218 protein-coding genes, 3 tRNA genes and 2 pseudogenes (2 of these 223 running past the window's edge) are annotated in these 222,030 nt (G+C 67.9%); 119 read left to right on the forward strand and 104 right to left on the reverse strand.

All coding sequences use genetic code 11. From position 1 onward, the window contains the following. Both BMZ25_RS09730 and BMZ25_RS09735 read right to left on the reverse strand, forming a co-directional pair. A protein-coding gene (locus BMZ25_RS09730; RefSeq protein WP_235859835.1) for an autotransporter assembly complex protein TamA crosses the window boundary here: on the reverse strand, positions 1–877 show its 5' portion. The gene continues 851 nt to the left of window position 1, outside the view; the window shows 877 of its 1,728 coding nt (coding positions 1–877); the start codon lies at positions 875–877; its stop codon lies off the left edge, out of view. A gap of 142 nt (positions 878–1,019) precedes the next feature. After that, positions 1,020–1,928, reverse strand: coding sequence for a formate/nitrite transporter family protein (locus BMZ25_RS09735; RefSeq protein ID WP_092692867.1), 909 nt, complete (start codon positions 1,926–1,928; stop codon positions 1,020–1,022). 115 nt (positions 1,929–2,043) lie between these two features. Here BMZ25_RS09735 and BMZ25_RS09740 point away from each other — a divergent pair, with 115 nt between their 5' ends. Further along, positions 2,044–2,307, forward strand: a complete 264-nt coding sequence (locus BMZ25_RS09740; RefSeq protein WP_092692873.1) for a DUF7218 family protein — start codon at positions 2,044–2,046, stop codon at positions 2,305–2,307. 6 nt (positions 2,308–2,313) lie between these two features. Here the strand turns inward: BMZ25_RS09740 and BMZ25_RS09745 are convergent, their stop codons facing one another. The 3 genes from BMZ25_RS09745 to BMZ25_RS09755 all read right to left on the reverse strand — a co-directional run bounded on the left by BMZ25_RS09745 (position 2,314) and on the right by BMZ25_RS09755 (position 5,035). Continuing rightward, positions 2,314–2,985, reverse strand: coding sequence for a ferredoxin reductase domain-containing protein (locus tag BMZ25_RS09745; RefSeq protein ID WP_092692877.1), 672 nt, complete (start codon positions 2,983–2,985; stop codon positions 2,314–2,316). Between the two features lie 48 nt (positions 2,986–3,033). Further along, complete coding sequence (locus tag BMZ25_RS09750) at positions 3,034–4,362, reverse strand: mechanosensitive ion channel family protein (RefSeq protein ID WP_092692880.1); 1,329 nt, start codon at positions 4,360–4,362, stop codon at positions 3,034–3,036. A gap of 61 nt (positions 4,363–4,423) precedes the next feature. Then, complete coding sequence (locus BMZ25_RS09755; protein ID WP_143071517.1) at positions 4,424–5,035, reverse strand: SOUL family heme-binding protein; 612 nt, start codon at positions 5,033–5,035, stop codon at positions 4,424–4,426. 293 nt (positions 5,036–5,328) lie between these two features. Here BMZ25_RS09755 and leuC point away from each other — a divergent pair, with 293 nt between their 5' ends. From leuC to BMZ25_RS09775, 4 genes are all read left to right on the forward strand, one after another. After that, complete coding sequence (leuC, locus tag BMZ25_RS09760; protein WP_092692886.1) at positions 5,329–6,732, forward strand: 3-isopropylmalate dehydratase large subunit; 1,404 nt, start codon at positions 5,329–5,331, stop codon at positions 6,730–6,732. 108 nt (positions 6,733–6,840) lie between these two features. Next, positions 6,841–7,446 carry a 3-isopropylmalate dehydratase small subunit gene (gene leuD, locus BMZ25_RS09765; RefSeq protein WP_092692891.1) on the forward strand — a complete coding sequence of 202 codons (606 nt, stop codon included), beginning with the start codon at positions 6,841–6,843 and terminating at the stop codon, positions 7,444–7,446. 328 nt (positions 7,447–7,774) lie between these two features. After that, entirely contained in the window at positions 7,775–8,563 is a 789-nt protein-coding gene (locus BMZ25_RS21165) for a hypothetical protein (RefSeq protein ID WP_235859836.1), read from the forward strand. A gap of 8 nt (positions 8,564–8,571) precedes the next feature. Then, a complete protein-coding gene (locus BMZ25_RS09775) occupies positions 8,572–9,639 on the forward strand; it encodes an endonuclease/exonuclease/phosphatase family protein (protein ID WP_408033435.1) in 1,068 nt (355 codons plus the stop codon). Positions 9,640–9,641: 2 nt separating this feature from the next. Here the strand turns inward: BMZ25_RS09775 and BMZ25_RS09780 are convergent, their stop codons facing one another. Further along, complete coding sequence (locus BMZ25_RS09780; RefSeq protein WP_092692897.1) at positions 9,642–10,184, reverse strand: peroxiredoxin-like family protein; 543 nt, start codon at positions 10,182–10,184, stop codon at positions 9,642–9,644. Positions 10,185–10,310: 126 nt separating this feature from the next. Here BMZ25_RS09780 and leuB point away from each other — a divergent pair, with 126 nt between their 5' ends. The 5 genes from leuB (at position 10,311) to BMZ25_RS09805 (ending at position 14,239) form a co-directional block, all read left to right on the forward strand. Continuing rightward, complete coding sequence (gene leuB / locus BMZ25_RS09785; protein WP_092692900.1) at positions 10,311–11,417, forward strand: 3-isopropylmalate dehydrogenase; 1,107 nt, start codon at positions 10,311–10,313, stop codon at positions 11,415–11,417. Positions 11,418–11,456: 39 nt separating this feature from the next. Further along, positions 11,457–12,425 carry a DMT family transporter gene (locus BMZ25_RS09790; protein WP_092692905.1) on the forward strand — a complete coding sequence of 323 codons (969 nt, stop codon included), beginning with the start codon at positions 11,457–11,459 and terminating at the stop codon, positions 12,423–12,425. Between the two features lie 44 nt (positions 12,426–12,469). Next, a tRNA-Pro gene (locus BMZ25_RS09795) sits at positions 12,470–12,546 on the forward strand. 140 nt (positions 12,547–12,686) lie between these two features. Then, positions 12,687–13,352 carry a DUF1007 family protein gene (locus tag BMZ25_RS09800; protein WP_092692910.1) on the forward strand — a complete coding sequence of 222 codons (666 nt, stop codon included), beginning with the start codon at positions 12,687–12,689 and terminating at the stop codon, positions 13,350–13,352. Continuing rightward, the gene (locus tag BMZ25_RS09805; protein ID WP_092692913.1) at positions 13,334–14,239 is read left to right on the forward strand and encodes a nickel/cobalt transporter; all 906 of its coding nucleotides are present in this window, start codon (positions 13,334–13,336) and stop codon (positions 14,237–14,239) included. The genes BMZ25_RS09800 and BMZ25_RS09805 overlap by 19 nt, the downstream gene beginning before the upstream one ends. Positions 14,240–14,257: 18 nt before the next feature. On the opposite strand, the gene BMZ25_RS09810 is transcribed toward BMZ25_RS09805, so the two are convergent. The 5 genes from BMZ25_RS09810 to BMZ25_RS09830 all read right to left on the reverse strand — a co-directional run bounded on the left by BMZ25_RS09810 (position 14,258) and on the right by BMZ25_RS09830 (position 18,920). Beyond that, entirely contained in the window at positions 14,258–15,313 is a 1,056-nt protein-coding gene (locus BMZ25_RS09810; protein WP_092692915.1) for an L-idonate 5-dehydrogenase, read from the reverse strand. 16 nt (positions 15,314–15,329) lie between these two features. Further along, positions 15,330–16,607, reverse strand: coding sequence for a TRAP transporter large permease (locus BMZ25_RS09815; RefSeq protein ID WP_092692918.1), 1,278 nt, complete (start codon positions 16,605–16,607; stop codon positions 15,330–15,332). 4 nt (positions 16,608–16,611) lie between these two features. After that, positions 16,612–17,124 carry a TRAP transporter small permease gene (locus BMZ25_RS09820; protein WP_092692923.1) on the reverse strand — a complete coding sequence of 171 codons (513 nt, stop codon included), beginning with the start codon at positions 17,122–17,124 and terminating at the stop codon, positions 16,612–16,614. Positions 17,125–17,202: 78 nt separating this feature from the next. Beyond that, a complete protein-coding gene (locus BMZ25_RS09825) occupies positions 17,203–18,177 on the reverse strand; it encodes a TRAP transporter substrate-binding protein (protein WP_092692928.1) in 975 nt (324 codons plus the stop codon). Further along, the gene (locus tag BMZ25_RS09830) at positions 18,174–18,920 is read right to left on the reverse strand and encodes a GntR family transcriptional regulator (RefSeq protein WP_092692933.1); all 747 of its coding nucleotides are present in this window, start codon (positions 18,918–18,920) and stop codon (positions 18,174–18,176) included. Before BMZ25_RS09830 ends, BMZ25_RS09825 begins: the two co-directional genes overlap by 4 nt. A 108-nt stretch (positions 18,921–19,028) precedes the next feature. Between BMZ25_RS09830 and uxuA the strand changes: the two genes are divergently transcribed. Next, positions 19,029–20,240: a mannonate dehydratase gene (gene uxuA, locus BMZ25_RS09835; RefSeq protein ID WP_092692939.1), complete on the forward strand. Its 1,212-nt coding sequence runs from the start codon at positions 19,029–19,031 to the stop codon at positions 20,238–20,240. Next, positions 20,237–21,706, forward strand: a complete 1,470-nt coding sequence (locus BMZ25_RS09840; protein WP_092692944.1) for a mannitol dehydrogenase family protein — start codon at positions 20,237–20,239, stop codon at positions 21,704–21,706. Before uxuA ends, BMZ25_RS09840 begins: the two co-directional genes overlap by 4 nt. Before the next feature lie 28 nt (positions 21,707–21,734). On the opposite strand, the gene BMZ25_RS09845 is transcribed toward BMZ25_RS09840, so the two are convergent. Continuing rightward, a complete protein-coding gene (locus BMZ25_RS09845) occupies positions 21,735–22,364 on the reverse strand; it encodes a sulfotransferase family 2 domain-containing protein (RefSeq protein WP_092692946.1) in 630 nt (209 codons plus the stop codon). A 61-nt stretch (positions 22,365–22,425) separates the two neighbouring features. After that, positions 22,426–23,538, reverse strand: coding sequence for a THUMP domain-containing class I SAM-dependent RNA methyltransferase (locus BMZ25_RS09850; RefSeq protein ID WP_092692948.1), 1,113 nt, complete (start codon positions 23,536–23,538; stop codon positions 22,426–22,428). Between the two features lie 133 nt (positions 23,539–23,671). On the opposite strand from BMZ25_RS09850, the gene bktB reads away from it, so the two are divergent. Continuing rightward, the gene (bktB, locus tag BMZ25_RS09855) at positions 23,672–24,847 is read left to right on the forward strand and encodes a beta-ketothiolase BktB (RefSeq protein WP_092692951.1); all 1,176 of its coding nucleotides are present in this window, start codon (positions 23,672–23,674) and stop codon (positions 24,845–24,847) included. Positions 24,848–24,853: 6 nt separating this feature from the next. On the opposite strand, the gene yaaA is transcribed toward bktB, so the two are convergent. From yaaA to BMZ25_RS09870, 3 genes are all read right to left on the reverse strand, one after another. Beyond that, positions 24,854–25,618 carry a peroxide stress protein YaaA gene (yaaA, locus tag BMZ25_RS09860; RefSeq protein ID WP_092692954.1) on the reverse strand — a complete coding sequence of 255 codons (765 nt, stop codon included), beginning with the start codon at positions 25,616–25,618 and terminating at the stop codon, positions 24,854–24,856. 58 nt (positions 25,619–25,676) lie between these two features. Then, complete coding sequence (gene recQ / locus BMZ25_RS09865; RefSeq protein WP_092692957.1) at positions 25,677–27,713, reverse strand: DNA helicase RecQ; 2,037 nt, start codon at positions 27,711–27,713, stop codon at positions 25,677–25,679. A 116-nt stretch (positions 27,714–27,829) separates the two neighbouring features. Then, the gene (locus BMZ25_RS09870; protein ID WP_092692963.1) at positions 27,830–28,117 is read right to left on the reverse strand and encodes a YggT family protein; all 288 of its coding nucleotides are present in this window, start codon (positions 28,115–28,117) and stop codon (positions 27,830–27,832) included. A gap of 141 nt (positions 28,118–28,258) precedes the next feature. Here BMZ25_RS09870 and BMZ25_RS09875 point away from each other — a divergent pair, with 141 nt between their 5' ends. The 5 genes from BMZ25_RS09875 (at position 28,259) to BMZ25_RS09895 (ending at position 32,676) form a co-directional block, all read left to right on the forward strand. Beyond that, positions 28,259–28,792: an acyl-CoA thioesterase gene (locus BMZ25_RS09875; RefSeq protein WP_092692965.1), complete on the forward strand. Its 534-nt coding sequence runs from the start codon at positions 28,259–28,261 to the stop codon at positions 28,790–28,792. A 63-nt stretch (positions 28,793–28,855) separates the two neighbouring features. After that, positions 28,856–30,214: an MFS transporter gene (locus BMZ25_RS09880; RefSeq protein ID WP_092692968.1), complete on the forward strand. Its 1,359-nt coding sequence runs from the start codon at positions 28,856–28,858 to the stop codon at positions 30,212–30,214. After that, on the forward strand, positions 30,187–31,104 hold the full coding sequence (gene mepA / locus BMZ25_RS09885) for a penicillin-insensitive murein endopeptidase (RefSeq protein ID WP_092692969.1): 918 nt from the start codon (positions 30,187–30,189) through the stop codon (positions 31,102–31,104). The genes BMZ25_RS09880 and mepA overlap by 28 nt, the downstream gene beginning before the upstream one ends. After that, the gene (locus tag BMZ25_RS09890; protein WP_177190436.1) at positions 31,077–31,964 is read left to right on the forward strand and encodes an esterase-like activity of phytase family protein; all 888 of its coding nucleotides are present in this window, start codon (positions 31,077–31,079) and stop codon (positions 31,962–31,964) included. The genes mepA and BMZ25_RS09890 overlap by 28 nt, the downstream gene beginning before the upstream one ends. Before the next feature lie 91 nt (positions 31,965–32,055). Then, positions 32,056–32,676 (forward strand): queuosine precursor transporter, encoded by a 621-nt coding sequence (locus tag BMZ25_RS09895; RefSeq protein ID WP_092692974.1) that lies wholly within the window; start codon positions 32,056–32,058, stop codon positions 32,674–32,676. A gap of 250 nt (positions 32,677–32,926) precedes the next feature. Here the strand turns inward: BMZ25_RS09895 and BMZ25_RS09900 are convergent, their stop codons facing one another. Next, the gene (locus BMZ25_RS09900; protein ID WP_092692976.1) at positions 32,927–34,348 is read right to left on the reverse strand and encodes an alkaline phosphatase D family protein; all 1,422 of its coding nucleotides are present in this window, start codon (positions 34,346–34,348) and stop codon (positions 32,927–32,929) included. 143 nt (positions 34,349–34,491) lie between these two features. Between BMZ25_RS09900 and arfB the strand changes: the two genes are divergently transcribed. Next, entirely contained in the window at positions 34,492–34,911 is a 420-nt protein-coding gene (arfB, locus tag BMZ25_RS09905; RefSeq protein WP_092692978.1) for an alternative ribosome rescue aminoacyl-tRNA hydrolase ArfB, read from the forward strand. A 3-nt stretch (positions 34,912–34,914) separates the two neighbouring features. Here the strand turns inward: arfB and BMZ25_RS09910 are convergent, their stop codons facing one another. Continuing rightward, positions 34,915–36,093: an MFS transporter gene (locus BMZ25_RS09910; RefSeq protein WP_092692981.1), complete on the reverse strand. Its 1,179-nt coding sequence runs from the start codon at positions 36,091–36,093 to the stop codon at positions 34,915–34,917. A gap of 114 nt (positions 36,094–36,207) precedes the next feature. On the opposite strand from BMZ25_RS09910, the gene BMZ25_RS09915 reads away from it, so the two are divergent. Beyond that, a complete protein-coding gene (locus BMZ25_RS09915) occupies positions 36,208–37,140 on the forward strand; it encodes an L-lactate dehydrogenase (RefSeq protein ID WP_092692984.1) in 933 nt (310 codons plus the stop codon). A 3-nt stretch (positions 37,141–37,143) separates the two neighbouring features. Here BMZ25_RS09915 and BMZ25_RS09920 read toward each other — a convergent pair whose 3' ends face one another. From BMZ25_RS09920 to pncA, 3 genes are all read right to left on the reverse strand, one after another. Continuing rightward, complete coding sequence (locus BMZ25_RS09920; RefSeq protein WP_092692987.1) at positions 37,144–38,151, reverse strand: serine hydrolase domain-containing protein; 1,008 nt, start codon at positions 38,149–38,151, stop codon at positions 37,144–37,146. 214 nt (positions 38,152–38,365) lie between these two features. Continuing rightward, positions 38,366–39,658, reverse strand: a complete 1,293-nt coding sequence (pncB, locus tag BMZ25_RS09925; RefSeq protein WP_092692992.1) for a nicotinate phosphoribosyltransferase — start codon at positions 39,656–39,658, stop codon at positions 38,366–38,368. 80 nt (positions 39,659–39,738) lie between these two features. Further along, positions 39,739–40,344, reverse strand: coding sequence for a bifunctional nicotinamidase/pyrazinamidase (gene pncA, locus BMZ25_RS09930; protein ID WP_092692995.1), 606 nt, complete (start codon positions 40,342–40,344; stop codon positions 39,739–39,741). Between the two features lie 107 nt (positions 40,345–40,451). Between pncA and trhO the strand changes: the two genes are divergently transcribed. Beyond that, complete coding sequence (gene trhO, locus BMZ25_RS09935) at positions 40,452–41,363, forward strand: oxygen-dependent tRNA uridine(34) hydroxylase TrhO (protein WP_092692997.1); 912 nt, start codon at positions 40,452–40,454, stop codon at positions 41,361–41,363. Between the two features lie 4 nt (positions 41,364–41,367). Here trhO and BMZ25_RS21390 read toward each other — a convergent pair. The 8 genes and pseudogenes from BMZ25_RS21390 to BMZ25_RS20845 form a co-directional block, all read right to left on the reverse strand. Continuing rightward, positions 41,368–41,514, reverse strand: a pseudogene (locus BMZ25_RS21390) (hemin receptor); the annotation flags it as partial. An 18-nt stretch (positions 41,515–41,532) separates the two neighbouring features. Next, the gene (locus BMZ25_RS09940) at positions 41,533–41,784 is read right to left on the reverse strand and encodes a globin family protein (RefSeq protein ID WP_092693000.1); all 252 of its coding nucleotides are present in this window, start codon (positions 41,782–41,784) and stop codon (positions 41,533–41,535) included. A gap of 71 nt (positions 41,785–41,855) precedes the next feature. Then, on the reverse strand, positions 41,856–42,290 hold the full coding sequence (gene aroQ, locus BMZ25_RS09945) for a type II 3-dehydroquinate dehydratase (RefSeq protein WP_092693002.1): 435 nt from the start codon (positions 42,288–42,290) through the stop codon (positions 41,856–41,858). A gap of 85 nt (positions 42,291–42,375) precedes the next feature. After that, on the reverse strand, positions 42,376–43,518 hold the full coding sequence (locus BMZ25_RS09950) for a lytic murein transglycosylase (RefSeq protein WP_092693005.1): 1,143 nt from the start codon (positions 43,516–43,518) through the stop codon (positions 42,376–42,378). Positions 43,519–43,596: 78 nt separating this feature from the next. After that, the gene (locus BMZ25_RS09955; RefSeq protein WP_092693007.1) at positions 43,597–43,851 is read right to left on the reverse strand and encodes a DUF1289 domain-containing protein; all 255 of its coding nucleotides are present in this window, start codon (positions 43,849–43,851) and stop codon (positions 43,597–43,599) included. Positions 43,852–43,927: 76 nt separating this feature from the next. Then, positions 43,928–45,190: an imelysin family protein gene (locus BMZ25_RS09960; RefSeq protein WP_092693013.1), complete on the reverse strand. Its 1,263-nt coding sequence runs from the start codon at positions 45,188–45,190 to the stop codon at positions 43,928–43,930. 16 nt (positions 45,191–45,206) lie between these two features. Next, positions 45,207–45,686, reverse strand: a complete 480-nt coding sequence (locus tag BMZ25_RS09965) for a hypothetical protein (protein WP_092693016.1) — start codon at positions 45,684–45,686, stop codon at positions 45,207–45,209. Beyond that, complete coding sequence (locus BMZ25_RS20845; RefSeq protein ID WP_177190437.1) at positions 45,676–45,837, reverse strand: hypothetical protein; 162 nt, start codon at positions 45,835–45,837, stop codon at positions 45,676–45,678. Before BMZ25_RS20845 ends, BMZ25_RS09965 begins: the two co-directional genes overlap by 11 nt. Before the next feature lie 210 nt (positions 45,838–46,047). On the opposite strand from BMZ25_RS20845, the gene BMZ25_RS09970 reads away from it, so the two are divergent. Genes BMZ25_RS09970 through BMZ25_RS09980 form a run of 3 tightly spaced genes read left to right on the forward strand, consistent with a single transcriptional unit; the run spans position 46,048 to position 47,435 of the window. Next, positions 46,048–46,503, forward strand: a complete 456-nt coding sequence (locus tag BMZ25_RS09970) for a hypothetical protein (protein ID WP_092693019.1) — start codon at positions 46,048–46,050, stop codon at positions 46,501–46,503. Between the two features lie 22 nt (positions 46,504–46,525). Next, a complete protein-coding gene (locus tag BMZ25_RS09975) occupies positions 46,526–46,996 on the forward strand; it encodes a Dps family protein (RefSeq protein ID WP_092693022.1) in 471 nt (156 codons plus the stop codon). A 43-nt stretch (positions 46,997–47,039) separates the two neighbouring features. Then, complete coding sequence (locus BMZ25_RS09980) at positions 47,040–47,435, forward strand: DUF4186 domain-containing protein (RefSeq protein ID WP_092693024.1); 396 nt, start codon at positions 47,040–47,042, stop codon at positions 47,433–47,435. Here BMZ25_RS09980 and BMZ25_RS09985 read toward each other — a convergent pair. From BMZ25_RS09985 to BMZ25_RS10050, 13 genes are all read right to left on the reverse strand, one after another. Then, positions 47,399–48,595: a multidrug effflux MFS transporter gene (locus BMZ25_RS09985; protein WP_092693031.1), complete on the reverse strand. Its 1,197-nt coding sequence runs from the start codon at positions 48,593–48,595 to the stop codon at positions 47,399–47,401. The genes BMZ25_RS09980 and BMZ25_RS09985 overlap by 37 nt on opposite strands. A 180-nt stretch (positions 48,596–48,775) precedes the next feature. Then, positions 48,776–49,558 carry a crotonase/enoyl-CoA hydratase family protein gene (locus tag BMZ25_RS09990; RefSeq protein WP_092693473.1) on the reverse strand — a complete coding sequence of 261 codons (783 nt, stop codon included), beginning with the start codon at positions 49,556–49,558 and terminating at the stop codon, positions 48,776–48,778. After that, positions 49,558–50,415, reverse strand: a complete 858-nt coding sequence (locus tag BMZ25_RS09995) for a hydroxymethylglutaryl-CoA lyase (RefSeq protein ID WP_092693035.1) — start codon at positions 50,413–50,415, stop codon at positions 49,558–49,560. Before BMZ25_RS09995 ends, BMZ25_RS09990 begins: the two co-directional genes overlap by 1 nt. Beyond that, a complete protein-coding gene (locus BMZ25_RS10000) occupies positions 50,408–52,411 on the reverse strand; it encodes an acetyl-CoA carboxylase biotin carboxylase subunit (protein ID WP_092693040.1) in 2,004 nt (667 codons plus the stop codon). Before BMZ25_RS10000 ends, BMZ25_RS09995 begins: the two co-directional genes overlap by 8 nt. A gap of 11 nt (positions 52,412–52,422) precedes the next feature. Next, on the reverse strand, positions 52,423–54,030 hold the full coding sequence (locus BMZ25_RS10005) for a carboxyl transferase domain-containing protein (RefSeq protein WP_092693045.1): 1,608 nt from the start codon (positions 54,028–54,030) through the stop codon (positions 52,423–52,425). Further along, positions 54,030–55,193: an acyl-CoA dehydrogenase family protein gene (locus BMZ25_RS10010; protein WP_092693050.1), complete on the reverse strand. Its 1,164-nt coding sequence runs from the start codon at positions 55,191–55,193 to the stop codon at positions 54,030–54,032. The genes BMZ25_RS10005 and BMZ25_RS10010 overlap by 1 nt, the downstream gene beginning before the upstream one ends. A gap of 137 nt (positions 55,194–55,330) precedes the next feature. Continuing rightward, on the reverse strand, positions 55,331–55,603 hold the full coding sequence (locus BMZ25_RS10015) for a GlsB/YeaQ/YmgE family stress response membrane protein (protein WP_092693053.1): 273 nt from the start codon (positions 55,601–55,603) through the stop codon (positions 55,331–55,333). A 184-nt stretch (positions 55,604–55,787) separates the two neighbouring features. Beyond that, on the reverse strand, positions 55,788–56,546 hold the full coding sequence (locus tag BMZ25_RS10020) for a MauE/DoxX family redox-associated membrane protein (RefSeq protein WP_092693056.1): 759 nt from the start codon (positions 56,544–56,546) through the stop codon (positions 55,788–55,790). A gap of 788 nt (positions 56,547–57,334) precedes the next feature. Then, the gene (locus BMZ25_RS10030) at positions 57,335–59,434 is read right to left on the reverse strand and encodes a hypothetical protein (RefSeq protein ID WP_092693059.1); all 2,100 of its coding nucleotides are present in this window, start codon (positions 59,432–59,434) and stop codon (positions 57,335–57,337) included. Next, a complete protein-coding gene (gene motA / locus BMZ25_RS10035) occupies positions 59,431–60,294 on the reverse strand; it encodes a flagellar motor stator protein MotA (protein ID WP_092693064.1) in 864 nt (287 codons plus the stop codon). Before motA ends, BMZ25_RS10030 begins: the two co-directional genes overlap by 4 nt. Positions 60,295–60,351: 57 nt before the next feature. Further along, complete coding sequence (locus tag BMZ25_RS10040; protein WP_092693067.1) at positions 60,352–60,969, reverse strand: MotE family protein; 618 nt, start codon at positions 60,967–60,969, stop codon at positions 60,352–60,354. Then, positions 60,966–61,448, reverse strand: coding sequence for a hypothetical protein (locus tag BMZ25_RS21355; RefSeq protein WP_328586849.1), 483 nt, complete (start codon positions 61,446–61,448; stop codon positions 60,966–60,968). Before BMZ25_RS21355 ends, BMZ25_RS10040 begins: the two co-directional genes overlap by 4 nt. Positions 61,449–61,457: 9 nt before the next feature. Next, positions 61,458–61,946, reverse strand: coding sequence for a flagellar basal body-associated FliL family protein (locus tag BMZ25_RS10050; RefSeq protein WP_092693070.1), 489 nt, complete (start codon positions 61,944–61,946; stop codon positions 61,458–61,460). A 119-nt stretch (positions 61,947–62,065) separates the two neighbouring features. Here BMZ25_RS10050 and fliF point away from each other — a divergent pair, with 119 nt between their 5' ends. From fliF to fliP, 4 genes are read left to right on the forward strand one after another with little or no spacing between them, the layout of a single operon-like run. Continuing rightward, positions 62,066–63,649 carry a flagellar basal-body MS-ring/collar protein FliF gene (fliF, locus tag BMZ25_RS10055; RefSeq protein ID WP_092693074.1) on the forward strand — a complete coding sequence of 528 codons (1,584 nt, stop codon included), beginning with the start codon at positions 62,066–62,068 and terminating at the stop codon, positions 63,647–63,649. Further along, the gene (locus BMZ25_RS10060) at positions 63,649–64,245 is read left to right on the forward strand and encodes a FliH/SctL family protein (protein ID WP_092693077.1); all 597 of its coding nucleotides are present in this window, start codon (positions 63,649–63,651) and stop codon (positions 64,243–64,245) included. The genes fliF and BMZ25_RS10060 overlap by 1 nt, the downstream gene beginning before the upstream one ends. Beyond that, a complete protein-coding gene (locus BMZ25_RS10065) occupies positions 64,238–64,534 on the forward strand; it encodes a FliM/FliN family flagellar motor switch protein (protein ID WP_092693079.1) in 297 nt (98 codons plus the stop codon). Before BMZ25_RS10060 ends, BMZ25_RS10065 begins: the two co-directional genes overlap by 8 nt. Then, positions 64,531–65,259 carry a flagellar type III secretion system pore protein FliP gene (gene fliP, locus BMZ25_RS10070; RefSeq protein WP_092693082.1) on the forward strand — a complete coding sequence of 243 codons (729 nt, stop codon included), beginning with the start codon at positions 64,531–64,533 and terminating at the stop codon, positions 65,257–65,259. Before BMZ25_RS10065 ends, fliP begins: the two co-directional genes overlap by 4 nt. Before the next feature lie 117 nt (positions 65,260–65,376). Here the strand turns inward: fliP and BMZ25_RS10075 are convergent, their stop codons facing one another. The 6 genes from BMZ25_RS10075 to BMZ25_RS10100 all read right to left on the reverse strand — a co-directional run bounded on the left by BMZ25_RS10075 (position 65,377) and on the right by BMZ25_RS10100 (position 72,825). Next, positions 65,377–66,477, reverse strand: a complete 1,101-nt coding sequence (locus tag BMZ25_RS10075; RefSeq protein WP_177190439.1) for a flagellar basal body P-ring protein FlgI — start codon at positions 66,475–66,477, stop codon at positions 65,377–65,379. Then, on the reverse strand, positions 66,477–67,478 hold the full coding sequence (locus BMZ25_RS10080) for a flagellin (RefSeq protein ID WP_092693086.1): 1,002 nt from the start codon (positions 67,476–67,478) through the stop codon (positions 66,477–66,479). The genes BMZ25_RS10075 and BMZ25_RS10080 overlap by 1 nt, the downstream gene beginning before the upstream one ends. Before the next feature lie 2 nt (positions 67,479–67,480). Further along, positions 67,481–68,929, reverse strand: coding sequence for a flagellar hook-associated protein FlgK (gene flgK, locus BMZ25_RS10085; RefSeq protein WP_092693087.1), 1,449 nt, complete (start codon positions 68,927–68,929; stop codon positions 67,481–67,483). Positions 68,930–68,939: 10 nt separating this feature from the next. Further along, positions 68,940–70,241, reverse strand: coding sequence for a flagellar hook protein FlgE (locus BMZ25_RS10090; protein ID WP_092693089.1), 1,302 nt, complete (start codon positions 70,239–70,241; stop codon positions 68,940–68,942). An 88-nt stretch (positions 70,242–70,329) separates the two neighbouring features. Next, a complete protein-coding gene (locus tag BMZ25_RS10095; RefSeq protein ID WP_092693090.1) occupies positions 70,330–71,157 on the reverse strand; it encodes a flagellar motor protein MotB in 828 nt (275 codons plus the stop codon). Between the two features lie 66 nt (positions 71,158–71,223). Then, positions 71,224–72,825: a GMC family oxidoreductase gene (locus tag BMZ25_RS10100; RefSeq protein WP_092693092.1), complete on the reverse strand. Its 1,602-nt coding sequence runs from the start codon at positions 72,823–72,825 to the stop codon at positions 71,224–71,226. Between the two features lie 151 nt (positions 72,826–72,976). Here BMZ25_RS10100 and ubiG (BMZ25_RS10105) point away from each other — a divergent pair, with 151 nt between their 5' ends. From ubiG (BMZ25_RS10105) to BMZ25_RS10125, 5 genes are all read left to right on the forward strand, one after another. Further along, positions 72,977–73,690, forward strand: a complete 714-nt coding sequence (gene ubiG / locus BMZ25_RS10105) for a bifunctional 2-polyprenyl-6-hydroxyphenol methylase/3-demethylubiquinol 3-O-methyltransferase UbiG (RefSeq protein ID WP_092693094.1) — start codon at positions 72,977–72,979, stop codon at positions 73,688–73,690. Then, entirely contained in the window at positions 73,690–74,079 is a 390-nt protein-coding gene (locus BMZ25_RS10110) for a DUF4149 domain-containing protein (RefSeq protein ID WP_218142532.1), read from the forward strand. Before ubiG (BMZ25_RS10105) ends, BMZ25_RS10110 begins: the two co-directional genes overlap by 1 nt. Positions 74,080–74,138: 59 nt before the next feature. Beyond that, positions 74,139–75,266 carry a transporter substrate-binding domain-containing protein gene (locus tag BMZ25_RS10115; protein WP_092693096.1) on the forward strand — a complete coding sequence of 376 codons (1,128 nt, stop codon included), beginning with the start codon at positions 74,139–74,141 and terminating at the stop codon, positions 75,264–75,266. Positions 75,267–75,329: 63 nt separating this feature from the next. Further along, positions 75,330–75,995, forward strand: coding sequence for a GntR family transcriptional regulator (locus tag BMZ25_RS10120; RefSeq protein ID WP_092693098.1), 666 nt, complete (start codon positions 75,330–75,332; stop codon positions 75,993–75,995). Next, the gene (locus tag BMZ25_RS10125) at positions 75,992–76,834 is read left to right on the forward strand and encodes a fumarylacetoacetate hydrolase family protein (protein WP_092693100.1); all 843 of its coding nucleotides are present in this window, start codon (positions 75,992–75,994) and stop codon (positions 76,832–76,834) included. Before BMZ25_RS10120 ends, BMZ25_RS10125 begins: the two co-directional genes overlap by 4 nt. A gap of 13 nt (positions 76,835–76,847) precedes the next feature. Here BMZ25_RS10125 and BMZ25_RS10130 read toward each other — a convergent pair whose 3' ends face one another. After that, positions 76,848–77,786: a 2-hydroxyacid dehydrogenase gene (locus BMZ25_RS10130; RefSeq protein WP_092693102.1), complete on the reverse strand. Its 939-nt coding sequence runs from the start codon at positions 77,784–77,786 to the stop codon at positions 76,848–76,850. Next, positions 77,783–78,958, reverse strand: coding sequence for a pyridoxal phosphate-dependent aminotransferase (locus tag BMZ25_RS10135; RefSeq protein ID WP_092693104.1), 1,176 nt, complete (start codon positions 78,956–78,958; stop codon positions 77,783–77,785). The genes BMZ25_RS10130 and BMZ25_RS10135 overlap by 4 nt, the downstream gene beginning before the upstream one ends. A 238-nt stretch (positions 78,959–79,196) precedes the next feature. Here BMZ25_RS10135 and BMZ25_RS10140 point away from each other — a divergent pair, with 238 nt between their 5' ends. After that, positions 79,197–80,720, forward strand: coding sequence for an aldehyde dehydrogenase (NADP(+)) (locus BMZ25_RS10140; RefSeq protein WP_092693106.1), 1,524 nt, complete (start codon positions 79,197–79,199; stop codon positions 80,718–80,720). 25 nt (positions 80,721–80,745) lie between these two features. On the opposite strand, the gene BMZ25_RS10145 is transcribed toward BMZ25_RS10140, so the two are convergent. Next, positions 80,746–81,660, reverse strand: coding sequence for a sugar kinase (locus BMZ25_RS10145; RefSeq protein WP_235859837.1), 915 nt, complete (start codon positions 81,658–81,660; stop codon positions 80,746–80,748). Continuing rightward, a complete protein-coding gene (locus tag BMZ25_RS10150; protein ID WP_092693110.1) occupies positions 81,657–82,793 on the reverse strand; it encodes a fumarylacetoacetate hydrolase family protein in 1,137 nt (378 codons plus the stop codon). The genes BMZ25_RS10145 and BMZ25_RS10150 overlap by 4 nt, the downstream gene beginning before the upstream one ends. Before the next feature lie 98 nt (positions 82,794–82,891). Between BMZ25_RS10150 and BMZ25_RS10155 the strand changes: the two genes are divergently transcribed. The 4 genes from BMZ25_RS10155 (at position 82,892) to BMZ25_RS10170 (ending at position 89,127) form a co-directional block, all read left to right on the forward strand. Beyond that, positions 82,892–84,673, forward strand: coding sequence for an IlvD/Edd family dehydratase (locus BMZ25_RS10155; protein WP_092693112.1), 1,782 nt, complete (start codon positions 82,892–82,894; stop codon positions 84,671–84,673). 147 nt (positions 84,674–84,820) lie between these two features. Then, a complete protein-coding gene (locus BMZ25_RS10160) occupies positions 84,821–86,272 on the forward strand; it encodes a mannose-1-phosphate guanylyltransferase/mannose-6-phosphate isomerase (RefSeq protein ID WP_092693114.1) in 1,452 nt (483 codons plus the stop codon). A gap of 13 nt (positions 86,273–86,285) precedes the next feature. Then, positions 86,286–87,677: a phosphomannomutase gene (locus BMZ25_RS10165; RefSeq protein WP_092693116.1), complete on the forward strand. Its 1,392-nt coding sequence runs from the start codon at positions 86,286–86,288 to the stop codon at positions 87,675–87,677. Positions 87,678–87,798: 121 nt separating this feature from the next. Further along, positions 87,799–89,127: a UDP-glucose dehydrogenase family protein gene (locus tag BMZ25_RS10170; RefSeq protein ID WP_092693118.1), complete on the forward strand. Its 1,329-nt coding sequence runs from the start codon at positions 87,799–87,801 to the stop codon at positions 89,125–89,127. Here the strand turns inward: BMZ25_RS10170 and galE are convergent. Next, a complete protein-coding gene (galE, locus tag BMZ25_RS10175) occupies positions 89,124–90,110 on the reverse strand; it encodes a UDP-glucose 4-epimerase GalE (protein ID WP_092693119.1) in 987 nt (328 codons plus the stop codon). The genes BMZ25_RS10170 and galE overlap by 4 nt on opposite strands. 119 nt (positions 90,111–90,229) lie before the next feature. Here galE and BMZ25_RS10180 point away from each other — a divergent pair, with 119 nt between their 5' ends. Further along, the gene (locus BMZ25_RS10180) at positions 90,230–91,234 is read left to right on the forward strand and encodes an NAD-dependent epimerase/dehydratase family protein (RefSeq protein ID WP_092693121.1); all 1,005 of its coding nucleotides are present in this window, start codon (positions 90,230–90,232) and stop codon (positions 91,232–91,234) included. A gap of 289 nt (positions 91,235–91,523) precedes the next feature. Next, positions 91,524–91,844, forward strand: coding sequence for a DUF6522 family protein (locus BMZ25_RS10185; RefSeq protein WP_092693123.1), 321 nt, complete (start codon positions 91,524–91,526; stop codon positions 91,842–91,844). Positions 91,845–92,388: 544 nt separating this feature from the next. Here the strand turns inward: BMZ25_RS10185 and BMZ25_RS10190 are convergent. From BMZ25_RS10190 to BMZ25_RS10205, 4 genes are all read right to left on the reverse strand, one after another. Then, positions 92,389–92,464: transfer RNA gene (locus BMZ25_RS10190), tRNA-Thr, on the reverse strand. Between the two features lie 44 nt (positions 92,465–92,508). After that, entirely contained in the window at positions 92,509–94,068 is a 1,560-nt protein-coding gene (locus BMZ25_RS10195) for a heme biosynthesis protein HemY (protein WP_092693125.1), read from the reverse strand. Positions 94,069–94,079: 11 nt separating this feature from the next. Next, the gene (locus BMZ25_RS10200) at positions 94,080–95,447 is read right to left on the reverse strand and encodes a hypothetical protein (RefSeq protein ID WP_143071520.1); all 1,368 of its coding nucleotides are present in this window, start codon (positions 95,445–95,447) and stop codon (positions 94,080–94,082) included. A 135-nt stretch (positions 95,448–95,582) separates the two neighbouring features. Next, complete coding sequence (locus BMZ25_RS10205) at positions 95,583–96,287, reverse strand: uroporphyrinogen-III synthase (RefSeq protein WP_177190440.1); 705 nt, start codon at positions 96,285–96,287, stop codon at positions 95,583–95,585. 80 nt (positions 96,288–96,367) lie between these two features. Here BMZ25_RS10205 and tsaD point away from each other — a divergent pair, with 80 nt between their 5' ends. The 4 genes from tsaD (at position 96,368) to BMZ25_RS10225 (ending at position 98,886) form a co-directional block, all read left to right on the forward strand. Then, positions 96,368–97,459, forward strand: coding sequence for a tRNA (adenosine(37)-N6)-threonylcarbamoyltransferase complex transferase subunit TsaD (gene tsaD, locus BMZ25_RS10210; protein ID WP_092693130.1), 1,092 nt, complete (start codon positions 96,368–96,370; stop codon positions 97,457–97,459). Positions 97,460–97,525: 66 nt separating this feature from the next. After that, positions 97,526–97,798, forward strand: coding sequence for a YciI family protein (locus BMZ25_RS10215; protein WP_092693132.1), 273 nt, complete (start codon positions 97,526–97,528; stop codon positions 97,796–97,798). Further along, on the forward strand, positions 97,798–98,217 hold the full coding sequence (locus BMZ25_RS10220) for an EVE domain-containing protein (protein WP_092693134.1): 420 nt from the start codon (positions 97,798–97,800) through the stop codon (positions 98,215–98,217). The genes BMZ25_RS10215 and BMZ25_RS10220 overlap by 1 nt, the downstream gene beginning before the upstream one ends. Before the next feature lie 75 nt (positions 98,218–98,292). Next, complete coding sequence (locus tag BMZ25_RS10225; protein WP_092693136.1) at positions 98,293–98,886, forward strand: HD domain-containing protein; 594 nt, start codon at positions 98,293–98,295, stop codon at positions 98,884–98,886. Positions 98,887–98,908: 22 nt separating this feature from the next. On the opposite strand, the gene BMZ25_RS20850 is transcribed toward BMZ25_RS10225, so the two are convergent. Continuing rightward, positions 98,909–99,049 carry a hypothetical protein gene (locus BMZ25_RS20850; RefSeq protein WP_177190441.1) on the reverse strand — a complete coding sequence of 47 codons (141 nt, stop codon included), beginning with the start codon at positions 99,047–99,049 and terminating at the stop codon, positions 98,909–98,911. Between the two features lie 103 nt (positions 99,050–99,152). Here BMZ25_RS20850 and BMZ25_RS10230 point away from each other — a divergent pair, with 103 nt between their 5' ends. After that, positions 99,153–100,031 (forward strand): LysR family transcriptional regulator, encoded by an 879-nt coding sequence (locus tag BMZ25_RS10230; RefSeq protein WP_092693139.1) that lies wholly within the window; start codon positions 99,153–99,155, stop codon positions 100,029–100,031. Here BMZ25_RS10230 and BMZ25_RS10235 read toward each other — a convergent pair. Together BMZ25_RS10235 and BMZ25_RS10240 are read right to left on the reverse strand one after the other, a co-directional pair. Further along, positions 100,028–100,588 (reverse strand): ActR/PrrA/RegA family redox response regulator transcription factor, encoded by a 561-nt coding sequence (locus BMZ25_RS10235; protein ID WP_092693476.1) that lies wholly within the window; start codon positions 100,586–100,588, stop codon positions 100,028–100,030. The two genes, BMZ25_RS10230 and BMZ25_RS10235, sit on opposite strands and share 4 nt — an antisense overlap. A 68-nt stretch (positions 100,589–100,656) precedes the next feature. Continuing rightward, on the reverse strand, positions 100,657–101,286 hold the full coding sequence (locus BMZ25_RS10240; protein ID WP_092693141.1) for an SCO family protein: 630 nt from the start codon (positions 101,284–101,286) through the stop codon (positions 100,657–100,659). A gap of 98 nt (positions 101,287–101,384) precedes the next feature. Here BMZ25_RS10240 and regB point away from each other — a divergent pair, with 98 nt between their 5' ends. The 8 genes from regB to trxA all read left to right on the forward strand — a co-directional run bounded on the left by regB (position 101,385) and on the right by trxA (position 113,267). After that, a complete protein-coding gene (gene regB, locus BMZ25_RS10245) occupies positions 101,385–102,776 on the forward strand; it encodes a sensor histidine kinase RegB (RefSeq protein WP_092693143.1) in 1,392 nt (463 codons plus the stop codon). Positions 102,777–102,973: 197 nt separating this feature from the next. Then, entirely contained in the window at positions 102,974–104,347 is a 1,374-nt protein-coding gene (locus tag BMZ25_RS10250; RefSeq protein ID WP_143071522.1) for a PAS domain-containing protein, read from the forward strand. Between the two features lie 55 nt (positions 104,348–104,402). Then, positions 104,403–104,894 (forward strand): tRNA (adenosine(37)-N6)-threonylcarbamoyltransferase complex ATPase subunit type 1 TsaE, encoded by a 492-nt coding sequence (gene tsaE, locus BMZ25_RS10255; RefSeq protein ID WP_092693149.1) that lies wholly within the window; start codon positions 104,403–104,405, stop codon positions 104,892–104,894. Continuing rightward, positions 104,887–105,906 (forward strand): aminoglycoside phosphotransferase family protein, encoded by a 1,020-nt coding sequence (locus BMZ25_RS10260; RefSeq protein WP_092693151.1) that lies wholly within the window; start codon positions 104,887–104,889, stop codon positions 105,904–105,906. The genes tsaE and BMZ25_RS10260 overlap by 8 nt, the downstream gene beginning before the upstream one ends. Then, positions 105,882–106,577: a nucleotidyltransferase family protein gene (locus BMZ25_RS10265; protein WP_092693153.1), complete on the forward strand. Its 696-nt coding sequence runs from the start codon at positions 105,882–105,884 to the stop codon at positions 106,575–106,577. Before BMZ25_RS10260 ends, BMZ25_RS10265 begins: the two co-directional genes overlap by 25 nt. A gap of 4 nt (positions 106,578–106,581) precedes the next feature. Next, positions 106,582–109,524 carry a double-strand break repair protein AddB gene (gene addB / locus BMZ25_RS10270; RefSeq protein ID WP_408033436.1) on the forward strand — a complete coding sequence of 981 codons (2,943 nt, stop codon included), beginning with the start codon at positions 106,582–106,584 and terminating at the stop codon, positions 109,522–109,524. Then, positions 109,521–112,889, forward strand: a complete 3,369-nt coding sequence (gene addA, locus BMZ25_RS10275; RefSeq protein WP_092693157.1) for a double-strand break repair helicase AddA — start codon at positions 109,521–109,523, stop codon at positions 112,887–112,889. Before addB ends, addA begins: the two co-directional genes overlap by 4 nt. 57 nt (positions 112,890–112,946) lie before the next feature. Beyond that, positions 112,947–113,267 carry a thioredoxin gene (trxA, locus tag BMZ25_RS10280; protein WP_092693160.1) on the forward strand — a complete coding sequence of 107 codons (321 nt, stop codon included), beginning with the start codon at positions 112,947–112,949 and terminating at the stop codon, positions 113,265–113,267. Positions 113,268–113,342: 75 nt separating this feature from the next. Here the strand turns inward: trxA and BMZ25_RS10285 are convergent, their stop codons facing one another. Then, on the reverse strand, positions 113,343–114,257 hold the full coding sequence (locus BMZ25_RS10285) for a hypothetical protein (protein ID WP_092693162.1): 915 nt from the start codon (positions 114,255–114,257) through the stop codon (positions 113,343–113,345). A 101-nt stretch (positions 114,258–114,358) separates the two neighbouring features. On the opposite strand from BMZ25_RS10285, the gene hslV reads away from it, so the two are divergent. The 3 genes from hslV (at position 114,359) to BMZ25_RS10300 (ending at position 117,687) form a co-directional block, all read left to right on the forward strand. Then, complete coding sequence (gene hslV, locus BMZ25_RS10290) at positions 114,359–114,916, forward strand: ATP-dependent protease subunit HslV (RefSeq protein WP_092693164.1); 558 nt, start codon at positions 114,359–114,361, stop codon at positions 114,914–114,916. Between the two features lie 55 nt (positions 114,917–114,971). Next, positions 114,972–116,279, forward strand: coding sequence for an ATP-dependent protease ATPase subunit HslU (gene hslU / locus BMZ25_RS10295; RefSeq protein WP_092693166.1), 1,308 nt, complete (start codon positions 114,972–114,974; stop codon positions 116,277–116,279). Positions 116,280–116,439: 160 nt separating this feature from the next. Next, entirely contained in the window at positions 116,440–117,687 is a 1,248-nt protein-coding gene (locus tag BMZ25_RS10300) for an MFS transporter (RefSeq protein WP_092693169.1), read from the forward strand. Here the strand turns inward: BMZ25_RS10300 and BMZ25_RS10305 are convergent. From BMZ25_RS10305 to BMZ25_RS10315, 3 genes are read right to left on the reverse strand one after another with little or no spacing between them, the layout of a single operon-like run. Next, on the reverse strand, positions 117,649–118,254 hold the full coding sequence (locus tag BMZ25_RS10305; RefSeq protein ID WP_092693170.1) for a Smr/MutS family protein: 606 nt from the start codon (positions 118,252–118,254) through the stop codon (positions 117,649–117,651). The genes BMZ25_RS10300 and BMZ25_RS10305 overlap by 39 nt on opposite strands. A 3-nt stretch (positions 118,255–118,257) precedes the next feature. Continuing rightward, positions 118,258–119,292, reverse strand: a complete 1,035-nt coding sequence (gene mltA, locus BMZ25_RS10310) for a murein transglycosylase A (protein ID WP_092693172.1) — start codon at positions 119,290–119,292, stop codon at positions 118,258–118,260. A gap of 2 nt (positions 119,293–119,294) precedes the next feature. Continuing rightward, on the reverse strand, positions 119,295–119,954 hold the full coding sequence (locus BMZ25_RS10315; protein ID WP_092693174.1) for a Tim44/TimA family putative adaptor protein: 660 nt from the start codon (positions 119,952–119,954) through the stop codon (positions 119,295–119,297). 103 nt (positions 119,955–120,057) lie between these two features. Between BMZ25_RS10315 and BMZ25_RS10320 the strand changes: the two genes are divergently transcribed. Both BMZ25_RS10320 and secB read left to right on the forward strand, forming a co-directional pair. Next, positions 120,058–120,582, forward strand: coding sequence for an FxsA family protein (locus BMZ25_RS10320; protein WP_092693175.1), 525 nt, complete (start codon positions 120,058–120,060; stop codon positions 120,580–120,582). 59 nt (positions 120,583–120,641) lie between these two features. Next, on the forward strand, positions 120,642–121,157 hold the full coding sequence (gene secB / locus BMZ25_RS10325; RefSeq protein WP_092693177.1) for a protein-export chaperone SecB: 516 nt from the start codon (positions 120,642–120,644) through the stop codon (positions 121,155–121,157). A gap of 3 nt (positions 121,158–121,160) precedes the next feature. Here secB and dnaQ read toward each other — a convergent pair whose 3' ends face one another. The 4 genes from dnaQ to BMZ25_RS10345 are packed head-to-tail and all read right to left on the reverse strand — an operon-like array spanning position 121,161 to position 123,886. Next, entirely contained in the window at positions 121,161–121,865 is a 705-nt protein-coding gene (dnaQ, locus tag BMZ25_RS10330) for a DNA polymerase III subunit epsilon (protein ID WP_092693178.1), read from the reverse strand. Beyond that, positions 121,858–122,457, reverse strand: a complete 600-nt coding sequence (coaE, locus tag BMZ25_RS10335; RefSeq protein ID WP_092693181.1) for a dephospho-CoA kinase — start codon at positions 122,455–122,457, stop codon at positions 121,858–121,860. Before coaE ends, dnaQ begins: the two co-directional genes overlap by 8 nt. Continuing rightward, positions 122,454–123,290 (reverse strand): shikimate dehydrogenase, encoded by an 837-nt coding sequence (locus tag BMZ25_RS10340; RefSeq protein ID WP_092693182.1) that lies wholly within the window; start codon positions 123,288–123,290, stop codon positions 122,454–122,456. The genes coaE and BMZ25_RS10340 overlap by 4 nt, the downstream gene beginning before the upstream one ends. Beyond that, positions 123,287–123,886 (reverse strand): Maf family nucleotide pyrophosphatase, encoded by a 600-nt coding sequence (locus BMZ25_RS10345; protein ID WP_092693477.1) that lies wholly within the window; start codon positions 123,884–123,886, stop codon positions 123,287–123,289. The genes BMZ25_RS10340 and BMZ25_RS10345 overlap by 4 nt, the downstream gene beginning before the upstream one ends. A gap of 421 nt (positions 123,887–124,307) precedes the next feature. Here BMZ25_RS10345 and hemJ point away from each other — a divergent pair, with 421 nt between their 5' ends. The 7 genes from hemJ (at position 124,308) to BMZ25_RS10380 (ending at position 131,654) form a co-directional block, all read left to right on the forward strand. Then, a complete protein-coding gene (gene hemJ / locus BMZ25_RS10350) occupies positions 124,308–124,760 on the forward strand; it encodes a protoporphyrinogen oxidase HemJ (protein ID WP_092693478.1) in 453 nt (150 codons plus the stop codon). Positions 124,761–124,880: 120 nt separating this feature from the next. Then, positions 124,881–126,152: a transcription termination factor Rho gene (gene rho, locus BMZ25_RS10355; RefSeq protein ID WP_092693185.1), complete on the forward strand. Its 1,272-nt coding sequence runs from the start codon at positions 124,881–124,883 to the stop codon at positions 126,150–126,152. A gap of 16 nt (positions 126,153–126,168) precedes the next feature. After that, positions 126,169–127,455 (forward strand): tRNA uridine-5-carboxymethylaminomethyl(34) synthesis GTPase MnmE, encoded by a 1,287-nt coding sequence (gene mnmE, locus BMZ25_RS10360; protein ID WP_092693189.1) that lies wholly within the window; start codon positions 126,169–126,171, stop codon positions 127,453–127,455. A gap of 3 nt (positions 127,456–127,458) precedes the next feature. Next, a complete protein-coding gene (gene mnmG / locus BMZ25_RS10365) occupies positions 127,459–129,327 on the forward strand; it encodes a tRNA uridine-5-carboxymethylaminomethyl(34) synthesis enzyme MnmG (protein ID WP_092693191.1) in 1,869 nt (622 codons plus the stop codon). After that, positions 129,324–129,938 carry a 16S rRNA (guanine(527)-N(7))-methyltransferase RsmG gene (gene rsmG, locus BMZ25_RS10370; protein ID WP_092693193.1) on the forward strand — a complete coding sequence of 205 codons (615 nt, stop codon included), beginning with the start codon at positions 129,324–129,326 and terminating at the stop codon, positions 129,936–129,938. Before mnmG ends, rsmG begins: the two co-directional genes overlap by 4 nt. Then, entirely contained in the window at positions 129,931–130,731 is an 801-nt protein-coding gene (locus BMZ25_RS10375) for a ParA family protein (protein WP_092693195.1), read from the forward strand. The genes rsmG and BMZ25_RS10375 overlap by 8 nt, the downstream gene beginning before the upstream one ends. An 11-nt stretch (positions 130,732–130,742) precedes the next feature. Beyond that, positions 130,743–131,654, forward strand: coding sequence for a ParB/RepB/Spo0J family partition protein (locus BMZ25_RS10380; RefSeq protein ID WP_092693197.1), 912 nt, complete (start codon positions 130,743–130,745; stop codon positions 131,652–131,654). On the opposite strand, the gene hemW is transcribed toward BMZ25_RS10380, so the two are convergent. The 3 genes from hemW to rph are packed head-to-tail and all read right to left on the reverse strand — an operon-like array spanning position 131,651 to position 134,116. Further along, positions 131,651–132,805 carry a radical SAM family heme chaperone HemW gene (hemW, locus tag BMZ25_RS10385; protein ID WP_092693199.1) on the reverse strand — a complete coding sequence of 385 codons (1,155 nt, stop codon included), beginning with the start codon at positions 132,803–132,805 and terminating at the stop codon, positions 131,651–131,653. The genes BMZ25_RS10380 and hemW overlap by 4 nt on opposite strands. Beyond that, positions 132,798–133,409 carry an RdgB/HAM1 family non-canonical purine NTP pyrophosphatase gene (rdgB, locus tag BMZ25_RS10390; RefSeq protein ID WP_092693201.1) on the reverse strand — a complete coding sequence of 204 codons (612 nt, stop codon included), beginning with the start codon at positions 133,407–133,409 and terminating at the stop codon, positions 132,798–132,800. Before rdgB ends, hemW begins: the two co-directional genes overlap by 8 nt. Then, on the reverse strand, positions 133,406–134,116 hold the full coding sequence (gene rph / locus BMZ25_RS10395; protein ID WP_092693203.1) for a ribonuclease PH: 711 nt from the start codon (positions 134,114–134,116) through the stop codon (positions 133,406–133,408). The genes rdgB and rph overlap by 4 nt, the downstream gene beginning before the upstream one ends. A gap of 120 nt (positions 134,117–134,236) precedes the next feature. Here rph and hrcA point away from each other — a divergent pair, with 120 nt between their 5' ends. Both hrcA and BMZ25_RS10405 read left to right on the forward strand, forming a co-directional pair. Then, positions 134,237–135,301 carry a heat-inducible transcriptional repressor HrcA gene (gene hrcA / locus BMZ25_RS10400; protein ID WP_092693206.1) on the forward strand — a complete coding sequence of 355 codons (1,065 nt, stop codon included), beginning with the start codon at positions 134,237–134,239 and terminating at the stop codon, positions 135,299–135,301. 57 nt (positions 135,302–135,358) lie between these two features. Continuing rightward, on the forward strand, positions 135,359–135,919 hold the full coding sequence (locus BMZ25_RS10405) for a nucleotide exchange factor GrpE (protein ID WP_408033437.1): 561 nt from the start codon (positions 135,359–135,361) through the stop codon (positions 135,917–135,919). A 39-nt stretch (positions 135,920–135,958) separates the two neighbouring features. Here BMZ25_RS10405 and mutS read toward each other — a convergent pair whose 3' ends face one another. The 3 genes from mutS to BMZ25_RS10420 form a co-directional block, all read right to left on the reverse strand. Next, complete coding sequence (gene mutS / locus BMZ25_RS10410) at positions 135,959–138,571, reverse strand: DNA mismatch repair protein MutS (RefSeq protein WP_092693211.1); 2,613 nt, start codon at positions 138,569–138,571, stop codon at positions 135,959–135,961. Between the two features lie 81 nt (positions 138,572–138,652). Beyond that, entirely contained in the window at positions 138,653–139,180 is a 528-nt protein-coding gene (locus BMZ25_RS10415; RefSeq protein WP_092693213.1) for an inorganic diphosphatase, read from the reverse strand. A gap of 64 nt (positions 139,181–139,244) precedes the next feature. After that, positions 139,245–140,510, reverse strand: coding sequence for a TAXI family TRAP transporter solute-binding subunit (locus BMZ25_RS10420; RefSeq protein ID WP_177190443.1), 1,266 nt, complete (start codon positions 140,508–140,510; stop codon positions 139,245–139,247). A 171-nt stretch (positions 140,511–140,681) separates the two neighbouring features. On the opposite strand from BMZ25_RS10420, the gene BMZ25_RS10425 reads away from it, so the two are divergent. After that, positions 140,682–142,934 (forward strand): NADP-dependent malic enzyme, encoded by a 2,253-nt coding sequence (locus BMZ25_RS10425; protein WP_092693216.1) that lies wholly within the window; start codon positions 140,682–140,684, stop codon positions 142,932–142,934. 4 nt (positions 142,935–142,938) lie between these two features. Then, a complete protein-coding gene (locus BMZ25_RS10430) occupies positions 142,939–143,814 on the forward strand; it encodes a ribokinase (RefSeq protein WP_092693219.1) in 876 nt (291 codons plus the stop codon). A 63-nt stretch (positions 143,815–143,877) separates the two neighbouring features. On the opposite strand, the gene msrA is transcribed toward BMZ25_RS10430, so the two are convergent. Continuing rightward, on the reverse strand, positions 143,878–144,522 hold the full coding sequence (msrA, locus tag BMZ25_RS10435; protein WP_092693221.1) for a peptide-methionine (S)-S-oxide reductase MsrA: 645 nt from the start codon (positions 144,520–144,522) through the stop codon (positions 143,878–143,880). Positions 144,523–144,744: 222 nt separating this feature from the next. Between msrA and amaB the strand changes: the two genes are divergently transcribed. Then, positions 144,745–146,268 (forward strand): L-piperidine-6-carboxylate dehydrogenase, encoded by a 1,524-nt coding sequence (gene amaB, locus BMZ25_RS10440; protein WP_235859838.1) that lies wholly within the window; start codon positions 144,745–144,747, stop codon positions 146,266–146,268. A 6-nt stretch (positions 146,269–146,274) separates the two neighbouring features. Here the strand turns inward: amaB and BMZ25_RS10445 are convergent, their stop codons facing one another. Further along, positions 146,275–147,270, reverse strand: coding sequence for an NAD(P)-dependent oxidoreductase (locus BMZ25_RS10445; protein WP_092693223.1), 996 nt, complete (start codon positions 147,268–147,270; stop codon positions 146,275–146,277). 167 nt (positions 147,271–147,437) lie between these two features. On the opposite strand from BMZ25_RS10445, the pseudogene BMZ25_RS10450 reads away from it, so the two are divergent. The 7 genes and pseudogenes from BMZ25_RS10450 to BMZ25_RS10480 all read left to right on the forward strand — a co-directional run. Then, positions 147,438–148,694: pseudogene (locus BMZ25_RS10450) on the forward strand (NAD(P)/FAD-dependent oxidoreductase); the annotation flags it as partial. A 10-nt stretch (positions 148,695–148,704) separates the two neighbouring features. Further along, positions 148,705–149,706, forward strand: coding sequence for a 4-hydroxyproline epimerase (locus BMZ25_RS10455; protein ID WP_092693226.1), 1,002 nt, complete (start codon positions 148,705–148,707; stop codon positions 149,704–149,706). 80 nt (positions 149,707–149,786) lie between these two features. Further along, complete coding sequence (locus BMZ25_RS10460) at positions 149,787–150,506, forward strand: GntR family transcriptional regulator (RefSeq protein ID WP_092693228.1); 720 nt, start codon at positions 149,787–149,789, stop codon at positions 150,504–150,506. Between the two features lie 328 nt (positions 150,507–150,834). After that, entirely contained in the window at positions 150,835–151,896 is a 1,062-nt protein-coding gene (gene dctP, locus BMZ25_RS10465; protein WP_092693229.1) for a TRAP transporter substrate-binding protein DctP, read from the forward strand. Positions 151,897–151,913: 17 nt separating this feature from the next. Beyond that, entirely contained in the window at positions 151,914–152,429 is a 516-nt protein-coding gene (locus tag BMZ25_RS10470) for a TRAP transporter small permease subunit (protein ID WP_092693232.1), read from the forward strand. A 1-nt stretch (position 152,430) separates the two neighbouring features. After that, positions 152,431–153,744, forward strand: coding sequence for a TRAP transporter large permease (locus BMZ25_RS10475; protein ID WP_092693234.1), 1,314 nt, complete (start codon positions 152,431–152,433; stop codon positions 153,742–153,744). Between the two features lie 117 nt (positions 153,745–153,861). Then, positions 153,862–154,821: a dihydrodipicolinate synthase family protein gene (locus BMZ25_RS10480; RefSeq protein ID WP_092693237.1), complete on the forward strand. Its 960-nt coding sequence runs from the start codon at positions 153,862–153,864 to the stop codon at positions 154,819–154,821. Between the two features lie 76 nt (positions 154,822–154,897). Here the strand turns inward: BMZ25_RS10480 and BMZ25_RS10485 are convergent, their stop codons facing one another. Continuing rightward, positions 154,898–156,118, reverse strand: coding sequence for an argininosuccinate synthase (locus tag BMZ25_RS10485; protein WP_092693239.1), 1,221 nt, complete (start codon positions 156,116–156,118; stop codon positions 154,898–154,900). Positions 156,119–156,225: 107 nt separating this feature from the next. Between BMZ25_RS10485 and ilvA the strand changes: the two genes are divergently transcribed. Both ilvA and BMZ25_RS10495 read left to right on the forward strand, forming a co-directional pair. After that, positions 156,226–157,473: a threonine ammonia-lyase IlvA gene (gene ilvA, locus BMZ25_RS10490; RefSeq protein ID WP_092693242.1), complete on the forward strand. Its 1,248-nt coding sequence runs from the start codon at positions 156,226–156,228 to the stop codon at positions 157,471–157,473. Positions 157,474–157,552: 79 nt separating this feature from the next. Continuing rightward, positions 157,553–158,845, forward strand: coding sequence for a PP2C family protein-serine/threonine phosphatase (locus tag BMZ25_RS10495; RefSeq protein ID WP_092693245.1), 1,293 nt, complete (start codon positions 157,553–157,555; stop codon positions 158,843–158,845). Here BMZ25_RS10495 and BMZ25_RS10500 read toward each other — a convergent pair. Beyond that, entirely contained in the window at positions 158,827–159,270 is a 444-nt protein-coding gene (locus tag BMZ25_RS10500) for an NUDIX domain-containing protein (RefSeq protein ID WP_092693247.1), read from the reverse strand. The two genes, BMZ25_RS10495 and BMZ25_RS10500, sit on opposite strands and share 19 nt — an antisense overlap. Before the next feature lie 89 nt (positions 159,271–159,359). Here BMZ25_RS10500 and hslO point away from each other — a divergent pair, with 89 nt between their 5' ends. Genes hslO through BMZ25_RS10550 form a run of 10 tightly spaced genes read left to right on the forward strand, consistent with a single transcriptional unit; the run spans position 159,360 to position 169,685 of the window. Beyond that, positions 159,360–160,364: an Hsp33 family molecular chaperone HslO gene (gene hslO / locus BMZ25_RS10505; RefSeq protein ID WP_092693248.1), complete on the forward strand. Its 1,005-nt coding sequence runs from the start codon at positions 159,360–159,362 to the stop codon at positions 160,362–160,364. After that, positions 160,351–160,950: an NUDIX hydrolase gene (locus tag BMZ25_RS10510; RefSeq protein WP_092693250.1), complete on the forward strand. Its 600-nt coding sequence runs from the start codon at positions 160,351–160,353 to the stop codon at positions 160,948–160,950. Before hslO ends, BMZ25_RS10510 begins: the two co-directional genes overlap by 14 nt. Continuing rightward, complete coding sequence (locus BMZ25_RS10515) at positions 160,947–162,101, forward strand: CCA tRNA nucleotidyltransferase (protein WP_092693252.1); 1,155 nt, start codon at positions 160,947–160,949, stop codon at positions 162,099–162,101. The genes BMZ25_RS10510 and BMZ25_RS10515 overlap by 4 nt, the downstream gene beginning before the upstream one ends. Positions 162,102–162,152: 51 nt before the next feature. Then, positions 162,153–162,740: a LysE family translocator gene (locus BMZ25_RS10520; RefSeq protein WP_092693255.1), complete on the forward strand. Its 588-nt coding sequence runs from the start codon at positions 162,153–162,155 to the stop codon at positions 162,738–162,740. A gap of 1 nt (position 162,741) precedes the next feature. Beyond that, positions 162,742–163,323: a LysE family translocator gene (locus tag BMZ25_RS10525; RefSeq protein ID WP_092693257.1), complete on the forward strand. Its 582-nt coding sequence runs from the start codon at positions 162,742–162,744 to the stop codon at positions 163,321–163,323. Between the two features lie 45 nt (positions 163,324–163,368). After that, positions 163,369–165,213: an ABC transporter ATP-binding protein gene (locus BMZ25_RS10530; RefSeq protein WP_092693260.1), complete on the forward strand. Its 1,845-nt coding sequence runs from the start codon at positions 163,369–163,371 to the stop codon at positions 165,211–165,213. Continuing rightward, a complete protein-coding gene (locus tag BMZ25_RS10535) occupies positions 165,210–167,051 on the forward strand; it encodes an ABC transporter ATP-binding protein (RefSeq protein ID WP_092693262.1) in 1,842 nt (613 codons plus the stop codon). Before BMZ25_RS10530 ends, BMZ25_RS10535 begins: the two co-directional genes overlap by 4 nt. 45 nt (positions 167,052–167,096) lie before the next feature. Beyond that, positions 167,097–168,329, forward strand: a complete 1,233-nt coding sequence (locus BMZ25_RS10540; protein WP_092693264.1) for a class I SAM-dependent RNA methyltransferase — start codon at positions 167,097–167,099, stop codon at positions 168,327–168,329. A 13-nt stretch (positions 168,330–168,342) separates the two neighbouring features. After that, positions 168,343–169,146, forward strand: a complete 804-nt coding sequence (locus tag BMZ25_RS10545) for an ion transporter (protein ID WP_092693267.1) — start codon at positions 168,343–168,345, stop codon at positions 169,144–169,146. Between the two features lie 35 nt (positions 169,147–169,181). After that, positions 169,182–169,685 (forward strand): L,D-transpeptidase family protein, encoded by a 504-nt coding sequence (locus BMZ25_RS10550; protein ID WP_092693270.1) that lies wholly within the window; start codon positions 169,182–169,184, stop codon positions 169,683–169,685. On the opposite strand, the gene dalA is transcribed toward BMZ25_RS10550, so the two are convergent. After that, entirely contained in the window at positions 169,676–170,278 is a 603-nt protein-coding gene (dalA, locus tag BMZ25_RS10555; RefSeq protein WP_092693271.1) for a divisome-associated lipoprotein DalA, read from the reverse strand. The genes BMZ25_RS10550 and dalA overlap by 10 nt on opposite strands. A 165-nt stretch (positions 170,279–170,443) precedes the next feature. Here dalA and BMZ25_RS10560 point away from each other — a divergent pair, with 165 nt between their 5' ends. Together BMZ25_RS10560 and BMZ25_RS10565 are read left to right on the forward strand one after the other, a co-directional pair. Then, positions 170,444–171,040 carry a L,D-transpeptidase gene (locus tag BMZ25_RS10560; RefSeq protein ID WP_092693273.1) on the forward strand — a complete coding sequence of 199 codons (597 nt, stop codon included), beginning with the start codon at positions 170,444–170,446 and terminating at the stop codon, positions 171,038–171,040. 147 nt (positions 171,041–171,187) lie between these two features. Continuing rightward, a complete protein-coding gene (locus BMZ25_RS10565; RefSeq protein WP_092693275.1) occupies positions 171,188–171,373 on the forward strand; it encodes a hypothetical protein in 186 nt (61 codons plus the stop codon). Positions 171,374–171,459: 86 nt separating this feature from the next. On the opposite strand, the gene hemH is transcribed toward BMZ25_RS10565, so the two are convergent. After that, positions 171,460–172,551 carry a ferrochelatase gene (gene hemH, locus BMZ25_RS10570; RefSeq protein ID WP_092693277.1) on the reverse strand — a complete coding sequence of 364 codons (1,092 nt, stop codon included), beginning with the start codon at positions 172,549–172,551 and terminating at the stop codon, positions 171,460–171,462. Positions 172,552–172,609: 58 nt separating this feature from the next. Beyond that, positions 172,610–173,449 carry a methyltransferase domain-containing protein gene (locus BMZ25_RS10575; RefSeq protein ID WP_092693279.1) on the reverse strand — a complete coding sequence of 280 codons (840 nt, stop codon included), beginning with the start codon at positions 173,447–173,449 and terminating at the stop codon, positions 172,610–172,612. A gap of 43 nt (positions 173,450–173,492) precedes the next feature. On the opposite strand from BMZ25_RS10575, the gene BMZ25_RS10580 reads away from it, so the two are divergent. From BMZ25_RS10580 to BMZ25_RS10590, 3 genes are read left to right on the forward strand one after another with little or no spacing between them, the layout of a single operon-like run. After that, positions 173,493–174,209, forward strand: coding sequence for a double zinc ribbon domain-containing protein (locus BMZ25_RS10580; protein ID WP_092693283.1), 717 nt, complete (start codon positions 173,493–173,495; stop codon positions 174,207–174,209). Between the two features lie 29 nt (positions 174,210–174,238). Further along, the gene (grxC, locus tag BMZ25_RS10585; protein WP_092693286.1) at positions 174,239–174,496 is read left to right on the forward strand and encodes a glutaredoxin 3; all 258 of its coding nucleotides are present in this window, start codon (positions 174,239–174,241) and stop codon (positions 174,494–174,496) included. Between the two features lie 4 nt (positions 174,497–174,500). After that, entirely contained in the window at positions 174,501–175,334 is an 834-nt protein-coding gene (locus BMZ25_RS10590) for a carbon-nitrogen hydrolase family protein (RefSeq protein ID WP_092693289.1), read from the forward strand. Here BMZ25_RS10590 and ubiG (BMZ25_RS10595) read toward each other — a convergent pair. Next, positions 175,318–176,061 (reverse strand): bifunctional 2-polyprenyl-6-hydroxyphenol methylase/3-demethylubiquinol 3-O-methyltransferase UbiG, encoded by a 744-nt coding sequence (gene ubiG / locus BMZ25_RS10595; RefSeq protein WP_092693292.1) that lies wholly within the window; start codon positions 176,059–176,061, stop codon positions 175,318–175,320. The genes BMZ25_RS10590 and ubiG (BMZ25_RS10595) overlap by 17 nt on opposite strands. Before the next feature lie 65 nt (positions 176,062–176,126). On the opposite strand from ubiG (BMZ25_RS10595), the gene pip reads away from it, so the two are divergent. The 8 genes from pip to infB all read left to right on the forward strand — a co-directional run bounded on the left by pip (position 176,127) and on the right by infB (position 185,421). Continuing rightward, positions 176,127–177,101: a prolyl aminopeptidase gene (gene pip / locus BMZ25_RS10600; RefSeq protein ID WP_092693294.1), complete on the forward strand. Its 975-nt coding sequence runs from the start codon at positions 176,127–176,129 to the stop codon at positions 177,099–177,101. A 125-nt stretch (positions 177,102–177,226) separates the two neighbouring features. Next, positions 177,227–178,771, forward strand: coding sequence for an ABC transporter substrate-binding protein (locus BMZ25_RS10605; RefSeq protein ID WP_092693296.1), 1,545 nt, complete (start codon positions 177,227–177,229; stop codon positions 178,769–178,771). A gap of 179 nt (positions 178,772–178,950) precedes the next feature. Continuing rightward, positions 178,951–179,301, forward strand: coding sequence for a hypothetical protein (locus tag BMZ25_RS10610; protein ID WP_092693298.1), 351 nt, complete (start codon positions 178,951–178,953; stop codon positions 179,299–179,301). After that, positions 179,298–179,909, forward strand: a complete 612-nt coding sequence (locus BMZ25_RS10615) for a DedA family protein (protein WP_092693301.1) — start codon at positions 179,298–179,300, stop codon at positions 179,907–179,909. The genes BMZ25_RS10610 and BMZ25_RS10615 overlap by 4 nt, the downstream gene beginning before the upstream one ends. A 130-nt stretch (positions 179,910–180,039) precedes the next feature. Beyond that, positions 180,040–180,630, forward strand: a complete 591-nt coding sequence (gene rimP, locus BMZ25_RS10620) for a ribosome maturation factor RimP (protein WP_092693303.1) — start codon at positions 180,040–180,042, stop codon at positions 180,628–180,630. 5 nt (positions 180,631–180,635) lie between these two features. Next, positions 180,636–182,267 (forward strand): transcription termination factor NusA, encoded by a 1,632-nt coding sequence (nusA, locus tag BMZ25_RS10625; protein ID WP_092693306.1) that lies wholly within the window; start codon positions 180,636–180,638, stop codon positions 182,265–182,267. A 26-nt stretch (positions 182,268–182,293) separates the two neighbouring features. Next, a complete protein-coding gene (locus BMZ25_RS10630) occupies positions 182,294–182,926 on the forward strand; it encodes an RNA-binding protein (protein ID WP_092693308.1) in 633 nt (210 codons plus the stop codon). Continuing rightward, on the forward strand, positions 182,923–185,421 hold the full coding sequence (gene infB / locus BMZ25_RS10635) for a translation initiation factor IF-2 (RefSeq protein WP_092693310.1): 2,499 nt from the start codon (positions 182,923–182,925) through the stop codon (positions 185,419–185,421). Before BMZ25_RS10630 ends, infB begins: the two co-directional genes overlap by 4 nt. A gap of 79 nt (positions 185,422–185,500) precedes the next feature. Here the strand turns inward: infB and BMZ25_RS10640 are convergent, their stop codons facing one another. The 4 genes from BMZ25_RS10640 to BMZ25_RS10655 all read right to left on the reverse strand — a co-directional run bounded on the left by BMZ25_RS10640 (position 185,501) and on the right by BMZ25_RS10655 (position 188,324). Further along, positions 185,501–185,656 carry a hypothetical protein gene (locus tag BMZ25_RS10640; protein WP_092693313.1) on the reverse strand — a complete coding sequence of 52 codons (156 nt, stop codon included), beginning with the start codon at positions 185,654–185,656 and terminating at the stop codon, positions 185,501–185,503. A 153-nt stretch (positions 185,657–185,809) separates the two neighbouring features. Beyond that, a complete protein-coding gene (gene mutT, locus BMZ25_RS10645) occupies positions 185,810–186,208 on the reverse strand; it encodes an 8-oxo-dGTP diphosphatase MutT (protein ID WP_092693316.1) in 399 nt (132 codons plus the stop codon). After that, positions 186,205–187,446, reverse strand: coding sequence for a bifunctional glutamate N-acetyltransferase/amino-acid acetyltransferase ArgJ (gene argJ / locus BMZ25_RS10650; protein WP_092693319.1), 1,242 nt, complete (start codon positions 187,444–187,446; stop codon positions 186,205–186,207). The genes mutT and argJ overlap by 4 nt, the downstream gene beginning before the upstream one ends. 41 nt (positions 187,447–187,487) lie before the next feature. Next, positions 187,488–188,324 carry a peptidylprolyl isomerase gene (locus BMZ25_RS10655; RefSeq protein WP_092693322.1) on the reverse strand — a complete coding sequence of 279 codons (837 nt, stop codon included), beginning with the start codon at positions 188,322–188,324 and terminating at the stop codon, positions 187,488–187,490. A gap of 160 nt (positions 188,325–188,484) precedes the next feature. Here BMZ25_RS10655 and secA point away from each other — a divergent pair, with 160 nt between their 5' ends. Beyond that, positions 188,485–191,187 carry a preprotein translocase subunit SecA gene (secA, locus tag BMZ25_RS10660; RefSeq protein ID WP_092693323.1) on the forward strand — a complete coding sequence of 901 codons (2,703 nt, stop codon included), beginning with the start codon at positions 188,485–188,487 and terminating at the stop codon, positions 191,185–191,187. Positions 191,188–191,328: 141 nt separating this feature from the next. Then, on the forward strand, positions 191,329–192,885 hold the full coding sequence (locus tag BMZ25_RS10665; RefSeq protein ID WP_092693327.1) for a phosphate ABC transporter substrate-binding/OmpA family protein: 1,557 nt from the start codon (positions 191,329–191,331) through the stop codon (positions 192,883–192,885). A gap of 3 nt (positions 192,886–192,888) precedes the next feature. On the opposite strand, the gene radC is transcribed toward BMZ25_RS10665, so the two are convergent. From radC to dnaK, 3 genes are all read right to left on the reverse strand, one after another. Continuing rightward, the gene (gene radC, locus BMZ25_RS10670) at positions 192,889–193,590 is read right to left on the reverse strand and encodes a RadC family protein (protein WP_235859845.1); all 702 of its coding nucleotides are present in this window, start codon (positions 193,588–193,590) and stop codon (positions 192,889–192,891) included. Positions 193,591–193,747: 157 nt separating this feature from the next. Continuing rightward, positions 193,748–194,905 (reverse strand): molecular chaperone DnaJ, encoded by a 1,158-nt coding sequence (gene dnaJ, locus BMZ25_RS10675; RefSeq protein WP_092693333.1) that lies wholly within the window; start codon positions 194,903–194,905, stop codon positions 193,748–193,750. An 81-nt stretch (positions 194,906–194,986) separates the two neighbouring features. After that, positions 194,987–196,912 (reverse strand): molecular chaperone DnaK, encoded by a 1,926-nt coding sequence (gene dnaK / locus BMZ25_RS10680; RefSeq protein ID WP_092693336.1) that lies wholly within the window; start codon positions 196,910–196,912, stop codon positions 194,987–194,989. A 194-nt stretch (positions 196,913–197,106) separates the two neighbouring features. On the opposite strand from dnaK, the gene BMZ25_RS10685 reads away from it, so the two are divergent. Next, the gene (locus tag BMZ25_RS10685; RefSeq protein WP_092693339.1) at positions 197,107–197,748 is read left to right on the forward strand and encodes an alpha-ketoglutarate-dependent dioxygenase AlkB family protein; all 642 of its coding nucleotides are present in this window, start codon (positions 197,107–197,109) and stop codon (positions 197,746–197,748) included. Here BMZ25_RS10685 and BMZ25_RS10690 read toward each other — a convergent pair. Together BMZ25_RS10690 and BMZ25_RS10695 are read right to left on the reverse strand one after the other, a co-directional pair. Further along, complete coding sequence (locus BMZ25_RS10690; protein WP_092693342.1) at positions 197,715–198,311, reverse strand: SH3 domain-containing protein; 597 nt, start codon at positions 198,309–198,311, stop codon at positions 197,715–197,717. The two genes, BMZ25_RS10685 and BMZ25_RS10690, sit on opposite strands and share 34 nt — an antisense overlap. Then, a complete protein-coding gene (locus BMZ25_RS10695; protein ID WP_092693344.1) occupies positions 198,308–199,129 on the reverse strand; it encodes an ABC transporter permease in 822 nt (273 codons plus the stop codon). Before BMZ25_RS10695 ends, BMZ25_RS10690 begins: the two co-directional genes overlap by 4 nt. A gap of 158 nt (positions 199,130–199,287) precedes the next feature. On the opposite strand from BMZ25_RS10695, the gene cysQ reads away from it, so the two are divergent. The 7 genes from cysQ to BMZ25_RS10730 are packed head-to-tail and all read left to right on the forward strand — an operon-like array spanning position 199,288 to position 207,742. Further along, positions 199,288–200,085 (forward strand): 3'(2'),5'-bisphosphate nucleotidase CysQ, encoded by a 798-nt coding sequence (gene cysQ, locus BMZ25_RS10700; RefSeq protein WP_092693345.1) that lies wholly within the window; start codon positions 199,288–199,290, stop codon positions 200,083–200,085. A gap of 40 nt (positions 200,086–200,125) precedes the next feature. Next, entirely contained in the window at positions 200,126–201,388 is a 1,263-nt protein-coding gene (locus BMZ25_RS10705) for a glycosyltransferase family 2 protein (protein ID WP_268874209.1), read from the forward strand. A 58-nt stretch (positions 201,389–201,446) separates the two neighbouring features. Continuing rightward, positions 201,447–202,343, forward strand: a complete 897-nt coding sequence (gene galU / locus BMZ25_RS10710; protein ID WP_092693348.1) for a UTP--glucose-1-phosphate uridylyltransferase GalU — start codon at positions 201,447–201,449, stop codon at positions 202,341–202,343. Between the two features lie 21 nt (positions 202,344–202,364). Next, positions 202,365–203,606 carry a glycosyltransferase family 4 protein gene (locus tag BMZ25_RS10715; RefSeq protein ID WP_092693351.1) on the forward strand — a complete coding sequence of 414 codons (1,242 nt, stop codon included), beginning with the start codon at positions 202,365–202,367 and terminating at the stop codon, positions 203,604–203,606. Between the two features lie 9 nt (positions 203,607–203,615). Further along, positions 203,616–204,626: a glycosyltransferase family 2 protein gene (locus tag BMZ25_RS10720; RefSeq protein ID WP_092693353.1), complete on the forward strand. Its 1,011-nt coding sequence runs from the start codon at positions 203,616–203,618 to the stop codon at positions 204,624–204,626. Continuing rightward, entirely contained in the window at positions 204,623–206,323 is a 1,701-nt protein-coding gene (locus BMZ25_RS10725; RefSeq protein WP_092693355.1) for a DUF5927 domain-containing protein, read from the forward strand. Before BMZ25_RS10720 ends, BMZ25_RS10725 begins: the two co-directional genes overlap by 4 nt. Positions 206,324–206,326: 3 nt before the next feature. Next, positions 206,327–207,742, forward strand: coding sequence for a nodulation protein NodH (locus BMZ25_RS10730; RefSeq protein WP_092693357.1), 1,416 nt, complete (start codon positions 206,327–206,329; stop codon positions 207,740–207,742). Positions 207,743–207,760: 18 nt separating this feature from the next. On the opposite strand, the gene BMZ25_RS10735 is transcribed toward BMZ25_RS10730, so the two are convergent. The 6 genes from BMZ25_RS10735 to BMZ25_RS10760 form a co-directional block, all read right to left on the reverse strand. Further along, a complete protein-coding gene (locus BMZ25_RS10735; RefSeq protein WP_092693360.1) occupies positions 207,761–208,225 on the reverse strand; it encodes a PTS sugar transporter subunit IIA in 465 nt (154 codons plus the stop codon). 46 nt (positions 208,226–208,271) lie between these two features. Next, positions 208,272–208,850, reverse strand: a complete 579-nt coding sequence (gene hpf, locus BMZ25_RS10740) for a ribosome hibernation-promoting factor, HPF/YfiA family (protein ID WP_092693363.1) — start codon at positions 208,848–208,850, stop codon at positions 208,272–208,274. A gap of 234 nt (positions 208,851–209,084) precedes the next feature. Next, entirely contained in the window at positions 209,085–209,843 is a 759-nt protein-coding gene (lptB, locus tag BMZ25_RS10745; RefSeq protein WP_092693365.1) for an LPS export ABC transporter ATP-binding protein, read from the reverse strand. Position 209,844: 1 nt separating this feature from the next. Continuing rightward, complete coding sequence (locus BMZ25_RS10750) at positions 209,845–210,333, reverse strand: LptA/OstA family protein (RefSeq protein ID WP_092693368.1); 489 nt, start codon at positions 210,331–210,333, stop codon at positions 209,845–209,847. Between the two features lie 9 nt (positions 210,334–210,342). Continuing rightward, positions 210,343–210,954: a hypothetical protein gene (locus BMZ25_RS10755; protein WP_092693370.1), complete on the reverse strand. Its 612-nt coding sequence runs from the start codon at positions 210,952–210,954 to the stop codon at positions 210,343–210,345. Positions 210,955–211,028: 74 nt separating this feature from the next. Then, entirely contained in the window at positions 211,029–211,640 is a 612-nt protein-coding gene (locus BMZ25_RS10760) for a ribonuclease D (protein ID WP_092693374.1), read from the reverse strand. A 123-nt stretch (positions 211,641–211,763) separates the two neighbouring features. On the opposite strand from BMZ25_RS10760, the gene BMZ25_RS10765 reads away from it, so the two are divergent. Beyond that, on the forward strand, positions 211,764–212,747 hold the full coding sequence (locus tag BMZ25_RS10765) for an aminoglycoside phosphotransferase family protein (protein ID WP_092693378.1): 984 nt from the start codon (positions 211,764–211,766) through the stop codon (positions 212,745–212,747). Between the two features lie 49 nt (positions 212,748–212,796). Continuing rightward, entirely contained in the window at positions 212,797–213,249 is a 453-nt protein-coding gene (locus BMZ25_RS10770; RefSeq protein ID WP_092693381.1) for a DUF4174 domain-containing protein, read from the forward strand. Positions 213,250–213,262: 13 nt separating this feature from the next. Here the strand turns inward: BMZ25_RS10770 and BMZ25_RS10775 are convergent, their stop codons facing one another. Next, positions 213,263–214,216, reverse strand: a complete 954-nt coding sequence (locus BMZ25_RS10775; RefSeq protein WP_092693383.1) for a zinc ABC transporter substrate-binding protein — start codon at positions 214,214–214,216, stop codon at positions 213,263–213,265. Between the two features lie 86 nt (positions 214,217–214,302). Between BMZ25_RS10775 and BMZ25_RS10780 the strand changes: the two genes are divergently transcribed. The 4 genes from BMZ25_RS10780 to BMZ25_RS10795 all read left to right on the forward strand — a co-directional run bounded on the left by BMZ25_RS10780 (position 214,303) and on the right by BMZ25_RS10795 (position 218,004). After that, the gene (locus BMZ25_RS10780; RefSeq protein ID WP_092693386.1) at positions 214,303–214,788 is read left to right on the forward strand and encodes a transcriptional repressor; all 486 of its coding nucleotides are present in this window, start codon (positions 214,303–214,305) and stop codon (positions 214,786–214,788) included. Next, on the forward strand, positions 214,785–215,528 hold the full coding sequence (locus tag BMZ25_RS10785; protein WP_092693388.1) for a metal ABC transporter ATP-binding protein: 744 nt from the start codon (positions 214,785–214,787) through the stop codon (positions 215,526–215,528). The genes BMZ25_RS10780 and BMZ25_RS10785 overlap by 4 nt, the downstream gene beginning before the upstream one ends. Then, a complete protein-coding gene (locus tag BMZ25_RS10790) occupies positions 215,528–216,325 on the forward strand; it encodes a metal ABC transporter permease (RefSeq protein ID WP_092693483.1) in 798 nt (265 codons plus the stop codon). The genes BMZ25_RS10785 and BMZ25_RS10790 overlap by 1 nt, the downstream gene beginning before the upstream one ends. Before the next feature lie 140 nt (positions 216,326–216,465). Then, a complete protein-coding gene (locus BMZ25_RS10795; RefSeq protein ID WP_177190447.1) occupies positions 216,466–218,004 on the forward strand; it encodes a bifunctional aminoglycoside phosphotransferase/ATP-binding protein in 1,539 nt (512 codons plus the stop codon). On the opposite strand, the gene BMZ25_RS10800 is transcribed toward BMZ25_RS10795, so the two are convergent. From BMZ25_RS10800 to BMZ25_RS10825, 6 genes are all read right to left on the reverse strand, one after another. Continuing rightward, a complete protein-coding gene (locus tag BMZ25_RS10800; RefSeq protein WP_092693392.1) occupies positions 217,980–218,855 on the reverse strand; it encodes an NAD(P)-dependent oxidoreductase in 876 nt (291 codons plus the stop codon). The genes BMZ25_RS10795 and BMZ25_RS10800 overlap by 25 nt on opposite strands. Before the next feature lie 62 nt (positions 218,856–218,917). After that, entirely contained in the window at positions 218,918–219,844 is a 927-nt protein-coding gene (gene htpX / locus BMZ25_RS10805; RefSeq protein ID WP_092693394.1) for a zinc metalloprotease HtpX, read from the reverse strand. 128 nt (positions 219,845–219,972) lie between these two features. Continuing rightward, positions 219,973–220,236, reverse strand: coding sequence for a recombinase family protein (locus BMZ25_RS10810; RefSeq protein WP_092693397.1), 264 nt, complete (start codon positions 220,234–220,236; stop codon positions 219,973–219,975). Positions 220,237–220,544: 308 nt separating this feature from the next. Further along, complete coding sequence (locus tag BMZ25_RS10815; protein ID WP_092693400.1) at positions 220,545–220,775, reverse strand: hypothetical protein; 231 nt, start codon at positions 220,773–220,775, stop codon at positions 220,545–220,547. A 122-nt stretch (positions 220,776–220,897) separates the two neighbouring features. Beyond that, positions 220,898–221,104 (reverse strand): cold-shock protein, encoded by a 207-nt coding sequence (locus BMZ25_RS10820; RefSeq protein WP_092693403.1) that lies wholly within the window; start codon positions 221,102–221,104, stop codon positions 220,898–220,900. Positions 221,105–221,408: 304 nt separating this feature from the next. Further along, positions 221,409–221,495 (reverse strand) — tRNA-Leu (locus BMZ25_RS10825). A 116-nt stretch (positions 221,496–221,611) separates the two neighbouring features. On the opposite strand from BMZ25_RS10825, the gene BMZ25_RS10830 reads away from it, so the two are divergent. Beyond that, positions 221,612–222,030, forward strand: the start of a protein-coding gene (locus BMZ25_RS10830) for a complex I NDUFA9 subunit family protein (RefSeq protein WP_092693406.1). Its footprint extends 571 nt past the window's final position; only the first 419 of its 990 coding nucleotides appear in the window; its start codon is at positions 221,612–221,614; its stop codon lies beyond the right edge, outside the window.

A 222,030-nucleotide genomic window follows, 5' to 3' on the forward strand; every position in this document is an offset into this window, starting at 1 on the left:
CGACTTCGCCCTCGACGCGCAGCCGCTCGGCGCCGCCGAACAGGTTCCGGTGCAGCCAGAACGAGCTCAGCGTCAGGCCGTCGATCGAGCTGATCTCGGCGCCGAAGCCGAAGCGGCGCGGCTTCTCCTCGTCGATGGTGGCCAGGATGTCGAGCGAGCCGTCGGGGTTCAGCGCGTCCGCATCCGCCAGCGACACCGCGCGGAAGGCGCCGGTCCGGCGCAGGTTCTCGGCCGCGTTCTCGACCTCGTCGGGAGAGTAGACCTCGCCCACCGGAAGGCCGGCGATCTCGAGGATCCGCTCGGTCCGCACCCGGTCGTTGCCGCGCGGCACGAGGTCTCCGAAACGCACGACGGGGCCGGGCTCGAGGATGATTCGCGCCGACAGGCGGTCCTCGGCGTGCTTGGCGGTGATCTCCTGGTCGCCGACCTCGGCCAGCGCGCGGCCCTGGTCGCGCCACCCGGTCACGCCGCTCTCGGCGGCATCGCGGATCACCGGCGTGCGGGCCGGCTCGCCCACGGCGAAGCCCTCGGGCAGCTCGGTCTCGGGCGCCAGCGGATCGACCTCGGCCCGGTCGAACAGGTAGGTCGGCCCCGGCTCCACGCGCACGCTGATGCGGCTGATCGAGGACGGCGCCGAAAGCGGTGGAATTTCCGCGGCTTCGCGTCCGTCGACCAGGATGTTGACGACACCGCCGAACCGCCCCTCGGAATAGAGCGCGCCCACGATGCGGCCGTAATCGGCCCGCGCGGATGCCAGCAGCTCCTGCGGATCGGTCACATCCTCGCCATCATTCTCGACCAGAAGCGAGGCATTGCGCAGGTCGCTTTCCAGATCCTCGTCATCGCCCTCGACGACGAAATCCAGTTCCTGCCCCACGGCGGACCCCGCCAGAACGGCGGCACTCGTAACCCAAACGGCGGCCCAACGACCGCGAGAAATGAAGACCTTCACCGGGGCTGCCCTCCTCGTTGAATAATATCCGTAGCGCGGAAGAGGGCAGTCTTGCTACGGGGGGGATTCAGGTTTTTTGCGACCGTGGCCCAACGCGCTCAACCGGCTGGCCCATCGGGCTGCGCACGAGCTCTCCGCGCGTCGCCTTCACCTCGTCCCGGACCTGGCCCCAGGTGATCAGCGTGAACACCACGGTGCCACCCACCACATTCCCTGCAAGAACGGGCAGGAAGAACCCGAAGACCGCATCCCAGGTCCCCATCGCGTCGGTCAGGATCAGGTACGCCATCTCGACCGAGCCGGCGATGATGTGGGTGAAGTCGCCTGCGGCGATAAGCCACGTGAAGGTGAGGATTATGAAGAACGGATTGTGCGGCGCCGTCGGCATCATCCACACGATCGCGGCCACCAGAACACCCGCGGGAATCGCCTTCACGAACGCCTTCCATCCCTCGTGCGATAGCGCAGCCTCCGAGATCTCGGCGAAATTGGTCAGGAGATCGCCGTCGAACGCCCCGGAATGGGCGATGAAGCCGGCGGCGATGAACGCCCCCACCACGTTCGACGTCAGCACGATCGCCCAGAGCCGCAGCATCAGGAACAGGTGATCCTTGCACGGTTTCGCCATCAGCGGCAGCACCGTGGTAATCGTGTTCTCGGTGAACAGCTGCATCCGCCCCAGCACGACCAGCAGGAAGCCCAGCGAATAACCCAGGCTCTCGATCAGGGGCCGGGCCTGCATGTCGGTGATGTGCTTGCGGAGCACTGCCTCGCCGAGGATCGAGAAAGAGATCAGGATCCCGGCCGCGAGACCCGACCAGATCAGCGAGTTCGGAGACCGCGTCAGCTCGTCCTGACCGTCGCGGCGCACAACCTCGTAGATCAGGCGCGCGTTCAGGCGCGTCGCACGATCAACGTTCTGCTGCTCGACCTCTTCCTCGTGTTCGGATTCAGCTTCGAACGACGCGGTAACCACGGGCGTCTTGCCTCCTAATGAAAAACAGTCAACTGACCCCGGTCGCCACGGGTTCCCCGGAACCCTGCGGCGGGATGCCGCTTTGCCACCGCAGGACACTGCGAGGAGCGCACCGATGACGAAGGATCATGGCAAGTCCATCAAGGACGACGAGACATACGAGGAACTGCGCAAGCAGGGCCATTCCGAGGAAAAGGCCGCGCGGATCGCGAATGCGCAGGCGAATGACACCCAGAGCCCGTCCCACAAGGGCGGCAAGCGCCCGCCCTACGAGGAATGGAGCGTCGACGAACTTTACGAACAGGCCCAGAAGGTCGGCATCGAGGGCCGCTCGGAGATGACGAAGGACGACCTTATCGCCGCCCTTCGCAAGCATTGATGCCGGTCAGGCTTCCTCGGTGACGATCTTGTCATCGGGGACGCCGATCTCCTTCAGCGCCTTCACCACGTCCTCGACCATCTTGTCGGGGCCGCAGACATAGGCCATCTTGTTGGTGTCAGCGACCTTCTCGCGCAGGAAGTCGGCATCGATCTGACGGTTGTGCAGGCCCGGCACCTCTTCCTCGGTGACGACCCACGTGGTGTAGAGCCCGGCGGCCTCTTCCCACTCGTCGCGCAGGATGATGTCCTTCTCCGTCGCGTTCGAGAAGATCAGGTGGCAGCCGGCGACGCCCTGCCCGGTCTTGATGCGCTTGCGCAGGATCGGGATGAACGGCGTGATCCCCGCGCCCCCGGCGATGAAGGTGCCGGGACCCTTGTCCTCGATCGCGCCCCAGGCATCGCCGATCAGCACGGTATCGCCCGGTTTCAGCATGCCGATCTGCTCGGTCACGCCGTCATGCTCGGGGTAGGACTTGATCGTGAACTCCAGAAAGTCGTCCTCGGGAAACGAGGTGAAGGTGAAGGGCCGCCCCTCTTCGCGCCAGCCGTCGCGGTCGAGCGACAGCTCGGTCGCCTGGCCGGGCGTGAAGGTAAAGCCCTTGGGCTTGTCGAAGACCAGGCGGTTCACGTCGTGGGTGACCGGCGTGGTCTCTTTCAGCGTCAGGCGGTAACTCATGGATGTCTCCTTTCCGCCCGAGAACCCGCCCCGCGCCGCACCGGTTCCTCAATCCTCGACGGCCCGTGTGCCCAGCTCGGATCCGCCCAGCACCTTCACCTCGCGTTGGGGGAACGGGATGGTCACGCCGTTCGCCTGAAAGGCATCCCATAGCGCCAGATAGACGTTGCCCCGGATGTTGGTCAGCCCCCCGGTCGGATCGGTGATCCAGAACCGCAGGATATAGTCGACCGAGGAATCGCCGAAGCCGACGATGTGGCAGACGGGATTGGGGTCGGCCAGCACGCGCCGGACCCCCGACGCCGCCTCGATGGCGATCCGCCGGACCATGTGCGGATCGTCGTGATAGGCGGTGCCGAAGTAGATATCGAGCCGGACGAACTTGTCCGAATGGGACCAGTTGACCACCTGCCCGGTGATCAGGTCCTCGTTCGGGATCAGGTATTCCTTGCCGTCCCGCGTGGTGATCGAGGCATAGCGCGCCCCCAGCGTGTTGATCCAGCCGAACGTCTCGCCGAGCGAGATCACGTCCCCCGGCTTGATCGACTTGTCCAGCAGGATGATCACCCCCGAGACGAGGTTCGACACCACCTTCTGCAGGCCGAAGCCCAGCCCGACGCCGATCGCACCCGACAGCACCGCCAGCCCGGTCAGGTCCACGCCCACCGCCTTGAGCCCGATGAACAGCGCCAGGCCGTACAGGGCGATCTGCAGGATCTTGACTGCCAGCACTCGCATCGAGGGGCTGATCTCCTCGTTGCGGCGGATGTTCTCGGCGCCGACGCGGGCGACCATGCGCGCCCCGGTGAACAGCACACCCGTCACGATCAGCGCCTGCATAAGGGTCAGCGCGCTCAGCCGGAACTCGCCCATCTGGAAGGCCAGGCTGTCGAGCGCACGCGCGGCCTCGTCCACGACGCCGGTATAGTAGACCACGACAAAGCCCCAAAGGCCCCAGCGCACCACCTTTCGCAGGATCGGGTTGCGCACCAGCCGCGAGGCAAAGGCCACCGCCACAAGCGCCGTCGCGATCGTCGCCACCAGCTCCAGCAGGTAGCTGCGCGACGGGAACACCGTCACCGCCTGCATCGCCCAGGTGGCCATCCACGCCAGCGTCACGAAGATCATCAGCGGCAGCCGCCGCTGGACGACCACCCCCGCGCGGATGCGCCACATCGGCCAGCCCTCGCGCCGGCGCAGCCAGGCGCGCAGCGCGGGCACCGCCCAGCGCTGGATCAGCCAGGTCGCCAGCAGCAGCACGACCAGGATCGCCAGCTGCGTCAACCGGGACGGCAGCAGCATGTTGCGCGCCCCCATCTCGAGCGAGGCGAGGAACGCGGCAAGCTGTTCGGAAAGGCTTTCGAGCTCTGGTGTCATCGCGTGGGTCCGGACATCCGCCGGATGCTGTCACGCGGCCCGCGGGCGGGCAAGCGGCGCATCACCGCAGCGGCAGCGCCACCTCGTTCAGCCGGTGCCACGGCAGGGTGAAGGGATCGTCGTAGAGCATCGCCCGCGCCGGCCCCGACACCTTCAGCCCCGGCCCCGCAAGCGTGCGCTCGAGCACGCCGATCTTCCGGTTCACGCGGCGCGCGTGGTTCCGCCCGGAAAAGGTCAGCACCGCCAGCCGCTCGGCCGGGACGTCGCGGAAGTGGATGTTCTCGTCCTCGGGCTCGGGCAGCGAGGCACGGTCGCGGCCCCGCGGCATCACGAACGAGGTCGTCCACAGCTCGTCGCGGCCGGCATGTTCAACCGGGGCGGCGTTGCCGATCCGGGCGGGCTGGTGAATCACGGGCACCGTCATCTCGGGGGCGCCCTCCTGCTGCAGGTAGGCCGCCAGCGCCTTGAAGCCCTTCCGCATGGTCGAATCCCGGCTGCCCCGCACGGTGATCTCGGCCAGGAGGCAGGATTGATACAGCCGCAGCTCGACATCGCCGATCTGCCGCTCGACGTCGTAGACCGGCGCCTCGTATCCCTTGTAGCCGGCCCGAGCCGGGGACGTGCCGGACCCGCCGTCGGTCGTGCCGCTCCGGGTATCGAGGATTTGCGCCATGTCGCGTCTCCTTGGTGTCTCGGGTCGATACGCGCGACGGGGGCTCCTGGGTCCATCGCGGGGTCGTCGAGGTCGGCCATATCCTGTCGTGCCACCGGGGGCGGCTGCAACCGGCTCTTGCGGGAAACACCGCGTAGGCGTAAATCCGCAGCATGGATATGATCTTCGACATGGACGACCGCGCGCGCCTGCCCTGGCGCTTCTTCGGTGCCGCACGCACCGTTCTTGCCCGCCTATAACGCGCGCCGCCACCCGCGATTCCATCCGAAAAGATCACGAACGGGAGAGGACCGATGTCCCCCAAGACACTCTACGACAAGATCTGGGACGAACACGTCGTCCACGAGGCCGAGGACGGCACCTGCCTGCTGTATATCGACCGCCACCTGGTGCACGAGGTGACCAGCCCGCAGGCCTTCGAGGGTCTGCGCATGGCCGGCCGCACGCCCCGCGCGCCGGAAAAGACGATCGCCGTGCCCGACCACAACGTGCCCACCGACCCGACCCGGGTGGACGGCATCAAGGACGAGCAGTCGCGCATCCAGGTCGAGGCGCTGCGGGCCAACGCCAAGGAGTTCGGCATCGAGATGTACGATGTCGACGACAACCGTCAGGGCATCGTACACATCATCGGCCCCGAGCAGGGCTGGACGCAGCCGGGCATGACCATCGTCTGCGGTGACAGCCACACCGCGACCCACGGCGCGTTCGGCGCGCTCGCCCACGGCATCGGCACCTCCGAGGTCGAGCACGTGCTCGCCACGCAGACCCTGATCCAGCAGAAATCCAAGAACATGCTGGTCAAGGTCGAGGGCACGCTGCCGCCGGGCGTCACCGCCAAGGACATCACGCTGACGATCATCGGCCGCACCGGCACCGCCGGCGGCACCGGCCACGTCATCGAATACGCCGGCTCCGCCATCCGCGAGCTGTCGATGGAAGGCCGGATGACCGTCTGCAACATGGCGATCGAGGGTGGCGCCCGCGCCGGTCTCATCGCGCCCGACGAAAAGACCTTCGAATACGTCAAGGGCCGCCCCCACGCGCCGAAGGGCGCCCAGTGGGAGATGGCGGTCGAATACTGGAAGTCGATGCGCTCGGACGAGGGCGCGCATTACGACAAGGTGGTCGAGATCGACGCCTCCGAGATCACGCCGGTCGTCACCTGGGGCACCTCGCCCGAGGACGTCCTGCCGATCGACGGCAGCGTCCCCTCGCCCGAGGATTTCCAGGGCGGCAAGGTCGACGCCGCCCGCCGCGCGCTGGAATACATGGGGCTCGAGCCGGGCACCCGCCTGTCCGACATCGAGATCGACACCGTGTTCATCGGCTCTTGCACCAACGGCCGGATCGAGGACCTGCGCGAGGTCGCCCGGATCATGGAAGGCAAGAAGGTCAAGGACGGCCTCCGCGCCATGATCGTGCCGGGCTCGGGCATGGTCCGCCTCCAGGCCGAGGAAGAGGGCATCGCCCAGAAGCTGCAGGACGCCGGATTCGAATGGCGGATGGCCGGCTGTTCCATGTGCCTCGGCATGAACCCCGACCAGCTCGCCCCCGGCGAACGCTGCGCCTCGACCTCGAACCGCAACTTCGAGGGCCGGCAGGGCTACAAGGGCCGCACCCACCTGATGTCGCCGGCGATGGCCGCGGCGGCCGCGATCACCGGGCGTCTGACCGACGTGCGCGATCTCGCGTGAGGCGGAAGATGTATGCCGGGTTGTGCACGGGTTGTGCACGCCCGGTGTACGCTCCGTGACAGTTAACGGGCGCCCCGATTTCGCGCCCCTCCGTTAAGGATCGTTGACATGGAAAAGTTCGAAACGCTCACCGGGATCGCGGCGCCCCTGCCGCTGGTCAACGTCGACACCGACATGATCATCCCCAAGCAGTTCCTGAAGACCATCAAGCGCTCGGGCCTCGGCGTGAACCTCTTCGACGAGATGCGCTACGACCGCGAGGGCAACGAGAACCCCGATTTCGTCCTCAACCAGCCCGCCTACCGCGACGCCGACATCCTGATTTCGGGCGAGAATTTCGGCTGCGGCTCGTCGCGCGAACACGCCCCCTGGGCGATCAAGGATTTCGGCATCCGCTGCGTCATCGCACCGTCCTTCGCCGACATCTTCTTCAACAATTGCTTCAAGAACGGCATCCTCCCCATCGCCCTCCCGCAAGAGCAGGTGGACCTGCTGATGAAGGAGGCCGAAAAGGGCCAGAACGCCCGCATGACCGTGGATCTGGAGAACCAGACCATCACCACGCCCGACGGCACCCAGGTCACCTTCGACGTGGACCCGTTCCGCAAGCGCTGCCTGATGGAAGGCCTCGACGACATCGGCCTCACGCTCGAAAAGGGCGCGGCGATCGACACGTTCGAGAGCGGCGCGCAGGCCACACGTCCGTGGATGTGACGCCGCGGCAACGTTGACTCGCGCCTTACACGAGTCACAACCTGAACGTGAAAGGGCCGCCCCCTGGGCGGCCTTTTTCACGTTAACGAAATGATGCAAAGCGGCACCAGTCTCTCCACAAAACCGCCGCAGAATTTCGTCAGGGTAAACAGGGCGTTGAGGGATAGTAGGGAAGTGGGCCAGAGTTGGGCATCAATAAGGCAGGCCGCGGCGTGTTTCGCCAAGCGGTCGGCATAAGGCCACGGCACCGAATCGTGGCCGACCGGTACGAGGGCTCGGGGCAGTGATCTCAAGGCTGGCAGGTGCGCTTGCGCGCGGGTTTCTGGTGATGCTGATGATCGCCACGCCGTCGCTTCTGACACCCTGGATGGGCGAGGATTCGGCGCAGGTCGTGGCGCTCGTCGGTATCGCGGCGGCGATCCTCACCGTGTCCGAGTACGCGTCCAGCTATCCCTGTCTTTACGAATTCCGCGACGCGCCGCCGTTCAACCGGATCCGGTTCACCTCCCTGTTCGTCACGGTGTTCCTGATCTCGGTCATGTGCCGCGGCATGGTCTCGCCAAGCTCGCTGACACAATTCGTGCAGGCCATCGGCGGCCTCGTCGGCGCGGGGATCGACTTCCCCTATTCCCCCGTACGGCTCGTGATCCTGATGCTCCCGCCCGATGCCGACGTCTCGTACCTGCTGCTGGTCCGCGCATCCGCGGGAATCGCCTACCTCATCTCGCTGATCTCGATGATCGTCTTCTTCATCGCGATCCGTGTCGGCGCATGGCCCCTGCGCGGTGGCAGCTTTAACGTTTGGGTTAACCTGCCCACCTTCGACCCCACCGCCGGCGGCGACATCGTCGACCGCCTCCACCGCGACGGCCGCATTAACATCGCCTTAGGGTTCCTGTTGCCATTCTTGATGCCGGCGGCGATCCGCGGCGCATCGGCCATGTTCGGCGAGATGTCGTTCGAGACGCCGCAAACGATGGTCTGGACGGTCGCGGCATGGGCGTTTCTTCCTACTTCCCTCTTCATGCGTGGCATCGCCATGACCCGCATCGCGCGAATGATCGCTACCCTGCGCAAGCGCTCGGAAACCGAAAGCGCGGGACTCGTCACCGCCTGATCCTGTTCCTGCTCGGCGTTCTCCTTCCGGCCGCCGCGCACGCCGGACAGGCCCGCATCGCCTATTTCGACACCGAACTGTCGCGCGACGGCCCCGGCCTGCTGCTGCGCGACATCCGGGCGGGTGACGATCCGCAGGTGACCGCCGTGGCGGGCGTCATCGCCGCCGCCGAGCCCGACATTCTCGTCCTGTCGGGGATCGATCATGACGCCGACCTTTGCACCCTGTCCGCGCTCGCCGATGCGGTGGCCGAGGCCGGGCACGAGATGCCGCACCACTTCGCCCTCGCATCGAATGCGGGCCTTACCACCGGGCTCGATCTCGACGGTGACAACCGCCTCGGCACGCCGAGGGACGCCCAGGGATACGGGCGCTTCGCGGGGGCCGGCGGTCTGGCGGTACTGTCGCGCTGGCCGGCCGACCGGACCGGCGTGGTGGATTTCAGCACCCTGCTCTGGTCCGACCTTCCGGGCGCGGACCCACCGCCCTGGCCCGATCCGGCGGTTGAACGGGTACAGCGCCTGTCGAGCACCGCGCACTGGGTCGTGCCAGTCGCGCTGCCCGCTGGGCCGCGCCTGCACTTGCTGACCTTCCGCGCGACACCGCCCGTGTTCGACGGCCCCGAAGACAGGAACGGCCGCCGCAACCACGACGAGATCGCGCTGTGGCTGCGGTACTTGGACGGCGCGCTGGAGGCTCCGCCGCCCGACAGCCCGTTCGTCATCCTGGGCGGCGCGAATCTCGACCCGCGCGATGGCGAGGGGCGGCGCGGCGCCTTGGCCGCCCTGCTTGCCGATCCGCGTGTGCAGGACACCGAACCCGCGTCGCAGGGCGGTGCGGTCGCCGCCCTGCGGGACGGCGGCGTCAATTCCGGACACCGCTCGCCACCGCGCCTCGACACGGTCGACTGGAGCGACGAGGGCGGCCCCGGCAACCTGCGGGTCGACTACGTTCTGCCCTCGGTGGACCTCGCCGTGGCCGACTCGGGCGTGCTGTGGCCAAAGAGTGGAGGGCTCGCGCGCCTCAGCGCCCGCGCCTCCCGCCACCGGCTCGTCTGGGTCGACGTCGGATACTGATGTCAGGCGGCGTCCTGATCCAGCGGCCCGTCATACTGCCCGCGCGCCGGATATCCCTTCTCGAGATGGAAGGCGATCGCACCCGCCACGTCTTCGAGTTGCGGCCGCGCGAAGGGCGAGGTCTGGACCCAGCCGAAGACCAGCGTGCGATCCGGAGAGACGAAGAACATCCCGGGCTCGGAAAACACCTCGGGCTCGTCGCTGTCCGGACGGGCCGACGACATCCACAGCCCCCAGTCGAACCGTGCGGCGGACTGGCTGAGCGAGTGAAGGAACGTCACCTTCTCGGCCTCGGCCTTTTCACGGGTCTGGGCCGCGCGGTCCTCGGGATCGGTACTGACCGCGGCGGTGGCGATGCCGAGGTCGTCGAAGCGCGACTGCATCCTCGACAGCTCCGAGAGCTGGCCGATGCAGATCGGGCAATGCAGGCCGCGATAGAACACCAGGAGTGTGCCGTTCTTGCCGTGGTGATTGTCCAGATCGAACGTGCCGCCGCCGATGGTCGGCAGCGAAAGGGCCGGTGTCTTCTGCGCGGGAGTGAGCATCCTGTCTTCCTTTCGTCAAAAGGCGTTCGACCTGAAACCACGCGGCCGCCCGGCCTGTTCCCCGCCGCTTGACCACGTCCGGTCCGCGGGCTACCCCGCCTCGACCGTTTCACAAGGAGCCAAGCGATGAGCACCCCTTCCCTTCTGATCCTACCCGGCGACGGAATCGGCCCCGAGGTCATGGCAGAGGTGCGCAAGGTCATCGACTGGTTCGGCACGGCACGCGGCATGCAGTTCGACGTCTCCGAGGGTCTTGTCGGCGGCGCCGCCTACGACGCCCACGGGGCGCCGCTCTCGGACGAGACGATGGAGCGTGCCCAGCAGGCGGACGCCGTTCTGCTCGGCGCCGTCGGCGGCCCGAAATACGACCAGCTCGACTTCAGCGTGAAGCCCGAGCGCGGGCTGCTACGCCTTCGCAAGGAGATGGACCTGTTCGCCAACCTGCGTCCCGCGCAGTGCTTCGACGCGCTCGCCGACTTCTCGTCGCTTAAACGTGACGTGGTCTCGGGCCTCGACATCATGATCGTGCGCGAGCTGACCAGCGGCGTCTATTTCGGCGAGCCGCGCGGCATTCACACCGAGGGCAACGAGCGCGTCGGCATCAACACCCAGCGCTACACCGAGGGCGAGATCGCCCGCGTCGCACGCTCGGCCTTCGAGCTGGCCCGCAAGCGCGGCAACAAGGTCTGCTCGATGGAGAAGGCCAACGTGATGGAATCGGGCATCCTGTGGCGCGACGTCGTGACCGAGGTGCACGCCGCCGAGTATCCCGATGTCGAGCTGAGCCACATGTACGCCGACGCGGGCGCGATGCAGCTCTGCCGCTGGCCCAAGCAGTTCGACGTGATCGTGACCGACAACCTGTTCGGCGACCTGCTGTCGGACGCTGCCGCGATGCTGACCGGCTCGCTCGGGATGCTGCCCTCGGCCTCGCTCGGGGCGCCGATGGCGAACGGCCGGCCCAAGGCACTGTACGAGCCCGTCCACGGCTCGGCCCCCGACATCGCCGACCAGGGCAAGGCGAACCCGATCGCCTGCATCCTCAGCTTCGCGATGGCCATGCGCTATTCGTTCGATGCCGGCGACGAGGCGACCCGCCTGGAAAAGGCGGTCGAGACGGTCCTGGCCGACGGCCTGCGCACCGCCGATCTTCTGGGCGAGGAAGGACGCACGCCGGTCAGCACCTCTCAGATGGGCGACGCGATCGTCGCCGCGCTAGACGCCAGTGCCTGACGCCGGCCACATATCGGCACCGCGCGGGGGACCGCTGCGGTGACCGACCCGGCGCGCCCCGGCCCGCGCGGCGCGCTTCTGGCGCTTTGCGCCTTCGCCCTGTTCGCCAGCCACGACGCGGTGATCAAGGCCCTCGGCGGCTACTATGCGCCGTTTCAGATCATGTTCTTCAGCGTGCTGTTCAGCTTTCCGCTGGCCACACTTCTGCTGATGCGCGACCCCACGCCGGGCCATCTGCGCCCGGTCCATCCATGGTGGACCGCCCTGCGGACGCTGGCGGCAGTGGTGACCGGTATCTCGGCCTTCACCGCCTTCTCTCTGCTGCCGCTGGCGCAGGTCTATGCCTTCCTCTTCGCCACGCCGCTGCTGATCACGCTGCTGTCGATCCCCCTTCTAGGGGAGCGGGTGGGCCTGCACCGGGGCGGCGCCGTTCTGGCGGGGCTCGTCGGCGTCCTCGTCGTGCTCCGTCCCGGCAGCGAGGCCCTGAGCCTTGGTCATATCGCGGCGATGACTTCGGCGGTCGGGTCCGCCACCGCCTCGACCATCGTGCGCAAGATCGGCCGGGACGAGCGGCCGCTCGTGCTGATGCTCTATCCGATGGTCACCAACGTCGTGGTGATGGGCGCCCTGCTGCCGTTCGTCTACCGCCCGATGCCGATCGAGCATATCGGCCTGCTCGGCCTCGTCTCCGTGTTCGGCTTCTGTGCGGGCCTTCTGGTGATCGCCGCCTACCGGGCCGCGCCGGCGGCGCTCGTCGCGCCCATGCAGTACTCGCAGATCCTCTGGGCCGCGCTCTTCGGCGCGCTGTTCTTCGGCGAACGGCCGGACTGGCCCACCTGGATCGGGGTAACGATCATCGTCGCCAGCGGGCTCTATATCCTTCTACGGGAAAGCGGCGCGGGACGGTCCCTGCACCGGCCCGTCCTGGGCACCCGCACCCGGTTCGAACTGGGCCTGATGCCCCGGATCGGCGTTCTTGTAGATCGCCGCAGAAGATCACGCGATTGACCCTTGTCAAAGCCCGCGCCACGCGATAATCGGCGCGGCACGGTCGGAGTGTAGCTCAGCCTGGTAGAGCACTGTCTTCGGGAGGCAGGGGTCGTAGGTTCGAATCCTGCCACTCCGACCAGATTTCAACGGAATGGCAAACCCGTTCAAGGCGCCGGTTTTCCCTGTGAGCGGCGTGCAGACTCGCGTCGTTGCGTGAGACTCCGCCTGCGCGTATCTGGCCCATTGCCGTTTGCGCAGCTTGCGGATAGCGAGCATGTCATGCGCCCGCACCGCTCGCTTCTTCCGTTCGCTCTCTGGGTGGCCCTGTCCGGCGCCGCCATCGCGCATCCGCATGTCTTCATCGACACCGATTTCGATCTTGTCATCGAGGATGGGCGGCTGACCGCGGTCCGCATCGACTGGTCCTACGATGAATTCTACTCGATGCTGATGATCGAGGAGAGCGGGCTCGACGCGGACGGGGACGGCGTGCCCGAACAGGCGCGGCTCGATGCCTTCGCGGGGCAGGACGTGGATTGGGCGGCGGGCTTTCCCGGCGATTTCAGCGTCACGCGGGACGGCGCCGAGGTCGCGCTGGCGCGCCCCGTGGATCATCGCGCCCGGTTCGAGGCGGACCGGATCATCACCTCCCATGTCCGGCCGCTCGAGACACCCGTCTCGATCACTGACGCGACCATCGTGGCCCGGTCCTACGATCCCACCTATTTCGTTGCCTACGACGTGCCGGGGACGCCAGGTGTGATCGGGCGCGACGCGTGCCGTCTCGTGCGGGACAAGGCCGATACCGAGGCCGCGCAAGAGGAATACGGCGATGCGCTCGCCGCCGTCGACATGGGCGGCGATCCCTTCGAGGAGGTCGATCTGCCAGATATCGGCATCCTCTTCGCGGACAGTTTCACCCTGCGATGCGACGCCTCTTCCTGATCGTGCCCGCCCTGCTGGTCGGGGCGCTGGCCTGGGCGCTCGTGACCGGCGCGGAGATGCGCGTGGCCGCCTGGGCCGCCGGCTGGCAGCGCGAGTTCCAGACCGGCCTGGCCGGCAGTCTCCGCGCCCTGCGGGCCGGAGAGCCCGGCGCCGTCACGGTCTTTCTCGGGGTCTGCTTCGCCTATGGATTCTTCCACGCGGTCGGGCCGGGGCATGGCAAGATCCTCATCGGTGGCTACGGGATAGCGCGGCGGGTGACGCTGCTGCGGCTCGCGGCGATCGCGCTGCTGTCGTCGCTCGGGCAGGCGGTGACGGCGATCGTTCTGGTGCTGGGCGGGCTCCTCGTGGCGGGGTGGACCCGGCAGCAGCTGACCGCGACCGCCGAGACGCTGATGCTTCCGGCCAGCACGGTGGCGATCGGCCTGGTGGGGCTCTGGCTGGCCCTGCGCGGGGCGCGGACGCTCTGGCGGCTCTCGGAACGGCGGGCAGGCGCGGGGCACGACCATGGCCACGATCATGACCACGCGGGCTGCGGTCATCGACATGCGCCAGGCCTGGACGAGGTCGAGCGGGCCGGCGGGACGCGCGACACGCTGATGCTGATGGCGGGCGTGGCGATCCGGCCCTGTTCCGGGGCGATCCTTCTGCTCGTCCTCACCGCCTACATGGACATGCTGCCGACCGGCATCGCCGGAACGGTCGCCATGGCCGTGGGCACGGGGGCACTGACGGTCGCGGTCGCCGTGGCGAGCGTGTTCACCCGCGAGAGCACGCTTCTGTCCCTCGGACAGGACGGCGTCGCGATGCGACTCCTGCCCGTGATCGAGGTGCTGGCGGGGATCGCGATCTGCCTGATCTCGACCGAGATGCTCGCCCGAGTCATCTGACCGCTCGGAGGATGCGGTTCAGTCCGCCCCGGCGAAGGTCAGGTGCACCTTGACCGAGCGGCGCCGGTCGGTGGCCGCCTCGAAGGCCGCGGCGGCCTCTTCGACGGGCCAGGCGCCGGTGATGGCGGGGCGCACGTCGATGTCGCGCCTGCCGATGGCCGCGACGGCCTCGGCGAACTCGCGGTCGAAGCGGAAGGTGCCGCGCAGCACGATCTCCTTGCCGACGAGGACGTTCAGCGGCACCTCGGTCGGGCCGGCGGACCCGACCTGCACCAGCGTGCCACACGGGCGGAGACACTGGGCGGCCTGGGAAATTGCCGGCGCCGCGGCCGAGCACTCGAAGGCGACGTCGAAACGCCCCCGGTCCGCGCGCCATGGGTCCAGCGCGTCAGGGGTCGTCGCCACGTTGACCATGTGATGCGCCCCAAGCCTGCGCGCCACGTCGAGCGGCGCATCGTGCAGATCCGTTGTCACGATCTCGGCCGCGCCCTGCGCCGCGGCGACGGCGGTACAGAGCGCCCCGATCGGCCCGGCCCCGGTCACGAGGACGCGCTTGCCGGCCAGGTCTCCGGCGACCCGCGCGGCGTGCAGGCAGACCGCCAGGGGCTCGGCGCAGGCCGCCTCGGCGACCGAAACGTCGCCCGGCACCTTGTGGCACTGCGCCGCGCCCACGGTCACGCGGTCGCGGAACAGGCCCTGCGCATGGGGCAGGTACATCGCCGAGCCGAGGAAGCGCATGTTGGCGCACTGGTTCGGCAGCCCCTCGCGGCAGAAGAGGCAGTCACCGCAGGGATGGCTGGGATTCACCGCCACGAGGTCCCCGACGGCAAGTCCTTCGACCCCTTCACCCACAGCTATGACATGGCCGGCGGCCTCGTGCCCCAGGATGATGGGTTCCCGCACGCGGATCGTGCCGATTCCGCCGTCGTGCCAATAGTGCAGGTCCGACCCGCAGATGCCCCCCGCCCCGATGGCGACGGCGACCTCGTGCCGGGCCGGGGGCACCGGGGCCTCTGTCTCGATGCGCAGGTCGCCCTTGGCATGTAGGCGGCAGATGCGGATGGGGTCGGTCATGGCGTCTCCGGTCGGATCAGTTGGCCACCAGGCGCGGCAGCCAGGTCGACAGCGCGGGGATGTAGCTGACGGCGAGCAGCACGAGGATGTTGGTGGCGAGGAACGGCAGCACCGCGCGGACCACCGGCGCCAGCGGCAACCGGGCGATGCCGGCACAGACGAAGAGGCAGACACCCACCGGCGGCGTCGTCAGGCCGATCATCAGGTTCAGCACCGCGAAGGTCGCGAAGTGGATCGGGTCGATTCCGACGGAAAAGGCCAGCTGCTGCAGCGGCACGAACAGGATGATCAGCGCGGCGATCGTCTCCATGAACATGCCGACGAACAGCAGCAGCAGATTGATGATCAGGATGACGAAAATCGGGTTCTCCGAGATCGAGAGCACGCCGTCTGCGATCATCTGCGGAATCCGCTCGGACACGAGGATCCAGCCGAACACGTTGGCGAACCCCACCAGCGCGAGGATCCCCGCCGAGGCGACGGCGCTGTCGATGACGATCTTCGGCACCTGGCGCCAGGGCAGCTCGCGGTAGATCAGGCCGCCGACGAGCAGGGCATAGACGCTGGCGATGATCGCCGTCTCGGTCGGCGTGGCCAGACCCGAGAGCAGGCCGTAGATGATGAGGCCGGTCATCGCCAGCGCCCACGACGCCGAGCCGAACGCGCGGACCACCTCGCCCCAGCCCTGCCATTCCTGCCGGGGGAAGTTGCGGCGCTTGGAGATCACATAGGCGGTCACCATCATGGCGAGGCCCATCAGCACGCCGGGGATCGCGCCGGCAACGAACATCTGCCCCACCGAGATCCCGGCGAGCGAGCCGACGATGATCATCGGCACCGAGGGCGGAATGATCGGCCCCACGGTCGACGAGGCGGCGGTCACCGCGGCCGCGAAGTCGGCCGGATAGCCGGCCTTCTTCATGCCGGGGATCATCACGCCCCCGATCGAGGCGGCATCGGCCACCGCCGTCCCCGTGACGCCGCCGAACAGCATCGAGGCCGCGATGTTGGTCAGGCCCAGGCCGCCGCGCACCCAGCCCACGATGGCGGACGCGAACCGGATGATCCGCGTGGTGATGCCCCCGCGGTTCATCAGGTTGCCCGCCAGGATGAAGCCGGGGATCGACAGCAGGACGAACACGTCCATGCCGGCGTACATCTTCTGCGGAATGGCCACCGGGTTGAGCCCGGCGAACAGGATGTAGGCCAGCGACGAGAGGCCCAGTGTCACGGCGACGGGCACACCGATGATGAGTCCGGCGATGAAGACGCCGAATAGGATGGTCACGTCCATGCGGTCACTCTTCCGGATCGATGTTCAGGTGGGCGGGCCGGCCGTTGTCGGTCCCGGTGAGCATGCCGACGACGCGCAGGATGGCGAAGAACGCGAGAAGCGCGAGCATCAGGAACACGGTGAAGTGCACGTAGCTCATCTTCAGCCCCAGCGCCGGCGAGGTCTGGAAATTTCCGATCGTGGTAAAGCGCCACGCCATCGGCAGCAGGTAGAGTCCAAGCCCCGCGACCAGCAGCGCCGAGACGAGGCGGAGCGTCCAGGCGATCCTCTCGGGGAAGGCCTCGCAGACGACGTCGACGTTCACGAGCTCGCCGGACTTAAGCGAGAGCCCCGCGCCGACCGCAGCGAGATAGAGCAGCGCGAAGCGCGTCAGCTCTTCGGTCCAGACCGGAGAGGCGCCGCTCAGGCGGCCCACCACCTGCACAAGGACCGCCGCGATCAGGACGAGAAAGGCGATCCCCACCACAGCGCGGAACAGCAGTGTCACGGCCGTCTCTAGCATCCGAAGCGTCTTCATGGGGCGGACCTTTTCGTGCCTGGTGAAACTGAAGACCGCCGGCCCTGACGGGCCGACGGTCCTCACGGTATCAGCCGATCACTCGGCCTGGCTTGCGAACAGCTGCTCGACCGTCGGGCGGATCTCGTCGGAGACGTTCGACAGGACCGCATCCCGCGCCTTTTCGGCGAAGGCCGCGTTGTCGACGTCGACGAAGGTCATGCCCTGCTCTTCGAGATAGGCACGGTCGTTTTCGAGGCTCTCGAGGAACAGCTCGCGCTCGTGCTCCTGGGCGATCTGCGCCGCTTCCTCGATCGCCGCGCGATCCTCTTCCGACAGATCGTTCCAGGTCTGCTCGGCGATGGTGAGGTAGATCCACGAGCGGACGTGATCGGTCATGTTCACGTGGCTCTGCACCTCGTCGAAGCTGGCCGAGCGGATCAGGGCGAGCGGGTTCTCCTGCGCGCCGATCGTGCCATTCTGCAGCGAGGTGAACACCTCGGAGAACGCCATCGGCGTCGGCTGGGCGCCAAGCGACGACCACACGTCCACGAAGAGCGGCACGTTCGGCACGCGCATCTTCAGGCCGTCCAGGTCTTCGGGCGTCTCGATCGCGCGGTTCGCCGTCAGCTCACGCGGGCCGCGGGCAAAGTAGGCGATGGGCCGGATCTGCGCCTGCTCGATGATCTGCTGCTCGATCTCGTCACCGATCTCGCCCGAGGCGACCTCGTCCATCTGCTCGAGCGAGTCGTAGGCATAGGGCACGGCCAGCAGCGCCGCCTTGGGCGCCCAGTTCTGCAGGCTCTCGCCCGTGATCGTCATGTCCACGGTGCCAAGCTGCATGCCGTTGATCAGGTCGATCTCCTTGCCGAGCGACTCGTTTGGGAACACCTCGACGGCGATGCGGCCGTCGGTCAGGCGCTCGACCTCTTCGGCGAACTTGACCGACGCCTGGTGCCACGAGTTCTCCTCGTTGGCGAGGTGACCGAGCTGCAGCGTACGCTCCTGCGCGGCGAGCGGCCCCGATACGGCGGCCAGCGCCGCGGCGGTCACGATGGTCTTGAAGAACGTCATACGGTTTCTCCTCCCTTGAGTTTGACAATCTGGTCCTCGGCGCCGTCTGTCGCGGCGTCGAAGAAGTCCGGGTTGGTGCGGACGATGTGCGGCAGGTCGCTCAGGACCTCCCGCAGGTGATGGCGCAGCGCCACCTCGGCGCCGTCGGCATCGCCCGCGGCGATGCCGTCCACGATGGCGGCATGCTGATCGATGAGCTTGCGCACCGGGAACTGACCCAGCGCGAGGAAGCGCACGCGATCCATCTGCGACTTGAGGCTCTGGACCTTGCGCCAGAGACCGCCCTTGCCGACGGCGTCCGCCATGGCACGGTGAAAGGCTTCGTCGGCGCGGATGAATTCGACCGGATCGGTGTCCGCGGCGCGGCGCTGCGCGTCGATCAGACCGCGGAACTCGTCCACGTGATCGGCCCCCTGCCCGTCCGCAAGCAGCCGCGTGATGTCGGCCTCGATCGACTCGCGGATGAACCGGGCGTCGCGCACGGCGGCCAGCCCGATGCGGCAGACCCGCGTGCCCCGCTGGGGCAGGATCGTCACGAGCCCCTCGTCGGAGAGGCGGATGAACGCCTCGCGCACCGGCTGACGGCTGACGCCGTATTGCGCGGCGATCTCGGATTCGGAGATTTTCTGATCGGGTTTCAGGTCGTTGCGGATGATGCGCTCACGCAGCGCCCGACGGACCTGTGGCCCGATGGGTGCGGTCTGGTCGACCTCGTGAATCGCAGTGTCCCGCTTTACGAGCATGATTCGATCCTCCTCCTGCAGGGTTGCTACCATACTGCCATACAAGTAGACAAGGTGGTGCATCCGACCAGATCGAGTCGGACCGGCGAAAGCGAAGGGAGGACCGGAATGCGCGAAACGTGGAGATGGTTTGGACCGAACGATCTCGTCGGGATCGACGACGTCTGCGAGGCGGGCGCAAAGGGCATCGTGACCGCCCTTCACCACGTGCCCACCGGCACCGTCTGGAGCCGTGACGAGATCGCCCGGCGCAAGGCCGAGATCGCGACGCGGCGGAACGGACGCCCCTCGGGCCTGGCATGGGACGTGGTCGAAAGCCTGCCCGTCTCCGAGGACATCAAGACCGGCGGCGCGAACTGGCGCAGCCATGTCGACTCCTATGTCGACAGCCTGCGCAACATAGCCGCCGAAGGGATTCGGGTCGTCTGCTACAACTTCATGCCGGTCCTCGACTGGACCCGCACCGACCTCGCCTACGAGGTCGCGACCGGCGCGACCTGCATGCGGTTCGACCTTGCCGATTTCGCCGCGTTCGACCTCTACATTCTGGAACGCGCGGGCGCGGCCGACGAGTTCGACGCCGCCCTCCAGGCCGAGGCCCGCCGCCGCTTCGACGCCATGTCCGCCGACGACCGCGCGGCGTTGGCCCGCAACGTCGTCTTCGGCCTGCCGGGCGCGGCCGAGTCCTTCTCTCTCGAGGACGTGCGCGCCTGCCTGCGGGACTATGCCCAAGTCGGCGAGGATACGCTGCGCGCCAACCTCGTGGCCTTCCTCAAAGAGGTCGCGCCGGTCGCCGAGGAGCTCGGCATCCGCCTCTGCTGCCACCCGGACGACCCGCCGTTCCCGCTGCTGGGCCTGCCGCGGATCATGTCGACGCAGAACGACTACGCCCGGATCATGGACGCTGTGCCCAGCAAGGCGTCGGGGATCACGCTCTGCACCGGCTCGCTCGGGGCGCGGGGGGACAACGACCTGCCGGGGATGATCGACGCGCTCGGCGACCGCATCCATTTCCTGCACCTGCGCAACGTCAAGCGCGAGGATGGCACCGTCCCCGGCTCGTTCCACGAGGCCGAGCACCTGGGCGGCGACACCGACATGGTCGCCGTGGTCGCCGCAATCCTGCGCGAAGAGGCCCGCCGCCGCGGCGCCGGCCGCGCGGACGCCTCGATCCCGTTCCGCCCCGATCACGGGCAGGACATCCTCGACGACAAGTCGCGCAAGGCCCAGCCGGGATACCCCGCGATCGGCCGCCTCAGGGGTCTGGCCGAACTGCGCGGCGTGATCGCGGCGCTGTCCCACCGGGAGGCCGCCGAATGACCCGACTGTCTCGTATCGACCACCTGCCCGGTGATGTCCGCGTCCCGGCCTACGATCCCGCCGCGCATGGCGAGGGGATCGTGCACCTGGGCCTCGGCGCGTTCCACAAGGCCCACCAGGCGGTCTATTCCGACGACGCCCTCGCCGCCTCGGGTGGCGACTGGCGGATCGTCGGGGTGAGCCTGCGGTCAAGCGGTGCGGTGGACGAGCTGACGCCGCAGAACGGGCTCTACACCGTGATCGCGGCCGGCGCCGACTCGCACGAGGTTCGGGTGATCGGCGCCCTGTCCCGCGCGCTGGCCCATGCCCACGGCGATGCCCCGGCCGTCAACGCGGCCCTCGCCGCGCCACAGACGCGGACCGTCACGGTCACCGTCACCGAAAAGGGCTATGGCCTGGACCGGGCCAGCGGCGGCGTCGACACCGCCCATCCCGCCATCGCGCACGACCTCGAACACCCGGATGCGCCGGTCGGGGTCGCCGGGCTGATCCTGCGCGGGCTGAAACAGCGGCACGCGGCCGGCATCGCGCCCTTCACCGTGCTCTGCTGCGACAACCTGCCCGGCAACGGCAAGCTGCTGCGCGGCCTGATCCTCGACCTCGCGGCCCGCACCGCGCCCGAGCTGCGCGACTGGATCGCCGCCGAGGTCGCCTTTCCCTCGTCGATGGTCGACCGCATCACCCCCGCGCCGGGCCCCGACGTCCGCGAGGCGGCAGAGCGGGCGCTGGGGGCCGAGGACCACGCCGCGGTGCAGACCGAGGCCTTCAGCCAGTGGGTGATCGAGGACCGCTTTACCGGCGGGCGTCCCGAATGGGAGGCCGGCGGCGCGCTGTTCGTCACCGACGTCGCCCCTTACGAACGCATGAAGCTGCGGATGCTGAACGGCACCCATTCCATGCTGGCCTATGCCGGCTTCCACTCGGGCAAGCGGTATGTCCGCGACGTGATGCGCGACGCGGACCTCGCCGCGCTGGTGCGGCGCCACCTCTCCGCCGCTGCTGCCACGCTCGACCCGCTGCCGGGGATCGACTTCGAGGCTTACGCCGCCGAGCTGGCCGCGCGGTTCGAGAACCCGAACCTTGCGCACCAGACCTACCAGATCGCCATGGACGGAACCGAGAAGGTGCCCCAGCGCCTCTTCGCCCCGGCGCTGGACGCGCTCGAGCGGGGCCAGCCGACGCGCCCCTTCGCCTTCGCCGTCGCGGCATGGCTTCGGCACTGCCTGGCCCGGAAGGATGACGGCGAGGTCTACGAGCTGCAGGATCCCCGCGCCGGCGAGATCGCCACGCGGCTCTCGGCGCAGGAGGACGCGCCCGCGATCGTCGCCGCCATGTTCGACCTGCCGGGCCTGGTACCCGACGTCCTGCGCCAATCGGACCGGTTCCGGGACGAGGTTACGACCGTTCTGGACGCGATGCTGCAAGGGTCGGTGGCCGGGGCCGTCGCCCGCGAGGCCGCACTCTGACCGCCCGGCCGCCTCGTGGGGCGGCGCCTTACAGCAGGTGGCCGAAGGCGGCGTAGTCGTCGGCGTAGAACGCGCGCGCACGCTCGATCTGACGCTCGTTGAGATCCGCGCGGCTCATCTTCGGGCCGCCGGATTGCCGGTGCTGCAGGCTCAGCGTCCGGCCCGTGCGCTCTTCGAGCAGCGCCACGAGCCCCTCCAGCTGGTCGATGCGGAAGATATGGTCGTAGAACGACGCGTCGTGGCCGAGGAAATGCACCATCGGCTCGGAATGATGGCGCACGCTGCCGCTGGCCTCGCGGTAAAGCGACAGGTGATTGACGAAATGCCCAAGCGTCGGCCGCTTCTGCGCGCCGCGCTTGATGAATTGCGGCCCGATCCGCTCGAGCTCGCCATGATACAGCACCCGGTTGGTATAGCACGAGATCAGCCGCTCCACCGGGTCGCGGATCACCGCCACGCAGAGGTTGTCGCGGGCATGCGCCGGCTTGAACGCCGAGGCCGGATAGACCTTGTGGATGTGCTGGCGCACGCCGCTGACGATGTGGCCGCGATAGGGTTCACCGTTCTCGATGTCGAAGAAGAGATGCTTGATCGACGTGCAGGCGCATTTCGGCACCGGGAAGTAGCTGACACCGATCTTGTCTACGATGATGGTCATGCGGGCCTCTGGCGTTGTGCCGCGGATGCGTCAGGGCGGGCGGCGGGACAGGCGTTGAGGGTCAGGGCAGCGGTTCGGTGCGGTGGACGCGCACCTTCAGCCCGCCATGCGCCACCGGGGGCCCCGGCGGCAGGAAGGGCAGGCCGGTGGCCTTGGCAAGGCCCGCCTCGCTGGTGACGAGGCCGACGCGCCAGCCGGAAAAACCCTGCGCCAGCACCTCTCCCAGCGCGGCATAGAGCGGATAGAGCGCCTTCTTGTCGCCGATGCGCCCGCCATAGGGCGGGTTCACCATGACCAGCCCGGCGGGCCCCTCGGGTCGCGTCAGCGCGCTGACCGGCTGGCAGGCAAAGCGGGTCGCGTCCGCCACGCCCGCGCGCTCGGCATTGGCCTGCGCAGACCGGATCGCACCGGCGTCGCGGTCGTAGCCATAAAGCGTCACGCCGTTATCCACGGCCGAACCGCGGTTCCGCATCGCCTGCCACGCACCGGCGTCGAAGGTCGCGAGATCCTCGAAGGCAAAGCGCCGCGACCGGCCCGGCGCCAGCCCCGCGGCATGCTCGGCCGCCTCGATCACGAAGGTGCCCGAGCCGCACATCGGGTCCAGCACCGGTTCGCGCCCGTCGAAACCGCAGTGCCGCAGGAACAGCGCGGCCATCGTCTCGCGCAGGGGGGCCTTTCCGACGGCCTCCTTGTGGCCGCGCCGGTGCAGCGACTCGCCCGAGGTGTCGAGGCTCACCGTCACCCGGTTGTCGTCGATCCGCACCTTCACGCAGACACGCGCTTCGGCGCTGATCGTCACGCCCGCCTCTTCCGCAATCGCCCGCTCGATCCGCTGGGTGGCCGCACCGGCGTGATAGACCTTGGATTTGCGGCTGGTGACCTCGACCCGCGCCGGCACGTCCGACCGCAGGACATCGGCCCAGGGGAACTTGCGCGCCCGCTTGTCCAGCTGCGCCAGGTGGAACGCCATGAACCCGCCGATCCGCGCCAGGACCCGCGTTGCGCCGCGCAGCTCGAGGTTCGCGCGCCACACGTCGGGCCAGCCGCCCTGCACCGTGACGCCGCCGGCGACGGGCTCAGGCGCGGCAAAGCCGAGCGCGCGCGCCTCGTCGGCAAGGACGGCCTCCATGCCGGGCGGCGCGACCAGGAAGATCTCGAAGCTCTCGGATGTCATGTCAGGTTCCTAGCGGCTCGGCGCGGACAGTTCGACGGCTTTCTTTCGTGTCCTGACGCAGCGTTGACGCTGGCCACGGGGCCGCGCAGGGCACTACGCTCGGCCCCGAGACATGCCAGCGGGAGGGGCAGACATGACCGGAATCGTGATCCTCAACGGTGCGCGCACCGCCATCGGCACCTTCGGCGGGGCGCTGGCCGGCACGCCGCCCATCGCGCTCGGCGCGGCGGCCTCGACCGCGGCGCTGGAGAGGTCCGGCGTCGAGGGCGGCCAGATCGGCCATGTCGCCTTCGGCCACGTCATCAACACCGAGCCGCGCGACATGTATCTCAGCCGCGTGGCCGCGATGGAGGCGGGCGTTCCGGAGACGACGCCTGCGATGAACGTGAACCGGCTCTGCGGCTCGGGCGCGCAGGCCGTCGTCTCGGTGGTGCAGGCACTGGCGCTGGGGGATGCCGAGTTCGGGCTCGCCGGCGGCGCCGAATGCATGAGTCGCTCGCCCTTCATCCTGCCCCAGGCCCGCTGGGGCGCCAAGATGGGCGACGCGCCCGCGAACGACATGATGCTGGGCGCGCTGAACTGCCCCTTCGGCACCGGCCACATGGGCGTCACGGCCGAGAACGTCTCGGAAGAGCACGCCATCGACCGCGCGGCGCAGGACGCCTTCGCCCTGCAAAGCCAGGAGCGCGCGATGGCCGCGATCGACGCCGGCCGCTTTGCCGACCAGATCACGCCGGTCGAGGTGCGCGTCAAGCGCGACACCGTCCGCTTCGAAACGGACGAGCACCCCAAGCCGACCACCGCCGAGGGACTGGCCGGGCTGAAACCGGTGTTCCGCAAGGACGGCACCGTCACCGCGGGCAATGCCAGCGGCATCAACGACGGCGCGGCGGCCCTGGTGCTGGCCCGCGCCGAGGCGGCCGAGCGGGCAGGTCTGAAAGCCGGGTTCGAGATCCTCGGCTATGCCCATGCCGGCGTGCGCCCCGAAGTCATGGGCATCGGCCCGGTCCCGGCGGTGCGGGCGCTGATGGCCAAGACCGGGCTCGGCGTCGAAGATTTCGACGTGATCGAGTCGAACGAGGCCTTCGCCGCCCAGGCCCTCGCCGTGAACAAGGAGCTGGGGCTCGACCCCGCGAAGGTGAATCCGAATGGCGGCGCCATCGCGCTTGGTCATCCGGTCGGCGCGACCGGGGCGATCCTGACGATCAAGGCGATGTACGAGCTGCGGCGGATCGGCGGCGGCACCGCCCTGGTCACCATGTGCATCGGCGGCGGCCAGGGCATTGCCCTGGCGATCCGCTCGGTCTGAGGCGCGTCAGGCGGCCCGCAGGAAGGCGGGCTTGCCCGGCTCGGACAGGTCGGGCGCGTGGCGATACCCCATGTAATCGAAGTCGGTCAGCGCCTCGGGGTCCGTCAGCCGGTTCTCGACGATGAACCGCGCCATCGCGCCGCGGGCGGTCTTGGCGTAGAAGCTGACGATCTTCGGGCCGTCCTCCTTGTCCTCGAGGAACACGGGCGTCACCACGTCCAGCCCCAGCGCGTCGGCATCAACCGCGCCGAAATACTCCTGGCTCGCGCAGTTCACCAGCGTCCCGGCGCCGATCTCGCGCGCCTGTTCGGTCAGCTCGCGCGCCAGCGTGTCGCCCCAGAAGTCATACAGGTTGCGTCCGCGCCGCGTCTTGAGCTTGCTGCCCATCTCCAACCGGTAGGGCTGGATGCCGTCGCGGGGCCGCAGCAGGCCGTAGAGACCCGACAGGATGCGCAGGTGATCCTGCGCCCAGGTCACGGCGTCGGTGTCGAGGCTCGCCGCGTCGAGGCCCTGGTAGGTGTCGCCGGCGAATGCCAGCGCGGCGGGGCGGGTGTCGCCCATCTCAGGCTCGGCCTCGAACGCGCGGAACCTATCGCGGTTCAGCTTGGCCAGGTCGTCCGAGAGCCCCATCAGCGACTTGAGGTCGGACAGCGACAGCTGCCGCATGTGACCCGCCAGGATATTGGCCTCTTTCAGGTGATCGGGTTTGCTCTGGGGGCTCGCGGGCACTTCCCAGTTCAGCCTCTTGGCGGGCGAGATCACCACCAGCATCCTGCGCTCCTTGTCCTGCGGCTATCGTCGGCTGGACTTAGCAGGTTGACGCGGTGCCTCAACCCTCGGCCAGCACCTCGAGAAAGGCCGACCCGAAGCGCTCGGCGCGCCGCTCTCCGACCAGCCGGGCAAGCGCGTCGGGATCGGCGGGCCGCGCCTCGGCCACGCGGGCGAGTTGCGCACTGGAACAGCTCAGCGGTTTCTCTGTGCCGTCGTCGCCGCGGGCGAGCCGGCTCTGCGCCTCCATCAGCCGGTCATAGAGCGCGCCGGACCCGCGCCCGGCCAGCTTGCGGCGTTTGGGATGCAGCTCTTCGGGGGCATCGCCGGTGATGACCGCCAGGAACTCGGCGCCGTAGCGTTCCAGCTTCTTGGCGCCGACACCGCCGATCCCCGCCATCTCGTCCAGGCTGGAGGGCCGCCGCTCGGCCATCTCGATCAGCGTGCGGTCGGGAAAGATGACATAGGCCGGCACGCGCTGCGCCTCGGCCAGCGCGCGCCGCTTGGCCTTCAGCGCGGACATCAGCGGCGCGTCCTCCTCGGCGACCATGGTCTTGACCACGGGCCGGTCGGGCGCCTTCAGCGCATCGCGGCGCAGGGTCAGCCCCTCTTCCCCGCGCAGGATCGGGCGGGCGGCCTCGGTCATCCGCAGCGCGCCGTGCCGCTCGGGGTCCGGCCGAACCAGGTCGCGGCCCATCATCTGCCGGAAGATCGCCTGCCACTGGCGCTTGTCGAAGTCGCGCCCCACGCCGAAGGTCGGCAGGCGGTCGTGGCCGCGGGCGCGGATGCGGTCGGTCTCGGTCCCCAGCAGGATGTCGATCAGGTGGCCGGTGCCGAACCTCTCCTCGGTGCGCAGGATCGCAGACAGCGCCTTGCGGACCGCCTCGGTCCCGTCGAATGTGTCGGGCGGCGCGTTGCAGAGGTCGCAGTTGCCGCAGGGCTCGGCCGTCTCGCCGAAATAGGCCAGCAGCCGCTGCCGCCGGCAGCCCAGGGCCTCGGCCAGCCCCAGAAGCGTGTTGAGCCTGCCGTGATCGGCCGCCTTCCGCTCGACCGGGGCGAGACCCTCGTCGATCTGCGCCCGGCGCAGGCGGATGTCGTCGGCGCCGTAGAGCGTCAGCGTCTCGGCGGGCGCCCCGTCGCGCCCCGCGCGGCCGATCTCCTGGTAATAGGCCTCGATCGACTTGGGCAGGTCGGCATGGGCGACCCAGCGGATGTCGGGCTTGTCCACGCCCATCCCGAAGGCCACCGTCGCGGCGACGATCAGCCCGTCCTCCTGCTGGAACCGCTCCTCGACCGAACGGCGGGACTCGGCCTCCATCCCGCCGTGATAGTGACAGGCCGCATGGCCGGCTTCGCGCAACGCGGCGGCGAGGCTTTCGGTCTTGGCGCGGGTGGCGCAGTAGACGATGCCCGACTGCCCCTTGCGCGCGGCGGCAAAGCCCAGGACCTGACGGCGCGGATTGTTCTTGGGCTGAAAGGCGAGGTGGATGTTCGGCCGGTCGAAGCCGCGCAGGAACACCCGCGGCGCCGCGTCGCCGAACAGACGGGTGACGATCTCGGCCCGCGTTTCCTCGTCGGCGGTGGCGGTGAAGGCGGCGAGCGGCACGTCCAGCGCCGCGCGCAGGGCGCCGATCCGCAGGTAGTCGGGGCGGAAATCGTGGCCCCACTGGCTGACGCAATGCGCCTCGTCCACGGCGATCAGGCGGACGTCGGCGCGGCGCAACAGCCGGTCCGTCCCGCCCGAGGCCAGCCGCTCCGGCGCCATGTAGAGAAGTTTCAGCCGCCCCTCGTCGATGGCGCTGAACACCGCGTCGGTCTCGGCCTCGGTGTTGCCCGAGGTCAGCGCCCCGGCTTCGACCCCGGCCTGCTTCAGCGCGCGCACCTGGTCCCGCATCAGCGCGATCAGCGGCGAGATCACGACCGTCACGCCATCGCGGCACAGCGCGGGAAGCTGGTAGCACAGCGACTTGCCCCCGCCAGTGGGCATGATGGCAAGCGTGTTCTCTCCCGCGACCACGGTCCGCACGATCTCTTCCTGACCGGGACGGAAGGCGTCGAATCCGAAGACGGACGACAGAAGGGCGTCGGCGGAGGGCATGGCCTGTAGGTTCTTGTTGTGCTGCTCTTGAGCCGAACAATCGCAGATGAAGATCCGGCAAACAAGTCCGCCGGCCCCGTCACGTGGCGGGCCGGCGCGACATCAGGCGCGGTGCCTCAGTAGAAGGCGGGGGCGTTGTTGATGATGATGATCCGGATCGCGTAGACGAGGATCAGTGCCACAAGCGGCGCCAGGTCCAGCCCGCCGGTATTCGGCAGCACCCGCCGGATCGGCTCGTACAGCGGTTCGAGCAGGCGGTTCAGCCCGTACCAGAGCTGCGCGACGAACTGCTGCCCCAGGTTCAGCACCTGGAAATTGATCAGCCAGCTCATCACGATATGCGCGATCATGATGAACCAGATGACGTCGAGGATCAGAAGCATGATTTGGATAAGGGACGTCATCGGCGGGCCTGATCCTCTGCAGGTTTCGGTCTGCCGACACCTAACCACACGGAACGGGAGAGACAAGCGCCCGACGCGGCGTCCGCTTTGACCCCGGCGGCGGGCTGCGCCATCTACCCAGCGTCAGCCCGAGGAGCCGCCATGTACCCCGTCGCCCGCCTCGCGAAAGAGGCCTTCGTCCACCGCAAGGCGCCCACTTTGGGGCTCTTCGAGACCCACGTGTCGCACCACCTCTGCTGGCCGCACGACATCGACGTCTGGATGGAGCTGAACAACGGCCGCACCCTGACGCTCTACGATCTCGGCCGGCTTGTGCTGTTTCGCCGCATCGGGCTGGTGGACCTGATGCGCCGGGAACGCTGGGCGGGGACCGTCGCGGGGGCGTCGGTGCGCTATCGCCGCCGGGTGCGGATGTTCGACCGGATCGAGATGCGCAGCCGGCTGATCGGCTGGGACGAGCGGTTCTTCTATCTTGAACAGGGGATGTGGGTGCGCGGTATCTGCACCAGCCACGTCCTGCTGCGCACCGCCGTCACCGACCGCACCGGCATGCTGCCCACCGCTCGCGTCGCCGAGGTGGCCGGGATGCCGCCCGACAGTCCGGCCCTGCCCGAATGGGTGCACGCTTGGGGCGCCGCCGACGCCACCCGTCCCTGGCCGCCCGAGATCGACTGACCGTCGCCGTTGCATCCGCCGTGCAATCCGGGTCTTGATACCGCAGGTCACGAGGGACGGTGGATGGCGGATGCGGCGCGCAAGCGGATCTGGGGGTGGATGGCCTTCGACTGGGCCTCGCAACCCTACAACACGCTGCTCCTGACCTTCATCTTCGCCCCCTACTTCGCCACCGTCGTGGGCGACGGGGCACAGGCGCAGGTGCTGTGGGGCACTGCGCTGACCGTCTCGGGACTGACCATCGCGGTGCTCGCCCCGATCCTCGGCGCGCTGGCCGATACCGCGGGGCGGCGGATGCCGTGGATCGTGCTGTTCTCGGCGCTCTACGTCGTCGGCGCGTCGGGGCTCTGGTGGGCGGTACCCGAGGCGCAGAACGTGACGCTCGTCCTCGCGGCCTTCGGCATCGGGCTGATCGGGATGGAGTTCGCCACGATCTTCACCAACGCGCTGCTGCCCACGCTCGGACCGCGCTCGGCGCTCGGCGGGATATCCGGCACCGGCTGGGCGGTCGGCTATTCGGGCGGCGTCGTGTCGCTGGTGATCATGCTGCTGTTCCTGGCCGAGAACTATGCCGGGCTCACCTTCCTAGGCCGCCCGCCGGCCTTCGGGCTGGACCCCGACGCCCGCGAGGGCACCCGCGCCGTCGGCCCGCTGGTTGCGCTGTGGTATCTCGTTTTCATGGTCCCGTTCTTCATCTGGGTGCGCGAGGACGCGACACGCGCCCTGCCCCGCGTGCCGGTGCGCCAGAGCCTGCGCGCCCTCGGCACGACGATCCGGCGCCTGCCCGAGGATCCCAGCCTCGCCGCCTATCTCGGCTCGTCGATGCTTTACCGCGACGCGCTGAACGGGATGTATACCTTCGGCGGCATCTACGCCTTCGGCGTGCTGGGCTGGTCGGTGGTGGACATCGGCGTGTTCGGCATCATTGCCGCCGTCAGCGGGGCGATCTTCGCCTGGCTCGGTGGCAAGGCCGACGACCGCTTCGGCCCGAAACCGGTGATCGCCGCCTCCATCTGGATGCTCACCGGTGTCGGCGTGGTCATCGTCACACTCAGCGAAACCGCGGTGCTGGGCATCCCCGTCGCGCCCGGTTCGCCGGTCCCCGACATCGCTTTCTACATCTGCGGCGGCGTGATCGGCGGCGCGGGCGGCGCGCTGCAATCGGCGAGCCGCACGATGATGGTCCGGCAGGCCAACCCCGCCCGCATGACCGAGGGGTTCGGGCTCTACGCGCTGGCGGGCAAGGCCACCTCGTTCCTCGCCCCGGCGCTGATCGCGCTGGCGACGGACCTGACCGGAAGCCAGCGCCTCGGCGTCAGCCCCCTGATTATCCTTTTCGCCGCGGGTCTGGTGCTGCTACGCTGGGTAAAACCCAACGGAGGCCGAGCAGCCCAATGGTCACACGCATCCTCGTCTGCCTGACCGCAGCCCTGGTCCTTGCATCCTGCGGTTCGCGCGACGTGCGTCAGGTCTACGCGACCGAACCGCTTCAGATGCCCGAGGTCACGCGCAGCGGCGTCGCAAAGAACTTCTTCGGCCAGGAGGCCTCCGCCTCACAGCAGAGCCCGGCCCCCTACGGCTTCTATTCCAAGGGCTGCCTCGCCGGCGGCGTCCAGCTGCCCGAGACCGGGCCGACCTGGCAGGCGATGCGCCTGTCGCGCAACCGCAACTGGGGCCACCCCGAAACGATCCGCTTCCTCCAGCGCCTGTCGCAAAAGGTCGCGGGGATGAACGGCACGCAGGGGCTCTATGTCGGCGACATCTCGCAGCCGCGCGGCGGGCCGATGACGTCGGGCCATTCCAGCCACCAGATCGGCCTCGACGCCGACATCTGGCTGCGCCCGGTGCCCCGGCTCGACCTCACACGGTCCGAGCGTGAGGGCTTTCCGCCGATCTCCATGCGCCGCGCCAAGGGCGCCTACACCAACAGCAACTGGTCGCCGCTCCAGCACGAGATGGTGAAGGCCGCCGCCCAGGATCCCGCGGTCGCGCGGATCTTCATCTTCCCGGGCGCCAAGGTTTCCATGTGCAACACCGAGACGGGCGACCGGTCGTGGCTGCGCAAGGTGCGGCCGTGGGGGGGGCACCATTATCACTTCCATGTCCGTCTGGCCTGCCCGCGGGGCGCCACCGACTGCACGCCGCAGGATCCGCCGCCGCCGGGCGACGGCTGCGCCGCCGCGCAGGAGTGGGTGAACAACATCATCGACCCGCCGCCGCCGGACCCGAACGCCCCTGCGCCCAAGCCGAAATCCGCGATCACGATGGCCGACCTGCCGCAGCAGTGTCAGGCCGTGCTCTCGCCGCTCTGAAGGCGCCGCTCCGCCTTCTCGCCCCGGCGCTGCTGCTTGCGGCAGCCGCCGGGTGCAACTCGGCCGATCGCGCACCGGCCGAACAGGTGGCCCGCGTCGTGTGGTCGGGCGCCGAGGCCGCTCATGGCGGCTTTTCCGGCATCGAGGTCGGCCCCGAGGGCCGCAGCTTTACCGCCATCTCAGACCGCGGGCGCATCGTGACCGGCACGCTCCTGCGGGACGCGGGCGGCACCCTCACCGGCGTCCGGTCCGGGCCGTTGCGCCCCCTGCGCGGCGCCCCCGACGCGACGCCCGACGCCGAGGGGCTGGCCATCGCGTCCGACGGCACGCTCTTTGTCTCGGCCGAGGGGCGGCACCGCATCCTGCACTACGACGGCGCCGGCGGCCCGGCCCGGCCCACGCGCCCCGCGCCCGCCTTCGCCGGGCTCGAGCGGAACCGCGGGTTCGAGGCGCTGGCCATCGACGCCGACGGCACGCTCTGGACCCTGCCCGAACATGGCGGCGACACGATCCCCCTCTACCGCCGCGACGCCGACGGCTGGCAACAGGTCGGCACCATCCCCTCCGCCAACGGCTTCGTCCCCGTGGGCGCCGATTTCGGGCCCGACGGCGCGCTCTACCTGCTGGAACGCAAGTTCTTCGGTCCCCTCGGGTTCGCCTCTCAGGTGCGCCGCGTCACCCTGGACGGCCCGCCCCGCGTCCGGACGCTGCTGACAACCGGCCCCGGCACCCACGACAACCTCGAAGGGCTGGCCGTCTGGCGCGATCCGTCGGGCGCGCTGCGGCTGACGATGGTGTCCGACGACAACTTCCTGTTCCTGCAGACCACCGAGATCGTCGAGTACCGCCTGCGCGACTGAGCTTGCATCGAAGCTCCAGCGGCGCTACAGGCCCCTGTCCCGCAGCACCGGGACCAAGTCTCCGACCACCTTGTGAAAACGGAAAACATCGATGTCCCGTCTCATTCCCGGCGTTCTCGCCATGGCCGCGATCGTCGTGGCCTCCAACATCCTCGTGCAGGTGCTCCTGGGCCAGTGGCTCACCTGGGGCGCGCTCACCTATCCCTTCGCCTTCCTCGTCACCGACCTGATGAACCGCCTCTACGGCCCCGCCACGGCGCGCAAGGTCGTGCTCGCCGGGTTCGTGACCGGCATCCTCTGCTCGCTGATCGGCACCCAGATCCAGGGTGAGTTCGGCCCCCTCGTCACCTGGCGCGTCGCGCTCGGCTCGGGGCTGGCCTTCCTCGCCGCACAGCTCACCGACATCGTGGTGTTCGACCGGCTGCGCGGCGGGCGCTGGTGGCGGGCGCCGCTGGCGTCCAGCGTCGTGGGCTCGGCGCTCGACACCGCGCTGTTCTTCTCGATCGCCTTCGCCGCCTCGCTCAGCTTCATCGAGCCGGGCAACGACGTGTCCTGGGCGAACGAGGCGCTGCCGCTGCTGGGCCTCGGGCCGACCGTCCCGCTGTGGGTGTCGCTGGCCGTCGCCGATTGGGGTGTCAAGCTTGCCCTCGTCGTGATCGCGCTGGTGCCATTCCGCCTTATCGTTGGGCATTTGAGACCAAGGCTAGCGTAATTTCTTTTGACAAACACAAAATCCGTGCCAACCTCCAAGTATCGGAAACGCGTAGAAAGGAGGTGGTCCAGTGTCGAGAATGATGTTGGAGAAAGAGGTTGGAACAGTCGGAGGACAGGTCGCCTGAGGGCAGCCCCGCGGGTTTGACCCGCTCCGATTGGGCCCCCGGACGCATCGTCCGGCCCTAACTGGCCCATCTCCTAACCATTCGAAGGGCCGCCGAGATCCGGCGGCCCTTTTCGTGCGCGGCTCACAGATGCAGCGCCGGCGTGGGCCCCGCGCCCTCGACCTCCCACGCGGCCGACCAGCCGCCGCCCGACCGCGTCAGCGTGAGGTAATTCCGCTTTGCCGTGTACTTCGCCCACCGCCCCGGCAGCGACCGGATGCGGATCGGGTGCTTGGCCAGCGGCGCCTCGCCCAGATTGGCCAGCGCCCCAAGCGTCAGCGCCCAGGCCTTCGGCGGCGCCGGATGCGTCACCCCCGACGACACCAGCTGGTGCAGCGGCCCGTGGTCGGTATCCATCGTCGCCCGCGTCGCCAGGTGGATCTCGCCCGACAGGACGGTGACCGGCGCGCGGCCGTGCACCTCCAGCAGCGCGCGCAGGAACTCCTGCCATTCGGCCCGGTGCGCGCGGCTCTGCCACTGGTCACGCAGGTCGTCCTCGTATTTCTCCATCCGGCGGGTCAGCAGCATCAGGCTCTCGATCAGCGACAGGCGCGGCCCCAGCGCCGGAACCGACGACATCAGCATCACCCGCCCCTCGCGCGCCTCCGACAGCGCGTCGGTCAGCACCGTCCAGCCCGCGGGGCCCATCACCCGGTCGGGCCGCCGCTCGGATCGCAGGTCGGGGCCGATCAGGGTCAGGCCGGGCAGCGTCACCCGCCAGCCCAGGCTCCGGCCCGTCGCATCGGGACAGATCGGCGGCACCTCGTCCGCGGCGCAGGCGAACTGAAACACCAGGAACGCCTCGCGCGCGGCGTCGAACAGCGTGCGCCCGGCGTCGCAATCCAGAAGCCGCTCGGGCAACGAGCCCCAGCCATCGCAGATGTCGTGGTCGTCCCACATCGCCAGAGACGGGATCCTGGCCGACACATGGGCGATGTCGGCCTGCGCGAACTGCTGCGCGTAGCGGCGGAAAAAGGCCTCGGCCAGGGTCTCGCGCAGGGCCTGCCGCCGGTGCGCGTCCAAGAGCCGCGGCGTCATGTCGGGCCAGTCCTCGGTGATCGGGTCCGCCTTGGTGACCTCGTCGGCATAGACCTGGTCGCCACCCTGCAACAGCAGAGAGAACGGCGCCGCGGCATGATCCTCGCCCAGACGGCGCCACATCGCGTTGCGCTCGTCCTCGGGGCGCTCGAGGTCGCCCTCCTCCTGCCCGTTGCACGAGGCATAGGCGATCCGCATGTCACCCTCGATCACGGCATGCACCGGATAGCGCGTGCCCTCGAAATCGTACCAGGCGTCCGCACCGGCGGGCACGACGATGTCGTGCCGCCACGCCACCGCCCCGGCCCGCGCGCAGATCCGCGTGGGCTCGGCCGTGCCGAGGGGCGTCGTCACCGCGCCGGGCATCACGTCGTCGTGCCGGATCGTCAGGACGGCCAGCGTCACGCGGGCGCCCTCGGCCCCGCGAAAGTAGAGGATCGGTCCGGCCTCGGCCGCAGGCCGTGTCATGTCATCCACGTCGATCCCCTTTGGTCTGTGTCCGTCATCGTTACGACCCCACGCAACAGACCGGCAAGCGGTTCCGCCGCCGGGGGGTCGTCATCGGCGCAACGTGATGTATCTAGGATGGAAAGACCGACAAGGAGGCAGCCTTGCTGCGCGTCACCGACCGCATAGAAATCGAGGACTGGGAGATCGTCGAGCAGTTCGTCCATGCCGGCGGACCCGGCGGCCAGAACGTCAACAAGGTCGCCACGGCGGTCGAGTTGCGGTTCGAGGCCGCGCGCTCGCCCAACCTCCCCGAACCGGTCAAACGCCGCCTGCGCAACGTGGCGGGCCGGAAATGGACGCGCGAGGGCGCCATCGTCCTGCAGGTGAGCGAGACGCGCAGCCAGGCCCGCAACCGCGAGATCGCGCGCGAGCGGCTGGCCGAGATGATCCGAAAGGCGACGGAAACGCCCAAGCGTCGCATTCCCACGCGCCCCAGCCTCGGCGCCAAGCGCCGCCGCATCGAATCGAAGAAGCAGCGCGCCGAGGTCAAGGCGCTGCGCGGCAAGATCCGCGACGACTGAGACTCAGCGCCCCGACATCCGCCGCGACAGGGCAAGGTGCCCCAGCGCCACCAGCGCGCCGATCCCACCGGTGACGCCCAGCGCCGCCGGCCCGAAAGCATCCAGCACGCCGCCGCCAATCGCCGAGCCCACCGCCGCGCCGACATAGATCGCCGCCGCGTTCAGCGCGAGCACGACGCTGGCGCTGTCGGGGGCGAGCGAGATCAGCCGCACCTGCTGCGCCGCGCCGAACGACCAGCCCACCAGCGACCAGAACACCACCAGCGCCACCAGCGCCGCGTTGGCCAGCGGCAGCAACGCGAACAGCGGCATCGTCAGCGCCTGGATGCCCGTCAGCATCAGCAGCGTCGCCATCGGCCCGATCCGGTCCGCGACCCAGCCGCCGGCAAGGTTCCCCGCCACCGCGCCGACGCCGTAGACCACCAGGACCGCCGAGATGCCGTTGCGGCCATAGCCCATCTGCGTCTCCAGCAGCGGGCCGAGATACGAGTAGACCACGAAGATCGCGCCGAGGAAGGTCGTGGTGAACATCACCGCCAGCATCGTCCGGGCCGAACCCAGCACGCGGCCCAGGTCGCGCGGCGACACGGGGGTAAAGCTCAGCCCCGCGGGCACGATGACCCAGATCGCCACCGCAGCCGGCACCGACAGCGCGGCCACGATCCAGACCGCCGCCCGCCAGCCGAAGGTATAGGCGATCCAGCTGCCCGCCGGCACGCCCGCCACTTGCGCCAGCGTGATCCCGAACAGCACCGCCGCCAGCGCCTGTGCCCGCCGCTCGGGCGGCGCCAGACGGGCGGCCACGGCCGAGGTGACCGGCGTGAAACATCCCGCCCCGGCGGCGGCCACGATCCGCGACAGGTGCAGCGGCAGCTCCGACGGCGCCAGCGCGCAGGCCGCGTTGGCCACCGCGAACACCGCCAGCGCGCCGGCCATAACCCGCCGCCGCCCGACCCGGCCCGTGGCCGAGACCAGAAGCGGCGAGAAGATCGCGTAAGACACCGCGTAAGACGTGATGAGCCACCCCGCCCGGCCGGACGACAGGCTCAGATCGTCGGCCAGCGGGCCGAGCACGCCGATGATCACGAAGGCGCCCATGCCGATGACGAAGTTGCCCGCCGACAGGACGACGAGAACGGGGGCGAGCGACGCCCCGGCGGCGGGTTGGGTCGTGGCGGTCACGGGAGCTCCGATGTCGGGACCGGGCGGAGTGTAGTGCGGATCGCCGCGCGGGACAGGGATGATCGTATGACGGTTTGTGCATACTCTGTGCACGCATAGTGCACGGAGGGTGACATGAAGATCGGCATCGTCGGAACCGGAATGGTGGGCAGCGCGGCGGGCTTCGCCCTCGCGCTCGAAGGGGTGATCGAGCGCCTTGTCCTGGTCGACCAGAACACCGCCCTCGCCCGCGCCCAGGCCGAGGACATCGCCCACGCGGTGCCCTTCGCCTCGTCCGTCATGGTGGATCACGGCGACTACGACGCCCTGTCCGGCGCCGGCGCCGTCATCATCGCCGCCGGCGTCAGCCAGAAGCCCGGAGAGACGCGGATGCAGCTTCTTGACCGCAACGCAGCGGTGTTCCGCGAGGTCGTCGGAGAGATCCGCCGCGTCTGCCCCGACGCGATCCTGCTGGTCGCCTCGAACCCCGTGGACATCATGACCGATGTCACCCTGCGCCTCAGCGGCCTCCCCCGCGAGAGGGTCATCGGCTCGGGCACCATCCTCGACACGGCCAGGTTTCGCTGGCTTCTCGCGCGTCACCTGGGCGTCGCGCCCCGCTCGGTCCATGCCTACGTGCTGGGCGAACACGGCGACACCGAGGTGCTCGCCTGGTCCAGCGCCCGCGTCGGAACGGTGGACCTCTCACGCGCAGCCGCGCAGGTCGGCGCCCCGGTGACGGCCGAGCTGCGCGAGCGCATCGACACCGGCGTCCGCCGCGCCGCCTACACCATCATCGAGGGCAAGGGCGCCACGTGGTACGGCATCGGCGCCGGCCTCTCGCGCATCGTCGCCGCCATCGCCCGCGACGAGCAGTCTGTGCTTTCGGTCTCGGGCCGCACGCCAAACCTCTCGGCGATCGCCGACGTCACCCTTTCGGTGCCCCGCGTCGTCGGCGCGAACGGCATCGTGGCCGACCTCATGCCCGATCTCGCGCCGGAGGAATCCGAGGCGCTCGAGGCCTCCGCCACGATGCTCGCGGCCACGGCAGCAGGAGTCACCGTCTGAGCGTCACGCGGCGCGCGGCAGGATGTCGTTCTCGATCATCGCCTGGAGATCGCCGAAATACCCCGCCGAGCGCGCCGGCCGGTCCGGATCGGACGTGATCGCCACGGTCATGCCGCGGGCGGGGCAGACGCAGATGATCTGGCCGCCATAGCCCCGCGCCAGCGCATAATCGTCGCCGCCCACCTGCCCGAGAAACCAGCCGTAGCCATAGCCCAGGCCCGACCAGCGCGACCGCGTGACCTGCCGGAACGACCGCGACACCCACTCCGCCGACAAGACGCGCGTGCCCCCGATCTCGCCGTCGCGGCGGTACAACTCGCCGAACTGGGCCATGCCGCGCGGCGACAGGGCCATCTGGTTGCCGCCGAGATAGAAGCCCTGCGGGTCCTGCGTCCACGGCGGCACCTGGATGTCGAGTGGCGTGCCGATCCAGTCGCGCACCATCTGCAAGAGCGACCGGCCGCTCGCCCGCGCCAGCGCCGCGCCGAGGACGTGGAAGGACCCAGTGGAATAGAGCATCCGTCCGCCGGGCTCGGCCACGAAGGGCCGCCCCAGGGCATCCGCCACCCAATTCGCGCTGGCCACCCAGGCGCCGTAGTTCGGCCCGGAGGTCCGCTCGAGCCCGGCGCGCATGGTGACCAGGTCCTCGAGCGTGATGGCGCCGACACCCTCCGCTGCGCCCGCCGGGATCAGGTCGGGCGCGACGGCGTCTAGGCGCGCGGTGACCGACGGCACCACCTCGCGGTCGATCGCGGCGCCGAGCACCGCGGCGACGATGGTCTTGGAGACGGACTTCACGTTGACCGGCGTATCCAGCCCCGGTCCGCGCAGGGCGACGGCCAGCCGCTCTTCCCCGTCCTGCATAACGAGGATCGACCGCAACTGGTCGAGACCGGCCGCCCGCGCGCGCACCCGATCCCACGGATCGGTCTGTGCCCGCAGCAGCGCCGGGGCGGCACAGCTGGCGGCCGTCAGTGTCAGGGCGTGACGGCGGGACAGGCGGATCGGCATCGGCAGGTTCCTCTTCGGCTCACCCGCGATATGGACGGGCCGGGCCCTCGGTCCAATCAGCGAAACGTGAGGCGGCCGATCCGGTGGTGCGCCTGCGGCGCATGCGATGTCCTGTCCCGCCTCCGGCGGGACGCGCGTGGGGGCGCCGCCCCCACACCCCCGGGATATTTCCGGGCAGAAGACGCGAAGGTTTCCCGTGAAACAATTCCGCGGGTCAGACCTCGACCTGCATCGGCATCTGCTGGCCGAGGCCGAAGACGCGCTTGTAGCGCTCGACCTCAAGCCCCGGTCCCATCGCCTTGTTCGGATTGTCCGACAGCTTGACGGTCGGGCGACCCTCGGCCGCGACGGCCTTGCAGACGAGGCTGAAGGGGGACAGGGCATCGCCGGGCACGAGGCCGCGGAAATCGTTCGTCAGCAGCGTGCCCCAGCCGAAGGAGACCTTCACGCGGCCGGCGAACTGCGCCTGCAGCGCCTTGATCTTCTCGACGTCGAGACCGTCGGAGAAGATCACCAGCTTGTCGCGGGGATCTTCACCGCGGGCCTTCCACCATTCGATCGCCTTCTCGGCCCCGACCGCGGGATCGCCGGAATCGATGCGGATGCCGGTCCAGCCGGCGAGCCAGTCGGGGGCGCCCTCGAGGAAGGCGGTGGTGCCGAACGTGTCGGGCAGGATGATCCGCAGGTTGCCCTCGTGCTCTTCGTGCCAATCGGCGAGCACCTTGTAGGGGGCGTTGCGCAGCTCGTCGTCGGTATCGGCCAGGGCGGCGTAGACCATCGGCAGCTCATGGGCGTTGGTGCCGATCGCCTCGACCTCGCGCCGCATGGCGATGAGGCAGTTCGAGGTGCCGGTGAAATTGTCGCCCAACCCCTCGATCATCGCCTGCACGCACCAGTCCTGCCATAGATAGGAGTGGCGCCTGCGGGTGCCGAAATCGGCGATCTTGAGGCCCGGCAGGTCGCGCAGCCGCTCGACCTTTTCCCACAGCTTGGTCATCGCGCGGGCATAGAGCACCTGCAGTTCGAACCGGCCCATGCCCTCGAGCACCTTGCGGGACCGGAGTTCCATCAGCACCGAGAGCGCCGGGATCTCCCACAGCATCACCTCGGGCCACTTGCCCTCAAAGGTGAGCTCGTACTGACCGTGGCGCCGCTCGAGGTGATAGGGCGGCAGACGCAGGTTTTCGAACCAGTCCATGAAGTCGGGGCGGAACATCTGGCGCTTGCCGTAGAAGGTGTTGCCGCGCATCCACGTGGATTCGCCGCGGCTGAGCGAGAGCGAGCGGATATGGTCGAGCTGCTCGCGCAGCTCGCCCTCGTCGATCAGCTCGGCCATCCGGATCGAGGTGGTGCGGTTGATCAGGCTGAACGTGACATGGGTGTCGGGGCTGTTGCGGAACACCGACTGGCACATCAGGAGCTTGTAGAAGTCGGTATCGATCAGCGACCGCACGATCGGATCGATCTTCCACTTGTGGTTCCAGACGCGGCTGGCGATGTCGACCATGGGCGGGCTCCGGTTGCTGGCCAACGGTTAAAGCAGCCGCCGGACGGGGTGGCAAGTTGCGGACAGGGCGTTCCCGCGTGCTAGTCCAGCGCGACGCCGGCCTCGTACAGGCCGCCACGGGCGGCCTCGAGCGAGCCGTCCAGGTCGATGCCGCGGCACAGGCTTTCGATCACGCTGGTGCGGAAGCCAAGCCGGGCGGCATCGAGGGCGGAGAAGTTGACGCAGAAATCCGTGGCGAGGCCGACGCAGACCACCGACTCGACATCGCGGCTGCGGAGATAGCCTTCGAGTCCGGTGGGCGTCTGGTGATCGTTCTCGAAGAAGGCGGAATAGCTGTCGATGTCGCGCCGGAACCCCTTGCGGATGACGACATCGGCGGGGTCTGTCCGCAGGTCGGGGTGAAAGGCGGCGCCGTGGCTGCCCTGGACGCAATGGTTGGGCCAGAGCACCTGGGGACCGTAGGGAAACTCCATCACCTCGAGCGGGGCGCGGCCGTCGTGCTGGCTGGCGAAGGAGGCGTGGCCCGCCGGGTGCCAGTCCTGCGTGAAGACGCGCACTGCGAAGGAATCGAGAAGGTCGTTGATGCCGGGTACGACGGCATCGCCTTCGGGCACGGCGAGCGCGCCTCCGGCGCAGAAGTCGTTCTGAACGTCGATGACGAGGAGGGCTTCGGTCGCGGGGCGCATGGCGGTCGGCCTTTGTCGTGCGTGGTCGGTCAGACCCTACGTCGGCACCGCGGCGCGTCAACCGGGGGCTTGCCGGCGCCGCGGGCCAGGGGCTATGGCGTCGGGCCATGGTGACTGTCGCCGCCCTCTATCGTTTCACCCGGTTCGCGGATCCGGATGCGCTGCGCGGACCGCTGCGCGAGGTCTGCGTGGCCGGCGGCGTGCGCGGCAGCCTGTTGCTGGCGCCCGAGGGCGTGAACGGGACGATCGCCGGGCCGCGTGCCGGGATCGACGCGGTGTTGCGCCATATCCGCGGTCTTCCGGGCTGTGCCGACCTGGAGTGGAAGGAGAGCCATGCTGACGAGATGCCGTTCGGCCGGCTCAAGGTGCGGCTGAAACGCGAGATCGTGACGATGGGCCAGCCGGACGTCGACCCGGTCCGCGACACCGGCACCTATGTCGCGCCCGAGGACTGGAACGCGCTAATCTCGGAACCGGACGTGACGGTCATCGACACGCGCAACGCCTACGAGGTGGCGATCGGCAGCTTCGACGGGGCGGTCGATCCCGGCACCGACGCGTTCGGGGATTTCCCCGGCTGGTGGGCCGAGAACGCGCACCGGTTCGAGGGGCAGCGCATCGCGATGTTCTGCACCGGCGGCATCCGCTGCGAGAAATCCACGAACTGGCTGAAATCGCAGGGCGTCGCCGATGTGTACCACCTGAAGGGCGGCATCCTCGACTACCTTGAGCGCGTGCCCGAGCAGGAGAGCCTGTGGCGGGGAGAGTGCTTCGTGTTCGACGACAGGGTGTCGGTGGGCCACGGGCTGCGGGTCGGGGCGGCCAGCCTGTGCCATGCGTGTCGGCGGCCGCTGCTGCCGGAGGACACCCTGCGCCCGGACTTCGAGCCCGGCGTGCAGTGCCGCCACTGCGCTGCCGAGCGCACCGAGGGCGAGCGCGCGCGCTTTCGCGAGCGGCAGCGGCAGATCGCCCTGGCGAAGGCGCGCGGGGCGCGGCATCTGGGCCCCGAGGCCGGGTGAGGGATCACGCCGGCGCGGCGTAGCCCGCGTCGATCATCGCCTCTGACAGAAGGTCGTAGGCGCGGGCCCAGGCATCGTGGATGCGCGGCGTCAGGTCGGGCCCCAGCGTATCATCGAGCGTGGAGAGGAGTGCGACGCCAACGTCGGCGTAGTGGTCCGGCCGCGCGCCCTAGCCGACATCCCGCTGCGCCAGGGCGGCGGCGGTCGGAAGCGCGGTGCCGAGGTCTTGCAGGCTGCGGACGATCGCGCCCAGGGCGCTGGCGTGCTTTTCCCGCTGGAGGGCGGGATCGTTGCGGAATAACGGCCGCATCTCGGGCGCGATGCGGAACAGGTGAGCGTAGAAGCGTTGCGTCAGCCTAGCCTTGTGGGGAAAGACCTGCGCGAAGCTGGTCTGGACGAGACGGACATCCTCGGGCGTCATCGGCGGCCTCATTCTGTGGCACTCGGGACGGTGCCACCGGACCGCCAACAATCCGTGAAACGCCCCCGGCCTCAGCCGGTCAGCGCGCAGATGCGCCGCACCGCCGCGGCGTAGCCCTCGACCCCGAGGCCCGCGATCATCCCGTCCGCCCGCGAGGCGACGTAGGAATGGTGGCGAAACGGCTCGCGCTTGTGGATGTTCGAGATATGCACCTCGATCACCGGCCCCTCGAAAGTGTTGAGCGCATCGAGGATCGCGACCGAGGTGTGGGTGTAGGCGGCGGCGTTGATGACGATGCCGCAGGCCGCGCCGCGCGCCTCGTGGATCCAGTCGACGATCTGCCCCTCGTGGTTCGACTGCTCCAGCCGGATGTCGACACCGGGGGTGCAGGCGCCGCGGCACAGCTCGGCCACGTCGTCGAGCGTGTCGCGGCCATAGATCTCGGGCTGCCGCTTGCCGAGCAGGTTCAGGTTCGGCCCGTTCAGGACGTAGATCGTGCGGGTCATGCGGGGGCGCCTTCCCGGAAAGTGGACATCCGACAGATGTGTTAGCGCGGTTCGGCGCCGAGCGACAGGCCCGGCGCCGGCGGGCTCAGCGCAGGCGAGCCAGCAGTTGCGGCGAAGGATCGCCCGTAGGCGACAGCCCGGCGCTGCGCTGATAGGCTGAGATCGCGGCGCGCGTGTCGGGGCCGACGACGCCGTCGGTACCCTGAGTGTCGAAGCCGGCGCGGGTCAGCCGCTGCTGCAGCGCAACGCGATCCTCCTTGGTCAGGCCGTAGCGGTCGGGCGGAAAGCTGCCGCGGATCGGCCCGGCCCCGGCGATGCGGTTGGCCAGGTGGCCCACGCCGATCGCGTAGTTGTCGGAGTTGTTGTAGCGCTTGATGACCGAGAAGTTCCGGCCCACGACGAAGGTCGGGCCGCCGGGCTGCGGTGTCAGCCGGCTGCCGCCACCGGGCGCCGCGGCTGTGCCCGCCTCGCCGACCCAGCGCTGGCCGCTGCGCCAGCCCGAGCGCGAGAGATACGCCGCGGCCGAGGCCAGCGCGTCGGTCGGATCCTCGGACCAGATGTCGCGGCGGCCGTCTCCGGTGAAGTCGACGGCGTAGGCCTGGTAGGACGTGGGGATGAACTGCGTGTGCCCCATGGCCCCGGCCCAGCTTCCGGTCATGCGGTCGGCGGAGATGTCGCCGTTCTGCAGGATCCTCAGCGCGGCGATCAACTGCTGTTCGAAGAACTGGCCACGGCGGCCGTCATAGGCCAGCGTCGACAGCGCCGAGACGACCGGGATGTCGCCGCGCCGGGCGCCGTAGCGGCTCTCGACGCCCCAGATGGCGGTCACGATTTCGGCCGGGACTCCATAGCGCTGCTCGATGGACGACAGCGTGCTGCCGTACTGGCGGAACATCTGCCGACCCGTCGCGACCCGCTCTTCAGAGGCGGCGATAGAGAGGTAGTCCTCGAGCGTGCGGGTGAACTCGGTCTGGTTGCGATCGCGCTCGATCACGCCGGGAAGATAGCCCGCGCCGCCAAGCGCCCGGTCGACCACCGACGAGTCGATCCCCGCCGACAGCGCGCGCCCGCGAAAGCCCGAGAGCCACGCATCGTAGCCCGCGTTCGGCACCGGGCGCAGCGTCGGATCCTCGGCCGGGGCGAGCGGCGCCTCGGCCCGGAACCCGCCGCCGCATGCGCCCAGCGTCGCGGCCATCCCCATCGTCACGAAACGTCTGCTCACCTGCATCGCGTGTCCCCGCCATTATCGTTGCCTCGCGCGCATCCTTGCCGGGAGTGCGCCGTCAGGCAAGCAATCGGCGCCGGGTCAGGGGCCGACCGGCGGGGTGACGCCCTTTTTGGCGCATTTTTTCAGGTAGGCCTGGGTCCAGTGGGAATACTTGCCCATGTCGGACTGCTGGTGGGCGAGCATCTCGACGAAGGCGTGCTGGTGCTGCGGCTTTTTGAGCGACTTGAACATCTTCTTCTGCGCCTTGGTCATCGAGCAGCCGATGCAATGTCCCTCGCGGCGGAACTTGCAGACGTCGATGCAGGGGCTGGGAAGCTTCTTCGCTTTGGCCATGGCGGGTCTTTCGGAACGGCGGACGGGCAGCCCCGGAATGGGACCGCCCGCCTGTGCCCGTGAGTGGGTTTGCAGGTTACTGGAAAACGGCGTTCGGGTTGTCGAGGCTGTCCGAACCCTCGAACCCGATCTGGTCGACACCGAGAGCAGAGACCGCCCGTTCGATCGAGCGCGTCTGTTCGACCAGCGCGTCGACCGCGTCCATGATCAGCGCCTCGCCATCTTCGTTGCCGCGCGCCAGCATCATGTCATAGCTGTAGCCGGCCTCGGCCGCGGTCTTGATGTGCGCCAGCTCGATCATCGTCTGGTTCAGATCCTGGCGCAGGGCCGCGTCGACCTCGGCGTCCGCCTCGGCCACCAGCGACGACAGCGACGGGCCCGACACGACCGAGCCGTCGGTGCGCACGTATTCTCCGAAATAGACGTTGTGGATGCCCATGCCGTCGTAGAAGTGACTGTTGTGGGTGTTGTCCGAGAAGCAGTCATGCTCTTCCTCGGGGTCGTTCAGCATCACGCCGAGCTTCATCCGCTCGCCCGCCTGTTCCCCGTACGACAGCGAGCCCATGCCGGTCAGCATCATCACGAGGCCCTGGTCGGCATTCTCGGTGACTGCGCCGCGCGCCTCGCCGCCGTCGGCCCACTGCCCGGCCATCCATTCCAGGTCGCTCACCAGAAGGTCGGTCGCGGCCTTGAGATACGCGCCCCGCCGGTCGCAGTTGCCGTTGGTGCAGTCGTCGCCCGAGGCGTAATCGGTCCACGAGCGGTTGCCGTTGCCGGCCTCGGTGCCGTTCAGGTCCTGCCCCCAGAGCAGGAACTCGATCGCGTGGTAGCCCGTCGCGACGTTCGCCTCGACGCCGTCGGCCTCGTGCAGCGTGTTTTCCAGCAGGTCGGCGTCGATCTCGCTCGCGTCGACCTCTTCGCCGGCCAGCGTGAACGTCTCGTTGGCGACCACGTTCAGCGCCGCGGCCTGGTTTGCATCGGTGGGACCGCCATAGGACGCGTCGACATAGTCGATCAGGCCCTCGTCCAGCGGCCAGGCGTTCACCTTGCCCTCCCAGTCGTCGACGATCGGGTTGCCGAAGCGGAAGGCCTCGGTCTGCTGATAGGGCACCCGCGCCTGAAGCCAGGCCGTCCTGGCCGCCTGCAGAGTCTCGGCCGAGGGGTCTTCCAGCAGCGCATCGACGGCGGCTTGCAGGTCCGTCGCCGTGGTGTGGCTGTCGGAATAGGCTGCCTCGGCAATGTCGGCGTAGGTCTCGAGCACGGCGGCCTTGTCCTGCGCGAGGGCCGGAGCGGCCAGGCCGGCGAAAAGCGCCGCAAGCGAGGTGACGGTACGGGTCATGGGAATCCTTTCAGGGTCAATGCAACGTGCGGCCGCGCGGCGGCGCACTGGCGATATCGGCCGAGACGGTGCGGCCGCGATGAAGGGCGAGCCCGAAGCTCTGCGCGAGCGAGGTGACAAGGGGCGAGACGTCGGCGCGCACCAGGAGCGTCGCGATCAGCATCGCGTCCTCGCGCTCGCCGGATGTGGCAAGCGTGACGAGATGGGCCAGCACGGCCTCGTCGGCGCCGACGCAGGAACAGGTCAGGCCGTGCAGCATGATCGGGCGACGTGCGTGACGCAGAACCAGCCCGACGAGATCCTCGAAGGTCGACAGCGCCTGGCGTCCCCGCGCCGGTCCCAGCCGGGCTGCGATATCGTTCCAGACCTCGGATTGCTCGTCCGGGCCTGCGCACCACAGGCGCAGGTAGCGGATGAACATCGCCTCGTCTTTGGGGAGCGAGTCGAAGGACGCGACGGACCGTGCACCGCGGGCGTCTCCGCCCTCAACGGACATGGTGCGCCTCGTCGCGCCGCAGCCAGTCCAGGACCGGTTCGAGCGGGCCGGAAAAGTCGGCATCAGCGGCGAAGAGATCGCCGAGCAACTCGTGCTGTTCGCGCGGTTGCCAGTCACGGCGCTGCCTAGTTGCATCGTCGCGGACGTTCATATCGCCGTGCCTCCTGTCGGGTTCTGCTATTTCCTGACAAAAATACTTGGTCGTGTCAAACCCCACATCCGGCGCCCCGCAGGCCCCTCGGAAACAGGGTCTTTCCGGGGCGAATGGACGGCAGACTTCACAGCGGCGCAAAATCTGATAATTAAAGTCGGGAAAGAGTCGCCGCCCGAGCGGGTGGCGCCGACGCGAGAAAGACAGACGATGACAGCTTCGACCGGCCCCCGCGATGTGCCCTCGCCCGCTCCGGCGCAGACCGGAGAGGACAGGACCCTCCTGGCGCATCTGCGGCTCGAGGCGTTGCAGTGCCGGGCGGCGGCGCGGCTCGACCTGACGGATGCCTGCCTGCACCTGTCCGCCACCCGCGAGGTGAGCGGCACCGAGGCGGTGCGCGCGCTGGTGCGCACGCTGGACCAGGCCCTGGGACGGGCGCCGCGTTTCTTCCGGCCGGGCAGCATCGACCGTTCGTTCGACGAGGCCTGGCTGATGGCGCTCGTGCACGCGGTACAGCGTGGGGACGAGGCCAGCGCCACGTTCCTTCTGCGCAGCCGTGTCGCCCCGTCGGCCCTGCGCTCGACGATTTTCCTGCTCAGCCGGGTCGCCACGAGCGACGCGCGCGCGGCAGCCCCCGAGGCCCCAGCCACCCGGCGGGCCGGATAACCGTCAGCGAAAGGAAAGATCGATGACCCAGACCGCGACCCAACTGACCCCCTCTGCCCAGGAGGAAATCACGACCGCGCTGAACCAGTGCCTGTCCGAAACCGTGGTCACCACCATGCTGGCCCAGAACTTTCACTGGAACGTCAAGGGCATGGCCTTCGGTCCCCTGCACGCTCTGTTCCAGGAGATCTACGAAGACCACTTCGCCGGGCAGGACGACCTCGCCGAGCGGGTGCGCGCGCTGGACATGCATGCCGAGGGGCAGCTTGCCAAGATGCTCGACCGCTCGAAAGTGGCCGAAGCGGACGGCCTCCAGACCGACCGCGAAATGATCGAACTGCTGGCAACCGCGCAGGAAACCGTGTCCAAGACGCTTGCGGGGCTCGGTGAACTGGCCGCGGGCCACGGCGACACGCTGACCGAGGACCTCGCGATCGAGCGAGGCCGGACGCACGACAAGTTCGCCTGGATGCTGCGCTCGCACCTGCAATAGGCGCCGACTGGACACGTGCCGGGGGGTGGGCGAGAGTGCGGCGATGGACGGCCAAGACGATCTGTTCGCCCGCCTCGCCCGGTCCCGGTTCCGCAGCCGGTTCCGGCTGAACGGGCGCGATCGCGCCTATGCCGATTCCAAGGGCCGCGACACGATCCTCTCCCACGCGCGCGATTTCGTCCGGCAGCGGCTCGCCCCCGCCGCGCCTCCGAACGATGGCCGGCAGACGCCGATGCGGGGGCATCCCGTCTTCGTCGCGCAGCACGCCACCGCGACGTGCTGCCGCGAATGTCTCTGGAAATGGCATGGCTACAAGCCGGGCCGCACACTGGAGCCGGACGAGCAGGAGCAGGTCGTCGGCGTGCTCATCCACTGGATCGACCGTGAGATGGGCCTTGTCCCTCAGGCGGCGCCGGACACCGGCGTGCGCCGGAAATAGAGCGACGCGACAAGCGCTGCGCCCACCGTCGTCACCGCCATGATGACCGCCAGCGGGCCGGCGCTGCTGTCCGCCATCATCCCGAGGCTGCTGCTGAGCAACGCGCCGAAGCCGAAACCCAGCCCGCCCAGCAGGGCCGAGGCGGTGCCCGCCGCACGCCCCTGCGCCGCCAGCGACAACGTCGTCATCGTCGGCATCGCGAAGCCCAGGCTCGCCACCAGCAGGAACAGCAGCGGCAGCAGCACCGCAAGCGGCAGCCACCCTGACAGGTCGAAGGCCAGGAGGATACAGGCCACCACGGCCCGGAACCCCAGCACGAGCCGCGCGAACAGGTTGGCGCCCAGCCGCCCCGACAGGCGCGGCCCCACTTGCGACGCGATCACCAGCCCCACCGCGTTCAGAGAGAAGGCCGTCCCGAATTGCAGCGGCGACAGGCCGTAGCCGGTGATCAGGATCGGAGAGGCCGCCGCGATATAAGTGTAAAGGCTCCCGCGGGTGAGGGTCAGGGCCGTGGCGTAGGGTATGAACTCGGCATCGCGGAACAGATTGCCATATGCGCGCACAACCTCGGCAGGCCGCCGCGCCGCGCGCCGCTCGGGCGGCAGCGTCTCGGGCATGAACAGTGCCAGGAGCCCCAGAACGCTCGCGGTGAAAACGCCCAGGACCAGGAAGATGGCCTCCCACGGGAAGGATTGCAGGATCAGGCTTCCGATCAGCGGCGCGATCACCGGAGCGACGCCGATGATCGACACCACCACGCCCATCATCCTGTCGGCATCGTTGCCGGTGAACCGGTCGCGGACCGACGACATCGCGATCACCATGCCCACGGATCCGCCCAGCCCCTGCAGGACGCGCCACGCCAGAAGCTCGGGCAGGCTGCCCGAGAAGGTGCAGCCGACGCAGGCGAAGGCGAAGGTGCCGAGCCCCGCCAGCGCCACGGGTCTGCGCCCCACACGGTCGGACACCGGGCCCAGCACCAGCTGCCCCGCGCAGAATCCGACGAAGAATGCCGAGATCGTCAGCTCGATCCGGCCGTGGCCGACGCCGAACGCCTCGGCCATGGCGGGCATCGCCGCAAGGTACATGTCCATCGACAGCGGACCCATGGCGGCGAGGCAGCCCAGGCAAAGGGCAAGAAGGCGGTCGGCGGCGGTCATAGAGACTCCGGTGCAGGGACGGACGGGGTTCGGAAGCGCCTCGGAGAGATGCCCCACGTTCCCGGACCTGCCACCGCAATCCGCGCACACCGGCTGTGCACGCGCCTCCCCGACGGCCGCGGCGGGCTCTGAACGCCACGGCGAGCATAGCGCTCCGGGCCCGCGGTCAAGGGGCGGCGGTCACTCGGTCCAGCGGGGGGCGGTCTTGTCGAGGAAGCAGTCGATCCCGTGCGCCGCCTCTTCCGTTTCCCACGAATCGGCAAGCCGGCGGATGCTGTCGTCGATCACCTCGGCGTCGATCCGCGGCCCGAGCGCCCGCGCCAGCGCCTTGGCCCGTCCCACCGCGCCGGGCGCGGTGGAGAGATAGGGCGCGACCTCGTCCTCGACCGCGTCGTCCAGCGCGGCCTCTTCGACCACTCGCGCCACGATGCCCAGCCGCACCGCCTCGTCGGCGTCGAAACGGCGAGCGGACATGAAGACACGCCGCGCGTTGCCCTCGCCCATCCGCGCGACGACGTAGGGGCCGATCGTCGCCGGGATCAGCCCCAGCCGCGTCTCCGTCAGGCCGAACCGCGTGGTGTCGGCGGCGATGGCGGTGTCGCAGACGCAGGCCAGCCCCACGCCGCCGCCGAACGCCCCGCCGTGGATCCGTCCGATCAGCGGGGTCGGCATCTCGTTCAGGGCGCCCAGCATCTCGGCCAGCTTGCGCGCCTCGCGCATCCGCTCGGGCCGGTCGGCCGCGATCTGCGCCTTCATCCACTCCAGGTCGCCCCCTGCGCAAAACACGCTTCCGCGGCCGGACAGCACGATGGCACGGGTGCTTTCCTCGGCGCCCAGGGTCCGGGCCATGTCCGTCAGCTCCGCGATCATCGCCGCTGCAAGGGCGTTGCGGCGATCCGGCAGATCGAGCGTCACGTACGCCACGCCGCGCGCATCGAAGTGGATATCGAGCGTCTCATAGATCATTGCGAACTCCTCAGACCGCGGGCGAACGCGGTGACCTCGGCCAGACGATCGTGGTTGATCCCAGTGGCGAATCCCCGTTCCTCGACAAGCCGTGCGACTGCTTCGGTGGCGACGTTGCCCTTGGCGCCGGGCGCGTAAGGGCATCCGCCCAGCCCGCCGATCGCGGCGTCGAAGGTCCGCAGCCCGTGTTCCAGGCTCACCGCGATATTGGCGAGCGCGGTGCCGTTCGTGTCGTGGTAGTGACCGGCCAGGCGCGCGGCCGGCAACTCGTGCAGCACGGCCTCCAGCATCGCGGCCACGGTCTCGGGCGTGCCCGTGCCGATCGTGTCGCCCAGCGAGATCTCGTAGCAGCCAAGCCCGGCCAGCGCCCCGGCGACCCGCGCGACATCGGCGGGTGGTGTCGGGCCGTCATAGGGGCAGTCGCACACGCACGAGACATAGCCCCGCACCGGCAGGCCGGCCGCGCGTGCAGCTTCGGCCACCGGGGCGAACCGATCGAGGCTTTCGGCGATGGTGCAGTTGATGTTCGCCTTGCTGAACCCTTCCGAGGCCGAGGCGAAGATGGCGACCTCGTCGACGCCCGCCTCGACCGCGCGCTCGAAGCCGTGCAGGTTCGGCGTCAGCGCGGAATAGACGACGCCCGGCCGCCGCGCGATCCCGGCCATCACCTCGGCCGCGTCGGCCATCTGCGGCACCCATTTCGGGCTGACGAAGCTTGTGACCTCGATCTTCGGCAGGCCGCAGCCGGACAGGGCATCCACCAGCCGGACCTTGTCCGGCGTGGCGATCAGCGCCTTTTCGTTCTGCAGCCCGTCGCGCGGGCCCATCTCGAAGAGCGTGACCCGCTCAGTCATCCTCGGGCTCCAGGCGCAGCAGGATCGTGCCGTCGGCCACCTGCTCTTTCTCGGTCACGAGCGTTTCGGCCACCACCCCGTCGCGCGGGGCCGGCAGGGCGTATTCCATCTTCATCGCCTCCAGCACGATCAGAGTCGCGCCAGCCTCGACGCTCTGCCCGGCCTGCGCGTTGACCATGCGGACCGTTCCGGGCATCGGCGCGGTCACCACGTCGCCCCCTTCCTGATCGACGGCCGCATCGTTCAGCGGATCGGGCAGGCCGTACGAGACGCTGCGCCCCTCGGCAAAGACCGTGATCCGCGCCCGGTCCCGCACGATGTCGATCCGTCGGCGCAGCCCGTCGACATCCACCGCGAAGGCCGTCCCGCCCAGCGGCTCGACCCGAAGGGACACCGACGCGCCCGGACCCTCGGCCTCGAAAAGGCCGCTGCGGCGCTGCGTGACGCGCCATTCGGCGGTGCCCTCGGCGGTCTCGAGCGTGGCGTGGTGCGCGTCTTCGGCCCAGTGACGCCAGCCCGCCAGCACCTCCCACGGGTCATCGCCCGACCGAGGCGTCAGCAGCCCGAGCGCGGCGATGGCGGCCACGGCGGGCACATGCGCCTGCGGAGCGCCCGGATCGGTCAGCGCGTCGATGTCCCGCGCGATCAGGCCGGTATCGACCGCGCCGCTGCGGACGCCCTCGTGCCGCGCGAGTGCGCCCAGAAAGTCGAGGTTCGTGACGGTGCCGGTGACCCTGCACTCGGCCAGCGCGGTTTCGAGCCGGTTCAATGCGGCGTCCCGTGTCGGGGCATGCAAGATCACCTTGGCGATCATCGGGTCGTAGAACGGGCTGACCTCGTCGCCCATCCGCACGCCGCTGTCGACGCGGGCCGGCGCGCGGACGAACTCGGCCGCGTCCGGCATCGCCAGGTGTTCGAGCGTGCCGGTAGACGGCAGGAACCCCTTCGCCACGTCCTCGGCATAGAGCCGCGCCTCGAACGCCCAGCCGTCGATCCGCAGATCGGCCTGGCGCATCGGCAGCGGCTCTCCCGCCGCGACGCGCAATTGCAGCTCCACCAGGTCGAGCCCGGTGATCGCCTCGGTGACGGGATGCTCGACCTGAAGACGGGTGTTCATCTCCATGAACCAGAACCCGTCGGTCCGCAGCGGGCCGGAGCCGTCGACGATAAACTCGACCGTCCCCGCGCCGCGATAGCCGATGGCCCGCGCCGCGTTGACCGCGGCCTCGCCCATCGCCGCGCGGACCTCTTCGGGCATGTGCGGTGCCGGCGCCTCTTCGATGACCTTCTGGTGCCGCCGCTGCAGCGAGCAATCCCGCTCGAACAGGTGGACGGCGTTGCCGTGGCCGTCGGCGAAGACCTGGATCTCGATGTGCCGCGGGTGGGTGACGAACTTTTCGATCAGGCAGGCCGGATCGCCAAAGCTCGACGCCGCCTCGCGCTGCGCGGAGGCAAGCGCATCAGCAAACGCGCCCGGCGTCTCGACCAGCCGCATCCCCTTGCCGCCACCGCCCGCACGGGCCTTTATCAGAACCGGATAACCGATCCGCTCGGCCTCGGCCGCGAGGCTTTCGGTGTCCTGCCGGTCGCCGTGATAGCCGGGCACGACCTGCACGCCCGCCTCGGTCATCAGCGTCTTGGCCGCGTCCTTGAGGCCCATCGCCCGGATCGCGTCCGCCGGCGGGCCGACGAACACCAGCCCCGCGCGCTCGACCGCGTCGACGAAATCCGGGTTTTCGCTCAGAAAGCCATAGCCGGGATGGATCGCCTCTGCCCCGGTCGCCAGCGCCGCGGCGACGATGCGGTCGCCCTGCAGGTAGCTTTCGCTCGCGGCGGCTGGGCCGACATGCACCGCCTCGTCGGCCATCGCGACATGCTTGGCGCCCCGGTCGGCTTCGGAATGGACGGCAACGGTCCGCACGCCCAGCCGCCGGGCCGTCGCGATCACGCGGCAGGCAATCTCTCCGCGGTTGGCGATGAGTATCTTCTTGAACATCGTCGCCCCCCTCACATCCGGAACAAGCCGAAGCGCGTGTCGTCGATCGGCGCGTTCAGGGCGGCGGCCAGGCTCAGCGCCAGCACCTCGCGGGTCCGGCGCGGGTCGACGATGCCGTCGTCCCACAGCCGCGCCGAGGCGTAGAGGGGATGCGACTGCTCGCGGAAGCGGGCGATCGTGGGCTCCTTGAAGGCCTCTTCCTCTTCGGCGCTCCAGGTGCCGCCCTTGCGCTCGACCGCGTCCCGCTTGACCGTGGCGAGCACGTCGGCGGCCTGTTCTCCGCCCATCACCGAGATCCGGCTGTTGGGCCAGGTCCAAAGGAAGCGCGGCGAATAGGCCCGCCCGGCCATGCCGTAATTCCCCGCGCCGAAGGATCCGCCGACCAGCATCGTGATCTTCGGCACCTCGGTTGTCGCCACCGCCGTCACCAGCTTGGCCCCATCCTTGGCGATGCCCGCCGTCTCGTAGGCACGGCCGACCATGAAGCCGGTGATGTTCTGAAGAAAGACGAGCGGAATCTTCCGCTGGCTGCATAGCTCGACGAAATGGGCGCCTTTCAGCGCCGCCTCGGAAAACAGCACGCCGTTGTTCGCCACGATCCCGACGGGCATGCCCATCACATGCGCGAAGCCGCAGACGAGCGTGGGGCCGTAGCGCGCCTTGAACTCGTCGAAGCGCGAGCCGTCGACGACCCGCGCGATCACCTCGCGGATGTCGTAGGGCGTTCTCAGATCGGCCGGCACGACTCCGAGGATCTCGTCGGGATCGTAGGCCGGCGGTTCGGACGGCTGCCGGTCGAGCTGCGCGGGGGGCGTTCCGTTCAGATGCGCGAGGGCCTGCCGGGCCAGCGCCAGCGCGTGCGCGTCGTCCCGTGCAAGGTAATCCGCCACCCCGGACAGCCGGGTGTGCACGTCGCCACCGCCCAGGTCCTCGGCGCTGACGACCTCGCCCGTGGCGGCCTTGACCAGGGGCGGGCCGGCCAGGAAGATCGTGCCCTGCTCCTTCACGATGATGGTCACGTCCGACATCGCGGGCACGTAGGCGCCGCCCGCCGTGCACGAGCCCATGACGACGGCGATCTGCGGGATGCCCTTCGCGGACATCTGCGCCTGATTGTAGAATATGCGGCCGAAATGATCGCGGTCGGGAAAGACCTCGTCCTGGTTGGGCAGGTTCGCCCCGCCGGAATCCACGAGGTAAATGCAGGGCAGCCTGTTGGTCTCGGCGATCTCCTGGGCGCGGAGGTGCTTCTTGACCGTCATCGGGAAATAGGTCCCGCCCTTCACGGTCGCGTCGTTGCAGACGATCATCACCTCACGCCCCGAGACACGCCCGATCCCGGCGACGACGCCCGCGGCGGGGCTGGCCCCGTCGTACATCTCGTACGCAGCGAACATACCGACTTCGAGAAACGGCGAGCCGGGGTCGAGCAGCCGGGCCACGCGTTCCCGCGGGAGGATCTTGCCGCGCCCCTCGTGCCGCTCTCGCGCTGCCGGGCCGCCGCCGCCCACGGCGCGCTCGGCGGCCTCGCGTACGGGGGCCATCGCCTCAAGATGGGCGTCGCGGTTTGCGGTGAAACCTTCGGAACGGGTCGAGATCGTCGAGGACAGGACCGCCATCAGGACATCGCTCCGACCAGTTCGCGGCCGATCAGCATGCGCCGGATCTCCGACGTGCCGGCGCCGATCTCCATCAGCTTGGCATCGCGGAAGAGACGGCTGACAGTCGTTTCGTTCATGTAGCCCGCGCCGCCCATCGCCTGCACCGCCTGGTGGGCGACGGTCATCCCCTCTTCCGAGGCATAGAGCACGCAGGCCGCCGCGTCCTGGCGGGTGACCGTGCCGCGGTCGCAGGCGCGCGCCACCTCGTAGACATAGGCCCGCGCCGAGTTCAGCTTGGTGTACATGTCGGCGATCTTGCCCTGCATCAGCTGGAACGATCCAACCGGCTGCCCGAACTGCTTGCGTTCGGCCATGTAGGGCATGATCTCGTCCAGGCAGGCCGCCATGATGCCAAGCCCGATCCCCGACAGCACGACCCGCTCGTAGTCGAGCCCGGACATCAGCACCCGCGCGCCCTTGCCCTCGTCGCCCAGCACGTTCGCGGCGGGCACCTCGACATCCTCGAAGATCAGCTCGACCGTGTTCGAGCCGCGCATCCCGAGCTTGTCGAAATGCGGCGACTGGGAAAAGCCCGGCATCGACTTTTCGACCAGGAAGGCGGTGATGCCCTTGGCCCCCGCCGCCGGATCGGTCTTGGCATAGACCACGAGCGTCTGAGCCTCGCCCCCGTTCGTGATCCAGTACTTGTTGCCGTTCAGGACATAGGCGTCACCGCGGCGCTCGGCGCGTAGCGACATGCTCACGACATCCGACCCCGCGCCCGCCTCGGACATCGCCAGCGCGCCCACGGCCCGGCCCGAGATCAGGTCCGGCAGGTACCGCGCCTTCTGCTCTTCCGTCCCGTTGAGACTGATCTGGTTCACGCAAAGGTTGGAATGGGCCCCGTAGGACAGAGAGACGCTGGCCGAGGCCCGCGCGATCTCTTCCACCGCGACGACATGGGCGAGATACCCCATGCCTGCGCCGCCGTCCTCTTCGGGGACCGTGATACCCAGCAGGCCGAGCGCGCCCATCTCTTCCCACAGGTCCGCCGGAAAGTCGTTATCCAGGTCGATCCGGGCCGCGATCGGCGCGACCCGCTCCTGTGCCCAGCGGTGCACCATGTCGCGAAGCGCGTTGACGTCCTCGCCCAGGTCGAACGCCATGGATGCGTTGAACATGCTCTCCTCCCTATGCGCGGCGGGCGCTTTAGCATCGATTGCGGAGATCCACCCGCAGGACAATAGCCCGCGGTCACATCGACGCGCATCGACCGATCAGCAAACGGCGCACCGAGAGGGCACGAAACCACCCATCGCTACCGGCCCATGAGCGCGCGGACGATCAGCAGCACCACGATCGCACCCACCGCCGCGACGGCCATCAGCAGCAGCACACCACCCGCCGCAAGCACGCCGATACCCAGCGCGGCCAGCAGAAAGGGTGTCACCACGGCGGCAATCGCGCCGACGAGCATGTAGAGGCCCATGTTGCGCCCGGCGATCTTGCCCGCGATGTATCCCGCCGCAAGGCCGGTCACGACAAGCAGCACCAGCGCAACCGTACCGATCGCGTCCAGAAATCCTTCCATCCCTCTACCCTCATTCTTGCGGCCTCCGCTCCGGCCCGACGATATCCGGAACGGCGCGGCGGCCGACAGCTGACATGTTCCCCGAGCCTAGCGCGCCGGGCCGGCGGCGGCCATGCCGCTCTCCGCTCCGGACAACGCCCGAAAGTCACGTGAGTTCAGCGGTCTACGGCGCGGCCGCCGGACCCTACATCAGCAGCGCCTTGGCCGGCATCCAAAGGCCCATCAGGATCATCATCAGGTTCTCGGTCAGCGAGATGAACCCGAGCGGCACGTTGCTTCCGCCGCCGACGCAGGCGCATTTCAGTTCGCGCTTTTCGATGTAGACGGCCTTGAACACCGACACCGCGCCCACGAGCCCGATGAACAGCGCGATCGGAGACGAGATCCACACAAGGGCCCCGGAAATCATCAGCACCCCCGCCAGCGTTTCGCCGAACGGATAGACCTTGCCGTAGCGGACCCAGCGCTGCGCCAGCAGATCATAGTTCAGGAACATCGTCGAAAAGCTCTCGACGTCCTGCAGCTTCTGCAGGCCGAGCAGCGTCATCGAGATCGCGATGAACCATTCCACGGTTCGCAGGGTGAAAACGGTATCGAAGGCCGCCCAGCTGACGGCCAGCGCCATCAGGAACCCGACGGCGAAAATCGCGAGCACCGGCTGGTAGGTCGTCTCGTCGTCGCGCTTCACGGATTTGCCGAGATGGGCGCGAACCTCTTCGTATCCGCCGATCCGCTCGGCGCCGATCCAGACCTGCGGCGTCGTCTTGACCCCGTGCCGTTCCATGAAGGAGTCCTTGTCCTCCTTCGTCTCCAGCCAGTTGTCGTCGACCTGGTAGCCCTCGCGTTCGAGCAGCGCCCGCGTCTTGAGCCCGAACGGGCACAGATGGTCGGGCATCACCATCCGGTAGAGCGTGGCGGTGCGGTTGTCGGTATCGCGCGACATGAAAGACCTCCTCTCCGAGGCAAGTGATCCGCGTTCAACCATCCTCCAGCGCCGGAAGGTTCCGCGGAGTCGATTCATTTTCCGAGCCTAGGACTGTAGGTCGCCGGCACTGGTTCAGGCAGTTGCGTGCACGTTTTCAAAGAAGCCCCGATTTCGCGGACTGGCTTTGGCTTCACTACCCGGGTGGGGGTACGCGCATGGCCTTGGCATGCTGTTCGGCCCCGTCCTGAGGCTGATCGTGCCCGGTCCGGTCATCGCCGGTGGGATTCGGTGCGCCCGCCAGCGCGAGGGGCGGCGCCGCGCATTGCTAAGGGATCGGCGCGGACCGAACTCGACATGCGGCACGACGATGGCGGCGATGGGCGCACGTCGCGAAAGACGCTCCTGGAGGGCTGACCGTCGCACTGCACCACGTGCCGTCAGCCGCCTGTCCGGCCTGCGCCTCGCGTATGCGCACCGGCCAAGTCGACTTCATGTCGTCGAGGATCGCGCCGATCTCGTCATCGGTCAGGACATCCCCGAATCCCGGCATGTCGCTCTGGTTGCCATTGCCGACCACCGTCGCTTCCGCGTGCCGGACGCCGTCGCCGGTATGCATGGCGAGAGTGAGAGCCTCCCAGGAATGAAGCAAGACCGACCGTGCGCGCCACTGCGATCCTCACAACCCTGAATGCAAACAAGCGGCGTTCACGCGGCGACCGCGGAGAGAACTCCAGAGTCCGGCACGCAGGTTGGACACGCAAGAGGATCAGACCTTGACCGAGGCGAATAGAGAACGCCCCGTGACACTATCCGCCAGTCTCGGCCAATAGCGCGTCGAGGCGCTCCCGCGCCGCCCGGCTCTGGTCCAGCAGGTCGCGGTTTCGGGCAAGGACACCGGTCGGCGCGGTCTCGGTGCCTTCCGTCTCGGCTTGCGCGTTCGTTGCTTGAACCCTGTCACGGCGCGCCTCGAGTTCCGCTGTCAGGTCTCGCGCTTCCGGCATGTCCAGGCCGACGAGGTAGCTCTCGGCAATCTCGCCCTTTCCCTCGCGGAGCGCGACCTCGGCGAGGATCAGGCGTTCAGCCGGTGTCGGCACGACGACGCCGATGTCCAGCGCGCGCCGCGCCTGCCCGGGCAGGTCCAGTGATAGGAACCGGCGGGCAAGATCGCGCCGCGCCGTTCGCGGAAGGTCCGTATCCAGCAAGGGAAGGGACATCCGCAGGAACTCGGCGTCGTCGGTTTCTTCGAGCAGCGCCGTGAGGGCGTCGGTCTGCAATGCTTCGAGCGTTTCGGGCGCGAGCGCCTCCCCGTCTCCGAGTTGTTCGATCTTGTCGAGCGCGTCCTGGATGCGGCCGTCATGAATCAGCGCGCGCGCGCCCGCCGCCGTCAGTCGCGCGGCCTCCGGCGTTCCTGCCAGGTCGAAGGCCAGCGCCTCGGCGCTTTCGATCAGGTCAGGGCCGACCGTCTCGTCATCCGCCATGCGCAGGTCGATCAGCGTCAACAATGCCTCGGCCGCGCGGGACGATGTCCCCTCGGCAACCGGCGCGAGGTCTGTCTCGACACGCGAAGTCTCACCCGAATCGATGTCCAGCTTCGCCTGCATCATCGTCTGGTCCGGCGAGTCCTCGGGACCGCCACGCTGGACCGCGTCCCGTATCGCAAGCGCGGTGGACCGGTCACCGCGAGCCAGGAAAATCTCGCCCAGTCGCGGCCCGAGATGGCGCCGCTGGTGCAAAGGGAGATCCGAAAATGCGGCGACAACCGCTTTCGTCGACAACGGATCGACCTGGTCCGGCGCCGGCGCGGCCAGCAATGCCCAAAGCGCGACGGCCCCATCGCAGGCCCCCTGCCCACGTAGCACACGTGACCGGACAGGTTGCGCCTCGGTGACGTCAGCCAATGTCGCAAGCAGATCGAGCGACGGGGTCTCGGCCGGCGCGGCCGAGAGCAGCGCCCGTGCCTCGGCACCGAAGGTGAGATGAATGTAGCGGCGGGCGAGCGCGGCGTAGGCTTCGGGATCGGCATGGCCCGCCTCGTCGATCAGATCCGCGCGCAGGTCCGAGACGCCATCCCCCGCACCGTCTGCCGGCCCCCATGCCCCCACATCCACCGCCGAGTCGGACAGGCACCGAGACGGGGCGCCAATCGGTCTTTCGGCCATCGCTGCGCCGATGTCCCGGTCGATACTCGTCCGCAATCGCATGTTCTCGCGATCCCGCAGCTCTTGCGGCAGCGTGTCCTGGGGCGGACTTTCGGCCTCGGGTACGGGCTGTGGATCGGGCTCTCTCGGGACCAACGGGTCCCCGCGGACGGTCAGCAGGCCCTGGCCGGCGGCCCGGGCCACGCCCTCCGCGACGCGCTCTCGGGTTTCTTCGATGTGCCGGTCAACCAGGACGCCCGGTCCGTCACCCGCGATTCTCGGACCGATTCCACCGGGTAGAAGCCGTGGCGGGGCAGGCTTGAAGGCAAACGGAAGGCTCGCAGCATCGGGCGGCGTCACATTCCCGCGCTCAGGTTCGAGCGTTTCCTCGTATGGGTCATCCGGCCTCGGCGGCGTCTCGGTGACATCGATGACGAGGTGTTCGTTTGGCAGCTCATAGGTCCGCAGGCTGCAATCGCAGGCGACGTCGATGCCGAGACGACCTGCGCCGAGATCCCGCAGGTTCGCGATGCGCGAGCGGCCGATGCGCCGGAACGCCTGCGAGAGGTCGAACTCGGTCCCCTCGTCCGGAACTCGAAGTTCATGGCCCTGCTCCGACCGCCCGAGGCGCCACTCCGGCCGATCGGTAAAATCGACGACGATACGCGTGAATCGCTCATGGTCTCCGGTGCGGATTCGCACGGTCTCCGCCCGCAGGCCGGTAGCCGCGGCGAGCGCGACCGTCAGAATTATCGCCTGAATTCTCATGCCGCCTTCGCCTCGCGCAGCGCCTCTTCGAGTTCGGAGAAGCCCGGCCGCACGTGATGCGGCGTGTTCTGACGCCCGACCTCGATGCAGATATTGGCGGCGTGCTTGTGGAGGTTGGCGACGAGCACCTCGCGGATAAGGCCATAGAAATGCGCCTCTTCCTCGATCACGGTCTTCAGCCGGGCGGCAAACGGCCCCACCAACCCGTAAGCCAGGAACACGCCCAGGAACGTGCCCACCAGAGCGCCCCCGATCAGCTTGCCCAACACCTCGGGCGGCTGGTCGATCGACGCCATCGTCTTGATCACGCCGAGCACGGCGGCCACGATGCCGAGCGCGGGCAGACCGTCGGCCATGGTCTGCAGCGCGTGCGACGAATGCATCGCATGGTGCAGCGCCGCATCCATTCGCTTGTCGAGCACCTCTTCGACCTGGTGGGGATCATCGTAGTTCATCGACGCCGAGCGCAGCGTGTCGCAGATCAGGTCGACAGACTCATGGTCGGCCTGGATACGGGGGTAACGGGCGAAGATCGTCGAGGTATCGGGCGCCTCGATGTGCTCTTCCAGTTCGAGCGGCGCGGCATTGGAAAGCCGGATGAGTTCGAAGAGCAGACACAGGAGATCACGGTAGTCCTGCGGCTTCCATTTCGGGCCCTTGAAGACCTTTCCGACGTCCCTCAGCGTCTGCTTCATTGAGGCGGCATCGTTCGACAGCACGAACGCCCCCGCGGCGGCGCCGCCGATCATCATCATCTCGAACGGCAGGGACTTGAGGATGATGCCCATCTTGCCGCCGGCGGCAAGATAGCCGCCGAATACCATCACGAAGATGACCGCAATGCCGATAAGACCGATCATGGCAGCTTTCCCACGCCGTTGTTCCCTGCCAACCGTGTAGCCCGGCCATAGTTAAGACTATCTCTCCGCCGGCTCGTCTTTCGGCGCGTTCGCGTTGCGGCCGGCGAGAATGGCCGAGATCGAGTAGGCCGTCTGCGGTTCCAGATCGGCGAGAAGCGCGGCCGCCGATTCGGGACGCATTCGGCCGATGAACCCGGCCGCGAAACTCGGGCTCATTTCCTCGAATAGAACCGCCGCGTCCGCCGGCTTCATGTTCTCGTAGACCGCGACCAGACGGGTGATGTCGGCTTCTGCCGCAGTGTCCGCCTGGGCCAACGTCTCGGACAGTGCCTCTTCGGCGGCGACGAGCTGGTCGAGTTGCGCCCGGATCTCATCCTCCGCCTCGGCGAGCGCCGTTTCGCGCGCGTCCATTTCCGCCTCCCTTTCCTGCAGGCGGGAATCCCGTTCCTTGAGCGCGGAGAGCACGGCCGCGACATCCGGGGGCATTTCGCAGCCGGAGTCGTCTGTACCGGCAACTTCGGCCGCTGCGTAGGCGTAGCCCGCGCCGATCCAGCCCGTCACTCTTTCTCCGGTCTCTCCGCTCAACCGGAGCAGTCCGGAGGCCGCGAACAGCGTCGCGAGCAGCGGCAGCGCACGGGCGGGGCGGCGGTAGGTGCAGCGTTTTCCGGGGCTCATCCGCCCGCCTCCTGTTGCGGCCGTCTCTGCGTCGAGAAGATCGACCGAAGGACCTGACCAGGCGCGGCTCCGGCATCGTCGGTGCGGTCCAGATCGCCGACATCTTCTGAGGCCGCGAGAGGCATCGTGCTTTCGGTCTGCTCTGGCTCGGGGACAGGCTGCGCCGGGTCAGATTCTGACGTCGCCACTGCATCCGGATCGAGATCATGCAAGGCGGCGACCTGAAGCTCGAGCCGGCGCGCAAGGTCTTCGGCCCTCACCGTCAACTCCTTCAGCGACTCGCCCGAGCCCGACGCCGCAGCCTGCGCCGCCTCGAGGCTGCGGGTCAGGTTGTCGACCTGTGCCGAAAGGACCGCGATCGCGCCGCCCATTCCCTTTTCGAGGTTGGTGAACCGGCTCAGCCGGCGCGACAGGACGAAACAGTAGAAGCCGACGCCAAGCGCGCCCGCGATCATCAGAATGTCAGCGATCAGTGCCATCCGGTTCCCTCAGTTCAAGACGAACTCCATCACCAGCAGATCGCGCACCGCGTGAGACCCGGTGGCGATCCTGACGCGCCGCAGCATCTGCGCGCGCAGCTGCGCGAGGCTTGCCGGGTCCGCCAGAAGCTCGGGTTCGACCGCGCGCAGGAATGAATTCAGTACGTCGATCACCCGTGGCAGCATCGCGGCGACCTGCTCTTCCGCGCCGGCCTCGACCTCGAGCTGGGCCTGGAAGCGCAGGTGCTTGGCACCGGCCCCCGGTGCGAGCGAGATCGTCATGGGATCGAGCGGCACGAAGGCAACCGGCGGCGCGTCCGCCCCCGAATCGTCCGCCGGCGGCTCGTGCGCCGATTCCGCCGATCCGGACAGAATCATCCCCGAGTAGGCGGCATAGAATCCGCCCGCCCCCAGCAACACCGCGAGGACAAGGCCCACGAGGAGGCCCAACTTGGAGCGTTTGGGCGGCGTGGCGCCCTCTGTCTCATCACTTGCCATCGTGTCCCCTGAACTCGCGACAGGAACGGACTTACCGGTCCGGGACTAACCGGTTCTTAAGATCGCCGCCCGAAAGTCGCTGTCGGGGCCAGAAGGCCCGCGTCAGTCAGGAGGTCATCTTGCAGCAGCTGCGTTCGGTCTGGTCGGGACTGTCCCAGCAGAAGCGCATCGTCGCTCTCCTGGCGGCGGTCGCGATGTTCGCCGCCGTGCTCGGACTCGCGCGGCTGGCGTCGCAACCGGGGATGAGCCTGCTCTATGCGGGGCTGGAAGATGGCGCCGCAGGGGATGTCGTCGCCGCGCTGGAACAGCGTGGCGTCGCCTACGAAGTGCGCGGAAGCTCGATCTTCGTGGACAGTGTCGCGCGTGACGAACTCCGCCTGACGCTGGCCGCGGAGGGGCTGCCCGAAAACGGGACGGACGGCTACGAGCTGCTCGATACGCTCAGTGGCTTCGGCACGACCAGCCAGATGTTCGACGCCGCCTATTGGCGCGCGAAAGAAGGAGAACTGGCGCGCACCATCGTCAGCAGTCCGGCCATCCGAACGGCTCGTGTCCACATCGCCAATCCGGGCACGAAACCGTTCCAGCGCGACCTGACGCCAAGCGCCTCGGTGACGGTCGGCACCGCCTCGGGCGGGCTCTCGGCGGCCCAGGCGCGGGGCCTGCGGTTCCTCGTGGCGTCGGCGGTGTCGGGGCTCGACCCCGAGAACGTGTCGGTGATCGATTCGTCCGGTGGGATCATCCTCGCCTCGGATGCCGAAGCGGAAGCCGGCGCGCGGGCCGAGGACCGGGCCACCGAGCTTAAACGCAACGTCGAGCGGCTGCTCGAGGCCCGCGTCGGGTACGGCAATGCCGTGGTCGAGGTCAGCGTCGACACTGCGACCGAGACCGAGCAGATCACCGAACGGCGCTTCGACCCCGAAAGCAGGGTGCCGATCAGCCAAGAGACGACCGAATCGACCTCCACCTCGTCGGGCGAGGGCGGCGCGGGCGTCACGGTTGCCAGCAACCTGCCCAACGGCGACGCTGGCGCGGGCGCCGCCACCTCGACCAGTCAGAGCGCGGAAACGAGCGAACGGATAAACTACGAAGTCTCCGAAGTGAGTCGCGAGGTCCTGCGAACCCCCGGAGCGGTGCGCCGCCTGTCAGTCGCGGTCCTCGTCGACGGGATTCGCACGACCGGCCCGGATGGTGAGGCCGTCTGGCAGCCGCGCTCCGATGAAGAAATGCAGGCCTTGCGGGCGCTGGTCTCTTCGGCGGTCGGGCTCGATGAAGAGCGGGGGGACAGCCTGACCCTCCGCAGTCTCGAATTCGAGCCGCTGCCGACCGACGGGACCGAGCCCGGCGCGTTGGGACGCAGCCTCCCGATCGACGCAATGCGCCTTGCCCAGCTCGCCATCCTCGGGCTCGTGACGTTGCTGATCGGGCTGTTCGTCGTCCGGCCGATCCTGACGACCCGATCCGGTGCTGCGGCCTCACCGATGCCGATGGCGCTGCCGGATCCAGGTCCGCTGGATGGCGGGTTCGAGGCCGGTTTCCCGCAGATGGCCTTGCCGATGGCCAGCTTCGACCAGGCTCAGGCTTCGACGCCGGCATCCGATAGCGGCGATCCGGTGGAACGGCTGCGCGCCCTCATCGATGAACGGCAGGCCGAATCGCTCGAGATCCTCAAGAGCTGGATGGAAGAAGAGGAAAAGGCCTGATGTCACACCCTCTGCGTCTGGAAAACTTCGACGCCGCGGTACACGCCGAGCCGGACCCTACGCTCAGCCTCGAAGAGGCGGAACGGCAGCGGCTCGAGGCCTACGATTCCGGCTATGCCCTCGGATGGAAGGACGCCAGCGACGCGGCGGCACAGGAACAGGCGCGGCTGAGCTCGGAACTGGCCGAAGCGTTGCAGGCTCTCGACTTCACCTTTCACGAAGCGCGGGCCCACGTTCTGCTTGGGGTGGCGCCTTTTCTGAAACGTGTATGCGACACCCTTCTACCCGAGATCCTGAGGGAAACCCTTGGAGCCCGGATCCAGGAAGAACTCTCTCAGCTCGCCGCCGACGCTGCCGACGCGCCCGTCGAACTGCTGGTGCCGGACTCCGATCTGGAGGCGCTTCGGGAGGTCCTGCCCGAGTCTTCCGATCGGGCCATCCGTCTCGTCGCCGGCCCCGACCTTCCTCAGGGCACGCTCTACCTGCAGCTCGGCACGCAGGAACGCGAGATCGACCTCACCGGACTCACGACGCGTCTCGGTGACGCCCTGACCGCCCTTGAAACCGTCAGCTCGGAGGTGACTTCCCATGGATGACACAGACGCATGGCCAGAGGAGGCGGACGCCAAGACCGGGTCGGCCTTCGACAACGTCCAGATAGAGATCACGGTGGCGGTCGGCCGGACGCGCCCTGCGCTGCGAGACCTGCTCCGCATGGGTCAGGATGCCGTCCTCACGCTCGACCGCCGCGTCGATGATCCCGTCGAGCTCTTCGTCGGCGATCGTCTCGTCGCGCGGGGCGAGCTGCAGGAACTCGAGGGGGATCAAGCCGGTCAACTGGCAGTGCGGCTGACCGAAGTGGCGGACGTCACATCCGAGCTATGAGGCACGTCGTGCTCTTGGCGCTGGTGACGCTCCTCGCGATCTGGAGCGTGCCGGCGCTCGCGCAGGACATCACGATCTCGCTCGGTGACGACTCCTCTCTCGCGGCACGGTCGATCCAGCTCCTCGTGCTGATCACTTTGCTCAGCCTCGTCCCCGGACTGGCCGTAACGATCACGTGCTTTCCGTTCATCGTCACCGTACTGTCGATCCTGCGCCAGGGTCTCGGGCTTCAGCAGTCGCCACCGAACATGCTGATCGTGACGCTCGCACTGTTCCTGACGTACTTCGTGATGGATCCCGTCTTCTCCGAGGCGTGGGCGAACGGCATTGCGCCACTGTCTGATGGACGCCTCGAGATCGAACAGGCGCTTCCCCGGGTCCTTGCCCCATTCCGTGACTTCATGGCTGCCCGCATCGAGCCCGCGACGTTCGACGCCCTGGCCGCCGTTCGTCCGCAGGATCCGGGCAGCCTCGGGCCGGAGGCACCCCTCTCGGTCCTCGTTCCGTCCTTCCTGCTTTCCGAGATCGAGCGCGCCTTCCAGATCGGCTTCTTGATCTTCCTGCCGTTCCTCGTCATCGACCTCGTCGTCGCCGCCGTGCTGATGTCGATGGGGATGATGATGGTGCCGCCCGCCATCGTGTCGCTGCCATTCAAGCTCGCCTTCTTCGCCGTGGCCGACGGCTGGAGCCTGATATCCGGTGCCCTGGTGCGTAGCTATTTCTAGAGGGCGCTATCTCCCAGCGTCTTGAGCGGTGGCACGACCCACGCCGGCGTCCTGTCCGATCCAACTCACCAGGCTTCGGGCGAGTTGCCCGCAGTGCCCGGCCACGAAGCGATTGTGCTAGCGCACGATGAACTCCGCGTGGAGTGCCCCGGCCGCCTTGATGCTCTTGAGAATGTCGATCATGTCCCGCGGCGCGACGCCCAAGGCGTTGAGCCCGGCGATCACCTCGGACAGCGAAGTCCCGTCGGGAACTTCGGCCAGGCCGATTCCCTGTTCCTCGTCGATCCCCGCGCGGGTCCGCGGAACCACAACCGTCTCGCCATCGGCAAACGGATTGGGTTGCACCACCAGCGGCGCTTCCTCGATGCGCAGCGTCAGGTTACCCTGGCTGACCGCGACCCGGCTGATCCGAACGTCCTCACCCATGACGATCGTCCCGGACCGCTGGTCCACGACGACACGGGCCCGGCGCTGAGGCTCGACCGGGATATTCTCGATCCGGCCGATCGCGTGGGCGGGGGACCGCGCCCGCGTCGCCGCGATGTCGATCAAGACGGTCCCGGCGTCGAGCATCGTGGCCACGGGGCGACCGACACGCGTGTTGATCGCCGACTCGATACGCACCGCCGTGGTGAAGTCGGGACTGCGCAGCGCGAGACGGATCGACGAAAGGGACGAGAAATCGAAGTCGATCTCGCGCTCGACCCGCGCTCCGGCAGGAATCGACCCGGAGGTCGGCACGCCTTGTGTAACCTGCGCGCCCGCGCCCTCGGCCACGGCGCCGCCCGCGATGACGGTTCCCTGAGCGACCGCGTAGATCAGACCGTCCGCCGCGTTCAGCGGCGTCATGACGAGGGTTCCGCCGAGAAGGCTGCCTGCATCTCCAATCGCCGAGACAGTGACGTCGATCTGTGCACCGGCCCGTGCGAACGGCGGCAGTTCCGCCGTCACCAGAACGGCAGCCACGTTGCGAGGGCGGAACTGTTCGCCGGTAACATTGACCCCGAGCCGCTCGAGAATGTTCGACATGATCTCTTCGGTGAACGGCGCGTTCCGTATGCCGTCGCCGGTTCCATTCAGCCCGACGACCAGACCGTATCCCACGAGATCGTTTCCACGGACACCATCGAATTCAACGAGATCCTTGATTCGGACCGGACCGGCCCACGCCGGCGCGATAAACAGGATCAAACCCAGGATGGCGTACAGGTATCTCATCAAAGATACCGGGTCAGGCTGAGCCCTGAGAGCCGAGCCGTCACCGCGTAGAGCGTGTCGAGCTGCGTTTCCGCCTGTTTCAGACGGGACGCGGTTTCATACGGATCGAGGCCGACGAGATCGGCCCGCGAGATCTGCAGCGCGGCCACCTCGGTCGTGCGGCGAGCTTCGGCCTCGGTCACGCTTGCCTGTGCGGCGCCGAGGGTCGCCTGCAATTGCGTCAGGGAATCCCGTGCATTGAACAGATCGGCGCCCGCCTCACTCGCAAGGGCGGAGCGCGCCGAGGAATAGCCGTCGAGGACACCTTCCGCGACCAGGGCTGCCTTCGCCAGACCGGCCAACGTTTCGCGGATGGCGGGCTCTTGCGCGGTGACGCCGACCTGCGCCGCGCCGCCGCCCGGCAACGGGACGCGGCCCCTTGCTGCGGCCCCCTGATAGCCGGAGCTGTCGAAACCACCGCCGGGCGCAAACCATGCATCGACGGCCGCGGAGATGTCACCCGCCGTGGTCAGCCCGGTCACCGCGGTTTTCAATAGTGCGAGCATGTCCGAACCGGTCGCCACGGCGGCGCGGTCCGTCGCGGTGCCCGAGAAGACACTTCGGCCCGCGACCCGGGTATTCAATGCGTCTGAGATACGGAGAAAGCGATCCCGCGCCTCTTGGGTGACAAGGTCGACCTGGCGCGGGGTCCCTGAGGAGACGGCGGCGGCAAGGTCGGATGCGGCAGCGGCAGCTTCATCGGAGATCGTGCCGATGGCGGACTGGGTGACATCTGCCTGCAACGCGGCCTCGGACAGGGTCGTACGCTCGGCAGTCAGGCGTGCGAGGCTGCGATCAAGGGCCGACAGGGCGGTCGTATCGCCACCGATATGGCGGGCGGCATCCTGCGTGCGGCCCGTGGTCAGTTCGGTGGAGAGCCGCGACAGGTCGCTGCGCAGTCGGCTCGACTGGACCCGGCCCGCGAGGGATTGCGCAAGATCGCCGAAGGTCACGAGGCTCATGGTCAAATCTCCAGAAGGCGTTGGATCATTCCGTCGATGGTGCTGACGACGCGCGCATTGGCGGCATAGGCTTGCTCGATCAGGAGAAGCCGCTGCATCTCTTCGTCGCTATCTACCCCGAGCGCAGCCTCGCGGCCTGCGAGCGCCTCGGAGCGAATGGTCTGAAACGCCTCCGCATCTTCGGCCCCGACGTGGGCGGCCGCGGCACGCCCGGCAAGGGCATCGGTCAGGCTGCCGAACGTCATGTGCCCGATGCCAAGGTCCGGATGAGGCGCGGGACGGTTGCGTTCCAGGGCGTCGGCCATGGCTTGCAGTCCGGTCGCATCGCCGACCTCGCCCGGTGTTGGGGCACCGAGGCCGCTTCGCAGCCGCCAAAGGGCGCCGCCAGCATCGGGGTCGGCCGTGTCGGACACGGTAAGACGTCCGGCCAGACCGGGAGAGGGCGGGCCAGCCGGAAGCGCGCCGGCATCGGTGAAGAGGCCCGGACCCCCGGCCAATGTCGGGTCTGTGGCGGGATCTGCAAAGCGGGAGATCAGGTCGCCCGCGACGGCATCGAGGCGATCCTGCGCGGCGGGAAGGATTTCATCGCGTTGCGCGAAGAGGGCCGAGAGACGCCCCCCGTCTAGGCGGCCGCTCCCGGTGTTCACCGTCACCGGCAGGCCGTTGACCGTGATACCCGAGACTCCGCCATTCGCGAGGGTCTGGCCGGCGGTCACGGTCGGCGTCGGTGTGAAGTCGATCCTGGCCGGCGCACCGTCGAGAAGGATTTGACCCCCTGCCGTCATCAGCGCGACCGCACCGTTGTCGCGCGGCAGGACCCGCACCGGAACGATGGCCGCGATACGGTCGATTTCGGCCTGGCGCTGATCCAGCAGGGCGTTCGGGTCGCCCGCGGCACTGCGGATGCGTTGCAGGTTTCCGTTGATGTCCTGAATACGGCCGAGACCGGTTTCCAAGGCCGAGAGATCGGAGGCGATGGCCGCATCGGCACGCTGGCGAAGGGACTGGATACCGTCCGAAGCCGACCGAATCTCTGCGGCCAGCCCCTTGGCCGCGGACAGCACCGTGTCGAGCCGGGCCGTGCTGTCGGGCCGGCTCGCCGCCAGGGCGAGGCTGCTGTCGAGGGCGGATACGCGCGCGGGCAAGCCACTTTCCCCGTCCGGGCCTGCAAGCATCTGTTCGAGCCGCGCGGCGTAGGAGGCGTGCGTCGAGGTATCGGCCAGCGCGGCATCGGCGACCAACCGCTCGGCCGTGAGGGCGGGGTCGGTGCGCCGGGTGACGCCGAGAACCGTGACACCGCCACTGCCGAGACTGCGCGCGCCCAGCGCGATCTCGCGCGCCGCGAACCCGTCGGTCGTCACGTTGGCGACATTGTCGGACACGACCTGCGCGGAGCGCGCCGTGGCTGTCAGGCCCGAGAGCGCGTTTGACAGGGCGCCGGTAATGCTCATCTCAAGTCCCTCAGCGCTTCAGGTTCGTGGTTTCCTGCAGCATCTCGTCGACGGTCTGGATGATCTTGGCGTTCGACGAATAGGCGCGCTGCGTTTCGATCAGGTTCGTGAGTTCGCGGGCCACGTCGGTGGTCGACGCTTCGCGGGTATAGCCCATCGTTTCGCCGGTCGGGCCGTTGCCGGCGTTCCAGAGATACATCGGACCGCTTTCGTTCGTGACGCGGTAAGTCTGGTTATCCTCGCTGGCGAGCCCGTTGACGTTGGGCACGTCTGCCACCGGGACCTGATAGATCGGGCGGCTGAAGCCGGTGTCGTAGATCGCGTTGACGATGCCGTCGGGATCGATTTCGACGCCGGTGAGGATCCCGACCGCCGAGCCGTTCGATTCGAGGGCCGTCGGCGCAAAGGTCGAGGCGAGTTGCGTCAGGCCCTCGAGGTCGCCGGGCCGGCCTATGGACATTTCGATATCGCCGGTCGCCGTGGTGATCACGACGGTTCCCGTGGCCGGATCGTAGGGGGCACCCAGATTGTCCACGACGGTGTCGAGCGTGCCGCCCTGCGCCGCGGCCGTGTCGAAGTTGAGCGTATAGTCGGCGATGACGGTCCCGCCCTGGGCGGAATCGGCGATTGTCATGCGCCAGGAGTTCGACGCGCCGGCACCCGGAACGTTCGGCGTAAAGACGACCTGAAGCGCCTGGGAGCCGCCGATCGTGTCGAAGTATTCGACCGACACTTCCAGCGGATCGCCCGAGGCGCCGGCCCGCGTTTCGCCAGCGGGAAGGTTGAGGCCGAGCGTCACCTCGGTCGTCGGATTGCCGGCGTACTGGTTCCGCGTGACGTCGACAGGCTGCAGCCCCGCAGCCGAATCGCGCGGCTGCTGCGGGATCGTTCCGTCCGGGTCGGCCGGCCAGCCCATCAGGACCATGCCGCTGTCGGTGATTAGCAGCCCTTCGGCATTGGGGCGGAACGACCCCGTCGTCATCAGGGACAGCGGCAGGGTTCCGGGCTGATCCAGGGCCGCGCGGCTGGTCACGGGCAGCATCCCGCGGCCACCGACAGCGATGTCGGTGGCGTTGCTGCTGGACTGGAGCTGACCCTGCTCGTCGATCAGGCGCAGGGTCGAGGTGCGCACGCCACCCGCGATATGACGCGAGGAATCCTGCTGGCCGACCACGACGGAATGAAAGTCGGTGACGCTTCGCCGGTAGCCGAAGGTCGACGAGTTGGCGATGTTGTCCGAGATGCTGGACAGGCGCGTCGCGTTGGCGTTGAGACCCGAGACGCCGGCGCTGAGCGACGAGGAAATGGTCATGGTGTGTCTGTTCCTTGCTGGCGGGCCGTGCTGGCCGTTCTCCCCAGCGATACGCGCCGGGTATTAATGACGGGCTAATCCGCGAAATTCAGCGATCGCGCAGCAGGACCAGTTCGACCCGGGCATTCCGCATGTCCATCGGGTTGCCGACAGCGGGCCGCCGGTCGCCGTTGCCGGTGACGCGGTCCACGCGTCCCTCGTCGGCCAGGAGCCCTTTGACGGCCAGCGCCCGCCCCGCCGTGCGGTCCCAGACCGGATTGTCGCGCGAGACGACCGGCACCGAGGGCACGTGCGCCGACAGCGCGACCGGGTTCTCGACCAGGCCGAACACATCCTCGACCACCCGGACGAGATCGCGCAGCAATTCGGTGGGCCGGTCCGAGCCGTCCTCGAACAGCGTCGCGCCCGGCAGGTCGAACAGCTCGACGATCAGGCCCTCGTCGGTGACGCGGGTCACGATGTGCCGCAGAAGATCGTTGCTCACCATGCTTTCGCCGGAACGCCCGGTCAGCATTTCCTCGAGCGTCTCGAGCCTGTCCTCGGTCTCGGCGCCGTCCCCCGACTGCGAGTCGAGCCCGCTGGCGCCGCGGCTCCGGTCGTCGGCGAGGTGGTGCAGGTTCGTGGCCCCGGTGCCCACCTTGCTCAGCGTCTCTTCCGAGAACACGCTGTCGCCCCCGAACATGCCCGACCCGCCTGCCGACAGCTCGGTCATGGCGATCGTCGGGTTGAAGTAGTCGGCAATACCCTTGCGCTGCTTTTCCGTCGTCGCGTTCAGCAGCCACATCAGCATGAAGAAGGCCATCATCGCGGTGACGAAATCGGCGTACGCGACCTTCCAGGCACCGCCATGGTGCCCGTCGCCGCCGATGATCTTCTTCCGCTTGATGATGACCGGCGCGTTAGAGCCTACGGCCATTCAGTACATCCCCTCTTTCCACCCGAGGCGACGCATAGCAGACGGCCGTGAAGGGCAGCTTAATCGCTAGAGGGCGCCTTCGCGCGCATCCTCGAGGATCATGTCGGCGGCCTTTTCGGCAATCATGATGGTGGGGCTGTTTGTGTTGCCGCTGGTGATCGTCGGCATGACCGAGGCGTCGACCACGCGGCACCCACGCACGCCGCGCAGACGCAGCCGGGAATCCAGCGGCGCACCGTCGTCGGTGCCCATGCGGACGGTGCCGACGGGATGGAAGATCGTCGTGCCGATCCGGCCCGCCGCGTCGGCCAGGCTCTCGTCGTCCTCGGCGCGAGTGTCGGGGCGGAACTCCTCGGGGCTGTACTGCGCCATCGACGGTGCCGCCATGATCCTGCGCGTCATGCGGATGGCGCGGGCGGCCACGATGCGGTCGCGCGGCGCGCTGAGATAGTTCGGCGCGATCACCGGCGCCGCAGCGGGATCGGGCGCCGACAGCCGGATCGTGCCGCGGCTGTCCGGGCGCAGGTGGCAGACGCTCGCCGTGACCGCGTCGAAGGTGTCGAGATCGCCGCCGAACGCGTTCAGGCTCAGCGGCTGGACGTGATACTCCAGATCCGGCGTCGCCACCTCGTCGGACGAACGGGTGAAGGCGCAGAGCTGCGAGGGCGCCATCGACATCGGGCCCGAGCGTTTCAGCGCGTATTCCATCGCGATCTTCGCCTTGCCCCAGAGATTGCCGGCCAGGGTGTTCAGGGTGAGCGCGTTCGACACGCGATAGGCGCAGCGGATCTGCAGGTGGTCCTGCAGGTTCGCCCCGATCCCCGGCATGTCGCGGCGCACATCGACGCCCATCTCGCGCAGGTGGTCGGCCGGGCCCAGCCCTGACAGCATAAGGATCTGCGGCGAGTTCACCGACCCGGCCGAGACGATGACCTCGCCCGCGCGGACCTCGTGCCGCGTGCCGTTCTGCGTGTAGGCCACGCCGACGACGCGGTCGCCCTCGAACAGCAGGGTCTCGGTCCGGGCGCCGGTCTCGATCCGCAGGTTGTCGCGGTTCTTGGCCGGCCGAAGAAAACCCTTGGACGTGTTCCAGCGCCAGCCGCCCTTCTGGTTCACCTTGAAGTAGCCGACGCCCTCGTTGTCACCGCCGTTGAAGTCGTCGGTCTTGGGGATTCCGCTTTCCTCCGCGGCATCGCGCCAGGAATCGAGGATGTCCCAGTGCAGCCGCTGGTTCTCGACGCGCCATTCGCCGCCGGCGCCGTGCACCTCGTTCGGGCCATCGGAATAATCCTCGGACTTCTTGAAATAGGGCAGCACGTCGTCCCAGTCCCAGCCGGTCAGCCCGCTCTGCCGCCACTGGTCGTAATCGGCGGCCTGCCCCCGGATATAGAGCATGCCGTTGATCGAGCTGCAGCCGCCCAGGCCCTTGCCGCGCGGATACAGGAGGGACCGCCCTCCCAGCCCAGCTTCTGGCGCGGTCTTGTACATCCAGTCGGTCTTGGGATTGCCGATGCAGTAGAGATACCCCATCGGGATGTGGATCCAGGGATAGGTGTCGCGCTCTCCGGCCTCCAGCAGCAGGACCTTGCGGCCCGCGCCGCTCAGACGGTTCGCCAGAACGCAACCGGCGCTACCGGCACCGACGATGATGTAATCCCAGTCGCTCACGCGCTCCCCTCCCTCGGATGCCGTCCGGAAAACCTAGGCCCGGCGCCAACGGGACGCAATCGCGCCAGCGTGCCGCACGTGACGCGCTCTCGCGCCGGCCTAGCTGACAAGCTCGGTCCGTGCCCGGACCCGACGCAGCAGGACACGCCCCATGCCAGACACGCCGCGCAACAACCTGTCGATCTACGACGACGCCGCCGACCGCTGGTGGTCGGACGAGCTGCGGTGGGTGCGGACGCTCAAGAAGATGGTTCCGGGGCGCATGGCCTGGTTCGACCGGCACGTCGACTGGCAGGGGGCGACGGTCCTGGACCTCGGCTGCGCCGGCGGATTCATGGCCGAGGCAATGGCCCGTCGCGGCGCCGCGGTGACCGGGATCGACCCGGCGGAGGACGCGATCGCCGCCGCGAAGGCACATGCACGCTCGGAAGGGCTCGACATCCGCTACGAGGTCGGCGTGGGCGAGGCGCTGCCCTATGCCGACGGCAGCTTCGACACCGCGGTCTGCGTCGACGTGCTGGAGCATGTGCAGGACCTGGAAACCGTCGTGAGCGAGGTGCACCGGGTGCTGCGTCCGGGCGGCGTGTTCCTGTTCGACACCATCAACCGCAACCCGCTGGCCCGCTTCGCCACGATCACCGTGGCCGAAGATCTGCTGGGATTGCTGCCGAAGGGCACGCACGACCCCGAGATGTTCATCCCGCCGCGCACCTTGCGCCGCATCCTCTCGGCCCAAGGGTTCACCGTCGACCGGTTCACCGGCCTCGGCCCCCGCGGCATCGACCGCAACGGCGATTTCGTCTTCGGGCGCCTGCCCTCGACCGCGATCATCTACATGGGCATGGCGCGGAAGGCCGGCGACTGATGGAGATCCTCGCGCTCTACGACACGGCGCTGCTGTTCGGCGGGATGGTGCTCTATTCGGCGGGGCTGGCTCCGCTGCTGTTCTCGACCCTTCCGGCGGCAGAGGCGGGCCGTGTCCTGCGCGTCGCCTTTCCGTGGTACTATGCCTTCTGCGGGATCGTCGCGGCGCTCGGCATGTTGGCGTTCCTGTTCACCGACCTCGTCTCGGCCGCTCTGATGGCCGTGGTCGCCCTCGTCGCCGTGTCGGCGCGACAGGCGCTGATGCCGGCCATCAACGCGGCGAGCGACAGCGGCGCACGGTCGAGGTTCCGGCGCCTGCACGGCCTGTCGGTCGCGCTGAACTTCGGCCAGCTCGCCCTGATCGCGCTTGTACTCTGGCGCCTCGCCTGAGTCTCGTCCAGCCTGTTCGGGCCCCGGCCCACCACGATGGTGAAAGGAGACACCACGCGATGCCGTTCGCCACGCGCCTGATCGCCGCTCTGGCCCTGTCGCTGACCCTCGCCACGGGCGTCCCGGCACAGGAAGAGACCCCGACAGAAACGCAGCCCGCGCTCGGGCAAGCGGTCGAGGACGGGGGCACCGGACCGCTGCGGGTGGCGACGCGGACGGCCCCGCCCTTTGCCTTCGTGGGGCCCGACGGCGAATGGACCGGGATCGCGATCGAGCTGTTCCGCGCCGTCGCCGACGAGCTCGACCGCTCGTTCACGCTGGAAGAGGTGCCGCTGGACGACATGATCGACGGCACCGCGGCAGGCACCTACGACGCCGCCATCGCCGCGCTGTCGATCACGCCCGGCCGGGAAGAGCGGGTCGATTTCAGCTTTCCCTTCTATTCCACCGGGCTTGGGATCGCGGTGCATCCCGATCCGGCGGGCGGGTGGCTGCGCGTGGTGCGCAACATCTTCACGTGGCAATTCCTGGCGGTCCTCGCCGGCCTGTCGACAGTGCTGGTCGCGGCGGGCGGCGCCGTCTGGGCCTTCGAGCGGCGCGGCAACAACGAGGAATTTCACCCCGACGCGCTGCACGGGATCGGCGACGGCTTCTGGTGGGCCGCCGTGACGATGACCACCGTCGGCTACGGCGACAAGGCGCCACGCACGCTGGGCGGGCGCATCGTGGGGCTGATCTGGATGTTCACCGCGATGCTGATCGTGGCGAGCTTCACCGCCGCCATCGCCGCCTCTCTTACCGTGGGGCAGTTGAGCCAGGGCATTTCGGGGATCGCCGATCTCGAGGACGCCTCCGTCGGGGTGGTCTCTGCTGCGACCGGGGCCGATGAGATGGCCGCCCGCGGCATCCGCGCCCGCGGCTTCGACACGATCGAGGACGGCTACGATGCGCTGGCCGCCGGACGCATCGACGCCTTCCTGCACGACATGCCCCTGCTGCGCTGGATCGCCCTTCAGGAGTACCAGGGCGAGATACAGGTTCTGCCCGACCCGATCGGACGGCAGGACTACGGCATCGCCCTGCCCGAGGGCGATGAGCTGCGCGAACCGATCAACCGGGCGCTCTTGGCCTATATCCGCAGCCCGGAATGGCAGGCCCTCGTCACCCGCTATCTCGGCGGCACGTGACGGCATATCGACACGTCAGGCCAGTTTGGTATACCAAGAGCGGCAGAGGACGATCGAACACACATGGCCGACAAGACGCTGCCCGAACAGATCGCGGACACAGTCCGGCGCGACATCCTGCGCGGGGTCTACCTTCCGGGCCACCCGATCAAGGAACGTGACACCTCGGCCGCGCTCGGCGTCAGCCGCACGCCCCTGCGCGAAGCCGTCCGCATCCTGGCCCGCGAAGGCCTGGTGATCCTGCGCCCCGCCCGCAGCCCGCTGGTGGCCGACCCCTCGCTCAAGGAGGTGACCGACGCCATCGCCGTGCTGCGCACGCTCGAGGTGCTGTCGGGAGAACTGGCCTGCGCCGAAGCGACCGACCAGGAGATCGCCGGCATCAGGACAATCCACCAGCGGATCGGAGACAGCTTCGAGACGCTGGATCCGCTGGACCTGTTCGAGATCGACATGTCCTTCCACATCGCCATCGCCCAAGCATCGCACAATCCGGCCCTGGCCGAGACCCACGGCGACTACCTGGCGCGACTGTGGCGCATCCGGTTCCTCTCGGCCCGCATGCGGCGGTCGCGGGAACGCATCATGCGCCAGCACGGCGCCATCGTCGACGCGCTCGAAACCCGGGACGCGTCGCGCGCGCGCGCCGCCATCGACGCGCATCTGCTTGATCTTCTGGCCAATGTCGAAAGATGTTTCGCACGCGAAACATCCAAGGAGGGACACGAATGAAACTGCTCCGAGTGGGCCCCGAGGGGCAGGAACGCCCCGCTCTGCGCGATGCCGAAGGCCGCATCCGCGACCTGTCGGCCCATGTGGACGACTTCGCCGGGGCGGGCGTCTCGCTCGCCGCGATCGACAGGCTGCGCGCGTTCGACCCCGCGAGCCTGCCCGAGCTCACCGAACCGGGGCGCATCGGGCCCTGTCTCGCCTCGGTGCCGACATTCTTCTGCATCGGCCTGAACTACGCCCAGCATGCCGCCGAAACCGGAGCGACGCCCCCCGCCGAGCCGATCGTGTTCTCCAAGGCGGCCTCGGCGCTTTCGGGCCCCGATGACGCGGTCCGCCTGCCGCGTGGCTCCGAAAAGTCGGACTGGGAGGTCGAGCTGGGCGTCGTGATCGGCAAGCGCGCACAGTACGTTTCGGTCGCCGAGGCGTTGGACTACGTCGTCGGCTACTGCGTGGTGAACGACGTGTCCGAGCGCGCCTTCCAGATCGAGCGGGGCGGTCAATGGATCAAGGGCAAGTCGGCGCCTACCTTCGGGCCGGTCGGGCCGTGGCTGGTCACCGCCGACGAGGTGCCCGATCCCCAGGCGCTGCACCTGTCGCTCGCCCTGAACGGGACGACGATGCAGGACTCCACCACTGCCGACATGATCTTTTCGGTGGCCGAGATCATCAGCCACATGTCGCAGATGATGGCGCTGGTGCCCGGCGACATCATCGCCACCGGCACGCCGCAGGGCGTCGGCATGGGCATGTCGCCTCAGCGCTTCCTGCGCCCCGGCGACGTCATGGAGCTGGAGGTCGAGGGGCTCGGCCGGCAACGTCAGGACGTCGTCGCCGGCTGAGCGGCGCCGGCCGTCAGGCGACCCTGGTCTTCAGCGCCTCGCCGGCGAGAAACGCCGCGACGTTCTCGCGCTGGAGACGCCCCATCGCCTGCCGCGTCTCGATCGTGGCCGATCCCTGGTGCGGCTGCAGCAGCACGTTGTCGAGCGCCAGGAACCGCGGGTCGATGCCGGGCTCGTTCCGGAACACGTCAAGCGCGGCACCGCGGATCGTCCCCTTCTCGAGCGCGCCCAGCAGGGCGTACTCGTCGATGGTGGACCCGCGGGAGATGTTCACGATCAGGCCGTCCGATCCCAGCGCCTTCAGCACCTCGGCCGAGACGTAGCCTTCGGTCTCGGGGCCGCCGACCAGTGCGACCACCAGATCGTCGGATGCTTCGGCCAGCGCGACGGGATCGGCGTGATAGCGCCAGCCCGGCGTCTCCTTTTCCGAGCGCGAGTGGTAGTGGATCTCCATCCCGAAGGCGGCGAGCCGCTGCGCGATGGCATGGCCGATGCGCCCCAGCCCGACAATCCCCACCTTGCGGCCGCGCACGGTCCGGTTCAGCGGCATCGGGCCCTGCGCCCCCCAGTTGCCCGAGCGCACCCAATCGGACCCCTGCACGAGCTGCCGCGCCTGCGCCACCAGCATGACGGCGGCAAGGTCGGCCACGTCGTCGGTCAGCACGTCGGGCGTGTTGGTCACAGCGATGTTCCGCTCCTGCGCCGCGGCCACGTCGATCGCGTCGTAGCCGACGCCGAAATTGGCGATCAGGCCCAGTTGCGGCAACAGGTCCATCGTCGCGCCGTCGAACCTGGCGTGTCCCTTGTGGGCGACCACCCGGACGCGGTTGCGCTCGGACACGGGCATCGACGTGAGCGCGGCGAGGTCTTGCAGCAGGGCGGCGCCGAACTCTTCGGCAAAGGCCGTCTCGTCCCAGGGCTGGTACTCACCTATGGCCAGAACCTCGCTCATGTCTTTCTCTCCTTCAGGCAGGTGGCGAGGCGCTCCATCGCCTCTTCTATGCGGTCGAGCGCGGCGGCGTAGGACACCCGCAGATACCCCTCGCCGCCCGCGCCGAAACTGGTGCCGGCGATGGTGGCGACCCCGGCCTCTTCGAGAAACAGGTCCTGCGCCTCGCGAGCGGTCAGCCTCGTGCCCGAGATATCGGCGAAGGCATAGAACGCCCCGCCGGGATCGCCGCAGGTGACGCCCGGCAGCGCGTCGAGCATGGGCACGACGGCGCGGCGCCGGCGGTCGAACTCGGCCACCATGTCCGCGACCGCGTCCTGCGGCCCCTCCAGCGCGGCGAGGCCGGCGTGCTGCGCGGCGGCGTTCACGCAGGAATGGTCGTTGATGCAGAGCCGCGTGATCGGTTCGACCAGTGGCGCGGGCCACACGGCATATCCCAGCCGCCAGCCGGTCATGGCATAGGTCTTGGACCAGCCGTCGAGCAGGATCAGCCGGTGGCGGATCTCGGGATAGGACAGCAGGCTGGCGTGCGCCTGTCCGCCATAGAGCATGCGGGAATAGATCTCGTCCGACAGGATAGCCACGTCTGGATGCGCGGCCAGCCCCTCGACCAGCCGGTCGATCTGCTCTTTCGGCGTCACCGCCCCGGTCGGATTCGCCGGCGAGTTGAGGATGATCAGGCTCGTGGCCGGCGTAATCCGGGACAGGACAGTGTCGGCGTCGAAGGCGAACCCGGTCTCGGCCGTCAGCGGCACCGGCACCGCTTTCGCGCCAGAGAACTCGATCACCGACCGGTAGATCGGAAAGCCGGGATCGGGATACAGGATCTCGGCGCCGGGGCCGCCAAAGGCCAGCGCGGCATAGAACATCGTCGGCTTGCCGCCGGGCTGCACGATGACCTGGCCGGGATCGACCGCGGTGCCGTGGCGCCGCTCGAGATCCGCGGCGACCGCCTCTCGCAGGGGCGGGATGCCGTTGGCCGGCGTATAGCCGTGGTGCCCGTCGCGAAGCGCGCGGACGCCGGCCTCGACGATGTGCTCGGGCGTGCGGAAATCCGGCTGGCCGATGCCGAGATTGATGATGTCCCGTCCCTCGTTCGACAGGGCGGCGGCACGGGCCAGCACCTCGAAGGCGCTTTCCGTGCCGAGACGGCCGAGCGGCTCGGCGATCTTCATGGCTAGGCTCCTTGACGGTGACGGCCCGGACGGGATCGGCCCGAGCATCCACGCTCACCCCCGCGTGTCAATCGACGGTGCACAGCGAAATTCGCGGGCGGTGCGGATCATTCGGTCGGGCGACGCGTTTGCCGTGCGCCGGTTGCAGACTCTGGCAACGCGGAATACTTGGAAAATGGTATACCAGTGGGGCGCGTCCCGTTCGTCGCGTCCCCGTCCCGAGACAAGGAGCAACAGCATGCTCGACGAGACTTTCACTCCCCACGGCAAACACCTGATCGCCGGCGAATGGGTCAGCGGCGGCGGCACCTTTTCGTCCGCCCCGGTCGCGGGCTCGGCGCACGAGTTCTCCAACGGCACGCCCGAGCTGATCGACCGGGCCGCGAAGGCGGCGGAAGAGGCGTTCTGGAGCTATGGCTATTCGACCCGCGAACAACGCGCCGCCTTTCTCGACGCGATCGCCGACGAGATCGAAGCGCGCGGCGACAAGATCACCGCCATCGGCACCGCCGAGTCGGGCCTGCCCGAAGGGCGCCTGAACGGCGAGCGCGGCCGCACCACCGGGCAGCTGCGCATGTTCGCCAGGCATATCCGCGACGGCGCCTATCTCGACCGTCGCCATGACGAGGCGCTGCCCGACCGCGAACCGGCACCGCGCCCCGACCTGAAGATGGTGCAGCGTCCGATCGGCCCCGTCGCCGTGTTCGGCGCGTCGAACTTCCCGCTGGCCTTCTCGACCGCGGGCGGCGACACCGCGTCGGCGCTGGCCGCCGGCTGCCCTGTCGTTTGCAAGGGCCACGACGCGCATCCCGGCACCGCGGAGATCGTCGCCGAGGCAATCCACGCCGCGATCCAGAGCTGCGGCATGCCTGCCGGCACGTTCAGCCTCGTGCAGGGCGGCTCTCTCGACGTGGGCAAGGCGCTGGTGCAGCATCCGCTGATCAAGGCCGTCGGCTTTACCGGCTCGCTCAAGGGCGGCCGCGCGCTGTACGATCTGTGCGCCCAGCGCGAAGAGCCGATCCCGTTCTTCGGCGAGCTGGGCAGCGTCAACCCGATGTTCCTGCTGCCCGAGGCCACCAAGGCCCGCGGCGCCGAGATCGGCAAGTCCTGGGCCGGTTCGCTGACGATCGGCGCGGGTCAGTTCTGCACAAATCCCGGCATCGCCATCGTGCTCGACTCCGAGGCGGACGCCTTCGTCGACGCGGCGACCGCGGCACTGAAGGAGAGCGGCGCGCAGACGATGCTGACGGAAGGCATCGCCAGCGCCTACCAGAGCGGCCAGTCGCGCATCGCCTCGACTGACGGCGTGCGCGAGTTGCTGGCCACCGATTGCGGACAGCGCAGCGCCAGCCCCTATCTCTACGAGACGACGGGCAAGGCGTGGCTCGGCAACGAGACGCTGGGAGAAGAGGTGTTCGGCCCCCTCGGCCTAGCGGTCCGGGTCGCGGACGTGGACGAGATGGAAGCCGTCGCGAAATCGATGCGCGGCCAGCTGACCTGCACCCTGCACATGGATGACGGCGACAAGGACACGGGTCAGCGCCTGATGCCGGTGCTCGAGCGGAAGGCCGGGCGTATCCTGGCCAACGGCTTTCCGACCGGCGTGGAAGTGAGCGACGCGATGGTGCACGGCGGGCCCTACCCGGCCTCGACCAACTTCGGTCACACCTCGGTCGGCACGATGGCGATCCGCCGCTTCCTGCGGCCCGTCTGCTATCAGAACATGCCCGACGCGCTGCTGCCGGGCGATCTGGCAGAGTAACGGAAACGGGTGAGGCGTCCGCGCCTCACCCGGCCTCGCTCCAGACATCGACAAGGGCGCCACGGCCCTGGACGACGCGGGCCGACAGGTCCATCGCCGTTTCCGCCGCCGCCTTCAGTGATGCGCCCTGCATCAACGGACACAGGAACCCCGCGTTGAAGGAATCGCCGGCTGCCGTGGTGTCCACGACCTTGGGCGCAGGCACCGGGTCCAGTGTCAGCGTCCCCTCGGACGCCTCCCACGCATGCAGCGTGCCCGTGCCGTTCTTGACCACGACGCAGGACGCCCCCGCCTGACGGTAGCGCGCGATCGTGTCGTCCGGCGTGCCGTCGCCGTGCAGTCCGGTCTCTTCGTCGAAAGAGGGCAGCACGATGTCCGAGACCGCGGCGCCCTCGGCCGTGGCGGACTTCATCTCGTCCGGGCCAGACCAGAGACGCGGGCGCAGGTTGGTGTCGAAGGCGATCCGGCTGCCAGCGGCGCGGGCACGGGCGAGCGCGGCGCATAGGGCGCCGCGGCCCTTTTCCGACAGGATGGCCAGGGTGATGCCCGAGAACAGGATCAGGTCGCGCCCCTCGAACACGCGATCCAGCCACGCGGGATCGTCGCCCAGCGTCCGCGCGGCCGAGGTGTCGCGCCAATAGGAAAAGCTGCGCTCGCCGTCCTGCAACTGGATCATGTACAGCCCGACGCCGCGGCTGTCGTGACGGGCCACCGCATCGGTGCCGATGCCCACCTCGCCAAAGAACGCGACCATCCGATCCGATACCGCATCGGTCCCGACCTTGGTGGCGAATGACACGTCCCAGTCGTCCCCAAGGAGACGGCGCGCATACCACGCGGTGTTCAGCGTGTCCCCGGCATAACCCACGCGGAAGAGATCGCCCTCGGCCGGGGCGACCTCGACCATGCATTCGCCGACGGTGAGAAGTGATCGCGTCACAATAGGCTCCTTTCCGCGAGATTGCGCATGAGCGATCCGGTGCCGAAGGTCCATTCGGGACACTCGGTCGACAGCCGGACCGTGTTGCGCAATGTGCCGAGACGCGGCTCGGAGATCGAGACCAAGTCACCGGTTTTGTGCGTGAACCCCTGCCCCGGCGCGTCGCGGTCCTGAACCGGTGCGAACAGCGTCCCCAGGAACAGCATCGCGCCGTCGGGATACTGGTGATGCGGACCGATCATCTGGCTCACCAGTGCCTCGGGTTTGCGGCTAATCTTCGCCATCGACGACGCTCCGTCCAGCGTGAAGCCGTCCTCGCCCTCGACCCGCAGGGTCAGCTCGGCCTGCCGCACGTCGTCCAGCGTATAGCCGTCGTCGAACAGTCGCAGGAACGGGCCGATCGCGCAGGAGGCGTTGTTGTCCTTCGCCTTGCCCAGCAACAGGGCCGACCGCCCCTCGACGTCGCGCAGGTTCACGTCGTTGCCCAGGCTGGCACCGCGGATACCGCCCCGGCTGTCGACGGCCAGCACGATCTCGGGCTCGGGGTTGTTCCACTTGGAGACCGGGTGCACGCCGATGTCGGCCCCGCTGCCGACCGACGCCATCGGCTGACACTTGGTGAAGATCTCGGCGTCCGGTCCGATCCCGACCTCGAGATACTGCGACCAGAGCCCCTCGTTCTGCAGCACCTCCTTGACCTGCATCGCCTTCTCCGAGCCGGGGACGATGCCCGACAGCGAATCCCCGATCACCCCGGTGACGCGGGCGCGGATGTCCGCGGCCTTGTCGGGATCGCCGGCCGCACGCTCTTCGATCACGCGCTCGACCATGGATTCCGCGAAGGTCACGCCGCTGGCCTTGATCGCCTGCAGGTCGCAGGGGGCAAGCAAATGCAGGCTGTCCGCGTTCGGTCTGCCGAGGTCGTCGAGCGTGCCGAGACGCACCCCTTCGGCCGCGCGGACATGGCCCGCCGGATCGTCCAGTTCGAGGAGGTCGCGCATCGTCGGCGCCGCGCGCGACGTGATGTCGAACAGCACGCCGTCGCGCACGGTGATCAACGCGGGCCCGTGGCCCGGTCGCCAGGCACGGCCGACCAGCGTGGCCCGCGCGCTCTCGTCGCCTGATGGCAGCATCTCTCTTCCCTTCCGGCAGCCGGACGTCAGATCGCCCTTGAATCTGGTATACCAAACGGGGATCCTGCCTCAAGCACCCGAGAGAAGGACCTTCGCCGATGAGCGACACCCGCGCCAAACGCAAGTTCCGCTCGCAGGAATGGTTCGACAATCCCAACAATCCCGGGATGACGGCCCTCTACCTCGAACGGTATCAGAACCAGGAATACACCCGCGACGAGTTGCAGAGCGAACGCCCCGTCATCGGCATCGCCAACACCGGCAGCGACTTGGCGCCGTGCAACAAGATCCACGTCTTTCTCATGGACCGGATCAAGGCCGGCATCCGCGACGCGGGCGGCGTGCCGATGGAATTCCCGGTTCACCCGATCCAGGAGACGGGCAAGCGCCCGACCGCCGCGCTGGACCGGAACCTCGCCTATCTCAGCCTCGTCGAGGTGCTGCACGGCTATCCGATCGACGGGGTGGTGCTGACCACCGGATGCGACAAGACCACGCCCGCGATGCTGATGGGCGCCGCCACGGTCGACATCCCGGCCATCGCGCTGAACGGCGGGCCGATGCTGGACGGCTGGTGGAAGGGCAAGCGCGCCGGCTCGGGCACCATCGTGTGGGAAAGCCGCCGCCTGCTGGCCGAGGGCAAGATCGACTATGACGAGTTCATCAGCCGCGTCTGCGCCTCGGCGCCGAGCCTCGGCCACTGCAACACCATGGGCACGGCGAGCACGATGAACGCCATGGCCGAAGCCCTGGGCATGACCCTGCCCGGCAGCTCGGCGATCCCCGCCCCGTTCCGCGAGCGGATGGCGATGGCCTATGAGACGGGCAAGCGGATCGTCGGAATGGTCCACGAGGATCTCAAGCCGTCCGACATCCTGACCCGCGAGGCTTTCGAGAACGCGATCGTCGTCAACTCGGCCATCGGCGGGTCGACCAACGCGCCGCCGCACCTTCAGGCCGTCGCCCGCCATGCCGGCGTGCCGCTGCAGGTCACCGACTGGCAGACGGTCGGCTTCGACGTGCCGCTGCTGCTGAACATGCAGCCAGCGGGCGAATACCTGGGCGAAAGCTTCTTCCGCGCCGGCGGCGTCCCGGCGGTGATGGGCGAACTGGCGAAGGCCGGGCGGCTTCACACGGCGCCGATCACCGCCTCGGGCCGCACGATGGGCGAGACGCTGGAGGGTCGCGAAAGCGTCGATACCGGCGTCATCCGCACCGTCACCGACCCGATGCGCGAGAACGCGGGCTTTCTCGTGATGTCGGGCAACCTGTTCGACAGCGCGCTGATGAAGACCTCGGTGATCTCGGACGAGTTCCGCCAGCGCTTCCTGTCCGAGCCTGGGCGCGAGAACGTCTACGAGGCGACGGCCGTCGTCTTCGAAGGCCCCGAGGACTACCACGACCGGATCAACGACCCCGAGCTGGGCATCGACGAACGGACGATCCTGTTCATCCGCAACGTGGGCTGCGTCGGCTATCCGGGGTCGGCCGAGGTGGTGAACATGCAGCCGCCGGACGCGGTGATCCGGCAGGGGGTGAGCCACCTGCCGACCGTCGGGGACGGCCGGCAATCCGGCACGTCGGAAAGCCCCTCGATCCTGAACGCCTCGCCCGAGGCGGTCGTGGGCGGAGGGCTGGCGCTGTTGCAGACGGGCGACCGCGTCCGGCTGGACCTGAACGACTCGCGGATGGACGCGCTGGTGAAGGACGCCGAATGGCAGGCCCGGCGCGAAAGCTGGACGAAGCCCGAGCTTCACAACCAGACCCCGTGGCAGGAGATCTACCGCACCCATGTGGGTCAGCTGGCCGACGGCGGGTGTCTGGAACTCGCCACCGCCTACAAGCGCGTGGCCAGCGATCTGCCGCGCGACAACCACTAGCGCCAGACGCGATCACCGGGCGCATCGTCCGGTGATCGCGCGCAACATCTTCAAGCGCGGCAGCTATCAGCGATTGCGACATCGGTGTAGCGTAGCTAGGCGGAGTGCAGACCATCTTCGCTTCCGTCTTTGAAGAGAGCCTTTTCCATGACGACGATCCAGCCCGTTATTCTTTCCGGCGGTTCGGGCACACGGCTGTGGCCCCTGTCCCGCAAGTCCTATCCCAAGCAGTTCACCAAGCTCGTCGGCGAGGAAAGCCTGTTCCAGGCCAGCGCCCGCCGCGTTTCGGGCGCCACTCCCGACGTGACCTTCGGCCGGCCGATGGTGCTGACCCATTCCGATTTCCGCTTCGTGGTGACGGAGCAGCTGATAGAGGTCGGCATCGACCCCGGCCCCGTCCTGATCGAGCCCGAGGGCCGCAACACCGCGCCCGCCATCCTGGCCGCCGCGCTGCGCGCGCAACAGGACGATCCCGACGCGGTGCTCCTCGTGCTGCCGTCCGACCACGTGATCCCCGACGCCCACGCCTTCCGCGAGGCGGTGGCCCATGGCGTCCCGGCGGTGAAGGCCGGCAACCTCGTCACTTTCGGCATCACACCCGACCGGCCCGAGACGGGCTACGGCTATCTCGAACTGGCGTCGAAGCCCGATGGCAGTGGCGCGGTCATCCCGCTGGAGCGGTTCGTCGAAAAGCCCGACAGCGGCGACGCGAAGAAGATGCTGGCCGATGGCAGCTATCTCTGGAACGCGGGGATCTTCCTGTTCGCCGCGCGGGACATCATCGCCGCGTTCGAGACCCACGCGCCCGGCCTTCTGGCGCCGGTCCGCGCCGCGGTGGATCAGTCGCACACCGATCTCGGCTTCTGCCGCCTCGCGCCAGAGCCGTGGGCCGGGGCCGAGGACATCTCGATCGACTACGCCGTCATGGAGCGGGCGGACAACCTGAGCGTCGTCCCCTACGCGTCCGAGTGGTCCGACCTCGGCAGCTGGGAGGCCGTGCACCGCGAAAGCGAGACCGACGAGAACGACAACGCCGCGTTCGGTCCGGTCACCGCCATCGACTGCAAGGGCAGCCTGCTGCGGTCCGAGGACGAGGGGCTGGAGCTCGTCGGAATGGGGCTGAAGGACATGATCGCCGTCGCGATGCCCGACGCCGTGCTGGTGGCCCACAAGTCGCGCGCGCAGGATGTGAAAAAGGCCGTCGACGCCCTCAAGGCGAAAGAGGCCCGGCAGGCCACGGCCTTCGCCATGGATCACAGGCCCTGGGGCCATTTCGAGACGCTGGCCCTGTCCGACCGCTTCCAGGTGAAGCGCATCGTCGTCAAGCCGGGCGCGGCGCTGAGCCTGCAGAGCCACGTTCACCGCTCGGAGCACTGGATCGTCGTGTCGGGCACGGCCCGCGTGACGGTGAACGACGAGGTCAAGCTGGTGACCGAGAACGAGTCGATCTACGTCCCGCTCGGCGCGGTGCACCGGATGGAGAACCCGGGCAAGGTGCCGATGGTGCTGATCGAGGTGCAGACCGGCGTCTATCTCGGCGAGGACGACATCATGCGCTACGAGGACGTCTATGCCCGTGGCCAGGGTGCCAAGGGCTGAGCGGGGGCACGGGATGGCACCGAAATTCGGCACCAGCGGCCTGCGCGGCCTTGTCACCGAACTGACCGACGACCTGGTCGCGGACCATGTCCGCGCCTTCGCCGACGCCTGCGATACCGGCGGGGTGCTGTGCGTGGGGCGCGACCTGCGGCCCTCGTCGCCCGAGATCGCGACGGCCGTGGCCCGCGCAGCCCGGTCCGCCGGCCTGCGCGTGATCGATTGCGGCGAGATACCGACCCCCGCGCTGGCGCTGGCCGCGCGGCAACACGGCGGCGGCGCGGTGATGGTCACCGGCAGCCACATTCCGGCGGACCGGAACGGGCTGAAGTTCTACGCCCGTGGCGGCGAGATCACGAAAGAGGACGAAGCGGCGATTCTCGCGGCGCTGGACAGCGTGCGCCCCGCCGCCGAACACGACGACGATGTCGAGCGTGACGACCAGGCGGGCGCGCGTTTCGTCTCGCGCTACGTATCCGCCTGCGGTGCCGAGGCGCTGAGCGGCAAGCGCATCGGGCTCTATTCCCACAGTGCGGTCGGCCGGGATCACCTTGCCGAGATCCTGCGCGCCCTCGGCGCCGAGGTGACCGAACTGGGGCGCTCGGACACGTTCATCCCCGTCGACACCGAAGCCGTGGCGCCCGAGGTCCGGCAGGCGCTGTCCGAATGGGCCGCGGAACTCGGACTGGACGCGATCGTCTCGACCGACGGCGATTCCGACCGCCCGCTTCTGGGCGACGAAAGCGGGGCGGTCGTGCCCGGCGACGTCCTGGGCCAGATCACCGCGAAAATGCTGGGCGCCGAGACGGTGGTGACGCCGATCTCGTCAAACAGCGGCGTGACGGACAAGGGGTTCGAGCAGGTGATCCGGACGCGGATCGGCTCGCCCTATGTCATCGCGGCGATGGAAGAGGCCGGCGGACGGGTCGTGGGATACGAGGCGAATGGCGGCTTCCTTCTGGGCTACGAGGCGCAGGGGCCGGCCGGCCCTCTGGACGCGCTTCCGACCCGCGACAGCGTGCTTCCGATCCTCATGTGCCTGATCGCGGCAGGCTCGGGCCCGGTCTCTCTGCGCGTCGCGGTCGAGCCGCCGGTTGTCACCCTGGCCGACCGTCTGCAGGAGGTTCCTGTGGAGCACTCGCGGGCGCTGGTCGAACGCTTCCGCTCCTCGCCTTCCGAGCGCGCCACATTCCTTGACGGTCTGGACGCGTCCGAGGCCAGTGTGGACCTGACCGACGGTGTGCGCATGTCGCTGACCGACGACCGCGTCGTGCATGTCCGCCCTTCCGGCAACGCGCCCGAATTGCGCCTGTACGTCGAGGCGCGGGACCGGGATTCGGCCCATGCCCTGCTGTCGCGCGGACTGGACCAATTGCGCGCCGCCGTCGGAACGGGCAGGCCGGGCTAATGCTCACTCAACGGGGGCGGGACGGCACTTTCATGCCCGCAAGGCCATGTCCCGACCCCTTCGCACTTGCGGCATTTTCCGTTGGTGCGCATGAAGGCGCGGGCAGCAAAGGGATTTCAACATGCGTATCGCGATGATCGGGACAGGCTATGTGGGTCTTGTCTCCGGTGTCTGCTTCTCGGACTTCGGACACGACGTCGTCTGCGTCGACAAGGATCCGAACAAGATCACCCGGCTCGAAAACGGCGAGGTGCCGATCTACGAGCCGGGGCTCGACGACCTGATGAACAAGAACGTCGAGGCCGGCCGCCTGCGATTCACCGGCTCGCTCGAGAAGGCGCTCGACGGGGCGGACGCGGTGTTCATCGCCGTCGGCACCCCGACCCGCCGCGGCGACGGGCACGCCGACCTATCCTATGTAATGGCAGCGGCCGAGGAAATCGCGCGGCTGGCGTCGGATTATATCGTCGTCGTCACCAAATCGACGGTTCCGGTCGGGACCAACCGCAAGGTGCGCGAGACAATCGCGGCGGCGAATCCCGACCTCGATTTCGACGTCGCCTCGAACCCGGAATTCCTGCGCGAGGGCGCGGCGATCGACGACTTCATGCGCCCCGACCGCGTGGTCGTCGGCGTGGAAAGCGAGCGGGCCGGCACGGTGATGTCCGAGGTCTATCGCCCGCTTTTCCTGCGCGATTTCCCGATCGTCACCACCGACCTCGAATCGGCCGAGATGATCAAGTATGCGGCGAACGCCTTCCTCGCCGCCAAGATCACATTCGTGAACGAGATCGCCGCCCTGTGCGAACGCGTCGGCGCCGACGTGAAGGAAGTCTCGAAGGGGATCGGCCTGGACGGGCGGATCGGCAACAAGTTCCTGCACGCGGGCCCCGGCTATGGGGGGTCGTGCTTTCCCAAGGACACCCGCGCCCTGGCGCGGACCGGGCAGGAATTCGGCGTGCCGATGCAGATCACCGAGGCCGTCATCAAGGTCAACGACGAGACCAAGCGCCGGATGGTCGAGAAGCTGGTCGACCTCTGCGACGGCAGCTTCAACGGCAAGACCGTCGCCGTGCTGGGCGTGACCTTCAAGCCGAACACCGACGACATGCGCGACGCGCCCAGCCTGACGGTGGTGCCCGCGATGGTCGGCGGCGGCGCCAAGGTGCGGGTCGTCGATCCCCAGGGCAAGCGCGAGGGCGAGCATCTGCTGCCCGGCGTCACCTGGTGCGAGGATCCCTACGAGGCCGCGGAACAGGCCGACCTGATCGTGGTGCTGACCGAATGGAACCAGTTCCGGGCGCTCGACCTCGGCCGCCTGAAGGACACGATGCGGACACCGCGGATGGCCGACCTGCGCAACATCTACACGGCGAAGGACGCCGAGCAGGCCGGCTTCCTCGCCTATGACAGCGTCGGGCGTGTGCCGATGAGCTCGTCGGGCTCCTAACGCTCGTAGTTGCCGGTCTGGTGCCACCGCCAGGCATCGGTGATCATCGCATCGAGCGTCGACCGGGCAGGCTGCCAGCCAAGCTCCTGCCCGGCGCGCGTGCTGCCAGACACCAGCGCCACGCAGTCGCCGGGCCGGCGGTCCCCCTCGATGATGGGCACCTCGCGGTTGGTCACTGCGGCCGAGCTGTTCACCACCTCGCGCACGGTAAAGCCGGTCCCGGTGCCGAGGTTGAACACCCGGCTCCCCTTGTCGTCCTGCAGCCATTTCAGCCCGAGGACATGGGCATCGACCAGGTCCATGACGTGCACATAATCGCGCACGCACGTGCCATCCGGCGTGTCGTAGTCGGTGCCGAAGATCGTCAGCGCATCCCGCTTGCCGTCGACCGCGTCCAGCATCAGCGGGATCAGGTGCGTCTCGGGGCGGTGGAATTCGCCGACTTCGCCGTCCGGATCGGCCCCCGCCACGTTGAAATAGCGGAAGATGACGTGGCGCAGACCGTGGCTGGCCTCGAAGTTCTCGAGCATGTCCTCGATGGCGCGCTTCGACGCGCCGTAGGCGTTGAGCGGATACTGCGCGCAGCCCTCGTCCAGCACAACGCCGTCCTGGTCGCCATAGGTGGCGCAGGTCGAGGAGAAGACGAAGTTGAGGCACCCCGCGGCGACCGCCGCCTCGATCAGCGTCAGCGATCCGGCGACGTTGTTGCGCCAGTAGGTTCCGGGATCGGTCATGCTCTCGCCGACCTGGCTGAGCGCTGCAAAGTGCATGACGGCCGCCGGACGATATGCGGCGAACACCTGGTCGAGACGCTCGCGATCCAGAAGGTCGCCTTCCTCGAACGGCCCGAACGTGACCGCGTCGCGCCATCCGGTCGTCAGGCTGTCGTAGGTCACGGGGGTGTAGCCGGCGCGTGCCAGAACCTTGCAGGCATGGGAACCGATGTAGCCAGCGCCGCCGGTCACCAGAATGGTCGTGCTCATGGGTCGGGTCTTTCCTTGCCGTGCGGCCGCGTGCACCGGCCGTTGAACATTCAAGCTCCGCGACATATCCGGAAACGGACCGGTCTCTGCAAGGCCGGGAATGGGAAAGAGGCTGATCCATGCCGCATGCGCTCGTCACCGGCTCTGCCGGGTTCATCGGATACCACCTGGCGGCGCGCCTTCTGGCCGATGGCTGGACGGTCACCGGGATCGACGCGATCACCGACTACTACGATGTGTCGCTCAAGCGGCGGCGCCACGCCATGCTGTCGCAATCGCCCGGCTTCCGCCCCGTCGAAGACCGGATCGAGACGCCCGGACTGCTGATGGAGCAGATGGCCGAGCGGCCGGACCTGGTGGTGCATCTCGCCGCACAGGCGGGCGTGCGCTATTCGATCGAACACCCGCGCTCGTATGTCGAAGCGAACGTCGTGGGCACGTTCGAGCTGCTCGAGGCTGTCCGCGCGCATCCCGTGCCGCACATGCTGCTTGCCTCGACCTCGTCGGTCTATGGCGCCAATTCCGAGATGCCCTATGCCGAGACGGCCAAGGCCGACACGCAGATGTCGTTCTACGCCGCGACGAAGAAGGCGACCGAGGCGATGGCCCATTCATATGCCCATCTCTACGGTCTGCCCACGACGATGTTCCGGTTCTTCACCGTGTATGGGCCCTGGGGGCGGCCGGACATGGCGCTGTTCAAGTTCACGCGTGCCATTCTCGAGGACGCGCCGATCGACATCTACAATCACGGCGACATGTCGCGCGACTTCACCTATGTCGACGATCTGGTCGAAGGCATCGTCCGCCTTGCCGACGCCGTGCCCGAACGCCCCGACGGCCCGCCGCCCGAGGGCGACAGCCTGAGCCCCGTGGCGCCCTTCCGCATCGTCAATATCGGCCATTCCGCGCCCACGCGCCTGATGGATTTCGTCGCCGCAATAGAACGCGCCACCGGTCGCGAGGCCCGGCGGAACTTCATGGACATGCAACCGGGCGACGTCCCCGCAACCTGGGCCTCGGCCGATCTGCTGGAATCGCTGGTGGGGGAGCTGCCCGACACGCCGTTGGACGAGGGCGTTCGCCGGTTCGTTGCGTGGTACCGCGACTATTACGACGTCTGAACTGCCGTTTGGACACCGACAAAGACGCGCCGGGAGTGGTGTCGGTTGACGACCGGCGCGTCTCCGTCTGCATCGCGAAAGATTACAGACTGAAAAGCTTTATAGCGCATAACGCGTACACATCCAGTAATCTTCTCGTATGGCGCGAATATTTCACCACATCTCGTGGTGTGATGGCCAAGAGACGGTTCGAACCGGCGGCGCTCCCTGTCTTGAACCTCGGGCCGCTGATTAGTAATAGGTATCTCTGTTACCAATTCTTCCACGGCGGCCTGACACCGGAGACCCCATGAGCACAGTGACCTTCGATACCGATGGCTTCGTCGTGGACGCCGAGGTCGTCGGAGACGCGTTCGGCATCGAACCCGAGGCGGTCCCCGAAAAGATGCGCTCGGGTCGGATCACCAGCCGGTGCGAAAAGGGCGTGGACGAGGATGAGGGGCGCTGGCGGCTGACGTTCTTTTCCGGCGGCCGGGCGTTGCGGCTGATTGTCGACGCAAAGGGGACGATCCTGTCACGCTCGACCTTCCCGGCCCATCCGCCCCGCACCGGTCCGCTGGATCTGACCGATCTTCCGCGGTCGCCCGGCGGCTCGGGAAGTGGCGGCTGATACCGGATCGTTTCGTCGCGCGGCACGTCGAAAACGGCTGGCCTGAAAGAAATAGTGGCTGCCCCATTGGGGCAGCCACCTCGTAGGTATAGAAAAATTTTGTCTACATAACTTGTCTTCGGTATCCACTCACGGTCCCGGCGGCGAAATTACGCCGCGTAAATGAGTAGGCCTTCCAGTCGCGATTCGGTCAAGCGCCTAAAAGTTGCCTCATTCTCAAGAGGCTGATTTCCTTGCGATTCAACTTATTGGCTAACTGCATTGTTTACGCCTCAAGTCGTGCAGCAGTGCAGCGTTCCGAGCCCGGACATCGACTCGCCCTGAGCGATTCCTCGCCGAAACTTTGTGGTTTACTCACAGGTAACCCCCGATAAGCTGTGCTTGTCTTCCACCACTCACGGAAGCCCCCGTCCGGATCCAAGGCGAAAGCCTCAGGCCCGGGCGGGGCCGACGACTTCTCTGCCATGTTCTGAATCGAGAAACCCACCAGCTCCGGCGACGTCGACCGGCGCAATGCCGAGGCAAACGGTCCTGCGCAAAGTGGTGGTGCCGGTGATAGGACTCGAACCTACGACCCCATCATTACGAATGACGTGCTCTACCTGCTGAGCTACACCGGCCTACCGGCGCGCCTGATACCAAGGTTTCAGGCGGACCGACAGTCCTAATTTTCAGGTTTCGAGGTCTTTTTTTCCTCATTCGTCTCGGCCGCGCCGTCGCCCACGATTTCGGCCTCGGGGACGTTCGGTGGGACGCCCGGCGCGGTGGCCGGCGCCTCGCCCTCGGCGGGCTCCTGCGGTGTCGCGTCGGCCTCGGTCGGAACCGGCCGGGGATCGGGCTCGGACACGCGGCCGACGATCATCGGCAGCATCTCGGCAGCCCCCGCCGACATGACCACATCGCCCGTCGTCGGCACTTTCCAGGCGAGCGTGTCGAACGCCCCGCAATTGGAGCAGGTCGGCTGCCACGAGCCGTGGATGTTCTGGCACTTGTCGCAGACCCATTGCGGCCCGCGCGACGCGGTCAGCGCCCGCGCCAGCCAGCCGCGCACGATCGCCTCGTCCGCGCCCTCACCCTTGGCGATGGCCGCCATGATCGTGAGCGACCGCGAGGTCGGATGCGTCGTCGCCAGATCGCCCAGCGCCCGGCGGGCCTGGGGGAATTCCTCGGCGGCGATGTGCAGCTCGGCCAGCAGCAGCTTGGTCTCGGTGTGATCGGGGTTGATCTTGGTCAGGGTGCGGAACCGCGACAGGCGCTGCGCGGGCGTCTCGTCCGGCTTGATCTCGCCGAAGGCGGTCGCGAGATCGGGATGCGGCTGCACCTGCCACGCCTTCTTCAGGACGCGGGTGGCGTAGCGCGGCTGGTCGTTGCGGATATAGTGCCGCGCCGCCATGGTCGCCGCCGGGATCAGGTCGGGCGACAGGCGGTTCGCCTCGATCGCGGATTCGCGGGCTTCGATCGACTTGCCTTCCTCGAACACGTCGCGCGCCTCGCTCAGGGCGAGGACGGCATCGCGGCGGCGGTGCACGTCGCGCGGCAGGCCGCCCGAGCGCGCCTTGGCCGACAGCGTCTTGCGCGCGCCGCTCCAATCGTGGCCGTTCGCCTGCAGGCGGAGCAGGATATCCTGTGTCTCTGTATGCTGCGGCTTCAGCGCGAAGGCCTTCTCGGCCAGCTTCAACGCGGTATCGGTGTCGCCATCCTCGAGCTTCTGTTTCATCAGACCGCGGACGCCGACGAAGCGCGTGCGGTCATCCTCCAGAAGCTGCTTGTAGACGACACCCGCCTTGTGCCGGTCGCCGACCATCTCGGCGGCCTGGGCGCGGATCAGGTTCGTCAGCTCGGGGCGGTGCAGATACCTCTCGGCCTTGGCGGCCTGATGCAGCGCCTCGCGCCCCTCGCCCGAGGCGAGCGCCAGCATCCCGTCGGCCAGCGCGCGGAAACCCTTGCGCTCACGGTTGCGGGAAAAGTACCGGCTCAGGGCCGTGTCGTCACCGTTCAGGAAGCGCACGAACGCGACAAGCAGACTGACCAGCTTCAGCACCAGCCAGACGGCGAAGAGCAGAAGCAGCGCAAAGATCGCCGCCTGGAGCGGCCCGAGGTTCAGCTCGAAGCCGGCGACGGCGATGCGGATCAGGCCATCCGTCTCCATCAGGTAGCCGGCGCCCAGCGCCAGCGCCGCGATCACGCAGACGAAGAGAACGATCTTCAGAAGGGACCAGAGCATGAAGGGCGTCCTCAGTTCGTGTTCAGGTTCGCGGCGAGATCATCGACGGCGGCCGTGGCTTCGACTCGGGTCTGTGCGGCCTCGATCCATTCGGACATCGCCTCGCGCCCAGCGTCCGGAAGCGAGTCCAGTTCCGAAAGAGCGTCCTCGATGTTGCCCTGGTCGACCGCCGCGCCGGCGCGGCTGAGCACCGCGTCGGGCCCGTCGCCCTCACGCGGCTCGATCGACCGGGCGCCGGTCTGCGCCTGAAGGAACTTGCCCACGCGGTCCATCATGCCGCCTTCTCCCGCCGTCGACTGCAGCGAGGCGTCGAGCGCGGCACGCGCCGCGTCGGGGAAGCGGCGCTGCAGCTGCCCGAGCGTCGCAAGTCCCGATCCCGCGGAATCGCGCAGGACGGCCGGTACCTGCGCGTCGGTCGCGCTCTGCAGGTCGGCCAGCGCCGTGTCGAACGACCCGCCGCCCTCGACAGCGGCCTGTACGCGCGTCAGCGCCGCGCGGGCGGTTACGGCCCGCGTCTGCGCCTGGGCTTCCTGCTGCATCTGCTGGGCCTGCTCTTCGGTCTCGGCGATCTGTGCGCGCTGGTCGTCAAGCTGCTGCTGCAACTCGTCGAGCTGGGATTCGTAGGCGCTCAGGTCCTGACCGGTGCCCCCGCCGCTCTGCGCAGCCTCCTCGACCTGGGCTTCGAGGCTGTCCATCCGCTCGGACATCTCGGTAAGTTGCTGCGCCAGTCCGGCGACGCCCTCGTCGGCGGCCGCGCGCAGTTCGTCCAACGTTTCCTGCGGGACGCCACCCTCGGCCGGTTCAAGCCCGGCAACCTGGTTCTGGATTTCAGAGACGGCGGACTGTATCTGCTCAACGTTCCCCGACAGCTCGGTCGTCTGCGAGGCCTGTTCGTCCAGGCGTGAGCCGAGCGACTCCAGCTCGCCGCTCAGTTCCGCCACCTGGCCTTCCTGCGCCTCGAGCCGAGCGACGGTATCGTTGCCCTCGTCGGAGACGGCGAAGGGACGGAATTCGGTGTAATAGGCAAAGCCATAGCCGATCACGCCGGCGATCAGACCGCCGAGGAGAAGCGTGACAAAGCCCGGCCCCTTGCCGATTCGCGCCTCGCCGTTGCCGGACGAGGGGGGCGGCGTCGGCGTGTTTGGCCCACCGCGGGCGGGGTCCGACGGCGTCGTGTCGGCCTCGGGCGTCGCCTCGGTGGCGCTTGTGCCCGATGCGGTAGCCTCTTCGCGCGGGTGTCCCGGCTCGTCCGAGGCGGCGTGTTCGCCGGTCACGGTGTCGTCCCCGTCGGTCTGTTCAACCGAGGCCGACCCGCCGTCCAGCGTGTCCGGCCGGTTCGGATCGGTGTCGTGCATCGCGTCCTCCGTCGTGCCGCTCACGCCGGCGTCGTCGGAGGTAAGGTCGGACGACCGATCGTCGGTGCGGCCACTGGAAGTCGGTTTCTTCGGTTTCGCCACGATACTGAGCCCTCTCCGCTATCCGTCAGCCCGCAATGTCTGTTCTTTCGGCGCAGCTTAGCCCCCCGGCCCACTGCCAACAAGGCCGCGCTCCCGACAGGCCGAAATCGCCGCGATCATGCCCGCCGCGTCCGGGCTGGCCACGATCTCGGCCGGGGCGGTCCATGCCTCGGCCACCGCCGGGCTGAGCGCAAGGGCCCGGATTGCGGCGCCCCGAGGCACCTGGGCCCCCAGAATACGGGCCGAACGCGGGGAAAACAGGGGCGCGACCACCGGATCGCCCTGCCCGAGCCGCCGTATCGCCGCGTCGGTCAGAGGGGCGGTCTGCTGGTCGTAGACGATGGCCTCGTCCACCGTCAGGCCGGCGGCCCGCAGGTAACCGGCCAGGTCGCCCGCGACATGTCTGCCCCGCAGATGCACCAGGGGCCGATCCGGCCGGTCGGCCAACAGGCTGTCCGCCAGCGCAGTGACGTCGCCCTCGGCCGCGCGACAGTCGAACCCTGCGGTTCGGGCGACGGCGGCCGTCCGTGCGCCCACCGCCCAGGCCGGACCGCTCCCCTGGCCAAGAGCAAGCACCGCGTTCTGCGAAGTGAATAGGGGGACCCGGCCCGACAGGGATGGCGCGGACAGGTGGCGGATCGACAGGATCGGCGAAAACAGGATCGGCCCGACCCAGGCCTCCGCCAGCCGGCAGCGAAGCCCGAACAGGCGGTTCTGCGGCTCTGGCCGGGTCAGAAGCAGGCAGGGCGGAGCGTCCGGCACCACGGGGCCTCCTCGGGCAAGGATTGTGCGCGACTGCGGCCTCTGGTAGCGGCAGGCGATCCCGCAGGCAATCGGCCGCCATGTCCCGCACCCTGACCCTTCTCGGCATCGAAAGCAGCTGTGACGACACGGCCGCCGCCGTCGTGCGCGCCACGGGCGATCCGAAAATCCTGTCGAGCGTGGTGATCGGGCAGACCGCGCTGCACGGCTCTTATGGTGGCGTCGTGCCTGAAATCGCGGCCCGTGCCCATGCCGAGAAACTCGACGATTGCGTGTCCGAGGCACTGGATCGCGCAGGGCTTGCCCTGGGGCAAATGGACGGCATCGCGGTGACGGCCGGGCCGGGGCTGATCGGCGGGGTGCTCTCGGGCGTCATGTGCGCCAAGGGTCTTGCCGCGGCGACGGGGCTGCCGCTGGTGGGGGTGAACCACCTGGCGGGGCACGCCCTGACCCCGCGGCTGACGGACGACCTGCCCTATCCCTACCTGATGCTGCTCGTCTCGGGCGGCCATTGCCAGTTCCTGATCGTCGAGGGCGCCGACCGCTTCCGGCGGCTCGGCGGGACGATCGACGACGCGCCCGGCGAGGCCTTCGACAAGACCGCACGCCTTCTGGGCCTGCCGCAACCGGGCGGTCCGTCGGTCCAGGCGGCAGCGGCAGAGGGCGACCCCGGACGGTTCCGGTTCCCCCGGCCCCTGCTGGACCGGCCCGGCAGCGACATGTCCTTTTCGGGGCTCAAGACGGCCCTGCTGCGCGAGCGCGACGCGCTGGTCGCGGCGCAGGGCGGTCTTTACGAACGCGACCGCGCGGACATGTGCGCCGGATTCCAGAGGGCGGTGACGGAGGTCCTGGCGGAAAAGACTCGGCGCGCGCTGGCCGAGTACCTTTGCCTCGCCCCCAGGCATCCGGCGCTCGCCGTGGCCGGCGGAGTTGCGGCGAACAGCTCGATCCGCGCCGCGCTGGACGCGGTGGCGCAGTGGGCCGGCGCCGCCTTCGTCGCGCCGCCACTGGCGCTGTGCACCGACAACGCGGCGATGATCGCCTGGGCGGGAATCGAGCGGATGCAGATCGGCCTCGTCGACGACATGACCCTCGCGGCGCGTCCGCGATGGCCCCTCGACAACGGCAGCGCCCCGATGCTGGGCGGCGGCAAGCGCGGCGCAAAAGCCTGACCGGGCATTGCCCCCACAATCCCCGTGGCTAGACTTGCCCGCGAAAATCATAAGGACAGGACCCACATGCGCGCCGCCATCATCGCCCGTGACAAGCCCGACCATCAGACCGTCCGCCAGGAAACCCGCACCGCGCACCTTGCCTATATCGACGCGACGCGGGTGGTCGAACGGGCCGGACCGCTGCTGGACGACGCGGGCGACATGGTGGGATCGCTCATCATCCTGGACGTCCACAACATCGAGGCCGCCTGGAACTGGGCCGAGGGCGACCCCTATGCCAAGGCCGGCCTGTTCGAGTCGGTCACCGTTATGGAATGGAAACAGGTGATCGGCTGATGGCGTACTGGCTGATGAAGTCGGAACCCTCGGACTGGTCCTGGGACGACCAGGTCGCCAAGGGCGACACGGGCGAGGAGTGGAACGGCGTTCGCAATTACCAGGCCCGCAACAACATGCGGAAGATGGCGATCGGCGACCGCGCGTTCTTCTATCACTCGCAGAAGGACAAGGCGGTGGTCGGCATCGTCGAGGTCATCGCCGAGGCACATCCCGACAGCACGACCGACGACGACCGGTGGGAGTGCGTCGACGTCAAGGCGGTGCGCCCCTTCTCCCGACCCGTCACCCTTCAGCAATGCAAGGGGGATCCGCGCCTTTCCGAAATGGTGCTGGTGAACAGCACGCGCCTGTCGGTGCAGCCGGTGACCGAAGAGGAATGGCGGATCGTCTGCGAGATGGGCGGACTGCAGGATTGACCGCGCAGCGTCCGGTTGTGCCCGGCGGCGCCACGAGGCTATGGCGCGGGCGAACCTTCGAAAGGACCCAGAGAGATGGCCAAGCCGCCCCGCGCCTGGCAACGCATGCTGTCCGGTCGACGCCTGGACCTGCTCGACCCGACCCCGGTGGACATCGAAATCGAGGACATCGCCCACGGCCTTGCCTTCGTGGCCCGCTGGAACGGGCAGACGGCGGGGGATTTCCCCTATTCCGTGGCGGAACACTCGATGCTGGTGGAGACGCTGCATGGCCGGATGTGCCCCGACGCGGCACCGCAATGGCGTCTGGCCGCGCTACTGCACGACGCGCCGGAATACGTGATCGGGGACATGATCTCGCCGGTGAAGGCCGCCATAGGGCCGGATTACGGCGACCTGGACGATCGCCTGGCGCGTGCGATTCACATCCGCTTCGGACTGCCGGCGGCGATTCCGGCAAACGTGAAGAGACGGATCAAGGCGGCGGACAAGGTGTCGGCCTGGCTCGAGGCGACGCGGATCGCGGGCTTTGCCGAACGCGAGGCGACGCGGTTCTTCGGGCGACCGGATCCGAAAGTGATCGACGGGCTCAACATCGTGCTGCGCCCGCCGAAGGAAGTGCGCGCGGAGTTCACCGCGCGACACGCGGAGCTGTTGTCACAGTTCTGATCGTTCTGGTGGCTTGCGGCAGTCAGCGCTGCGCTCCGCCATTGACCGTCTTGCGGTCGGCCGGGAACATCGGGTTACGCGGCTTGCGCGTCGCGTATCCGTCCGGCTTGGGCGGGTTGAACAGGCTGGCGCGCATCAGGGTGTTTGCGAAGATTGTAAGCATATCGACCTCCTATGCCTTGCTGGTATCTCTGACATAGGTGGCTTGAAGAAATGTTACGACTCATGAAGAGTTCTCGGTTGTAAGCTGAACTTTCAGGGTCGACATGGACTGGCGCACCTTCCCCTCACTGAGCGCACTGCGCGCCTTCGAAGCGGCCTCGCGCACCGGCAGCCTCTCGGCCGCCGCGCGCGAGCTGAACGTCACCCATGCCGCCGTGGCCCAGCACCTGCGCACCCTGTCCGAGAGGTTCGGACGCGCGCTGATGGTGCGCGAGGGACAGGGCATGGCGCTGACGGACGATGGCCGCGTACTGGCCGAGGCGGTGCGGGACGGCTTCTCGCGGATCGAGGCGGGCTTGGCCGAGCTGACCGACCGCTCGGCCGACCGGCCGCTGCGCGTGACGCTGACACCGACCTTCGCCGAGGCCTGGCTGATGCCCCGGATCGGCGAGTTCTGGTCGCGCCACCCCGAGATCGAGTTGTCGCTCGTGCCGTCGATGGAGGTGATGGACCTGCGACGCGAGGGCTTCGATCTGGCAATCCGCTTCGGCGACGGGTCGTGGCCGGGGCTCGAGGTGAGCCCGCTGGTGCAGGGGCCGTTCGTCGTGGTGGGGGCGCCGTCGCTCGTTCGGGGCCGCAACATCAAGGAGATGGGGCCGCTCGACTCCTACGCCTGGTATCTCTCGCGCGCTTCGCGGGAACAGACGGTATGGGGCGCGAGCCTCGGGCTCGACTTCACGCAGATGGCGGCGACCGAGATGCCGGACAACGGCCTGGCCCTGTCGGCCGTCCGCGCCGGATACGGCCTGTCGATCCAGGCCCGCGCGCTGGTCGAACGCGATCTGGAGGCCGGCGCGCTGCAAAGCGTCTACGAGGGAGAATCGCAGGGCCTCGGCTACTTCCTCGTGACGCAAAAGGGTGTGCCGTCGGAGCGGCTGGCGATCCTGCTCAAGTGGCTGCGCCGCGCGGCCCGCCGCAGTTAGCGGGGGCTGCGCTTGGCGAGGATGCGTTGCAGCGTGCGCCGGTGCATGTTCAGCCGGCGGGCCGTCTCGCTTACGTTCCGGTCGCAGAGTTCGTAGACCCGCTGAATGTGCTCCCACCGGACGCGGTCCGCCGACATCGGGTTCTCCGGCGGCGGCGGCAGCTCGTCGTCGCTGGCCAGCAGCGCAGCGGTCACGTCATTGGCGTCGGCGGGTTTCGACAGGTAATCGGTCGCGCCGATCTTGACGGCCGCGACGGCGGTCGCGATCGCGCCGTAGCCGGTGAGAACGACGATGCGGCTGTCGGGACGGCGTTCCCGCAGCACCTCGACCACGTCCAGCCCGTTGCCGTCCTCGAGCCGAAGGTCGATCACGGCGTAAGCCGGCGGACGGGCGGTGGCGACGGCCCGGCCGGCGGCGATGGATTCGGCGACCTCGACCTCGAATCCGCGTTTCTCCATCGCGCGGGCGAGACGGCGGACGAAGGACTCGTCGTCATCCACCAGCAGCAGCGAGCGGTCGGGCCCGAGGTCTTGTTTCTGTGTCTGAGCCTGCGGCATGTCTTTCATGGCTTTGCTCCCCTGAGCAGAGACTTAGGCGACCGCCCCGTCGCGTCAATTTATCCCGATCACGCCTGCTCGATCAGGCACGCGGACTGCTCTGCCATTTCTTCCGCCGTGACGCCCTCGCCGTCCGGGCCGGGGGCCCCGCGGAAGAAGCCGGCAAATCCCTCGTCGGGCAGCATGAGGTAGGTGAATACCGAATGGTCCATCAGGTAGTAATTGGGGTCGTCGCCCTCCTGCCGGGCATAGTACACCTTGTAGGCATTCGCCGCCGCCTTCACCTGCTCGGGCGATCCGGTCAGGCCCACCATGTCGGGATGCATGTAATCGGTGAACTCTCGCAGGATCTCGGGCGTGTCGCGCTCGGGGTCGACCGAGACGAAGACCGGCTTCACCTCGTGGCCGCGCTCGGCCAGCAGCTCGACCGCATCGGCGTTCCGCGCCGCGTCGAACGGGCAGACATCCGGGCAGAAGGTGTAGCCGAAATAGACCAGCGACGGCTTGTCGATGACGTCCTCGTCGGTCACCGTCTCGCCGGTCTCGGAAACCAGCGTGAACGGCCCGCCGATCGCCGCCTGCCCGCCGGCGACTCTCCCCTGACCGCAACTGTCCTCACCGCTCAGGCTGACAAAGGCGATCCCGCCGATCATTGCCGCAACCCCCGTGGCCGCCGCGGCCGCGTATATCTTGATCATGCCTACCTCTTGTCCTCCGGCTATCGCGCCACATTGATCCGGTATCGAAGCCCTGCGTAGATCCCAAGCGGACACAATGCAGCAGGTAAACACGTGCGATGAGCGATCCAACATTGGCAATGATGGGACGCGGCCGACGGGCCGACTGGGTGCGGCTGCGCTCGATGGTCCAATTGCGATGGGCCGCCATCGCCGGGCAGCTCGGCGCGATCCTCGCGACGCAGCACATGTACAACCTCTCGTTCGATATCGGGCTGGTCTATCTCGTGATCGGGGCGCTCGCGATCTCGAACGTGGTCGCCAGCTTCATCTATCCCGAGAACAAGCGCCTGTCCGAGATCGAGCTGTTCTCGATCCTGATGTTCGACGTGGTGCAGCTCGCGATCCTGCTGGCGCTGACCGGCGGGCTGAACAACCCCTTCGCGCTCTTGATCCTGGCGCCGGTGACGATCTCGGCCACCACGCTGCAGCTGCGCGGGACGCTGGTGATGGGGGTTGTGGCCATCGTCGCGGTGACCATGCTGGGCCTCTGGCACATCCCCCTGCACACGCCGGCGGGACACACGATGCAGATCCCGCGCGACTTCGTGTTCGGCATCTGGGCCGCGATCGTGATCGGCATCGTGTTCCAGGCGATCTACGCCCGGCGCATCACGGCCGAGATCAACGCGATGTCGGACGCCCTGATGGCGACGCAGATGGCGCTTGCCCGCGAGCAGAAGCTGACCGACCTGGGCGGCGTGGTCGCGGCCGCCGCGCATGAGCTCGGCACGCCGCTGGCGACGATCAAGCTGGTCAGTTCCGAACTGATGGAAGAGCTCAGCGCGGACGAGCATCGCGCCGACGCGGCCCTGATCCGGGACCAGGCCGACCGGTGCCGCGACATCCTGCGATCGATGGGCCGTGCCGGAAAGGACGACCCGCACTTGCGCAGCGGGCCCTTCTCCAGCGTAGTGCAGGAGGCGGCCGAACCGCACCAAGACCGCGGCAAGGACATCCTGTGGGACATCGCGCCGATGGAGGGCAGCGCCGCGGATCAGCCCGTCATCCTTCGCCGGCCCGAAATCATCCACGGGCTGCGTAACCTGATCCAGAATGCGGTGGACTTCGCCGAATCGCGGGTCTGGATCGACATCGTCTGGGACGAACGCCGCGTGCTGTTGCGGATCACCGACGACGGGCCCGGCTTTCCCTCGCAGATGCTGCCGAGGCTGGGCGACCCTCTCGTCCGCCGCCGCTGGCTCACCGACCCGCAGTCACGACCCGGATATGACGGGATGGGGCTGGGCCTGTTCATCGCCAAGACGCTGCTGGAGCGGTCGGGCGCGGAGGTGAGCTTTGCCAACGGTGTCGACCCGACCGAGGGCGACCCGGCCCCGGCCCGTCGTTCGGGCGCAATCATAGAGGTTTCGTGGCGCCGCGGCTCTCTTGGCGAGCCTCAGCCGGACAGGGCTCGGACCCTCGGCGACCCCCCACCAGTCACGAGCTGAACGCCACTGCGACAGATAAATTAACCACCTGTTAACCCCGGTGAGATCAACCTCCGGGACACTGCGGCTGGAGACGCATGGAGCAAATCGCCCACATCGCCCTGGTGGCCGCTTTCGCTGCATTTCTTGCCGGCGGAGCGCTGGTCTATCAACGCCGATCGCATCCACGATCAGGCGCGTTGAACGGTCGTCCCGTGGTGTTCGTTTTCGATCGCGGGCACCTGTTCGAGACGAGCCCAGGCGCCAGAGCGCTCATTCCCGAAGAACCCGGCTCCGAGACGATCGAAGGATTGCGCAAGCGCCTGGCCCCGGTCCTGGGCAACGTCGACCTTTACGGATCCGCCGGCACCGATGCGCACCAGACGACCGACGAATTCCGCGTGACCGCCCGTCGCCGCCGCGGCACGCTCAGGCTCGAGATCCGGCATCGGCACGGCGGCGATACGCTGTCCCTTCTGCTGTCGCGCATCCTGTCCGAACGTGAGGCCGAGATCGACGCCGTCCCGCTGCCGCTCTGGCGGCAGACCCCGGACGGTGAGCTTCGCTGGGCCAACGCCGCCTACCGCGACATGGCCGAGCAGACCGACACCTCGGGGGAGCCCATCGACGGGCAGCTTGCCGAACTGGCGACCTGCGAGGCCGACGGGCTGCGCGACACCTGCAACCGGCTGGAACATCGGATCGGCCACGAAACCCTCGTCGCCGGCCACGCCGGAGATCTCGTGGCCGCCGCCGTCGCCAGTCGCCCGGCGTCGGTCAGCGACGACGATGACGAAGGCGGGATCCTGCAGACCCTTTCGGTGATCTTCGCAAGCCTCCCGGTCGGGCTCGCGATATTCGACAAGTCCGAGCGTCTGCTGATGTTCAACCCCGCCCTGAGTGACTTCACCAAGGTTCCGGCCGACCGCCTGGCCGCGCGGCCCACGATCCTCGACTTCTTCGACCTGCTCCGCGATGCGGCCATGGTGCCGGAACCACGGGATTTCGCCCGGTGGCGCGACGGGTTCCTGGCCCTGGCCCGTTCGGCCGCCGACGGGGCGTTCTGCGATATCTGGCACCTGACATGCGGACAGACCGTGCGCGTCGGCGCCGGGTCGCAGCCGGATGGCGCGCTTGTCCTGTCGTTCGAGAACATCTCGGACGAGGTCGCCGTGACGCGGAACTACCGCGCGCAGCTCGACACCGCCCAGGCGGCCTTCGACGGGCTCGGCACGGCCATCGCGGTCTTTCACGCGGACGGATCGCTGGTCCTGTCGAACGAGTGGTTCGACCGGATGTGGGGGATCGAAACGTCGATAGGCCTGTTGCCACCCGACCTTTCGGAACTCGGCGCTCTGTGGGAACAGATGCTGATATCGCACAAGACGACCGAAGCCTTTCTCGAAACCGTTCGGTCCGGCCAGGAAGAACAGGGATTCCATGACGATGTCTGGACCAAGGGTGGACGCAAGTTACGCTGCCACGTCGGGTTTGTGCGCGGTGGGAAACGCCTCGTCACCTTTTCGCCGGCCCTTCGGCGAGCGTCCGAGTCCGACGGTCATCTGGGCACCGGACAGGTGCGCGCAATGTGATCCTGCGCCAGCCATCCGCTTGCGGGCGGGACGCGACAGGGACAAAGTGCGCGCCATGCAGCACGACGTTCTGAAACGCCTGTTCCTGACCACGCCCGAGGACACCGATCGCCTGGGCCACTGGTTCGCCCGGACGCTGCGCGGCGGCGATACCCTGTTGCTCGAAGGCGGGATCGGCGCGGGCAAGACGCATCTGGCCCGCGCGATGATCCAGGCCATGCAGGCGCGTCACGGCCGGGCCGAGGACGTGCCCTCTCCGACCTTCACGCTGGTGCAGACGTACGAGGCCGGGCCGGACGAGATCTGGCACGCCGATCTCTACCGCGTCGGCGGGCCGGACGAGGTGATCGAGTTGGGCCTGCACGACGCTTTCGGCACCGCCATCTGCCTGGTCGAATGGCCCGACCGGCTGGGCGCGGACGCACCCGAAGCCGCTTTGAAAGTTCGCCTGACACCCGACGCCGAGGGACGGCGTGTCGAATTCTTCGGTGCCGCGCCTTGGGCGGACCGCCTTGCGTCACTGGCGGAGGTCGCGGCGGATGCCTGATCGCACGGACGAGATCGCCCGCTTCCTCGCCCATGCCGGCTGGGGAGAGGCGAGGCGCACGGTTCTGGCCGGGGACGCCTCGAACCGGCGCTACGACCGGCTGGTCACCGCCGACGGCAGCCGCGCGGTCCTGATGGACGCCCCCGCCGACAGGGGCGAGGATGTCCGACCCTTCGTCCGCATCGCGCAACACCTCAGTGCCTGCGGCCTGGCGGCGCCGGAGATCCTGGCGCAGGACGAAACACGGGGTTTCCTGCTGCTCGAGGACCTCGGCGACGCGATCTTCGCCCGCGTGCTGGAACGCGACCCCACGCTCGAAACGGACCTCTATGCCGGCGCGACGGACGTGCTGCTGAAACTGCACGCCGCCCCGCGGACACCCGAGGTCGCCAGCTACCTTCCCGAGATGGCCGATCTGTCGCAACTGGCCTGGCGCTGGTACCGGATGGAGGTCGACGGTGCCGCCGAGCCCGCCGGCAGACCGGCCCGGGACGCGATGCAGAACGCGCTCGACTCGCTGCCGCCCTGGGAGCCGGTTCTGATCCTGCGGGACTATCACGCGGAGAACCTGATCTGGCGCCCAGAGCGCATCGGCACCGACCGCGTCGCGCTGCTGGATTTCCAGGATGCCCGCATGGGGCACCCGGCCTACGATCTTGTTTCGTTGCTCGAGGATGCGCGCCGGGACGTGTCGCCAGAGGTGCAGCGACAGATGGTCGACCGCTACGTCGCCGCGGCGGGCACCGACCGAGAGGCGTTCGAAGCCGGCTACGCGGTGATGGGCGCCCAGCGCAACCTGCGCATCCTCGGGGTCTTTGCCCGCCTGTCGATGCATTTCGGCAAGCCGCACTATGTCGATCTCATCCCGCGGGTCTGGGGGCACCTGCAGACCGACCTGGCCCATCCCGCCTGCGCCGCGCTCGCCGCCCAGGTCCGTGCGACTCTGCCCGAACCGACGCCCGACCACCTGAAGACCCTGAAGGACAAATGCGCGACCATCCCGCATCCTTGATGCTGTTCGCCGCGGGGTTCGGCACCCGCATGGGCGCGTTGACCGCCGACCGGCCTAAACCGCTGGTGGAGGTCGCCGGTCGTCCGCTGATCGATCATGCCCTCGCCCTGACCGACATCGGCCCCGTTCGGACCCGGGTAATGAACGTCCACTACCGGGCGGATCAGCTGATCGACCATGTCGCCGACCGCCCGGTCACGGTGACGCATGAGACGCCCGACATCCTCGACACCGGCGGCGGCCTGCGCAACGCGCTGCCCGCGCTCGGCGAGGGGCCGGTGTTCACGCTGAACTCCGACGCCGTGTGGAGCGGCCCCAACCCGCTGAGCGCCCTCGCCGCGGCCTGGGATCCCGCACGGATGGAGGCGCTGTTGATGCTCGTCCCCGCGGACCGGGCCCGCGGCCATGCCGGCACGGGCGATTTCGACATCGACGCACGCGGGCGGCTGACCCGCGGCGGTCCGCTGACCTATACCGGGGCGCAGATCATCCGGCCCGACCGGCTATCTCAGGTGAAACAGGACGTGTTCTCTCTCAACGTGATCTGGCGGCAGATGGAGGCGGTGGGCACGCTGTTCGGCCTCGTGCATCCCGGCGGCTGGTGCGATGTGGGCCATCCCGGCGGAATTACCGAGGCCGAGGCGATGCTGGCGGAGTCCGACCGTGTTTGATCCGATGGACGGCCCGCGCGTCTTCGGCCTGCCGCCCGGCGCCGACTTTCCGGCCGAGGTCGCGAACGGCATCCTGGAGCGCGTCGCCGGCCTGCCGCCCGAAACGCTCGGCCGAGTCGAGATCTTCGTGAACTCGGCCCGGATGCAGCGGCGCATGACCGCTCTGTTCCGAAACGGGCCCGCCCGGCTTCTGCCGCGGGTGCGGCTGCTGACCGCGCTCGGGACCGAGACGCCGGTTCCCGATCTGCCGCCCGCGATCTCGCCCCTCGCGCGTCGGCTGGAGCTGACCCGGCTGGTCGCGCAGCTGCTGGAACAAGAGCGTGATCTTGCCCCGCGCACGGCGGCCTTCGATCTTGCCGACAGCCTTGCCGCGCTGATGGACGAGATGCAGGGTGAAGGCGTCTCGCCGGACGTGCTGGACACGCTCGACGTGACCGACGAAAGTGGGCATTGGGCCCGCAGCCTCGGCTTCATCCGCATCGTGCAGCAGTATTTCGGCGACGAGAGCGTGCCGGATCCCGAAGCGCGGCAGCGGCGCGCCGTCGAGCACCTCGTGCAGCGCTGGTCGGCGGCCCCGCCGCAGCATCCGGTGATCGTGGCCGGATCGACAGGCTCACGCGGGGCGACGGGGCTGTTCATGCGGGCCGTCGCCACGCTGCCGCAGGGGGCCCTGGTTCTGCCCGGTTTCGATTTCGACCTGCCACGGTCGATCTGGAACCGCCTCGACGATCCGCTCACGTCCGAGGATCACCCTCAATACCGCTTTGCCAAGCTTCTGGCCGATCTCGGCGCCGACCCGGACGACGTGATCGACTGGGGCCCGCCGGCTCCTGTGCCCGAGCGCAACCGTCTCGTGTCACTGTCGCTCCGTCCGGCCCCCGTCACAGATCAGTGGATGTCCGAGGGGCGCGAGCTGCACGATCTGCGCGAGCCGACCGAAGGGATGACCCTGATCGAGGCCGCCTCGCCCCGGCAGGAGGCACTGTCGATCGCGCTGATCCTGCGGCAGGCGGCCGAGGAAGGGCGCACCGCCGCGCTCATTACCCCCGACCGGATGCTGACGCGGCGCGTCACCGCGGCGCTGGACCGCTGGCGGCTCGAACCCGACGACAGCGCTGGCCGCCCGCTGGCCCTGTCCGCGCCGGGCCGGCTGTTGCGCCATGTCGCGGAGCTGTTCGGCGAACGGCTGACATCCGAGGCGCTGCTGACGTTGCTCAAGCATCCGCTGGTCCATTCCGGCGCCGAACGCGGGCCGCACCTGCGCTGGACGCGCGAGCTGGAGCTGCGCCTGCGCCGCCGGGGTCCCGCCTTTCCCGACCGTGACAGCCTGATCGCGTTTGCCACGCAACGGGAGGATGCGGAGTGTCTCGCCTGGGCAAGCTGGCTGGCGGATATCGTTGACATGCTGGCGACGGCCGAGACGACGCCCCTGTCCGGCCACCTGGACCGCCATATCGCCACGACCGAACGGCTCGCCGCTGGGCCGAGCGGCACCGGGTCGGGCACGCTGTGGGACGAGGCGGCCGGTCGCAAGGCGGCCGAACAGCTTGGCGACCTGCGCGATCAGGCCGAGCATGGCGGCGTCATGGGGCTCAAGGACTATCGGGCAGTGTTCGACGGAATTCTGGCGCGGGCCGAGGTGCGCGACCCGTTCAGCCCGCATCCCGGCATCATGATCTGGGGCACGCTCGAAGCGCGCGTGCAGGGGGCGGATCTCGTCATCCTCGGCGGTCTGAACGACGGCACGTGGCCGGATCTGCCGCCGCCCGATCCTTGGCTCAACCGGCGCATGCGGAAAGAGGCCGGCTTGCTACTGCCCGAACGCCAGATCGGTCTGGCGGCGCATGACTTCCAGCAGGCCGTCGCGGCGCCCGAGGTCGTCCTGACCCGCGCCGCCCGCGATGCCGAGGCCGAAACGGTCGTCTCCCGCTGGCTCAACCGCCTGTCGAACCTCCTGGCCGGCCTGCCACAGCAGCACGGCCCCGAGGCGCTGTCGGCCATGCGTGCGCGCGGCGCGCGATGGCTGCGCCTGGCCGAGACGGACGAGGCGAACTATGCCCCCGTCGCGCCGGCGCCCCGCCCTGCCCCGCGCCCGCCCGTCACCGTGCGGCCACGGCAGCTGTCGGTGACGCGGATCGAGACGCTGATCCGCGATCCCTACGACATCTACGCCCGCGAGATCCTGAACCTGCGGGCGCTGCGACCCCTGCGGCAGGAACCCGACGCGCCGCTGCGCGGCACCGTGGTGCACACGATCTTCGAGCGCTTCGTGAGAGAGCGGCCCGACCCGGCGGATCCGGCGGCGCGCGACACCCTGTTGCGGATTACCGACGAGGTACTTGCCGCCGAGGTGCCCTGGCCCACGGCGCGGGCACTGTGGCGCGCGCGGCTGGCCCGCGTGGCCGATCCGTTCCTGCGGGAGGAGGTTGTGCGCCAATCCGAGGGAGATCCGCTGCTGGTCGAGGAGCGCGGCGTCTGGGAGGTGCCCGGCACGGAGCTGACCCTGACCGGACAGGCCGACCGCATCGACCGCCTGACCGACGCACGGCTCGCCATCTATGACTACAAGACCGGCGCGGTGCCCTCGAAGAAGCAGATCGCGCATTTCGACAAGCAGCTCATGCTCGAGGCGCTGATGGCCGAGGCCGGCGCGTTTCCCGGCATCGACCCCGCCGAGGTCGCCCGCGTCGCGCATATCGGCCTGGGCTCGTCGCCCAAGCAGCAGACGATCGACCTGCGCGACCCCGAAAACGACGACATCGAAACCGACCCGGCCAAGGTGCTGGCCGAGTTCCAGGCCCTGATCAACGCCTTCGCGCGCCATGACCAGGGCTATGCCGCCCGCCGCGCGGTCGAGAGCCGCGCCTGGGGTGGCGATTACGACCACCTCGCCCGGTTCGGGGAATGGACGGACAGTGACGACGTGACATCGGAGATCGTGGGATGAGCCCCAGGGACGCGGCAAGCGAGCGGCAGGTCACCTCGGCCCATCCGCGCCACTCGACCTGGCTGTCGGCCAACGCCGGCTCGGGCAAGACCCGCGTGCTGACCGACCGGGTGGCGCGGCTGCTGCTCGACGGGGCCTCGCCGCAGAACATCCTGTGCCTGACCTACACCAAGGCCGCCGCGAGCGAGATGCAGAACCGCCTCTTCAAGCGTCTCGGCGGTTGGGCGATGACACCGGACGACGACTTGCGACGGCAGCTGGAACAGCTGGGCGTCGAAGAGCGGCTGGACGCCGAGGTGCTGGCGCGGGCCCGCCGCCTGTTCGCCAGCGCCATCGAGACGCCCGGCGGGCTCAAGATCCAGACCATTCACTCGTTCTGCGCCGCCCTCCTTCGCCGCTTCCCGCTCGAGGCCGGGGTCTCGCCGCAATTCACCGAGGCCGAGGATCGCGCCGTCTCGCAGCTGCGCGCCGAGGTCGTCGAAGAGATGGCAGACGGCGATCTGAGCGACCTCGTCGATACGCTCGCGGCGCAGGCCTCGGGCGAGAATTTCGACAAGCTGACGGCCGAGATCGTCTCGCGCAGGGCCGAATTCGCCGAAACCGCCGACTGGGCCGCGATCTGTGACGCGCTCGGCGCACACCCCGACGACACCGAAGAGACCGCGATGCGCTCGGCCTTCGTCGGCGGTGAGGACGGGTTGGCCAAGGACATCGCCGACTGCGCCGCGCAGACCAGCGCCAGCTACCAGACATTCGCCGCCGACCTCCTGGCCCTGCCGCTGGATCGGCCGGACCGCGCGACGTTCGAGAGCCTGTGCGGCCTGTTCCTTTATAGCAGCGGCGAGAAGGCGGGGCGGTCCAAGTCCGAGAACTTTCCGCAATCGCGCCACACCGGCGCCGTCGCCGCCTTTGCGCCGGTCATGGAGGACCTGCACGCCTTCATGGACCGCGTGGCGGATGCGCGGACGCGCCTCATCTGCGTCGCCCAGGCCCGGCGCACCTACGCCCTGCACGCCTTTGCCAGTGCCTTCCTGCCCCGCTTCGCGGATGCCAAGGAAGCGCGCGGCTGGCTGGATTTCGACGACCTGATCCTCGGGGCCGCCAAGCTTCTGACGGCGCCGGCGGTGGCGCAATGGGTGCTCTACCGGCTGGACGGCGGGATCGACCACATCCTCGTGGACGAGGCGCAGGACACCAGCCCGCCCCAGTGGCGCGTGATCGAACGGCTCGCGCAGGAATTCACCGCCGGCCATGGCGCGCGGGAGGCTGGGGAACGCAGCCTGTTCGTCGTGGGCGACCAGAAACAGTCGATCTACTCGTTCCAGGGGGCGGATCCGGCGGCCTTCGACCGCATGCGCGCGCATTTCGCGCGGCAGCTGGAATCCCAGGGCGGCCTCCGCTCGACCGAGTTGCAACACTCGTTCCGGTCCTCCGCCGCGATCCTGCGCTCGGTCGACGCGGTCTTTGCCGGAGAGCGGGCCGAGGGCCTGGGCGCGAACGCCCATCACCTTGCCTTTCACGAGACGATGCCGGGGCGCGTCGATGTCTGGCCGCTGGTCGAAAGCGAGCCCGCCTCGGATCCGCCCGCCTGGTACGACCCGGTCGACCGCGTCTCGCCCGGCAGCGCGACGGTGCGCCTGGCCGAGGCCGTGGCCCGGCAGATCCGCCAAACCATCGACGGCGGCGTCGCGATACCGCGTGCGGGCGGCGCGGCGAAGGCGGCGGACGAGGGCGATTTCCTGGTGCTGCTCCAGCGGCGCAACACGCTGTTCCACGAGATCATCCGCGCCTGCAAGGCGGCGGGGCTGGAGGTCGCCGGCGCCGACCGGCTGGAACTGGCGAACGAGCTGGCGGTCAAGGATCTCAGGGCGCTTCTGTCGTTCCTGGCCACGCCCGAGGACGATCTATCCCTTGCCGCCCTCCTGCGCTCGCCGCTCTGCGGCTGGACCGAGGGCGCGCTCTACGATCTGGCCGCCGGGCGCGGGCCGAAATACCTCTGGCAGGCCCTGCGCGAAGTCGGCGACGACCATCCCGAAACCTGGGCGATGCTGAAGGACCTTCGCAGCATGGCCGACTTCCTGCGACCCTACGACCTGCTCGAACGGGTGCTGGTGCGTCATGACGGACGCCGGCGCATCCTCGCCCGGCTGGGGGAAGAGGCCGAAGACGGCATCGACGAGCTGCTAACGCAGGCGCTCGCCTATGAACGGACAGATATCCCCAGCCTGACCGGATTCCTCGGCTGGCTCGACGCCGATGACGTTCAGGTGAAGCGCAGCGCCGACAGCGCCGGGGGCAAGGTCCGCGTGATGACGGTTCACGGGGCTAAGGGGCTGGAGGCGCCGGTCGTGATCCTGCCGGACACCACACGCGATCCGCCGCAGCTGCGCGCCGAGCTGCTGGTGCCCGAACCCGGCACGGTCCTGTGGCGCATCGCCAAGGACCGTGCCCCTGCCCCGCTGGCCGATGCCGCCGACGCCGTCGTGGCCGCTGACGAGCGCGAGCGGCTGCGCCTGCTCTACGTGGCGATGACACGGGCCGAAAGCTGGCTGATCGTGGCCGGGGTCGCCCCGGCGAAGACCGGGAAGCTGACGCAGATGTGGTACGGGGCGATCACCGAGGGGATGACGGATCTGCCGCTGGAGCCGGTCGAAACACCGATCGGGCCGGGTGAGCGGATGCAGCACGGCGACTGGCCGGGTGCCGCGGCCGAATCGACACCGGCGGCCGGGGCCGACACACCCGCCCTGCCCGCTTGGCTGAACACGCATGCCCATGTCCCGCCCGAGCCCGAGGGGCCGGTCTCACCCTCGGACCTCGGTGGCCCAAAGGCGCTGCCCGGCGAAGGCCTGGACGAGGAAAGCGCGAAGTTGCGCGGTCATCGCCTGCACCTTCTGATGGAGCATCTGCCGCAACACGACCGCGCTGACTGGTCCGCGCTCGCCGCCCAGATCGCTGGCCTTGCCGACGACGAGACGGGCCCACTGCTGGCCGAGGCGCAGCGCTGCCTCGACGCGCCGGACCTGGCCCATGTCTTTGCGCCCGGCACGCTGGCCGAGGTTCCGCTGCATGCCGACCTGTCCGAACTCGGCGGGCGGGCCGTCAGCGGGATCATCGACCGGCTCCTGGTCGGCGACAACGAGATCCTGGCCGTGGATTTCAAGTCGAACGCCACGATCCCGGCGATACCCGAGCATACGCCCGAGGGCCTGTTGCGACAGATGGGCGCCTATGCCGCAGCGTTGAAGGCGATCTATCCCGGTCACCGGGTCCGCACCGCCCTGCTCTGGACGGCCGAGGCGCGGCTGATGGAACTGCCGGACTGTCTGGTCATGGCCGCCCTGCAGCGGGCGCAGCCGTCTTGACGGGTCTGAGGCCCCTCCTTACGTTCGCACCTCGATATCCGAACAAGGAGTGATCCGATGGCGACCGTGCCCGTGACAGACGACACCTTCGACGCCGAAGTGCGCAATGCAGACCTGCCCGTCGTGGTGGACTTCTGGGCCGAGTGGTGCGGCCCGTGCAAGCAGATCGGCCCCGCGCTGGAAGAACTGAGCGACCAGTACGAAGGCAAGATCAAGATCGTGAAGGTCAATGTGGACGAGAATCCGGGCTCGCCGTCACAGCTGGGCGTGCGCGGGATTCCGGCCCTTTTCATGTTCAAGGACGGCGAAGTCGTCTCGAACAAGGTCGGCGCGGCGCCGAAGGCCGCGCTGCAGAGCTGGATCGAGGAAGCGATCTGATCCGGTACGCTATGCCGGAACGTTCCGAAAAGCCCCGCCGCGCCATCGCGCGACGGGGCTTTTGCGTGGCACGGGTCAGAACATCCAGCCGCGGCGCTTGACCGCCCGCAGGATCTGCGCCTCGGCCTCCGGCGCACCGGCATTGATCGTCGTCTCCTTCAGGAACCAGTGAAGGTACGCAGCATAGTCCGGGCGCATCTCTTCGACCTGGCGAAAGGCCGCCTCCACGCCGCTCTGCCCGACATTCGCGGCGATGTGGAGAAAGTCGATCATCCCGAACAGCACCGCCGGCTTGCGGAAGAAATACCCGGCGAGCGCCGCCGACGAGTTCTGCGTGACGACGAAGTCGCACTCGCGCAGCAGCACCGGCATCTCGCCCGTCCGGATCGACAGGCGCGGATTGAGCCGCGCGAGATCGTCCAGCGCCGCCCGCTCGGCCGGCGAATATGTCTCCTTCGGATGCAGCCCGGCGACAATGCGGCGGTCGCCGGTATGTGCCAGCGTCTCGCCCAGCATGTCGAGCGGACTCATCGTCTGGAAGCTGCGATGTTGCAACAGGCGGCCCTGCAGAGCGACGTAGACGAAACCGTCGCGTCGGGCGTTGGCGGCATCGCCCGGAAAATACCGCTCCCGCGCCCGGCGAAAGAACGTCTCGGCCGCCGCGGGGTCGACATCCCGAGGCGCGAAAGCCGACAGCGCGACCTCCCATTCCCAGCGCTTGGCCGACCTCTCGATCCGCCAGAACGGATAGAAATAGGCCAGCCGCGTCGTGAGCGACCGCGCGTGCAGCGGATCGTCCATGTGGAACAGCGCATAGCCGTCCTTGCCGGCCGAGGCCTGCCGCGCCGTCTCGGAATTGCGCATCAGACGGGTTTCGACGCCGCGCGACGCGAAGGCCGCGATCAGCCGGTTGGTATAGTTGTGCTCTCCGGCGCGGGCGCGGGCGAGAAGCGCGTCATCGTAGAAAATCCGCAGGATCCGGCCGGTCATGCCACGCAGCCTAGCGCCGCCGGATCGGCGGCTCCATGCGAAATGGTTGGCAATCTCGGCGGGGCTCTCCATATCAGCCATCGAATGAAAGGAAGGCAGGAATGACGGAAAGCGCGTTTCCCGGCTGGCACGGGACCACGATCATGGCGGTGCGCAAGGGCGGCAAGGTGGTCGTCGCCGGCGACGGCCAGGTGAGCCTCGGCGACACGGTCATCAAGGGCACGGCCCGCAAGGTGCGCCGGATCAGCCCCGGCGGCTATGACATCGTGGCCGGCTTTGCGGGCTCGACCGCCGACGCCTTCGCCCTGCTCGAGCGGCTCGAGACCAAGCTCGAAAGCACGCCGGGCCAGCTCCAGCGCGCGGCGGTCGAGCTGGCGAAGGACTGGCGCACCGACAAGTACCTGCAGAAGCTTGAGGCGATGCTGATCGTCACCGACGGGTCGGACCTGTACGTGGTGACCGGCGCGGGTGACGTTCTGGAGCCCGAACACGACGTGACCGCCATCGGATCGGGCGGCAACTACGCGCTGGCCGCCGGCCGGGCGATGATGGACAGCGATCACGAGGCCGAAGAGATCGCACGTCGCGCGATGGCCATCGCGAGCGACATCTGTGTCTACACCAACGGCAACCTCACCGTCGAAACCATCTCGAAATAACGGCACGCCTCGCCCCCAGCGGCGACGGAGCGCGGCCCGACCGCAAGGATACGACATGACCGACCTGACCCCCCGCGAGATCGTCTCGGAGCTCGACCGTTACATCATCGGCCAGAAGGACGCCAAGCGCGCCGTCTCGGTGGCACTGCGCAACCGGTGGCGGCGCAAGCAGCTGGGCGCGGACCTGCGCGACGAGGTCTATCCCAAGAACATCCTGATGATCGGCCCCACCGGCGTCGGCAAGACCGAGATCTCGCGCCGGCTGGCGAAGCTGGCCCGCGCGCCGTTCATCAAGGTCGAGGCGACGAAGTTCACCGAGGTCGGCTATGTCGGGCGGGACGTGGAGCAGATCATCCGCGACCTGGTGGAACAGTCGATCACCATGACCCGCGAATTCATGCGCGAGGACGTGAAATCGAAGGCCCAGTCGAACGCCGAGAACCGCGTGCTCGAGGCGATCGCCGGCGAGAACGCCCGCAACCAGACCCGCGAGATGTTCCGCTCCAAGCTGCGCAACGGCGAGCTGGACGATCACGAGATCGAGCTGGACCTGCAGGACACGTCGAATCCGTTGGGCAACATGGAGATGCCCGGCATGCAGGGCGGCCAGATGGGCGGCATGAACCTGGGCGACCTGTTCGGCAAGGCATTCCAGGGCCGGACCGTGCGCAAGAAGATGACCGTGGCCGAAAGCTATGAGGCGCTGATCGGCGAAGAGGCCGACAAGCTGCTGGACGACGAGACGGTGAACAAGGCCGCCGTCGAGGCGGTGCAGGAGAACGGCATCGTCTTTCTCGACGAGATCGACAAGGTCTGTGCCCGGCAGGACGCCCGCAACGCCGATGTCAGCCGCGAGGGCGTGCAGCGCGACCTGCTGCCGTTGATCGAGGGCACGACGGTGTCGACGAAATACGGCCCCGTGAAGACCGACCACATCCTGTTCATCGCGAGCGGCGCGTTCCACATCGCCAAGCCGTCGGACCTGCTGCCCGAACTGCAGGGCCGGCTGCCGATCCGGGTGGAGTTGCGAGCGCTGACCGAGGACGACTTCGTCCGCATCCTGACCGAGACCGACAACGCCCTGACGCGCCAGTACTCGGCCCTGATGGAAACCGAGCAGGTGAACATCGAGTTCACCGAGGACGGCATCGCCGCTCTGGCCCGGATCGCCGCCGAGGTGAACACCAGCGTCGAGAACATCGGCGCGCGGCGTCTCTACACGGTGATGGAGCGCGTGTTCGAGGAACTGTCCTTCACCGCGCCCGACCGCGCGGGCGAGACCGTCACGCTGGACGCGGACTTCGTCGAGGCCAACCTGGGCGAGCTGTCGCGGTCGGTGGACATGAGCCGCTACGTGCTGTGACCCTGCGGCCGCGGCTGCGCCGCGACACGTACATTGCACCGCGCGAGGCGCGCGGTGCGTGCCTCCGGCGGGGATATTTGGGGGACCAAAGAGGTGCCGGCCCGCCCAACGTCAGAGAATGCGGGTTTTCATTTCCGCAGGAGCGGTAGATCAAGGCGGCATGCCGGTTAGGGATTTCATCCGCCGGAATGCCGCCTTTCTCGCCGCGGGGTTCCTGCTGTCCTTCACGTCCAGCTATGGACAGACCTATTTCATCTCGGTCTTCGCGGGAGAGATCCGCGGAGAGTTCGGGCTGAGTCACGGCGCCTGGGGCGGGCTCTATACGCTGGGCACCACCGCCTCGGCGCTGCTGATGGTGTGGGCAGGACTTCTGACCGACCGGTTCCGGGCGCGGCAGCTGGGCATCTTCGTCGCCGCGATCCTGACCTGCGCCTGCCTGGCGATGTCCGTGGTTCCGAACGTCGTGGCGCTGGTCGGCGTCATCTTCCTGCTGCGGTTCTCGGGCCAGGGGATGATGAGCCAGCTGGCGAACGTGTCGATGGCGCGGTGGTTCGTGGCGTCGCGTGGGCTGGCGCTGTCGATCTCGTCGATGGGGTTCGCGGTGGGCCAGGCCGCCCTGCCCGTCGCCTTCGTCGCGCTGTTGGCGGTGTTCGACTGGCGGGTCCTGTGGCTGGTGGCGGCCGCCCTGGTCGTGGTGACCTTCCCGGTGATCTACAGGCTTTTGAAGCTGGAGCGGACGCCGCAATCGCTGGCGTCGGAGGGCGAGTCGGTCACCGGCATGAACAACCGGCACTGGACGCGGGTGGAGGCGGCACGGCACTGGCTGTTCTGGCTGGCGATCCCGGTGATCATCGGGCCGCCCGCCTGGGGCACGGCGCTGTTCTTTCAGCAGGTGCACCTGGCCGAGGTGAAGGGCTGGCGGCTGGTGGAGTTCGTCTCGCTGCTTCCGTTCTTCACCGTCGCGTCGGTGTCGATGACGCTGGCCTCGGGATGGGCGATCGACCGGTTCGGCACCGGCCGCCTGATGCCGTTCTTTCCCCTGCCCTTCGCGGCCGGGTTCCTGGCCTTGTCGTTCGCCCAGACGCTGCCCGCGGCCGGGCTGGGCATGGTGCTGGTCGGGATCGGGTCGGGGATGCAGGCGACGCTGCCCGCGGCCTTCTGGGCCGAGTTCTACGGCACGCGGCACCTGGGCGGACTCAAGGCGTTGTCGATGGCGCTGATGGTGCTGGCCTCGGCCGTGGGGCCCGGTCTGACGGGGGCGCTGATCGACGCGGGCTACGACTTTCCCGAGCAGATGCTGGGGATCGTGGCCTATTACCTCGTCGCGGGCGGCCTGGCGGCCATCGGCGCGGCCTGGGCGCGGCCGCTGCTAACGACGCCGGCTGAGGTAGACGTAGTACGCCCCTGACCCGCCGTGGCTGCGATGGGCGGGGCTGACCTGCAGAACGGCCTGCGCCAGCGGCGGAGTGCGGAGCCATTGCGGCACCTGGTGGCGCAGCACGCCGGGCCGGCGCGGGATGGGGCCGTCATCCTCGCCCCGGCGGCCCTTGCCGGTGATGACGAGGACGAGGCGTTTCCCCTGCCCCTGCGCGTCGAGGATGAAACGGTTCAGCCGCGGATGGGCCTGGTCGAGCGTGAGACCGTGCAGGTCGAGCCGCCCCTCGACCGAGAGCTTGCCGCGCTTCATCTTGCCATAGGCCTTGCGGTCCATGCGGACGGGATCGGCGGCGGTGCGCTCCTCGATCGACGGCGCGAGATCGTAGCGGGCCTCGGTGCGGGTGGCGCCTTCGCCGAGGCTGAAGGGCGCGACGGGATCGGGCTGCGTCTTGCCCTGGGTCCGGGTCGACGGCTTTGACGGGACGGAGGGCCGCGGGCCGTGCCGCCGGCCGGGGAGCGGCTGGGTGGTATCGGTCACCTGACGCCAGAGGTCATGCTCTTCGGGCCGCAGCCCGCGCGGTCGGCGACGGCCGGACATGGCTCAGAATCCCGGCGCGAGGGCGAAGGCCCGCTGGATCGGCATGAGCACGACCATGCGGCCCTGATCGCGGATGCGGCCGGCCTCGCGCCCGGCGTCGTCGCCGGTGCCGTAGAAGATGTCCGCCCGCTGCGACCCCTTGATCGCCGAGCCGGTGTCCTGCGCGATCATCAGCCGGCGCATCGGCTCCGCGCCGGCCTTTTCGATCCAGACGGGCGCACCCAGGGGGGTATGGGACGGATCGACCGCGATGCTGCGCCCCGCCGTGATCGACCGGTTCATCGCCCCGAGGGGGCCTTTGTCGGCGGGCACTTCGCTGACCTCGCGGAAGAACACGTAGGAGGGGTTGTGATGCAGGAGTTCGCGGCCCTCTTCGGGGTTGCGCTTGACCCAGTTGCGGATGACCTCGGCCGAGACCTGGTGCGGCTCGTAGACGTCCCGGCGCACCAGCTCCTTGCCGATCGACTTGTACTCGTGGCCGTTCTTGCCGCCATAGCCGACGCGGAGGCCGGTTCCGTCGCGAAGCCTGATCCGCCCGGAGCCCTGGATCTGCAGGAAGAACACGTCGACCGGGTCGTCGAGCCAGGCGATTTCCAGCCCCTTGCCCTCGAGCACGCCCTCGGTCTCGATCTCTTCGCGGGAATGGAACTGCTCGCCCGAGCTGAGCTCGGACGGGACGCCGTAGATCGGGTACTGGTAGCGCTCGGTCCGTTCGCGGGAGCCTTCTAGTTCGGGCTCGAAATAACCGGTGAACAGCATGGGGTCGCCGTCCTCGATCAGGACGGGGCGGAAGAACAGCTCGAAGAAGCCCTTCGCATCGTCCATGTCGACGGCGGCGTTGCAGAGCGCCTGCCACTGGGGCGGGTCCATGTCGCGGCAGGTTTCCAGGAAGACCGACATCGCTGCATCGTGATCGTCGGTCTCCCAGCCGCGCAGGTCGTCGAAGGACAGGATCTCGTGTGTGAGAGGCGCGGCGCCGGCCGTCTGGCCCGCGACGGCGAGGCTACCGCCCAGCATCATCGCCACGAGCGCGCGCATCCTCACTCTCCGGTGGCGACGAGAATCCAGTTCGGGTCGTCGGTGCCCATCGGCCGCGAGAAGGTCCAGACGTCCTTCTGGCGCTTGATCTCGTTCGGGCTGCCCTCGATCACCTCACCCTCGGCGTTCTTGACCACGGAGGTCAGTTCGCCCGTGAAGCGCACGCTGATCTCGCCCTCATTGGTATCCCGGTCAAAGCGGGCCGACACGATACCGACATCGCGCAGGCCGACGAAGTTCGCGTCGATCGTCAGGCCCTGCTGCCGGCGCTGTTCGATGACCTCGTCGAAGGCGGCGGCGACGTCCTCGGCCAGGAAGAAGCGCACGTCTTCCATATCGCCGTTCTCGAACGCCATGAGCACCATTTCGTAGGCGCCGCGCGCGCCCTGCAGGAACTCACCGACATTGAATTCGGGCTCGGCCATCTTCATCGCGGCAAGCGCCTTGGCGCTGTCGGAGCCGTCATCGACATGGTCGGTGATGTCGCGGTCGGGGCCGCCTTCGATCACCTCGAATTCAGGGCGGCTCGTGCGCTTGGTGTCGTTCGCGTTGACAGGTGGCTTCTCATATCCTTCGCGACTTCCCAGAACGCTCCTGAGGCGCAGGATGAGGAAGACGGCAATTCCGGCGAGGACCAGAAGTTGTAGGGCGGCAGAACTCATCGAAAAAACCTCAAGGCGGGCGGGTTGGTTTCAGCTCGCATCAGACCTTATGTAGGGGAGGGGTCGGCGCGAGTCCACTGCGGCCCCGGAGAAGGAGGCTGGGATGTGGCTGTTTGCCCTATTCGTCGCGGTACCATTGATCGAGATCGCCCTGTTCATTCAGGTCGGCGGGCTGATCGGGCTGTGGCCGACGTTGCTGATCGTTCTGCTGACGGCGATGGCCGGCACCTATCTGGTGCGCACGCAGGGGGCTGGCGCGCTGTCGGACGTGAAGCGCTCGCTCAACGGGATGCGCGATCCGACCGAGCCGCTGGCGCACGGGGCGATGATCCTGGTTGCGGGGCTTCTGCTGCTGACGCCGGGCTTTTTCACCGACGCCGTCGGCTTCGCGCTGCTGACGCCGCCGCTGCGCAAGCTGGCAATCCGCGAGCTGGGCAAACGGATCGAGGTTCATGCGGTGGGCAGCGGTCCCCGGCCAGGTCCGGGCTATGATCCGCGCGGGCCCAGCGGTCCGCGCCCCGGCGGACCGTCCGGCCGTGGCGACACGATCGAGGGGGAGTTCACCGAGGTCGACCCCGAGTCGCAGAAACGGCCCACGCACTCGCCATCCGGATGGACACGGCATTGAGCCCTTCGCGAGCCCTTGGTAAGCATCCGGGCGATATTTGACCCCTAAGGAGCCTATCCATGGCCGAAGAAACCCCGACCAACGGCGCGTCGGATAAACCTGCCACCCAGACGGCGCCCAAGATGCGCATCCTGGGCCAGTACATCCGCGACCTGTCGTTCGAGAACATCGTCGCGCGCAAGGGCATCCAGCAGAGCGGAAAGCCCGACGTGCAGGTTCAGGTGAACCTGGACGCCCGCAAGCGCGACAATGAGAACGAGTACGAAGTTCTCACCAAGTTCAATGTCACCTCCAAGACGCACGATCCCGAGGTGACGCTGTACGTGCTCGAGCTGGAATACAGCGGCATCTTCCACGTCGAGAACGTGCCCGAAGAGCAGCTGCATCCCTTCCTGCTGATCGAGTGCCCGCGTCAGCTGTTCCCGTTCGTGCGCCGGATCGTCAGCGACGTGACGCAGGACGGCGGGTTCCCGGGGCTGAACCTCGAGAACATCGATTTCGTCGCGCTCTATCGTCAGGGCCTGGCGCAGCGTCAGCAGCAGAAGACCGAAGACCAGACGACGCCCACGAACTGAGGCTCAGGCGCCCGACCAGATCCGGGCCCAGAGCGTATCGTCGCCCAGGGCCGCCACGAAGGCGGCATGGGCGGCTTTCTCTTCTTCCGTCAGGCGCGCGGGCAGGGGCTCGGGCCGCGGACGCGGGCGCCAGTCGTCGGCGGCGTCCGCACCGGCCCGCCGGTCGGTATCTGCCGAGAGGCCGAAATCCGGCTGACGGCCGCCGATCAGTTCGAGATACACCTCCGCCAGGATTTCCGAGTCCAGAAGCGCGCCGTGCAGCGTCCGCGACGAGTTGTCGATGCCGAAGCGCCGGCAAAGTGCGTCCAGCGACGCGGGCGAGCCAGGGAACTTGCGGCGGGCGATGGCCACGGTATCGACCGCCCGGTCCATCGGAATCAGCGGTAGCTTGGCCCAACCCAGCTCGGCATTGAGGAATTTCATGTCGAACGCGGCGTTGTGGATCACCAGCTTGGCGTCGTTGCCGATGAAATCGAGGAAATCCTGCCCGACGGCCGCGAACAGCGGCTTGTCCCTCAGGAAATCGTCGCCCAGTCCGTGCACTTGGAACGCCTCGTCCGGCATGCCTCGCTGCGGGTTGATGTACTGGTGATAGGTGCGCCCGGTCGGCATGTGGTTGAGCAGCTCGACCGCGCCGATCTCGACCAGGCGGTCGCCGGTTTCGGGCTCGAAGCCCGTCGTCTCGGTGTCGAGGACGATCTCACGCATCGCTCAGCCTCTTTCTGATCTTCGACAGGATCTCTCTGACCTGACTCCGCGCCGCGTCGAGCGTCCGCGTCTCGACCACGTCGTCGGCCCGCTGTCTTTTCTGCGCATCCGGCAGCTGTTTTGCAAGAATGGCGTCCAGTCGCGCCTCGGTCATGCCGGGCCTTTCGAGCACCCGCCGGCGCTGGACCTCGGGCGGAGCGCTGACCACGACGACGTGGTCCATTTCGGCGTCTGAGCCGGTCTCGAACAGAAGCGGGATGTCGAGCACGACGATGTCCGCATCCGCACCATCAATGAAGGCGGCGCGGTCTGCGGCGACGAGCGGGTGCACGATCCGTTCAATGCGGCGCAGGGCGCTGGGATCCTGCGCGATCCAGTCGGACAGGGCGGTGCGGTCCACGCCGCCCTCGTGCACCGCCTCGGGGCGAAGCTCGCCGATCGGCCCCACGGCGTCGCCACCGGGGCCATACAGCCGGTGCACGGCGGCATCCGCGTCCCAGACGGGCAGACCCTCGTCCGCGAACAACAGCGCCGTCGTGGACTTGCCCATGCCGATCGAGCCGGTGAGCCCGATGACGAACGGACGGGTCATCTGGGCAGCAGCACGTTCCTGGTCGCCTCGTCGACCACCGGCCGCATCCCGAACCAGCGCTCGAAGCCCGGCGCGGCCTGGTAGATCAGCATCCCAAGCCCGTCCACCGTGGTGCAGCCGATCTCGGCCGCGCGTTCCAGGAAATCTGTTCGCAGCGGCGTATAGACAAGGTCGGTCACGACCGCCTTCGGGGACAGCCCGTCGAGCGGGACGCGGAACGCGCCCTTGCCGGTCATCCCGAGCGAGCTGGCGTTCACCGCCGTCATCGCACCGTCGAGCGTGTTGCCGGCCTGCACCCAGTCATAGACGACGACCTTGTTGCCAAACTCCTGCCGCAGCGCCTCGGCGCGAGCTCGGGTGCGGTTGGTCAGCCGGATCTCGGGCACGCCGGCGTCGATCAGCGACGCAAGCACGGCCCGCGCGGCGCCACCGGCCCCGAATACCGCGGCGGGGCCCGATGCGGGCTGCCAGCCTGGGGCGTTCTGGCGCAGGTTCTCGATAAAGCCGTAGCCATCGGTGTTGTCGGCGTGAACGCTGCCGTCCGGACGAAAGATCAACGTGTTGGCCGCCCCGATCAGCGCCGCGCGGTCGGTCACCTGATCGGCGATCTCAAGCATCGCCTCCTTGTGGGGAATCGTCACGTTCGCCCCGACGAAGCCCAGCTTGGGCAGCGTGCGGAGAGCCTCGCGAAGATCGCCCTGCGCGACGTCCATCGGGATGTAATAGCCGGGCAGCGCATTCACGCGCAGCCAATGGCGGTGCAGGGCGGGCGACCGGCTGTGCGCGATGGGCGAGCCGATGACCCCGGCGAGCGGTATGCGGTCGACAGTCATGACGGCAATGTCCCCCGCATCGTGAGATAGGACAAGAGTTCCAGCATCGGCAGCCCCAACACGGTGAAATAGTCGCCGTCGATTCGCGTGAACAGGCGCACGCCTTCTTCCTCGAGCTTGTAGGCGCCGACCGAATGGCGGACGCTTTCCCAGTTCCGCGCTAAATAGTCGTCGAGATACGCCTCGGAGATCTCGCGCATCCGCAGGCGCACCACACCGACATGGCGCCAGAGCGGCTCACCCCCCTGATAGATCACGGCGGCGGATTGCAGCATGTGCGTCTGGCCCGACAGGCGTTGCAGCTGGTCACGGGCGATCTCGGGCGTCTCGGGCTTGGACAGGATCTCGGGGCCGAGGTTCAGGATCTGGTCGCAGCCGATGACCAGCGCGCCGGGTTCCTTGCCGCTGATCTTCCGCGCCTTGGCCTCGGCCAGCGCGTCGGCAACGTCGCGCGGTTGCACACCTTCGGAGACGAGGCCGCCGCGCAGGGCATCCTCGTCGATCCGCGCGGGCATCACCTGGATGTCCAGACCGGCCCGGCGCAGAAGGTCGCGGCGGATTTCCGAGCCAGAGGCGAGGATGATCTGTTCGGTCATGTGCATCACCCGGTGGATAATTCTCGCTGAAACCGGGGGACCGGCTCGGTACGACTCAGGGGGCAATCAGATCCGTTAACAGCCCCCGCCGATATGTGCCCGCTGCGTCCCGCGATGTCCACGCGTGGATGGGTAATCTTTCGATGTGTGGGCAAGTCCGACGGATCCGAGTCGTCAGATCTTCATCCAACGACTTATCCACAGGATGTTTTTTATAACTATATGATTTTCAAACCTATTTTTTTATCCCCGCCTATATGTCCACGGATCCGGCGGGCGTAGATCAACAGGCCTATGACCTGTGCAGAACCCAGGGAGAGATCCGGCAATCCACAACTCCCCAGACCCAACAAACATCATCATCTTTTCTTCTAAAGATCTATTGAGATAGATGGTGGGACCGACCGCTTCGGAGGCCGCCATGAACACGTTCCTCGCCTACGCCTATCCGTGGATTAAGGCGTTCCACATCATCGCGGTGATCGCGTGGATGGCCGGCCTGTTCTATCTGCCCAGATTGTTCGTCTATCACGCCGAACAGGTCGAACCCGGCGGCGGGCGGGACGACCTGTTCCAGACGATGGAGATGAAGCTTCTCCGCGTGATCATGAACCCGGCGATGATCGCCACCTGGCTGTTCGGCCTGATGCTCGTCGGGATTCCGGGGCTCGTGGACTGGTCGATGATCTGGCCGTGGACCAAGGCGGCCGCGGTGCTGGGGATGACGTGGTTTCACATGTGGTGCGCCGTGCGCCGCAAGGATTTCGCGAACGGGCACAACGTCCGCGATGGCCGGACCTACCGGATGATGAACGAGGTCCCGACGCTGTTGTTGCTGGTGATCGTCATCTCGGTGGTCGTGCGCCCGTTCTGAGTCGCCGTTGACAAGACGTCCCGCGATCTCTATCTGACGGCCTCGCTGCCCGTCCGGGCGGAGGACTTCCCACTATAGCAGATGCAACGGCACCCGAGCGGGGCCGCAGGACCGTATTCCATGAGCCAAGACCGCCTGAACCTGTCGGAACTCAAGGCGCAGAGCCCGAAGGATCTGCTTGCCCTCGCCGAAGAACTCGAGATCGAGAACGCGTCGACCATGCGCAAGGGCGACATGATGTTCTCGATCCTGAAGGAGCGCGCCGACGAGGACTGGACGATCGGCGGGGACGGCGTGCTCGAGGTGCTGCAGGACGGCTTCGGCTTCCTGCGCTCGCCCGAGGCCAACTATCTGCCCGGTCCGGACGACATCTACGTCTCGCCCGACATGATCCGCCAGTACGCGCTGCGGACCGGCGACACCGTCGAAGGCGTGATCCGCGGCCCCGACGAGAACGAGCGGTACTTCGCCCTTACCTCGGTCGAGAAGATCAACTTCGAGGAGCCCGACAAGGCACGGCACAAGGTCGCCTTCGACAACCTGACGCCGCTCTATCCCGATGAGCGGCTGCACATGGAGATCGAGGATCCGACGATCAAGGACAAGTCGGCCCGGATAATCGACCTGGTCGCGCCCATCGGCAAGGGCCAGCGGTCGCTGATCGTGGCGCCGCCGCGCACGGGCAAGACCGTTCTGCTACAGAACATCGCCCACTCGATCGAGGCGAACCACCCGGAATGTTACCTGATCGTGCTGCTCATCGACGAGCGGCCCGAAGAGGTGACCGACATGCAGCGTAGCGTGAAGGGCGAGGTCGTGTCGTCAACCTTCGACGAACCCGCCACGCGCCACGTCGCGGTGAGCGACATGGTCATCGAAAAGGCCAAGCGCCTGGTCGAGCACAAGCGCGACGTCGTGATCCTGCTGGACTCGATCACCCGCTTGGGCCGCGCGTTCAACACCGTGGTCCCGAGCTCGGGCAAGGTGCTGACCGGCGGCGTCGACGCCAACGCCCTGCAACGCCCCAAACGCTTTTTCGGCGCGGCTCGGAACATCGAAGAGGGCGGGTCGCTGACCATCATCGCGACCGCGCTGATCGACACCGGCAGCCGCATGGACGAAGTCATCTTCGAAGAGTTCAAGGGCACCGGCAACTCGGAGATCGTGCTGGACCGCAAGGTCGCTGACAAGCGCGTCTATCCGGCGATGGATATCCTCAAGTCCGGCACCCGGAAGGAAGACCTTCTGACCGAGAAGGCCGACCTTCAGAAGACCTACGTGCTGCGGCGGATCCTGAACCCGATGGGCACGACGGACGCGATCGAGTTCCTTCTGTCGAAGCTCAAGCAGACCAAGACGAACTCCGAGTTCTTCGACTCGATGAATACCTAGGACCGGCAGGTGCGCCATGGATACGATCTATGCCCTGGCCTCGGCGCGGGGCAAATCGGGCGTTGCCGTCATTCGGATTTCGGGACCGCAGGCGTTCGCGGCGGGCCGGGCTATCGCCGGAGCCCTGCCGGCGCCCCGGTCCAGTGCCGTGCGGCACCTTCGATCGTCGACCGGTGAGGCCCTGGACAAAGCACTTGTCCTGACATTTTCGTCCGGCGCGAGCTTTACCGGCGAAGATACCGTAGAATTCCAGATACATGGCAGTCCCGCGATTATCGACGCGCTGATGCGCGTGCTCAGCGCGCAGGGCGGTCTGCGCATGGCCGAGCCCGGGGAATTCACGCGGCGGGCGTTGGAGAATGGCCGGCTTGATCTGACCCAGGTCGAAGGCTTGGGCGACCTGATCGACTCGGAAACCGAACTGCAGAGGCGCCAGGCGCTCGACATCATGTCCGGCAAGCTGGGCGGTAAGGTCGACCGGTGGCGGGGTGATCTGATCCGGGCCGCGGCGCTGCTTGAAGCCGTCATCGATTTTGCCGATGAAGAGGTGCCGACCGACGTGTTGCCAGAGGTGCGGGATCTCTTGGCCGGAGTCATTTCCGACTTCAAGGTCGAACTGGCGGGCGCGTCCTCGGCCGAGAGGATACGCGATGGGTTCGAGGTCGCGATCCTTGGGCGCCCGAATGTCGGAAAGTCTACCCTTCTCAATGCATTAGCCGGTCGCGACGCAGCGATTACCTCGTCAGTAGCTGGAACGACGCGCGATGTGATCGAAGTGCGAATGGACATCGGCGGATTGCCGGTGACGTTCCTCGATACCGCGGGCCTGCGGGACACGGAGGATGAGGTCGAGGCAATCGGCGTCGCGCGGGCGCGTCAGCGGGGCGAGGCGGCCGACCTGCGCGTATTCTTGCAGGAAAGCGCGGACGAGCAGCCTGAGATCGCGCTCGGACCAGAAGACCTGCTGCGGCACGCCAAGTCCGATCTGAGCGGCTCTCGCAATGGCGTGTCTGGATTGACCGGCGATGGCGTCGATCAGCTGGTCGCAGAGATCGAGGGGATCTTGTCGACGCGGGTTCGAAACGCCAGTTCTCTGGTCCGGGAAAGGCAAAGAATTGCGTTGACCGAAGCGTTGGGGCTTTTGGAATCGGCGACAGATGCTGTATCCACCGGGAACATGTCGGAAGAGGTTGTCGCCGAAGAGATCCGGCGGGCGATCCGAACTCTCGAGCGTTTGGTTGGGCGCATCTCTGTAGACGACGTGCTCGACGAAATCTTCGCGAGCTTTTGCCTGGGTAAATGAGGGATGTTTCACGTGAAACATTTTGACGTCATCGTAATCGGCGGGGGGCACGCCGGCGCTGAAGCTGCTGCGGCAGCCGCACGCCGCGGATCCCGCACCGCGCTTGTCACCCTGACGCGCGACGGTATCGGCGTCATGTCCTGTAATCCGGCGATCGGTGGTCTGGGCAAAGGCCATCTCGTGCGCGAAATCGACGCCTTCGACGGTATCATGGGACGCGCGGCAGACCGCGCCGGTATTCAGTTTCGCCTCCTCAACCGCCGGAAGGGCCCCGCGGTGCAGGGCCCGCGCGCCCAGGCGGATCGCGCGCTCTACAAGGCCGCCATCGCGGATCTCCTCGCAGAACAAGGCAACCTCGACATCATCGAAGGACAGGTCGTCGATCTGATCGTCGAAGATGGCCGCGCCGCAGGCGTCGTGCTGGAAGATGAAAGCCGCATCGCCTCGCACTCGGTTGTCCTGACGACTGGAACGTTCCTTCGCGGTGTTATCCATATCGGCGATCGTCAGATTGCCGGCGGACGCATGGGTGACGCTCCTGCGGTGCGTCTGGCAGAGCGGCTCGACGACCTGGGCCTGCAATTCGGTCGCCTCAAGACGGGCACGCCGCCACGACTCGACGGAAAGACCATCGATTGGGATCGGCTGGAAAAGCAGCCGGGCGACGATGATCCAACGCTGTTCTCGTTCATGTCCAAAGCGCCAAGCGCGCGTCAGGTCGCGTGCGGCATCACGCATACGAACGACAGGACCCACGATATTATCCGTGCGAACCTGGATCGGTCCGCAATGTATGGCGGGCATATCGACGGGATCGGTCCGCGGTACTGTCCCTCGATCGAGGACAAGATCGTCCGCTTTGCGGAAAAGGACTCGCACCAGATTTTCCTGGAGCCAGAGGGGCTTTCCACGGACACGGTCTATCCGAACGGGATTTCGACGTCCCTTCCGGAAGAGGTCCAGCAAGACTACGTGCGGACGATCGAGGGCCTGGAGAACGCCGAGATCCTGCAGCCCGGATATGCCATCGAGTACGACTTCATCGACCCGAAGCTTCTGACACCGACGCTGGAGCTGCCGCACCTGCCGGGGCTTTATCTGGCCGGTCAGATCAATGGAACGACGGGGTACGAAGAAGCTGCGGCTCAAGGTCTGATTGCCGGCCTGAACGCTGCGGGCGTGGCGCGTGGCCTGGACGACGTGATCCTGTCGCGCGGTGACAGCTATATCGGCGTGATGATCGACGATTTGACGACGCGTGGCGTGACCGAGCCGTACCGCATGTTCACCTCCCGCGCCGAGTTTCGGCTGAGCTTGCGGGCTGATAACGCCGATCAACGTCTGACGCCGATCGCGATGGCGTCTGAATGCGTCGGGGAGGCCCGTCGTGTGGCGTTTTCGCAGAAGATGGAGCGGCTAGACGCTGCTCGAAACCAGTTGAAAACGGGTTCGTTTACGCCGAAGGAGCTTCGCTCTGGTGGCATTTCGGTTTCTGACGACGGAACGCGTCGCTCGCTCTACGAGGTTCTTAGCTTTCCTAAGATGAGTTTCGAGGATCTTGTTGCTGTCAAGCCGGAGCTTTCCGAGATTGGGCCTGAAGTACGGCGCCAGCTGGAACGTGAGGCGCTCTATGCGAACTACTTGCAGCGTCAGGAACTCGACGTTGCCGCGCTCAAGCGTGATGAGGCCGTCGAGATCCCGTCAGACTTCGATTTCTCGACCGTTCCCGGTCTTTCGAACGAACTGACGCAGAAACTGGAGGCTGCGCAGCCGTCGTCTCTGGGGCAGGCGGGTCGGATCGAGGGCATGACGCCCGCTGCGTTGACGGTGATACTTGCGTCCCTACGCCGGGATGTCCGGAAAAGCGCATGACGCTGAAATCCGAGCTCTCGAATGTTTCACGTGAAACAATGGAGCGCCTGCGCCTCCTCGAAGATCTCGTTGCTAAGTGGACCCCCCGGATCAACCTGATCTCGAAACGTGATCGTGCGACGATCTGGGACCGCCACATCGCGGATTCTGCGCAGATCTGGCAGTTTTCGCCTGAAAAACCGGAAACTTGGGCGGATTTCGGATCGGGCGGCGGGTTTCCCGGCCTCGTGATCGGGGCATTCGCTGCAGACGAGAACCCGCGGCTTCAGCTCACGCTGGTTGAATCCGACCAGCGAAAGGCGGCGTTTCTTCGTCAGGCGGTCCGAGAGATGGACATTCGATGCCAGGTGCTTGCTAAGCGTATCGAGGATGTGCAGCCGTTGGCGGCTGACGTAATCTCGGCGCGGGCGCTGGCCTCATTGCCGAAACTGTTGGAGTACCTGCAGCTTCACGGCAAAGAAAACTGCGTCGGCATCTTTCCGAAGGGACGTCGAAGCAACGAAGAAATCGAAGAAGCGCGCCGCGACTACCGCTTCAAGGTGACAGCGACGCCAAGTATAACCGACGAAGAGGCAGCGATATTGCAGATAAGCGAGGTGGCCCGTGCCTGAGCAGCTGAAGGCGAAGATCATTGCTGTCGCGAACCAGAAGGGTGGCGTCGGAAAAACCACGACGGCGATCAACCTCGGTGCGGCGCTTGCACGCGATGGGCGCAACGTCCTGATCGTCGACCTCGATCCGCAGGGCAACGCATCGACGGGGCTGGGGGTCGAGCCGGAAGACCGGGAGAGGACCACGTACGATCTGCTGCTGGACGAAGCGCCGCTGAATTCGGTGATCCGGCGCACGAGCTTTGAGAACCTCTGGATTTGCCCGGCGACGACCGATCTAAGCTCGGCGGATCTCGAAATGATCTCGAACGAAAAGCGGACGCTTCTGCTTCGGACCGCGTTGCGTCAAGGCGGACGAACTGCCGAAGGCTTCGACTACATCCTGATCGATTGCCCGCCATCGCTGAGCCTTCTTACAATCAATGCAATGGTCGCGGCTCATTCGGTGCTCGTTCCGTTGCAGAGCGAATTCTTCGCCCTCGAAGGCCTCTCCCAGCTGATGCTGACCGTGCGCGAGATCCGCGGGTCCGCCAATGCCGACCTTCGTATCGAAGGTGTTGTGCTGACCATGTATGACGGTCGTAACAGGCTGGCGCAGCAGGTCGAGCTGGATGCGCGCGAGACGCTGGGCGATCTGGTGTATCGCACGGTGATCCCGCGAAACGTGCGTGTGAGCGAGGCGCCGTCCTATGCCCAGCCGGTGCTGGATTACGATCCGACATCCAAGGGCAGCATCGCGTATCGCGCCCTGGCGCGGGAAGTCATGCGCAGCCACGAGCCGCAGCCAAGCTGAGGAGAGCAGGAATGAACGATAAGAAGCAGGAACGGCGCGGCTTGGGGCGCGGATTGTCGGCGCTGATGGCGGATGTCGGGCCCGAGGTCGAGGCCCGCGCCGAGGGCGAGACCTCTCGCCGGGCCGAACAGACAATTCCCATCGAAAAGATCGTCGCAAATCCGGATCAGCCGCGGCGCACGTTCACGTCGGAGGCTTTGGAAGAGCTGGCGGCCTCGATCCGCGAAAAGGGGGTCATCCAGCCGCTGATCCTGCGCCGTAGCCCGACGCGCGAGGATGAATACGAGATCGTTGCCGGGGAACGTCGGTGGCGGGCCGCCCAGATGGCGCAGCTGCACGAGTTGCCGGCGATCATTCGCGAATTCAACGATACCGAAGTTCTCGAGGTTGCGATCATCGAGAACATCCAGCGGGCGGATCTGAATCCGGTCGAAGAGGCGGCGGGCTATCGGCAGCTGATGGATCGGTTCGGCCACACGCAGGAGAAGCTTGCCGAAGCGCTCGGCAAGAGCCGCAGCCACATCGCCAACCTGCTTCGCCTGTTGTCGTTGCCCGAGGACGTCCGGGAACATCTGCAAGAGGGACGCCTGAGTGCCGGCCATGCCCGTGCGCTGATCACGTCGGACAATCCATCGGTATTGGCACAACAGGTTGTGTCCAAGGGTCTGTCGGTGCGCGAGACCGAGAAGTTGGCCAAGAAGCCGTCGGATGGTCAGAAGAAGGGCTCTGGCCGCCAAAAGCCGGAAAAGGATGCCGACACGCGTGCGTTGGAGCAGGATCTGTCGGCAACTCTCGACATGAAGGTCAGCGTGAACCATGTCGCCGAGAGCGGCGCCGGACAGGTCGTGATTTCCTATAAGTCATTGGAACAATTGGATGAATTGTGCCGGATGCTGTCCTCCGGCGAGCTTGCGGAAACCTAGGCCCCCAGAAGCTCGCGCAGGACGGCGTTCAACAATGGTCGACCCTGCCGTGTCACGCGCAGGCGCTCGTCCGTGCGTTCGATCAGGCCAAAATCCTCGAGCGAGGTGAGCGCCCGTTCATCCAGAGGTTCGCCCGAGAGCGTCTGATACCGTCCGGTCGACACGCCTTCGTCCAGCCGCAGGCCCATCATCAGCATCTCCTGCGCCTGTTCGGCGCCGGAAATGGTCTCCAGCGTTTCGTGTGTCTGCTGGCCAAGGCCATCAAGCCACGCGCCGGGCTGGCGGACGGCCTCGGTGGCGTGCTTGACGCCAGCCTCGGTCAGTCGTCCGTGGGCGCCGGGGCCGATGCCGATATAGTCCCCATAGCGCCAGTAGATCAGGTTGTGGCGCGACTCAGAGCCGGGTCGGGCGTGGTTCGACACCTCGTAGGCCGGCATCCCGGCCTGATCGCACGTCTCCTGCGTCGCCTCGTAGAGATCCGCCCCCAGATCCTCGTCCGGAAGGCCGCGCAGGCCTCCCTTGGCATACCGGTCGCCAAAGGCGGTGCCCGGTTCGATGGTCAGCTGGTAAAGAGAAAGGTGGTCGATCGCCATCGACAGTGCTTCGCGCAGTTCGGCCTGCCATTGCGCCAGCGTCTGCGACTGCCGGGCGTAGATCATGTCGAAACTGACCCTGTCGAACGTGGATCGGGCCACATCGAACGCCTGCCGCGCCTCTGCGGCGGTGTGCAGACGCCCGAGGCCCCGCAGCGACTGGTCGTCGAGTGCCTGGATCCCCATGGACACCCGCGTGACGCCGGCGTCGCGGTAGCCCCGGAAGCGGCTGGCCTCAACGGAGGTGGGGTTTGCCTCGAGCGTGACCTCGAAATCGTTCGCGATCCGCCACGACCGGCGCACACGCTCCAGTATCGCGGCCACGACGTCGGGGTTCATCAGGCTGGGCGTACCGCCCCCGAAGAACACGCTGTCGAGGATACGGTCGCCGGTGCGGGCCGAGTACCGGTCGATTTCGGCCAGGTACGCGTCGCACCAGCGGCTCTGGTCGATCGACGCCGTGACATGCGAGTTGAAGTCGCAGTAGGGGCACTTGGCCTGGCAGAACGGCCAGTGGATGTAGAGCCCGAAGCCTCCGTTCTGCCAATCCTCAGTCAAAACAGCCCTTGATGAGCTTGTGGAACGCGTCGGCGCGGTGGCTGATGCGGTTCTTTTCCCAACGGTCCATTTCGCCGAACGTCAGGTCGTAGCCATCGGGCTGAAAGATCGGATCGTAGCCGTGACCCTGGTCGCCCCGCATGGGCCAGACGATCTGTCCGGTCATCTCGCCGGGGAAGACCTCGTCGTGGCCATCAGGCCAGGCCAGCACGAGGGTGCAGCAGAAACGGGCCGTGCGCGGCTCTTCCGCGCCTTTTGCATCCAACATCTCGTGGGCCTTTGTCATCGCCATAACGAAATCTCGGCCATCGCCGGTCTCTGCCCAATCGGCGGTATAGACGCCCGGCTGGCCGTCGAGCGCGTCGATCGCCAGCCCGGAATCGTCGGCCAGGGCAGGGAGGCCCGTCGCCTTTGCCGCGGCATGGGCCTTGATCCGCGCGTTTTCGACGAAGGTTGTGCCGGTTTCCTCGGGCTCGGGAAGTTCGTGGTCAGCGTTCGACGTCAGCCGGATGCCATAGGGCGACAGCAGCTGCGCGATCTCTTCAAGTTTGCCCCGGTTGTGCGTCGCGACGATCAGTTGGTCGCCCTCGAACTGCCGGGTCATGCCAGGGCCTTTTTCTGCGCGGCGACGAGATCGGACACGCCCTTGTCGGCGAGGTCCATAAGCTCGGTCATCTCATCGCGTCCGAAGGTGGCGCCCTCGGCCGACATCTGCACCTCGATCAGGCGGCCGCCGCCGGTCATCACGAAATTGCCGTCGGTGCCGGCTTCGCTGTCCTCGGGATAGTCGAGGTCCAGGACCGGCTGCCCGGCATAGATGCCGCACGAGATTGCCGCGACGTGGTCGGTGATCGGGTCCGAGATCACGTCGCCCGCCTTGATCAACGCGTTCACGGCCAATCGCAGCGCGACCCAGCCGCCGGTGATCGACGCGCAGCGGGTGCCGCCATCGGCCTGGATGACGTCGCAATCCACGGTGATCTGCCGCTCGCCCAGGGCGACGCGGTCGATCCCGGCGCGCAACGAGCGGCCGATAAGGCGCTGGATCTCCTGCGTGCGGCCCGACTGCCCGTTCTTGGCCTCGCGACGGCCGCGGGTGTGGGTGGCGCGGGGCAGCATGCCATATTCCGCAGTGACCCAGCCGAGGCCCGTGTTCTTCAGGAACGGCGGCGGACGGTCCTCGATGGAGGCGGTGCACAGGACATGCGTGTCGCCGCAGCGGATCATGCAAGAGCCCTCCGCGTGCCGCGTGACACCCGTTTCAATTGAAATCGGGCGCATTTCGCTTAGGTCTCGACCGGATGGACGCATCGCATTTCCCCTTGTTCACTTGGGGTCTGATATGCGCCCGCCGGGAACAGACGCAACCCCGATTGACGCCATGCGGATGGCCGCTCTAAGGTCCCGAGCTTCGATTTTCGGGTGGGAGACATGACCGAACGGACGCAGATACTGGCCGAGATGAACGACCGCTCGAAAGAGGTCTTTCGCCGCGTGGTGGAAGGCTATCTGGAAAGCGGCGATCCCGTCGGCTCGCGTACGCTCACCCGCGCCATGAGCGAAAAGGTGAGCGCGGCGACGGTCCGCAATGTCATGCAGGATCTCGAGTTTCTCGGCCTGCTCGACAGCCCGCACGTCTCGGCGGGCCGTGTGCCGACACAGCTGGGCCTGCGGATGTTCGTGGACGGATTGATGGAAGTCGGCGACCTGACGGACGACGACCGGGAAAAGATCGACGCCACGATGGGCTCGAACGACCGGGACGTGGGCACGTTGCTGGACAAGGTCGGTTCGGCCCTGTCGGGTCTGACGCATGGGGCGAGTCTTGTGCTGGCACCCAAGCACGAGGCGCCGATCAAGCATATCGAGTTCGTCAGCCTCGCGCCCGAGCGCGCCTTGGTGGTCCTGGTCTTTGCCGACGGTCACGTGGAAAACCGCGTCTTTCACCCGCCGATGGGGCAGACGCCCTCGTCTATGCGCGAGGCGGCGAATTTCCTGAACGCCCTGGCCGAGGGCAAGACCCTCACCGAACTGCGCGGCAGCATGGAGCGCGAGATCTCGGCCCGCCGCCGGGAACTGGACAGGCTGGCCGCGGACATGATCGAGAGCGGGCTTGCCATCTGGGAGAACGAGGGCGAGACCTACGAGCGGCTGATCGTGCGCGGCCGGGCGAATCTTCTTGGCGCGGACGCCCAAGTCGAAGAGCTGGAACGCATCCGCAGCCTGTTCGAGGATCTCGAGCGCAAGCGGGACATCGCCGAGTTCCTCGAACTGGCCGAGGATGGCGAGGGGGTGCGCATTTTCATCGGGTCCGAGAACAAGCTTTTCTCACTTTCGGGTTCCTCTCTGGTGGTGAGCCCATATATGAACGCGGACCGAAAGATCATCGGCGCCGTGGGCGTGATCGGTCCGACCCGGCTGAACTACGGGCGGATTGTGCCCATTGTCGACTATACGGCCCAACTGGTCGGACGGCTGCTGTCCGACCGCGGATAACGAAGGCGAAACATGGCGAATTCCGACAAGGACATCGACAGCGCGATCGAAGAGCTCATGGCCGGTGCGACCGGCACGGACGAAACGGACAAGCCCGAGACCGAAGAGAGCGATGAGCCCGCGGCGACTGACCGCGAGGCCGAGCTCGAGGCGGATATCGAGGCGCTCAAGTCCGAACGCGACGAGATGCGCGACCGCTGGATGCGGGCGCTGGCCGACGCCGAGAACTCTCGCAAGCGTGCCGACCGTGACCGGAAAGAAGCCGAGAACTACGGCGGCTCCAAGCTCGCGCGGGATCTTCTGCCGGTCTACGACAATCTCAGCCGTGCGCTGCACACCGTGACCGACGAACAGCGCGAGGCGAACACCGCGCTGATCGAGGGCATCGAACTGACCCTGCGGGAGCTGGTGAACGTCTATTCCAAGCACGGCATCACCCCGATCGAGCCGAAGGTCGGCGACCGGTTCGACCCGCAGTATCACGAGGCGATGTTCGAGGCCCCCGTGCCCGACACCAAGGCCGGCGACATCATTCAGGTGTCGGCTGTCGGCTTCATGCTGCACGACCGCCTGCTGCGCCCGGCGCATGTGGGTGTCAGCTCGTCTCCGGCGTCGTAACGCTTCGGCGCGGGCCCGGATCCGTCCGGGCCGCGCCGCCTAGAGCATGTTCTTCAGGTCATAGACCAGGGCCAGGGCGTCGAGCGGCGTCATCTGGTCGGGATGCACCTCGCGCAGCCTGTCCTCGACGGCAGAGCCCTTGGGCGCCGGGGCAGGGGGCGCGGGCGGCACCGCCGAGAATAGCGGCAGGTCGTCCAACGGGGTCTTGGCCCGGCCGCCGCCCTCGCGCTCACCCTCTTCCAGTGCGTCCAGCACGACGCGGGCGCGTTCGGTGACCGCATGGGGCAGGCCAGCCAGACGCGCGACCTGCACGCCATAGGATCGGTCGGCCGAACCCTGCCGCACTTCGTGCAGGAAGATGACCTCACCTTCCCATTCCTTGACCGCGACCGTGGCGTTGGTCACCCCGTCCAGCTGATCGGCCAGCCGCGTCAGCTCGTGGTAGTGGGTCGCGAATAGCGCGCGGCAGCGGTTCTGCTGATGCAGATGCTCGAGCGTCGCCCAGGCGATCGACAGGCCGTCATAGGTCGCCGTGCCGCGACCGATCTCGTCGAGGATCACGAGCGCGCGGTCGTCGGCCTGGTTCAGGATCGCCGCCGTTTCGACCATCTCGACCATGAAGGTCGACCGACCCCGCGCCAGGTCGTCGGCGGCGCCCACGCGGCTGAACAGCTGGCTCACCATCCCGATCCGCGCCGATCCAGCGGGCACGAAAGAGCCGATCTGCGCCAGCAGCGCGATCAGCGCGTTCTGTCGGAGGAAGGTCGACTTGCCCGCCATGTTCGGCCCGGTCAGCAGCCAGGTCGCCGCGCCGTCGCCGTCGGACAGGCCGCAATCGTTGGCGATGAACGGACCGGCCCCCTGGCGGCGCAGGGCCTGTTCGACCACCGGATGCCGCCCGGCCCCGACCTCGAACGCGCGGCTGTCGTCGACCACCGGGCGGCACCAGTCCTCGGACCGGGCGATATCGGCCAGCCCCGCAGCGACGTCGATCTCGGCCAGGGCGCGCGCCGTCTCGTTGATCTCGCCTGCGGCGTCGATCACCTCCGTGCGTAGTGCGCCGAAGAGCCGCCGCTCGATCTCCTGCGCGCGGGCCCCGGCGTTGAGGATCCGCGTCTCCAGTTCGCTCAGGGCTACAGTCGTGAAACGCACCGCATTGGCCGTGGTCTGACGGTGGATGAAGGTGTCGGACAAGGGCGGCGACATCATGCGGTCGGCATGGGTCGCCGTCGTCTCGATGAAATAGCCCAGCACGTTGTTGTGCTTGATCTTCAGCGACGAGATGCCTGCCTCTCCGGCATACTCGGCCTGCATCCCGGCGATCACGCCGCGCCCTTCGTCGCGCAGGCGCCGGGTCTCGTCCAGGTCCTCATCATATCCCGGCGCGATCAAACCCCCGTCGCGCAGCATGAGCGGCGGCTCGGCCACCAGCGCCTGATCGAGATGGTCGATCAGGGCGTCATGCCCGGTCAGGCGCGCCGAAGCCTGCGCCAGCCCCTCGGGAAAATCGCCCGACAGCCGCTCTGCCACCGCCTGCGCCTGGATCAGACCGTTCCGGATCGCCGCCAGGTCGCGCGGCCCGCCGCGGTCGAGACCCAGCCGGGACAACGCCCGGTCCATGTCCGGCGCCCGCTTCAGGTCGGCGCGCAGGTCCTCGGCCAGCCGCGTGTTCTCGGTCAGGAAGGCTACGCTTTCCTGCCGGGCCTGAATCACCGAGAGATCGCGCGAGGGGCTCGTCAGGCGCCGTTCCAAAAGCCGCGCGCCCCCGGCGGTCACCGTGCGGTCTACTGCCGAAAGGAGCGACCCGTCCCGTCCGCCCGACAGCGCGTGCGTCAGTTCGAGGTTGCGCCGCGTCGCCGCGTCGATCTGCATCACGCGGTCGGCGCTCTCGCGCATCGGCGGGCGCAGCAGCGGCAGCTTGCCCTTCTGCGTGATCTCCAGATACGCGACGATGGCTGCCATGGCCGACACCTCGGCCCGCCCGAACGTGCCGAACCCCTCCAGCGAGCCGACACCGAACAGCTGCGTCAGCCGCGCCTCGCCGCCGGTGCTGTCGAAGGATCCGCGCGACATCGGAGACAGGGCCGCCCCGGCTTCGGCGGCGATGTCGGCCAGATCCGTCTCTTTCGTCTCGGACACGACCAGTTCACGGGGCGACAGCCGGGCCAGTTCGGGGCCCAGCCGCACCGGCGGGCATTGTGTCACGTGAAACATGCCGGTCGAGATATCGACCCAGGCCAGCGCACATTCATCCCGCACCTCGGCCCAGGCGGCGAGATAGTTGTGCCGCCGCGCTTCCAGCAGGCTTTCCTCGGTCAGCGTGCCTGGCGTGACCAGCCGCACGACCTCGCGCCGGACCACCGACTTCGAGCCGCGTTTCTTCGCCTCGGCGGGATCCTCCATCTGCTCGCACACGGCGACGCGGAATCCCTTGCGGATCAGCGTCAGCAGATAGCCTTCGGCCGCATGGACGGGGACGCCGCACATGGGGATGTCGTCGCCCTCGTGCTTGCCGCGCTTGGTCAGGGCGATGTCCAGTGCCTCGGCGGCGGCGACTGCGTCGCCGAAGAACAGTTCGTAGAAATCCCCCATGCGATAGAACAGCAGCGCCTGGGGATGTTCGGCCTTGATCTCGAGATACTGCGCCATCATCGGCGTCACTGCGCTGGACAACCCGCCCCTCCGTCTCGCCTGGGTTCGCGTCGTCTATCACCGTGGCGCGGGGCCGGAAAGTCAGCGGGCGGCGGCTTCGGCCTCCTCGAGCATCTTCATCGCCTCGTCGGCCTCGCCACGCCCGACGATGTTGAAGGGCCGCTCGATCATGCGATTGTAGGTGTGAAAGAACTCTTCCATGTCCCAGGCAAAGCCTTGCCGCATCTGCGACAGCGTATCGACCCCCTGGAATATGCGCGACATGTTCGCCACCGCGACCACACGATCGTTGCGGGCCATCTTGCCGTCCTCGTCGTTCTCCATCTTCAGCACGCCGATCAGTCGCGACTCGATCAGCGCGCCGGCGGGCACGCCGCCCGCGGTCACCAGGACGATGTCCAGGGCATCGCCATCCGGGGCCTTTGTCGCGGGCACGAAACCGAAGCTGAAGGGAAAGATCTGCCCCTCGGGCAGTTCAAGCGAGATGCGGAACAGACCGCTGGGGTCGATGTCGTATTTGTGCCGGCTGCCCTTGGGCGTCTCGACGAAGACATTGATCGCGCCGTTCTCGGTGCGCGGCGAGGCCGCGTTGATGGCGTCCAGAAACATGGGCCGTCCCTCCGAAATCCCGTATCCCGAGAGAATCTAGCGCGAACGCTCGCACGGCCACCCGTCAGGCTTGTTGACGCTCCAGCCGCTCGCCGATCCGGGCGCGGACGAGGTCGACGTGAAGCCGCGCGGTATAGGCATAGTGCCGGTAGGCCAGCGGCAGGCGCAGCTGGGCGATGGTGCCGTCGATCTCGTCCAGCCGCCGCTGCAGAGCCTCCAGCCGGCCGGCATCCTCGGTCTCGCGAGCCTCGGCGTCGATATCCAGGATCTCGCGATAATGGTGATAGACCTGCGCGCGCATCCGCCACTGGTAGAGACCGGGGATCGACCGCAGCAGTGGCAGCAGCAGGAACACGATGGGCAGAAGCAGGATCGCGAAGCGGTTGACCTGCGCGACCATCCAGTAGGGCAGGAAGGACGACAGCGGGCTGGGCCCCGTTCGGATCAGGTCGCGGGCATAGACATCCAGCGGCATCGTCACGCCCGCTGTCGTGGGAAAACTCTGCTCGTCGGTGATCTGGTCGCGCCCCGAGTGGATCTCGCGCGCCGCCATCACCAGCCGGTCCACCAGGGAAGGGTGCAGATCCGCGTCCGCCACCAGACGCGCCACCATCGCCAGCAGCGGGGTCGGCGCGTCGGGCCGCGGCGGCGCCAGCGACACGGCCGCCGCGGGCAGGCTCACGACTTCGGAATGCTGGACACGGCGGGACAGCGACTCGAGGTAGTCGAGCCGCATCAGCGTGACGCTCGTATCGGCGAAAAGCGGCTCGAGATACGGCGCGGTCAGCGGTGCCACGAAAAAGGCCGCGTCGGCCGCGCCCGAGAGCAGCGCTTCGGCACCGTCCGCACCGCCGCGTGGCACCAGCGTGTTGGCGCCTTCAGGCACCCCGCTCGCCGCCAGCAGCGACCGGACGGCGGCCCGCGTGCCCGACCCCTGGCCGCCGATGGCCAGCCGCAGGTCGCGCCACGCCCCCGGGTTTCGAGGAATCGCCGCATCGGCCCGCGCAAAGACGAACAGCGGTTCGTGGAACACCGCTCCCAACGCCTCGGTCCCCTGCGGTGCCAGGATGCCACCCTGCAGCAGCGCCACGTCCGCGCGCCCCTCGGCCAGCAGCGCCGCGTTCTCGACCGACCCGGCGCTGTCCAGGATCGTCACGTCGATGCCGTCGCGCGCCAGGATGTCGGCATAGCGCTCGGCAAGGGCCGCATAGCCGCCGCCTGGCGTGCCCGCCGCGAAGCTGAGCGATTTCGGCGGAATCAGGTCGCGCCCCAGCAGCCAGATCGCCACCAGCGCGACAAGGACGCCCAGGGTTCCCGCAAGCACTCGCATGGGGTTTCCTAGCGAAATGTCACGCATGAGAGAAGCTGGCGTGAGGTCGCGGGCGGACTCGCCCCGCACCTGTGACGCCCGCACCGCAATCGCCCGGAAGGCTGGTCACTTTTCCGGTGGCACCCGCGCGGCGCTTCGTGCCAGCTAGGAGCCGGAGACGAGGAGGGGATTATGGCCAAGAGATTCACCGACGAGGAGGCGCTCGCCTATCACCTGGAGCCGAGCCCGGGGAAGCTCGACGTTTCGGCCAGCGTTCCGATGACCACCCAGCGGGACCTGAGCCTTGCCTACTCGCCCGGCGTCGCCGTCCCCTGCGAACGGATCGCCGCGCAGCCCGAGCTCGCCTATGACTACACGACCAAGGGCAACCTCGTCGCGGTCATCTCGAACGGCTCGGCGGTGCTCGGGCTGGGCAATCTCGGCGCACTCGCCTCGAAGCCGGTGATGGAGGGCAAGGCCGTCCTGTTCAAGCGTTTCGCCGACGTGAACTCGATCGATGTCGAACTCGACACCGAGGACCCGGACGCGTTCTGCCAGGCGGTCCGGCTGATGGCGCCCACCTTCGGCGGCATCAACCTCGAGGACATCAAGGCGCCCGAGTGCTTCATCATCGAGCAGCGCCTGAAGGAAGAGCTCGACATCCCGGTCTTTCACGACGACCAGCACGGCACCGCCGTGATCTGCGCCGCGGGCCTGATCAACGCGCTGCATCTCAGCGGCAAGAAGCTCGTCGATTGCCGGATCGTGCTGAACGGCGCGGGCGCCGCCGGCATCGCCTGTCTCGAACTGCTGAAGTCGATGGGCGCGCGGCACGACAACTGCATCATGGTCGACACCAAGGGGGTCATCTACCAGGGCCGTCAGGAGGGCATGAACCAGTGGAAGTCGGCCCACGCCGCCGACACGCCCCTGCGCACCCTGGAACAGGCGATGGACGGCGCCGACGTCTTCATCGGCGTCAGCGTCAAGGGTGCGGTCACGCAGGACATGGTCCGCTCGATGGCCCCCGACCCGGTGATCTTCGCCATGGCCAACCCCGACCCCGAGATCACGCCCGAGGACGCGCACGAGGTCCGCCCCGACGCCATCGTCGCCACCGGCCGGTCCGACTATCCCAACCAAGTCAACAACGTCCTGGGCTTTCCCTATCTCTTCCGCGGCGCGCTCGACATCCACGCCCGCGCGATCAACGACGAGATGAAGATCGCCTGCGCCGAGGCGCTGGCCGCCATCGCGCGCGAGGACGTGCCCGACGAGGTCGCCCTGGCCTATGGCCGCAAGCTGACCTTCGGCCGGGACTACATCATACCGACGCCCTTCGATCCCCGCCTGATCTTCCGGGTGCCGCCCGCCGTGGCCCGTGCCGGCATGGATACCGGCGTCGCCCGCCGCCCGATCGTCGACATGGAGCGCTACGAGCTGACGCTCAAGGCGCGGATGGACCCCACCGCCAGCATCCTGCGCGGCCTCTACAACCGCGCCAAGGCCGCCCAGGCTCGCATGATCTTCGCCGAGGGAGACGACGTCCGTGTCCTCAAGGCCGCCGTCGCGTATCAGCGCAACGGCCTGGGCCAGGCACTGGTCGTCGGTCGTGCCGCCGACGTGAAGGCCCGGCTCGAGGCCGAGGGACTCGGCGACGCGGTCGACGAGCTCGAGGTGATCAACGCCGCAACGCCCCCCAATCTCGAGACCTACAAGGCGTTCCTCTACGAACGGCTCCAGCGCCGCGGCTTCGATGCCCAGGACATCCACCGTCTCGCTGCGCGCGACCGGCATGTCTTCGCCTCGCTGCTCCTCGCTCACGGCGAGGGCGACGCGATGGTCACCGGCGCGACGCGCAAGTCCGCCCACGCGCTCGACCTGATCAGCCACGTCTTCGATGCCGGGGCCGAGGACGGTGCGGTCGGCGTCACCGCGCTGCTGCACAAGGGGCGGATCATCCTGATCGCCGACACGCTGGTCAACGAATGGCCGGACGAGATCGATCTCGCCAACATCGCCCAGGCCGCAGCCGCCACCGCCCGCGACCTCGGCCTCGAGCCGCGCGTGGCCTTCGTCAGCTACTCGACGTTCGGCTATCCCGACAGCGAGCGCGCGGGCAAGATGTCCCGCGCCGTCCGCGTCCTCCAAGAAAGGAAGGTCGATTTCGAGTTCGACGGCGAGATGACGGTCGACGTGGCGATGAACGAACGCTCGATGGCGCAATACCCGTTCTGCCGCCTCGGCGGTCCGGCGAACGTCCTCGTCGTGCCTGCCCGACACTCCGCGTCGATCTCGGTCAAGCTGATGCAGGAGATGGCCGGCGCCACGGTGATCGGTCCGATCCTCACCGGCGTGAACAGCCCGATCCAGATCTGCTCGACCAACGCGCAGGTGAACGACATTCTCAACATGGCGGCGATCGCCGCCTGCAAGATGGACTGATGCCGTGACGATCTGGAATTTCGGCTCGATCAACGCCGACTGCGTCTACGCCGTGCCCCACGCGCCCGCTCCGGGCGAGACGATCGCGGCCCGCGCCCTGACCCACGGTCTGGGCGGCAAGGGCGCCAACCAGTCCGTCGCCGCCGCCCGCGCCGGCGCCACGGTGCATCATATCGGCGGCGTGGGCCCCGACGGCCAATGGGCCGTCGACCGCCTCGCCGCGGCGGGCGTAAACACCGCCCATGTCCACCCGGGCGACATGCCAACCGGCCATGCGATCATCACCGTGGCCGACGACGGCGAGAACACGATCGTCATCTTCGCCGGCGCCAATGCAGCGACGAGCCCGGCCCGCATCGCCGAGGCCCTCTCGGGCGCCGCGCCGGACGATCTCCTGCTGCTTCAGAACGAGACGACCTGCCAGGTCGAGGCCGCCCGCATCGCCGACGAGAAGGGCCTGCGCGTGGTCTATTCCGCCGCCCCGTTCGACGCCGAGGCCGTGCGCGCAGTGATGCCCTACGTCTATCTCCTGGTGATGAACGAGGGCGAGGCGGCAGCGCTGACCGCCGCGCTCGGCCGGGATCTCGCCGATCTCGACGTGCCGGCGATTCTCGTCACGCGGGGGGCCGACGGCGCGGACTGGATCACGCCGGGGACCGGCGAACGGGTGAGCGTGCCTGCGCCGCGGGTCACGCCGGTGGACACGACGGGCGCCGGGGACACCTTCACCGGTTACCTCGCCGCGGGCCTCGATACCGGACACCCGCCGGGCGAGGCGATGGCGCTGGCCGCCGCCGCTGCGGCGCTCCAGGTCCAAAGGCCCGGCGCCGCCGACGCCATTCCCTCCCGCGACGAGGTCGACGCGTCCAGGACCGACTGAACCCTTCTTCTGCCATCAAATATCTCGGGTTCGTGGGGGCAGCGCCCCCACGAACCCGACAGCTCAGGATCCGACAAACGGCGCGTCGTCGCCCCAAAGCTCACGCACTCTCTGGTCGCGACCGCAGCCTTCGCGATAACGCTCATAGGCGACCTTCTTGGGCACCGCGAGGCCGACGGACGACACCGCGAGCCGGTCGTCGCTCTTGTAATAGTCCTGGTGGTAGTCGCCCACGGGATAGAACTCGCCCGCGTCGCGGATCGGGGTGACGATCTCCTGGCCCAGCTCCTGTTCCGCGGCGGCCTTGGCGGCTTCGGCGGCCTGACGTTGCTGGGGATTCTGGACGAAAATCGCCGTGGTGTATTCGCGGCCGCGGTCGCAGAATTGGCCGCCGGCGTCGGTCGGGTCGATCGAGCGGAAGAACAGGTCGGCGAGCTGGCGGTAGCTGACGGTGCCGGGGTCGTAGGGGATGCGCGCGGCTTCGATGTGGTCGCCCGAGCTGCGGTATTCCGGGTTCGGCGTGGTACCGCCGGTAAAGCCCGACACGACGTCGCCGACGCCCTGGACCTTCTCGAAATCGGCTTCGACGCACCAGAAACAGCCGCCGGCGAAGACCGCCGTCTCGGTGCCCTGAGCGCTTGCGAGGCCCGGCGCGGCGAGGCCCAGGGCGAGGGTCGCGGTCAGGGCGAAGGGGGTCTTTGATGTCATGGTGGCTCCTCCTTGCGGTTCGACGGGGATGGTGTGGCGGCCCCCGGCCCGTGGCAACTGAGGCCTTCGTGAGATCACGCAAGGGTGACACCGGACGTGCACGGGGCGTGCACCGCGCGTGCACAAAGCGGCATACGATCGCGGGCCGGGTTTGCCCATCGCGCAGCGACCGGGCATCGTGCGGCCAACGACCGATCCATGCCCCATCCGAAGGTGAGCCCGATGACCGACATGCCCCGTACCTCCCCCGATCACGCCGCCGTCCTGCGCGCCGCCGGACTGTCCGAGGCACGGCTGTCGCGCGGGACATTGTCGGTCCGGTCGCCCATCGACCGCACCGAGGTGGCCCGGCTGACCGAGACGCGGCCCGACGAGATGCCCGACGTCATCGCCCGCGCCACGGCCGCCTTCCGCCACTGGCGCAGCGTCCCCGCGCCGCGCCGGGGAGAGCTGGTGCGGCTGTTGGGCGAAGAGCTGCGCGCGGCGAAGCAGGCGCTGGGCGACGTGGTCACGCTCGAGGCCGGCAAGGTCGTGTCGGAGGGGCTGGGCGAGGTGCAGGAAATGATCGACATCTGCGACTTCGCGCTGGGCCAGTCGCGGCAGCTCTACGGGCTGACCATCGCGTCCGAGCGTCCCGGCCACCGGATGAGCGAGACCTGGCATCCGATGGGCCCCTGCGGCGTCATCACGGCGTTCAACTTTCCCGTCGCCCCGTGGGCCTGGAACGCCGCGCTGGCGCTGGTCTGCGGCGACCCGGTGATCTGGAAGCCGAGCGAGCGGACGCCGCTGACCGCGCTGACCGTGCTGGAGATCTTCAAGCGGGCGGTCGCGCGGTTCGGAGAGGACGCGCCCGATGACCTGCTGCAGGTGGTCGTCGGCGGGGCCGAGGTGGGCGAGGCGCTGGTGACGTCGCGCGACGTGCCGATCCTGTCGGCCACCGGATCGACGGCCATGGGCCGCGCCGTCGGGCCGAAGGTGACGGAGCGGTTCGGCCGCCCGATCCTGGAGCTGGGCGGCAACAACGCGATGATCGTGGCGCCGTCGGCGGATCTGGACATGGCGGTGCGGGCCATCGTGTTCTCGGCCGTGGGCACCGCGGGGCAGCGCTGCACCTCGCTGCGCCGGCTGATCGTGCACGAGTCGATCCGCGAAGAGCTGGTCGCGCGGCTGAAACAGGCCTACGGATCGCTCCGGATCGGCGACCCGCGCGAAAAGGGCATGCTGGTCGGGCCGCTGATCGGGCCCGAGGCGCTGGAGGCGATGCGGGCCGCGCTGTCGGCGGCCGAGGGCGAGGGCGGCACCGTCCACGGGGGCGGCAGCGTGACCGAGGGCGTGCCCGACGGGGTCTATGTCGCCCCCGCGCTGGTCGAGATGCCGGACCAGACCGAGACCGTCTGCACCGAGACCTTCGCGCCGATCCTCTATGTCATGGGCTACGAGACCCTCGATCAGGCGATCGCGATGCACAACGACGTGCCGCAGGGCCTGTCCTCGTGTATCTTCACCCTGGATCTGCGCGAGGCCGAGACATTCCTGTCGGCCACCGGGTCGGATTGCGGAATCGCCAACGTGAATATCGGCCCGTCCGGCGCCGAGATCGGCGGCGCCTTCGGGGGCGAAAAGGACACGGGCGGCGGGCGCGAGAGCGGGTCGGACGCCTGGAAGGGTTACATGCGGCGGCAGACGAGCACGGTGAACTTCTCGACCGAGATGCCGCTGGCACAGGGCGTGACCTTCGACATCTGACCGGTCTCAGCCCGCGCGCAATGGAGCGAGCCGGGTGGCGCTGTCGGGATTCAGCGCGCCCTCGGGCATCCGGCCGGCCAGCAGCGCCTCGACCTGTCGGACGGTGTCGAACGCCTGGTGCGCGATGGCCGGCGGGGTGAGCCCGCCGGTGTGGGGCGTGGCGATCACGTCGTCGCGGCGGGCTAGGGCCGGGTTGGGCATCTGGTCGGGCGCGCGGCCCACGTCCATCGCCGCGCCGGCGATCCCGCCGCAGTCCAGCGCGGCGGCGAGCGCGTCCTCGTCCACCAGCTCGCCCCGCGAGAGGTTGATGAAGAACGCGTCGGACCGCATCCGCGCCAGCGCGTCGGCGTCGATGAGGTTCTCGGTCTCGGCATTGGCCACGGCGAGGCAGACGACGAAATCGGACCGCGCCATCAGAGACCCGAAATCGGTCTGTTCGATCCCGGATTCGTCGATGCGGCTGTGGGGATCGGTGACGAGGATGTGCATCCCCAGCGCGGCGGCGACGCGGGCCAGCCGCTGCCCGATCTCGCCATAGCCGATCACGCCGAGGGTCGCCCCGGCAAGCTGCACGCCCATCCGCGCCTCGGGCGCCGCGCCGCCGCGATAGGCCAGGGCGCTGCGGGTCACGCCCCGCCCGAGATCCACCATGTAGCCAAGCGCCAGTTCCGCCACCGCCGGCGCGAAGCCCGGCGTGGCATGGGTCACGAGGATGCCGGCGGCGCTGGCGGCGGTGATGTCGATGTTGCGCACGTCCACCGCGCATCTGAGGACCGCGCCGATCCCTTCGGCCTGTGCGAAGACCGGGGCCGGGCAGGCGGTCTGCCGGTCGGTGATGACGATACCGCATCCCGCCGCCGCGCCGGGCAGCGTGTCGGCGTCCAGCACGGCGCCGGTGTCGTTGATCCGTACCTCGGCGTGCTGTCGCAGGGCGTCCAGCGCCTCTTGCGGATAGTAGTTCGCCAGCATCTCGGGCGTGTGGGTCAGGAAAACGCGGGTCATGGCACTCTCGTCGTCGGGGACACGGGGCGGGATGGCCGAGCGGTAGCAGAAAGCGGGCCGGGTGCGCGAGCGGTGCGGCAAGACTTGAGGCGAAGGTCGGGGCGTGGCATGGCGAGCACGTTGTCGACAATAAAAATGCACCGGGCCGGCCGCGTTTACGCCGTCCGGCCAAAGAGAGGTCGCACATGACCGAAGAGATCGCCGTCATCGGCGCGGGCGTGGTCGGCGTGAGCATCGCGCTGGAGCTGGCGCGGCGCGGCCATGAGGTGACGCTGATCGACCGGGCGGGCGTCGCGGCCCAGGCCTCGCGCGGGAATGCCGGGGCCTTCGCCTTTTCCGACATCATTCCGCTGGCCACCCCCGGTGTCGTCACCAAGGCGCCTAAATGGCTGCTGGATCCGACCGGGCCGCTGTCCGTGCCGCCGGCCTATTTCCCGCGGCTTCTGCCCTGGCTCGTCCGGTTCTGGCGGGCCAGCTGGCGCGACCGCTATGCCGCGTCGGTGTCGGCGCAGGCGGCGCTGATGGGGCGGTCCTCGGACGCGCTGGAGCGGCTGGTGACGCGGCACGGGCTGGAGCGGGTCCTGCGGCGCGAGGGGCAGCTGAAGCTCTATGAAAGCGCCGCGGCGTACAGGGCGGACGCGCACGAACGGGCGGCGCAGGCGGCCCATGGCGTGCGGACCGTGCCGGTCGAGGGGCTGGGCGCGCTGGCCGAGATCCAGCCGGGCCTGTCGGACCGGTTCACCCACGGCACCTTTGCGCCCGACTGGCTGAACGTGACCGACCCAGCGCTCTGGACCGAGCGGCTGGCCGAACTGCTGGTGCAGGCGGGCGGGACGATCCGGACGGCCGCCGTGACGGCGCTGGAGCGGGGGCCCGCCGGCGTGACCCTGCGCACCGATGGTGCCGACATCACAGCGCGCCGGGTGGTCGTCGCGGCGGGGGCGTGGTCGCATCACCTGAGCCGCACGCTGGGCGACCGGCTGCCGCTGGAGACCGAGCGCGGCTACAACACGACCCTGCCCATGGGGGCGGCGGACGTGCGGACGCAGCTGACCTTCGCGGCGCACGGCTTCGTGGTCTCGCGCATCGGGGACCGGGTGCGCGTGGGCGGCGCGGTCGAGCTGGGCGGGCTGGACCGGCCGCCGGACATGCGCCGGGCCGAGGTGATGCTGGACAAGGCACGGGGCTTCCTTCCGACGTTGGGGTCCGAGGCGGGGGAGCAATGGATGGGCTTCCGCCCGTCGATGCCCGACAGCCTGCCGGTGATCGGACCGGCGCCGGGCGCGGCGGAGGTGATCTATGCCTTCGGGCACGGGCATCTCGGCTTGACCCAGTCGGCGGGAACGGCGGAACTGGTGGCCGACCTTGTGGACGGACGCGAGCCGGGGCTGGACCTTGCCCCCTTCCGCCCCGGCCGGTTCTGAGGGGCGCGGGATGGCACAGCACACCTTTCACTGCATCGACGGGCATACCTGCGGCAATCCCGTCCGGCTCGTCGCCGGGGGCGGGCCACGGCTGGAGGGCGCGACGATGCTGGAGCGGCGGGCGCATTTCCTGGCCGAGTTCGACTGGATCCGCACCGGCCTGATGTTCGAGCCGCGCGGTCACGACATGATGTCCGGCGCGATCCTGTATCCCCCCACGCGGGACGATTGCGACGTGGCGGTGCTGTATATCGAGACCTCCGGCTGCCTGGCGATGTGCGGCCACGGCACGATCGGAACGGTGACGATGGCGCTGGAGAACGGGCTCGTCACCCCGAGAGAGCCGGGGCGTCTGCGGCTGGAGACGCCGGCGGGGCTGGTGGTGGCCGAATACCGGCAGGAGGGCCGCTTCGTCGAGGAGGTGCGGATCACCAACGTGCCCGCGTTCCTCCATTCCGAGGGGCTGGAGGTCGAGGTGCCGGGGCTGGGGCCGCTGGTGGTCGACGTGGCCTATGGCGGCAACTTCTACGCCATCGTCGATCCGCAGCCGGGCTTTCGCGACATGGCCGACCACGGCGCGGGGGATCTCATCGCGTGGAGCCCGCAGATCCGGTCGGCGCTGAACGCGGCGCACGACTTCGTGCATCCCGAGAGCCCGCAGATCTCGGGCCTGACGCACGTGCAATGGACCGGCGCCCCGACGCAGCCCGGCGCCCATGCGCGCAACGCTGTTTTCTACGGCACGCGCGCCATCGACCGCTCGCCCTGCGGCACCGGCACCTCGGCCCGGATGGCGCAATGGGCTGCGCGGGGCCGGCTGTCGGTGGGCGACGATTTCGTGCATGAGAGTATCATCGGCAGCCTGTTCCACGGCCGCGTCGATGCCGCCACGCAGGTGGGCGACCGTGCGGCGATCGTCCCGTCGATCGGCGGCTGGGCGCGGCAGACCGGGTTCAACACGATCTTCATCGACGACCGGGACCCCTACGCGCACGGATTCTCGGTGCCGTGACGGGGATGTCCGATCCACGCGACAATGAATGGATTCCGGCTAAGCTGTAGCCTGCAAACGGATTTCTGGAGCCCCGTGCCATGGCCGACCCCAAGAGCGCCCCGAAACAGCCCAAGGCCAAGCACAAGCGGGGCCAGGGCGTCGCGACCGTATATGACACGATCAAGCGCGAGATCCTGGAACTGCGCATGGCGCCCGGCAGCCCGGTGGACGAGACCAAGCTGACGGAACGCTTCGGCATGTCCCGTACGCCGATCCGCGAGGCGCTGGTGCGGTTGGTGGGTGACGGGCTTGTCGTGACGCTGCCCAACCGCTCGACCATCGTGGCGCCCATCGACTTCTTCGAGCTGCCGCAGTTCTTCGATGCGCTGACGCTGATGTACCGCGTCACCACGCGGCTTGCGGCGACGCACCGCTCGCAGGACGAGATCGCGCGCATCCGCGAGCTGCGCGACGGCTATGCCGCGGCGGTGGCGGAAAAGGACGTGTCGCGCATGATCGAGGTCAACCGCGACTTCCATGCCGAGATCGCGCGGGCGGGCAAGAACCACTATTACACCGAGCTGTTCGAGCGGCTGCTGGACGAGGGGCGGCGGCTGCTGCGGTTCTATTATTCGTCGTTCAACGACGAACTGCCCGAGATCTACCTGGACGAACACGACCGCATGGTCGCCGCGATCGAGGCACGAGACGTGACCGACGCCGACGAGATCGCCCATGCCCACGCCGACCAGATCGTGCGGCAGATCCAGTCCTACATCTCGGCCGACCGCCGCGAGAACGCGTCGATGTCTCTTTAGGACGCATGCGCCGAGCGGGGTGATTCCGCCGCGCGCCGCGGGCCAGATGGCTGATTTCCCGCGCCTGTTCGCGCGATGCAGCAGTAATTATGGGATTGAAAACAGAGTCTTAAGAGGCAGCCGTATCGATTATCGACTCTTTGTATTTTTTAAGTCGACAACAAGTATTCCGGTCGGCTACCGTTCCCTTGCCGCTGTGTAGGGGTGCCTCCCGGTCCAGGGATTTGGCGGCGCTGCGCCTGCCACGGCACCAAAAAACCAGCCGCGAGGCGCGAAAGTGAACGGGTGCGCGTCGCGCGTTCGACCGAAAACGCAACAGGGAAACACAATGCTGAATTCCATGAAGACCATCGCGCTGACCGCGCCGATCGTGCTGGCGGGGCTGCCCGCCCTGGCACAGGACGTAACCTGGCAGGTCCCGACCTCGGTCCCCGAGGGGTCGCCCTACTATGTCAACTTCCTCGAGCGGTTCGCCGACAACGTCGACGTGCTGACCGACGGACGTGTCGAGATCGAGCCGTTCGGGGCCGGTGTGCTCGTTCCCGCGCTGCAGGTCTACGAGGGTGTGAAGGACGGTGTGGTCAAGGCCGGCCATTCCACCCCGAGCTATCTCGTGAACCAGAATCCCGAGAACGCGATCTTCGCGGGCTTCCCCGGTGGCATGGGCCCCGAGGCCTACATCACCTGGATCTACGAGGCCGGCGGCAAGGAAGCCCTGTACGAGATGCGTGCCGAAGAGGGCCTGAAGAGCCTTGTCGTCGGCATCGGCTCGTCCGAGGTCATGGCCCATTCGAACGTGCCGATCCGCAACGCCGAGGATCTGCAGGGCCTCAAGTACCGGACCTCGGGTCCCTGGGCCGAGGTGATGGGCGAGTATTTCGGCGCCGTGCCGACGGTCGTGCCGCCGGGCGAGATCTACACGCTGCTGCAGCGCAAGGGCGTGGACGCGATCGAGTGGGGCCCGCCGTCGGGCAACCTGCCCGAGGGCTTCCACGAGGCGGCCGAATACATCATCGTGCCGGGCGTCCACCAGCCGACCTTCCTGTGGGAACTGGTGATGAAGCAGGTGACCTGGGACGGGCTCGACGATGACCTGAAGCCCCTGCTCGAGAAGGCCGCCGACCTGACGACGATGCAGGCGCTGCTGCACTTCTACAGCGAGGACATCAAGGCGATGGATGTCTATCGCGAGGGCCGCAACGAGATCATCACGCTCGACCCCGAGTTCGTCACCGAACTGTCCGAGGCCGGCGTCGACTGGATCACCAAGACGGCCGCGTCCCGTGCGGAAGAAGGCGACTCCGGCATGTCGGACCTTCTGGACGAGTACATGGCGTTCAAGGACCGCTGGTCTTCCGAGAGCAGCTATCTGATCCGGAACGAAGACTGAGCCAGGGAGGGACCGGGATGAGTTCGCTGTTCCAATGGGTCGATCGGGTGTCGCGCATCCTGTCGCGCGTGGCCGAACTGGTGACGCTCATCCTGGTCGCTTCGATGATCTACGAGGTCGCGGCGCGGTACATTTTCAATGCCCCGACGCTGTGGGCCTTCGACATTTCCTACATGTGCACGGGCGTCCTGTTCGTCCTCGGCGCCGCCTACGCGCTGAAGGAGGACGCCCATGTGCGGATCGACTTTCTCGCGAACAAGATCCCGGCAAGGCCCCGTCGTCTCATCGAGGGGGTCGTCTTCTTCTGCCTCCTGACGCCGATCTTCGGCGCGCTGTCGTGGTTCGCCGTCGGCCGCGCGCTGCGGGCCTGGCGCACGTCGGAGGTCGAGATGGTCAGTCCCTGGGCGCCGCTGATGTGGCCGTTCTTTTCGCTGCTGGCGTTGGGCCTGGTGGCGCTGACGCTGCAGATCGCGGTGCAGGGCCTGCGCGCCTTCCGCGGCCGGACCCACGCCGAATTCGACCTGGAGGCCTGACATGATCGTCGCCGCCGTCATGTTCCCGGCCCTGTTCCTGTTGGTGCTGGCCGGAATACCGATTTCCTTTTCGCTCGCCGTGGTATCCGCAGGGGCCGGCCTGACCGCGTTCGGCATGCACGCGCCGGCGCAGCTTTACGGTTCGTTCTACTCGGCGGCGACGAACTTCATTCTGGCGGCCATCCCGATGTTCGTCCTGATGGGCGCGATCCTTGAGCGATCGGGCATTGCGGAACGGCTGTTCCGGGTCATGCAGCTCTGGCTCTCGCGGCTGCCCGGCGGGCTGGCCGTGGCGACGATCGCCATGGGGGCGGTGTTCGCCGCCGCGGCGGGCGTCGTGGGCGCGGTCGAGGTGATGATCGGCATGATGGCCATCCCGGCGATGCAACGCCACCGCTACCGCAACAGCCTGATCGCCGGCACGATCTGCGCCGGCGGATCGCTCGGCACGATGATCCCGCCGTCGGTGATCGCGGTGATGTACGCCTCGCTCGCGCAGATGTCGGTGGGCGAGCTGCTGGCGGGGATGATGCTGCCGGGGCTGCTGATGATCTGCATCTTCATCCTGTACCTCGTGGTGCAGGGCATGCTCTCTCCGCCGGAACAGGGCACGCTCGAGGACGAGGCGAACGATATTCCCCTGGGCGAGAAGCTGTGGCTGACCCTGACGTCGTTGCTGCCGATCTTCGGCCTGATCGTCGCGGTGCTGGGCTCTCTCCTGGCGGGGATCGCCTCGCCGACCGAGGCGGCGTCGGTGGGGGCGCTGGGCGCGCTTCTGCTCAGCATCGCCTATGGACGGTTCAGCCTGCCCATGCTGCGGGAGTCGCTTCAGATCACGGTCCGCATCTCGGCGATGATCCTGCTGATCGTCGCGACGGGGACGATGTTCATGGGCACTTTCGCCGCGAATGGCGGTTCGCGGCTGATCCGCGCCGCGGTGGAAGGCGCGGGGCTCGGCACCGGCGGAATGATCGTGTTCTTCCTGCTCGTCGTGCTTCTTCTGGGTTTCGTGCTGGACTGGACGGCGAACGTGCTGATCTGCGTGCCGCTGTTCACCCCGTTCATCCGGTCCGCCGGGGTGGACCCGGTGTGGTTCGGCACGATGGTCATCATCGTGATCCAGACCAGCTATCTGACGCCTCCGATGGCGTCGTCGATCTTCTACCTCAAGTCCATCGCGCCCCCGGACATGACCTATGGCCAGATGTGCCGCGGCGTCGTGCCGTTCATCCTTCTGCAGCTACTGACCCTGGCTGCGGTGGCGTCGTTCCCGGCGCTGGCGACCTGGCTGCCCGATCAGATCGTGGGGTTCTGAGCGCCCCGCCACCGAAGAGCCACCCGTTCCCGAGTGCGCTCCGCACGGTCGGAGTGCGCGCTGACATCATACACACCGGCGGTCCCGAACCGCCCCAGAGACCAGAGGACTGACGACATGACCGAGACGATCTTTTCCGGCTGCATCCCGGCGCTGATGACGCCCTGCACGCCCGACAGGCAGCCCGACTACGACGCGCTGGTCGAGACGGGGCGTGGGCTTGTCGCGGCGGGGATGCGGGCGGTGGTCTATTGCGGGTCGATGGGGGACTGGCCGCTGCTGACCGATGCGCAGCGCAAGGAAGGGGTCGCGCGGCTGGTGGCGGCCGGGATTCCGACGATCGTGGGGACCGGGGCGGTGAACACCGCGCAGGCGGTCGGACATGCGGCCCACGCCGCCGAGGTCGGGGCGCAGGGGTTGATGGTGATTCCGCGCGTGCTGTCGCGGGGCACGTCCAGCGCGGCGCAGAAGGCGCATTTCTCGGCGGTGCTGTCCGCCGCGCCGGACCTGCCGGCGGTGATCTACAACAGTCCCTATTACGGCTTTGCCACCCGCGCCGAGCTGTTCTTTGCGCTGCGGTCCGAGTATCCGAACCTCGTCGGGTTCAAGGAATTCGGCGGCGCCGCGGATCTGCGTTATGCGGCCGAGAACATCACCTCGCAGGACCGCGATGTGACCCTGATGGCCGGCGTCGACACCAACGTGTTCCACGGTTTCGTCAATTGCGGCGCGACCGGCGCGATCACCGGGATCGGCAACGCCCTGCCGCGCGAGGTGCTGCACCTGGTCGCCCTGTGCGAGCGCGCGGCCCAGGGCGACGTGGCAGCCCGCCGGTACGCGAAGGAGCTGGACGAGGCGCTGGCCGTCCTGTCGTCCTTCGACGAGGGGCCGGACCTGGTACTCTACTACAAGCACCTCATGGTGATGAACGGCGACAGCGCCTACACCCTGCATTTCAACAAGAGCGACGCGCTGGACGCGGCGCAGCGCAACTATCTCGAGGACCAGTACCGGTTGTTCCGGACGTGGTATGCCGAGTGGTCGGCGCGGCCCGAAGTGGCCGACGCCCTGGCCTGACCCCCTGAGACGAAAACGGCCCCGGCAGAGTGCTGCGCGGGGCCGTCGTGTCCGTGACGCGGGAGGGTGCGGCCGGTCAGCCCTTGAGCCGGCGCTTGCGCGCGGCGAGCAGCTTGAGCCGCAGGGCGTTCAGCTGGATGAAGCCCGCCGCGTCCTTCTGATCGTAGGCGCCCGCGTCGTCCTCGAAGGTGACGTGCGCCTCGGAGTAGAGGCTGTGCTCGGACCAGCGGCCCACGGTGCGCGCCTTGCCCTTGTAGAGTTTCAGGCGGACAGTGCCGGTGACGTGTTCCTGGCTGCGGTCGATCGCGGCCTGCAGCATCTCGCGCTCGGGCGAGAACCAGAAGCCGTTGTAGATCAACTCGGCGTAGCGGGGCATCAGCTCGTCCTTGAGATGCGCCGCGCCGCGGTCGAGCGTGATCTGCTCGATGCCGCGATGCGCCTCGAGCAGCAGCTCGCCGCCCGGCGTCTCGTAGATGCCGCGGGACTTCATGCCGACGAACCGCCCCTCGACCAGGTCGAGCCGGCCGCAGCCGTGCTGTCCGCCCAACTCGTTCAGGCGCGTCAGGATCTCGGCCGGCGACATCGCCTGCCCGTCGATCGACACGGCGTCACCCTTTTCGAACCCGATCTCGACGAATTGCGGCTCGTCCGGCGCATCCTCGGGGTTGGTCGTGCGCTGATAGACGTAGTCCGGCGCGTCCTGTGCCGGATCCTCCAGCACCTTGCCCTCGGACGAGGTGTGCAGAAGGTTCGCATCGACCGAGAACGGCGCCTCGCCGCGCTTGTCCTTGGCGATCGGGATCTGGTTCTTCTCGGCGAAGTCGATCAGCTTGGTCCGGCTGGTCAGGTCCCATTCGCGCCAGGGTGCGATGACCTTGATGTCGGGGTTCAGCGCATAGGCCGCCAGCTCGAACCGGACCTGGTCGTTGCCCTTGCCGGTGGCGCCGTGGGCGACCGCGTCGGCGCCCTCCTGCTCGGCGATCTCGACCAGCCGCTTCGAGATGAGCGGACGCGCGATCGACGTGCCCAGCAGGTACAGCCCCTCGTAGACCGCGTTCGCCCGGAACATCGGGAACACGAAATCGCGGACGAACTCTTCGCGCAGATCCTCGATGTGGATCGAGGCGGCGCCCATCATCTCGGCCTTCTTCCGCGCGGGCTCGAGCTCTTCGCCCTGGCCGAGATCGGCGGTGAAGGTGACGACCTCGCAGCCCATCTCGGTCTGCAGCCATTTCAGGATGATCGAGGTGTCGAGGCCTCCGGAATAGGCGAGAACGACTTTCTTCGGCGCATCCATGCGGGGTGTCTCCTGTTGTCGCGGGCCGGGCGGCGGATACTCGGTTTCGGACGCGGGGGCAAGCACGGGCGCTTGTGCACGACGCGTGGGCGAGGCACATCAGGGGCATGACCGATTTCGCCGATGCCGCCCTCGCCACCACCGCGCGGATGCGCGCCGTCTTTCCGGCGACGCCCTGCATGCGCAACGCCTACCTGTCGCAGAAGTATGACTGCGACCTCTGGCTCAAGCGCGAGGATCTCTCGCCCGTGCGGTCCTACAAGATCCGCGGCGCCTTCAACGCGATGCGCAAGGTGCGGGCCGAGCATCCCGAGCAGGACCTGTTCGTCGCCGCCAGCGCGGGAAACCACGCGCAGGGCGTGGCCTTTGCGTGCCAGCATTTCGGCGTGCGCGGCGTGATCTACATGCCGGTGACCACGCCGCAGCAGAAAATCCAGAAAACCCGGACCTTTGGTGGCGACGCGGTGACGATCGAGCTGACCGGGGACTATTTCGACGACACGCTCGCCGCCGCGCAGGCCTTCTGCGACGAGGCGGGCGGGCATTTCCTGTCGCCCTTCGACGACCCCAACGTGATCGAGGGGCAGGCCAGCGTGGCGGCGGAGATCCTGGCCGAGATGGAGACGCCGCCCGACATCGTCATCATGCCGGTGGGCGGCGGCGGCCTGTCCTCGGGCATCCGGCGTTACCTTTCGGACATGGCGCCGCAGACCCGGATGATCCTTGTCGAGCCCGAGGGCGGCGCCAGCCTGACCGCGGCGCTGGCGGCCGGAGAACCGGTGACGCTGGACGGTGTGGATAACTTTGTGGACGGCGCCGCCGTCGCCCGGATCGGCGCGAAGACCTTCGAGGTTCTGCGCGACGTCGACCCCAAGAACGTGCGCATCGCGCCCGAGGACCGGATCTGCACCCGCATCATCGAGATGCTCAACATCGAGGGCATCGTGCTGGAGCCGGCGGGGGCGCTGGCGCTGGACGTGCTGGACGACCTGGCCGACGAGATCCGCGGCAAGAGCGTCGTCTGCATCACTTCGGGCGGCAATTTCGACTTCGAGCGGCTGCCGGAGGTGCGCGAACGGGCGCAGCGCTATGCCGGGCTGAAGAAGTACTTCATCCTGCGGCTGCCGCAGCGGCCCGGCGCGTTGCGCGACTTTCTCGAGATGCTGGGGCCGAAGGACGACATCGCCCGGTTCGAGTATCTGAAGAAGTCGGCGCGGAACTTCGGTTCGGTCCTGATCGGGATCGAGACCGACGACGCGGCGAACTTTCCGTCGCTGTTCCAGAGGCTCGATGCGGCCGAGTTCGTCTATCGCGACATCACCAATGACGTGACGCTGGCCGAATTCCTGGTCTGACGCCGGCAGCTGCCCGGCGCTTCACGGCATCTTAACCGCCCGGCGCCGATGGTCGCCGGGTACGATTTGGATTCCGCAGATGTTGACCGAGGCCCAGCATGACCGACCCGAGACGACGGCCGCCGAGGCCGTCGAAGGTGTCCGCACGGTTCTGGTGGCCGATGACAGCGCCCTGCAGCGCAAGCTGCTGGCACTGTCGCTGACGCGCTGGGGCTATGCCGTGCTCGAGGCCGGATCGGGGGTCGAGGCGCTGGATATGTGCGCGCACCAGCGGGTCGACCTGATCCTGAGCGACTGGGTCATGGACGGGATGAGCGGCCTGGACCTGTGCAAGACACTGCGGGCACGGGCCGGGCAGGACTATGTCTATTTCATCCTGCTCACCTCGCGCTCGGAAAGCTGCGACATCGCCGAGGGGTTGGATGCCGGCGCCGACGACTACCTGGCCAAGCCCGTGCATGGCGAGGAACTGCGCGCGCGCATCGCCGCCGCCGACCGGCTGGTGCGCATGGGCCGCGAATTGCGAGCGCGCAACCGCGTCGTGTCGTCGACACTGGCGCAGCTCCAATCGCTGTATTCCGCGCTGGACCGCGACCTGGCCGAGGCGCGGAAGCTGCAACATTCCCTGCTGCGCGAACGCAGCGTCTCCGTCGGCCCGGTCGAGGGGACGCTGACGCTCAAGTCCTGCGGTCATGTCGGCGGCGACATGGTGGGACATTTCCGCGCCGATGACGGGCGGGTCGGGTTCTGGGCGATCGACGTCTCCGGGCACGGTATCGCCCCGGCCTTGCTGACGGCGCGGCTGGCGGGGTTCCTGAGCCCCGTGTCGGCCGACCAGAACGTCGCGCTCGAAACGCGCGATGACGGGCGGCGGATCGTGCGGGACCTCGGCGAGATCGGGACGCGGCTGAACACCCTGATGCTCGAGGACCTGACGACCGAACACTACTTCACCATGGTGCTCTGCGTCGTGGAGTCCGGCACGGGACAGGTCGACCTGCTGCTGGCCGGGCATCCCCTGCCGCTGGTGCAGCGCACGTCCGGCGGGATCGAGCGGCTGGGTACGGGGGGCATGCCGATGGGCCTGTTGCCCGCGCCGCATTTCGACCGTGTCACCACGCGGCTGGGGCAGGGCGACAGGCTGCTGATCGTGTCGGACGGCGTGACCGAATGCATGGACGCCGCCGGCGGCCTGCTGGGCGAGAGTGGCGTCGCGGCCTCGCTCGAGCGCAGCCGCACGCTGTCAGGCCAGGCGCTGTTCGACGCGCTGATGTGGGACGTCGCGGATCACTCCGGAACCGATGATCTGACCGACGACCTGTCCGGCATCCTGATCGAATACGGGCGGTGCGATCAGCCCAGGCCGAAGTAATCCGCGGTGAAGGCCCGGTCGCCCTCGCTGCCGAGTATGCCGGCGGCCAGCGGCGCGGGCACCCAGTGCGCCGAATGACCGGCCTCGTGCGGGTCACCGTGGCGGCTGACGGGGCGGGCGACGTAGATCGTGCACACCTTCTCGGCCCAGATGCGGTATTCCGGCATGTAGGTGAAGCGGCGGAAGGCCCCGATGCGGCGCGGCTCGGCGATGCGCCAGCCGGTTTCCTCCAGCACCTCGCGGTGCAGGGCGCGCAGGGGGGATTCGCCCGGATCGATGCCGCCGCCGGGCAGCTGGAACTCGGGGTGCGGCTCGGTCTGGTGGGTCAGCAACAGGCTTTCCCCGCGCGGAAGGATCGCGTAGACGCCGGGCCGGAACACGTAGGTGCGGCCGTTCTCGACCGTTTCGCCATACCGTCTGATCATGTCTGCTCCATGCCGCGTGCCCCTTGGACCGTCTGTTGTTGTCCTTAGGTAGACGCGGTATGCCAAGCCAAAAGCCGCAGGAAAACCCCATGACCCTCGGATCTCAGATCGCCTGGGACGACACCGTCCTTCCCTTTCAGCTCGACCGTTCGGATATTCGCGGCCGCGTCGCCCGGCTCGACGGTGTCCTGGAACAGGTCCTGGCACAGCATGACTATCCGCCCGAGATCGAGGCGCTCGTGGCCGAGGCGGCGCTGCTGACCGCGCTGATCGGGCAGACGATCAAGCTGCGCTGGAAGCTGTCCCTGCAGGTCCGCGGCGACGGTCCGGCGCGTCTGATCGCGACCGACTATTTCGCGCCGTCCGACGACGGACGCCCCGCGCGCATCCGGGCCTATGCCAGCTATGACCGCGAGGCGACGATCGAGGGGAAGGAGCCGTTCGACCTGATCGGCAAGGGCTATTTCGCGATCCTGATCGACCAGGGCGAAGGGATGACCCCCTACCAGGGCATCACGCCCATCGCCGGCGGGTCGCTGTCATCCTGCGCCGAGACCTACTTTGCCCAGTCCGAACAGCTGCCGACCCGCTTCGCGCTGAGCTTTGGCGAATCGCAGCTGAACGGGCAGGACACCCATTGGCGCGGCGGCGGCGTGATGCTGCAGCACATGCCCGAGGCGTCGCCGCTGGCCCCCGGCGCCGACGGCGGATCCGGCGACAGCGGCCTGATGAAGCCCGAGGACATCCTCGACGGCGAGGAGGCCGAGCACTGGAACCGCGCGAACGTGCTGCTGGACACGGTGGAAGAGGTCGAGCTGATCGGACCCAAGGTGCAGCCGACGGACCTTCTCGTCCGGCTGTTCCACGAGGAAGCGCCGCGGGTCTTCGATGCGCAGCCGGTGTCGTTCGGCTGCACCTGCTCGGAGGACAAGGTGCGTCAGAGCATGTCGATCTATTCGGCCAAGGACATCGCGCACATGACCACCGAAGAGGGCCTGGTGACCGCCGACTGCCAGTTCTGCGGCGCGCATTACGAGCTCGACCCGGCGACGCTGGGATTCGAGGCGAGCAAGCGCGACGATGACGACGGATGACATCCGCGCCCGGATCGCCGATCGTCTGGCGGCACCGGGCCGGCCGAGTTCCGATTTCGACCTGAACACCGAGGGCGCCGGTCCTGGCCAGCATGCGCTGCGCGGGGCCGGCGTCCTTGTTCCTCTGCATGCGCAGGACGGCGCGGTGCGGGTGATCCTGACCAAGCGGTCCTCGGCGCTGAAACATCACCCCGGCCAGATCGCCTTTCCCGGCGGCAAGATCGAACCCGGCGACGGCGATGCCGCCACCGCCGCGCTGCGCGAGGCCGAGGAAGAGATCGGCCTGCCGCGCGAGCGGGTCACGCTTCTTGGCACGCTGCCTCCGCACGAGACGGTCACCCGGTTCACGATGACGCCGCTCGTGGGCTGGATCGAGGGGCCGTTCGACCCCGTGCCCGAGGCGGGCGAGGTGGCCGAGGTCTTTTCCGTGCCGCTGTCGCACGCGACGGAACCGGCCCGGTTCCGCGTCGAGGGACGCCGGTGGCAGGGGCGCCGCCGCTATTACTATGCCGTGCCGTGGGGGCCCTACTACATCTGGGGCGCGACCGCCCGGATCCTGCGTGGCTTTGCCGAGGCGATGCGATGACCCGGCTGGACCATACCTTCGTGACCCGCGAGGCGACCCGTGCGGTGATGACCGCACTCTCGGACGGGGGGCACACGGCGCTATTCGTCGGGGGCTGCGTGCGCAACGCGCTGCTGGGGGCCCGGGTGGACGACATCGACATCGCCACCGACGCCCATCCCGACGCGGTCATCGCGCTGACCGAAGCTGCGGGGCTGAAGCCGGTTCCGACCGGCGTGGCGCATGGTACGGTGACGGTGGTGTCGGACGGCATGCCGCACGAGGTCACGACCTTTCGCCGCGATGTCGAGACCGACGGGCGCCACGCGGTCGTCGCGTTTGCCGACACCGTCGAAGAGGACGCGGCGCGGCGCGACTTCACCATGAACGCGCTTTATGCCGACGGGGACGGCAACGTTCTGGACCCGATGGGGACGGGGTTGAGCGACCTGTCGCGGCGGCATGTCCGGTTCATCGGCGAAGCGGCCCGCCGGATTGCCGAGGATTACTTGCGGATCCTGCGGTTCTTTCGCTTCCATGCCTGGTACGGCGATGCCGAAGCCGGGCTCGACGCCGAGGGCCTGGCCGCCTGCGCCGACGCGATTGAAGGGCTTGCCGGCCTCTCGCGCGAAAGGGTGGGCCACGAGATGCGCAAGCTTCTGGCCGCACCCGATCCGGCGCCCGGCGTGGCTTCGATGCAGGCCTGCGGCGCGCTGGGCCAGGTCCTGCCCGGCGCCGATGCCGAGCGGCTGGCCCCGCTGGTTCACCTGGAACAGCAGACCGGGACCGCGCCCGACGCGCTGCGCAGGCTCGCCTGCCTGGGTGGGGACGAGACCGCGACGCGCCTGAGGCTGTCGAAGATCGAGGCACGGCGGCTGGACGTCCTGCGCGCTGGCATTGGGGACGAGGCGGGGACGGCCGAGCTTGCCTATCGCCACGGCGCCGAGGCCGCGCACGACATCGAACTGCTGCGTGCGGTGACGTTCGAGGCGCCGCTGCCCGCCACGCTCGAGGCGGACCTGATCCGGGGGGCAGAGGCGGTCTTTCCGGTCAGAGCGGCGGATCTGATGCCCGAATACAGCGGCGCCGAGCTGGGCGCGAAGCTGGCCGATCTGGAACGGCGATGGATCGCATCACAATTCACGTTGGACCGGGACGCGCTTCTGGCTTGAATCCCGCCGCCGGCTGGTCTGTCGTGGGATCGCCGTCCGGAAGTATGCATCATGCCGCTCGACCTGTTCTTCGCCCTCGTGGGGCTCGCCATCGCCGCGGCGTGGACGCCGGGCCCGAACAATGCGCTGGTCGCGGCGTCGGGGGCGACCTTCGGCATGCGCAGGACGCTGCCGCACATCCTTGGGATTGCCGTGGGCTTTCCGGTGATGGTGTTCATCGTGGGGTTCTTCCTGGCAGAGGTGTTTCAGGAAAGCGAGCTTCTGCGCCAGGCCGTGCGCCTTCTTGGGGCCGCGCTGCTTCTGTGGATCGCCTGGAAGGTGGCCCAGGGCGGCAGCGGCAAGGAAAGCGGGCCGCCGCGGCCTTTCACCTTCGTCGAGGCGGCGGCGTTCCAGTGGATCAATCCGAAGGGCTGGTCGATGGCCATCGCCGTGACCGCGCAGTTCGTCGACGGCTCGAACCCCGCCCGGACGGCGATGATCGTGGCGCTGGTGTTTGTGCTCGTGGGGCTCGGCAGCGCGTCGACCTGGGCCTTTGCCGGGCACAGCCTGATCCGGCAGCTCGGCCCGGAACGGCTTGTCTGGGTCAACCGGGCGATGGCGGCGATGATCGCGGCCTGCGTCGTGGTCCTGTTCATCTGACGTGATCGATCCGCTCTATCTCTTCGTCTTCGCGGGGCTGTTCTCGCCGGGACCGAACGTCATCCTCCTGACGGCGTCGGGGGCGCGGTTCGGCGTGCGCCGGACGGTGCCGCATATCCTGGGTGTCGCGCTGGGTGTCGGCGTCACGGCGGGGCTGACCGGGCTGGGCATCGGCGCGCTTCTGGCCACGCAGCCGGGGATCGAGTGGATTCTGAAGCTGCTGGCGGCGGGCTGGATCCTGTGGATGGCGCGCACGCTGGCAGTGCGGGCGGGCTCGCCCCGGGCCGAGACCCGCGACCGCCCCTTCACGGTGATCGAGGCGATGCTGTTCCAGTGGGTGAACCCCAAGGTCTGGGCCGTCGCCCTGGCGGCCGCGTCGGGCTATGCCGCCGGGCTGTCCCCGGCGGGCGAGGCCGCGCGGCTGGCAGTGGCCTTTTCGGGCATCAACCTGGGCGTCTGCACGTTCTGGACGATTGCCGGGGGACTCGTCGGGCGGTACCTGTCGACGGACGCGGCGTGGCGTGTCTTTCTGCGGATCATGGCCGCCGCGCTGGCGCTGTCGGCGATTGCCGTGTTCCTGTGATACGGATGCGCTAGGTTGGGCCTCCGCCCGCACCTGAGGCCCGTGATGTTCAGATTCTTCGAAACGCTCGTCGATCCCTACGCCGAGGCGCCGCGCGACGACGCCCCGCCGCGGCGGCTGTGGCCGTTCATGCGGGACTATTCGCGCCCCTTCTACCGAATCTTCGCGCTTGCGACGCTGATGTCTGTGCTGGTCGCGGCGATCGAGGTCTGGCTGATCTACTACATGGGCCGGATCGTCGACATCCTGACGACGTCCGAACCCGGCGAGGTCTGGGTCCGGCACGGTATCGAGCTGATCGCGGTGGCGGTGTTCCTGCTGCTGATCCGCCCGGCGGTGCAGGCGGTGGACGTGCTGCTGCTGAACAACACGATCATCCCGAACTACGGCACCCTGTTCCGGTGGCGGGCGCACGGTCATGTCCTGCGGCAGTCCGTCGGCTGGTTCGAGAACGACTTTGCCGGACGTCTCGCGAACCGGATCATGCAGGCGCCGTCGGCGGCGGGCGAGGCCGTGTTCCAGATGTTCGACGCGATCACCTTTGCCCTGGCCTATTTCGTGGGTTCGGCGTTCCTGCTGTCGCAGGCCGATCCGCGGTTGGCGCTGCCGCTGATCCTGTGGGCGGGGCTCTATGCCCTGCTGATCCGCTGGACCCTGCGCCGGGTCGCGCCCGCCTCCAAGGCGGCGTCGGATGCGCGCAGCGCTGTGACGGGGCGCGTCGTCGACAGCTACAGCAACATCCACTCGGTCAAGATGTTCGCCCAGGACGACCGCGAGCTGTCGCTGGCGCACGAGTCGATCGAGTCCGCGCGGCGGACCTTCTTTGCCGAGATGCGGCTCTACACGATCATGGACGTGGCGCTGACCGTGCTGAACGGCGTGCTGATCGTCGGTGTCGTGGGCTGGGCCGTGTGGATGTATGCCGGCGGCAGCGCCACGGTGGGCGTCGTCGCGGCGGCGACGGCGCTGACCTTGCGGCTCAATGCCATGACCGGGTGGATCATGTGGGCGCTGACCTCGTTCTTCCGCAATCTCGGCGTCGTGGCCGAGGGGATGGAGAGCATTGCGCATCCCATCGGCCTGACGGACAGGCCCGACGCGACCGAGCTGCGGCTGACCGAAGGCGAGGTCCGGATCGAGAACCTGCATCATCACTACGGGCGCGAGGCCGGCGGGGTCGACGGGCTGTCGCTGACCGTTCGTCCCGGCGAAAGGATCGGTATCGTCGGGCGGTCGGGCGCGGGAAAGTCTACGCTGGTGAAGCTGCTGCTGCGGTTCTACGACGCCGAGGCGGGGCGCATCCTGATCGACGGGCAGGACATCGCGCAGGTCACGCAGGACAGCCTGCGCCGGCAGATCGGCATGGTGCAGCAGGACAGCGCGCTGCTGCACCGGTCGGTGCGGGACAACATCCTGTACGGTCGTCCCGAGGCAACCGACGACCAGATGATCGCCGCGGCCCGGCAGGCGCAGGCGCACGAGTTCATCCTCGATCTCGAGGATGGGCAGGGGCGGCGCGGATACGACGCCCATGTCGGCGAGCGGGGCGTCAAGCTGTCGGGCGGCCAGCGCCAACGCATCGCGCTGGCCCGCGTGATTCTGAAGGACGCGCCGATCCTGATCCTCGACGAGGCGACAAGCGCGCTTGATTCCGAAGTCGAGGCGGCGATCCAGGAAACGTTGAGCGGGATGATGCAGGGCAAGACGGTGATCGCCATCGCGCACCGCCTGTCGACCATCTCGGCGCTGGATAGAATTGTCGTGATCGAGGACGGACGCATTGTCGAGGATGGCGACCACGATAGTTTGGTCGCCATGAACGGACATTACGCGCGGTTCTGGGCGCGGCAATCGGGCGGCTTCCTCGCCGTGACGGACGCCGCCGAATGACCGGACTGAAACGCCTTGCAGAGCTGATCGACGCCTTTCGCCCGGCTGCCGGTGCGCCGCCGCGGACACTGGGCAAGTTCTTTCTCTGGGCGCTCGAGGGGGCGTGGCGCTGGCTGTGGATCGCCGGCGGGCTGTCGGCGCTTGCCGGCACGGCCGAAGTCGTGACCGCCATCCTGCTGGGCGCCGTCATCGACGCGGCGCTGGCGGGCGGGCCCGAAGGGTTCCTGCAGGACAGCCTGTGGGTCTATGCCGGGGCGGCGGCGTTCTTCCTGCTGTTGCGGCCGGTCCTGTTCGGCCTGTCCTCGGCCTCGAACTCGATCATCGTGGCGCCGAACGTGAACCCGCTGGTGCTGACGCGCCTGCATCGCTGGACGCTGGGCCAGTCGGTGACGTTCTTCGACGACGATTTCGCCGGGCGCATCGCGCAGAAGCAGATGCAGGCGAGCCGCGCGATCACCGAGGTCGCGACCGAGACGATCAACGTGGTGTTCTTCGCGCTGGCGTCCCTTGTCGGGTCGGCTTTGCTGCTGACCACGATCAACGTCTACATGGCGCTTGCGCTGGCACTCTGGGTCGTTGCCTATATCGGGCTGATCCGCTGGTTCCTGCCGCGCATCCGAAGCCGCGCGATGGGCCGGGCGGCGGCGCGGGCGATGGTGTCGGGCCAGGTCGTCGACACGATCACCAACATCAAGACGGTCAAGCTGTTCGCCCATGCCGACCACGAGGACCGCGCGGCGCTGGGGGCGATCTCGACGTTCCGCGAGCGGGTGGTCGAGTTCGGCATCATGGCCGCCGGGTTTCGCTTCGCGCTGATGTCGCTGGCGGGGATCCTGCCGGTCTTGCTGGTGGGCGGGACGCTTTACCTCTGGTCCAACGGTGCGGCCACGCCGGGCGACATCGCGGCGGCGGGGACCATCGCGATCCGCATCGCGCAGATGACCGGCTGGGTCAGTTTCACGCTGATGGCGATCTATTCCAACGTGGGCGAGGTCGAGGACGGGATGAACACCCTGACCCCGCCGCACACGCTGGTCGACGCGCCCGACGCGACCGAGCTGACGCAGGCCGATGGCATCCGCTTCGACGGCGTGACCTTCACCTACGGGCGCGAGATCGGCGGCGTCGAGGATATCGACCTGACCATCGGGCAGGGCGAAAAGCTGGGCATCGTCGGGGCCTCGGGCGCGGGGAAGTCGACGCTGGTGGCTCTGCTTCTGCGGCTCTACTCGCCCGAGACCGGGCGGATCGAGGTGGGCGGCGAGGACGTGGCCCGCGTCACCCAGGAAAGCCTGCGCCGCAAGGTCGGGATGGTCACGCAGGAGACGGCGATGTTCAATCGCTCGGCCCGCGAGAACATCCTCTACGGCAACCCCGACGCCACCGAGGACGAAATGATCGCTGCCGCCAGGAAGGCCGAGGCGCACGACTTCATCCTGAACCTCAAGGACTTCAAGGGCCGGACGGGTTACGAGGCGCATCTGGGCGAGCGGGGCGTGAAGCTGTCGGGCGGCCAGCGCCAGCGCATCGCGCTGGCCCGCGCGATCCTGAAGGACGCGCCGATTCTGGTGCTGGACGAGGCGACGAGCGCGCTCGATTCCGAGGTCGAGGCCGCCATCCAGTCGGCGCTCGACCGGGTGATGGAGGGAAAGACGGTACTGGCCATCGCCCACCGGCTGTCGACGATTTCCCAAATGGACCGGATTGTCGTGCTCGAGAACGGCCGGATCGTCGAAGAAGGGACCCACGAGGACCTGCTGGCCAAGGACGGCACCTATGCCCGCTATTGGCGGCGGCAGTCGGGCGGTTTCATGGATTATCGCGATGCGGCCGAGTAACGCGCTGGATTGAACGCGGGCGGTGCAACGGCTACGCGATCCGGCATGGACACCTACACCATAGAGCGGCTCGGCCGCCACGGCGACGGGATCGCACCGGGGCCGGTCTACGTGCCGCGCACGCTGCCGGGCGAAACGGTCAGCGGCACCGTCGAGGGCGACCGCATCCCCGCGCCGCGCATTGTCACGCCCGCGGCGGAACGGGTCAGCCCGCGCTGCCGCCACTACAAGGGCTGCGGCGGATGCCACCTGATGCACGCGGACGATGCGTTCGTCTCGGGGTGGAAGGCCGATGTCGTGCGCACCGCGCTCGCCGCGCAGGGGATCGAAGCCGGGATCCGGGGCGTGACCACGTCGCCGCCCAATAGCCGCCGCCGGGCGACACTTTCGGGGCGGCGGACCAAGAAGGGGGCTCTCGTCGGGTTCCACGGGCGGGCCTCGGGCACGATCACCGAAATACCGGACTGTCACCTGCTGGAGCCGGCACTGATCGACGCGCTGCCCGCGCTCGAAGCGATCACCGAGGCCGGCGCATCGCGCAAGGGTGAGCTGGACCTGGCCGTCACCCTGTCCGAGGCCGGCGTCGACCTTGAGGTGCGCGGCGGCAAGCCGCTCGACCCGACGCTGACGGTCGAGCTGACCCGGCTGGCCGGCCATCACGGCCTGGCCCGGCTGTCGTGGGAGGGCGAGGTCATCTTGACCGCGCGTCCGCCAGTTCAGCGGCTGGGCGCGGCGCAGGTCGTCCCGCCGCCGGGCGGCTTCCTGCAGGCCACCGCGCACGGGCAGGCCGCGCTGACCGATGCGGTGCGGCAGGCGGTCGGCGGAGCCCGGCATGTGATCGACCTGTTCGCGGGCTGCGGCACGTTCACGCTGCCGTTGGCGGAGACGGCCGAGATCCGCGCGGTCGAGGGTGAGGCTGCGATGCTAGCCGCGCTCGACCGGGGCTGGCGCCATGCGCAGGGGCTGCGACGGGTGACGACCGAGACGCGCGACCTGTTCCGCCGCCCGCTGATGGCCGACGAGCTGAAGGGCTACGAAGCCGCCGTGATCGACCCGCCCCGCGCCGGGGCCGAGGCGCAGACCGCCGAGCTGGCCGCGGGCGGGCCGCCCGTCATCGCGGCGGTGTCGTGCAATCCGGCCACCTTCGCCCGCGATGCGCGGCTGCTGGTCGATGCCGGCTATCGCATCGACTGGATCGAGGTCGTGGACCAGTTCCGCTGGTCCCCGCACGTAGAGCTTGCGGCCCGGTTGAGCCGCGACCATATCGCAGCCCGGTAAAGGGGATACAGAGATGCGCGACAGGCTCACCGCCTTCATGGAGCGTTCGGACGTGCGCAACACGATTCTCGCCGTGATCGTGTTCAACGCGGTGCTGCTGGGGCTGGAGACGTCCGACGCGGTGATGACGGCGACGGGGCCGCTGATCCCGCTTCTCGACAAGCTGTGCCTTGCTGTGTTCGTCGCGGAACTGCTGGCCAAGATGATCGGGCAGGGGCGCCGGTTCTGGTCGCAGGGTTGGAACCTGTTCGACTTCTTCATCGTGGGCGTGTCGCTGGTGCCCGGTGCGCAGACGATCAGCGTGTTGCGGGCGCTGCGCATCCTGCGGGTGCTGCGCGTCATCTCGGCCGCGCCGCGCCTGCGCCGGGTCGTCGAGGGGTTCGTGACCGCGCTGCCGGGGATGGCGTCGGTCTTCCTGCTGATGGGGCTGATCTTCTATATCGGCGCGGTGATGTCGACCAAGCTGTTCGGCGACCGCTTTCCCGACTGGTTCGGCACCCTCGGGCAGAGCGCCTACAGCCTGTTCCAGATCATGACGCTCGAATCATGGTCGATGGGAATCGTCCGCCCGGTGATGGAGGTTTATCCCCATGCCTGGCTGTTCTTCGTGCCGTTCATCCTGCTGACGACCTTCGCCGTGGTGAACCTTCTGGTGGGCCTGATCGTCAATTCCATGCAGGACGCGCACCAGGTCGAATCGAACGAGCGGACCGACACCTACCGCGACGAAGTGCTGTCGCGGCTCGCCGCGATCGAGAAAAAGCTTGATGATTCAGCGCAAGAAGGCCGTTCCGAGATTGCCCATGATCGGCTATAGTCCCGAGCGCAGGCAGAAAAAACAGGCAACGACCAATGAATCTCATCAAGGTGCTGGCAACGCTCGCACTGGTGCTCGCGATTGCGGGGTGCGGGAATAATTCCAAGTTCCGGTCCTATGACGGTCCGGAAGTAACCCAGCTGATGCTCTTCAAGGAGCAGCGGCAACTCTACCTGATGCACGGGCAGCAGACGCTCAAGAAATACGATGTCGGCCTCGGCTTCGCGCCGGAAGGACACAAACGGGTCGAGGGCGACGGGCGCACGCCCGAAGGCTATTACTACATCGACAAGCGCAATCCGAACAGCAAGTACCACCTGTCGATCGGGATCTCGTATCCCAACCCGCAGGATGTCGAGGTTGCCCGGTCGATGAATCTCAGCCCCGGCGGCAACATCTTCATCCATGGGCGCGGGCCGCTTTATCGGCGGGGGCTTCCCGACGACTGGACGGCCGGCTGCATCTCGGTGAAGGACAAGGAGATCGAGCAGATCTACGCGATGGTCGAGGACGGGACGCCGATCGCGATCTATCCCTGAGACGCGCTCTCACCCTGGAGCCCGAGCGCCGAACCGGCCTGCACCTGCGAGGTGGGGACCGAGCGGCGGTTGGGCTGACCCAGGATCAGCGTCCACCAGATCTTGCCCGACGGCTCCTGGAACCAGGCAAAGCCCATGTCGCGCGCGCGGTCGTCCACGATGATGTCGCGCGTGTCCGGCTGCTCCATCCAGGCGGCCAGTGTCTCGATCTCGGTTTCGTAGGTCTCCGAGATGTTCTCGCCCAGTAGGCCGCCGGTGTAGCCGACGCGCTGCACGCGCTCCAGCGGCGAGGACCCGTCAGAGCCGAAGTGCCACGGGCGGTTCTGCACGCTCATGTCGCGCGAATGGGTGGCGGCGGCGGCGTTGAGCGCGGCGTTCAGCTGCACCGGCGGAGCGCCGCGCGCCTCGCGCAGCGAATTGACGGCGTCGAGCATGCGGAACTGGACGCGGTCGTCATTCTGCGCCGCCAGGTTGTAGACCTGCGGCAGCGGTCGCCCGTCCGGACCCAGGCGCAGCTGGCTGCTGGGTTGTGGCGCACATCCGGCCAGAACGGCACCGACCAGCAGAAGCCCGACAATCTTGGTTCGCATCATGGATCACCCCTCGCACGCTCAGCGGCCGATGTATCGGCAATGCCGCGCCGGTTCAAACCACATCCGGCCCTGTCCAAGCGAGTTGACGCCTGTTTGATTTGCGCGACAGGCCCGACGGGCTTACTGACGGTCACAAATTCAAGAGCGATAACTGAGAGGCAGCTTATGTCGACCCGCACCATGTCCAGCATGAAGCGCCGAAGCTTCCTGACCGGCGCAGCGGCCCTTGGGCTTGCATCGCCGGCGCTCGGCCAGGCCACCAACAGCACCGAGTTCCGCCGCGGCATCTCGGACGACGTCAAGCGCAACGCGTCGAGCTTTCGGGCCCTGGACTGGCAGCCGTACTTCTCGGACCTGACGAACGGGGCGATCCTCGTCGACATCACGTCGCGGGCGCTGCACTACTGGGACGAGACGGGTACGACCTACAAGCTCTACCCGACTTCGGTGCCGCTGACCGAGGACCTGACCCGCCGCGGCCGCACCGAGATCGTGCGCAAGGTCGACGGGCCGGACTGGCGCCCCACGCCGTCGATGAAGGAGCGGAACCCGGAATGGCCGGATTATGTCCCGCCGGGGCCCGACAATCCGCTCGGAACGCACGCGCTGTACCTCAGCTGGCAGTACTATCGGATCCACGGCACCCACGACACGCGCAAGATCGGGCGGCGCTCGTCCAACGGCTGCATCGGCCTCTACAACGAGGATATCGCCGAGCTATTCGGGATGAGCACGGTCGGAACGCAGGTGTTGCTTATTTGACGAAACGTAGCATTGAGCGGCACTTGCGAGGTCAAGCGGTATTTGCATGAGTCGGCAATTGCCGCATATACCGAAGTCACGAGGTATAGTCTGAAGTTGCCTGCGCTGTCCTCAAGTCAATGGCGCAGGCGGATACTGGAGGAAGACATGAAGAAACTCGCTCTCGCCGCCGCAATGTCGGTTGCCGCCACCTCCGCTTTTGCCGGTGGCATGGCCGAGCCGGCTCCCGTGATGGAGCCCGCCGTGGTCGTGGAAGAAACCCAGTCGTCCTCGGGCGGCATCGTGGTTCCGCTCCTGCTGCTGGCCGTGGTCGCTGCGGTCGTCGCTGACTGATCGCTTCGCGAGCATGACTTAAAAAAGGGGCGGTCCCTGGGGCCGCCCCTTTTCCTTTGCGCGATGCCGTCCGTCCGGCGGCGAGGTCAGCCCAGCCAGCCGGCGGTGTTTTCGCGGATCACCTCGCACAGCGCGTCGATATGCGCCTCGTCGTCGTTGAGGCAGGGGATGTAGGTGAAGCTTTCGCCGCCCGCCTCCTCGAAGCTCTCGCGGATCTCCTCGTTGATCTCTTCGAGCGTCTCGATGCAGTCGGAGCTGAAGGCCGGGGCGATCACGGCGATTCGCTTCTTGCCGCGCTTGGCCAGCTCGGCGACTTCCTCGACGGTATAGGGCTTGAGCCATTCCTCGGGGCCGAAGCGTGACTGGAACGTCGTCGTGATCTTGTCGTCCGACCAGCCCAGCCGTTCCTTCAACAGGCGCGTCGTCTTCTGGCACTGGCAGTGATACGGATCGCCCTCCAGCAGGTAGCGCTTGGGCACTCCGTGATACGATGTCACCAAGATGTCTGGCTCATGCTCCATCGTCGCGTAGCTGCGCTCGACCGATTTCGCCAGCGCGTCGATATAGGTCGGGTGATTGAAGTAGGGCGGCACCGTGCGAACCGATGGCTGCCACTTCTCCTCCATCAGCGCGCGGAAGAACTGGTCGTTCGCGGTGGCGGTCGTCGCGCCCGCGGTCTGCGGATAGAGCGGGAAGAAGACGATCTTCTGGCAGCCCTGCCGCACCATCTCGTGCACCTTCGACTTGGTCGAGGGATTGCCGTAGCGCATGCAGAAATCGACCATCACGTCGTCGCCGTATTCGGCCTTGAGCCGCGCCTTGATCTTGGCGGTCTGAGCCTTGGTGATGGTCATCAGGGGGCTTTCGCCCGCTTCCTCGTTCCAAATCGACTTGTACGCCGCGCCGGACGAGAACGGGCGCTTGGACAGGATCACCAGCTGCAGCAGCGGCTGCCAGATGAACGCGGAATAATCGACGACGCGCTTGTCCGAGAGGAACTCGCCCAGGTAGCGGCGCATCGACCAGTAGTCATAGCCGTCCGGCGTCCCGAGATTGGCCAAAAGCACGCCGACCCGCGCCGGCGGAACCTTGGGATGGTCTGCCGGGGCCTCGTCGGGCCTCGTCGCGTCCGTGGCGTCGAAGAATCCCTCGTCGGGCTTGGAAGTCGCGTCCAGCATCGCACCGTCCGTTTGTTTTTCTGACGTTCCCGCTCAGATAACGAGTTTGGCAACGGGGTCAATCGCGCCGCGGTGGCACGGTGTCGCGGGCCGGTTGTTCCTCGGTCCCCAGAGCGTCGGCCAGCCGCGTCGTCGCGCTGCCGGGGCGGGCGGGCTTCTGCTGGCTTTCGTGGGGTACCCAGCCCGACACGAAGATCAGCTCGAACGTCGCGTGGATGCGGTTGTCCGGCGCGGGGAACATCTCGGCATAGAGGTCGGCGGCGCGCGAGAACAGCGCGCGCGGCGGGACGCGGCGGTCACGCTCGTTCAGCGCGTTCGTCTCGCCCATCGCGCGCAGGTCCCGCATCAGGTGGAACAGGCTGGCATAGGTCACCGGCAGCGGCACCGTGTCGGTCACCGGCAGCGCCATGCCCGCCCGTTGTAGCAGGCTGCCCAGATCGCGCGTCTCGGCCATCGGCGCCACCCGTGGCGACAGCCCGCCCGTCACGTCGCTTTCCGCCTGGGCAAGAACGGTGCGCAATTCGTGCAGCGTCCGGCCGCCAAAGCCGACGCCCAGGAACAGGCCGTCGGGCCGCAGCCCGCGCCGGCCCTGGATGATCTGCCCGACCGGGTCGTTCGCCCAATGCAGCCCCATCGCGTGCACGACGAGGTCGTGCGACCCGGGTTCGAGCTGCAGGATCTCGTCATCCGGCACGACGACCGCGTCGGGCAGGACCGGGCGCCACGTGTCGGGGAATCCGGTCACCAGCGCGGCGTCGCTAAACGTCCTGTTAATGTCCGCGAGCCTCTCCTGAACCTCGAACTTCGCCTCTTCGTGCAGGAACATGCCCTGCGCGGTGCTGCGGGCGCGGGCGCGGAACAGGGCGGTGCGGTCGGTCAGTTCGGGGCGCTGTTGCATCCGAGTCATCCTTTCGGCGCATACGTAATGGGGCAGCGGCGGAATGCAAAACCTCCTCAAGCTGATCTTTCCCCCTCAATGCGCCTCCTGCGGGGCTCTGGTCGACGCGCCGCACGGGTTGTGCGGGGCCTGCTGGCGCGACACGCCGTTCCTCATCGGTCTTGTCTGCGACCTTTGCGGGGCCCCCCTGCCCGGCGAGGATGGGGAGACGCCCGAGATCTGCGACGATTGCCTGACGATCGAGCGGCCCTGGGACCGGGGCCGCGCCGCGCTGGCCTATCGCGACACGGCACGGCGGCTGGTCCTGGCGCTGAAGCATGGCGACCGGCTTGATCTCGTGCCGGCGACCGTGGGCTGGCTGCACCGGGCCGCCGCGCCGCTGCTGTCCGACGGCCCGCTGGTGGTGCCGGTCCCGGTGCACTGGCGCCGCCGCATCGCCCGTCGCTACAATCAGGCGGCGTTGCTGGCCAACGCGCTGGCGCGGCGGTCGGGCTGCGCGGTCGAGCCGCGGGCGCTGATCCGGTCACGGGCGACGCCGATCCAGGACGGGCTGGGGCTCGACGCCCGGTTCGCCAATGTCCACGGCACGATCGGGCCGCATCCCGTGCATGGCGCTCGGATGGCGGGGGCCAACGTCCTGCTGGTCGATGACGTGATGACCTCCGGCGCGACCCTCGGGGCGGCGGCCGAGGCGGCGCGCGCGGCGGGGGCCGCCAGCGTGTCGGTCGCGGTACTGGCGCGGGCCGTCAAGGATGCCTAGGTTTCCCGCGACGGAAAGAGGACACCAAAATGGCGACCATCGAAATCTACACCACCCCGCTCTGCGGCTTCTGCCACGCCGCGAAGCGGCTGCTGAAGGACAAGGGTGCGAGCTATGCCGAGATCGACGTCTCGGGCGACAGCGAGAAGCGCCAGTCGATGATGCAGCGGGCCAACGGCAAGCATACCGTGCCGCAGATCTTCATCGACGGCACCCATGTCGGCGGCTGCGACGAGCTTTACGCGCTGGAGCGGTCCGGCAAGCTGGACCCGATGCTGGCGGCCTGAGCCGGTGCGCTCGGGCCTGATCCAGCTGCGGTCGAGCGACGATCCGGCCGAGAACCTGGACTCCGTGGTGGGCCGGCTGCGCGAGGCAGCCGGGCAGGGAGCTGACCTGATCCTCACCCCCGAGGTGACGAATTGTGTCTCGGCCAGCCGCACCCGTCAGACCGAGGTGCTGCGGCACGAGCACGACGACCCGACCCTCGCCGGACTGCGCGACGAGGCGTCCGCGCTCGGGCGGTGGGTGCTGATCGGATCGCTGGCGCTCAAGACCGACGACGCGGACGGGCGTTTCGCCAACCGGTCGTTCCTGATCGCACCGGACGGGTCCGTCGCTGCGCGCTATGACAAGATCCACATGTTCGACGTCGCCGTGTCCGAGACCGAGACCTACCGCGAATCGGCGGGCTATCGTCCCGGCGACCGCGCCGTCACGGCGGACTCGCCGTTCGGGCGTCTCGGCCTGACGATCTGCTACGACGTCCGGTTCCCTGCCCTGTACCGCACGCTGGCGCAGGCCGGGGCCGGCATCCTGACGGTGCCCTCCGCCTTTTCGCCCGTCACCGGTGCCGCCCATTGGGAGCCGCTTTTGCGCGCGCGGGCGATCGAGTGCGGCGCTTTCGTCCTCGCGCCGGCCCAGTGCGGCACCCATGCCGCGAGCCGCGGAAAGCAGCGACAGACCCACGGCCATTCCCTGGCCGTATCGCCCTGGGGCGAGGTGCTGGCCGATGGCGGGACCGAGCCGGGGCTGACGCTGGTGGACCTGGACCTGAGCGCCGTGGACGACGCGCGCGGCAAGGTGCCGTCGCTGACCCACGACCGGCCGTTCAGCGGGCCGGATTGAGGCTGGTCGTGACGTAGTTCACGGCAAGGTCGCGATCGTTCAGAGACCATTGCCAAGTGACCGGGTTGAAGACCATGCCCTGCCGGTCCACCGGGTCCAGCCCGGCCTGTCGCAGCAGGGAATACAGCTCGTCCGGGGTGATGAACTTGCGCCAGTCATGGGTGCCGCGCGGGAGCCAGCGCATGATGTGCTCCGCCCCGACGATGGCCGCGCCGAAGCTGCGCATGGTGCGGTTGAGCGTCGAGCATATCATCAGCCCGCCGGGCTTCAGCAGGCGGCGGCAGGCGGTGAGATAGGCGGCCGGGTCCGACACGTGCTCGACCACTTCCATGTTCAGGACGACGTCGAACGTCTCGCCCTCGGCGGCCAGGGCCTCGGCCGTGGTGTGGCGATAGTCGATGTCCAGCCCGCCTTGCCGGGCGTGGACCTCGGCGACGGGGATGTTGCCGGCCGCGGCGTCCGCGCCGACCACCTCGGCCCCGCGGCGGGCCATCGGTTCGGACAGCAACCCGCCGCCGCAGCCGATATCCAGAAGCCGCAGCCCCTCGAACGGGCGCTGCTGCGACAGGTCCCTGTCGAACTCGGCCGCGATCTGGCGGCAGATATAATCCAGCCGGCACGGGTTCTGCATGTGGAGCGGTTTGAACTTGCCGCGCGGATCCCACCACTCGGCTGCCATCGCCTCGAACTTGGCGACTTCGGTGGTGTCGATCGTGCTTTCGGTCATTCGCGGCACTCATTTTCCTGCTTTGCCCCGTGGCGGGGCCGGTTTCACGCATATATAGATCGACCATGGACAAGTCGGCAGGTCAAAAGAACGCGGCGCATTTCCTCTATCCGCCGATCGATCCCTTCGACCAGAGGGTTCTCGACGTGGGCGATGGACACCGGATCTACGTCGAACAATGCGGCAAACGTGACGGAATCCCCGTGATCGTGCTTCACGGCGGGCCCGGCGGCGGGTGCAGCCCGGCGATGCGCCGGTATTTCGATCCCTCGGTCTACCGCATCGTGCTGTTCGACCAGCGGGGCTGCGGACGCTCGCGCCCCCATGCCAGCGTCAGCGCCAACACGACGTGGCACCTGGTCGACGATATCGAGCGGATCCGCACCGAGCTGGGCATCGAGTCGTGGGCCGTCTTCGGCGGCAGCTGGGGCGCGACGCTGGCCCTGATCTATGGTGAGACGCATCCCGAGCGGGTGCGCCACCTGATCCTGCGCGGCGTATTCTTGATGACCCAGCGCGAGCTCGGCTGGTTCTACGGCGGTGGGGCCGGGCAGTTCTGGCCCGACGTCTGGAAGCGGTTCGCCGATCTCATCCCCGAGGACGAGCATGACGACCTGATCGCCGCCTATCACCGGCGCCTGTTCTCGGGCGACCTGATGATGGAGACCCGGTTCGCACGCGCCTGGGCCAGCTGGGAGAACACGCTCGCCTCGATCGACAACGAGGGGCCCGGTGGCGAAAGCCCGGCGGAATACGCTCGGGCCTTCGCGCGGCTGGAGAATCACTATTTCACCAATGCCGGCTTCCTCGAACGGGATGGCCAGATCCTCGAGGATGCGGATGCGCTGGCGGATATTCCGGGAACGATCGTCCAGGGCCGTTACGACATGATCTGCCCGCCGCTCTCGGCGCATCTCCTGTCCCGTGCCTGGCCCGCCGCGCGGCTGGTGATGGTGCCGCGGGCGGGCCATGCGCTGTCCGAGCCGGGCATCAGCCGCGAGCTGGTCGGGACGATGGATTCGCTGCGCAGCAGGCTCTGATCGGCGGGGGTCCGCGCTGGCGGGTGAGCCGCCTGACGCACGGTCATCGCGGCGCCTGTGGCAAGAAGGGTGGCGATTCGCCGGCCCGATCGGTGTAGACTCGGGCCGCGACGGGGTGAGGACCGATGACACGCATCTCAAGACGCGGGCTTCTGCAGAGCGGTGCCGCTGCCGGTGTTCTGGCGGCGACCGGCCTGCCGGGGCGCGCGCAGGGCAAGCGGGGCGGGTGCCTGCGGCTTGGACTGGCCGGGGCGCATGCGTCCGACACCTGGGATGCCCGCAGCCACGCCGACACGTTCATGGTCATGGCCACGATGGGGGGCGTCTTCGACTGCCTGACCGAGATCGCGTCGAATGGCGAGCTTGTGGGCGAACTGGCCGAAAGCTGGGAGGCCAGCTCGGACGCCCGAGTCTGGACCTTCAACCTGCGCCGCGGCGTGGCCTTCCACAACGGCAAGGCGTTCGGCGCCGAGGACGTGATCGCGTCGCTCAACCTGCATGTCGCCGATGGCAGCACATCGGCCGCGCGGCCCATCGTCGAGAACATCGCCGAGATGAAGCGGCTCGGCGACCACCAGGTGCAGATGGTGCTCAGGGCCGGCAACGCCGATTTCCCGTTCCTGCTGTCGGACTATCACCTGGCGATCTACCCCGCGGGACAGATCGACGAAGCCATCGCGGCGGGGATCGGCACCGGTCTCTACCGGGTGGAGCGGTTCGAGCCGGGCGTGCGCGCGGCGCTCCGCCGGGTCGAGGGGCACTACAAGGACGGCCAGGCCGGCTGGTTCGACACGGTCGAGCTGATCGCCATGACCGACCCGGCCACTCGGATGGCCGCGCTGCGGGCGGGGCAGGTCGATGCGGTGAACCGTGTCGACGTCCGAGACGAGGCGCAGATGACCGGGGGCCGCGACGTCTCGATCTTCGAGGTTTCGGGCAATCGGCACCTGGGCTTCCCGATGCGCACCGATATCGCGCCGTTCGACGACGTGGATGTGCGGCGCGCGCTGAAGCACGCGGTCGACCGGCAAGAGATGGTGGACAACGTCCTGCGCGGTCATGGCCGGGTGGCGAACGATCATCCGATCGGTCCCGTGAACCAGTATCTTGCCGGGACCCTGCCGCAGCACGGCTACGACCCCGACAAGGCGCGGTTCCACCTGAGGAAGGCTGGCTACGAGTCGTTGGACCTGACGCTCTGGGCGTCCGACGCCGCGTTCGGCGGCGCGGTCGATGCGGCCGGTCTGCTGCGGGCGTCGGCCCGTGCGGCCGGGATCGACATCGACGTCCGCGAGGTGCCTGCGGACGGCTACTGGTCCGGCGTCTGGGGGACCGCGCCGTGGCGCGCGAGCAGCTCGTCCGGCCGGGTCACCGAGGACTGGATGTTCTCGACGGTCGCCGGGGTCGGGGCCCCGTGGAACGAGACGCGTTGGACCGAGGAGCCGTTCCAGAAACGCCTGATCGAAGCCCGCGCGACGCTCGACACCGCGCGGCGGGCCGAGATGTATGCCGAGATGCAGGCCAGCTTCAGCGCGGATGGCGGCGCCCTGATCCCAATGTATGCAACCCACGTCGATGCGGCCTCGTCGAAGCTGACCAATGCCGGCACGATCAGCGACGTTCTGGAGATGGACGGCAGCCGGCTGATCGAGCGTTGGTGGTTCGCCTGAACCGGGAAGGCGGCGAATCACTCCGCGTCGGCCACGTCCCTCTACCTCGCCCGATCCGGCCGGCCAAAGCGCCCGTAACTGCCCGTTCACGATGTCGTGGCCACACAGCCGGCCCGATAGCGCCGACGCGACGGCGATCCGGGCTTGTGCCAGCAGCGCAAGCCGGTAGGACACGCCCCATGATCCGAGCGGTGCGATACCTGTCGCGGCGGCAGCCGCTTGTCCTGGCGGCGTTCGTCATCTCGACGGCCTGCACGGGGTATTTCGGCGTGAAGGTCTGGCGCAATGCCGTCTATTTCAGCGACCCCGTCCACCGAGCGACGCCGATCTCGGGCTGGATGACGCCGGGCTATGCGGCCATGTCCTCGGGCGTCGAGCCCGCGGCGCTGTTACAAGCGCTCGAACTGGACCCCTCGGTCCGGCGCGGGGGTCGCACCCTGTCCGAGATCGCCCGGTCGCGCGACGTTCCGGTGAGCGAGCTTCTGGACGAGGTCGAATCGATTTTGGCCGAAGAGCGGTCTGGCGGATGACGGAAACGCTGCTGGCCCTTCTTCCGATCTACGGCGTCTACCTTCTGGCCGTGCTGATCGCGATCAGCTGCTTCGGTGTGCCGTTTCCAACCGCGATGCTCGTGCTCGCGGCGGGGGCGCTGGCGGCAAGCGCCGACCTGGTGCTGTGGCAGGTGATCGCCGCGGTGACGATCGGCTTCGTGATCGGCGACCAGGGGGTCTATGCCCTGGCGCGACGGGCCGGGCCCGGACTTCTGGCGCGGATGCGCACCGCCAAGAGCAGCGCGGCCACGGTGGCGCGGGCGGAAAAGCTGCTCAACCGTCGGGGGACACTGGCGATCTTCCTGTCGCGCACCGTGATCTCGCCGCTCGGTCCCTATGTGGGCTATATCAGCGGGGCCGCCGGACTGGGCTGGGCGCGGTTCACCATGGCCTCGGTGCCGGCGGCGGTGGTCTGGTCGTCGTTCTATGCGGCGCTGGGCAACGCCTTCGCCGCGCAGCTCTCGGCGACGTCGGCGCTGTTGGGGAATGCCATCGGGCTGGCGTCGTCGATCACGGTGATGCTGGTGTCGGCGTTGTGGCTGAGGCGCAGCTGGGCGCGGCGGCAGGCCTCTACCCACAAGCGGTGACGACGCCTCTTGCGCCGGCGGGACCGGAGGCGTATATGGGCTTCGAACAGCGGCGTCTCAGGGTCCAAACCTGAAGGCTCCACCGGGAAATTGTGACGGGCCGCGTGCCCGTTTTTTTGTGTTCGGACCAATGTCAGACCTAATCGCCAAAGCGCAGATCGACCGCCGCCTTGCCGAAGTGATCCGGCCCGTGATCGAGGATCTCGGGTTCGAGCTGGTTCGCGTTCGGTATCAGGGTGGCAAGCAACCCACCGTCCAGATCATGGCCGACCGTCCCGACGGCGGCATCGAGGTGGACGAATGTGCCACCATCTCGACCGCCGTCAGCGCCACGCTCGACGTCGAGGACCCGATCGAGGACCACTACACGCTCGAGGTGTCGAGCCCCGGCATCGACCGGCCGCTGACGCGGCTCAAGGATTTCGACCAGTGGGAAGGCTACGTCGCCAAGATCGAGACGACCGAGCTGATCGACGGCCGCCGCCGATTCAAGGGTGTGCTCGCCGGGATCGAGGGATCCGAAGTCCTGATCGAGATCGAGGAAGGCACAATCGGCCTTCAGTTCGACTGGCTCTCGGATGCCAAGCTGGTGCTGACCGACGACCTGATCCGTGACGTCCTGAAGGGGCGCAAGGACTCCGGCCACCTCGACGACAAGGAAGTCGATGCGGTCGAAAACGTGCTCGACGATGACGCGGCCGACGGCCACGAGAAGGAGTAAGCAAGATGGCGATCACATCGGCCAACCAACTGGAACTGCTGCAGACCGCCGAGGCCGTCGCGCGCGAGAAGATGATCGACCCCGGCCTCGTGGTCGAGGCGATGGAAGAGAGCCTCGCCCGCGCCGCCAAGTCCCGCTACGGCGCCGAGATGGACATCCGCGTCAAGATCGACCGCAAGACCGGGCGGGCGACCTTCACCCGCGTGCGGACCGTCATCGGTGACGACGACGAGCTCGAGAACTACCAGGCGCAGCTGACCGTCGATCAGGCCAAGCAGTATCTCGACGACCCGCAGCCCGGCGACGAGATCCGCGACGAGGTTCCGCCGGTCGAGATGGGCCGGATCGCCGCGCAGTCGGCCAAGCAGGTGATCCTGCAGAAGGTCCGCGAGGCCGAGCGCGACCGCCAGTACGAGGACTTCAAGGACCGCGCCGGCACGATCATCAACGGCATCGTCAAGCGCGAGGAATACGGCAACGTCATCGTCGACATCGGCACCGGCGAGGGTGTCCTGCGCCGGAACGAGAAGATCGGCCGCGAAAGCTATCGCCCGAACGACCGCATCCGCTGCTACATCAAGGACGTGCGGCGCGAGGTGCGCGGCCCGCAGATCTTCCTCAGCCGGACCGACCCGCAGTTCATGGCCGAGCTGTTCAAGATGGAAGTGCCCGAGATCTACGACGGCATTATCGAGATCAAGGCCGTGGCCCGCGATCCGGGCAGCCGCGCAAAGATCGGCGTCGTCTCGTATGACGGCTCGATCGACCCGGTCGGCGCCTGCGTCGGCATGCGCGGCAGCCGTGTCCAGGCCGTCGTGAACGAGCTTCAGGGCGAGAAGATCGACATCATCCCGTGGAACGAGGACATGCCGACGTTCCTGGTCAACGCGCTGCAGCCGGCCGAGGTCAGCAAGGTCGTGCTCGATGAAGAGGCCGAGCGTATCGAGGTCGTCGTTCCCGACGAGCAGCTGTCGCTCGCCATCGGTCGCCGCGGCCAGAACGTGCGTCTCGCGTCGCAGCTGACCGGTCTGGATATCGACATCATGACCGAGGAAGAGGAAAGTCAGCGCCGCCAGGCCGAGTTCGAGGAGCGCACCAAGCTGTTCGTCGACACGCTGGACCTGGACGAGTTCTTTGCCCAGCTGCTGGTCTCGGAAGGGTTCACCAACCTCGAAGAGGTGGCCTATGTCGAGGCCGACGAGCTGCTGGTCATCGACGGCGTCGACGAGGACACTGCGTCCGAGTTGCAGGCGCGGGCCCGCGACTATCTCGAAGAGCAGAACCGCAAGGCGATGGAGCATGCCCGCGAGCTGGGCGTCGAGGACAGCCTGGTTGAATTCGAGGGCCTCACGCCCCAGATGATCGAGGCGCTGGCCAAGGATGACGTCAAGACGCTTGAAGACTTCGCCACCTGTGCGGACTGGGAGCTGGCCGGTGGCTGGACCACCGTGGACGGCGAGCGCGTCAAGGACGACGGCTTGCTCGAGAAGTTCGACGTCAGCCTAGCCGAAGCGCAGAACATGGTGATGACCGCCCGTATCCAGCTGGGCTGGGTCGATCCCGAAGAGCTCGAGTCCGACGACGCCGACGAAGAGGGCGCCGAGCCGGAAGAGAGCGAAGAAGAGGCGAGCGCCTGAACACGTTGATCCCGAGGCAGACCCAAATGAGCCGCGGTGGCGCAAAGAAGGAGCGGAGCGATCCGGAACGGCGCTGCATCGCCACGGGCGAGCGGCACCCGAAGAGGGGGCTGATACGGTTTGTCGTCAGCCCGGAAAACGCTATAATCCCGGATGTGGCCGAGAAGTTGCCCGGACGGGGCATCTGGGTCAGCGCCGAACGGTCGGCGCTCGACACGGCGGTCTCAAAGCGGCTCTTCTCGCGCGCGGCCCGGCAGCAGGTGACCGTTCCCGAGACCCTGGTCTCGGATGTTGAGGGTATTTTGTTGCGCCGGGTGCAGGACCGGCTGGCCCTGGCCCGCAAGGCGGGCAAGGCCGTCGCCGGGTACGAGAAGGTGAAGGACTGGCTGGGCAAGGACGAGGCGGCAATCCTGTTGCAGGCCTCGGACGGCTCCGACCGCGGCAAGTCCAAGCTGCACCGGCCGCGCGGGCGGGGGTCGTACTTCGACATCCTGAGCGCGGTGGAATTGGGTTTGTCCTTCGGTCGGGAACATGTGATACATGCGGCGCTTGCCGCAGGCGGACTCACTGACTCGTTCAGGGATGACGCCGTGCGGCTTTCGGGCGTTCGCGACGATGGCGGTGGCGATGCCACCGGAAAGGTAAAGAAGACCATATGAGCGATAATGACGGCAAAAAGACCCTCGGCGTTCGCGGCGGACAGCGTTCGGGTCAGGTGAAGCAGAGCTTCAGCCACGGCCGGACCAAGAACGTCGTCGTCGAGACCAAGCGCAAGCGCGTGGTCGTGCCCAAGCCCGCATCCGGCAAGTCGGGCGGAGGCTCCGGCCAGTCCGCGCCCAAGACAGATCCCTCCAAGCGACCCGCCGGCATCTCCGATGCCGAGATGGAGCGTCGCATGAAGGCACTCGCGGCCGCCAAGTCGCGCGAGGCCGAAGAGGAAGAGCGTCGCCAGGCGGAAGAGAAGGCCCGCGCCGAAGAGCGCGAGCGTCGCCGTCGCGAGCTTGAAGAGAAAGAGCGCGAAGAGCGCGAGCGCGAAGAAAAAGCGCGCCAGAAGGCTGAAGAGGACGCCCGCCGCCTTGCCGAGCAGGAAGCTGCGAAGAAGCAGGAGGCCGCGCCCCAGCCCGAGGAACAGCAGCCCGCGGCCGAGGCCCCGAAGCCCGCCCCCGGCGGCAAGGGCGGCCAGCCCGCCCGCAAGCAGCCCGAGCGTGACAACCGCGACCGGACGGCAAAGCCGAGCAAGGGCGACGACAAGCGCCGCTCGGGCAAGCTGACGCTGAACCAGGCCCTGTCGGGCGGCGAAGGCGGCCGTCAGAAATCGCTTGCTTCGATGAAGCGCAAGCAGGAGCGCGCCCGCCAGAAGGCGATGGGCGGCTCGGCGCAGCGCGAAAAGATCGTGCGCGACGTTCAGCTGCCCGAGGCGATCGTCGTCTCGGAGCTCGCCAACCGCATGGCCGAGCGTGTCGCCGACGTTGTGAAGTCGCTGATGCAGAACGGCATCATGGCGACGCAGAACCAGACGATCGACGCCGATACCGCCGAGCTCATCATCGAGGAGTTCGGTCACAAGGTGACGCGTGTCTCGGACGCCGATGTCGAGGACGTGATCGAGCAGGTCGAGGACAAGGCCGAGGACCTGAAGCAGCGTCCGCCGGTCATCACCGTCATGGGCCACGTCGACCACGGCAAGACCTCGGTGCTTGACGCGATCCGCAAGACCAAGGTGGTCTCAGGCGAGGCGGGCGGCATCACGCAGCACATCGGCGCCTACCAGGTCGAAAGCGAAGGCGGCAAGACGCTGACCTTCCTCGACACGCCCGGCCACGCGGCGTTCACGTCGATGCGTGCCCGCGGTGCCCAGGTAACGGACATCGTCGTGCTGGTGGTTGCCGCGGATGACGCGGTGATGCCGCAGACGGTCGAGGCTATCCACCACGCCAAGGCGGCGGGTGTGCCGATGATCGTTGCCATCAACAAGTGCGACAAGCCTTCGGCGAATCCCGACAAGGTCCGGACCGATCTGCTTCAGCACGAAGTGATCGTCGAAGGCCTGTCGGGCGACGTGCAGGATGTCGAGGTTTCGGCCATCAACGGCACCGGTCTCGACGACCTGATCGAATCGATCGCGCTGCAGGCCGAGATCCTGGATCTCAAGGCGAACCCCGACCGCGCCGCCGAAGGCGCCGTTATCGAGGCGCAGCTGGACGTGGGCCGCGGTCCCGTGGCGACCGTCCTGGTGCAGCACGGCACCCTGCGTCGCGGCGACATCTTCGTCGTGGGCGAGCAGTGGGGCAAGGTCCGCGCCCTGATCAACGATCAGGGCAACCGCGTGGACGAGGCCGGCCCGTCGGTTCCGGTCGAGGTCCTGGGCCTCAACGGCACGCCCGAGGCGGGCGACGTCCTGAACGTCGTCGAGACCGAGGCGCAGGCCCGCGAGATCGCCGAGTACCGCCAGGAACAGGCGAAGGACAAGCGCGCCGCCGCTGGCGCCGCCACCACGCTCGAACAGATGATGGCCAAGGCGAAGGCGGACGAGAACGTCACCGAGCTCCCCATCCTCGTGAAGGCGGACGTTCAGGGCTCGGCCGAGGCGATCGTTCAGGCGATGGAGAAGATCGGCAACGACGAGGTACGCGTTCGCGTGCTGCACTCGGGCGTCGGCGCCATCACCGAGACGGATATCGGCCTGGCCGAGGCGTCCGGTGCCCCGGTGTTCGGCTTCAACGTCCGTGCCAACGCATCGGCGCGGAACACGGCCAACCAGAAGGGCGTCGAGATCCGCTATTACAGCGTGATCTACGACCTCGTGGACGACGTGAAAGCCGCGGCCTCGGGCCTGCTGTCGAACGAGATCCGCGAGAACTTCATCGGCTACGCCGAGATCCGCGAAGTGTTCAAGGTCTCGGGCGTGGGCAAGGTTGCCGGCTGCCTCGTGACCGAGGGCGTCGCGCGCCGCTCGGCCGGTGTGCGCCTCCTGCGCGACGATGTCGTGATCCACGAGGGCACGCTGAAGACGCTGAAGCGCTTCAAGGACGAGGTGTCCGAGGTCATCTCGGGCCAGGAATGCGGCATGGCGTTCGAGAACTACGAGGACGTCCGCCCCGGCGACGTCATCGAGATCTTCACCCGCGAAGAGGTGGAGCGCGCTCTGGACTGAGCGCGCCCCTCCACCGGGACAAAATGAAAGGGCGGCACGCCATCGTGCCGCCCTTTTTGCATCCGGATTTTCGCTGCGCTCAGACCGCGGCCAGGGTCGGCTGCGGCGGCGTGCGAACCGGGAAACCGGTATAGGCCTGCTCGCCCACCTGAATGGTCACACGCCCATCTTCGAGATTGCGCACGACATTACCCTGCACCGAAACGCAGCTTCCGATTGTGATCGTCTGGACCATTGGACCTCTCCTAAAGCTGTCGTTTCAGTATGTCGGGAGATGGTTCCAAAATCACTAATAAAAAATGCACAACCCAGCAAAATACGCTCAAAGTATGTGCAAATTATGTAATCCGTAGGTCGGCGTGGCTTGCGCGCGACACGGTCCAGGCGATTACAGCCAGTCGCGGAGAATCGGGATCAGGGGCAGATCGGCCGGCGGCATCGGGTAGTCGCGCAGCGCGGTCGGGCGCACCCATTTCAGCGCCTGCCCCTCCCGTCCCTGCGGCTGCCCGGCCCATTTCCGACAGGCGAAGAGCGGCATCAGAAGGTGGAAATCGGGGTAGGCGTGGCTGGCGAAGGTCAGCGGTGCGAGGCAGCTGTCCCAGGTTTCGATCCCGAGTTCTTCGTGCAACTCGCGGACCAGCGCCGCTTCGGGCGACTCGCCGTCCTCGACCTTGCCGCCCGGAAACTCCCACAGGCCGGCCATCGACTTGCCCTCGGGCCGCTGGGTCAGCAGTACACGCCCATCGGCATCGACGAGCGCGACGGCCGAGACCAGCACCATCTTCACGACCGGTAGTCCGCGTTGATGTCGATGTAGCCGTGGGTCAGATCGCAGGTCCAGACCGTCGCCGCGGCCTCACCCAGTCCCAGGTCCACACCGATGGCAAGCTCGGGCTGGGTCATGTACGCGGCCGCCGCCTCTTCGCTGTAGCTGGGGGCGACCCATCCGTTCTCGGCGACGAGGATGTCGCCGAATCGGATCGAGAGGCGGTCGCGGTCGGCCTCGGCGCCGGACTTGCCGACGGCCATCACGATGCGGCCCCAGTTCGGATCCTCACCCGCGATCGCCGTCTTGACCAGCGGCGAGTTCGCTATGGCAAAGCCCACCTTCCGTGCGTCGCCTTCGCTCCGGGCGCCGGTGACCGTCACCTCGACGAACTTGGTCGCACCCTCGCCGTCCCGCACGACCTGATGCGCGAGGTCCAGCATGACGCGGCCCATCGCCTCTCTGAACGGGGCTGCGTCGGCGGACGCGGGGTCGGTGATGGCCGCCGCGCCCGAGGCGCCGGTGGCCGCCACCATCAGCGTGTCGGACGTCGAGGTGTCGCTGTCCACCGTGATCGCGTTGAAGGTGGAATGGTTCAGTTCCGCCAGCATCGATTGCAGCGCCGGCTGGCTGATCGCGGCATCGGTGAAGATGTAGACCAGCATCGTCGCCATGTCGGGCGCGATCATGCCCGAACCCTTCGCGATCCCTGCGATCGTCATCGTCTTGCCGCCGACCTCGCAGCGCGTCGTCGCGCCCTTGGCGAAGGTGTCGGTCGTCATGATGGCGCGCGCGGCCTCCTCCATGCCGGTGGCGGTCAGGCCATCCTTCAGGTCGTCCAGGCGGGCGGTGATGCGCTCGTCGGGGAGCGGTTCGCCGATCACCCCGGTCGAGGCTGAGAACACGCGCTCGGGCGGCAGGCCCAGGCGCTCGGCGACGCCGCCGGTGACGCGGGCCACCGATTCCTGCCCACGTCCGCCGGTAAAGGCGTTCGCGTTGCCGGAATTGACGATGATCGCGGCGCCGTCGTCCGACCCGCGCCCGATCTTCTCCTGACAGTCCAGCACCGGCGCGGCCCGCGTCGCGGACCTGGTGAACACCCCGGCCACGCTGGTGCCGGGTGACAGTTCCGCCAGCATCACGTCGGTGCGGTCGGCATAGCGTACGCCAGCGGCGACGGTGGCGAAGCGCACGCCGCCGATCTCGGGCAGGTCGGGAAAGCGCGGCGGGGCAAGGGGAGAGACCGGAAGCTTGGCCATCACACCACGCCCCGCGCAATCGTCCGGCAGGTCATCGCGGCTCAGTCGAACAGCGCGGAGTCGCGGACGACCGAGGGGTCGATCTCTGGTGTCTCGGGCCGCTCGACCTCGGCCGAGGCGGTGGCCTCGTCGATCATCTCCTGCACGGCCGTCTGCTGGATCTGCGCGGCGATCTCGTCACGCACCTCGTCCAGCGACGGCGCTTCCTGCTCGCGGGTCTCGTTCAGCTTGATGACGTGCCAGCCGAACTGCGTCTGCACGGGCTCGGACACGTCGCCGGTCTCGAGCTCGGCCACCGCGTTCTGGAACGGCTCGACCATCATGCCGTCACCGAACCAGCCCAGCTCGCCGCCATTCGGGCCGGAGGGGCCGGTGGAGTTCTCGCGCGCCAGCTCGGCGAAATCGGCGCCGCCGTCCAGCTCTTCGATCAGGCTCTGCGCCTCTTCCTCGGTTTCCACCAGGATATGCGAGGCGTTGTATTCGGTGCCGCCCTCGCCGTTGGCGTAGTTCTCGTCGTACATCTGCTGGATCGCCTCGTCGCTCACCGCCTGTTCCGAGACGGATTCGAGCACCTCGGTCGCGAACAGCGCACGGCGCTCGTTCTCGATCACCAGCTCGCCGCGGCGCGACAGCTCTTCCTTCTGGTCGGCCAGCGCGGTCTGCTGCACCAGCTGGTCCAGGATGCCGTCGAACAGCGCCTGGTCGGGCAGCTGGCTGTATTGCTCGGGCAGACGCTCGGCAAGCACGGCCATGTGTCCAAGGGTGATGTCGGTGCCATTCACCGTGGCGACGACCGTATCGGCATCCTGCGCGGCCGCGGGAAGCGCCAGCGAGGCGGCAAGAGCGGTGCCGAGCATCATGGAACGTGGTGCAAGCATGCGATGTCCTTCCTTCCGGCCCGTGGCCGTGACGTTGACACTATCTGTGCAGCCCCTTACATCGCCAAGCGTGCCGCGAGGGGCCGTCTTGACCGCCTGCATAAGGGGGCGTGCCGATACGGGCAAGCATTCCCCGCGCATCTTGCTGTCAGGAGACCACATGCTCGGAATCGGATCGATCGCGAAGAAGGTCTTCGGCACGCCGAACGATCGCAAGATCAAGGCGACGCAGCCGCTGATCGACCGGATCAACGCGCTGGAGCCCGAGTTCGAGGCGCTGTCGGATGCCGCCATCCAGGAACGCACCGCCGACCTCAAGGCGCGGGTGGAAAAGGGCGAGAGCCTGGACGCCCTGCTGCCCGAGGCCTTCGCCAACTGCCGCGAGGCCGCCCGCCGTGCGCTGGGGCTGAGGGCGTTCGACGTGCAGTTGATGGGCGGGATTTTCCTGCACCAGGGCAATATCTCCGAGATGAAGACGGGCGAGGGCAAGACGCTGGTCGCCACCTTCCCCGCCTATCTGAACGCGCTCGGCGGCAAGGGCGTGCACATCGTCACGGTGAACGACTACCTCGTGCGGCGTGACGCCGAGTGGATGGGCAAGGTCTATGGTCTGCTGGGCATGACCACCGGCGCCGTCTACCCGCAGCAGCCCGAGCTGGAAAAGCGCGCCGCCTACCAGGCCGACATCACCTACGCGACGAACAACGAGCTGGGCTTCGATTACCTGCGCGACAACATGAAGTCCGAGCTGAACGACATGTTCCAGCGCGGCCACAACTTCGCCATCGTGGACGAGGTCGACTCGATCCTCATCGACGAGGCGCGGACGCCGCTGATCATCTCGGGCCCCAGCCAGGACCGCAGCGATCTGTACCGCACGATCGACCGGGTCATTCCGCTTCTGACGGAAGACCACTACACGATCGACGAAAAGACCCGGAACGTGACCTTCACCGACGAGGGCAACGAGTTCCTCGAAGAGCACCTTTCCGGCGCGGGAATCCTGCCCGAGGGCCAGACCCTCTACGACCCGGAATCGACCACGATCGTGCACCACGTGAACCAGGGCCTGCGCGCCCACAAGCTGTTCACGCGGGACAAGGATTACATCGTCCGCGACGGCGAGGTCGTGCTGATCGACGAGTTCACCGGCCGGATGATGGCTGGCCGCCGACTGTCCGACGGTCTGCATCAGGCGATCGAAGCGAAGGAGGGCGCGAACATCCAGCCCGAGAACGTCACGCTCGCCAGCGTCACGTTCCAGAACTATTTCCGCCTCTACGACAAGCTGTCGGGCATGACCGGCACCGCGCTGACCGAGGCCGACGAATTCGCCGAGATCTACAAGCTGGGCGTCGTCGCCGTGCCGACGAACAAGCCCATCGCCCGCGATGACCAAGACGACGCCGTCTACCGCACCGCGAAAGAGAAATACGACGCCATCGCCGAGGCGATCCGCGAGTCGTACGAGCGCCGGCAGCCGGTGCTGGTCGGGACCACCTCGATCGAGAAGTCCGAGCAGCTGAGCCAGATGCTGACGGCGGCCGAGATCCCGCACAATGTCCTGAACGCCCGCCAGCACGAGAAAGAGGCCCAGATCATCGCCGAGGCCGGCACGCCGGGCGCGGTGACCATCGCCACCAACATGGCCGGCCGCGGCACCGACATCCAGCTTGGCGGCAACGTCGACATGAAGGTGATGGAGGCGCTCGCCGCCGATCCCGAGGCCAACCCCGACGAATTGCGCGCCCGGATCGAGGCCGAGCATGCCGAGGCGAAGCAGAAGGTGATCGAGTCCGGCGGCCTGTTCGTCCTGGCGACCGAGCGCCACGAAAGCCGCCGGATCGACAACCAGCTGCGCGGCCGGTCGGGCCGGCAGGGCGATCCGGGCCGTTCGGCGTTCTACCTGTCGCTCGAGGATGACCTGATGCGCATCTTCGGCTCGGACCGGCTGGACAAGATGCTGTCGCGCCTCGGCATGAAGGAAGGCGAGGCGATCATCCACCCGTGGGTGAACAAGTCGCTCGAGAAGGCGCAGGCGAAGGTCGAGGGGCGCAACTTCGACATCCGCAAGCAGCTGCTGAAATTCGACGATGTGATGAACGATCAGCGGAAGGTCATCTTCGGCCAGCGGCGCGAGATCATGGAGGCGGACGACCTGCACGAGATCACGCAGGACATGCGCCACCAGGTCATCGACGACCTTGTCGATCAGCACATCCCGGCCAAGAGCTATGCCGACCAGTGGGACGGTGAGGGCCTGTACGTGGCCGTCATGGAAAAGCTGGGCCTCGACCAACCGGTCATCGCCTGGACCGAGGAAGAGGGCGTGGACGGCGAAGTCATCCGCGAGCGGCTCTATACCGCCTCGGACGAGCTGATGGCAAAGAAGGCCGCCGATTTCGGTCCCGACAACATGCGGCAGATCGAAAAGCAGATCCTGCTGCAGACGATCGACCAGAAATGGCGCGACCACCTGCTGATGCTGGAACACCTGCGCTCGGTCGTGGGCTTCCGCGGCTACGCGCAGCGCGACCCGCTGAACGAGTACAAGACCGAGGCCTTCCAGCTTTTCGAGGGGATGCTCGACTCGCTGCGGGCCGACGTGTCGCAGAAGCTGTCGCAGATCCGCCCGCTCTCGGAAGAAGAGCAGAAGGCGATGCTGGACCAGATGAAGGCCCAGCGGAGCGAGGTCGAGGACGCCGCGCGGGCGGTACCGCCGGAAGGCGAAGCCGAGGCAGAGGCCGCCGCGCCGGGCTTTGTCGAAGCGGACCCCGACACCTGGGGAAATCCGGGCCGCAACGATGCCTGCCCTTGCGGCTCGGGCCGCAAGTTCAAGCACTGCCACGGCCGCATCAGCTGACCTCCGCCTCTCGGGCATGATCCCGCCCCGTCGGGGCGGGGCGCCCGCGGTGTGACGCCACGGGGTCCTATTCTGCTGTTGAAAATCCGCCGACGGGACCCGAAGATCGATCGCAGTGAAAGCGGTCTCCCTGGGAAGCCCATGATACCATTTCGCGCGGCGGTCTTCGCCGCGTTTTGTCTTTGCGCAGCCGCGGTCTCCGCGACCGCCGACGAGGTGACGCTCACGTCCCGCGAGGGCACGGTCACCATTTCCGGCGAGCTTCTCGGATACGATGGCGAGTTCTATCGCCTGAGCACGCAGTACGGCATCCTCACCGTCGACGGCACCCGCGTGGAATGCGGCGGCGAGGGCTGCCCCGATGTCGACGCCTATGTTGCCGAGGTCGGTTTCGCGGGGGCGCAGCGCATGGGCGAGGTGCTGATGCCCGCGCTGATCGAGTCCTTCGCGATCCGCAACGGCCTGAACCTGTCGCGGGACGACACGGGCAGCGACGATTTCACCTATGTCCTGCGCGACCCCGAGGCCGACCGCGTGGTGGGCCGGTTCGGGTTCCGCCTGCACTCGTCGGCCGAGGGGTTCGCCGACCTCGTCGCCGAAGAGGCCGACATCGTGATGTCCCTGCGGCCCGTCCTGGCGCGCGAGGCGCGGCTGGCCCGGACCGCCGGCCTGGGTGATCTCGTCAGTGGTGACCGCGCCCGCATCGTGGCGCTGGACGCGGTCGTGCCGCTGGTCGCGCTGTCGAACCCGGTGCGGGACATCTCCCTCGAGGACCTGCGCGCGGCGTTCCGGGGCGAGATCGGATCGTGGGCCGAACTCGGCGGGCCGGACCAGCCCATCGCGCTGCATGCGATGGCGCCGGGCATGGGCATCGCGCAGTCGGCGACGGTGGATATCGGCGAGGACGTTCTCGAGTCGAACGACGCCATCACGCGGCACGAGTCCGCGCGTGACCTCGCGTCGGCCGTGGCCGACGATCCTGATGCCCTCGGGATCGGCAGCTTCATCGAGCAGGGGGACGCCGTGCCGCTGGCGTTGCGTGGCCCGTGCGGCACCAGCAGCCAAGCGAGCGAGACGACGCTCAAGACCGAGGATTACCCGCTGACGGCGCCCATGTTCCTCTATACGCCCGCTGTGCGGCTGCCGCGGCTGGCGCGGGAGTTCATGTCCTTCGCCGGGTCCCCGGCGGCGCAGCCGGTGATCGAACGGGCCGGCTTCGTCGACCAGTTCCCACGCGCGATCCCCCTGGACGATCAGGGCGAGCGCTTTGCCAACGCGATCCGTAGGGCGGGGGTCGAGACCGATCTGCAAGACCTGCAGCAGCTTGTCAGCGCCCTGTCGGGCAAGAGCCGCCTCACCCTGACATTCCGGTTCGAGAACGCGTCGAGCGCGCTGGATGCGCAGTCCCGGTCGAACGTGGCGCTTCTGAGCGCGGCATTGGAGCGCGGCGTGTTCGACCAGCGGTCGCTGGTCTTCGTGGGCTTTGGTGACGGCGCCGGGCCCGCCGGGATCAACCGGCGCCTGTCGAACAGCCGGGCGCGGACGGTGCGGGATGCGGTCCGGGCCTCGGCGGAATCGGCGGATCCCGACCGCGTGAACCTCAGGGTCGAAGCGTTCGGAGAGGCGATGCCGATGGCCTGCGACGAGACGGCCTGGGGGCGCCGGGTCAATCGCCGCGTCGAAGTCTGGATCGAGTGACGGTCACAGATAGCCGCTGCCGCGAAAGCTGAGCTCGGTGTCCTTTCCCACGATCAGGTGGTCATGCAGTGCCAGGTCGAGCGCCGCGCAGGCGTCGGCAACCCGGTTCGTCATCGTGATGTCGGCCTGCGACGGTGTCGGGTCGCCCGATGGATGGTTGTGCACGAGGATCAGCGCCGAGGCGTTGAGTTCGAGCGCCCGCTTGACGATCTCGCGCGGATAGACCGGGACGTGATCGACGGTGCCCTTGGCCTGTTCCTCGTCGGCCACGAGCACGTTCTTCCGGTCGAGGTAGAGCACGCGGAACTGCTCGGTCTCACGGTGGGACATGGTGGTGTGGCAATAGTCCAGCACAGCCTGCCAGCTGGAAATGACCGGCCGCTGCATCACGCGAGAGCGTGACAGCCGGTGCGCCGCCGCCTCGACGATCTTGAGCTCTTGCACGACGGCATCGCCCAGCCCCTTCACCGCCTTCAGGCGCGACGGCTCGGCCGACAGGACGCGGTTGAAGTCGCCGAATGTGTCCAGCAGCGCGCGCGACAGGGGTTTGACGTCGCGGCGGGGGATGGCGCGGAAGAGGACCAGCTCGAGCAGTTCGTAATCCGGCATCGCGCCCGCGCCGCCGTCCATGAAGCGCTGTCGCAACCGGGAGCGGTGGTCGCGGATATACGAGGGCAGGCGCTCCTTCTGATCCTCCGGTCGCATGAGGAAGGGCAGGGTCGCTTCGTCGATGTCATGGCGGGATTTCGGCATCCCCGTCAGGATGTCGCCGCTTGGTTAGCGAACGGTTAATCCTACCCGAAACGACGAACGCCGCGCCCGGTCGGACGCGGCGTCTGCCGATTTCAACGGATCTCCGGGGTCAGGACTTCATCCCGTCCCAGAAGCTCTTCACCTTCTTGAAGAAGCCGGCGGTCTCGGGGCTGTTGTCCTGCCCGGCGCGGTCGAACTCGCGCAGCAGGTCCTTCTGCTTCGACGAGAGGTTCACCGGGGTCTCGACGGCCAGCTCGATATACATGTCGCCGTAGCCGCCGCCGCGAAGCTGCGGCATGCCCTTGCCGCGCAGGCGCATCTGCTTGCCGGACTGGCTGCCGGCGGGCACCTTCACGCGGCTGCGTCCGCCGTCGATCGTCGGCACCTCGATGTCGCCGCCCAGCGAGGCCGCGATCATCGACACCGGCACGCGGCAGTGCAGGTGCTGTGCTTCGCGTTGGAACAGCTGGTGCTCGGCCACCTCGATGAAGATGTAGAGGTCGCCGGCCGGACCGCCGCGCAGACCGGCTTCGCCCTCGCCGCCGAGGCGGATGCGGGTGCCCGTTTCGACGCCCGGCGGGATGTTCACGCTGAGCGCCCGGTCCCGGGTCACGCGGCCCGAGCCGCTGCACGCGCCACAGGGGTTCTTGACGATCTGGCCCGCGCCCGAGCAGGTCGGGCAGGTGCGTTCGACGGTAAAGAAGCCCTGCTGCGCCCGGACCTTGCCCATGCCGGAGCAGGTCGGACACATCTGCGGTTCGGCCCCGCCTTCCGAGCCGGAGCCCTCGCAGACGTCGCAGGTCACCGCAGAGGGCACGTTGATCGTCTTTTGCAGGCCCTGGTGCGCCTCTTCGAGCGTGACGCGCATGTCGTAGCGCAGGTCGGAGCCGCGGGTCGCCCGCTGGCCGCGGCCGCGGCCGCCGCCCATCATGTCGCCGAAGAGGTCGTCGAATACGTCGGAGAAGGCGCTGGCGAAATCGCCGCCGCCATAGGCCGCTCCCCGGCCACCGCCGCGGGCGCCACCCATGCCGCCCATGCCACCGTCGAACGCGGCGTGGCCGTAGCGGTCATACGCCGCCTTCTTGTCGGCGTCGCGGAGAACTTCGTAGGCCTCGTTGGCCTCCTTGAACTGGGTCTCGGCTTCGGGGTTGTCGGAGTTGCGGTCCGGGTGAAGCTCCTTCGCCTTGCGGCGATAGGCTTTCTTGATTTCGTCCGCGTCGGCCCCCTTGGAGACCCCGAGAATGTCGTAATAGTCGCGCTTTGCCATCGATCACACTTCCCAAGCTTTGGAACGCAAGGACCGGCCTGACGTGTCAGGCCGGTCCACGGTGGCGCGTTCCGGCACGCGTTACGATGCGCGCTTGTCGTCGTCGAGGTCTTCGAAATCGGCGTCGACGATGTCGTCCTGATCGCCGTTGCCGTCCGAGTTGCCGCCCTCGGGGTCTTCACCGCCCTCGGACTTCGCCTGCTCGGAGTTGTAGATGGCCTCGCCCAGTTTCATCGACGCTTCGGTCACGTTCTGGATGCCCGACTTGATCTTGCCGGCGTCCTCGCTCTCGAGCGTCTCCTTCAGGTTGGCGATGGCCAGTTCGATCGCCTCGATCGTCGACGGATCGACCTTGTCGGAATGCTCTTCCATCGACTTCTCGGTCGAGTGGATCAGGCTTTCCGCCTGGTTCCGGGCCTCGATCACCTCGCGGCGGTTCTTGTCCGCCTCGGCGTTTTCTTCGGCGTCGTGAACCATCCGCTCGATATCTTCCTCGGACAGGCCGCCCGACGCCTGGATGGTGATCTTCTGCTCCTTGTTCGTGCCCTTGTCCTTGGCCGACACGGAGACGATGCCGTTGGCGTCGATGTCGAACGTCACCTCGATCTGGGGCATGCCGCGGGGTGCCGGCGGGATGTCCTCGAGGTTGAACTGGCCGAGCATCTTGTTGTCGGCCGCCATCTCGCGCTCACCCTGGAAGACCCGGATCGTCACGGCGTTCTGGTTGTCCTCGGCCGTGGAGAAGATCTGCGACTTCTTGGTCGGGATCGTGGTGTTGCGGTCGATCAGGCGGGTGAACACGCCACCCAGCGTCTCGATGCCGAGGCTCAGCGGCGTCACGTCAAGCAGGACCACGTCCTTCACGTCGCCCTGCAGCACGCCGGCCTGAATGGCGGCGCCCAGAGCCACGACCTCGTCGGGGTTCACGCCCTTGTGCGGCTCCTTGCCGAAGAACTTGGACACTTCCTCGTACACCTTGGGCATACGGGTCATGCCGCCGACCATGACGACCTCGTCGACATCATCGACCGACACGCCGGCGTCCTTCAGCGCGGCCTTGCACGGATTGATCGAGTTCTTGATCAGGTCGCCGACCAGGCTTTCCAGCTTCGCACGGGTGAGCTTCATCACCATGTGCAGCGGCGAGCCGGTGTCCTTGTCCATCGAGATGAACGGCTGGTTGATCTCGGTCTGGCTGGCTGCGGACAGCTCGATCTTGGCCTTCTCGGCGGCTTCCTTCAGGCGCTGCAGGGCCATCTTGTCCTGCGTGAGGTCGACGCCATGCTCCTTTTTGAACTCCTCGGCGAGGTAGTTCACGATCCGCATGTCGAAGTCTTCGCCGCCCAGGAACGTGTCGCCGTTCGTCGACTTCACCTCGAACAGACCGTCGTCGATCTCGAGGATCGTGATGTCGAACGTGCCGCCGCCGAGGTCATAGACGGCGATCGTCTTGGAGTCCTTCTTGTCGAGCCCGTAGGCCAGCGCGGCGGCCGTCGGCTCGTTGATGATGCGCAGGACTTCGAGACCGGCGATCTTGCCCGCGTCCTTGGTCGCCTGGCGCTGCTGGTCGTTGAAGTAGGCCGGAACCGTGATGACGGCCTGATCGACTTCCTCGCCGAGATAGCTCTCGGCGGTTTCCTTCATCTTCTGCAGGATGAAGGCCGAAATCTGGCTCGGCGAATACTTGTCGCCCTTCACCTCGACCCACGCGTCGCCCTGGCCGCCATCGACGATTTGGAACGGAAGGTTCTTCTTGTCCTTCGTGATCTGCTCGTCCTCGAGCCGGCGACCGACAAGGCGCTTCACGGCGAAGACGGTGTTCGTCGGGTTGGTCACGGCCTGGCGCTTGGCCGACTGCCCCACAAGCCGCTCGTCATCCGTAAAGGCGACGATCGACGGCGTGGTGCGGGCGCCCTCGGCGTTCTCGATCACACGCGGCTGGCTGCCATCCATGATGGCGACGCAGCTGTTCGTGGTCCCAAGGTCGATCCCGATCACTTTGCCCATGGTCAAAATCCTCTCATTGGCGATGTCTTAGCGGACGAACCCGCGGAGCGGCATCCATCCGGCGATCCCAGAAGTCTGCCGGCCGGGGCATCCCCATCCGGCGTCTGGGCGTATATAAGGAGGGGGTCTGGACCCTGCAAGCCGCCCACGGGGGCAGATCCGGGCAAAAATGCAACGCTCTTTCCGGAGGCCGCATGGACCTGCGAAACCGCGTAAATCTTCGCGGCATCAATGTTTTTCGCGAGGCGCTCGATTCGGGGGAACAGCGCGGCATGCTGGACGACCTGCGCGAGGTCATCCGCGCCGCCCCGCTGGTGCAGCCCGAAACCGCCCGCGGACGGAAGATGTCCGTCCGAATGACGGCGGCCGGACGGCTGGGCTGGGTGTCCGATCGCCGGGGCTATCGCTACGAGTCGCGGCATCCTTCAGGCGTCGACTGGCCGCCGATTCCGGCCTCGGTGCTGGCCGTCTGGCACGCCGTCACGGGCAACGACCGGGTGCCCGATTGCTGTCTCGTGAACCATTACGGCGAAGGCGCGCGGATGGGCCTGCACCAGGATCGCGACGAGGGCGATTTCTCGTGGCCGGTCGTGTCGATCTCGTTGGGCGATGAGGGGCTGTTCCGCGTCGGCAACATCGAGAGGGGCGGCAAGACCGAAAGCCTGTGGCTGACCTCGGGCGACGTGCTGGAGATGGGCGGCGAGGCCCGTCTCGTGCATCACGGGGTGGACCGGATCCGGTTCGGGACGTCGTCACTTATGCCGAAGGGCGGGCGGGTGAACGTCACGCTGCGCGTCGTGGATCACGGCGAGACGGAGCAGCACCCGGTCAAATAGGTGGGCGCGCCGGGGTCAGATCGCAGCAGGTCGATGGTCAGGCCGTAGGCCCGCGACGACATCCCGTCCGAGCAGCTGGCGCGTGCCAGGATCGCGGTCGTGCCGCCGTAGACGCCGATGACGCTCCACCGGTCGGTGCGGCCTGACGCCTTGACCGGTTCGGCCAGCGCCACGGTCTCGTCGTCCTGATCCGGTGCGCCGAACGTCGCCTCGTCCCCGTCGATGGAGAAGGACCAGAAGGGTTCGGTGCCCGAGCAGGACAGCCGCGCGATGGGTTCGCCCGCCGTCTGATCGGGCTGCCGCTCGAGGAACGACAGAGAGGCCCATCCGCTCTGTTCGCCCGCATTCACCTGGCCCCAGCTGCCGTCGGGCCCCGAGGCCACGACCTCGACGTCCTGTCGGTCGGCGGCGAACTCTCCGATGATCTCGGCCTGTGCGTTCGGCTCGGCCCGGATGTTCAGGACGTCGTCCGTGGCGACCCCGCTCACCTCGTAGAGCGCCGGGAAGTCCTGCGCGGCGACGATCGAGGGGGCGAGGACGAGGGCGGCGGCAAGGCGTTTCATCTTCGGGCGCTCCAGCTGATCGAGGCGTGCTTGCGTGTATAGAACTCGCCCATCATGCCGACCATCAGCAGCCCGAGCGAGACATAGACTGGATACATGACCGCCGAGTTGTGCGGCCAGTAGTTCACGAAGGTGAAGCCCCGCGCCTGGTCGATCACGTGGAACAGCGGGTTCCAGGTGAAATAGGGCAGCATGACGGCCGGCAGCGTGTTGGCGACGAACATCTTGCCCGAGGCGATCATGTTCGCGCGGGTATAGATCATCGACGTCATGCTGACGAAGCTGGGGGCCCAGGGCTTGATCGCAAGGAAGATGATCCCGACGCCGACGCCCGAGAACCAGGCGAGGAACACCATCCCGAAGGCGCCCCTGGGGTCGTGGATCGTGATCGGGCCCCAGCCGACATGGTAGACATACAGCACGCAGGCCATCGACAGGACCTGGATATAGAGAGAGCCGAGCGCCGCCGAGGCGATCGAGATCGCCGTGGTCATCGGGGCGTGCTTCATCATCGGAGAGGCCGGCCCCTCGGACGAGATGATCGACTGCACGACCCGCGTGTGCACCATGTAGAGGAAAATCCCCGTCATGATGTACAGCATGAAGTCGCCCCGGATCGCCTGCCCCCGCATGCCCAGCACCACGAACAGCAGGTAGAAGATCATCACGAAGACGACCGTCTGGAAGATGTTGATCAGGATGGCGAACAGCGCGTTCGAGTGCGTCTTGCGCACGTTCCGGACGGTGTTGTGGTAGATCAGGTCCGCGATGCCGGCGGCCGAGGCGAGACCCGTTTCCCGTTGGGGGCGCTGGAACATGGACGTGTCTGCCTGTGCTCTCCCGTCGCCGACCCGGCCGGCCCCGTCGGTGTCGCATCGGCACCTTGCCGTGCGCTTAATCCGAAAGCATAAGGACAGGCAGAAATTTTATCAACTGCGGCGCGTGGACGGCCCGGGCGTCGTGCCAAGGAGGACGTATGGATTACGACACGCTGACTACGACGATGCGCCGGCTGGCCCTGGAAGCAGGGGCGAAGATCATGGAGATCTACGAGGCCGACGACTTCGACGTGCGCGCGAAATCCGACGATAGCCCCGTGACCGCCGCCGACGAGGCCGCGGACGCCCTGATCTCGGCCGGTCTGCGCGAGGTCTTTCCCGACGTCGCCCTGGTCACCGAAGAGCAGGCGGCCTCCCACGGCATCGACGCCAGCACGTTCCTGATCGTCGATCCGCTCGACGGCACGAAGGAGTTCGTGCAGCGGCGCGGCGACTTCACCGTGAACATCGCCTATGTCGAAGACGGCATCCCGGTCCGCGGCGTCGTCTACGCGCCCGCAAAGCAGCGGATGTTCTACACCGACTCCAAGGGGTTCACCTTCGAGGAAGTGGGCGAGCTGAAAATCGACGAGGTCGGCGAGACGCGGCCGCTCAAGGTCGCCGAGGCGGACAATTCCGCGCTGCGCGTGGTCGCCTCCAAATCCCACCGCGACCAGGCGACCGACGACTACATCTCGAAATACGAAGTCGAGGACGCCAAGAGCGCGGGCTCGTCGCTCAAGTTCTGCCTCGTGGCGACCGGAGAGGCCGATTTCTATCCGCGCCTCGGCCGCACGATGGAATGGGACACCGCCGCGGGGCATGCCGTGCTGCTCGGGGCAGGGGGCCACGTGGTGCGGTTCGACGATCACACGCCGCTGGCCTATGGCAAGGGCGGCTTCGCCAACCCGTTCTTCATCGCCTACGCACCGAGCGTGGATCTGAAGCCGGCCTGATGCCGGACCGTGGGCGGTGACGGCCCTTTCCGCGAGTGTCGTGATCGTCAGCCGCGCGCGATCCGATGACCTTGCCATGTGCCTGACCGCCGTGTCGCAGCTCTACTACCACCCCTACGAGGTGGTTGTGGTCGCGGACGCGGCGGGACTGGCCGCCGCGCGGGCCTCGCCGCTGGCCGGCCGGCTGAAGCTCGTCCCGTGCGAGCGGGCCAACATCTCCCACGCGCGAAATCTCGGGATCGAGGCGGCGGGCGGCGACGTGGTGGCCTTTCTCGACGACGACGCGGTGCCCGAACCGGCGTGGCTCGATCATCTGCTCGCGCCGTTCCGCGACGCCGAGGTCGGGGCGACCGGCGGTTTCGTGCGGGGGCGCAACGGTATCTCGTTGCAATGGGGCGCGCGGCGGGTCCGGTCGGACGGGCGCTGCGCCCCGCTGACGCTCGCGGGGGACGAGCCCGTCACCGTCGCCCCCGAGAGCGGGATCGTCGCCAAGACCGAGGGCACGAACATGGCCGTGCGACGCGCGGTCCTCGTGGCGCTTGGCGGCTTCGACACCGCCTTTGCCTTCTATCTGGACGAAACCGATCTGAACCTCCGCCTCGCCCGGAGCGGGCACGCCACGACCCTCGTCCCACGCGCGCAGGTCCAGCACGGCATGGCGCCGTCGGCCCGCCGCCGGGCGGATCGGATGCCGGCCGATCTGCACGACATCGGTGCCTCCAGCGCGGTGTTCTGGCGAAAGCACGGGGTTACGGACACCGCCATGGCCCGCGCCGCGCTGATCGCGGAGCAGCGGGGCAGGCTGGTCCGCCACATGATCGCGGGCCGCTGCGAGCCGCGGGATGTGAGCCGCGTTCTGGCGACGCTTCTTGCCGGTCTGGACGATGGGCAGGGCCGGCCCTTCGGGCTGGCGGCGATGCTGTCCGTACCGCCGCCCCTCGCGCCGGCCCGCGATGCGCCGCCGGTTCGGCAATGGGCGGTTCACGGCGGCCCAATCTGGAGGCACCGTCGGCTGAAAGATGCCGCAATAAACAGCGTGATGCGCGGCGTTCCGGCCACCGTCTTGCGGCTGTCACCAACCGCACTCTACCATAGGATGAGCTATACGTCGGAAGGCTACTGGTTGCAGACGGGTGGTTGGCTCGGACGCTCGGTCAGGAACGCGGCGGCCTTACAGGCGTTATCGTGTCGGACACGAGTAGGTGAAGAGTGTGACCGCCTCGCAAGCGTGCGTGCGCCGATCGACGGCCCAGGAATGAGTAATGGAAGTCGAACGGCCGGCCTCTTATACAACGAATGTTGATAAGGCCCGGCGCGGGCAAGATGATTTTCGGAATGCTGAAAGAAAAGGTGCGATCAAAATGAAGCGCAAGGTAACCAAGGCGATCTTCCCGGTGGCGGGTCTTGGAACCCGGTTCCTGCCGGCGACCAAGTCCATCCCCAAGGAGATCATGACGCTCGTTGATCGCCCCCTGATCCAGTACGCGATCGACGAAGCCCGCGCCGCCGGAATCACCGAGTTCATCTTCGTGACCTCGCGCGGCAAGAGCGCGCTCGAGGATTACTTCGACCGCGCCCCGGAACTGGAGATGTCGCTCGAGCAGAAGCAGAAGCACGAGCTGATGGAAGTGCTCGAGAGCACGAACATGGAATCGGGGGCGATCGCCTATATCCGCCAGCATCAGGCTCTCGGGCTTGGCCACGCCGTGTGGTGCGCCCGCCGCCTGATCGCCGAGGATGAACCCTATGCGGTGATCCTTCCGGACGACGTGATCGCGGCCGAGAAGTCCTGCCTCGCGCAGATGACCGAGGCCTACGAGGACACCGGCGGCTGCATGGTCGCGGCGATGGAGGTCGCGCCCGAGAAGGCGTCGTCCTATGGCGTGCTCGATGTCGAGAAGGACATGGGCGACAAGGTCAAGATCAAGGGCATGGTCGAAAAGCCCAAGGTCGACGAGGCCCCGTCGAACCTGGCCGTGATCGGCCGCTATATCCTGACGCCGAAGGTGCTCAAGAACATCTCGTCGATGAAGGAAGGCGCGGGCGGAGAGATCCAGCTGACCGACGCCATCGCCCAGGAAATCCCCAGCGACGAGGGTGTCTACGGCCTGCGCTTCCGCGGCCAGCGGTTCGATTGCGGGTCCAAGGCGGGCTTCCTGCAGGCGACGGTGGCCTTCGGCCTGAGCCGTCCGGACCTCGGCGAAGAGTTCTCGAAGTACCTCGACGAGATGGTGTCGCAGAAGAAGGCGGCACAATAACCGACGCGCCCCGCAGGGCCAGTGACCAGGGCACGTTGCCTTGATCTGACGCGACTCGTCAGCCGGGCCGGAACGGGCCCGGCCACGGGTATCGACCGGGTCGAGCGCGCCTATCTCGACCGACTGCTGTCCGAGGACGCGCCGCTCTACTGCCTCGTGCGGACGGCGGTCGGCCTTTCGCTTCTCGACCGGGACGGCGCTCAGGCGGTGCGCCGTCATCTCGACGGCCTGCCCTGGGGGCCGGGCGACCTTGCCGCGCGGGTCTCGCGAAGGCTTTCCCCGGTGCGGCGGCAGGCCGAGGCCACGGTGCGGCGGCTTGCCCTCGCCACTGCGCCGCGTCTTGCGCAGCGCCTGATGCTGTGCCGGTGGTTGCCGCCGGGCACCGTCTATTACAACACCGGTCATTCCAACCTGGACCCTCGGACGTTCGCCGCTTTGGCGGCGGTGCCGGACCGTCGCGTGGCCGTGCTGATCCACGACACGATCCCGATCGATCATCCCGAGTTCCAGCGTCCCGGCACCCCGGCGCGCTTCTCGGACAGGCTCGCCACCGCCGCGCGTCATGCAGACCGACTGATCTGCATCTCGCGTCACACCGAACAGGGCGTTCGCCGGCATGCGGGCGCGGCCCTGCCCTGTGTCGTCGCCCCGCTCGGGATCGACCCGCCGTCGCCGGACCCGGATGCGCTGCCGCCGGGCTTGCCGACGGAAAGGCCTTTTTTCGTCGCGCTCGGAACCATCGAGCCGCGCAAGAACCACGCCTTCCTGCTGGACCTCTGGGCCGCGCTCGAAGCCGGTCCGGACGAGACGCCGGCGCTGTTCATCGTAGGCCGACGCGGCTGGAACAATGCCGAGGTGTTCCGGCGGCTGGACAGCGACCCGATGATGGGCCGCAGCGTGTTCGAGCTGTCGGACCTTGGCGACGGGGCCGTGGCGGCCCTGTTGCGGGACGCCGCCGGCCTTCTTCATCCCAGCCATGCCGAGGGGTTCGGCCTGCCCCCGGCCGAGGCGGCGGCGCTGGGGACGCCAGTGATCGCTGCGCCGTTGGAGGTAACCCGAGAGGTGCTGGGTCACCTTCCGGTTTACGCCGATACGGCGGATCGGTATCTCTGGATGTCAGAGATCGGGCGGCTTTCCGCGGCACGACGGAAGAGGCAGGACGGCGCGCCGCGCCCGGCGACGGCTCTTCCGACCTGGCAGTCGCATTTCGAGACTGTGTTCGACGCGGTGGAGCCGGCCCGTCCGGTCGATGGTGCTGGCTGAGGGCAGGTAGTGAGTCTCACGCGGTTATACGCTCTGCGTCTTCAGCGCAAACGCTGGCTTGTCCGCGCCTTTCGCAAACGCCGCGACCTGACCCCGCTGAAGGACCGCACCCGGTCGATCCGGCGGGGGCACATCCTCGTCGCCTCGACCGTGCGGAACGAGCGCATCCGCCTGCCGTACTTTCTGCAGTACTACCGCGCTCTCGGGATCAATCACTTCCTGTTCGTCGACAACGGCTCGACCGACGGCACGGGCGTGTATCTCGCCGGCCAGCCCGACGTCTCGGTCTGGTACACGACCGCCAGCTACAAGCGCGCCCGGTTTGGAATGGACTGGATCAACCGGCTTCTGCGGCAGTACGCCCATGCGCACTGGACGCTGACCGTCGACGTCGACGAGTTCTTCGTGTTCCCGTTCTCGGACACCCGTCCGATCCGGGCGTTGACCGACTGGCTCGATGCGTCCTCGATCCGGTCGTTCGGGACGATCATGCTGGACATGTATCCCAAGGGCCAGCTGACCGAGCATCCCTATCGCGAGGGCCAGAACCCGATCGAGATCGCGACGTGGTTCGATGCCGGCAACTACATGATCTCGCGGAACCACCGCTACGCGAACCTCTGGATACAGGGCGGGGCGCGGGCGCGGGCGTTCTTTCCCGAGCAGCCCTGGCGGGCGCCGGCGCTGAACAAGATCCCGCTGGTGAAGTGGCACCGCGATTTCACCTATGTCAGCTCGACCCACATGCTGCTGCCGCGGGGGCTGAACCTGGTCTATGACGAGTGGGGCGGGGAAAAGCCGTCGGGGGTGCTGCTCCACGCCAAGTTTCTCGACACCCTGACCGAGAAGGCATCGGAAGAGATGGCACGGGGCGAGCATTACGCGGCTTCGGCCGAATACCTGTCCTATTACCGGACGCTGCAGAACAACCCCGTCATGTGGTGCAAGTGGTCCGAGCGGTACATCAACTGGCGGCAGCTCGAGATTCTCGGGCTCATGTCCAAGGGAAACTGGGCGTGACGGTCGGGTTCGTGATGCTGTGCCACGAGGCGCTGAACCGGGCGGCGCAGGTCGCGCGCCACTGGGCCGAGCGGGATTGTCCCGTGGTGATCCATGTCGATCGCCGGGTCGCGGACAAGCGCTTCGACCGGCTGGTCGCGGCCATGTCCGGCTATCCGAACGTCACCTTTTCCGAGCGGCGGCGCTGCGAATGGGGGACATGGTCGCTGGTCGAGGCGACGCAGCTCGCCGTGGACAAGATGCTGCACCAGTTTCCGGAGGTGCGGCACGTCTACCTCGCCTCCGGCTCGTGCCTGCCGCTGCGCCCGGTGGAAGAGCTCAAGGCATATCTCGACCGGCATCACGATGTGGACTTCATCGAAAGCGTCACGACCGAGGACGTGCCCTGGACAGTCGGCGGGCTGGATGCAGAGCGGTTCACGCTGCGCTTTCCGTTCTCGTGGAAGCGGCGCCGACGGCTGTTCGACACCTATGTCCGCCTGCAGCGTCGCGTGGGATTCCGGCGGCGCATCCCGCCGGGGCTCGAGCCGCACATGGGGTCGCAATGGTGGTGCCTGACCCGCCGCACCCTGACCCGGATCCAGGACTCGCCCGAGCGCGCCGCGCACGAGCGGTATTTCAGGCGCGTCTGGATCCCGGACGAGAGCTATTACCAGACGCTCGTGCGGCAACATAGCGAGCGCATCGAGAGCCGGTCGCTGACGCTCAGCAAGTTCGATTTCCAGGGCAAGCCGCACGTCTTCTACGACGATCACCTGCAACTGCTTCACCGCTCGGACTGCTTCGTCGCGCGCAAGATCTGGCCGTGGTCCGACCGGCTCTATGACGTGTTCCTCAAGGGCGGTGACGGGATGGCCCGGCGGGCCGAGCCCAATCCGGGCAAGATCGACCGCATCTTCGCCAAGGCGGTCGAGCGGCGCACGCGGGGGCGGTCGGGCCTGTACATGCAGAGCCGGTTTCCGAACCGCGGCTGGGAAAACGGCGTGACCTGCGCGCCCTATTCGGTGCTTCACGGATTTGGCGACCTGATCGAGGATTTCCCGACCTGGCTGCACCGGGCGACGGATTGCCGCGTTCACGGGCATCTGTTCGGACCCGACCGGGCCGAGTTCGCGGACGGCCAACGCGTCTATACGGGTGCGTTGTCGGATTCCGTCGACCTGCGCGACTACAACCCCGAGGCCTTCCTGACCTCGCTCTTGTGGAACACGCGCGGCGAGCGGCAGTCGTTCCTGTACGGACCGCGCGACACGGGCGGAATTCTGTCCTTGATGGTGGCCGATCCCAATGCGCAGATCTCCGTGGTGAGCGGGGCGTGGGCAGTGCCGCTGTTCCGTTCGGCGCAGGATTTCGCCGCGGTCCGGCGCGAGGCGGCACGGCTGCAGAAGATCGAGTCCGCGCAGCTCGCGCTGTTGCGAAGCGGGCAGACCAAGGCAAGAGTGCGGATCTGGTCGATGGCCGATTTCGTCGAGGCGCCGATGGAACCGCTGCAGAGCATCATCGACGAGATCGGCACCCGCGCCGCGCGCAACGTGAGCGAGGCGCCGACGATGGTTGACCTGACCGGCTTCGGACAGTTCCTGCAGAACCTAAAGAACGAGGGGATGCAGCCGCACCTGATGGGCGACTTCCCGGTCAACCCGAACTACGACCCGGCGCCCGCCGAACCGCGCAGGCGCCCCTACCTGATGAGGTGACGCATGGCTCCGCGGTTCGACTACTTCATGATCTGCGCCGAAATGCGGACCGGCTCGAACTTTCTTGAAGAGAACGTCAACGCGATCCCCGGCCTGCGGTGCTGGGGCGAGGCGTTCAACCCGGTCTTCGTTGGCCGGGCCGGGTCCACGAAGATGGCCGGTGTCACGATGGAAGAGCGGGACGCCGACCCGATGGTCCTGCTGTCGGCGATGCGGGCCCAAAGCCCGGGACTGGCCGGGTTCCGATATTTCCATGACCATGACCCGCGGATCGAAGAGCACTGCGTCGACGACCCGGCCTGCGCCAAGATCGTGCTGACCCGGAACCCGGTGGACAGCTACGTGAGCCTGAAGATCGCCCGCAGCACCGGGCAGTGGCGCCTGGGCGATCTCAAACAGGCCCGCAGCGCGAAGGTCCGGTTCGATCCGAAGGAGTTCGCCGCGCATCTGGACCGTGTGCGCGGGGCGCAGGAACGGCTGCTCCGCCGGCTGCAGGTGACTGGCCAGACGGCCTTTTACATCGGTTACGAGGACTTGGCCGACCTCGACGTGATGAACGGGCTCGCCGCGTTTCTCGGCGTGTCGGGACGGTTGGAGAAGAAGGCGACGCGGACGAAGGTCCAGAACCCGGCGCCGCTGTCGTCCAAGGTCGAGAACTACGACGAGATGACGGCGGCCCTGGGCGACCTCGACCGCTTCGCGATCTCGCGCACGCCGAATTTCGAGCCGCGCCGCGGGCCGAACGTGCCCGGCTACGTCGCGTCGTGCGATGTGCCCCTGCTGTACCTGCCGGTCGAGGGCGGGCCGCGCGCCGCGGTCGAGGGCTGGCTGGAGGGATTCGGCCCGACTCCCCTGATCCGCGGGCAGAGTCAGAAGGAGCTGCGCCAGTGGAAACGGAAAAGTCCGGGCCATCGCAGCTTTACCGTCGTGCGGCACCCGATCCGACGAATCCACGATACGTTCTGCCGCCGCATCCTGATGCCCGGCCGGGCCTGTTACGGCGAGATCCGCGCCACGCTGCGCAGCCATTACGGGGTGCCGCTGCCCGAGGGGGCGCCTGACGATCGCTACGATGCCGCGGCGCACCGCGCGGCGTTCCTGGGCTTCCTGGCGTTCGTGAAGGGCAACCTTGGCAACCAGACCAGCCTGCGGGTCGATGCCGCGTGGGCGTCGCAGTGGATGATCCTGCAGGGGATGTCCAAGGTGCAGCTGCCGGACATGATCCTGCGCGACGATCAGCTGTCTCAGGGGCTGCACCAGCTGTGCGCCCAGGTCGGCGCCGAAGCGCCCCCCGTCCCGGCGGAAGAGCCGGTCGGCCCGGTTCCGCTGGACGCGATCTACGATGCCGAGGTCGAGGCGACCGTGCGCGACATCTATCAGCGGGATTACGTGATGTTCGGGTTCCGCGCGCTGGCCTGAGCCGCGCGCGGAACGATCTCAGGCGGCCTGGATCGACGCCCCTTCGGTCAGCACGGCGTGCAGGGTCAGCGGGTCGACATTCGCCCGCAGCTTGGTGCACAGCGCGCTGTCCCGCATCGTCCGCGACACCGTCGCCAACGCCTTGAGATGTTCGACACCGGCATCCTCGGGGGCGAACAGGGCAAAGACCAGGTCGACGGGCTTGCGGTCCACGGCATCGAACTCGATCGGCTTTTCAAGGCGTACGAACGCGCCCTGCACCGATTCGAGGCCGGCGAGCCGGGCATGGGGCAGGGCAACGCCCTGCCCGACACCCGTGGGGCCCAGCCCCTCGCGTTCCAGAAGCGCCTCGACGACGTCCTGCGTGCGCAATCCATGCACGCTGGCCGCGATGTCTCCCAGTTCCTGGAAGAGACGCTTCTTGCTCGACAGGGTGCCGATCACCCGTACCGCAGACGGCTTGAGTAAGGTCGAAAGCTGCATGTGGTCCTGTCGTTTACGATCCGCTCAGGTTGCGGGGTTGGTTCGCTTAGGTGGTCGCGTTCGGGTCGATCCACCCTATGTTTCCATCGTCGCGCCGATAGACAATGTTCACCCCAGTGTCCTGCCTGTCGTTGCGGAAGACCAGCAACGGGGCACCTGCCAATTCCATCTGCATAACCGCTTCGCCGACCGAGAGCGAGGGAATGCTCGTCTCAATCTCGGCGATGATCATCGGGTTAAGGCTGTCGGGTTCGGTGTCCTCGTCGGCTGTCGATGAGGCGAGGATATACGAGGCGGCAGAAGAGAGTTCAACCGGCTGCGAGCGGTCCTTGTGATGGTCCTTCAGCCGCCGCTTGTAACGGCGCAACTGCTTTTCCATCTTCTCGTTCGCCTGGTCGAAGGCGGAATAAATCTCGGTCGCGACACCCTTGGCCTGGACGGTCAGGCCGGTGGACAGGTGCACCACGCTTTCGCAGCAATACTCGTGAGCGCTCTTGGAAAAGATCACCAGGGCGTCCGTCGGCCGGCCCGGATACTTGGCGATGACCGAATCGATCTCGGTGCGAACGTGGGTCTGCAGCGCCTCGCCAATGTCGATCTGCTTCCCACTGATCTGATACCGCATATCTCCTCCTTCTTGTTCACGTGGGGGATCTCTTGACCCGAGCCTGTCAGGGCTGCGTGGCCTTGAGCGTGGAAAATCCTGGAAAGCTACGTCGACACGTCCGGCTCGACCGGAAGGGAGCGGGGTTTGGTCTGGCCGGCGGCCTGACGCAAACGGGGCGGATCGCGTCTTTCATCCTACGTATTTGGCGATACTTGGCGGGCCGCGTCAATGTTCCAGACTCGACAAAGATAGTCAGGAAATCCGGAAGCCCTCGCCCAGATAGACGCGGCGCACGTTCTCGTCGCTGACGACCTCGTCGCTCGTTCCGCTCATCAGGATGCTGCCGGCATGAAGGATATAGGCCCGGTCCACGACGCCGAGGGTCTCGCGCACGTTGTGGTCGGTGATCAACACGCCGATTCCCCGTGTCTTTAGGTCCGCGACGAGCTGCCGGATCTCGGCGACGGCGATCGGATCGACGCCTGCGAAGGGTTCGTCCAGCAAGAGGTACTTCGGATCGGCGGCCAGGCAGCGGGCAATCTCGACCCGGCGCCGTTCGCCGCCCGATAGGGCCGGCGCGGGAGTCCGGCGCAGGTGGCTGATCGAGAACTCGCTCAGCAGCTGCTCCAGCCGTTCGCGCCGTTTGGCGCGCCCCGGCATCGCGATCTCGAGAATCGAGAGGATGTTGTCCTCGACGCTGAGGCCCCGGAAGATCGAGATCTCCTGCGGCAGGTAGCCGATTCCCAGCTTGGCCCGCCGGTACATCGGCAGTGCGGTCACGTCGCGCCCGTCGATGGTGACGGTGCCGCCTTCGAACCCCACGAGGCCCGCGACCGAGTAGAAGCACGTCGTCTTGCCCGACCCGTTCGGCCCCAGCAAGGCCACGACCTCGCCGCGCTGAAGCTCGAGGCTGACATCGCGCAGCACTGGCTTCTTGCGATAGCTCTTCTGGAGGTGGCTCACCCGGAGCCCGCCCGAGCCCTCGGCCAGTTTCAGATCGGGCTGCGCCATCTCAGTTGTCGCCGGTCTGGAAGATCGTGCGCACACCGCCTTCCATGGTTCCCGTCCCGGTGGTCAGATCTATCACCAGCCGGTCCGACGAGAGCGTGTTGGGCCCCTGGGTCAGCAGCACCTCGCCGGTCATCGTCACGTTGCCGCTTTCGATCTCGTAGACGGCCTCCTGCGACTCGGCGGCTTCCTCCGGGGTCACCAGGGTGACGCCGCCGCTGGCCTGCATTTCCTGGATGCGGCCCTGCTCGCCCGAGGCATAGACGACCTGCACACGCTCGGCGGTCAGGGTCATCTCCCCCTGCGTCACGGTCACGCCGCCGGTGAAGACGGCCGTTCCGTCGGTCTGGTTCACCTCGAGCTGCTCGGCGTCGACCTCGACCGGAAGGCCCGTGTCCTGCGTCAGCCCGCCCATGTCGATACCCGTTCCCTGCGACCACGCCGCCGGGGCGACGAGAAGGGCGGTGGCAAGGACGGCGAGGTGGCGGCGCATCGGCATCTCCTAACGACTTGGCGGCGTGTATACCAAGTGAACGCCGTCATTGAACACCACATGATAATCGCCCGCGCCGGTGCTGCCACGTTCGACGCGCATGCCGCCCGCCGTGAGCGTGCCCGGCGGTCCCTCGGCGCGAACCTCTCCGGGCGCTTCCGCAAGTGCGGAATCGAGCCGGGCCTGCATGGTGTCGGTCTCGGCGACATAGCCCGTCGACGTCTCGACGCGCACGCCGCCATCCAGCGTCGCAATGCGGTCGGGGTCGTCGAACAGGCCCCCGCCCGAGCGCAGGTCGAGCCACCCGCCGCCGGGCGTTTCGAGACGGCCCGAGACGCCATCGGCCCTGAGCCGCGTGGTGTCCCCGTCCTGGGGTCGTGCGGCCTCGGCGCTGAGCCGGATGCGCGCGCCGTCATCGGCCACGCCGGCGAAGTCGGGCTTGCCGATCCGCTGTTCGCGCAGCACCTCTTCGACGTCTCCCTCGGCGTAGGGCAACGCGGATTCGGGGTCGAGCCGCTCGGAGATCAGGAACACGGTCGACAGGATGGCGAGCGCGAGCAGGGGCAGCAGCACCTTCAGCCAGGCGACGATCCGCGAATATGTGTTGTCGTAGTTGGCCACGCGCCCCCACACCTCCGGTTGGCGGTTAATGTAATGTTGTGGACGGGCGGACAGAAGACCGGCATGCGCGCCGCTCAGTGTGCGAAAATGTCGAGCTCGGGCCAACCGGCCAGGTCGAGGCGGGCGCGCGTCGGCAGGAACTCGAAACAGGCCTGCGCCAAATCGCCGCGATCTTCGCGCAGCAGCCGCGAGTCCAGCGCCTCTTTCAGCTGGTGCAGGTAGAGCACGTCCGAGGCGGCGTAATCGACCTGCGCCGAACTGAGCGTGTCGGCGCCCCAGTCCGACATCTGCTGCTGTTTCGAGATGTCGATGCCGAGCAGCTCCTGGCACAATTGCTTGAGCCCGTGCCGGTCGGTGTAGGTGCGGATCAGCTTGCTCGCGATCTTGGTGCAGTAGACGGGCGTCGCCAGGGCGCCGAAGGCATTGTACATCGCCGCGATGTCGAACCGTCCGAAATGAAAGAGCTTCAGCACGGCGGGGTCGCGCAGGATCGCCTCGATGTTCGGCGCGCTGGTCTGGCCCTTGGCGATCTGGACGACATGCGCGTTCCCGTCACCGCCCGACAGCTGCACGACGCACAGCCGGTCGCGGTGCGGGTTCAGGCCCATCGTCTCGCAGTCGATCGCCACCATCGCGCCCAGGTCCAGACCGTCGGGCAGATCGCCGAGATGCAGGTGGTTGGCCATGGCGTTTCGCTCCTTCTCTGCACCGCTGCGGCATAGCGGAGCCCCGGACGCCGCGCAACTCGGGCGCTTGTGCCGGTGCCATCGCGATGTTTAGCCTCTGTGAACTTTTTGTGACGGAGCCCCATGCCGCCAGTGATGAAGGACGAGGTGATCGAGGACGCGTTCGCGACCGCCGCGCGCGTCACCGGCCCCAATGCAATCGAACACGGCTCGCTCGAGCTTGTCACCTGCAATGACAAGCCCCAGGGCAGGACTGTGGTACTTCGGGCGCGGCTGGCCGAGACCGGAGCGCCGGTGGTCGTGAAGCGGCATTTCGGACCCGGTGCGAGCGACGTGACCACCCACGAGATACGAAAGAGCCGCCAGATCGCTCGAGGGCTGGACGGGCCCTTGCACCGCGTTCCGACAATCCATCAGCACATTCCGGCCGAGAATGCCTATATCGCCGAAGAGTTGCGGGGCCCGACGCTGCAATCCCGCCTTCTGACGAAAAATGTGTCGCGCGAGGCGTTGCTCGACCCGATCGAGCAGACCGGCGCGATGCTGGCGCGGGTTCACGCGATCACGCCCGAAGAGCGGCGGGAGCCGTCGCTCGCACGCTTCACGAGCTTCGCCGAGACGTTCGCCGCACGTGCCGCGCGGCGCGGCGCGGACGATCCGGGCCACGTGCTCGCACGGCGGCTGATCGAACTGCTGCCGCGCTGCGGGCACCTGACCGACGGGTTCGGACTGACCCACGGCGACGCCAACCCGCGGAACGTGCTGTTGCTGGAGGCCGGGCTGGGGCTCATCGATTTCGAGCAGGCCGGCAAGCGGATCTTTTCGTACGATTTGGCCGCTTTCCTGGTCAGGATCGGCATGATCTGTGATCCGGATGGAACCCGCGGACCGTTGCCGGAACCCTTCGTGTCGCGGTTCGAGCGTGGCTACGGTGCGGCGGTCGCGGACGATCCGGTCGTCAGGCTCCGGACCAAGCTGGCCCTTCTGCAATGCCGCGACTGGGAGATGTGGGACATGCCCGACGAGTTTCCCGAAAAGGCCCAGAGGCGCGCCCGGTTGGACCGCATGATGCGGCAGGCCGCCGATGACGTCGAGGTGTTCGGCTGACGGCTTGCCGCAGCCGCCAGTGCCCTAGACTTCGGGACGGAGGTGACACATGCGATCGAGACTCATGGCGACATGCATGGCCGGCGCGGCGCTGGCGGTGTTCGGAATGGCGTTCGGGCCGGCCGATGGCCGGGCCGCGGCCGGGGATGACGTGTTCGGCCCGCTCCCGGCGGACACCGCGACGCTGGATGCCTACAAGTGGCAGAACCGCCCCGTTCTTCTGTTCGCACCCGGCAAGGACGATTCCGCCTACGCCGAGCAGATGCGCATCTTCGAGACGGCGCGTGCGGGTCTTGCCGAGCGCGAGGTCGTGGTCCTGAGCGACACCGCGCCCGACGTTGGCGGTGCACTGCGCGAGGCCTACGGGATCGACGGCTTCACGATGATCCTCGTCGGCAAGGACGGCACCATGAAGCTGCGGGATCATGCGCCGATTCCTGCCGCCGAACTGTTCGCGCGCATCGACTCGATGCCGATGCGCCGACGCGAGATGCGAGAGTGACGGCAGCGCCGCGTTAGCCCGCGCAGTCCGCGATCGTCCGGGCCATGCCGCGTAGCAGGTCGGAATAGAGACTGGCCCCCGGCTCGTACGCGATCCCGAGCGGATCGAGCACGCCGGTCTGGACCGTGCCCTCGAAGACGCTTTCGACAAGGCCGGGATCGAACTGCGGTTCGGCAAAGACGCAGGCGACGCCGAGATCCGCCACCTGATCACGGATCGTGTCGATCCGCGCGGGGCTGGGATCGCTGGCGTCGCTGACCGACAGCGCGGCGGCCGCGGGAATGCCGAAGCGATGCTCGAAATAGTGGTAGGCGTCGTGGAAGACGACGAAACCGCCCGCGCGGACGTCCGACAGCTCTGTCCGGATGTCGTCGCTCAGGGTCTGCAGGTCTGCCACGGCGTCCGCCGCGTTGTTCCGATAGGTCTCGGCGTTCTCCGGGTCTGCCTCGGCCAGCGCGTCGGCGATGTGCCGGGTCCAGACAATCGCGTTCTGCGGGTCCAGCCAGGCATGCGGATCGACACCCTCGTGGGCGTGATCGTCATGGGCCTCGCCATGGTGGGCGCTTTCGTCGTGCTCGTGGTTATGCCCGCCGTGTTCGTGCTCGTGACCGAAAATCGGGCCGTCGCGGAAGTCGAGGCGGGTGGTCCCCTCGGTTTCCAGTAGCTCGACGATCATGGCATCCGATCCCAGCGTCTCGATGCTGGAGGCGAGCCAGGGGGTCAGCGTGCCGCCGGTCCAGACGACGAGGTCCGCGTTCTGCAGGGCGCGCGCCTCGGAAGGACGCATGGAATACCCGTGGGGCGAGGCACCCGGCTGCACCAGCAGCTCGGGGGCGCCGACATCGCCCATCACAGACGCGACGAGAGAATGGACCGGGGGAATGTCCGCGACGACGGTGGGCGCCTGGGCCGAGGCCGGCAGGACGCCCCCGAGGCTCAGCCCGAGGGCCAGGACGAGACGTTTCATTTCAACTCCAATGTTATTGTGTAACATGGCTTGCGGTCGTACATGTGATGCTATTACATTGCAAGCTCTGGATGATGGAGCACGATATGGCACTCTTGGGGTTCGAGCGGCACGATCACGACAGCTGCGTCAGCGACACGCTGTCGGCGGCCGAGGCGCATTGTGCCGAAGCCGGCCTGCGCCTGACGCCCGTGCGGCGGCGGGTGCTGGAGATCCTTCTGGAGCGGCATCGCGCCCTCGGCGCCTACGATATCCTCGAGACGCTCGCGGCCGAGGGACTGGGTTCCCAGCCGCCGGTGGCCTACCGGGCGCTCGACTTTCTCGTGAAGGCAGGGTTCGTGCACAAGATCGAACGCCTGAACGCCTATGTGGCATGTGCCCACCCCGGCGACAGCCACGCGCCGGCCTTCATGATCTGCCGCTCGTGCGATTCGGTGGCCGAGGCGCAGGCGTCGCTGGCCGCGGGCGCGCTGGGGGACGCCGCGAAGGCCGCCGGGTTCCGCATCGAGCGCACCGTGGTCGAGGCCGAGGGGCTCTGCCCGGGCTGCCTAAAGCGCGGGGACGCCACATGAGCCTCGTCAGTCTGAAGGATGTGTCGGTGTCCCTCGGGGCGCAGCGGGTGCTGGACCACGTCGACCTGTCGATCGAGCCCGGAGAGATCGTGACCGTCGTCGGGCCGAACGGTTCGGGCAAGTCAACGCTGCTGCGCACGATCATCGGGGCGCTCAAGCCACGGGGCGGACAGGTCAGCCGGCAATCCGGGCTCAGGATCGGCTATGTGCCGCAGCGGCTGCACGTGGACCCGACCCTGCCGCTCACGGTTCACCGGTTCCTCGGCCTGCCGCGCCGCGTGTCGCGTGCGGCGGCCCGCGAGGCGTTGGACAGGGCGGGGGCCGGCGGGCTGGACGGGCGGCAGATGGCGGGTCTCAGCGGCGGGCAGTTCCAGCGTGTCCTGCTGGCGCGGGCGCTTTTGGAAAAGCCGGACCTGCTGATCCTCGACGAGGCGACTCAGGGGCTGGACCAGCCGGGGGCGGCCTCTTTCTATCGCCAGCTGGAGGGGGTGCGCGCGCAGATGGGCTGTGCCGTGCTGATGGTCAGCCATGATCTGCACGTGGTGATGAGCGCGAGTGACCGCGTGATCTGCCTGAATGGCCATGTTTGCTGCGAGGGCACGCCGGATGTCGTCGCCTCGGCGCCGGAATACCGGGCGCTGTTCGGGTCGGGCACGCAAGGCGCGCTGGCGCTGTACCGGCACAGTCACAGTCATTCGCACGATTCGTGCGGATCACATCACGCGAGTGCGGCGGAATGATGCTGGACGATTTCCTGGTGCGGGCCGTGCTCGCGGGTCTTGGCGTGGCGCTGGCGGCGGGGCCGCTCGGCTGTTTCGTCGTATGGCGGCGGATGGCCTATTTCGGGGACGCGACGGCCCATGCCGCGATCCTCGGCGTGGCGCTGTCTCTGGCGCTGTCGACCTCGATCTTTGCCGGCGTTCTCGTCGTGTCGCTGCTGATGGCGGTGACGGTCTCGGCTCTGAGCGGGCGGGGCTATGCGATGGATACGCTGCTGGGGGTCATGTCCCATTCGGCGCTGGCCTTCGGGCTGGTCGCCGTGTCGTTCCTGAGCGGGGTGCGCGTCGACCTGATGGCCTATCTCTTCGGCGACATCCTCGCCGTGACGCGGGGGGATCTGGCGGTGATCTGGGGCGGTGCGGTGCTGGTCCTGTTGCTGGTCGGGCTGCGCTGGTCGGCGCTGCTGACCTCGACGCTGAACCCGGACCTCGCGCGGGCCAGCGGCGTGAACCCGGGGCGTGAACAGACCGTGCTGACCGTGGCGCTGGCGGTGACGGTCGCGGTCGCGATCAAGGTGGTCGGCGTGCTTCTGGTGGCGGCGATGCTGATCGTGCCCGCGGCGACCGCACGGCCCTTTTCCCGCACGCCAGAGATGATGGCGGCGGTGGCGGGCGGGGTCGGCGTCGTGTCGGTGCTGGGCGGGCTCCGCGCGGCCTTCGTGCTCGACACGCCGGCGGGTCCCACGATCGTCTGCGTGGCGGCGGTGCTGTTCACGGCGGCCAGCACTGCGTCGATGCTTCTTCCCTCCCGATCCTAGCCGTCGCGCGACTTGACCCACGTCAACGCACCGGCGGTCTGTCGCCCGTTAACGGATGAAGGCGGGAACGCAGGCGCGGTGCCAGACGCTTCTGTCCGGTGCGGCCGGGCCGCGGCATGAACAGAGACGACGAGGTAGCGATGGCCGAGCAGGACGATGTGATCGCCTTTCTCTCGGATCCCGCAACGCATGGCGGGGCCGAGGTGAACACGGTCGAGACCCATGGCGCGTTCGTCTTTCTGGCCGGGGACAACGCGCTGAAGGTCAAGCGCGACGTGGCCTACGACTACATGGATTTCTCGACCCTCGAATCGCGTGAGACGATGCTGCGTCGCGAGCTGGACCTGAACCGTCCGGCAGCCCCGGAGATCTATCGTGACGTGGTTCCGGTCACGCGGGACGGCGACGGTCTGGCGCTGAATGGCGACGGCGAGCCGGTGGAGTGGGTGCTGCGGATGTCCCGCTTCGACACCGAGGACGAGCTGTCGCGCGTGGCCGAGCGTGGCGAGCTGTCCGACGACCTTGCCGACGCGCTGGGGAGCGTCGTGGCCGGGTATCACCGGGACGCGCCGCGCCGCGACGCCGACGGCGCCACGCTCATCGCCGAGATCGTCGACGAGCTGGCCACCGCCTTTGACCGGATGCGGCACGAGCTTGGCTCGGACGAGGTCGACGTGTTCATCGCGCGGCTGCGGGCCGAACACGCCACGCAAGCCGCGCTGTTGACCCGCCGGGGCGAGGCAGGGCGCGTGCGGCGGTGCCACGGGGATTTGCACCTGCGGAACCTTGTCCTGATCGAAGGCCGGCCCGTGCCCTTCGACGCGCTGGAATTCGACGAGACCCTGGGCACCTGCGACGTACTCTACGATCTGGCCTTCCTCTTGATGGACCTGCGGCACAGGGGGCTCGGGGCGCAGGCCAACCGCACCCTGAACGCATGGCTGCGCGAGTCGGACGAGGCGGACGATGCGGGGCTTGCGGCGCTGCCGTTGTTCTTGGCCGTGCGGGCCGCGATCCGGGCTATGGTCGATGTCCAGACCGATGCGGCCGCGGGTCACGAGGGGCAGTCGACGGATGACGCGCGGGCCTATCTCGCCGAAGCGATCGGCGATCTCGCGCCGCGCGCGCCGCGGCTGGTGGCCGTGGGCGGGCTGTCGGGCACCGGCAAGACGACCGTGGCGCGTGGATTGGCGCCCCATGTCGGGGCCGGCGTCGGCGCCGTCCACCTGCGCAGCGACGTCGAGCGCAAGCGGTTGGCCGGGGTCGACCCGCTGACCCGACTGTCGCCCGACGCCTATGACAGCGCAAGCGCCGCGCAGGTCTATGACCGCCTGTCCGGGCGGGCGGCGGCGCTGCTGGCCGCGGGGCAGTCCGTGGTGATCGACGCGACCTGCCTCGATCCCGGCGAGCGCGACGCGCTGCGCCGCCTGGCCGAAGGGGCGGAGGTGCCGTTCACCGGCCTCTGGCTCGAGGCCGATGCCGAGGTTCTCGCGCGGCGGGTGTCCGACCGGCACGGCGACGCCTCCGACGCGGATGCCGAAGTGGTGGCGAAACAGGCCGAACGCGATATCGGCCCGCTCGACTGGGAGCGGGTCGATGCAGGTGGCCCACCGGAGACGGTCATCGCGGCGGCGCGCGCGCGCCTTCCCTTCGATCAGGACCTGGGCGGCAGTTCGTAGAGCCGAAGGATGTCCGTCTGGTTGCGCCCGCCCAGTCCGGCGGCATCCGCGTTGCGGAAGCTCTGTTGCGTCGCCCGCGCGACCGGAACCTCGGCCCCGGCCTGCGCCGCGGTCTGGTCGATGATGCCGAGGTCCTTCAGGATGCCCGAGACGGGGAAGTTCACGGCGTCCGTGCCCTCCAGCATCTGCGTGCCATAGGTCTGCATCATCGGGCTGGCCACCGGCGTCTGGCAGAAGATGTCGAACGCCCGGCGCCGGTCCACGCCCAGCCGTTCCGCCATGCCCAGCAGTTCGGCCATCTGCGCCTCCTGCGCCGCCAGCATGCCGTTGATCACCAGCTTCACGGTCGTCGCGGCGCCATTGTCGCCGGCATGATGCGTGGCCTTGCCCATCGCGTCGAAGGCGGGCTGCGCGCGGCGGGCCGCGTCGGGATCGCCGCCGACGATGATGACCAACTCGCCGCTTTCCGCCGGCGGCAGCGTGCCGGCCACCGGCGCGTCGATCAGGTCGATGCCGCGTTCCCGCGCGACCGCGGCCAGTTCGCGGCACCACGCAACGGAGATGGTCGAACATTCGACCGCAACGGCCTGCCGGTCCATCCCGCCGAGGGCGCCGGTCTCCTCGTCGGCCCACAGCGCGCGCGAAGCGTCGTCGTCCAGCACCATCGAGACGACGATCGCGGCGCCGCGAGCCGCCTCGCGCGGGGTCTGCGCCTCGGTGGCGCCCTTGCGGATCAGGTCGTCGGCCTTGCCGGGCGAGCGGTTCCAGACGGTCAGGTCGTGCCCCGCGTCGAGGATGTTCCGGGCCATGCGCGACCCCATCGCGCCGAGCCCGAGGAATGCGATCTTCATTGTCGTCTCCTTCGGTCGTCGGAGCCGTCAGCTAGGGCCGCGCGCCGCGATGACGACCCCGCTCAGCCCCACGGCCCACGCGTGTGCTGCGGGTCGGGCTGAGATGGCGCGGCCTTGCCCCACGGCGTGCCCTGTTCCGACGTCCGCGGTGCCGAGCCGCCGCCGCTCATCCGGCGCAGCTCGGCGACACGGTTCTCTGTCGCGGGGTGTGTGGCGAACAGGCTGTCCCTCTTGTGCGCATGCAGCGGGTTGATGATGAACATGTGTGCCGTCGCGGGATTGCGCTCGGCCGCGTCGTTGTCGATCCGCGAGGCGCCCTGCTGGATGCGCTCGAGCGCCGAGGCGAGCCACAGCGGGTTGCGGCAGATCTCGGCCCCCGCCTTGTCGGCGGCGTATTCGCGCGTGCGGCTGATCGCCATCTGCACCAGGGCCGCCGCCATCGGGGCGAGGAACATCATCGCCAGCGTCCCCACGAGGCCCAGCCTCTCGCGGCTGCCGCCGAAGAACAGCGCGAAGTTCGCCAGCATCGAGATCGCACCGGCAAAGGTCGCGGTCACGGTCATGATCGCCGTGTCGTGGTTGCGGATATGTGCGAGCTCGTGCGCGATCACGCCCGCCAGCTCTTCGCGGCTGAGGCTGCGCATGAGCCCGGCGGTGACGGCGACGGCGGCGTTGTTCGGGCTTCGCCCGGTGGCAAAGGCGTTCGGCTGCGGCGTGTCGATCAGGTAGACCGCCGGCATCGGCAGGTCGGCCTGCTTCGCCAGCTGCGCGACGAGCTCGTTCAGGCCCGTGCGGTCGTCGGGGGGAACCTGCCGCGCATTGTGCATGCGCAGCACCATCTTGTCGGAGTTCCACCAGGTGAAGACGTTCATCGCGGCCGCCACCGCGAGCGCGATGACCATGCCGCCGGTCCCGGCCAGAAGATAGCCGATTCCCATGAAAAGGGCGGTCATCGCCGCCATCAGCATCGCTGTCTTGACGTACCCCATCTCGTCTCCTCCGGCGCCGCCGGTCGTGGCGGCCGAGAGGGATATAGGTGCGCCCGGAGGGTGCGCAAAGCGCCACTGGCCCGCACCGCGCCACGCCGGCGGGCGCTGCGCGGTGCGCGCCGGGCGGATCAGTCGCCGCCCAGACCCATGTTGTCCATCATGTGACGGTTCATCTGCTGCGACTCTTCGTCGGTCGTGCCGGCCAGCACCATTGCCTCGATCGCGCGCTCGCGGATCTGAGAGATCAGCGAAAGCAGTTCGTCGCGCGAGAAGCGATCGGTGCTTTCCTGCACCAGCGTGGCGGTCAGGCTGATCTGGGTCAGGCGTTCGAGAATGGCGGTGAATTGCTCTCCGTCCAGATCGCGTCCGGGCAGTTCCAGTTGATCGGCCAAGGTGGCTCCTTTCCAGTATCGTGCGGGCGTCGTTTCGTGGCCGCGGGCTTGAAGGTGCGGGCGTCCGGAGTTCAAGCCTTTTCCACGCACATGGGCACACTGCCGACTTTGAGACCGGCGCTTCTTCTCGCGGCGATGCGGGGAAAAGGAGCGGGGCAAGCGCCTAGAAGGCAAGGATTGCGCAATTCGGGCGGCCGCGGGCACCTGCCCACGCCTAGTGTCGTCGGCGCAGTCGAACGGTACCGGCGCGGCATTGCTCGGGCGATGCGCGACCACCCGTCCTGACGGTACCGCGGCGTCGTCGGCGATCAGCTCTTGGTTTTGGCCTTTCCGGCCTTGCGCTTGGGGGGCTTTTCCGGGGCGTTCGCCGCGTCTTCGCGGATCTCGGCATCCCGTTGAAGCCGGGCGGCTCGCAGGCGCTCGGTCTTCTTGGCGCGCTCGCTGGCTTCACGGTCGATGATCTCGGTCGCGATCGCCGTCGTCTGTTCGGCGCGCGTCTCCGATTTCGACGGGCCCGGAACAGATTTCTTCGAACTCATGGGACCACCTTTATGGATCATCTCGGCCGCCTTGGGCGGCAAGAGGCCGGAGCGCGAAAGCCGCGCTCCGTCGAGCTTCGTATCCGGCAGGGGACGTCGGAACGCCCGCTGCCGGCATTAGATCACGCGAGTTCGAGGTTCGTCGCGGACTGACGGCCGTCGCGGCCGTTCTCGATCTCGAAGGTCACCTTCTGGTTGTCCTTGAGTTCAGAGAGGCCCGACCGCTCGACGGCCGAGATGTGGACGAACACGTCCTTGCCGCCGGATTCCGGCTCGATGAAGCCGAAGCCTTTGGTGGAATTGAACCATTTCACGGTGCCAGTAGCCATACCGTTATCTCCAGTTGTTGCGCCGTCCGCGGAATGCGACGGCATTGGCCGTGTCAGTTTCGATCAGTCAACTGAGGCCGACGAAGCGGAGACAGAGGGTCGAGCAAAAGACGTAAGCATCCCAGAGATGGCTACTCGGCAGATGAATTGCAATATGCGCAGGGATTTATCGTCTGCCCGGTGGAAGAATCTTTTCAGCATCCGGTCGGGTCTGGAAGCGGGTCTAGGCTGTCATGTGCCCGAAGACAGGCAAGAAAAAGGCCCTCGAAAACTTAAGTTTTCGAGGGCCTTTTTGATTGCACATTGGTGCCCAGGAGTGGACTCGAACCACCACGTCCATACGGACACTAGCACCTGAAGCTAGCGCGTCTACCAATTCCGCCACCTGGGCCGGTGTGCGTGGCGGGCTGATAAAGGCCCTGTCAGGGGGTGTCAACGGGGATTCGCGCCTTGTCTGCAATCGGGCCGGTCGATAAGACCTGAACAGCCGAGAAGGGGATCCGACACATGTCTAAGCTCGTCACGATCTATGGCGGTTCCGGCTTCGTCGGGCGGTATATCGCCCGTCGCATGGCCCAGCAGGACTGGCGCGTGCGCGTCGCCGTTCGCCATCCGCACGAAGCGGGATTCGTGCGCACCTACGGTGTGGTCGGTCAGGTCGAGCCCGTGTTCTGCAATGTCCGCGACGATGATTCCGTCAATTCGGTCGTCGGCGGGTCGGATGCTGTCGTCAACTGTGTCGGCATCCTGGCCGAGCGTCGTCGCCAGACCTTCGAGGCGGTGCAGTCGCAGGGCGCTGCCCGGATCGCGCGGGCCTGCGCCAACGAGGGCGTGCCGCGGCTGGTACAGCTTTCCGCCATCGGCGCCGACGAGAACAGCCCGTCGGAATACGCCCGCACCAAGGCCGCGGGCGAGCAGGCCGTGCT

The sequence above is a fragment of the Tranquillimonas rosea genome, assembly GCF_900111315.1.
GTDB lineage: Bacteria > Pseudomonadota > Alphaproteobacteria > Rhodobacterales > Rhodobacteraceae > Tranquillimonas > Tranquillimonas rosea.

What these genes read in the sequence shown, in the direction of transcription:
- BMZ25_RS10065 (WP_092693079.1), top strand. Translation starts at nt 64,238, where the DNA reads ATGGATGACACAGACGCATGGCCAGAGGAGGCGGACGCCAAGACCGGG.
- BMZ25_RS10015 (WP_092693053.1), bottom strand. Translation starts at nt 55,603, where the DNA reads ATGGAAGGATTTCTGGACGCGATCGGTACGGTTGCGCTGGTGCTGCTT.
- BMZ25_RS09825 (WP_092692928.1), bottom strand. Translation starts at nt 18,177, where the DNA reads ATGACGTTCTTCAAGACCATCGTGACCGCCGCGGCGCTGGCCGCCGTA.
- BMZ25_RS10565 (WP_092693275.1), top strand. Translation starts at nt 171,188, where the DNA reads ATGAAGAAACTCGCTCTCGCCGCCGCAATGTCGGTTGCCGCCACCTCC.
- BMZ25_RS10470 (WP_092693232.1), top strand. Translation starts at nt 151,914, where the DNA reads ATGAGTTCGCTGTTCCAATGGGTCGATCGGGTGTCGCGCATCCTGTCG.
- BMZ25_RS10225 (WP_092693136.1), top strand. Translation starts at nt 98,293, where the DNA reads ATGGCCAAGCCGCCCCGCGCCTGGCAACGCATGCTGTCCGGTCGACGC.
- BMZ25_RS10480 (WP_092693237.1), top strand. Translation starts at nt 153,862, where the DNA reads ATGACCGAGACGATCTTTTCCGGCTGCATCCCGGCGCTGATGACGCCC.
- BMZ25_RS10315 (WP_092693174.1), bottom strand. Translation starts at nt 119,954, where the DNA reads ATGAGTTCTGCCGCCCTACAACTTCTGGTCCTCGCCGGAATTGCCGTC.
- BMZ25_RS10030 (WP_092693059.1), bottom strand. Translation starts at nt 59,434, where the DNA reads ATGAGAATTCAGGCGATAATTCTGACGGTCGCGCTCGCCGCGGCTACC.
- cysQ (WP_092693345.1), top strand. Translation starts at nt 199,288, where the DNA reads ATGGATTACGACACGCTGACTACGACGATGCGCCGGCTGGCCCTGGAA.
- mnmE (WP_092693189.1), top strand. Translation starts at nt 126,169, where the DNA reads ATGGATACGATCTATGCCCTGGCCTCGGCGCGGGGCAAATCGGGCGTT.
- tsaE (WP_092693149.1), top strand. Translation starts at nt 104,403, where the DNA reads ATGCAGCACGACGTTCTGAAACGCCTGTTCCTGACCACGCCCGAGGAC.
- mltA (WP_092693172.1), bottom strand. Translation starts at nt 119,292, where the DNA reads ATGCGCGCGCTCGTGGCGATGATGCTGGGCGGTAGCCTCGCCGTCGCG.
- BMZ25_RS10265 (WP_092693153.1), top strand. Translation starts at nt 105,882, where the DNA reads ATGCGCGACCATCCCGCATCCTTGATGCTGTTCGCCGCGGGGTTCGGC.
- BMZ25_RS10785 (WP_092693388.1), top strand. Translation starts at nt 214,785, where the DNA reads ATGAGCCTCGTCAGTCTGAAGGATGTGTCGGTGTCCCTCGGGGCGCAG.
- BMZ25_RS10155 (WP_092693112.1), top strand. Translation starts at nt 82,892, where the DNA reads ATGAGCGACACCCGCGCCAAACGCAAGTTCCGCTCGCAGGAATGGTTC.
- BMZ25_RS10820 (WP_092693403.1), bottom strand. Translation starts at nt 221,104, where the DNA reads ATGGCTACTGGCACCGTGAAATGGTTCAATTCCACCAAAGGCTTCGGC.
- trhO (WP_092692997.1), top strand. Translation starts at nt 40,452, where the DNA reads ATGGTGACTGTCGCCGCCCTCTATCGTTTCACCCGGTTCGCGGATCCG.
- BMZ25_RS09955 (WP_092693007.1), bottom strand. Translation starts at nt 43,851, where the DNA reads ATGGCCAAAGCGAAGAAGCTTCCCAGCCCCTGCATCGACGTCTGCAAG.
- BMZ25_RS10550 (WP_092693270.1), top strand. Translation starts at nt 169,182, where the DNA reads ATGAATCTCATCAAGGTGCTGGCAACGCTCGCACTGGTGCTCGCGATT.
- argJ (WP_092693319.1), bottom strand. Translation starts at nt 187,446, where the DNA reads ATGGCCAAGCTTCCGGTCTCTCCCCTTGCCCCGCCGCGCTTTCCCGAC.
- BMZ25_RS10685 (WP_092693339.1), top strand. Translation starts at nt 197,107, where the DNA reads ATGGACCTGCGAAACCGCGTAAATCTTCGCGGCATCAATGTTTTTCGC.
- coaE (WP_092693181.1), bottom strand. Translation starts at nt 122,457, where the DNA reads ATGACCCGTCCGTTCGTCATCGGGCTCACCGGCTCGATCGGCATGGGC.
- BMZ25_RS09805 (WP_092692913.1), top strand. Translation starts at nt 13,334, where the DNA reads ATGCGACGCCTCTTCCTGATCGTGCCCGCCCTGCTGGTCGGGGCGCTG.
- BMZ25_RS10260 (WP_092693151.1), top strand. Translation starts at nt 104,887, where the DNA reads ATGCCTGATCGCACGGACGAGATCGCCCGCTTCCTCGCCCATGCCGGC.
- BMZ25_RS09970 (WP_092693019.1), top strand. Translation starts at nt 46,048, where the DNA reads ATGACAGCTTCGACCGGCCCCCGCGATGTGCCCTCGCCCGCTCCGGCG.
- leuD (WP_092692891.1), top strand. Translation starts at nt 6,841, where the DNA reads ATGGAAAAGTTCGAAACGCTCACCGGGATCGCGGCGCCCCTGCCGCTG.
- BMZ25_RS10665 (WP_092693327.1), top strand. Translation starts at nt 191,329, where the DNA reads ATGATACCATTTCGCGCGGCGGTCTTCGCCGCGTTTTGTCTTTGCGCA.
- BMZ25_RS10690 (WP_092693342.1), bottom strand. Translation starts at nt 198,311, where the DNA reads ATGAAACGCCTTGCCGCCGCCCTCGTCCTCGCCCCCTCGATCGTCGCC.
- ubiG (WP_092693292.1), bottom strand. Translation starts at nt 176,061, where the DNA reads ATGACCGAAAGCACGATCGACACCACCGAAGTCGCCAAGTTCGAGGCG.
- BMZ25_RS10580 (WP_092693283.1), top strand. Translation starts at nt 173,493, where the DNA reads ATGCAAAACCTCCTCAAGCTGATCTTTCCCCCTCAATGCGCCTCCTGC.
- BMZ25_RS10575 (WP_092693279.1), bottom strand. Translation starts at nt 173,449, where the DNA reads ATGCAACAGCGCCCCGAACTGACCGACCGCACCGCCCTGTTCCGCGCC.
- BMZ25_RS09965 (WP_092693016.1), bottom strand. Translation starts at nt 45,686, where the DNA reads ATGTCCGTTGAGGGCGGAGACGCCCGCGGTGCACGGTCCGTCGCGTCC.
- BMZ25_RS10320 (WP_092693175.1), top strand. Translation starts at nt 120,058, where the DNA reads ATGTGGCTGTTTGCCCTATTCGTCGCGGTACCATTGATCGAGATCGCC.
- dnaK (WP_092693336.1), bottom strand. Translation starts at nt 196,912, where the DNA reads ATGGGCAAAGTGATCGGGATCGACCTTGGGACCACGAACAGCTGCGTC.
- BMZ25_RS09950 (WP_092693005.1), bottom strand. Translation starts at nt 43,518, where the DNA reads ATGCAGGTGAGCAGACGTTTCGTGACGATGGGGATGGCCGCGACGCTG.
- tsaD (WP_092693130.1), top strand. Translation starts at nt 96,368, where the DNA reads ATGTCCCGCACCCTGACCCTTCTCGGCATCGAAAGCAGCTGTGACGAC.
- BMZ25_RS10500 (WP_092693247.1), bottom strand. Translation starts at nt 159,270, where the DNA reads ATGATCAGACGGTATGGCGAAACGGTCGAGAACGGCCGCACCTACGTG.
- nusA (WP_092693306.1), top strand. Translation starts at nt 180,636, where the DNA reads ATGGCGATCACATCGGCCAACCAACTGGAACTGCTGCAGACCGCCGAG.
- dnaQ (WP_092693178.1), bottom strand. Translation starts at nt 121,865, where the DNA reads ATGCGTGAGATCGTCCTCGACACCGAGACGACGGGCTTCGAGCCCGAA.
- BMZ25_RS10495 (WP_092693245.1), top strand. Translation starts at nt 157,553, where the DNA reads ATGTTGACCGAGGCCCAGCATGACCGACCCGAGACGACGGCCGCCGAG.
- dalA (WP_092693271.1), bottom strand. Translation starts at nt 170,278, where the DNA reads ATGATGCGAACCAAGATTGTCGGGCTTCTGCTGGTCGGTGCCGTTCTG.
- pncB (WP_092692992.1), bottom strand. Translation starts at nt 39,658, where the DNA reads ATGGTCGACATCGCCAGCCGCGTCTGGAACCACAAGTGGAAGATCGAT.
- BMZ25_RS10765 (WP_092693378.1), top strand. Translation starts at nt 211,764, where the DNA reads ATGCCGCCAGTGATGAAGGACGAGGTGATCGAGGACGCGTTCGCGACC.
- secA (WP_092693323.1), top strand. Translation starts at nt 188,485, where the DNA reads ATGCTCGGAATCGGATCGATCGCGAAGAAGGTCTTCGGCACGCCGAAC.
- BMZ25_RS10150 (WP_092693110.1), bottom strand. Translation starts at nt 82,793, where the DNA reads ATGCTGCCATCAGGCGACGAGAGCGCGCGGGCCACGCTGGTCGGCCGT.
- BMZ25_RS10285 (WP_092693162.1), bottom strand. Translation starts at nt 114,257, where the DNA reads ATGACCGGCCGGATCCTGCGGATTTTCTACGATGACGCGCTTCTCGCC.
- rdgB (WP_092693201.1), bottom strand. Translation starts at nt 133,409, where the DNA reads ATGACCCGGCAGTTCGAGGGCGACCAACTGATCGTCGCGACGCACAAC.
- mnmG (WP_092693191.1), top strand. Translation starts at nt 127,459, where the DNA reads ATGTTTCACGTGAAACATTTTGACGTCATCGTAATCGGCGGGGGGCAC.
- BMZ25_RS09915 (WP_092692984.1), top strand. Translation starts at nt 36,208, where the DNA reads ATGAAGATCGGCATCGTCGGAACCGGAATGGTGGGCAGCGCGGCGGGC.
- BMZ25_RS09850 (WP_092692948.1), bottom strand. Translation starts at nt 23,538, where the DNA reads ATGACATCCGAGAGCTTCGAGATCTTCCTGGTCGCGCCGCCCGGCATG.
- BMZ25_RS10610 (WP_092693298.1), top strand. Translation starts at nt 178,951, where the DNA reads ATGATCCGAGCGGTGCGATACCTGTCGCGGCGGCAGCCGCTTGTCCTG.
- BMZ25_RS10080 (WP_092693086.1), bottom strand. Translation starts at nt 67,478, where the DNA reads ATGAGCCTCGTGACCTTCGGCGATCTTGCGCAATCCCTCGCGGGCCGG.
- htpX (WP_092693394.1), bottom strand. Translation starts at nt 219,844, where the DNA reads ATGGGGTACGTCAAGACAGCGATGCTGATGGCGGCGATGACCGCCCTT.
- hpf (WP_092693363.1), bottom strand. Translation starts at nt 208,850, where the DNA reads ATGCGGTATCAGATCAGTGGGAAGCAGATCGACATTGGCGAGGCGCTG.
- BMZ25_RS10125 (WP_092693100.1), top strand. Translation starts at nt 75,992, where the DNA reads ATGAAACTGCTCCGAGTGGGCCCCGAGGGGCAGGAACGCCCCGCTCTG.
- BMZ25_RS10425 (WP_092693216.1), top strand. Translation starts at nt 140,682, where the DNA reads ATGGCCAAGAGATTCACCGACGAGGAGGCGCTCGCCTATCACCTGGAG.
- BMZ25_RS09875 (WP_092692965.1), top strand. Translation starts at nt 28,259, where the DNA reads ATGTACCCCGTCGCCCGCCTCGCGAAAGAGGCCTTCGTCCACCGCAAG.
- BMZ25_RS10560 (WP_092693273.1), top strand. Translation starts at nt 170,444, where the DNA reads ATGTCGACCCGCACCATGTCCAGCATGAAGCGCCGAAGCTTCCTGACC.
- rho (WP_092693185.1), top strand. Translation starts at nt 124,881, where the DNA reads ATGAGCCAAGACCGCCTGAACCTGTCGGAACTCAAGGCGCAGAGCCCG.
- addB (WP_408033436.1), top strand. Translation starts at nt 106,582, where the DNA reads ATGGACGGCCCGCGCGTCTTCGGCCTGCCGCCCGGCGCCGACTTTCCG.
- BMZ25_RS10240 (WP_092693141.1), bottom strand. Translation starts at nt 101,286, where the DNA reads ATGATCAAGATATACGCGGCCGCGGCGGCCACGGGGGTTGCGGCAATG.
- BMZ25_RS10420 (WP_177190443.1), bottom strand. Translation starts at nt 140,510, where the DNA reads ATGCGAGTGCTTGCGGGAACCCTGGGCGTCCTTGTCGCGCTGGTGGCG.
- ilvA (WP_092693242.1), top strand. Translation starts at nt 156,226, where the DNA reads ATGACCGATTTCGCCGATGCCGCCCTCGCCACCACCGCGCGGATGCGC.
- trxA (WP_092693160.1), top strand. Translation starts at nt 112,947, where the DNA reads ATGGCGACCGTGCCCGTGACAGACGACACCTTCGACGCCGAAGTGCGC.
- ubiG (WP_092693094.1), top strand. Translation starts at nt 72,977, where the DNA reads ATGCCAGACACGCCGCGCAACAACCTGTCGATCTACGACGACGCCGCC.
- BMZ25_RS10005 (WP_092693045.1), bottom strand. Translation starts at nt 54,030, where the DNA reads ATGGCGGTCCTGTCCTCGACGATCTCGACCCGTTCCGAAGGTTTCACC.
- radC (WP_235859845.1), bottom strand. Translation starts at nt 193,590, where the DNA reads ATGCGACCGGAGGATCAGAAGGAGCGCCTGCCCTCGTATATCCGCGAC.
- infB (WP_092693310.1), top strand. Translation starts at nt 182,923, where the DNA reads ATGAGCGATAATGACGGCAAAAAGACCCTCGGCGTTCGCGGCGGACAG.
- BMZ25_RS09840 (WP_092692944.1), top strand. Translation starts at nt 20,237, where the DNA reads ATGACCCGACTGTCTCGTATCGACCACCTGCCCGGTGATGTCCGCGTC.
- BMZ25_RS10165 (WP_092693116.1), top strand. Translation starts at nt 86,286, where the DNA reads ATGGCACCGAAATTCGGCACCAGCGGCCTGCGCGGCCTTGTCACCGAA.
- bktB (WP_092692951.1), top strand. Translation starts at nt 23,672, where the DNA reads ATGACCGGAATCGTGATCCTCAACGGTGCGCGCACCGCCATCGGCACC.
- uxuA (WP_092692939.1), top strand. Translation starts at nt 19,029, where the DNA reads ATGCGCGAAACGTGGAGATGGTTTGGACCGAACGATCTCGTCGGGATC.
- BMZ25_RS10110 (WP_218142532.1), top strand. Translation starts at nt 73,690, where the DNA reads ATGGAGATCCTCGCGCTCTACGACACGGCGCTGCTGTTCGGCGGGATG.
- msrA (WP_092693221.1), bottom strand. Translation starts at nt 144,522, where the DNA reads ATGACATCAAAGACCCCCTTCGCCCTGACCGCGACCCTCGCCCTGGGC.
- BMZ25_RS09745 (WP_092692877.1), bottom strand. Translation starts at nt 2,985, where the DNA reads ATGAGTTACCGCCTGACGCTGAAAGAGACCACGCCGGTCACCCACGAC.
- BMZ25_RS10485 (WP_092693239.1), bottom strand. Translation starts at nt 156,118, where the DNA reads ATGGATGCGCCGAAGAAAGTCGTTCTCGCCTATTCCGGAGGCCTCGAC.
- BMZ25_RS10340 (WP_092693182.1), bottom strand. Translation starts at nt 123,290, where the DNA reads ATGACTGTCGACCGCATACCGCTCGCCGGGGTCATCGGCTCGCCCATC.
- leuB (WP_092692900.1), top strand. Translation starts at nt 10,311, where the DNA reads ATGAGCACCCCTTCCCTTCTGATCCTACCCGGCGACGGAATCGGCCCC.
- BMZ25_RS10060 (WP_092693077.1), top strand. Translation starts at nt 63,649, where the DNA reads ATGTCACACCCTCTGCGTCTGGAAAACTTCGACGCCGCGGTACACGCC.
- BMZ25_RS10615 (WP_092693301.1), top strand. Translation starts at nt 179,298, where the DNA reads ATGACGGAAACGCTGCTGGCCCTTCTTCCGATCTACGGCGTCTACCTT.
- BMZ25_RS10640 (WP_092693313.1), bottom strand. Translation starts at nt 185,656, where the DNA reads ATGGTCCAGACGATCACAATCGGAAGCTGCGTTTCGGTGCAGGGTAAT.
- BMZ25_RS09995 (WP_092693035.1), bottom strand. Translation starts at nt 50,415, where the DNA reads ATGACTGAGCGGGTCACGCTCTTCGAGATGGGCCCGCGCGACGGGCTG.
- BMZ25_RS10735 (WP_092693360.1), bottom strand. Translation starts at nt 208,225, where the DNA reads ATGCAGCTTTCGACCTTACTCAAGCCGTCTGCGGTACGGGTGATCGGC.
- lptB (WP_092693365.1), bottom strand. Translation starts at nt 209,843, where the DNA reads ATGGCGCAGCCCGATCTGAAACTGGCCGAGGGCTCGGGCGGGCTCCGG.
- galU (WP_092693348.1), top strand. Translation starts at nt 201,447, where the DNA reads ATGAAGCGCAAGGTAACCAAGGCGATCTTCCCGGTGGCGGGTCTTGGA.
- BMZ25_RS10160 (WP_092693114.1), top strand. Translation starts at nt 84,821, where the DNA reads ATGACGACGATCCAGCCCGTTATTCTTTCCGGCGGTTCGGGCACACGG.
- BMZ25_RS10010 (WP_092693050.1), bottom strand. Translation starts at nt 55,193, where the DNA reads ATGTTCAACGCATCCATGGCGTTCGACCTGGGCGAGGACGTCAACGCG.
- BMZ25_RS09870 (WP_092692963.1), bottom strand. Translation starts at nt 28,117, where the DNA reads ATGACGTCCCTTATCCAAATCATGCTTCTGATCCTCGACGTCATCTGG.
- BMZ25_RS10630 (WP_092693308.1), top strand. Translation starts at nt 182,294, where the DNA reads ATGAGCCGCGGTGGCGCAAAGAAGGAGCGGAGCGATCCGGAACGGCGC.
- BMZ25_RS10695 (WP_092693344.1), bottom strand. Translation starts at nt 199,129, where the DNA reads ATGTTCCAGCGCCCCCAACGGGAAACGGGTCTCGCCTCGGCCGCCGGC.
- BMZ25_RS10050 (WP_092693070.1), bottom strand. Translation starts at nt 61,946, where the DNA reads ATGGCAAGTGATGAGACAGAGGGCGCCACGCCGCCCAAACGCTCCAAG.
- BMZ25_RS10220 (WP_092693134.1), top strand. Translation starts at nt 97,798, where the DNA reads ATGGCGTACTGGCTGATGAAGTCGGAACCCTCGGACTGGTCCTGGGAC.
- BMZ25_RS09750 (WP_092692880.1), bottom strand. Translation starts at nt 4,362, where the DNA reads ATGACACCAGAGCTCGAAAGCCTTTCCGAACAGCTTGCCGCGTTCCTC.
- BMZ25_RS21165 (WP_235859836.1), top strand. Translation starts at nt 7,775, where the DNA reads ATGCTGATGATCGCCACGCCGTCGCTTCTGACACCCTGGATGGGCGAG.
- BMZ25_RS09810 (WP_092692915.1), bottom strand. Translation starts at nt 15,313, where the DNA reads ATGACCGACCCCATCCGCATCTGCCGCCTACATGCCAAGGGCGACCTG.
- BMZ25_RS10235 (WP_092693476.1), bottom strand. Translation starts at nt 100,588, where the DNA reads ATGCCGCAGGCTCAGACACAGAAACAAGACCTCGGGCCCGACCGCTCG.
- BMZ25_RS10545 (WP_092693267.1), top strand. Translation starts at nt 168,343, where the DNA reads ATGCGCGACAGGCTCACCGCCTTCATGGAGCGTTCGGACGTGCGCAAC.
- BMZ25_RS10230 (WP_092693139.1), top strand. Translation starts at nt 99,153, where the DNA reads ATGGACTGGCGCACCTTCCCCTCACTGAGCGCACTGCGCGCCTTCGAA.
- BMZ25_RS09985 (WP_092693031.1), bottom strand. Translation starts at nt 48,595, where the DNA reads ATGACCGCCGCCGACCGCCTTCTTGCCCTTTGCCTGGGCTGCCTCGCC.
- BMZ25_RS10130 (WP_092693102.1), bottom strand. Translation starts at nt 77,786, where the DNA reads ATGAGCGAGGTTCTGGCCATAGGTGAGTACCAGCCCTGGGACGAGACG.
- BMZ25_RS10510 (WP_092693250.1), top strand. Translation starts at nt 160,351, where the DNA reads ATGACGACGGATGACATCCGCGCCCGGATCGCCGATCGTCTGGCGGCA.
- hslU (WP_092693166.1), top strand. Translation starts at nt 114,972, where the DNA reads ATGACCGACCTGACCCCCCGCGAGATCGTCTCGGAGCTCGACCGTTAC.
- BMZ25_RS09940 (WP_092693000.1), bottom strand. Translation starts at nt 41,784, where the DNA reads ATGACGCCCGAGGATGTCCGTCTCGTCCAGACCAGCTTCGCGCAGGTC.
- fliP (WP_092693082.1), top strand. Translation starts at nt 64,531, where the DNA reads ATGAGGCACGTCGTGCTCTTGGCGCTGGTGACGCTCCTCGCGATCTGG.
- BMZ25_RS10115 (WP_092693096.1), top strand. Translation starts at nt 74,139, where the DNA reads ATGCCGTTCGCCACGCGCCTGATCGCCGCTCTGGCCCTGTCGCTGACC.
- mepA (WP_092692969.1), top strand. Translation starts at nt 30,187, where the DNA reads ATGGTCACACGCATCCTCGTCTGCCTGACCGCAGCCCTGGTCCTTGCA.
- BMZ25_RS10380 (WP_092693197.1), top strand. Translation starts at nt 130,743, where the DNA reads ATGAACGATAAGAAGCAGGAACGGCGCGGCTTGGGGCGCGGATTGTCG.
- BMZ25_RS10780 (WP_092693386.1), top strand. Translation starts at nt 214,303, where the DNA reads ATGGCACTCTTGGGGTTCGAGCGGCACGATCACGACAGCTGCGTCAGC.
- BMZ25_RS09980 (WP_092693024.1), top strand. Translation starts at nt 47,040, where the DNA reads ATGGACGGCCAAGACGATCTGTTCGCCCGCCTCGCCCGGTCCCGGTTC.
- regB (WP_092693143.1), top strand. Translation starts at nt 101,385, where the DNA reads ATGAGCGATCCAACATTGGCAATGATGGGACGCGGCCGACGGGCCGAC.
- amaB (WP_235859838.1), top strand. Translation starts at nt 144,745, where the DNA reads ATGACCGACATGCCCCGTACCTCCCCCGATCACGCCGCCGTCCTGCGC.
- BMZ25_RS10535 (WP_092693262.1), top strand. Translation starts at nt 165,210, where the DNA reads ATGACCGGACTGAAACGCCTTGCAGAGCTGATCGACGCCTTTCGCCCG.
- BMZ25_RS10800 (WP_092693392.1), bottom strand. Translation starts at nt 218,855, where the DNA reads ATGAAGATCGCATTCCTCGGGCTCGGCGCGATGGGGTCGCGCATGGCC.
- BMZ25_RS10445 (WP_092693223.1), bottom strand. Translation starts at nt 147,270, where the DNA reads ATGACCCGCGTTTTCCTGACCCACACGCCCGAGATGCTGGCGAACTAC.
- BMZ25_RS10455 (WP_092693226.1), top strand. Translation starts at nt 148,705, where the DNA reads ATGGCACAGCACACCTTTCACTGCATCGACGGGCATACCTGCGGCAAT.
- BMZ25_RS09900 (WP_092692976.1), bottom strand. Translation starts at nt 34,348, where the DNA reads ATGACACGGCCTGCGGCCGAGGCCGGACCGATCCTCTACTTTCGCGGG.
- BMZ25_RS09800 (WP_092692910.1), top strand. Translation starts at nt 12,687, where the DNA reads ATGCGCCCGCACCGCTCGCTTCTTCCGTTCGCTCTCTGGGTGGCCCTG.
- BMZ25_RS10815 (WP_092693400.1), bottom strand. Translation starts at nt 220,775, where the DNA reads ATGAGTTCGAAGAAATCTGTTCCGGGCCCGTCGAAATCGGAGACGCGC.
- hrcA (WP_092693206.1), top strand. Translation starts at nt 134,237, where the DNA reads ATGACCGAACGGACGCAGATACTGGCCGAGATGAACGACCGCTCGAAA.
- BMZ25_RS10000 (WP_092693040.1), bottom strand. Translation starts at nt 52,411, where the DNA reads ATGTTCAAGAAGATACTCATCGCCAACCGCGGAGAGATTGCCTGCCGC.
- BMZ25_RS09780 (WP_092692897.1), bottom strand. Translation starts at nt 10,184, where the DNA reads ATGCTCACTCCCGCGCAGAAGACACCGGCCCTTTCGCTGCCGACCATC.
- motA (WP_092693064.1), bottom strand. Translation starts at nt 60,294, where the DNA reads ATGATCGGTCTTATCGGCATTGCGGTCATCTTCGTGATGGTATTCGGC.
- BMZ25_RS09895 (WP_092692974.1), top strand. Translation starts at nt 32,056, where the DNA reads ATGTCCCGTCTCATTCCCGGCGTTCTCGCCATGGCCGCGATCGTCGTG.
- hslO (WP_092693248.1), top strand. Translation starts at nt 159,360, where the DNA reads ATGACCCTCGGATCTCAGATCGCCTGGGACGACACCGTCCTTCCCTTT.
- yaaA (WP_092692954.1), bottom strand. Translation starts at nt 25,618, where the DNA reads ATGCTGGTGGTGATCTCGCCCGCCAAGAGGCTGAACTGGGAAGTGCCC.
- BMZ25_RS10075 (WP_177190439.1), bottom strand. Translation starts at nt 66,477, where the DNA reads ATGAGATACCTGTACGCCATCCTGGGTTTGATCCTGTTTATCGCGCCG.
- BMZ25_RS10515 (WP_092693252.1), top strand. Translation starts at nt 160,947, where the DNA reads ATGACCCGGCTGGACCATACCTTCGTGACCCGCGAGGCGACCCGTGCG.
- BMZ25_RS20850 (WP_177190441.1), bottom strand. Translation starts at nt 99,049, where the DNA reads ATGCTTACAATCTTCGCAAACACCCTGATGCGCGCCAGCCTGTTCAAC.
- BMZ25_RS10305 (WP_092693170.1), bottom strand. Translation starts at nt 118,254, where the DNA reads ATGTCCGGCCGTCGCCGACCGCGCGGGCTGCGGCCCGAAGAGCATGAC.
- BMZ25_RS10770 (WP_092693381.1), top strand. Translation starts at nt 212,797, where the DNA reads ATGCGATCGAGACTCATGGCGACATGCATGGCCGGCGCGGCGCTGGCG.
- BMZ25_RS20845 (WP_177190437.1), bottom strand. Translation starts at nt 45,837, where the DNA reads ATGAACGTCCGCGACGATGCAACTAGGCAGCGCCGTGACTGGCAACCG.
- BMZ25_RS09920 (WP_092692987.1), bottom strand. Translation starts at nt 38,151, where the DNA reads ATGCCGATCCGCCTGTCCCGCCGTCACGCCCTGACACTGACGGCCGCC.
- BMZ25_RS10775 (WP_092693383.1), bottom strand. Translation starts at nt 214,216, where the DNA reads ATGAAACGTCTCGTCCTGGCCCTCGGGCTGAGCCTCGGGGGCGTCCTG.
- BMZ25_RS10655 (WP_092693322.1), bottom strand. Translation starts at nt 188,324, where the DNA reads ATGCTTGCACCACGTTCCATGATGCTCGGCACCGCTCTTGCCGCCTCG.
- galE (WP_092693119.1), bottom strand. Translation starts at nt 90,110, where the DNA reads ATGAGCACGACCATTCTGGTGACCGGCGGCGCTGGCTACATCGGTTCC.
- BMZ25_RS09845 (WP_092692946.1), bottom strand. Translation starts at nt 22,364, where the DNA reads ATGACCATCATCGTAGACAAGATCGGTGTCAGCTACTTCCCGGTGCCG.
- addA (WP_092693157.1), top strand. Translation starts at nt 109,521, where the DNA reads ATGAGCCCCAGGGACGCGGCAAGCGAGCGGCAGGTCACCTCGGCCCAT.
- BMZ25_RS10215 (WP_092693132.1), top strand. Translation starts at nt 97,526, where the DNA reads ATGCGCGCCGCCATCATCGCCCGTGACAAGCCCGACCATCAGACCGTC.
- BMZ25_RS10095 (WP_092693090.1), bottom strand. Translation starts at nt 71,157, where the DNA reads ATGGCCGTAGGCTCTAACGCGCCGGTCATCATCAAGCGGAAGAAGATC.
- BMZ25_RS10090 (WP_092693089.1), bottom strand. Translation starts at nt 70,241, where the DNA reads ATGACCATTTCCTCGTCGCTCAGCGCCGGCGTCTCGGGTCTCAACGCC.
- BMZ25_RS09880 (WP_092692968.1), top strand. Translation starts at nt 28,856, where the DNA reads ATGGCGGATGCGGCGCGCAAGCGGATCTGGGGGTGGATGGCCTTCGAC.
- BMZ25_RS10540 (WP_092693264.1), top strand. Translation starts at nt 167,097, where the DNA reads ATGGACACCTACACCATAGAGCGGCTCGGCCGCCACGGCGACGGGATC.
- rph (WP_092693203.1), bottom strand. Translation starts at nt 134,116, where the DNA reads ATGCGTCCATCCGGTCGAGACCTAAGCGAAATGCGCCCGATTTCAATT.
- mutS (WP_092693211.1), bottom strand. Translation starts at nt 138,571, where the DNA reads ATGATGGCGCAGTATCTCGAGATCAAGGCCGAACATCCCCAGGCGCTG.
- BMZ25_RS10170 (WP_092693118.1), top strand. Translation starts at nt 87,799, where the DNA reads ATGCGTATCGCGATGATCGGGACAGGCTATGTGGGTCTTGTCTCCGGT.
- BMZ25_RS10415 (WP_092693213.1), bottom strand. Translation starts at nt 139,180, where the DNA reads ATGTTTCTGGACGCCATCAACGCGGCCTCGCCGCGCACCGAGAACGGC.
- BMZ25_RS10730 (WP_092693357.1), top strand. Translation starts at nt 206,327, where the DNA reads ATGGCTCCGCGGTTCGACTACTTCATGATCTGCGCCGAAATGCGGACC.
- BMZ25_RS09820 (WP_092692923.1), bottom strand. Translation starts at nt 17,124, where the DNA reads ATGAAGACGCTTCGGATGCTAGAGACGGCCGTGACACTGCTGTTCCGC.
- aroQ (WP_092693002.1), bottom strand. Translation starts at nt 42,290, where the DNA reads ATGACCCGCACGATCTACGTCCTGAACGGGCCGAACCTGAACCTGCTC.
- recQ (WP_092692957.1), bottom strand. Translation starts at nt 27,713, where the DNA reads ATGCCCTCCGCCGACGCCCTTCTGTCGTCCGTCTTCGGATTCGACGCC.
- hemH (WP_092693277.1), bottom strand. Translation starts at nt 172,551, where the DNA reads ATGCTGGACGCGACTTCCAAGCCCGACGAGGGATTCTTCGACGCCACG.
- BMZ25_RS10300 (WP_092693169.1), top strand. Translation starts at nt 116,440, where the DNA reads ATGCCGGTTAGGGATTTCATCCGCCGGAATGCCGCCTTTCTCGCCGCG.
- BMZ25_RS10020 (WP_092693056.1), bottom strand. Translation starts at nt 56,546, where the DNA reads ATGTCGCGCGATACCGACAACCGCACCGCCACGCTCTACCGGATGGTG.
- BMZ25_RS10750 (WP_092693368.1), bottom strand. Translation starts at nt 210,333, where the DNA reads ATGCGCCGCCACCTCGCCGTCCTTGCCACCGCCCTTCTCGTCGCCCCG.
- BMZ25_RS10180 (WP_092693121.1), top strand. Translation starts at nt 90,230, where the DNA reads ATGCCGCATGCGCTCGTCACCGGCTCTGCCGGGTTCATCGGATACCAC.
- BMZ25_RS10760 (WP_092693374.1), bottom strand. Translation starts at nt 211,640, where the DNA reads ATGGCCAACCACCTGCATCTCGGCGATCTGCCCGACGGTCTGGACCTG.
- BMZ25_RS09975 (WP_092693022.1), top strand. Translation starts at nt 46,526, where the DNA reads ATGACCCAGACCGCGACCCAACTGACCCCCTCTGCCCAGGAGGAAATC.
- dctP (WP_092693229.1), top strand. Translation starts at nt 150,835, where the DNA reads ATGCTGAATTCCATGAAGACCATCGCGCTGACCGCGCCGATCGTGCTG.
- grxC (WP_092693286.1), top strand. Translation starts at nt 174,239, where the DNA reads ATGGCGACCATCGAAATCTACACCACCCCGCTCTGCGGCTTCTGCCAC.
- BMZ25_RS10120 (WP_092693098.1), top strand. Translation starts at nt 75,330, where the DNA reads ATGGCCGACAAGACGCTGCCCGAACAGATCGCGGACACAGTCCGGCGC.
- leuC (WP_092692886.1), top strand. Translation starts at nt 5,329, where the DNA reads ATGTCCCCCAAGACACTCTACGACAAGATCTGGGACGAACACGTCGTC.
- secB (WP_092693177.1), top strand. Translation starts at nt 120,642, where the DNA reads ATGGCCGAAGAAACCCCGACCAACGGCGCGTCGGATAAACCTGCCACC.
- BMZ25_RS09815 (WP_092692918.1), bottom strand. Translation starts at nt 16,607, where the DNA reads ATGGACGTGACCATCCTATTCGGCGTCTTCATCGCCGGACTCATCATC.
- rsmG (WP_092693193.1), top strand. Translation starts at nt 129,324, where the DNA reads ATGACGCTGAAATCCGAGCTCTCGAATGTTTCACGTGAAACAATGGAG.
- pncA (WP_092692995.1), bottom strand. Translation starts at nt 40,344, where the DNA reads ATGCGCCCCGCGACCGAAGCCCTCCTCGTCATCGACGTTCAGAACGAC.
- BMZ25_RS10530 (WP_092693260.1), top strand. Translation starts at nt 163,369, where the DNA reads ATGTTCAGATTCTTCGAAACGCTCGTCGATCCCTACGCCGAGGCGCCG.
- BMZ25_RS09755 (WP_143071517.1), bottom strand. Translation starts at nt 5,035, where the DNA reads ATGGCGCAAATCCTCGATACCCGGAGCGGCACGACCGACGGCGGGTCC.
- BMZ25_RS10195 (WP_092693125.1), bottom strand. Translation starts at nt 94,068, where the DNA reads ATGCTCTGGTCCCTTCTGAAGATCGTTCTCTTCGTCTGCGTGATCGCG.
- BMZ25_RS10405 (WP_408033437.1), top strand. Translation starts at nt 135,359, where the DNA reads ATGGCCGGTGCGACCGGCACGGACGAAACGGACAAGCCCGAGACCGAA.
- BMZ25_RS10475 (WP_092693234.1), top strand. Translation starts at nt 152,431, where the DNA reads ATGATCGTCGCCGCCGTCATGTTCCCGGCCCTGTTCCTGTTGGTGCTG.
- pip (WP_092693294.1), top strand. Translation starts at nt 176,127, where the DNA reads ATGGACAAGTCGGCAGGTCAAAAGAACGCGGCGCATTTCCTCTATCCG.
- BMZ25_RS21355 (WP_328586849.1), bottom strand. Translation starts at nt 61,448, where the DNA reads ATGGCACTGATCGCTGACATTCTGATGATCGCGGGCGCGCTTGGCGTC.
- BMZ25_RS10460 (WP_092693228.1), top strand. Translation starts at nt 149,787, where the DNA reads ATGGCCGACCCCAAGAGCGCCCCGAAACAGCCCAAGGCCAAGCACAAG.
- dnaJ (WP_092693333.1), bottom strand. Translation starts at nt 194,905, where the DNA reads ATGGCAAAGCGCGACTATTACGACATTCTCGGGGTCTCCAAGGGGGCC.
- hemJ (WP_092693478.1), top strand. Translation starts at nt 124,308, where the DNA reads ATGAACACGTTCCTCGCCTACGCCTATCCGTGGATTAAGGCGTTCCAC.
- BMZ25_RS10140 (WP_092693106.1), top strand. Translation starts at nt 79,197, where the DNA reads ATGCTCGACGAGACTTTCACTCCCCACGGCAAACACCTGATCGCCGGC.
- BMZ25_RS10605 (WP_092693296.1), top strand. Translation starts at nt 177,227, where the DNA reads ATGACACGCATCTCAAGACGCGGGCTTCTGCAGAGCGGTGCCGCTGCC.
- BMZ25_RS10185 (WP_092693123.1), top strand. Translation starts at nt 91,524, where the DNA reads ATGAGCACAGTGACCTTCGATACCGATGGCTTCGTCGTGGACGCCGAG.
- BMZ25_RS10520 (WP_092693255.1), top strand. Translation starts at nt 162,153, where the DNA reads ATGCCGCTCGACCTGTTCTTCGCCCTCGTGGGGCTCGCCATCGCCGCG.
- BMZ25_RS09830 (WP_092692933.1), bottom strand. Translation starts at nt 18,920, where the DNA reads ATGCTCGTAAAGCGGGACACTGCGATTCACGAGGTCGACCAGACCGCA.
- rimP (WP_092693303.1), top strand. Translation starts at nt 180,040, where the DNA reads ATGTCAGACCTAATCGCCAAAGCGCAGATCGACCGCCGCCTTGCCGAA.
- BMZ25_RS10795 (WP_177190447.1), top strand. Translation starts at nt 216,466, where the DNA reads ATGGCCGAGCAGGACGATGTGATCGCCTTTCTCTCGGATCCCGCAACG.
- BMZ25_RS10040 (WP_092693067.1), bottom strand. Translation starts at nt 60,969, where the DNA reads ATGAGCCCCGGAAAACGCTGCACCTACCGCCGCCCCGCCCGTGCGCTG.
- BMZ25_RS09960 (WP_092693013.1), bottom strand. Translation starts at nt 45,190, where the DNA reads ATGACCCGTACCGTCACCTCGCTTGCGGCGCTTTTCGCCGGCCTGGCC.
- BMZ25_RS10345 (WP_092693477.1), bottom strand. Translation starts at nt 123,886, where the DNA reads ATGACCGAACAGATCATCCTCGCCTCTGGCTCGGAAATCCGCCGCGAC.
- BMZ25_RS09740 (WP_092692873.1), top strand. Translation starts at nt 2,044, where the DNA reads ATGACGAAGGATCATGGCAAGTCCATCAAGGACGACGAGACATACGAG.
- flgK (WP_092693087.1), bottom strand. Translation starts at nt 68,929, where the DNA reads ATGAGCATTACCGGCGCCCTGTCAAACGCGCTCTCGGGCCTGACAGCC.
- BMZ25_RS10135 (WP_092693104.1), bottom strand. Translation starts at nt 78,958, where the DNA reads ATGAAGATCGCCGAGCCGCTCGGCCGTCTCGGCACGGAAAGCGCCTTC.
- hslV (WP_092693164.1), top strand. Translation starts at nt 114,359, where the DNA reads ATGACGGAAAGCGCGTTTCCCGGCTGGCACGGGACCACGATCATGGCG.
- BMZ25_RS10790 (WP_092693483.1), top strand. Translation starts at nt 215,528, where the DNA reads ATGCTGGACGATTTCCTGGTGCGGGCCGTGCTCGCGGGTCTTGGCGTG.